Raw genomic sequence first — 230,686 nt, 5'->3', positions numbered from 1 at the left:
TGCGCTACGAAAGTCAGTTTTAAATCATCATTTTCTGTATAGCGTGGTGCTAAATGGATATGTGTATGGAAGACAGATTGACCGGCAATTTCTTCGTTGTTATTGATGATATTCATCCCCTTTGCACCAGTCGCCTTCATCACTTTACGAGCAATATCTGGAATGCGTGCAAAAAGTTGACTGGCAGCTTCACCGTCCATTTCAAGCATGTTGCGGAAATGTTTTTTAGGGACAACCAAGGTATGTCCGAGCGTTACTTGTGAGATGTCTAAAAATGCTAGAATTTCATCGTCTTCATATACTTTAGAAGCTGGAATTTCTCCTGCAATAATCTTACAAAAAATGCAATCTGCCATCAAATTTACCTCTACTTTGCTAGATTTTGTTATAATATAAGAACATTATACCAGAATTTGGAGAAAATATGTTAGAAATAAAAGGGCTTACAGGGGGCTATGTGAATATCCCTGTTTTAAAAGACATCAGTTTCACAGTAGGAAATGGGAAATTGGTGGGGTTGATTGGCTTGAATGGTGCGGGTAAATCCACTACAATCAATGAAATTATTGGACTTTTAACACCTTATAAGGGTGAAATTTTAATTGACGGTGCCAAACTGCAAGATAGTCCTACAGTTTATCGTAAGAAAATTGGTTTTATTCCGGAAACACCTAGTTTGTATGAGGAATTAACGCTGCGCGAGCATATTGAAACGGTTGCTATGGCTTATGATGTGGAGCAAAAGGTGGCTTTTGCGCGCGTGGAGAAATTATTGACGATGTTTCGCTTGAAAGAAAAATTGGATTGGTTTCCGGTGCATTTTTCTAAAGGAATGAAGCAAAAAGTCATGATTATCTGTGCATTTGTGGTTGACCCCAGCCTTTTTATCGTTGATGAACCATTTTTGGGACTTGATCCAGTTGCTATTGCTGACTTGATAGAGCTTTTGGAGGATGAAAAGGCAAAAGGCAAGTCAATTCTCATGAGTACGCATGTGCTGGATTCGGCAGAAAAGATGTGTGATTCATTCGTGATATTACATAAGGGAGAAATCCGAGCTAAAGGCAATTTAGCAGAATTACGAGCAGAATTTGCCATGCCAGAAGCTAGTCTCAATGACATTTATCTAGCTTTGACAGAAGAGGCGAGCCTATGAGAGATCTGTTTCAAAAGCGCAAACAAGTATTTCGCAATCAATGTTTGAAGTATTCGCGCTATGTTTTTAACGACCATTTTGTCCTCTTTTTATTAGTTTTTACTGGCTTTTTAGCTGTTCAATACAGTCAGTTGTTGCGAAATTTACCTTCAAATCACCTGCCAATCATTCTTGCTTTAGCAGTTCTTTTGATTTTATTGTTGCCTCTGGGACGAATCGCAACATATATGGAAAAACCAGATAGTCTATTTTTATTGGTCAAAGAAGAGGAACTAAACAGCTACTTACAAGAACAAATGCGTTCATCTTATCGATTATGGGCCTTGCTTCAAACCGTTGCGTTGTTACTATTAGCACCGCTTCTTCTTGCTTTAGGCATGCCGCTTTGGGGCTGGTTTATTCTTGTTTTTCTTATGTTGCTAGCAAAATGGTTTATCTTTTTGCAAAAAAGCCAGAAATTTTACCAAGGTGCAGGGGTGAATTGGGGCTATCTCATTGCTTACGAAGAAAGACGAAAACAGACGATTCTGCGTTTCTTTGCTCTCTTTACCAATGTTAAGGGAATTTCCAATAGCGTAAAACGCCGAGCATATCTTGATGGTTTGACGAATATTCTACCAAAAAGACAGTCAACTACTTGGCAAAATATGTATTTGCGTTCTTATTTGCGCAATGGTGATTTTCTTGCCTTGACTATACGGTTGCTGTTTCTGTCTCTTTTGGGAATTGGTTTTATCAGTCAATCGTGGATTGCTGCCATATTTGTGGCATTGTTAAATTATCTCCTGCTATTTCAGTTGACAGCCTTGTACCATGCCTTTGATTACCAATATTTGACGTTCTTATTCCCTTTAGAAATCAACTCAAAGTTAAAAGGAGTGAAACAAGTGATTGCTCTTATTGGCTACAGCGTGCTTTTTGTGGAAACAATGATGGCTTTGCTGTTTTTCCAAGATAGAGTAGCTTTGCTTTTTATGATAGGAATCACATTGCTACTCTATGTCATTTATTTACCATTCAAATTAAGAAGTTTGGTTGACTAAAGGAAGTAAAATTAGTAAAATAGATAGGAAACTTTTTACGGAGGGGAACAATGGACTTGGTTGATAATGAGCTAACTCTGACACCAATTGCAGGTAAAAGTGGGAAAGCCTACATGGGCACCTATCCAGATGGGGCGCGCGTTTTCGTCAAGATGAACACGACCCCAATCTTAGTAGGTTTGGCTAGAGAACAAATCGCACCGCAATTATTGTGGAGTCGTCGCATGGCAGACGGCAATGTCATGAGTGCACAGGAATGGCTATCAGGAAAAATTTTGACGCCGACTGAAATGGACAAAAAACAAATTGTAAATATTTTGACACGGCTACATCGTTCACGTCCTTTGATGACACAGTTGCGTCGGTTGGGGTATTCCTTGGAGACGCCAGCAGATTTATTGGAATCTTGGTTAGAACACGCACCATTGGCAATTGGAAATAATCATTACTTACGGTCGGTTTTAAATGATATGCGTAGTCATTTACCACAATTTCGCGAGGATCATGCAACGATTGTGCATGGCGATGTGCGTCATAGTAACTGGATTGAGACAGATAGTGGATTGGTGTATTTAGTAGATTGGGATTCTGTTCGATTGACAGATCGTATGTTTGATGTGGCTCATATATTAAGCCATTATATTCCAGAGGTGCGTTGGAAAGAATGGTTGACCTACTATGGCTATCGCTATAATGAAACGGTATTGAAGAAATTATACTGGTATGGTCAGTATGCTTACCTATGTCAGATTGCGAAGTATTATGAAAATGCAGACTTGGAAAATGTGAATCGGGAGATTTATGCCTTGCGCAACTTCCGCTCAAAATACGGAAGAAAGGTGTCATGAGAGTTAGAAATCGCAAAGGCGCAACGGAATTACTAGAAGCAAACCCGCAATATGTGATTTTAAATCCTGCTGAAGCAAAGGGCAAGTGGCATGAGATTTTTGGGAATAAGCACCCTATTCATATTGAAGTGGGAAGTGGAAAGGGTGCGTTTGTTTCAGAAATGGCAAAAGCTCATCCAGAAATTAACTATATCGGAATTGATATTCAAAAATCCGTTTTGAGTTACGCTTTGGATAAGGTTTTAGCAACTGATGTTCCCAATATCAAGCTCCTTTGGGTAGATGGTTCTGATTTGACCAACTACTTTGAAAATGGAGAGATTGATCGTTTGTATCTGAATTTTTCTGATCCTTGGCCCAAGAAACGCCATGAAAAACGGCGCTTGACCTACAAATCTTTTCTCGATACCTTTAAGCAAATTTTACCAGAACATGGTGAGATTCATTTCAAAACAGATAATCGTGGTCTTTTTGAATATAGCTTAGTGAGCTTTTCTCAATACGGGATGAAACTAAATGGTGTTTGGTTAGATTTACACGCGAGCGACTTTGAAGATAATGTGCTGACAGAGTACGAGAAAAAATTTGTCAACAAAGGTCAAGTCATCTATCGGGTCGAGGCGGAGTTTTAAGGTGAAATAGATAATTGAAAGAGGCTGGGCAAAAAGTATCCCAGCTTCTATCAGATTTAGTAATAAACGAATAACGCAGTAGGTGATTGGGCTCTTCATTCGCTGTTCAAGCTCGGAAGAACACTTTTGGCGAAAACTTCGTTTTCTTCATCTGCAACCTTAAACAGCTTGATAACTGTTTAAGCACCCTTGCGGGGGTGGGACTACGAACTAAAAATTTTCAATTTTTAGTTCTGTCCCACTCCCTTTTCTGATTTTCAGGAGAAAAGATTGCTAAAAAACAAGAGGAGCAAAAGAATGTCTCAAGCGACAAAATGAACTTTAGAAGCTTCATTTAAACATTTTGTTATAAAAACTATTAACAAAATTTACGATTCAGGACATTGTAGAAGATTGTGGTATCAATCGGATGACCTTTTATCATATATATGTGTGTGATTTGGTAGAATGGTCTTGTTTTGAGCTTGCTAAAAAGTAAAACGTTGCTGTCTAAGTAGATGTTCAAGAAATTTTATTAAATAGTAGAACTTTTCTCATTTTGTTCTTTTCTCTTGTGCTTGATTAAGTTTTTATTTATAATAATTCTAAATAAAGAGAAAAGAGAAGGTTGACGATGATGAGAGAACAAGAGATTGATAAGAATTTTAGCGGTCGGCTTAATATTTTGCGAGCTGGAGTATTGGGGGCCAATGATGGTATTATTTCTATCGCGGGTGTGGTAATAGGGGTAGCAAGTGCAACAGAAAGTATTTGGATTATCTTTCTTTCTGGGTTAGCAGCAGTCTTTGCGGGAGCTTTTTCCATGGCAGGTGGTGAATATGTATCTGTCTCCACTCAAAAGGATACGGAGGAGGCCGCAGTTGTCAGAGAGCGAGATCTTTTAATGAAAAATCCAGATATTGCTAGGCAGTCGCTCTATGCAGCTTATATCCAGAATGGCGAGTGTGAGACTTCTGCCCAGCTTTTAACGAATCGAGCTTTTTTAAAGGATCCTCTCAAAGCTTTGGTAGCGGAAAAGTATGGTATTGAAGTGGAAGAATTTACTAATCCTTGGCATGCAGCAATTTCCAGCTTTATCGCTTTTGTAGCAGGAGCTATCTTTCCCATGCTGAGCATTGTCTTCTTTTCTGCTAGTTATAGAATTCCGGCGACAGTAGTCATCGTTGCTTTATCGCTATTGGGAACGGGATACACCAGTGCCAAGTTAGGAAAAGCACCGATAAAAAATGCCATGATTCGAAACTTAGTCATTGGACTTTTGACTATGACAGTAACTTATCTTGTAGGTCAATTATTTGCTATTTAATTTCGAAATAAAAAACCTTTATGAGGAGTGATTTTGATTGTAGGTTATTCTATTTGACTTTATAGTCAATTCTTTTTAGAATTATCTGTCAACCACAATGCTGAAATCAATCAATTTTCTTACGATTGATAAGTATAATAGCATCAAATAAAATACAAGAATAAATTTTCTTGTATTTTCCTTTTTCTTATGCTATAATGTAGATAATAAATATGAAAGAGAGGCGAGGAAATATCTTCGCCTCTTATCTGTGAGGAGGTGTAGTCTTATCACAACGATTGTCAAATTAGTAAAAGAAGTTGTTGAACCAGTCGTTCAAGAACCGTATGAATTAGTGGATATTGAGTACGGTAAGATGGGGAGCGACCATGTTCTTAGTATTTTTGTAGATAAGCCGGGAGGAATTACTGTAAATGATACGGCAGAATTGACGGACATCATCAGTCCACTTTTAGATATGATTAAGCCGGATCCCTTTCCTGAACAGTATTTTCTTGAAGTAACTAGCCCAGGGTTGGAACGTCCGCTGAAAACGAAAGAACAATTAGCAGATGCAGTTGGGCAATATATCCATGTTAGTCTGTATCAAGCAGTTGATAAAAGTAAAACCTTTGAAGGAACATTGCTTTCTTTTGAGGAAGATCATTTAACAATGGAATATAGGGATAAGACGCGTAAGAAAGTTGTTCAAATTCCTTACAGACTAGTATCTAAAGCAAGATTAGCAGTCAAATTTTAGCAAGAATAAAAAGAAAGGATTGCTTTTGTTTCCGCAAAAGCTAAAAAGACATGAGTAAAGAAATGCTAGAGGCCTTCCGTATTTTGGAAGAAGACAAAGGGATCAAAAAAGAAGACATTATCGAAGCAGTGACTGAGTCACTTCGTTCAGCTTATCGTCGCCGTTATGGTCAGTCAGATAGTGCAGCTATTGAATTTAATGAAAAAACAGGAGATTTTCGTGTCTATACGGTTCGTGAAGTGGTGGACGAAGTTTTTGATAGCCGTTTGGAAATCAGCTTAAAAGATGCTCTTGCTATTAGCTCGGCTTATGAACTTGGTGATAAAATCAAATTTGAAGAAGCACCGGCTGAATTTGGTCGGGTAGCAGCTCAATCTGCTAAGCAAACAATTATGGAAAAAATGCGCAAACAAACGCGGGCAATTACTTACAATAAGTACAAAGAACATGAGAATGAAATCATGTCAGGAACAGTCGAACGTTTTGACAATCGTTTCATCTATGTCAATCTTGGCAGCATTGAAGCGCAGTTGTCTAAACAAGACCAAATTCCTGGAGAAGTCTTTGCTTCACACGACCGCATTGAAGTTTTTGTTTATAAGGTTGAGGACAATCCTCGCGGTGTGAATGTTTTTGTTAGCCGTAGTCATCCGGAAATGATTAAACGTTTAATGGAGCAGGAAATTCCAGAAGTTTATGACGGAACAGTTGAAATCATGAGTGTTTCTCGTGAAGCAGGTGATCGGACTAAGGTTGCTGTACGCAGTCACAATCCCAATGTAGATGCAATTGGTACAATCGTTGGACGTGGTGGCGCAAACATCAAGAAAATCACTAGCAAGTTTCATCCTGCTAAGTATGATGCAAAATCAGCCCGTATGATTCCTATTGAAGAAAACATCGATGTGATTGAGTGGGTAGCAGATCCTGCTGAATTCATCTACAATGCGATTGCTCCGGCAGAAGTGGATCAAGTTATCTTTGACAGTCAAGATAGCAAGCATGCTCTTGTCGTTGTGCCAGATAACAAATTGTCTCTTGCAATCGGTCGTCGCGGACAAAACGTACGCTTGGCAGCTCATTTGACAGGTTACAGAATTGACATCAAATCTGCAAGTGAATTTGAAGCTATGGAAGAAGCTGGTGAACTCGGCGGATTTGCTGAAGAAGTAGAAGAATTTGCAGCAGTTGAAAATCCTGTAGAAACAGAATTTGTAGAAAGTGAAGTTGAAGCAGCAGACTAAAGGAGGGAAAGAATGGCAAAAACAAGAAAAATCCCTTTACGAAAATCAGTAGTTTCTAACGAAATCATTGACAAGCGTGATTTACTCCGCATTGTCAAAAACAAAGAAGGTCAAATTTTCATTGATCCAACAGGCAAGGCGAACGGACGTGGAGCTTATATCAAACTTGATAATGAAGAAGCGCTTCAAGCTAAGCAAAAACGAGTCTTTAATCGCAGTTTCAATATGGAAGTGGAAGACGATTTTTACGATGAGCTGATTGCTTACGTGGATCATAAAGTTAAAAGAAGAGAGCTAGGTCTTGAATAAACAAAAATTAGCCAGTTTACTTGGACTGGCACAACGAGCAGGTCGCATCATATCAGGTGAAGAACTGGTTGTTAAGGCAATACAAGATAAGAAAGCAAAGTTAGTCTTTTTATCCAATGATGCTGCTCCAAATTTGACCAAGAAAATTACTGATAAAAGTCATTATTACAAAGTAGAAGTATCAACCGTGTTTTCAACACTGGAATTAAGCACCGCAGTAGGCAAGGCAAGAAAAGTGCTTGCCATCACTGATGCTGGATTTACAAAGAAAATGAGGTCTCTTATGGAATAGAAGAGGAGGACAAGATTTGTCTAAAGTAAGATTGTACGAAATCGCGAAAGAGCTGGGGAAAGAAAGCAAGGAAATTGTGGCGCGTGCAAAAGAGCTTGGTATTGAGGTAAAAAGTCATGCCAGCAGCGTGGAAAGTGAAATAGCAACACGTATCACAGCTAGCTTTTCTCAAGCAGCAGCTCCTAAAAAAGAAACGACTCAATCGTTGCCTAAAGAGCAACCGTCAGCTTCAACGGCAGTGAAAGAAACGACCGAGGCTGAGAAGAAAGCAGAGCCGAAGGCAGTAGCTCCGACGCAAAAGTCGGAAGTGGAAATGAAGTCGGCGCCTGCAAAACCAAAAAGTCGTAATTTTAAGGCTGAACGAGAGGCAAGAGCAAAAGAGCAAGCAGAACGACGGAATAAACAGCGAGACAATCGTCCGCAAAAACAACAAAATGGGGACAAACGAAATCGAGATGAGCGCAATCAGCGTAATGATCGAAGCAATCAAAATCGCAATGACCGAGGAAATCGCAACGAACAACGCGACAATCGCAATCATCGGAACCAAGATAATCGTCACCAAGGGCAAAATCGTTCACATGCTACAAATCAAAATCGCCCTCAAACGAATCAAGGACCACGCATTGATTTTAAAGCACGTGCAGTAGCTCTGAAAGCTGAACAAAATGCTGAATATGCTAGTGGTAGTGAAGAACGTTTCAAACAAGCTCAGGCTGCGAAAGCAGCTCAACGCGAGCAGAATAAACGGAAAGAACCTGTAGAAGAATTATTTCAAGCAGCGGCTCCTATTGTGGAAGCAACAAAGCCAGCTTCACAGCCCCAAGTTGCTCCTGAAGCGAGTCAAACTCCCGCAGTTGACACTCGTCGGAAAAAACAAGCTCGACCAGACAAGAAACGCGATGACTTTGATCGTGAAGAAGATGGTCCAAGAAAACAACAAAAGAATCGAAGCAGTCAAAATCAAGTGAGAAATCAAAAGAATAGTAATTGGAATCATAACAAGAAAAATAAAAAAGGCAAGAATAATCGGAACAATAACCAAACTCCAAAACCGGTTACAGAACGTAAATTCCATGAATTGCCAAAAGAGTTTGAATATACAGAAGGCATGACCGTTGCAGAGATTGCAAAGCGGATTAAGCGCGAACCAGCTGAAATTGTCAAGAAACTTTTTATGATGGGAGTCATGGCGACCCAAAACCAATCGTTAGATAGTGACACCATTGAACTCCTCATGGTGGATTATGGTATTGAAGCTCATGCTAAAGTTGAAGTGGACAATGCAGATATTGATCGCTTCTTTGTGGATGATGATTATCTTGATCCAGATGCCTTGGTAGAGCGTCCACCGGTTGTGACCATTATGGGACACGTTGACCACGGGAAAACAACGCTTTTGGATACCTTGCGTAATTCTCGTGTTGCTACAGGTGAAGCAGGTGGGATTACACAACATATTGGTGCTTACCAGATTGAAGAAAATGGTAAGAAAATTACCTTCCTTGATACACCAGGGCATGCGGCCTTTACTTCTATGCGGGCACGTGGTGCTTCTGTCACAGATATTACGATTCTTGTTGTGGCAGCAGATGACGGGGTAATGCCTCAAACGATTGAAGCCATTAACCACTCAAAAGCAGCAAATGTGCCAATTATTGTAGCGATTAACAAAATTGATAAGCCAGGTGCCAATCCTGAACGTGTCATCGGTGAATTAGCTGAATATGGCGTTATGTCAACTGCTTGGGGCGGTGATTCTGAATTTGTTGAAATCTCAGCGAAATTCAATCAAAATATTGAGGAGTTGCTCGAAACAGTTCTCCTTGTAGCCGAAATTCAAGAATTAAAAGCCGATCCGAATGTTCGCGCAATTGGTACGGTTATCGAAGCGCGCTTGGATAAAGGGAAAGGTGCGGTGGCAACTCTGCTCGTTCAACAAGGTACTTTGAATGTGCAGGATCCAATCGTTGTCGGAAATACCTTTGGACGTGTACGTGCCATGACCAATGACCGTGGACGCCGAGTGAAAGTTGCTGGACCGTCTACACCAGTATCTATCACGGGTCTAAATGAAACACCAATGGCTGGTGATCATTTTGCAGTGTATGAAGATGAAAAAGCAGCGCGTGCAGCTGGTGAAGAACGTGCAAAACGTGCTCTCATGAAGCAACGTCAAGCAACTCACCGTGTTAGTCTTGAAAATCTCTTTGATACCCTTAAAGCCGGTGAAGTCAAGTCTGTCAATGTTATTATCAAAGCAGATGTGCAAGGTTCTGCCGAAGCCTTGACAGCTTCCCTTCAAAAGATTGAAGTAGAAGGCGTTAAAGTCACGATTGTTCACTCAGCAGTTGGTGCTATTAACGAGTCTGACGTGACTCTTGCCGAAGCTTCAAATGCCTTTATCATTGGTTTCAACGTTCGTCCTACCCCACAAGCTCGTCAACAAGCTGAAGCAGATGACGTCGAAATGCGTCTTCACAGCATTATTTATAAAGTCATCGAAGAAGTAGAAGATGCCATGAAAGGGATGTTGGATCCAGAATACGAAGAAAAAATTATCGGTGAAGCTGTTATCCGTGAAACCTTCAAGGTTTCTAAAGTCGGTACCATTGGTGGCTTTATGGTGGTTAGCGGTAAAGTAACTCGTGATTCTAAGGTTCGTGTGATTCGTGATGGTGTTGTCATCTTTGATGGTGCGCTTGCTAGCCTCAAACATTATAAGGATGATGTGAAAGAAGTTGGCAATGGGCAAGAAGGTGGCCTCATGGTTGAGAACTACAATGACATCAAGGTTGACGACATGATTGAAGCCTACATCATGGAAGAAATCACAAAATAAAATATGAATGGAAAAGAGACAGGCTATGGTTCATTAAAGTCTGCCTCAACCTTTTTCTAAAGTAAGTGAAAGGAGATATCATGGCAAATCAATTTCGTGTGGATCGTGTGGGCATGGAAATCAAACGTGAAGTCAATGAAATTTTGCAAAAAAAAGTTCGTGATCCGCGTGTTCAAGGAATTACCATTACAGATGTGCAAATGTTGGGTGACTTGTCAATGGCAAAAGTGTACTACACGCTGATGAGCAAGCTTGCTTCTGAGCAAGAAAAAGCTCAAATTGGTTTAGAAAAAGCCAAAGGAACAATCAAACGTGAATTGGGTCACAACTTGAAGATGTATAAAATTCCTGATTTGACATTTATCAAAGATGAATCCATTGAATACGGGAATAAAATTGACCAAATGCTCCGCGATTTAGAACAAAAATAAAATGTGATTTTAGCTATATCAATATATTTAAAAAGAAAGGAAATTCTATTTTTCTTTCTTTTTTTGATAAAAATGCTAAAAAAGGCTTGTTACTTTTACACTTATCCATTAAAATAGAAAAGGAGATAATCCGCTACATATTTTTCGGAGGGAAAAAGATGTCCATCAATTGGCAGCAAATTATATTTAGCTTTTTAGGCGGTTTAGGACTTTTCCTATATAGTATTAGGATGATGGGGGATGGCTTGCAGCAGGCTGCAGGTGATCGGCTTCGTTATTTTATTGACAAATATACCAGCAATCCATTTTTTGGTGTTCTAGTTGGAATTGGTCTAACAGCCTTGATTCAGTCAAGTTCAGGTGTGACAGTTATTACGGTTGGACTGGTAAGCGCTGGACTATTGACTTTGAAGCAAGCGATTGGGATTGTTATGGGAGCCAATATCGGAACGACAGTGACCTCCTTTATTATTGGTTTTAAGCTAGGTGATTATGCCTTACCCATTCTCTTTTTAGGAGCAGTCTGTCTCTTCTTTACCAAAAAGCGCTCTATCAATAATATTGGTCGTGTCTTATTTGGGGTTGGTGGTATCTTCTTTGCTTTAAATCTGATGAGTGGCGCTATGGAGCCATTGAAAGATTTAGATGCTTTTCGTGAGTATATGATAAAGTTAAGTGGAAATCCAGTCCTTGGAGTGTTTGTAGGAACAGGGATTACATTACTGATTCAAGCCTCATCCGCAACTATAGGTATTTTGCAAAATCTATATGCGAGTGGTTTGATTGAGCTAAAAGGAGCCTTACCAGTTCTTTTTGGAGATAATATCGGGACAACGATTACGGCGATTATTGCATCATTAGGAGCCAATATTGCTGCTAAACGTGTGGCAGGTGCCCATGTCACTTTCAATGTGGTCGGTACCGTTTTATGCTTGATCGTTTTAGGTCCATTTACGAGCTTAATTCAGTGGTTTCAAGCAGCACTCCATTTAAGCCCAGAAATGACCATCGCCTTTGCTCACGGAACTTTTAATTTGACTAATACGATTATTCAATTTCCATTTATTGGCTTGTTAGCTACCTTGGTAACAAAACTGATTCCAGGTGAAGATGAAGTTGTGAAATATGAACCGCTTTATTTAGATCCGATTTTAATCAAACAAGCTCCGTCTTTGGCGCTTGGAAATGCCAAAAAAGAATTGCTACATTTAGGACGTTATGCGATGCGTTCATTTGAGTTGGCTTATGATTATATTGTGAACAATACTGAAAAGTCAGCAGACAAAGGACACAAGGTAGAAGAAGCAATCAATAAGATTGATGAAGATCTCACACGTTACCTTATTGATTTATCTAGTGAGCCTCTTAGCCAAAAAGAAAGTGAAGTGCTGACAAATATTTTGGATTCATCTCGAGATTTAGAAAGAATCGGAGACCATGGTGAAGCGTTGATTAACTTGACAGATTATATCCGTCGGAAAAAGGTGGAATTTTCTCCAGCAGCTTTGCAAGAGTTGGATTTGATTTACAATATGACACTCAGCTTCATAAAAGAATCATTGAAGTCTGTAGAAGATAATGATATTGAATTGGCCAATAGTTTGGTGGCTAAGCATGAAGCGATTGATAAAATGGAACGAAAGCTACGGAAAACGCACATTCATCGTCTGAATAGAGGAGAATGCTCAACACAAGCAGGCGTAAACTTTATTGATATCATCTCTCACTATACGAGAGTAGCGGATCACGCCATGAACTTAGCGGAAAAGGTCCAAGCGGAACAAATATAATCATGAGAAATAAACTGCTGGTGCGGTTTATTTTTTTGTACCCTACTTATCTTATATGATCAAGTAGAAAGTTTATTAATAATGACTCTGTGAGATCAAGTTGGGTACACAAGAAAAAGTGGAACATCTGTGCTGTAATACTGGCTTGACTCTGTTATCAATCCAATGTGATAGAGCAAATAGAGGTAGAGTAGAACTTGAAAGATGTCACAGTTTATCTTTATCAAAACTTACAAACTCTAAACCAGTTCATCAAGGAGAAAAATATAAATTTCGAAATATACTTTTTACTTTTGATTAAATCTTTCTTGTAAAGTTGCATTTGTTAAACTATTCGAACCTCTTATTGCTAGTTATCAGTGGATTGTGGATATTGGTTTAGAAAAGTTTTTGGTATGTTTTGTAAGATAAACTTATGTTTTTGATGAAAACATCACTGTGATGAGGGCTTGTCATAACTAGTGGTAACGAAATCTGCTCTGAAACTAGTCATATAAAAACCAGTCCTCATTAAGCGAGGACTGGCTAGTTGTTTAGTTTGTTATTAGAACAATATATCAAAAGTTAGTTTAACCACTGTGTGCTGAATGGTATACATAAATAATGTAAGAAAACATATAAATTAGCCCTACTGCATTATTCAAAAGTCACCTTAATTGGTATTTTGGCAACAGTTTCTGTAATATCATAAATGACTTCTAAATTGCATTCTAAAACTTTTGGTTTGGTAATACTAGCTGCTTCTAAAGCATTTATTGGTAATTTAATACTACCTTCAGAAGTAGCAGAAGCTTTTAAGGTATCAGAGCAAATGATAATTTTATGGTCATCATTATTGGAAATATTATTGACTTTACCATTACGAGTTTGCACTTCATATTCTTTATTGGAAGTATTTTTATATGCTAACTTAAGGGTATATTCATAATCATCTTTTTCTAGCCCTTTATAGGTAAGTGTGACACCTTTGCCTTCGTAAATAACTGTGTCAATAGCTGTGGTAGAAAATTCAATGGTTTTTGAGCTTTGTTCTGCTTTTTGACTAGAACTGGTCTTGGGTATTTCAGAAGATGATGTGTCTGTTGATTTCTTATTATTACCGCAAGCAACTAAAAGCAGAATGGTAAGTAAGGAGACAGCGACTGTAAAGACTTTCTTTTTCATGATACACCTCCAAAGATAAGTGTGCTAGGCGCAGACTAAAGTCGTTTAAAGCCGATTTGTCTCTTTTAAATTGGGAATCAGCTCCTTGCGACAAAAATCAACACAAAATACTTTTTCCATATTTATTATAACACAATACAAACAATTATTCAAATAAAAGATAGAACATAGAAGTGTAAATAATTAGAAAGTAATGTATTAACTTGATGGAGTTTAATAGCTAAATCAACCTATTTGGTAGGATCCATCTATTTCGCACTAGGTAAAATGACATCAATTATACAAATAGATAGGGCTTGCAGAATTAGACATCAATTATCATCTGCAAACAATGGGAAAAGAATTAAGACGATTATAGAAATGGTATGAATTAAATATTAAAAACTATCTAGCAAACAAAAATTTAAATTGGAGTGTCCGCATTATTATCTTTTTTAGCATAAACAGTATCAAAGCCAGATTTTTCCAATATGAGGCTGGTTAACTATTTAGCTTGTTAGTTAAAATGACGTGTATCACAAATTCATTATGCTGTAGCTGAATAGTATAAACAGTAGTGTAAGAGTTAAATTTAATCCCTACAGGGTCACCTAAAACTCAGTAAATAGGTCTATACCATTTACAAAAAAAGAAGAAAGCGGTATAATAAAAGGGACATAATGAATAAATGTGAGAGTGACTCAAAATATCAATTACAGTTGCTAAAAATAATAGTAGCTTAACATGAACTCTCATCGAATGAAGGAGGTTTTATTATGCCTAAATACATTCAAGCAGATCAATTTTTCTATCCTCATGGTATTCGTCAAGGTGGCTATCTGGAATTAGTCGATGGCAAATTTGGAAAATGGTTCAAAGAAATTCCAGCAGATGCGGAAGTGATAGATTACACAGGTTATTCTATTGCACCAGGCTTGGTAGATACTCATATTCATGGCTTTGGTGGTGTTGATGTGATGGACAATAATATCGAAGGGACGCTTCACACCATGAGTGAAGGACTGCTGTCAACAGGTGTCACCAGTTTTTTGCCAACAACCTTGACCTCAACTTTTGAATTGTTGCTAGCTGTGACCGAAAATATTGGTGCTCATTATCAAGAAGCGACAGGTGCTAAGATTCGTGGGCTTTATTTTGAAGGACCGTATTTCACAGAAAAATACAAGGGCGCTCAAAATCCAACTTATATGAAAGACCCTCGAATGGATGAATTTCGCGCTTGGCAAAAAGCTTCAAATGGTTTACTCAATAAAATCGCTCTAGCGCCAGAACGAGAAGGTGTTGAAGACTTTGTCCGTACCATTACGGATGAGGGCGTAACGGTTGCGTTGGGACACTCAAATGCAACGTTTGAAGAAGCAAAGGCTGCGGTAGATGCAGGTGCCAGTGTCTGGGTGCATGCTTATAATGGTATGCGCGGCTTAACCCACCGTGAGTTGGGGATGGTTGGCGCTATGTATGAATTGCCACACACTTATGCTGAATTAATCTGTGATGGACACCATGTGGATCCAAAGGCTTGTGACATCTTGATGAAGCAAAAAGGGCATGAAAATGTTGCGCTCATCACAGACTGTATGACTGCAGGAGGCTTGGAAGACGGTGACTATATGTTGGGAGAATTTCCAGTAGTAGTCGCAAATGGAACTGCTCGACTCAAATCAACAGGTAACCTAGCTGGTTCTATCTTGAAATTGAAAGACGGGTTAAAGAACGTTGTCAAATGGGGGATTGCTAACCCACACGAAGCAGTTATGATGGCAACTCTCAATCCGGCTAAATCCGTTCATATTGAGGATGTTTGTGGTCAAATCAAGGAAGGACATGATGCAGACTTCATTGTGTTGGACAAGGATTTGGAACTGGTTGCGACCTACTTGGATGGCGAAAAGAGATACGAAGCTAAATAGAATCTTTTTATCTTGAAAGAGTTGGGAAACCGACTCTTTTCATTTTACTTTTTAAAATACATGTAGTTAAGAAAAGGTTTTTAAGGATTTGAATTGCAATAAGGGGCGTGATATAATGAGGTTATCTGAGTCGTATGCTCATGATTGTAGTTGGCATAACTTTTATTACTTATAGTTTTCTCGGCAGGGGAATGGCACCAACCAAGGAGAATGTCTTTAAACCCAAATCCTTGAAAAAGAAAGCTAAGAAATAGATTTTTTGTTGGAAGGGGTAGTTGACTGGGCTGCCTGCTTGCTTAATAAAGGAGACGGAGATGGAACGTTATCAATTAAACAATGGTGTAGAGATTCCGGTTTTGGGCTTTGGAACTTGGAAGGCTCAAGATGGTGAAGAGGCCTATCAGGCGGTGCTAACAGCACTTGAAGCAGGCTACCGACACATTGATACTGCGGCTGTTTATAAGAATGAGGGAAGTGTGGGTAGTGCAATCAAAGACAGTTGTATACCGCGAGAAGAGCTCTTTATTACGACCAAGCTCTGGAATGGTAATCATACTTATGAGGAGACTCAAGGAGCTTTTGCCCGCTCCTTAGAGCGTTTGGGGCTGGACTATCTGGACCTCTATCTTATCCACTGGCCCAATCCAAAACCTCTGCGAGAGCAGGAAGCTTGGAAGGAGCGCAATCGGGAGGTTTGGCGGGCTATGGAAGACCTCTATCGGGAGGGGGAAATCCGAGCTATCGGTGTCAGCAATTTCCTGCCTCACCATCTAGAGCCTCTGCTTGAGACAGCGCGTATTTTGCCTGCGGTCAATCAAATTCGTCTGGCGCCTGGTGTCTATCAGGCTGAAACAGTGGACTATTGTCGTAAGCATGATATTCTCCTAGAGGCTTGGGGTCCCTTCGGTCAAGGGGAAATTTTCCGCAATGAAGAAGTCAAGGCTGTGGTCGATAAATACGGCAAATCTGTCGCCCAAATCGCTCTGGCTTGGAGCCTGCAAGAGGGCTTCCTGCCCCTGCCCAAGTCGGTTACGCCTGAGCGAATCAAGAGCAATCTGGACTGCTTTGATATTACCCTCAGTCCAGCAGATCTAGAAGTGCTGAAAAACATTCAAGGTCTTGAAGGCAGCGCTCCAGATCCAGATAAGATGGATTTTTAGATGATGATTGATTGAAACTGTAATCAAAACTCTCTCTTCTGTGCGATAAAGAAGTCAAAGGACTGATTGAGGAGGTTATTGAGTCACTGGGAGTGGGAAGATAAGGAAGAAAAGAAGCAGTCAAGGCTTCAGTCAATATCATTTATCAACGTCCTACTCCAATCTAGGAGTCGAATCGTCTTCCTTACTAAAATTTGGAGGGAATCTAGCTTTTAGATAGCCCTATTTATGAAAATTTCCAAATAATCTATCCTTCGAATGACAGGATTTACTAAAATTGATTGGCATTCTATGTCTAGGATGACACTAATCACTAAAGTTTCTAGGTATTCTAAGTCTTGAATGCTCGGATGATTCGTTTTTTATAGACAAATAGTCCCCGTCGGAAGGTTTACTAGCAATCAGATGGGGATTTTTGCTGTCTTTTTTCTTTGAAAAAGAGGAAAATGCTCTTTCGGGTTTTAAAAATAACATTTCAGGGCATCCTTGCCAAAGATTTATCACCACATGCTATACTTGTTTTATCATATTTTTGGAAAGGATTATTATGACAAAAACCTACACCATTCGCCCCTTGCCTTACAGCAACTTTACTAACCGTGAGTTTGAAAGCTTGATGACGGACTCTCATCAGGTTCTCACTAGCTTTGCCAAGTCCTACAAGGATGAGGCTATGTATGATGATCATCTTGAAGTCTTTGACAGTAAGCTGGAGCAATTCCAAGCCCAGTTGGCCAGCGTAGAAAATAAACAAACCTTGAGTCTAGCAGAAGTGGATAAGGAGCGGGACAGTGCCCTAGTCGGACTGTTTACCTTGCATAGGGGCTTTGCCAAAATCAAGGAGCCCAATCTCAAAGCTGCCCACGAAACCCTAACGCCAGTCCTTGCGAAGTATAAGGACATCACCAAGCATACCAACGATGTCGCAACTGCTGAAATCAAGAGTCTCCTCAAAACCCTCAAGGAGGAACCTTATGATGCAGCAGTGACTACCTTGGGTCTTCTGCCGATGCTTACCGCCGTGGCAACAGCTCAGGAAGACTATGACCGGGCAGAAGCTCTGGCACGTGCAGCCAAGTCCAGCAAAGAAGTCGGCAAAACCAAGCAGTTGCGTACCGAGCTCTCCCGTATCTATGACCTCTTTATGCGCTATACCGCAGCCTCCGCAGAAGCCTATCCCGAAAAACTCCACTTTGCTAAACTCCTCAAAGACCTCAACACCATCCGCGACAGCAAGCGCCGCCTATCCAGTCCAAGCAAGAAAACAAAAACGGAACCAGTAGTGGAAGTGGCTGGGTAAAGTTAATCCCTTAGAATGATTTCTAGGGGATTTTTGGTGGTTTCGTGGTATAATTTGAGTAAATATATAAGATGAATTAAAAAGGGGTTACAAAACTTATTACAAGTCTAAGAGTGTGATATTAAAATTGTTTATTGTGAATACAATATTATGAAATATAATAAAAGAATAAGCGTATTATTTATTATAAATACTATATATTGTATCTATTTCTCGTCTCTGTTCTATATGTTGTAAAATTTGCTTGTTTTCTTTTGTATTTTTTAGTACAATTTTAACATAGAAAAAAGACGATAGCTGTAACTAACGTCTTTGACAAGGGGAATTGAATTTTAGAGGTAATGACGGTAAGCACTATTCAAAAATTCTATTACAGTTTAACATTTATCGTGAAAAACGTAAATTAAAATTTTTTGCCCTTGCTTTTCTATAATAATTAATGAAAGAAGGTATGTATTATACATATATCAAAAATTTTAAATAGAAAGAAAATTCAAGTTGGGCTAGATTTTTTGGATATCGATACAGAGAAGGATGCGCACTTATTTATAGATCCATTATTACTATCGGCAGATTATGAAGCAATTGTAGTTGACTTTTTAGCTACAGCTTATGATTTATATTATCAAAAAAATCAAAAAGATTATGCATTGGGGCTATTTATTCATTCAAAAGAATGCGATGCAATCCACTTAGGCTACTCCTCAAGTAAATCTAAAGGTAAGGGTGTTTCCAAAGAAATGCTAGATCAATATTTTGGTTATGTTTCAAGAGCGATAGATTCTTTGAAGGAAAGATTATTGACCCCTATTGCCATGCCAGTTTTTGTTAAAAGATTTTCTAAGGATAGAATGTCTGATTTACTCGCAAGTCTTTTGAAGAAAAAATTGTTAGAGTATTCTTTGGAACAAGCGAAAATTCATGGTTTGAAAATTAGTGATGAGGTTGTAAGTTTTGATTATTGGGACATAGAAAATCATCAGTGGTCTACATTTGAAAGTCGCTATGTCGTTGTTCAAAATAATGATAAAAATGACGATGAACTTTTAATTCTAGTTCCTAAAACGATTGTAAGCCAGAGTTTTGTTGTGACTCCTGCTAGATATATTTCAGCTATTTTTGATCGGCTTCAGACGATGTCTAAATATAAGAGGCCTAATGGAAAAGTTTTGACTAAAAAAGAGTTAAGAAAAAGAGAGATTACTGATAAATATGTAACTGACAAGGATAAAGAATATATACTTAATAAAACAATGGAAAACCCTGATTGGTTTGAAAGATATTATGATCATTCAGTAAAATTTAATGATAATAAATCATTGTCAGATGATGTTTTGATTAAATATCTAAAGAAATAAGTTATAATTGAATAGTGCTTAAAGAGAGGGCGTGCAGCGCCTTTTCTTTTGTGCTGAGTCAAAGAAGACTAGAAGAGAATTTAAAAGTTAGGGAGAAAAGATGAATTTATTGACTATACTAGGAGTTATTAGTGCAGTTTTAACTCTTTTGTATATATTATTTTCTAAAAATGATTCGGATGAAAATAATTTTAAAAGAGATAGTTTATTAAAATTATTTCAATCAGTCTTACTGACAGGGATATTTTATGCGGCTGTAACTGTAATTGTCTTTTTAATTACCAATAAACAGTTTCCTGATTCAGAATATTTAGCGTGGTTATATTTTATAGCATTTTTGGTATCTGGGTATGGAACGATTCTTTATTTTTCAAGAGTAAGAAATAGATTAGGGGAAGTCGTTCGTATTGATTGAGAAGTATTATTCTATTGAGAGAAGTTTAAAGTATATGTTGATAGAAATGTTGGGAATAAAATCTGACTTTGAAGATACCAAAGATGAAGATTTTTCTTTTGAAAAAGATGGGCTTCATTATTTATTTGAATTTAAAGGATTGACTAAAGATGTGAAAAAATCAAATATTTTTCAGTTGGTAGCTCATGTGAATAAATATGCTGAAAAGAATGAAATTTCTGATGACATCATTAGGAGAACTATCATTGTAAATCGTTTTAAGGATACAGACCCCAAAGATAGAGCATTAATCAATCCTAATATCGTAGAAGCGGCAAAAAATCAAATGAACAAGGTATTGATTATAGATACTTTGCAATTCTTAAAGTTGTTTGAAAAGTATAAGACTGAAAAAATAGCGGCTGATGATATTCTTTCTATATTTGATCAAACTGGAGTCTTTGAACTAAGTTAAATACTAAAAAATGCTGTGTTTCAATTTTTTTGTAAAAGAAAAGGAGCAATATTCATGAAAAAAAGCATTGGCGTTAGAGGGGCATACTTATTATTTTCTGAACAGGAAGAGATAGAGTTGAGAGAAAGTTGTTCTAAAGAAGGAGTAGAAATTCTATTTTTTGGAGAAGACAGTATACAGGCTTCTTTTGATTCTTTTATTGAGATAATTTTAAACGATGAAATGTTGAGGGCGGTAGCCGTAGGTCTTGTGGTTGAACTGCTAAAAGAGTTAATCATTAAAATTTTAGCTGTTATTAAGAATAAAAAAATAGTAAAGGTGGAATCAGCTGGTAAAATATCACCAGCGACTATCACGATAAAAGCTTCAACTAAAAAGGGTATAATTTATCAAGAAGTATCGGATGAGATTTTTGATAAGAAATTCTATAAGTCAATAAAAAAGATAATAGAAGCGAAGAGGATCTTAGATACTAACGAAAAAGATGGTTTAAACGATTTATACATAGTCGAAAATAGTATCGGAGACCTTGAAATATTGACTTTGAGAGAATATATTGAGTATAGAAAACATAAAAAAGAGTGAGGAAAATGAGTAAGACAAATATTCCCCGCCATGTGGATACTTTTAGGAGGAGGAAGTGGCTCCGCTGACGGAGATTGTCGCCAATATTAACTGCACTAATAGCGAGATTGAGACCAAGACCTCCGACCTCCTGAACATGCTGGACCAGCTCAGAGGCACCATCCAGAAGCCTAGCAAAAACTAGACGAGTTTTTGAAAGGGCTTAGGGAATAATTCACTGCGAAGACAGGTAAAATAGTAGTTTTAGTTAGATAACGAATGGAACGAATCAGATAACCATCTGGTAGGTGTTTACTAGCTCAATTAGTGTAGTTTGTGTGGAAGTTCTAACAAATATACATGAAAGAAAATATTTTCCTTTTACAAATTTTCTATTTCTTGCTATAATGTTTTGTATGAAAGAAGTCTCATGCAATTACTTGCTAGCGAGTCTGGGATGGTGGAAGCCAGATAAGAGCTGAATGAAGATGGAGCTTTCGGTAAATTTTAGTCCTTGATGTTATCTTAAGGCTATATTAACAATGAAGTAATAAACTAGGGTGGAACCGCGTTTTGACGCCCCTATGCAAAGCTGTATAGGGTGTCGTATCGAGTGCAGTTCTGCTTTTTGTTTTGTTAGTCAAATTGATTCACTTGTTGAGACTAGTATATTCCTACTATAAGCTCAAGTTACAAGAATATTATAATAAAAAGAATGGAGTAAACATTATGCTGAAGAAGTTAACCTTCCAAGAAATTATTTTAACGTTGCAACAGTTTTGGAATGATCAGGGTTGTATGCTCATGCAGGCTTACGATAATGAAAAAGGTGCTGGTACGATGAGCCCCTACACTTTCTTACGGGCTATTGGACCTGAGCCATGGAATGCGGCTTATGTAGAGCCTTCACGTCGTCCAGCAGATGGACGATATGGTGAAAATCCGAATCGCCTTTACCAACATCATCAGTTTCAGGTTGTAATGAAACCAAGTCCTAGCAACATTCAAGAGTTGTATTTACAATCATTGGAATTGTTAGGAATTAACCCGCTAGAGCACGATATTCGCTTTGTCGAAGACAACTGGGAAAATCCTTCAACTGGTTCTGCAGGTTTGGGTTGGGAAGTATGGCTTGACGGGATGGAGATTACACAGTTTACGTATTTCCAACAGGTCGGTGGTTTATCTACCAGTCCAGTTACATCTGAAGTTACCTATGGTTTAGAACGTTTGGCATCTTATATTCAAGAAGTGGATTCTGTTTATGATATTGAATGGGCAGATGGAGTTAAGTACGGCGAAATTTTCCGTCAGCCAGAATTTGAACATTCAAAATACAGTTTTGAAGTGAGCGACCAAGCCTTGCTTTTAGAAAATTTTGATCATTTTGAAGCAGAAGCAAAACGCTGCTTGGAATATAATCTTGTGCACCCTGCTTATGATTATGTATTGAAATGCTCTCATACTTTTAATTTATTGGATGCTCGCGGAGCGGTTTCCGTAACAGAGCGTGCCGGTTATATTGCTCGGATTCGGAATTTAGCACGTATTGTTGCTAAAACCTTTGTGGCAGAACGCAAACGGCTAGGCTATCCATTGTTAGACAAAGTAACACGTGAGAAATTATTGGCTGAGGAGGAATAAAAATGACAAAGAATTTATTGGTTGAGTTAGGGTTAGAAGAAATGCCTGCCTATGTTGTAACACTAAGCATGAAACAATTGCGTGATAAAATGGCAGCCTTTTTAACAGACAATCGTTTAACTTTTGATAAGATTGAAATGTTTTCAACTCCTCGTCGCTTGGCTGTGCGCGTGTCCAATTTAAGTGAGAAGCAAACGGACTTAACAGAAGATTTTAAAGGTCCAAGCAAGAAGATTGCTTTGGATGCAGATGGAAATTTCACTAAAGCCGCGCAAGGTTTTGTTCGTGGAAAAGGCTTGACTGTTGAAGATATCACATTCCGTGAAGTCAAAGGCGAAGAATATGTCTATGTGACCAAGCAAGAAATCGGAAAACCTGTTGAAGAATTGATTGACGGAGTTGTTGATGTGCTGACTTCACTAAGCTTTCCGGTCAATATGCACTGGGGGAGCAATACATTTGAATATATCCGTCCCGTTCATACCCTAACTGTGTTGTTGGACGATGAGTCCTTTTTGATGAATTTGTTCGATATTGAAAGCGGACGGACAAGTCGGGGTCATCGTTTTCTCGGTCATGAAGTGAAGATTCAGTCAGCAGATTCTTATGAAGAGGACTTGCGCAAAGTTTTTGTCATTGCCAGCCCAATGGAACGCGAAAACATGATTTTGGATCAAATCAAAGAAATCGAGAAAATGCACAACGTTCATGTGGAGATTGACGAAGATTTGCTGGACGAAGTGCTGAATTTAATTGAATACCCAACCGCTTTTATCGGACGTTTTGACGAGCGTTATCTGGAGGTACCTGAGGAAGTCCTCGTGACTTCCATGAAAGTCAATCAACGCTACTTTGTTGTTCGTAATGAAAATGGCAAACTTCTTCCATATTTTGTATCGGTACGTAACGGAAATGCAGAACATCTCGAAAATGTGGTCAAAGGGAATCAGAAAGTGTTGGTAGCTCGTTTGGAAGATGCAGAATTTTTCTGGCGCGAAGACCAACGATTGGTTATTTCTGATTTGGTTGAAAAGTTGAAAAATGTGACCTTCCATGAAAAAATCGGCTCTCTAGCAGAGCACATGGAGCGAACAGCAAAAATTGCAGCCCTTTTAGCAGAAAAAGCTCAGTTATCTAAGCAAGAAATGAAAGACGTAGCGCGAGCTGCAGCTATTTACAAGTTTGATTTGTTGACTGGTATGGTTGGTGAGTTTGATGAGCTGCAAGGTATCATGGGGGAAAAATATGCCCTGCTTGCAGGAGAAAATAAAGCAGTAGCTAGAGCCATTCAAGAGCATTATTTGCCAACTGCAAGTGACGGTGAATTGCCAGACACAAAAGTTGGTGCTATTTTAGCCATTGCAGACAAGATGGACACGATTCTTTCTTTCTTCTCAGTCGGGCTTATTCCAAGCGGTTCAAACGACCCCTATGCCCTCCGTAGAGCAACGCAAGGTGTCGTGCGCATTTTGGATAAATTTGGTTGGCACATTGCTTTAGATGAATTGATAGAAGAGATTTATGCGCTGCAATTTGACAGTCTCACATATAGCAATAAAGAACAAGTGCTTGATTTCTTCCGTGCACGTATTGAAAAAATGATGGACAGCGATGTTCCAAAAGATATCGTGTCTTCTGTTTTAAATAGTTCAACCTTTGTTGTACGTGATCTGGTCGAAGTAGCTACACTTCTAGCAGAAAAAGCACAAGAAGATTCTTTCAAATCATCGGTCGAAAGTTTAGCACGTGTCTTTAACTTGGCAGAAAAAGCAGAAACGGCTGGTGTTGTGGACGAGAGCCTCTTTGAAAATGCCGAAGAAAAAGCCCTTCATGCAGCAGTAGAAAACTTAACGTTATCTGATGACTTAACAGATAATATTGAGGAACTCTTCGCTTTAAGTCCAGTGATTGATGCTTTCTTTGACAATACTATGGTTATGGCTGAAGATGAAGCAATCCGAGCAAATCGTTTGGCACTCTTAGCTGCCTTAATGACGAAAGCCAAAAAAGTGGCACAATTTAACCAAATCAATACAAAATAATCCAAGGAGGGAAAAATGGAACCAAAGAAAATCGAACGTATCAACGAACTTGCCAAAAAGAAAAAAACAGTTGGCCTAACGCCAGAAGAAAAAGTAGAGCAAGCTAAATTGCGTGAAGAATACATTGAAGGCTATCGTCGTAGCGTTCGCCACCACATTGAAGGGATTAAAATTGTGGATGAAGAGGGTAATGACATCACACCGGAAAAGCTCCGTCAAGTCCAACGTGAAAAAGGCTTGCACGGTCGAAGTTTGGATGATCCAAATTCGTAATAAAGGTAACAAAACATCGCTGAGAAAAATTCTCAGCGATGTTTTCATCTATTTTGTAATATCTTCAAAGTGGTCAAATGTTTGACTGTCAATAACTGCCATCAACAGTTCGTCTTTTTTAAAGGTATAGTCAGGTGATGTATCAATGTTGAGAACACCGTCGGGTGCTTCTCGAAAACCAATGATATTGAGGTTGTGGTTTTGACGAAGTTTTAATTGGGCTAAATTTTTACCAATCCAAGACTGAGGTGGATAAAATTCAATAATAGAGACATTTTTATCTAATTCAATGACATCCGTCGTGGCTTGGTGCAAAATATTTTTAGCAAGCGAAATCCCTGTTTCACGCTCAGGGGAGATGCAGCGATCAGCTCCGACCTTTAGCAAGACTTTTCTGGTTGTCTTACTTTTCACCTTGGCAATCACCTTTTCAACGCCTAACGATTTGCAGTGCATAACAGCAAGGACACTCGATTCTAGATTGTCTCCAGTAGCGACCACTACCGTATCACAGGTATCAATCCCTGCCGCCTGAAGCAAATCATGGTCTGTAATATCGCCGACCACACCTCGCGCTAAAATGGGTTCAAAATGATTGATGACATCTTCATGGTCATCGACAGCTATAATATCGCAGTTGTATTTGCGAAGTGTGTTAATGATACTGCGACCGAAAACTCCCAGACCCAGTATACCGATTGTTCGTTTATCCATGAAATTCCTTCCTATCCAATAATAATATTTGCATTGGCAAATTTAATTGTGTCTTTTTTCTTCGGTTTTCGATTGGAAAGACTGACAATTAAGGTCAATGGTCCGATACGTCCGATAAACATCAAAAACATAATCACGGTTAAGGCGGCATGATTTAAAGTAGGTGTTAGATTTGCCGTTACGCCCACCGTTCCAAGAGCAGACATGGCTTCAAACATTAAGTAAATAAAACGATGTCCATTATCAGCGACCATAGTCAAAAAAGTCAAGCCAATGATAAAGGTTGTTGTAAAGACAATCAAGACACTAAAGGCTTTTTGAATGGTAGAGGGAGAAAACGTATGGTGTCCAAAATTAGTATGAGGCAAGCCAAGGATTTCCGTTCGGGCAAAGGCTAATACGACCAAAAAAGTAGTGATTTTCAGTCCCCCTGCCGTTCCTCCGGGAGCACCCCCTAGAAACATTTGAATGATGTAAAGGAGAAGTGTCACTGGGCGAGCTTGTGTATAGTCAATTGTTGCAAAGCCAGCCGTCCGCATGGTGACGGTTTGAAAGAAGCTGACTAAAAGTTTCTTTTCAAAGGGAAGTCGACCAATAGTAGCTGTATTTTGATATTCTGTCAGAAATGTCAAGCAGGTTCCACTGATTAAGATGAAAGCTGTTAAAGCAAGGACCAATTTTGTGTGAAAACGTAATTTCCGCTTGTGTCCTTTTGTCTGGATATTTGTTTTTAAGTCAAACCAAACTGAAAAACCCAAGCCTCCCATGATAATCAAGGCAGCAATGGTCAAATTGACCAAGGCATCTGTTTTATAAGCTAGCAAGCTAGTGCTTCCTAAGTTGTCAAATCCAGCATTGCAAAATGCAGAGATAGCAAGGAAAATGGAGGTTAGAAGTCCTTTTCCCCATCCTAAAAGGGGGACAAAGCGAAAACTGAGGATAAATGCCCCAAGAGCTTCAATGCTGAAAGTAATGAGAAAAATAGAGCGAAGAAAGTCGCGAATAGAATTTGTCTCATCTCGACTAAGACTTTCTTGTAAAGTAGTACGATTGGAAAAACTGAGTTTCTGATTGGAGCGGACATAAATCAGCCCAATAAAGCTAATCAGCCCCAATCCGCCAATCTGAATGAGGAGCATACAGATAATCTGTCCCCAAACATTGTAAGTATCTGCAACAGACTGCGTAAAAAGCCCCGTCACACAAACCATTGAAACTGATGTAAAGAGGTGGTCAAAATAATTAGCTTTAGAAGTCGCTGTCTGCATAAAAGGCAGATTTAAAAGAAGAGAGCCCACCACAATTACAAGGGCAAAGCTCAATAAAATGCGCCTAGCAGGAGATAATCTTGATAAAAAATGTGACATTCGTATCTTCCCTCATAGAATAATGACTTTATTTTACCACAAAGCAGCTTAAAAGACGAGAAAGAAGGCACAAGAAGTCTAGTCCTTCTTTAAAAGTTTTCGACCGAAAAATATGCAACCAGCAATTACTGCCACATCTATCCAGAACAAGATCGGATCTGTCAAGGTGAAGAAAAAGTAGAAGGAAATGATAAGGAGAATTGCTAGAAGAGGTAAGATAATTTTTTTGTATTGTTGAAGTTTCATTTGAATGTAGCCTTTCTATTTTTTACTTATTCCAAAAAAGTGTGTTTAGGTCTGTCTTTAAAGCTAGTGCTAGGTTAATGCAAAGTTCTAGTGTGGGATTATATTTGTTGTTTTCAATCATGTTAATTGTCTGCCGCGAAACGCCAATTTGTTTGGCAAGGTCTAGTTGCGAGAGTCCTAGATTTTTTCGGAAATCTTTCACGTGATTCATGCATTTCTCCTTATCCTAGTGTCAAATATAAGTGACTTTTGTCCTTTTATTATAAATATACTTGTGAAATATGTCAAATATAATTGATAAAAAACTTTACATGATTCTAAAATTCTTTTTTTAAATCTTTGTGGTATAATAGTAAAGATATGACAAATGAATTTCATCATGTAACAGTTCTTCTGCACGAAACCATTGATCAACTTGATATAAAACCAAATGGAGTCTATGTTGATGCAACATTAGGTGGAGCAGGACATAGTGAATATTTATTGAGTAAATTAGGGGAAAACGGTCATCTATATGCTTTTGATCAAGATCAGACTGCTATTGAGCATGCTCAAAAACGCTTAGCGTCGTATGTTGAACAAGGAATGGTGACTTTTATCAATGACAATTTTCGTCATTTAAAAGCTTGCTTGAATGAACTAGGTGTTGAAGAAATTGATGGTATTTGTTATGATTTAGGAGTTTCGAGTCCGCAACTTGATGAGCGTGAGCGTGGCTTTTCCTATAAACAAGATGCTCCGCTTGATATGCGAATGAATCGTGAGGCAAAGCTAACAGCTTATGAAGTAGTTAATCAATATAGCTATCATGATTTGGTGCGGATTTTTTTTAAGTATGGGGAAGATAAGTTTTCAAAACAAATTGCTCGTAAAATTGAGCAAATGCGTGAAAAGAAACTGATTGAGACCACTACGGAGTTGGCAGAGATTATTAAATCTGCTAAGCCTGCCAAGGAATTAAAGAAAAAAGGTCACCCAGCTAAACAGATTTTTCAAGCCATTCGTATTGAGGTCAATGATGAGTTGGGAGCGGCAGACGAGTCCATTCAACAGGCGATGGATTTGTTAGCGGTTGATGGGCGGATTTCTGTGATTACTTTTCATTCGTTAGAAGACCGCTTGACCAAGCAACTTTTTAAAGAGGCATCAACAGTGGATGTGCCGAAAGGCTTACCATTTATTCCAGAGGATTTACAACCTAAAATGAAATTGGTTACTCGAAAACCTATTTTACCAAGTAAAGAAGAACTAGATAACAATAATCGCGCGCATTCAGCCAAGCTGCGTGTGGCGCAAAAAGTACATAAGTGAGGATTGAGATGGCAAATAATAGACCAAGAACGACTAGCCAGATACTTCAGGCGCGTATTCAAAGATTTTCTCGTGTTGAAAAGGCATTTTATGGCGCTATAGTCTTGACGGCAGTTATCTTAGCAACCAGTGTTGTCTTTATGCAAACAAAATTATTGCAGGTGCAACGTGATTTAACGACTGTCAATTCAAAAATTGAAGCAAAGCGCACAGAACTAGATGATGCTAAACAAGAAGTAAACGAATTGATTCGTAGTGAACGTTTGTCAAAATTAGCAAGTTCACAGGAAATGACTCAGAATAATGAAAATATCAGAACGGCGGAGTAGAGCATGAATGGACTCAGAAGACGAATTTTAAACCATGCTTTGAAAAATCGTAGGAATCCTGGTTACAACCGTAGACGAGTAGGGAAAAATCTAAGCGTTTTGACGGTTTTTGTCTTTTTTGTTTTCCTAATCAATTTTGCAATTATCATTGGAACGGGAAAGAAGTTTGGCGTGAATTTAGCTGAACAGGCAAGTCAAGTGCATCAAATCACAAAGATCGTCCCAGCTAAACGTGGAACTATTTATGACCGTAATGGTTTGCCAATAGCTGAAGACGCGACTTCCTATAATGTTTATGCTGTTATTGATAAAAGCTATAAGTCAGCAACAGGAGAAATTCTCTATGTAGAAGAATCTCAATACGATAAGGTAGCTGATGCATTTAACAAGTATCTTGGTATGGACAAGGACTACGTCAAAAAACAACTATCTCGAAAAAAATTACAACAAGTTTCGTTTGGTGCTCAAGGAAATGGTATCAGTTATAGCAATATGAATACCATTCGTGAGGAATTGAAAAAAGCGAAAGTAAAGGGAGTTGATTTCACAACTAGTCCAAATAGAAGCTATAAAAATGGGAATTTTGCTTCAGTATTTATAGGATTAGCGCAACTTCAGGAAAATAAAGACGGTAGCAAAATGCTTGTTGGGACGACAGGTTTAGAAGCCGCTTTAAACAAGACATTAGCCGGAACAAATGGTGTCATCACCTATGAAAAAGATAAAAACGGAAATATAGTACCGGGATCAGACAAGGTTTCAAGGCAAACACAAGATGGAAAAGATGTTTATACAACCTTATCTTCGGATTTACAGTCTTTCCTTGAAACGCGGATGAATGCTTTTGTGGAAAAAGCTAAGGGAACTTATGCCAGTGCCACATTAGTCAGTGCAAAAACTGGAGAAATTCTAGCAACGACGCAGCGTCCAAGCTTTGATGCCGATACGAAGCAAGATCTGACAAAAGACTTCGCTTGGTCTAGTGCTCTCTATCAAAATCAGTATGAACCTGGCTCAACGATGAAGGTTATGACACTAGCTGCAGCTATAGACAATAACACTTTCCCAGAAAATGAAACGTATAATAATAGTGGCTTACAAATTGCGGATGTAACGATTCGAGACTGGAATGTCAACATGGGACTTTCTGAAGGACAGACATTAACCTATGCTCAAGGCTTTGCTCTTTCTAGTAATGTGGGAATGGCTTCTCTTGAGAAAAAAATGGGTGACGAAAAATGGCTAGACTATCTTAGCAAGTTTAAATTTGGACTACCCACACGCTTTGGAATGAATTATGAAGATTACGGTGGTCTTCCGGCAGATAATATCGTAACCTATGCAATGAGTGCTTTTGGTCAAGGAATTTCGGTTACCCAAATACAAATGTTACGTGCTTTTTCTTCTATCGCCAATGATGGTGTAATGGTTGAACCAAAATTCATCAGTGCCATTTATGATTCCAAAAGCGGGAGTGCGCGTAAGGCTTCTACAGAAATTGTCGGGCACCCTGTTTCTAAAGATGCTGCTAAGTCAACGAGAGACCATATGGTGACTGTCGGTACAGATCCTATTTACGGAACCTTATATAGCAAGGCAGAAGGTCCGATTATCAAAGTGCCTAATCAAAATGTGGCAGTTAAATCCGGTACAGCACAAATTGCCGGAGAAAATGGCAGTGGTTATCTGACAGGGGCAAATGATTACATCTATTCTGTTGTGGCAATGACACCAGCAGAAAATCCTGATTTTATCATGTATGTAACTCTGAAACAGCCCTCAGAATCTTTCCAACCAATCTTCTGGAAAGAAGTTGTCAATCCGGTGCTAGAAGAAGCTGCAGCGATGAAGGATACGTTGAACTTGACGACGCAATCACCTGTTTTAAAGTCAGTTTCAAAAGAAATAACTTATAAAATGCCATCTACTAAAAATACCAGCCCTGGTGATTTAGCGGATGAGTTACGACGTAATCTTGTACAACCTATTATCCTAGGTACTGGTAAAAATATTAAAAAAGTTTCTGTAAAAACAGGTGAAGCACTGAAATCCAATCAGCAAATCCTTGTCTTAACAGATGACTTTACTGAAATGCCGGATATGTACGGTTGGACCAAGAAAAATGCTGAAACATTCGGTGAATGGTTGGGCATAAAAGTGCATGTTAAGGGTAAAGGCTCTAAGGTCGTTGCCCAAAGTGTCAAAACCAACGCATCACTCAAGAAAATAAAAGAAATAACAATTACATTAGGAGATTAGCATGTTACAAGCTATTGTTGCAGGTGTTGTGACCTTTATTCTAACTCTGGTTGGAATACCTGCTTTTATTCGTTTTTATCATAAAGCTCATATTTCTGGGCAACAAATGCACGAGGATGTGAAGCAGCACCAAGCAAAAGCGGGAACTCCAACCATGGGTGGGACTGTTTTCTTGGTAGCTTCCGTTTTGTCCAGTTTTGTGATTGCACTTATATCAAGAGAACTCTCAAGCGCTGCTTTGATGATATTGTTTATTCTTGTTTTGTACGGTATTGTTGGTTTCTTGGATGACTTTTTAAAGATTTTTCGCAAAATAAATGAAGGCTTAAATCCCAAACAAAAATTAGTTCTTCAAATTATTGGTGGTATTGTTTTTTACTTTTTCTTTGATACTCATGGTGGCGGTGACTTACTCAATGTTTTTGGTTTCCCAGTTCATTTAGGTTATCTTTATATCGCTTTTGCACTCTTTTGGCTGGTCGGTTTTTCCAACGCAGTCAATTTAACAGATGGTATTGATGGGTTAGCTAGCATTTCTGTTACAATCAGCTTAGCAGCTTATGCAGTTATTGCGACTGTTCAGCATCGTTTTGATATTTTAATTGTCATTTTGAGTATGATTGGCGGTCTGCTTGCCTTCTTCATTTTCAATCATAAACCAGCTAAAATTTTTATGGGGGATGTAGGAAGTTTAGCTCTCGGTGGTATGTTGGCAGCCATTTCGATGGCGCTTCACCAAGAATGGACGCTTCTTCTCATTGGAATTGTCTATGTTTTTGAGACAACTTCGGTCATGATGCAGGTTTCTTATTTCAAATTGACCGGTGGTAAAAGGATTTTCCGGATGACACCAGTTCATCACCATTTTGAATTAGGTGGTTTGTCAGGGCATGGTAAAGCTTGGAGTGAATGGAAGGTCGATTTCTTTTTCTGGGGAATTGGTCTTGCAGCTAGCTTACTAACACTTGCAATTTTATATTTATAAGAGAAACGAGGCGGGGACAATATTATTTCTGCCTCGCTTTTTTGTGACGAAAACTTTGTCCCTACCTCACTAGTCTTCTAGATTGCTGAATAGCCACCCCTCTGAGAGATGAGGTTAGAAACTAAAAAATGCAAATTTTATCTCTGGATGTCTCTTTTTTTGTTTTTAAATAGCAGAAAATCCGACAAATATATTAAAAAATCATGATTTTTCTTGTACTTATACGAAAAAAGTGTATAATAGGTTCAATATTTAGTTGAAGGAGGGGAGTAGCTGCTATCTTCATAAAGTAGAATGGCTTATTTTTTAACTTTAAAAGAATGTTTATTCAATTTGAGTCAAAAGATAAAATTTATTATTTTTGTTTCTTTATGTATTTTGCGGCTTATTTTAATCATATTATGCAGCAAATTACTAGTATTTTGAATAAATAATATTTCCTGTCAAAAACAGCTCTTTACTTTTTGAAACTATTTCGGTATAATATTCAATGTAACAAGATGTGACATTAGAGGAGGTTTATCTATGAAATCATCAAAATGGATTATTGCAACAGGAGTTGTGCTAAGCGCTGGAATCCTATTATCAGGTTGTGGCAAGTCAGCTTCTAGCACATCAACTTATTCATACGTGTATACACAAGATCCAGACACGCTAAATTATCTGATGGCGAACCGTGCGACAACTTCAGATGTTGTGACTAACTTAGTTGATGGATTATTGGAAAATGACCAGTACGGAAATTTAGTTCCGGCGCTTGCTAAGTCATGGACAGTCTCCAAAGATGGCTTGACATATACGTATAAATTACGTAAAGATGCTAAATGGTACACATCAGAAGGTGAAGAGTACGCAAGTGTAAAAGCGCAAGACTTTGTAACTGGCTTGAAATACGCCGCAGATAATAAATCAGAAGCCCTTTACCTCGTTCAAGATTCTGTCAAAGGTTTAGATGCTTACATCAAGGGTGAAACGAAGGATTTTTCAACGGTTGGAGTAAAAGCTCTAGATGACTATACAGTACAGTATACACTCAGCCGTGCAGAGACTTATTGGAATTCAAAAACGACCAATAATATCCTCTTCCCAGTTAATGCAGATTTCTTGAAATCACAAGGAAAAAATTTTGGTTCTGTAAAACCAACCAGCATTCTATACAATGGTCCTTATCTATTGAAGTCTCTGACAGCCAAGTCTTCTATGGAATTTGCTAAAAATCCTCATTACTATGATAAAAAGAATGTTCATTTGGATAACATTAAATTGACATATTATGACGGCTCTGACCAAGAAGCCCTTATCCGTAACTTCACAGATGGTGCCTATAGTGCAGCTCGTCTTTATCCAAATAGCTCTAGTTTTGCTTCTGTTAAGAAACAATATGCTAACAATATCATTTATAGTTTGCAAGATGCGACCAGCTACTATTATAACTTTAATTTAAATCGTCAGTCCTATAACCATACATCGAAGAAAACAGATGCTCAAAAGGCTGCGACCCAAGAAGCGGTGCTAAATAAAGCTTTCCGTCAAGCTATCAACTTTGCCTATAATCGTACTTCTTATGGTGCACAAAGTAATGGGAAAGACGGAGCGACAAAGGTATTGCGGAACACACTCGTGCCACCAACATTTGTTTCTATCGGTGATAAAACGTTTGGTGATGTTGTGTCTTCTAAGCTGGTAAACTATGGCTCAGAATGGTCAAACATGAATTTGGCCGATGCACAAGATGCTTATTACAATCCAGAAAAAGCTAAAGCAAAGTTTGCTCAAGCTAAAGCAGAACTGCAAGCAAAGGGTGTTCAGTTTCCTATCCACTTAGATGTACCAGCTGATCAGACAAGTAAAATTGGTGTTCAATGGGAAAGTTCCATGAAACAATCTGTTGAGTCTGTCTTAGGCACAGAAAATGTTGTCATTGATATTCAACAAATGAGTTCAGATGAATTAAACAATATCAGTTATTTTGCTAATACAGCTGCTCAAAAGGACTATGATTTGTATAATGGTGGTTGGTCTGGTGACTATCAAGACCCATCTACTTATCTAGATACTTTGAATATAAAAAATGGTGGTAGTTTGCAAAACTTTGGTCTGGAACCAGGTCAAGAAAATGATAAGATCAAGGCAGTTGGACTGGACACATATACAGAGATGCTAGCAGAAGCAAATGCTGAAACCAACGAAGCTACACGCTATGAAAAATATGCCGAGGCGCAAGCATGGTTAATTGATAGTGGCTTGACAATGCCAAACCTCTCTCTTGGAGGAACACCATCTGTGACGAAAACAGTTCCATTTAGCCGTTCTTATTCATTAGTTGGAATCAAAGGTGCTTCAAGCAGTTATTTCAAATATGTCAAACTGCAAGACAAAATTGTAACAACAAAAGAATATGAAAGTGCTAAAAAGAAATGGCTAAAAGAAAAAGAAACCTCTAATAAAAAAGCGCAAGATGACTACGAAAATCATGTGAAATAAAACAAATGTAAGAAACTTCTATGAACGATAAGCTTCGTAGGAGTTTCTTTTTGTTGTTCCTATCTAAAGAACCTATATCGAAGAAGTCTCAAATAAGAGTTGGCTTTAGGGAGTGATTTTAAGTGCTGACAGATACATTTTTTCAAAAAAATTTCTTGACAAGGAGTTTCTATCCTGTTATACTAATAAGGTACCCAATCGCGGGGATGGCGGAATTGGCAGACGCGCAGGACTAAGGATCCTGTGACCGCTTTAGGTCGTGAGGGTTCAAGTCCCTCTCTCCGCATCAGACAAGCTGGCTTCAGCCAGTTTTTTTGTTTCATTATTTTTGAAATGTGAGGAAAGAAAAACAGTTTTATAAGAGAAAGCGCTTAAAAGATTAGGAAATGCTGGTATTTTTTCCTAAAAAGTGATAAAATAAGCAATGTAAATGGGAAAACCCATAAAAATAAATAGGAGGCCTAATACTAATGGCAATCGTTTCAGCAGAAAAATTTGTCCAAGCAGCTCGTGACAATGGTTATGCAGTTGGTGGATTTAATACAAACAACCTTGAGTGGACTCAAGCTATCTTGCGTGCAGCAGAAGCTAAAAAAGCTCCAGTTCTTATCCAAACTTCTATGGGTGCTGCTAAATATATGGGTGGTTACAAAGTATGTAAACTTCTCATCGAAAACCTTGTAGAATCAATGGGAATTACTGTACCAGTTGCTATTCACCTTGACCATGGTCATTATGAAGATGCGCTTGAATGTATCAAAGTTGGTTACACTTCAGTTATGTTTGATGGTTCTCATCTTCCAGTTGAAGAAAACCTTGAAAAAGCTCGCAAAGTTGTTGAATTTGCGCATGCAAATGGCGTGTCAGTAGAAGCTGAAGTTGGTACAATCGGTGGTGAAGAAGATGGTATCATCGGTGACGGTGAATTGGCTCCAATCGAAGATGCAAAAGCAATGGTTGAAACTGGAATTGACTTCCTTGCAGCAGGTATTGGGAACATTCATGGACCATACCCAGCTAACTGGAAAGGTCTTCACCTTGACCACTTGCAAAAATTGACAGAAGCTGTTCCTGGATTCCCAATCGTACTTCACGGTGGATCAGGTATTCCTGACGACCAAATCCAAGCAGCTATCAAATTGGGTGTTGCTAAGGTAAATGTAAACACTGAATGTCAAATTGCCTTTGCAAAAGCTACTCGTAAATTCGTTGCTGAATACGAAGCAAACGAAGCAGAATACGATAAGAAGAAACTCTTTGACCCACGTAAATTCTTGAAGCCAGGTTTCGAAGCCATTACAGAAGCTGTTGAAGAACGTATTGACGTATTTGGTTCAGAAGGTAAAGCTTAATTACGTTTACCAAATAAACAAGAAAATCTCGCCTTGTGCGGGATTTTTGTTGAATAAATAAAAGATAAAAATTTGTTGGCAGGAATGGGAGAGAGGAATGGCTCAGATTAAAGAAATCAAGAAAGAGGATCAGAAGTTAGCGATTGCAGCTGAGATTTTGGCTGATTTACCAGAGTGGTTTGGTATTCCAGATAGTACTCAAGCCTATATTGAGGCGGCTGGGAAACTTCGTGTCTGGGGAGCTTATGAGGGGGATGATCCGCTTGGTTTTATTAGTTTGTCCTATTCCAGTGAAGACTGTGCAGAGATTGACTGCCTAGCTATCAAGAAAGACTATCATAGACAAGGGATTGGATCAAAGCTAGTGAATGTCTTGGAAATGGCAGCAGGACAACAAGTTGACTATTTACAAGTCAAAACAGTAGCACTGGGTCATTATCCAACCTACGATAGAACTAATGCTTTCTATCAGGCTCAAGGTTTTAAAAAATTAGAAATCTTCCCTCAGCTATGGGATTCACACAATCCCTGCATGGTTTTAATCAAGAAAATTTCCTAAAAACTTCTTGACAAAAAAATTTGACGTGTTAGAATAAGAATGTGTTGAATGCCGATTTAGCTCAGTTGGTAGAGCAACGCACTCGTAACGCGTAGGTCGTAGGTTCAAGCCCTATAATCGGCATCATTGAAGGTCTTCATTGAATTGAAGGTTTTTTTTTGTTATTTATAAAGTGTTGTTGTGTAAAAAGGTGCTAGAATCTGGTCAGCTTATGAAAAAGCAAGTAAGTTATTCAGGTTTTACAACCACTTACCTCTCCAAATGAACCACTTACTGAAAACCGCTTGAATTTCACGAACCAATTGTTATAATAAAATAAAGAAAAACGAGGGGAGCGTTTATGAAAATTCGAGTTGAGCTAGATTCTAATCTGGAAGAAGCAGAAATTGTCATTAAGGCACCTCGCTTTGATGAACAGATAGAGCGCATTCAGCGTTCTCTGGAAGAAGTTGCTAAGCCGTCTATTCTTTTTTACAAAGATACGAGCGAATACTATGTTGATTTAGCAGATATTCTCTTTTTTGAGACAGAGGGAAATAAGATTTTTGCACATGCTCGAAATAATGCTTATGAAGTAAAGCTGAAATTGTATGAGCTGGAAGAATGCTTGCCACGTTATTTCTGTCGTATTTCTAAGTCAACAATTACGAATATTAAAGCAATTTATTCGTTGGAAAAGTCTTTTTCAGGGACCAGCAGCATTCGCTTTTATGATACTCATAAACAAGTGCACGTGTCTCGGCATTATTTTCAATTTTTAAAAGAAAAATTAAGTGAAATGAGGTAAATATTATGAGAAAAACATTGTTTGGAGTGGGGCTTTTGGTATTGGCAGGCTGGGTGCTATTACAAGGAAATTTTGGTATTCCAGTTATGGATTTTAATTTTTGGCCGATGCTCGTTGTACTGGGCTTTGCTTACTTTGCGGTTGAAAATTTTTGGAGAGGAAATTTATCTGGTGGGGTTATTTTAGCCATTATTTCCTTAATCGTTGCAAATAGTAGCTATCACTTTTTGCCAATCTCATCTGGAACGATTTTCTTAGCAGGGATTCTGGCTTCTATTGGTATTGGCTTAATTTTCAAACCAAAACGGATTTGGGGTGTTTATCGTGGTTCAAATGCTCATCGCACTATAAATGGGGATATTAATTTTGGAAGTGGTACGCGCTACATCAATTCGGAAGATTTCACCTATGAAACGCTAGATTGTACCTTTGGTAATGCCACAGTTTATTTTGACAATGCCACGATAAAAGGCGATTCCGCTACCTTTGATGTTGATGTATCTTTTGGGAATGCAACGTTATATGTGCCTAGTAATTGGCGTGTGGAGTTGGATGTAGACAATGCTTTCGGCACAGTTACCAATCCCCGTAACATCAATGAGAAAGACAAGACCCTCTATGTAAAGGGAGATGTATCTTTCGGTCGTTTGGGAATTATCTATATTTAAGACTGATGGATTGGGCTACCTTGGCTAAATTTTGAAATATAGAGAAAATAGTCTTGCAAAATCATAGAAATTGTGATAAAATTTTACGGTATGTGGTATAAAACCCGTGAAACTAATCAGGAGGACAAGTATCAATGGCAAAAGTATGTTACTTTACAGGTCGTAAAACTGTATCAGGAAATAACCGCTCTCACGCAATGAACCAAACAAAACGTACTGTGAAACCAAATCTTCAAAAGGTGACAATCTTAGTTGATGGTAAACCTAAGAAAGTTTGGGCTTCAGCACGCGCCCTTAAATCAGGCAAAGTTGAACGCGTTTAATTTATGAAGAATCGGACCTCTTGGGTCCCTTTTCTTTTTGTACAAGAAAATAGATTTTTTAGGACAAGGAAAATCCCCAACATTGACTGAATCCTTTCTAATTATGTACTCTCTCTTTTACAGTCCGCGTAAAATATGGTAAAATAAACTATAAAATACTTTTGAGGTAGAAACTATGACTGTAAAAATCAATACAAAAGATGGTCAAATCGAACTGACAGATGATGTCATTGCGACAATTGTTGGTGGGGCAGCAACTGAAATTTTTGGTGTTGTTGGAATGGCCAGTAAAAATGCCATTAAAGATAATTTCCAAGCTTTATTAGGCAAAGAAAATTATGCGAAAGGCGTTGTAGTAAAGACAACGGACGAAGGTAGCATTGCTGTTGATGTGTATACAGTTTTGAGCTATGGTACCAAGATCAGTGAAGTGTCTAAAAATATTCAAGAACGTGTGAAATTCAGTCTTGAAAATCAGCTTGGAATTACTGCCGAAACAGTAAATGTCTATATCCAAAATATTAAAGTTGTAGGAGAATAATCGTGTCAAATATTACTACTAGTTTATTTCAAGAAATGGTGCAGTCTGCATCTACTCGTTTGAATAAACAGGCTGAATATGTCAATTCTTTAAATGTTTTTCCTGTGCCGGATGGTGACACAGGTACCAATATGGGAATGACCATTGAAAATGGAGCAAAGGAAGTTGCAGATAAATCTGCTTCTACTGTTGGTGAAGTGGCTGGAATTTTTGCTAAAGGTCTCTTGATGGGGGCGCGTGGGAATTCTGGTGTTATTACTTCACAGCTTTTCCGCGGCTTCTCTCAAAGTGTGAAAGAGAAGGAAGAATTAACAGGACAAGATTTAGCCCTTGCTTTTCAATCTGGAGTAGAAGTAGCCTACAAAGCTGTGATGAAGCCAGTTGAGGGAACGATTTTGACAGTTTCTCGTGGAGCTGCAATTGGTGCCAAGAAAAAAGCAGAAGAGACTAATGATGCTGTTGAAGTCATGAAAGCAGCTCTTGATAGTGCTAAGGTGGCTCTTGCTAAAACACCTGACATGCTTCCGGTCTTAAAAGAAGTTGGTGTTGTGGACTCTGGTGGTCAAGGTCTTGTTTTCATTTATGAAGGCTTTTTGTCAGCATTAACAGGCGAATATATTGCGTCTGAAGAATTTCAAGCAACGCCTGCAACTATGACAGAAATGATCAATGCAGAACACCATAAGTCAGTAGCTAGTCATGTGGCAACAGAAGACATCAAATATGGTTATTGTACGGAAATCATGGTAGCCTTGAAAAAAGGTCCAACGTATGTTAAAGAATTTGACTATGATGAATTCCGCAACTACTTGAATGAACTGGGCGACTCACTTCTTGTCGTAAACGATGATGAAATCGTAAAAGTTCACGTTCACACGGAAGATCCTGGTTTGGTTATGCAAGAAGGCTTGAAATACGGAAGCCTTGTCAAGGTTAAAGTAGACAACATGCGTAATCAACACGAAGCGCAGGTTGAAAAAGAAGAGCGTGAAAGCAGCCAGCCAACAGAAGAAAAAGAATATGCAATCATTGCTGTCGTTGCAGGAGAAGGATTGTCAGACATCTTTAAAGCGCAAGGTGTGGACTACATCATCTCTGGCGGGCAAACGATGAATCCTTCAACAGAAGATTTCATCAAGGCAGTTGAACATGTGAATGCTCGTCATATCATTATCCTGCCAAACAACAAGAATATCTTCATGGCGGCGCAATCAGCGGCTGAAGTGATTGAACAACCTGCTGCAGTGATTGAAACAAGAACAATTCCACAAGGTTTGACTAGCTTGTTAGCTTTTGACCCAAGCAAATCCATTGAGGAAAATCATGATCGGATGACTGCTACACTTGCAGATGTTGTAAGTGGTAGTGTGACGACAGCTGTTCGTGATACAACGATTGACGGTCTTGAAATTCATGAAAATGATAATTTAGGTATGGTAGATGGAAAAATTGTTGTTTCCAATCCAGACATGCTGACGACATTGAATGAAACGTTCAGTAAGATGTTAGATGCAGATAGTGAAATTGTGACGATTTACATCGGTGAAGATGGAAGTGAAGACTTGGCCAATGAATTAGCACAAGACATTACTGAAAAATTTGAAGATGTAGAAGTAGAAATTCACAATGGCGGACAGCCAGTTTATCCATATCTCTTTAGTGTTGAATAAATAGAATAACTGATGAAAAGGAGGCTGGGCAAAAAGTGTCTCAGCCTCTATCTCATTTGGTGATAAGCGAATGACGCAGCTTCAACAATTCAATGAATTGTTGAAGGCGGGAAATCAGCCTTGCACAGCAAGCCACTGTGATTGCTCAAAGCAATGTTTTGAGGTGGCGGATAAGACTTGCGATGCAAGTCTCAAGGTGATTCACTTTTCAAGATCGGAAGAGCACTTTTGACAAAAACTTTTTTTCTTTATCTGTCTCTTCAACAGTCTCCCAGACTGTTGAATGCCCTTGCAGGGTGGGACTACGAACTAAAATTTTTCGATTTTTAGTTCTGTCCCACTCCCTTTGTTTGTGACATTTGTCATGTTAAGCGATGACAAAATCATCTAGTAGCGATAAAAGAGTTGAGCTATAATGAAAGCAACAAGAGGAAATGAAGAGGTAGGAAATAAGTTGTAGACTTTGCTTCTAACTCTTGTTGACAGTAACTCTGTGGTAATCCAATCGTTAACCAGAAACTTTCCTGAGCCAATTGCTAGGACTTCTGTATTGGTTGTATTTCTACCAAAGAAATAATGAGGAGAAAAAGATGAAGCTGATTGAGGTGAATAATTTATCCAAGGAAGATTCATGGGAAAGATATTTTGAAGGATATTTCTTTTACGATTAACGATGGAGAGTGCGTGACGTTGATTGGTCCGAATGGAGCTGGGAAAACGACTCTCATGGATTGTTTGCTAGGGATAAATTTCTTACAGGTGGACAAGCTAGTGTTCGAGGATTAAAGCCAACAGACGAGCAGATGTAGATGCCTATGTTTTAAAGGAACGCAGTATTGCTGACCTCATGAAAACAATCCATACAGTATTAAAAGGGCAAAAAGAATATTCTCCTGAACTAATGGAAGCCATGATGACGAGTAAGAATCCCTTGTCCAATCAGGAAATTTTAGTTTTGCAAGCAGCAGCAAGACGTCTGTCTAGTAAAGAAATCGCTCAAAAACTTTACTTGTCGCACGGAACCATTCGCAATTATATGTCAAGCATTCTAACGAAATTAGCAGCAAAAAATTGATTAGAAGCAGTTTGGATTGTACAAGAAAATGGTTGGATTTGATAGTAATGTACGAAAAATAGAAATTTATCAGAATTATTATCATCTGATTGTTCGTTTTATTTTGTGAATAAAACATGACAAAGGGTGTGTTCAAATGCTATAAGAACGCGCTTTTTATTTTGTTTTAGATGGTTATATTTGTGAAATAGGAAAAAATTACTCAAAAAGTAGTTTGAAAATGTTTACGCGAAAGCGCTTTTTTTATATAATGTGAATGATAGAAATTGGATGACTGTCTTACTACGAAGTGTAAAGATTAGCTAGCCTTTGCTTTGCACTATGTTACAATCTGAGGTTAGGCCATTTCAAATCCAAAAGATTAGAATTGATATCATGACTCAGTCAATGTTTGATTCCCTAACTTCTATCACATGTTTGTAATATTACACATCATTTTATAAGGAGGACAAACTATGTTAAAATTTTCTTCAAACGTTTTAGCTACTAGCGTAGCAGATACAACTCAGGTTGCACCTGGTGGTTGTTGCTGTTGTTGCTGTACATGCTGCTTCTCTGTAGCAGTAGGCGGAAATGCAACTGGTGGTTCAACAACTGGATCCGTAGCACCTACAAAATAATTTTTCTTAACTGGTTTTATCTAAAGAATTGCTGGAGGAATAACTTCGTTCATGGATTGCTAGCTGTTCATGATGAGTTAAAAACTATTTCTTGACGATTCTTTGGATGAAGCTAGGTTAGAAAAACGATCACACATTCTATAGCAGAAAAAATAGAAGGATGAAAATTATGCTTAAATTAGATTCACATATTATGGCTACTAGCGTGGCAGAAACAACTCAAGTTGCACCCGGCGGCTGTTGCTGCTGTTGCTGTACATGCTGCTTCTCTGTAGCAGTAGGCGGAAATGCAACTGGTGGTTCAACAAACATTAAACCTTAAAATTTTGTTTATAGGAATTAGATGAGTTGGTAAAGCATCGATTCATCTAGTACAGCGGTCTAGTAGTAATTCGTCAGTGTTATGAGAATGCTAACGAATTACTACTATTTTATAAATATAGTAGTTAGAAAGTTCATTATGTCATTTTTTTCAAAAGACAAACGCCAATCAACTGTTTCCTCTCACCTGACAAGAGACGAAGCACGGCAATTATTTGAATTTAACACCAACCACTTCTCTTTCTCAGAGTATCATCATCAGACGGTTTTAAAAACATCCAAACAGCTTGTTGCTCAGCATCTCATGCCTTATGACAGTGATAATTTGAGTCAACAATTTTTACTGAATTATAAGACAAATAATGATTATTTAGGGTTTAAAACAAGCGTTTCTGAATTTTTCACAGATTCAGCTGTAGCGACTTTTACCAATAGTTCTTATTTTGAGGATTCTCAAGATGTCATAGCATTGCCGCAAGCAAAAAAAATAGCAGCTTCTCTGTCTACTTGCATTGTGAATAGGAGAAGTCATCGTCAGTTCAAAGCGCTGGAAATGTCTAAACAGGATTTAGCAAATTTATTGTATTACGCCTGTGGTGTTAGTGGGGAAGCAACTGTGAAGCCTGAGATTCGTAAAAAAGTTGCTTTAAGAAATTGTGCATCTGGTGGAGGACTTTATCCAATCACCCTGTATTTTTATGCCAGACAGGTTGAAGGACTAGAAGATGGCTACTATGAGTATTTACCCTACCAGCATGCTTTGAAATGCCATTCCATAGCTCCGGCAGAGGATATGAGAGCTTTTGCAGAGTTTGGCACTATCAATGCAGAAGATAGTAATCTTATTTTTATTTATGCCTATAATTACTTAAAAAACACTAGAAAATATGGCAATCAAGCAACTGCCTACGCATTTATTGAAGCAGGCGAAATTGCTCAAAATATTCAATTGGTGTCTACGGCTCTAGTCTATGGTAGTTTAGATATTGGCGGATATAATAAAGAATATATCGAAGAAAAATTAGGTCTAGATGGAATCAATCATCATGTGATACATATGACTGTTGTTGGAAATAAGGAGTTTTAATGAAATATCAATTAAATAGTAATGTTCGAATTGTCCAATTTAACGAAATATTTTGTTTTAGAAAAGGCATTTGGGACTTTAATGAGGCTACTTTGGATATTAGTCAAGAATCTCAAATCTTGAAAGCGGTCTATTGCGAGATGATTTCTGCGTTGTTTAAAGGACAAGCAATTGATATTACTGCTTTTGAAGAACGTTTAGATGCAGAGGACTTCGCCAAATTATTTCAGGTTGTTGAAGCTTTGTATTACAGTGACCTCTTGATGAAAGAAGATGAACAAGCCATTCAAGAAAACATCATGCAAATCTTAATGGGAAGTTCTCGTTTTATGGCAGAGGCTGGGCGAACAATGAATACAGTCCCAATTCTGTTTATTAGTGATACTGATTTTGTAAATGATTCGGCTCTGAAATTAGCAGAAGTAATGGGGATAAATATTAAAGTTGCGAGTGATGAACTAAAATTAAAGCTTCAAACGACAGATGTTTCTTCTCGCCTTGATGCCCTCACTCATCGCCAAAATATGCAGCTACTAACAAAAGAATTGCAATCTTATCAAGCCGTTGTTGTTTGTCAGGAGAGATTAAACGTGACAATGGTACGTCATCTCAATGAAGTCAGTGTTTCTTTGAAACAACAATTGATTCTAGGATTTGTAGATGGCCCATTTATACATGCTTGTACTTTGAATCCGCCACACACAGCAGATTTCGATAGTTTGGAACGGCGTGTTTTAGCACGTTTGCAAGACCACACCCTGTATCAACATTTTGCAAATCAACTCTTACCCGCTACTCAGCCTGTTAGTCAAGCATTTTTACCCTTATTGAATATTTTGATGAATTTAGTCATCAGCGAGGCCTTTTTAGTTGCTTGCACAGGAAATTCAAAATTTGAGGGGCGTTTATTAAGTATCTACTTGCCAACTTTGGAAATCCAAGTTCAGGATATTTTAAAGATGTCGAATTCCCAAACACAAGGTGCGCTGGCAAAATTAAGATATGAAGATCAACAAATTGCGACCCGTGAAATGGTAAAAGACTTACTGAGAGAAGATAGGGAATAAATGTATGCTAAATTATTATCCTTCATTTAATCAAATTTTTTCAGAATTTAAAGCTTTAAGTGGCAATCGGACAGGGATTTTGAACCAGACTCAAGTACCTATTTGCAATCATCCTCATGATGTATATTTAAAAAGTGTAACGGGTCAGATGCCAGATTACCATAAGCAATTTATCGGTGAGAACAGTCAGGTTAGTTACCATATCATTGGATACGGAAGCCATTATGAAGAAGCGCTGATTAAGTACTTAGGCGAAAGCATTGAGCGGTATGCAACAATTATTGCAGCAGATTTATTGGCTGATCGGATAGTTTATGCTTCCTATGCAGAACTGAGCCAGACAAATCGTGTTATGCCATTAGAGTATCTACGTGTCTTTACAAAAAAGCAGATTGAACAAAGTATCGCTTTTCATATGACAATGTGCCAAAAAGAGGTGACAGAAGAAGATGTCCTTGGCTGGGTGAAATGTCCCCTGTTGTTTGAAGATGAAGAGATGTATATCCCTGTTCAAATGCTCTGTGTGGGGTATAAACCAAATCATGAAGTTGGAGAACAGTATATTATTCCGGGATTTTCAACGGGAACAGCTTCGCACAAGACGTTAGAAGCAGCTATGTGCAATAGTGTCATTGAATATCTGCAAATTGATTCTATGATGTTGAGCTGGCATACTAAAAAGCCTTGTCGTCGGATTGAAATTGACGATCCAGATATCCTAGCTATTTTAGAGGAAGCACATTTGGGTGAAGATAGCCTTTATGAAATTATTCCAATTGATATGACCATCGGAGAGGACAATCCACTCTATACATTTGGCGTTATCTTGAAAAACAAATATCAAGAAGCTCCGTATTTGCTATTTGGTGTTCAAGCTGGTCTTGATCCAAAACATACACTTCTTCGTGGGATTATGGAAGCTTCAGCTATTAGTTATAGTTATTATTACAATTTACTGTATAATCAAGAGGCTTTAAGCAATATCGAAAGCACAGAACCACAATTTTTGGATCTGGATAGCAATGTATTTTACTATGCTCATGCCAAAAACCAAGAGAAAAAGTGGAAAGCCTTTGAGCCACTTATTTCTGGGAGTGTTACACTGAGTGAACTAGAAGATCATAGTGGTAAAAATAAAAAAGACGATTTGAGGATTTTGCTTGATTATACGAAAAAGGTCAGTCCTAACGCAGTATTTTTAGATATGACACCGCCCGAAGCAGCTGAAAAAGGTTGGTACGTTACGCGTGTCTTAATGCCAGACTTGCTTGAAATGTGCATTCCAGCTTTTCCATTTGCAAATCATCCGCGCATGAGACAGTTTGGAGGTGTAACACATGAATTTGTACACCCTATGCCTTAGCTTATGTTTTTTATTAGTTAGTTTAAATCCATCGATTCCCATGCAAGCTATTTTTGGACGAAATCCAAGCGGTTATGGTTTTGATTTATCACGATTTTTAAAAGCAGTCAATGCTTATTATGTCATAATGTTTTTAGGAATTGGTCTGCTATATCCTCGGTTCATTCAATTTTATGGACAAGTCAGCTTTGCTTATCTGCCTCTTGCTATTCTCTTGATGATTGGAATGTTCCTTTTGGAAGTTAGCTTTTCGCATGGGCTTCGCTGTTTAAAAGCTCAAAAATGGTTGCCTTTGAAATTGTCTGTCGTAGGGGCTGCTTCTCGTCCTATTGATGTTGTGCTGACGCTTTCTCTTGCCTTTTTTGAGGAAATGACCTATCGTTTGTTATGGTTTGACATTCTATTGCAGAAATGGGAACTTCCCTTTATCCTGGTCCTTCTCATCACTACCATTTTTTATGCACTCAATCATCTTCTAATGGGAAAAGAAATACTGTATGCAAAATTACTGACTGGTCTTTTATATGGTATAATTTATTATTGGAGCGGAAATATTTGGCTAGTTCTTTTTATCCACATTGGTGGAAATTTATGGATTGATTGCTTAAGTATTTATCAAGCAAAGAAAAGAGGTGCTTTATGACAACAATTGTGATAATTGCAGCTCTGCTTTTCCTTGCGTGTCTTACCTTTTGGCTAAACAAAGAAAATTTGCGAGTATTGAGGCGGTGGCATTTACATCATGTTAGTAACTTACCCTATCGCCAAGGTATTGAAATCATCTTATTAAGCTTTCAGCTATGTTTGATTTTCGGTTATTTCCTTTTTCTTTGGAGCAAGGGAGAAAGTACATCCTATTTTGTCTCCTTTTTAGGGCAAGGAAATTTCGATTGGCGATTTTTCTTCTTTTTAATCTTATATATATTGGCTTTAATAGAAGTGACAATGTTCGTTTTAATTGGGCTGATAGAAGTTGTTTTTAAGATAGATAGTCGAGCTACTTTTCAAAAAATGACATGGTTGGCATTTACAAAACAGCAGCCACTAGCTAGTATTCTTTTGCTTTTGTTGACAACGTTGACAGATGCTGCTTTCTATTTTGGAATTGTTCACCTTTCACTTAGAGAGGAACGTTGGGGATTTCTTTTGACTGTTCTTAGTTTTGCTATCGTGAAAGCTTGCTCTTTCAAAGGGAATCCAGAAAAAATAGTTGCGTTTTTACTATTTTTAAATATAGGTATTTGGTGTATGGTAGCCACCTTATTATATAGTTGGTTCGTTGGTATGTTGCTTCTTGGTTTAACTTACATGATAATTAGTTTTAAAGAGCAACACAGATAAATTAAAGAAAGGGAACATTTATGAGTCTTGTAGAATTAACAGACGTTACCAAAGTTTACTCAGGAGGAAAAACAGCGGTTGATCACGTGTCTTTTTCGCTTGAAAAAGGAAAAATTTATGGATTATTAGGACCGAATGGAGCCGGAAAATCTAGTTTAATCAATCTGATTTTAGGACTAACTCCAATGACATCTGGGAAAATCAGTTTGTTTGATCAGCCAATAAAGGTGATTAAAAAAGTGAGTTCAAAAATTGGATATGTTCCTCAAGATATTGCCATTTATCCAGATCTCACTGCTTACGAAAATGTAGAATTGTTTGGTTCTCTTTATGGTTTAAAAGGCGCAACTCTCAAAGAAAAGGTACTGAAAAGTTTGGAATTTGTAGGCTTGACTGACCAAGCGAAAAACTTTCCTCGTCAATTTTCAGGTGGCATGAAACGACGTTTAAATATTGCGTGTGCTTTGGTTCATTCTCCACAGTTGATTATCTTTGATGAACCAACGGTGGGGATTGATCCGCAGTCACGTAATCATATTTTGGAGTCCATTCGTCTTCTCAATGCACAAGGGGCGACAGTTATTTATACAACCCACTATATGGAAGAAGTTGAAGCACTATGTGACTATATCTATATCATGGATCATGGAAAAGTGATTGAAGAAGGAAGCAAAGGCGATTTAGAAAAACGTTATGAAAAAGACTTTGCTCAAAAGATAATGGTAACAGTAACAGACGGAGGGATTTCTGGCTTGGCAAATGAACCAAATTGGAAGATTACAGAGCTAGATCATGAAATTATCATAACAGTTGAGAATGAAAGTATTCAAAGGGTGATTGAAAAGTTAAACCAAGCTCACATTCATTTTAGTGAAATTCGTCATACACATTTGAATTTAGAAGAAATCTTTTTACACTTGACCGGTAAGAAGTTAAGAGATTAGGGGTTGCTATGATTCTATTTCATTTAATTAAAAAAGAAAGTCTGCAAATCTTTAGAAATCGAACGGCGATTTTGATGATGATTATTTTTCCTATCTTGATGATAGTGATTTTGAGTTTTGCTTTCAAATCCAGTTTTAATACAACAACTACCGTTCCCCATCTGAAAGTTCGCTATCAGCTTGAAGGAGCTGAAACAGATTACCAGAAGAATTTCACAAAATTTCTAAAAACGTTAAATAAAGAACTGGGATTTGAAGCAAAAGTGAGTAAGAACCTGTCCGCAGATAAACAAAAAGTCAGCGAAGGAGCTTTAACTGCTACTCTAGAAGTAAAAAGCGATAAAACAATTAAGGTGACGACCAACCGCATCAATCAACAGAATGCAGACTTGGTGAAGATGTTGGTTGATACTTATGTTGATAATGCTAAAACCTATGACTCGATTGGAGAGCTTTATCCAGCCACCCTTAATAATATCAAAAAAAGAACGGTTGATTATATTAAAACGACCTCTATCCAAACCAGCAAAGGTATGACTTCGGCAGACTATTATGCCATTTCCATGTTCACCATGATTACTTTTTATAGTATCATGTCAGCTATGAATTTAGTTCTCTCAGACCGTCAGTTAGGTGCGGTAAATCGTATCCGTTTGACAGGTGTTTCTAATGTTCATATTCTTTTGGGAAAATTAATGGGAGGCATGTTTGCAACTGGTGTTCAACTAACTGTCTTGTATATCTTCACACGTTTTGTTATGCAAGTAAATTGGGGTAGTCATCATTTGCAGATTCTTGGTGTGACAGCGTCTTTGATTTATCTTTCCATTGCAATTGGAATTGGACTGGCTAGCGGTATCCGAAATGAATCTTTCTTAATGGTGGCTTCAAATGCCGTCATTCCAATCTTTGCTTTCTTAGGGGGAAGTTATGTTCCTCTATCCACTCTTAATAGTGAATTTATCAATCAATTATCAAATATTTCCCCTATAAAATGGGTCAATGATAGTTTATTCTATCTTGTATTTGGAGGGCAAACCAATCCTATCCCAACGACTTTACTCGTTAATCTAGGCTTAGGAACTGCCTTTATCCTCTTTGCCCTATTTCGGATGAGAAAGCAGGTGACAGCATGATTTCCTTTATAAACATTCTTTTTAAGAAAATTTGTCGCAAAAAATCAAGCTACGTGACCTTTATCTTATTGCCGATTTTGACCACTTTACTAGCACTCTCTTTAAGTTTTACAGGTGAAAGTGCTGCGAAGATTGGGATTTTAGATAAGGATAAAAGTCAAGTTTCAAAACAGTTTGTTTCACAAATCAAGCAAAATGAAAAATATGATATTTACACGAAATTTGATGAGAAACAGATAGATAACTACCTAAAAAATAAAACGCTAGAGGCTGTTTTAGTGATTGACAAAGGCTTTGGAAACAAAGTGCTTCGTGGGCAAACACAAAAGTTGAATTTGCGCGCTATTTCTAGCAGTCAAGTGACAGAATGGTTTAAAGCCAATGCAAACTATCTTTTGGAAAATTATAATACGATAGGGGATGCTGCAGCTGGTGATCAGACGATTTTTAACAATATCTTAGCTCATAATAAAAAATTGTCCTATAAAGTGCGTCAAACGACCTTAGCAGACCTTTCACAAAGCAAATCTGTTTCCTCAACCACGACTGGTTTTCTTCTGATTCTAATGTTAGGAAGCGCCAGTGTGATTTATAGTGGAATCTTGACTGATAAGACTTCTCAAATCTACAATCGTTTAACCTTATCTAAATTGTCTCGATTGAAATATATGTTGAGCTATGTTTGTGTCGGCCTAGTAGCTTATGCGATTCAAATTGCCATTATTTTGGGAATGTTGAAAGTCGTTAACATCAGCTTTTACATTCCTATCTGGGCTTTGTTAACGACTTTCCTCTTGTTTAGTTTGCTCGTGATTGGCTTTGGGCTTTTTGTAGGGGCGATTTCTAAAAATAGCCAACAAAGCAGCCAGCTGGCGAACCTTATTATTATGCCAACTTCCATGTTAGCAGGCTGTTTATGGCCTTTAAAGATTACACCTAGCTATATGCAAGCAATCGGAAAATTACTACCACAAAATTGGGTGCTTTCGATTGTGGATGTCTTCCAATCAGGTGGAACGATTGCTGCTGCTTGGCCTTATATGACGGCATTATTTGCAGTAGCTGCTATACTGATTGTATTTTCTAGTTGGATGTTAAAACCCATTCATCATTGATGATAAAAAACTTTTAGAGCAAATTTTTCTCTAAAAGTTTTTTTGATGTCTGAAAATGAAACGATAGATGAGGAGAACTGCTAGCTTTAAAATAAGGGAGTTTATATGCTTCCACTATCTAAACTTCTTTTATAATTTGTTTTTGTTTGTAATCGCTTTTGTTTGATAAACTCTTATAAGTATGCTATAATCTTGAAAAAGAAGATAGGAGTTTCATATTATGCTATTTTTAATAGTGCCAATTATTATTGTCGTGCTGTTTCTCATTCTTTTTAGCTCGTTGTATGTCGTTCGTCAACAGTCTGTAGCGATTATAGAACGTTTTGGGAAATATCAAAAGTTAAGTAATAGTGGAATTCATTTGCGTTTGCCATTTGGTATTGATCATATCGCAGCGCGTGTGCAATTGCGCCTCTTGCAAAGTGAGATTGTGGTTGAAACGAAGACACAAGACAATGTATTTGTCATGATGAATGTCGCTACACAATACCGTGTCAATGAAAATAATGTAACAGATGCTTACTATAAATTGATTCGCCCAGAAGCTCAAATCAAGTCTTATATTGAAGATGCATTGCGTTCATCTGTTCCTAAATTGACCTTGGATGAATTGTTTGAAAAGAAAGATGAAATTGCGCTTGAAGTCCAAAAGCAAGTGGCAGAAGAAATGTCTACTTACGGTTATATCATCGTAAAAACCTTGATTACTAAAGTTGAGCCAGATGCAGAAGTCAAGCAATCAATGAATGAAATCAACGCTGCCCAACGGAAACGTGTTGCTGCGCAAGAATTAGCTGAAGCTGACAAGATTAAAATTGTGACAGCCGCAGAAGCAGAAGCTGAAAAAGATCGCCTTCATGGGGTTGGTATCGCCGAACAACGGAAAGCAATTGTAGATGGATTGGCAGACTCAATTAAGGAATTAAAAGGTGCGAATGTTGAATTGAAGGAAGAACAAATCATGTCCATTCTTTTAACCAACCAATACCTTGACACGTTGAATAATTTTGCAGACAATAAGGGAAATAATACAATTTTCCTACCAGCAAATCCTGACGGAGTGGAAAGTATTCGAACACAAATATTATCAGCACTCAAAGCTAAATAAAGAATATTCTGAATTGTTTTATTCATCAAATAGGCAGCCCTTTCCATTGACAAAACAAACAAAAACCTTTACAATATTTAGTTAGAAATAATAAAATAGGAGAAGGAAATGGCTAAATCTAACTTTGAAAAAGTAGAATCAGTTGTTAGCTGGGTTCGTGATAAGAAAATCACAGGTTATCGCATCAGTAAAGAAACGAACGCTCGTGAAATGTCTATCATTGCCCTTGCTCAAGGACGTGCTAAAGTGAAAAATATTTCATTTGAAACCGCTCTTGGATTGATTGATTTTTACGATAAAAACCACGAAAAGTTTGAAAACTAATCGTTGTATTTTTAGCAGGCTATCAGCCTGCTTTTTTTGTTTGCAATTGTAAAATAGTATAATTTTATATGGAAACAACAAATAATTATAAAGCAGAAAGTTTATTTATTCGCTTCCTATCTAATTCTTTAGAATGAATATTTTTACAGAAAAATGATAAACCGCTTTCTACAATACAATCTATTTTAAAAAATATTCTTAAAAATTAGAGTTTTATTTTTAACAAGAAAATGTTCTAATAAATGTGTATTCAAACATTCTGTTTTGTTTGAATAAAAATTAGTTTTTCAATTGACTTCTTAAAGATTTTGGAGAGAAAATAAAGACGAGACTGGAACAAAAGTCCTTAACCTCGTCAGATTTTTATGAGTTTCTTGCAAGTCGCAGTGGTGAGTGGGTTCTATGCGGTTGATAAATCAACCTTTACAGCCCTACTCAACTGTGCGGGGGTGGGACGACAAAATCAAATTTCTTCGAAATTACCGATTTTTGTCCCACTCCCGTCGGTTGTGGATTATCGTAAGTAACGTTGTAAAAATTCTTTTGTGCGTTCTTTCTTAGGGTGAGTGAAAATGTCTTCAGGTTTGCCTTCTTCGGCAATGATGCCTTTGTCCATGAAAATAACACGATTGGAGACATCACGCGCAAACTCCATTTCGTGCGTGACAACAATCATGGTTAAGCCCTCTTGAGCAAGGTCTTTCATTATTCTCAGCACTTCACCGACCATTTCGGGGTCAAGCGCTGAGGTTGGCTCGTCAAATAAAATGGCATCTGGGTTCATGGATAAGGCACGTGCAATAGCAACCCGTTGCTTTTGTCCGCCAGAGAGTTGTTTTGGTTTGGCTTGCCAGTAAGGTTGCCCCATGCCAACTTTTTCAAGATTTTCTTTGGCGATTTTTTCGGCCTCTGCTCGTTCTCGCTTGAGAACAGTTGTTTGTGCGACAATGGTATTTTCAAGAACGTTAAGGTTTTCAAAAAGGTTAAAGCTTTGGAACACCATACCGAGTTTTTCACGGTAATGAGTGAGGTTATAGTTTTCTTCTAGTACATTTTCACCACGATAAAGGATTTCTCCTCCACTTGGCTCTTCAAGGAGATTGATAGAGCGTAAGAAAGTAGATTTTCCACTACCAGAGCTTCCGATGATAGAAATGACTTCGCCGGAGTGGACAGTGAGAGAAATGTCTTTTAAGACTTCATTTTGTCCGTAGGATTTTTTAAGATGATTGATTTCTAAAATGGTATCGCTCATGCCTTTACTCCTTTCGTTTGCATTTGATTAGCGCCCGTTGTGTAATCATCTGTGTCAAAACGCCGTTCTACATAGCGGAGGATGCGTGTTACCGTAAATGTTAGGACAAAGTAGATCACGGCAATAATCGTAAAGGTTTGGAAATATTGGTAAGTTTGGGTGGCAATAGTATTTCCTGAGAAATAAAGTTCAACAACGGAGATAACATTTAGTACGGAAGTATCTTTAATGTTTATGACAAATTCATTCCCTGTAGCAGGTAGAATATTGCGTACGACTTGTGGAAGAACAACTTTGCGCATGGTTTGATTATGTGTCATTCCTAGAGCGGTTGCGGCTTCAAATTGTCCTTTGTCAACGGCGAAAATTCCTCCGCGGACAATTTCACTCATATAAGCGCCCGTGTTAATGGAAACGATAAAGATGGCTGCGATTGTACGATCAATGGAAACTCCAAATGCCTGTGCTGTTCCGTAGTAAATAACCATAGATTGAACAATCATAGGTGTTCCACGGAAAATTTCGATGTAGACATTCAGGAACCAACCGAATAAAGTTTGTAAAAGAGCGAGAGCTTTATTTTTGGCTGTAGGAGCGGTGCGGTAAACACCGATTAAGAGACCAATGATGAGCCCTGCAATTGTACCAGTAATGGAAATGAGAAGGGTTAAGCCAGCTCCGCGCAGAAATTGGGACCAGTTGTCTTTCAGAATCTTTGTCACTTGTCCAAAGAAAGTAGTTTTATCTTTGCTGGTGTCAGTTTCAACAGGTTGGTTTTGAATCATCTTGTCCATTAAAGCGACTTGGTCTTTGGCACTGATTTTAGCGATAGCAGCATTGACTTGTTCTAGACGATTGTCGTTTTTGCGCATTCCGATTGCAATCGTAGCATCCTCTTCATTAACTTCAAAACCTTTTTTGAACTGAATCATTTTAAATTTTGAATTAGCGGATTCTGCTGTGAGGGCTTCGGGACGTTCAGAAATGTAGCCGTCTATCACTCCTGACTCAAGTGCTTGGCGCATTTGAGCGAAGTCGCCCATTGCAGTTTCTTGCTTAGCGTCTGTCAGTTGGGAAATCAAATTGTAGAGGTAGACACCTTGTTGAGAGGTGATTTTTGCTCCTTTGAAGTCCGTCAACGTTTTTGCATTGGCATAGGCTCCGTCTTTATTGACTAGTACCACAGGCTCACTGGTGTAGTAGCTATTGGAAAATGCGATTTCTTTTTTTCGCTCAGCAGTTGGACTCATTCCAGCGATAATCATATCTAATTTACCTGATGTCAATGCAGGGATCAATCCATTCCAAGAAGTTTTGACCACTAACGGTTTTTTGCCCAATGCTTTTGCGACTTGTTTGGCGATTTGGACATCATAACCATTGGCATATTGGTTGGTGCCTTCGATTTTGACGGCACCATTTTTATCGTCATCTTGCGTCCAGTTGAACGGTGCATAAGCCGCTTCCATTCCGATTCGCAAGTATTCATCGGCTTGAGCTCTATTTGCAAATCCGAAACTAAGCAGCAGAAGTGCAAATAGAGATAAGAATAATTTCTTCATATTTTCTCCTCATCTAAAAATAGCTTCCTTTCATTGTACCGAAAAATGCCATGCTTTTCAATATTGGGGAAACCCTTACTTGAAAAAATGGTATAATAAAGGCAATTAGTATAAGGAGATTGCTAGATGAAAAAGTTTTTTTGGAGTATCATAATTATTTTCTCATGTTTGTTCTTCAGTCAGCGGGTCTTGGCTGTGAGTTATGATATTGAATCCTATAAAGGCAATTTACAGATTCATTCTGATAATACAGCGACATTTGTTGAAACAGTCAATTACCATTTCTCAAGCGGTTACAGAGGACAAATCATTACTTTGGGGACATCTGGTAAAGTTCCTCTGGGCTTTGATGTGGAAGGAAAGCCGACGATTCTAGCTTTAAGAAATGGACAACCAAAAACGGATATTACTGCTGTTCAGGAATACATTGCGGGTGGTTATAAATATAAAATTTATAATGCCGGTAATAAAGGAGACTGTGTAACCATTACGGTTACTTGGAAGTTGAAGAATATGTTGTTTGTCTACAATGATATTGTAGAATTACACTGGATTCCAATCAGTGATTGGGATAAAAAATTAAATAATGTAGAATTTCGGATTACTCCTCCAGCTACTTCACAACAGACTGAATTGTATGCTCACACGGGTTATTTTATGAAGCCAGCTCAAGTGACACGAGAGGGAGATAGCTATCTGATCCGTGTCGCTAGTATTGCTAAAAATAGAAATTTAGAATTTCATGCATATTGGGATCGATCGCTAGTAACTGTTCCTGAAAATAGTTTAGCTGTTACAAAACGCAATCGATTGCAAGAGTTTCATCAAGTTGAAAAGGAAGTTGCCACCAGTACAAAAAAATACCAGAGATTAGTAGACTGGGACTTACCACTTGCTTTGGTATTGGTTGGCCTAATTAGTTTGGCTTTTTACATTATTTTTCATCTTAGAACAAAATCCCGTGTAACGTTTCCTAAGCATGCTCGTTTGTATGAAATACCGCAAGATTTACCACCAATGGTCATTGCTTCAAATGTTTATTCAGTAGATTTGACAGAATTGGATCCGACTGAGCGACAAGCTACATCTCTGAAATTTGAAAATCTTGTCCAAGCTACTTTATTAGATTTGATTGATCGAGGCAATCTTGTTTTTACAGATGATACGAAACAGCCAAAATTACAAAGAGTGACAGATAAGGGTTTAGCTGATTTTGAAAAAGAATTTTTAAAAATGGCTATGGGAAACAACAAGCAGTTGCTTGTAAAAAATTTGTTTTCAGATTTTAAAATTGACGATAAGATATATAATAGTGGTGAGAAAGCTGTTCGTAGCGCAGGCAACAGAGTGAGAAAACTATTAAAATGCTATTTAAAACTTATTACAGAAAATATACATGAAATTATTGAGCGTGAGCAATTGCCAAATAATTATCGCCCTGTTGCTAAAAGGGAGCTCTTGTGTTTATATCTTTCAATGCTCCTTATGAATCTTATTGTGTTTGCTTCTCTTGGCATCTTAGCTTGGATTTTCTTAGAGTATGGACTCGTATTTTATCAATTTGTAGTTAGCTTCTTCATTGCTGGCGGAATGCTGTATTACCTTTTGAGAAAATGCAAAATGGTGAAGCGTGATGGCGTCTTAAATGAAGAAGGGGCAGAAAACTATTATTACTGGAAGAGTTTTGCTAATATGCTGCATGAGATTGCTCATTTAAAGGATACAGAAGTGGAAGGAGTGATTTTGTGGAACAGATTATTGGTTTATGCTGCTATGTTTAATTGTGCAGATAAGGTGACCAAGACGATGAAACTACGAAAAATCACAATTGACAATCCATCGATGAATGCTTTTGTTTATCAGGATATGGTGTATGATTTTCATGCGAGCTCACATGCTTTTGTTGGCTATGGGGCAGCAGCTAATTCGGCTAGCAGTTTCTCTGTTTCATCAGGTGGAAGTAGCGGTGGCGGCTTCTCTGGTGGTGGCGGAGGCGGAGGAGGAGGCGCTTTTTAAAAAAGTGCCCTATTCTCTTGCTTGAAATTATGCTATAATAAAACAAATCAATCTTAGGAGAAGAAAATGTTTATCGTTGAAATGTTGAAGTCCATTATCTTTGGGATTGTAGAAGGAATTACCGAGTGGTTGCCGATTTCGAGTACAGGTCACTTAATTTTAGTGCAAGAATTTCTCAAATATAAAGATCAGAATGCTGCTTTTATGGAGATGTTCAATGTTGTAATACAATTAGGAGCGATTTTAGCGGTTGTCGTGATTTATTTTGATAAATTAAATCCGTTTAAACCTGGAAAGACAGCGCGTGAAGTGCAGAAAACATGGCAATTATGGGCGAAAGTGGTGATTGCAGCTGCGCCGGCTGCCATTATTGGCTTACCTTTGGATGATTGGTTTGATGCACATTTTTATAACTTCATTTCTGTTGCTTGTATGTTGATTATCTACGGTGTAGCTTTCATTTTACTAGAAAAACGTAATAAAAACGTAGAACCGACAATTACCAGCTTAGATCGATTGCCTTATAAAACTGCTCTCTACATTGGGTTATTTCAAGTATTGTCACTCTTTCCTGGTACCAGTCGCTCTGGAGCAACGATTGTAGGAGGGCTTTTGAATGGGACCAGTCGTTCTGTGGTGACAGAGTTCACTTTCTTTTTGGGAATTCCTGTCATGTTTGGTGCAAGTGCTTGGAAGATTTTGAAGTTTATCATCAAAGGAAACACACTTGGATTTGGGCAATTCTTCTTGCTGCTTGTAGCAATGGGCGTTGCATTTGGGGTTAGTCTCTATGTCATTCGCTTCTTGACAGACTATGTGAAAAAGCACGACTTTACGATCTTTGGGAAATATCGTATCGGGCTCGGTGTTTTGCTTATCGTGTACGGAATCTTTAAAGCTATTTTTTAAGTATTCAAAACTCAACAGTTTTTGTTGAGTTTTTTATTGGTAAAAGAAAATGAGGCTATCTATTTTTTGTAAAAAACCCGAAATTTTAGTATAATGAAAAGACTAGAAGTATGAGGTAATGCTATGGAAATGAAGCAAATTAGTGATACAACGATTAAAATCACAATAAAATTAGAGGATTTAGAGGAACGTGGGATGGAAATGGCAGATTTTCTAGTCCCACAAGAAAAAACAGAAGAGTTTTTCTATGCGATTTTAGATGAGTTGGAAATGCCAGAGAGCTTTTTAGATAGTGGCATGCTCAGTTTTCGTGTGACACCAAAGCCCGACCGATTGGATGTCTTTGTCACCAAGTCTAAGATTGATAAGAATTTAAACTTCGATGATTTGGCAGATTTGCCAGATGTAGAAGAGTTGTCTCAAATGTCTCCTGATGAATTTTTAAAGACATTAGAAAAAAATATTTTTGAGAAAAGTAAAGACGATATGGAGGCTGTTCGTTCTTTGGAAACGGCGGAAGCAGACGATAACACAAGCACTTCTGATATGGAGTCAGAGGAAAATAGTGACGAACTAACGCAGAAATATATTTATTACATTTTGAAATTTTCCAGCCTGAAAGAAGCAATTGTTTTTTCTAAGACAGTAGATTATGCTGTCAATACTTCGGAGTTGTACAAAATGGACGACCACTATTATTTGACAATCTTGGTTGATATTGAAGGGCGTCCAAAGCGTTATCCAGCTTGGCTCCTGGCTTTGATGCGTGAACATGCAGAAGATACGGATGTGACAAGAGCTGTTTTGCAAGAGCACGGTTACTTATTGCTTGTCAACGAGGCGGTTGCCAGTCTTAAAAAGGTTAAATGCTTATGATTCCCTTCCCTTTAAAATTCATTTTGGTGTTGCTTGGAACCTTTTTCATCGGTGTGATTCTCACGCCTTTGGTGCGTCTATTGGCATTTAAGATAGGTGCGGTTGATTATCCAAATGCACGAAGAATCAACAAAAAGCCGATGCCAGGCAGCGGCGGTTTAGCTATTGTCATTGCTTTTTCGGTTGCTACACTTGTTTTTATGCCGATGATTGTGCAAGCGACCTTTCATGGAAAGGGTTATTTTGATTATATTTGGCCTGTTGTTTTAGGAGGCGGAATTATTGCTCTGACAGGATTGATTGACGATGTAAAAGAGTTGAAGCCTTTAGCAAAGATGTCAGGAATTGTGTTAGCTGCTAGTTTGATTTGGCTATTGACGGATTTCCGTTTGAATCATTTTAAAATTCCTTTTGGTGGGCCGCTGCTGCACTTTGCTCCTTGGCTATCTTTCATTTTGACGGTTATCTGGATTATTTCGATTACCAATGCCGTTAATTTGATTGACGGGTTGGACGGATTAGTGAGTGGTGTATCCATTATTTCGCTGGTGACAATGGGGATTGTTTCCTACTTTTTCTTGCCAGATCACAATGTCTTTCTAACCTTAACTATTTTTGTCTTGGTCATGTCTATCGCAGGATTTTTCCCTTACAATTACCACCCCGCTATTATTTATCTGGGAGATACAGGAGCGCTGTTTATCGGTTTTATGATTGCGGTTTTGTCATTGCAAGGCTTGAAAAATGCGACAGCTGTCGCTGTGATTACTCCGATGATTATTCTGGGAGTGCCGATTACAGACACATTTTTAGCGATTGTGCGTAGAACTTTATCTGGACAAAAATTTTATACACCAGACAAGCGACATCTTCATCATCGGCTGTTATCCTTGGGCTTAACACACCGTGGGACAGTCTTGGTTATTTATGGCATTTCTATGATTTTTGCCATGATTTCTCTTTTGCTAAATGTTTCGAGCCGTATTGGTGGGACACTGTTAATTATTGGACTACTTTTTGGAGTGGAACTTTTGGTAGAACTAATTGGTGTTCTGGGTCCAAATCGAACACCGCTACTCAATATCCTTCGTTTTATCGGAAATTCTGCTTATCGGGAAGAAATCAGAACAAAGTTCAGAAATAGAAAAAAGAAGTAGACTCGCACTTAAACAAAATCAAAGCCTTTTTGGCTTTTTTTTGCTATACTGGTAAGGTAGATTATGGATATGAAGAAAGGAAAGTTTGCCATGTCTGTGTTAGAAATCAAAGACCTCCATGTAGAAATTGAAGGAAAGAAAATCTTAAAAGGAGTCAATCTGACTCTTAAAACAGGAGAAATTGCAGCCATTATGGGACCAAACGGTACGGGGAAATCCACCTTATCAGCAGCGATTATGGGAAATCCGAATTACGAGGTAACCGAGGGAGAAGTTCTCTTTGACGGTGTCAATATTTTAGAATTGGATGTGGACGAACGAGCTCGCATGGGGCTTTTTCTGGCTATGCAGTACCCAAGTGAAATTCCAGGTATTACCAATGCAGAATTTTTGCGAGCAGCTATGAATGCAGGTAAAGAAGACGACGAAAAAATCTCTGTTCGTGATTTTATCATGAAATTGGACGAAAAGATGGAATTGCTGAATATGAAAGAGGAAATGGCCGAGCGTTATCTGAATGAAGGCTTTTCTGGCGGTGAAAAGAAACGCAATGAAATCTTGCAATTGTTGATGCTAGAGCCAACTTTTGCGCTACTGGATGAAATTGACTCTGGACTAGATATTGATGCACTGAAAGTGGTGTCTAAGGGCGTCAATGCTATGCGTGGTGAACATTTTGGTGCTATGATTATTACGCACTATCAACGTCTGTTGAATTATATTACGCCTGATGTGGTCCATATCATGATGGATGGGCGTGTAGTTGCTTCTGGTGGTCCGGAATTAGCTGTTCGTTTGGAGCAGGAAGGTTATGCCAAATTGGCTGAAGAACTTGGTTTTGATTACCAAGAAGAAGTCTAGTCAACCTTTCTTTTTACTTAGAAAAGATAGGAGAATGAAATGACAAAGGAAACCATTAAACATTTTTCACAAATGCATGCGGAGCCTGAGTGGTTGGCAAATCTCCGTCAAGCTGCCTTTGATAAAATAGATAAGTTGGAACTGCCTGTTATTGAGCGGGTGAAATTTCACCGCTGGAATTTGGGAGACGGCACGCTGTCAGAAAGTGAGGTTCTTGCAAATGTGCCTGATTTTACAGCACTGAATGATCATTTGACATTGGTTCAGGTTGGAACACAGACTGTTTTAGAGCAATTGCCGGCTGAACTAACGGAGCAAGGAGTTATCTTTACAGACTTTTACACTGCTCTTGAGGAAATTCCAGAAATCATGGAAAAGTATTTTATGTCTTCAGTTAAATATGATGAAGATAAGCTGGCAGCCTACCATACAGCTTATTTCAATAGTGGAGCGGTGCTCTATATTCCAGATAATGTTGAAATCAGTCAACCCATTGAAGGTATTTTTTACCAAGACAGTAAAAGTGATGTACCATTTAATAAGCACATTCTAATTATTGCAGGGAAACACTCCAAGTTTACCTATTTAGAGCGTCTGGAGACCTATGGTTCTGGCAGTCTTTCTGCGACAGCAAATATCACGGTGGAAGTCATTGCCCAAACAGGAGCGCAGATTAAGTTTTCAGCTATTGATCGACTAGGAGAAAATGTGACCGCTTATATTAGTCGTCGGGGCAAGTTGGACGATGATTCTATGATTGATTGGGCGATTGGAGTCATGAATGAAGGGAATGTGATTGCTGATTTTGACAGTGATTTGTTTGGGCGCGGAAGTCATGCAGATATGAAAGTGGTGGCTCTCTCTCGTGGTAAGCAGATTCAGGGGATTGACAGTCGCGTCACCAATTACGGCTGCAATTCGATCGGCAATATCCTCCAACATGGAGTGATTTTGGAAAAGGGAACGTTGACTTTTAACGGAATTGGTCACATTATCAAGGGAGCTAAGGGGGCAGATGCGCAACAGGAAAGTCGAGTGCTCATGTTGTCTGACAAAGCACGTTCCGATGCTAATCCTATTCTTTTGATTGATGAAAATGATGTCACAGCAGGGCATGCGGCTTCTATCGGTCAGGTAGATCCAGAAGATATGTACTATCTTATGAGTCGAGGGCTAGATCAGGCAACGGCAGAACGGTTAGTCGTGCGTGGTTTCTTAGGTTCTGTTATCGTTGAAATTCCAGTCAAAGAAGTCCGTGCTGAGATGATTGAAACTATTGATGAAATTTTGGCTAAGAAATAAAAGATAGGAAAAGAAATGTCTAAACTTGATGTAGAAATCCTTCAGAGGGATTTTCCAATTTTGGATCAAATCGTCAATGATGAGCCCTTGGTTTATTTGGACAATGCGGCTACAACCCAAAAGCCTACGCAGGTATTAGAGGCGATTGCAGCTTATTACGAGAAAGACAATGCCAATGTTCATCGTGGTGTTCACACACTAGCAGAACGGGCAACGGCAGCTTATGAAGCTGCGCGGGAACGAGTGTGCTCCTTTATCCATGCCGCTTCAACGAAAGAAGTTCTCTTTACGAGAGGAACGACGACTGGGCTTAATTGGGTGGCGCGTTATGCCGAAAGTGTCTTGCAGCCAGGCGACGAAGTGCTGATTTCCGTTATGGAGCACCATTCCAATATCATTCCTTGGCAGGAAGCCTGTAAGAAAACAGGTGCTAGATTGATTTATGCTTATCTGAAAGACGGTATGTTAGATCTCGCTGACTTTCGGTCGAAATTGACTGGAAAGACGCGATTTGTTGCTTTGGCGCATGTTTCTAATGTACTAGGTGTGGTGAATCCCATAAAAGAAATAGCAGAGTTAGTGCACCAGGCAAATGCTCTTTTAGTGGTGGACGGAGCTCAATCAGTTCCTCACATGAAGATTGATGTACAAGACTTGGACGTTGATTTCTTTGCATTTTCAGGTCACAAGATGCTAGGTCCGACTGGTATCGGTGTTCTCTATGGCAAAGAAGGGCTACTTGAGCGAATGTCGCCTGTCGAATTTGGTGGGGAAATGATTGATTTTGTCTATGAACAAGAAGCGACATGGAAAGAACTACCTTGGAAGTTTGAAGCAGGCACACCCAATATAGCTGGTGCTATAGGTCTAGCTGTCGCCATTGACTATCTGGACAAGATTGGAATGGAAACAGTTCATCAGTATGAGCAGGAATTGATAGCTTACGTATTTCCAAGATTACAAGCTGTTGAGGGGCTTACCATTTATGGTTCGGAGGACTTGACTCAGCGGTCGGGTGTTATTTCTTTTAATCTAGCTGGGCTTCACCCTCATGATGTAGCAACAGCTCTGGACTATGAAGGCGTGGCTGTACGGGCTGGACATCACTGTGCTCAACCTTTGTTGAGTTACCTAGGAGTGGCAGCAACTGTTCGGGCTAGCTTTTATCTGTATAATACCAAAGCCGATTGCGATAAGCTCGTTGAAGCTTTACAGAAAACAAAGGAGTTTTTCGATGGCACTTTCTAAATTAAATAGTCTTTATAAAGCAGTTGTGACGGACCATTCAGCTCACCCTCATCATCAAGGTCGTTTGGATGGAGTGGAGCAAGTGAATCTCAACAATCCTACGTGCGGTGATGTCATCAGCCTGTCGGTTCAATTTGATGAGCAGGGCATGATTGAAGATATTGCGTTTGTGAATTCTGGTTGCAGTATTTCTACAGCTTCAGCCAGTATGATGACGGATGTAGTCCTAGGGAAGACAAAGGAAGAAGCGCTAGCTTTGGCAGAAATCTTCTCCCAAATGGTGCAAGGTAAGGACGATGAGCAGCAAAAGGAACTAGGAGACGCAGCTTTTTTAGCTGGTGTTGCTAAGTTCCCTCAACGCATCAAATGCTCAACCTTAGGTTGGAACGCTCTTAAAAAGGCGATTGAGGAAGCTGGAAATTCTGAAAAGTTGAGTAAATGAAGCTAAAATAAATAAGCTGAGACAAAAGTGCTCAGCTTTCTTTGTTTATATCGTTAGCATTACAAACGCAGTAGCTAATTGCTCAAAGCACTGCGTTGAGGTTACGGATAGAGCTTGAAAAGCAAGTCTCAAGGCGATTTGCTTTTCAAGCTTGGAAGAGTACTTTTGACGAAAACTTTGTTTTCTTTATCTGCCACCTCAACAGTCTCTCAGGCTATTGAGCAACCTTGTGGGAATGAGACTACAAACTAAAAATTTTTGATTTTGAGTTTTGTCACATTCCCAATTACTATTGAATGAGCTATAATATGTTCTATATCAACTTTTACAGCCTATTTGTCATCAAGTTACATTTGCTTATTTCCAACCTCAAAAGGTTCCTCAAGTCTTTCGAGCTATGCGGAGATGAACGATGAAATCAAGCTTCTACGAAATACTGATTTCTATTTCGCTCGTTTATAATTTTTCATTGACATATTGTACGAATTCATTCCACCATGATTTGAGGAAGAAAGGACGACCAATTTTCTCCGCTGAAAGCATGGAAATAGTTGGTGGCTTCTTGTCAAGATAGCCTTTTCCAATCAAATCATTATCAGTATAGGTCAATTTCCCAACAACGACACCCTTTTTTAAAGGAGTGGGATAACCGTTTTTATCAGTTGTAAAATGAACAGTCGGTTTTTTATGATTGTATCTCCGCACAATGGTGAGTTTTTCACTAGCAACAGCAGTGACTTCATCTTTTTGCCCGTTAATGACGCGGGCAGAGCTTTTATTGTAGGCTTCACCTTTTTTCACAAGAGTTTGGACTGTGAATTGTTTATAAATATAGGTCATAAATCTAGAGGTAGCCGTAAAGCGGGCATTCTCATCCTCATCTGCATGATCAACATTGAGGAGAATCGTAATCAAACGCATCCCTCTTTGCTGGATTGTTCCGACAAAGGAAGAGCCCCCTTTATCAGAAGTTCCAGTCTTGAGGCCATCTACTCCGGCTCGAAAGGCGGGCATGTTTTCGAGCATGTGGTTGGACGATGTAAGCGTCATGCCTGCAAAGTTAGACGTAGCTTTTTGGGTGATTTCTAGAACTTCTGGGTAATCAAGGATTAAACGCCGAGCAATAATCGCAACATCATGGGCATTCATTTTATTTTCGTCTTCTTTTCCTGAACCAGGATAAATATGTTCCTCTCCTAAAACAGAATTATTCAGCCCAGAAGCATTGATGATAGTAGTACCTTTGATTCCCCATTGTTGCAATTTAGCTTTCATCAAATCCACAAATTTTTTCTCACTACCGGCAACTTTTTCAGCCAAGGCAATCGCTGGACTATTAGCACTTGCTATTAAAGAAGTTTCTAACAGTTCTTCGACAGTATATTTTCTAGCTTCCAAAGGAACGTTACTGGTGTCTGGATTAACGGTTAGTTGATAAGGGTAGTCAGAAATATCTACGGAAGTTTGTAAAGTGAATTTTCCCTGATGAATCGCTTCATAGACTAAATAGGCTGTTAGTAGTTTAGTAATAGAAGCAATTTCAACTGGCTGATTAGCATCTTTTTCATACAAAATTTTTCCGGTTGCAACGTCAACTGCAATAGCATGCTTAGCACCTACTTCAAAGTTGTCTGCTAAAACCGTAGGAGCTAGGAAGATCAAGAGAGTCGTTACAAGAGTAATAATAAATTTTTTCATGGCCATCCCTTTTTTGTAAACTTATTATTATTGTATCATAAAATAAGGAGAGCTTCATAGAAAAGAGAGGAAGTAAGAAGAGAAAAACATGATTCATTTTTATTTTTAAAGCAAGTTCTGGTATAATAGATAGGATAAGAGACGAATAGAGGGAAACATGAAATTTACAGAATTTAAGTTTAAAGATTACATTCAAGAGGCACTCAAGGATTTGAACTTTGTTGAGGCGACAGAAGTCCAGGAAAAACTCATTCCGGTTGTCCTTGCTGGTCGGGACTTGGTGGGAGAGTCCAAGACAGGTTCAGGAAAAACCCATACTTTCTTACTGCCGATTTTTCAAAAACTAGATGAAGGCGCAGATAGTGTTCAGGTCGTTATTACAGCTCCTAGTCGTGAGTTGGCTAGGCAGATTTATCAGGCTGCACGCCAAATTGCTGCTTTTTCTGATAAGGAAATTCGAGTTGCTAACTATGTCGGTGGGACGGATAAAAACCGTCAGATTGGGAAATTGAGTTCCAGTCAACCACACATTGTCATTGGCACACCAGGACGCATTTATGATTTGGTCGAATCAGGTGACTTAGCCATTCATAAGGCGCATACTTTTGTCGTTGATGAAGCAGATATGACGCTTGATATGGGATTTTTAGTGACGGTGGATAAGATTGCGTCCAGTTTGCCGAAGGATTTGCAATTTCTGGTCTTCTCTGCGACCATTCCGCAAAAATTGCAGCCATTTTTAAAAAAATATCTATCTAACCCGGTCATTGAGCAAATCAAAACCAAAACGGTTATTTCAGATACCATTGAAAATTGGCTGATTTCAACAAAAGGACGTGATAAGAATGCGCAGATTTATAAAATCACACAGCTCCTACAGCCTTATCTAGCTATGATTTTTGTCAATACTAAGACACGAGCGGATGAATTGCATAGCTATTTGACAGCGCAAGGTCTCAAGGTGGCAAAGATTCATGGGGATATTGCACCGCGGGAGCGAAAACGGATTATGAATCAGGTGAAGAACCTAGATTTTGAATACATTGTTGCGACAGATTTAGCTGCGCGGGGAATTGATATTGAAGGCGTTAGTCATGTCATCAATGATGCGATTCCGCAAGATTTGTCCTTCTTCGTTCACCGAGTGGGACGAACTGGCAGAAATGGTCTACCGGGAACAGCCATTACACTTTATCAACCGAGCGATGATTCAGATATTCGTGAGCTGGAAAAATTGGGCATTCACTTCATTCCTAAGATGATCAAAAACGGAGAATTTCAAGATACCTATGACCGCGATCGTCGTGTCAATCGTGAAAAAACGCAGGAAAAATTGGACACGGAAATGATTGGTCTGGTTAAAAAGAAAAAGAAGAAAATCAAACCGGGCTATAAGAAAAAAATCCAGTGGGCTGTCAATGAAAAACGCCGTAAGACAAAAAGAGCTGAAAATCGCGCACGCGGTCGTGCAGAAAGAAAAGCGAAACGTCAAAGTTTTTAGTCTTAAAATTTCTTTATCACTCTCATAAATAAAAACAATTATTCTTTAGAGAACGAATGTGATAGACTAGTCTTGCTAGTCTATTTTTATCGTAGTAAATAATTGGTGAAATAAAAAAATTGTGATAGAATTAGACATTATCGAGAAAGGGAAGTTACTATGATTGTTACAACAGCGATTTTAACCTCTAATTGGTATCAAGAATTGGTTCAAAAGATTCCAGACGGACAGCTTTTTAGCTGGCGCTCTGTGTTTGACGGACTACCAAGAATTATCGAAAAATTACCAACAACACTACTACTGACCTTAGGAGGAGCTTTTTTTGGCTTGATTTTGGCTCTCATTTTTGCTGTTGTCAAAATCAACCGTGTGAAAATTTTGTATCCTCTGCAGGCCTTTTTTGTTAGTTTTTTGCGAGGGACACCAGTGCTTGTTCAGCTCATGCTGACTTATTATGGGATTCCTTTGCTTCTGAAGGCCATCAACTTGCGATTCGGTACGGGTCTGAATATCAATGCTATTCCAGCCTATCTATTTGCCATTGTAGCTTTTGCTTTTAATGAAGCGGCTTACGCTAGTGAAACCATTCGAGCGGCGATTTTGTCTGTTGATGCTGGAGAAATTGAAGCGGCTCGTAGTTTGGGAATGACAAACAGACAGGTTTACCGCCGTGTTATTATTCCCAATGCCGCAGTGGTTGCCACACCGACCTTGATTAACTCTTTGATTGGCTTGACCAAGGGAACTTCTCTGGCTTTTAGTGCAGGAGTTGTTGAGATTTTTGCTCAAGCGCAGATTTTGGGTGGTGCAGATTACCGTTACTTCGAGCGCTTTATCTCGGTTGCTCTTGTCTATTGGGGCGTGAATATTGTGATTGAAGCATTTGGGCGGTTTATCGAAAAGAAAATGGCGATTGAAGCGCCTGATAATCTCAATCTACAAATACAGGCGAAAGGAGATGTTCGATAATGATTCGTATTTCAAATTTCAGCAAATCCTTTTCTGGACAAATGGTTTTAAACAATCTTAGTTTAGAGATTCAAAAAGGAGAAGTGGTTGCTTTAATTGGTTCATCTGGTGCGGGGAAATCCACTTTCTTACGCAGTTTGAATTATCTGGAACAGCCAGACAGCGGCACGATTGCCATTGATGATTTTACTGTTGATTTTTCTAAGATTAGCAAGGAAGAAATCCTAACCTTGCGGCGAAAGTTAGCTATGGTGTTTCAGCAGTTTAATTTATTTGAGCGTCGGACGGCTTTGGACAATGTCAAAGAAGGTTTATTGGTTGTAAAAAAATTCTCAGACCAAGAAGCGACGAATCTTGCCAAAGAAGAACTGGCAAAAGTTGGTCTGTCAGACCGTGAAAATCACTATCCACGTCATCTGTCAGGTGGACAAAAACAACGTGTCGCTTTGGCGCGTGCGCTTGCGATGAAGCCAGATGTTTTGCTTTTAGACGAGCCAACATCAGCGCTTGATCCTGAACTAGTAGGGGAAGTTGAAAAATCCATTGCAGATGCAGCCAAGGCTGGTCAGACCATGATTTTAGTCAGCCATGACATGTCTTTTGTGTCTCAAGTGGCAGACAAGGTACTCTTTTTAGATAAGGGACACATCATTGAAATGGGTACTCCAGATGAAATAATGAACCATCCTAAAGAAGAACGCACAAAAGAATTTTTTGCCAGTTACAAACAGACATATATTTGATATAATAGAAAAAGAAGCCCAGTTGGCCTTGCTAGCTGGGTTTATTTTCAAGTTTGCGGCATTTGTTTTGAATGCCTTTAACAAAAATTAGGGAATAGAGGAGTGACTATGCTGTCTCGAGTTTTTTTACTCTATTTAGAGAGTTTGTTGATTACGGCACTATTGGTAGGGAGTTTTCTAGGATTATGGATTGGGCTTCGTGCTGTTCGGCGTGTTGATAAAACAATCAAAGATCGACAAGCTCATCTGTATGATATGCTATTGATTGCAGTGATGACGATTCCGATTTTATCCTTTGCAATGATGGGGATTCTGCTTATCTTCAGAGCATAATGTTTGAAAAAAGAGCTTAATAACGTTAGAATAACAGTGATTACAATAAAGGAAGTAAATTTATGTACGACACAATTATTATTGGAGCTGGACCAGCAGGCATGACAGCTGCGCTTTATGCTGCTAGAAGTAATCTTAAAGTGGCTCTTTTGGAACGTGGCATTCCAGGCGGACAAATGAACAATACCTCAGATATTGAAAATTATCCTGGATATGCTAATATCAGTGGTCCAGAACTAGCCGAAAAAATGTTTGAACCGCTCGAAAATTTGGGAGTGGAGCATTTGTTTGGCTCTGTTGAAAAAATCGAACACCAAGGAGCAATAAAAAAAGTCTTTACAGAAGATGAGATTTTTGAAACCAAGACGCTTATTATTGCGACTGGAGCTGTTCATCGTCATCTAGGAGTTCCGGGTGAAGAAGAATTAAACAGCCGCGGGGTGTCTTACTGTGCAGTCTGTGACGGAGCCTTTTTCCGAGATGAAGATTTGCTTGTGGTCGGTGGAGGCGACTCTGCGGTGGAAGAGGCTGTATTTTTGACTCGTTTTGCAAAAACGGTGACGATTATTCATCGGCGCGATGAATTGCGAGCCCAAAAGTTACTGCAAGAACGTGCATTTGCCAATGAAAAAATTCATTTTATCTGGGATTCAGTTGTGAAGGAAATCAAAGGTGACAAGCGCGTTAGCAGCGTTATGGTAGAGAATGTCAAAACGGGTGAAATATCTGAACATGAATTTGGCGGTGTCTTTATCTATGTTGGCTTAGATCCAGTTAGTGAGTTTGCCAAAGATTTGGGCATTACCAATGAAGCAGGCTGGATTGTAACTGATAATCATATGAAAACGGCTATTTCTGGCATCTATGCTATTGGAGATGTTCGCGAAAAAGATCTTCGCCAAGTAACGACAGCTGTCGGTGACGGAGCGGTTGCAGGGCAAGAAGTCTACAAGTATATCACAGAGAATTTTTAGAGCGAAAGACCAAAATCATCTTGAAAATTTTTGGTTCGTAGTCTCAGCCACGCAAGGCTTCTCAGCAGTTTAGGTGGTGGATAAAAAACGAAGTGCTGGACAAAGGTACTCATTTGAACTGGCAAAGCGAATCGCCTTTAGACTTTCGTTCCAGCATTAAGTGTACTCTAAACGCACGATATAAACAAAGGAAGCTGAGCACTTATTCCAGCTTCTTTTTGATTAATAAAAAGACAGTGATGCATTGGAGAATTAGAAATGAAAGGGTTTCTTTTGATTTGTTCAATTCTCGTGCCCTCATAAATGACTAGTGAAATTGTCAGAATTGTGGTACAATAGAAAAGTTCATGTGAAAAGGAGGCTTCGTATGAGTGAAAAGAATTCTGAAAATAATAAGAATAAAATGGAACGTGGCTTAAAAAATCGTCATGTCCAAATCATTGCTATTGCTGGGACAATTGGAACGGGTCTCTTTTTGGGAGCAGGACGTTCGATTAGTCTGACAGGGCCGTCAATTATTCTCATTTACATGTTGACCGGCGTCTTTATGTATTTGATGATGCGGGCGATTGGAGAGATGTTGTATTATGATCCAGACCAGCACACATTTATCAACTTCATTACCAAGTATCTTGGGAATGGCTGGGGCTATTTTTCCGGTTGGTCCTATTGGATTTCTCTCATTTTTATCGGTATGGCAGAAATCACGGCAGTTGCACAATATGTCCAATTTTGGTTTCCGACTTGGCCGGCATGGCTGATTCAAATCGTCTTCCTTGCTGTTTTGAGTATGGTCAATCTGATTGCAGTCCGAGTTTTTGGTGAAGTTGAATTTTGGTTTGCCATGGTCAAGATTGTAGCGATTATTGCTTTGATTGTGACAGCGATTTTTATGGTGTTGACAGGCTTTAAAACGCCCAATGGTGTAGCCAGCATCAGCAATATCAGTCAAAATTTCCAATTATTTCCTAATGGTTTTATGAGTTTTGTCATGGGCTTTCAAATGGTCTTCTTTGCTTATCAAGCTATTGAATTTATTGGAATCACAACGTCTGAAACGGCAAATCCTCGGCAGGTATTGCCAAAGGCTATTAAAGAAATCCCCTTGCGGATCGTTCTTTTCTACGGTGGCTCTTTGCTTGCAATTATGGCGATTATCCCTTGGCGGGATTTAGCAACCACAGATTCTCCCTTTGTGATTGTTTTCAAGTTGGCAGGCCTTAAATGGGCTGCAGCTTTGATTAACTTTGTCGTATTGACTTCAGCTGCTTCAGCTTTGAACTCTACCTTGTATTCGACTGGGCGTCATTTGTATCAAATTGCACATGATTCACCTAATCGCTTTTTGAATGGAATCGGTGCTGGGAAATTATCCAGACAAAATGTTCCGCAAAACGCTATTTTGACCTCAGCGGTAGTGATTGCATTAGCTGCTTTTATTCAGGTGTTACCAGGAGTATCAGACTCCTTTGCTTTGATTACTGCTTCTTCATCAGGAGTTTATATTGCTATCTATGCACTCACTATGATTGCTCACCTGAAATACAGAAAATCAAAAGAATTTATGGCAGATGGCTATCTAATGCCAGCCTATAAGTTTCTCAATCCTCTTACTTTGCTCTTCTTTGCCTTTGTATTTATAACCCTCTTTTTACAAAAATCAACTGTTGTAGGAGCAATCGGTTCAGCTATTTGGATACTTATATTTGGTATCTATAGCCAATTGAAATTTAAAGATAAATAATAATATAATAAAACCAAGGATAAATTTGCGACTTTTTAAAGTTGTACCCAATGCACCTTGGTTTTTAAGATGTTTTAAAACTGAAAATTTAGACACTGCAATACAACAGAAAACTTGAGAATAGTTATTTAAACACCTAAAGTTGAACAAGATTTCCTCTTGCTCTTTTGATTTGTGGTATAATAAGTAAAAATACATCTTACAAGGAGTCGTTATGTATCCAGATGATAGTTTAACCTTGCATACGGATTTGTATCAAATCAACATGATGCAAGTTTATTTTAGAAGAAATATTCATAATAAACGAGCTGTTTTTGAAGTTTATTTTCGGAAAGAGCCCTTTCATAGTGGCTATGCGGTTTTTGCTGGCTTGGAGCGGATGGTTCATTATTTAAATCATTTGACATTTTCAGATAGTGATATTGCCTATCTTCGTTCTCTTGACTATGATGAAGAATTTTTAGACTATTTAGCAAATTTGAAATTGGAATTAACAGTGCGGTCTGCACAAGAGGGAGATTTGGTCTTTGCCAATGAACCCATTGTTCAAGTAGAAGGTCCCCTTGCTCAATGTCAATTAGTGGAAACCGCCTTATTAAACATTGTCAACTATCAAACCTTGGTAGCGACAAAGGCAGCTCGGATTCGCTCAGTCATCGAAAATGAGCCTTTAATGGAATTTGGTACACGCCGAGCACAGGAAATGGATGCGGCTATCTGGGGAACTCGTGCGGCAGTGATTGGTGGAGCAAATGGAACCAGTAATGTTCGTGCTGGAAAGCTCTTTGATATTCCAGTCTTAGGAACGCATGCTCATGCTCTCGTCCAAGTCTATAGAAATGACTATGAAGCTTTTAAGGCGTATGCTGAAACGCACCATGACTGTGTTTTCTTGGTGGATACCTATGATACATTCCGCCTCGGTGTTCCTGCAGCGATTCAAGTAGCGCGTGAAATGGGGGATAAAATCAATTTCCTTGGAGTCCGGATTGACTCAGGGGATTTGGCTTATATTTCTAAAAAAGTCCGCCAGCAGTTGGATGAAGCTGGTTTTCCAAATGCTAAAATCTACGCCTCTAACGACTTGGATGAAAATACAATCCTCAACTTAAAAATGCAAAAGGCAAAGATTGATGTGTGGGGCGTTGGAACTAAGCTCATCACGGCTTATGACCAACCAGCACTGGGAGCCGTTTATAAGATTGTGGCTATTGAAGATGAACATGGCAATTTGCGTAATACGATTAAGCTCTCTAATAATGTGGAAAAAGTATCAACACCAGGTAAAAAACAAGTTTGGCGGATTACTAGCCGTGCAAAAGGCAAGTCAGAAGGAGACTATATCACTTATGATGGCGTAGATGTGAATGCTATTGCCAAATTAGAAATGTTCCACCCAACTTACACCTACATCAATAAAACAGTGACAAATTTTGATGCAGTACCTCTGTTGGTAGATATTTTTAAACAAGGTCAACTTGTGTACCAATTGCCAAGCTTAACAGAAATCCAAACATATGCTCGCAAAGAGTTTGATAAGTTGTGGGACGAATACAAACGTGTCCTTAATCCGCAAGATTATCCTGTGGATTTGGCGCGTGATGTATGGCAAGACAAGGTTGATTTGATTGATCAAATGCGCAAAAAAGCGAATCAAATGGGAGAAACAAAATGACCTTACAAGAAACGATTATCCAGCAATTAGGCGTGAAACCTGTCATTGACCCACAGGAAGAAATTCGTAAATCCATTGATTTTTTAAAGGATTATCTTAAAAAACATTCTTTTTTGAAAACCTATGTTTTAGGAATTTCGGGCGGACAAGATTCTACTTTAGCAGGACGTTTGGCGCAATTGGCAATAGAGGAAATGCGTGCGGAGACTGGCGATGCTAGCTATCAATTTATCGCAGTGCGTTTGCCATATGGGGTGCAGGCTGACGAAGACGATGCACAGCGAGCTCTTGCTTTTATCCAGCCGGATGTCAGTCTTGTTGTCAACATCAAAGAAAGTGCAGATGCTATGACAAAAGCGGTTGAGGCTACAGGAGCGACTGTCTCAGACTTCAATAAAGGCAACATCAAAGCTCGCAGCCGCATGATTGCGCAATACGCTTTAGCAGGCTCTTATAAAGGAGCAGTTGTCGGAACAGATCATGCAGCAGAAAATGTAACAGCTTTCTTTACGAAATTTGGTGATGGTGGTGCAGACATTCTGCCACTTTATCGTCTCAATAAACGGCAAGGGAAACAGCTGTTGGCTGCCTTGGGCGCTGATTCTGCCCTCTATGAAAAAGTACCAACAGCAGACCTGGAAGAAGAAAAGCCAGGCATTGCAGATGAAGTCGCTCTCGGTGTCACTTACAACGAAATTGATGACTATTTGGAAGGTAAAACCATTTCTGACCAAGCGAAAGCAAGGATTGAATCTTGGTGGCACAAAGGGGAGCACAAACGTCATTTGCCGATTACAATCTTCGATGATTTTTGGAAATAAGCAGGAGAATTGTTCTGACTTATGTTTTTTAAAATACGTCGGTTACTAAAATCAGCTGTATAACAAAAAGTTAGGTGCGCCTAACTTTTTGTTTGAAGATTTTTGGAAATAAGCTATAATAGTGTTTAGAATTAGAAGGAGGTATCTATGAATTCTATAGATCAACAATTTACAGATAAATTATATGCAAATTATGAAGCAACTGCTAAGTATGCTGCAATTGAAAATGCAGTTAGCCACAATGGTTTATTAACATCGCTTGAAAAGCGCAGCAGTGCAATTGAAAACAATCCTGTGTTTTCCATTGATTTGACCAAAGATAAAGTCAGCAATCAAAAAGCGTCTGGACGTTGCTGGATGTTTGCAGCGCTCAATACATTCCGTCATAAAGTGATTGCAGGCTTTCAATTAGAAGAATTTGAATTGTCTCAAGCGCACACATTCTTTTGGGATAAATATGAAAAATCCAACTGGTTTTTAGAGCAAGTCTTAGCAACAGCTGACCAAGACTTAACCAGCCGCAAAGTGAAATTCCTCTTAGATACGCCTCAACAAGACGGCGGACAATGGGATATGGTTGTGGCACTTTTTGAAAAATATGGGGTTGTTCCAAAATCAGTTTACCCAGAATCCATTTCATCTAGCAATAGCCGTGAGCTCAACCAATATCTCAATAAATTACTCCGTCAAGATGCACAAATCTTGCGTGATTTGGTTACTAGTGGAGCAGATGCGATAGCTATTCAAGCTAAAAAAGAAGAGCTCTTGCAAGAAATCTTTAATTTCTTAGCAATGTCACTTGGACTCCCACCTCGTACTTTTGATTTTGCTTATCGTGATAAAGATAACAATTTCCACAGTGAAACTGGACTGACACCACAAGCATTTTACAAAAAATACGTGGATCTTCAATTAGATGACTACGTTTCAATCATCAATGCTCCTACAGCTGACAAACCATACGGCAAATCTTATACAGTTGAGATGTTAGGAAATGTCGTAGGAGCACGTGATGTTCGTTATTTGAATGTTAATATGGAGCGTTTGAAAGAGCTGGCTATTGCTCAAATGCAGGCTGGAGAAACTGTTTGGTTTGGTTCTGATGTCGGTCAATCTAGCAACCGCAAAGCGGGCGTTATGGTTAATGACATGTACGATTTCACATCAAGCATGGATATTGAATTGACACAAGATAAGGCAGGACGTTTGGATTACAGCGAAAGTCTCATGACCCATGCTATGGTCTTGACAGGTGTTGATTTGGATGAAAATGGAAAATCAACAAAATGGAAAGTAGAAAATTCTTGGGGTGACAAAGTCGGAGACAAAGGTTATTTTGTTGCCAGCGACGACTGGATGGACGAGTACACTTATCAAATCGTTGTCCGTAAGGAATTCTTAACAGCAGAAGAACTAGCTGCTTATGAAGCAGAACCAAAAGTACTTGCCCCATGGGATCCAATGGGAGCTTTGGCTAGTAAATAATAAGAATTAAAAAGAAGCGGTATAAAAAATTTTGATACTTAATGAAAATCAAATTGCAAACTAAGAGATGAGTCCGTAAGCAGATTAAAAGAGGAGCTTTTGAGATCGCAGACGAAACTGACAAAGTTTGAAGAGATTTTCATAAGGTATAAGACTGCTTCATGGTGATTTCATCAGGAATTGAAATATTAAAAACACGAACAATCTTATAGCCAGTTATTTACTGGTCTTGATTGTTCGTGTTTTTTAATTTTTACAAAACTCTGATTTGAAGGTGTTAACTTTTAAACGGCTTGGCTTTCAGGAACTTGTTCATTATCGGTTTCGTGAAGGAGGAGTTTCTGAATTTCCACCGCCATTAGGAGAACTTGCAGACGTAGAAGCACTCGGTTCTGTACTTGATGAAGCAGAGCTGCTTGATGACTCTTGGGTAGAACTTTCTTGGCTACTTGAAGAAGATGATGATTCTTCAAGACTCGAACTGGAAGTAGAATTATAATAATTTCCTTGGTATCTATTAGTGGAATTGGCTAAAAAGACATAATTTCCGCTACGATAAAGGCCGCTAGGCATTTCCCAGTCTTCTGTCCCGCTTTCAGACAAGTAAGACATCATCGCACGGTAAACATCTGTTGCGACTTTCACACCATCGTCCAGAACGGGAGTAAGACGATTAGTGTAACCTGTCCATACCGCCATTGAATATTTCTGCGTATAACCAACAAAGAGTTCATCAGGAGTCACAACACTAGAGCCACCATAAGGCTTCGTTAGTTTCGCTAGTTCATCATCGGAATAGTTGGAAGTTCCTGTTTTACCGGCTTGATAGACACCAGATATAGCTGCATTGGTCCCAGTACCAGATGTAAGAACTGTTTTCAGCATATTTGTCATCATGTAAGCTGTTGTTTCTTTCATTGCGGTTGTACCTTGATTAGAGAAATCTTTTGAGGTTCCATCGCTAAAGACAACACGGCTGACATATTGTGGTTTGTAATAAGTTCCACCATTTGCAAAAGCAGCATAGGCAGCAGCCATTTTTTCACTGCTGGCACCATATTTTCGATCGGATTTTGTCGTGTTACTTGAAATGGCATTTGCATATACCATATCTGGATAATTAATGCCCAGTCCGCTTAGGAATTTCTTAGACTTGCTGAGTCCGACGGCTTCTAACGTCTTGACAGCTGGAACGTTCCGAGACTCTTGAAGTGCATACTGAATGGTGATGTTTCCAAAATAGCGCATATCCCAGTTGTAGACTGGAGTAGTTGTTCCAGGATAATTATAAGGAGCATCACTAATGTAAGCAGCCGTAGAAGTGTAAATGCCATTTTCAATGGCTGGAGCGTAATCCGTGATCGGTTTCATGGTTGAGCCCCAGTCGCGATTGGTTTCAACCGCTTGGTTAGTACCAAAAGAAACATTTGAAGCTTGATTTCGGGCGCCTAGTTGAGCAATCACCTTACCAGTTGTAGCATCTATAATGGTAGAAGCTACTTGTAATTCATCATCTGGATAAGCAACATATTCATTGCTATTATAAATGTTCCAAAGGCGTTCTTGAGCCGCTCTGTTTACGTTTGTATACACTTCCATTCCCGTCGTCAGCAAGTTATAACCCGTTTCTTCTTGGACTTGCTCAATAACTTGCTTTAAGTAGTTATCCATGTAAGCAGGATAAGAAGCTGAATTTTTTAAGCTTTGCAGACCATCTGTGACGGGTGTATTGACTGCTTTTTCATATTGCTCAGCAGAGATGTATTTGAGTTTATACATTTCTGACAATACAAGATTGCGACGATTTTTGGCTGCTTCTGGTTTTGTATAAGGGTCGTATTGGTTTGGTGCCTGAGGCATCCCCGCCAATAAAGCAGTTTGAGCTAAGCTCAAGTCTTTCAAATCTTTGCCGTAATAACTTTGAGCAGCTGTTTGCATACCGTAGTTACCATTTGACATATAGACCTTATTTACATAGTATGTAATAATTTCTTGCTTAGTGGCTTTGCGCTCCAATTGAATAGCTAACCAGGCTTCTTGAATTTTCCGTGATAGTGTTTGGTCGGCACTTGAAGTGGAGAAGTAGGTCAGTTTAATCAACTGTTGCGTCAACGTTGACCCTCCTTGTCGATTTCCTCTGCGCAGATTATTCAAGAAAGCACCCAAAATACGAACAGAGTCCACGCCGCGATGATTGAAGAAACGGTGGTCTTCAATTGCAACGATAGCTCGTACTAAGTCAGTTGGAATATCACTTGTTGCCGCATTGACCCTTTTTTCAGAACCTAAGTCAGCAACAAGATTGTTTTCACTATCATAGATTTTACTGGAAGTTGTGGCGACTAGTTTCTTTTCTGACAAGGCAGGTGCCTTGTGAACTTGATAGAGAAAAATTCCTCCACCAGCTACAACTCCAAGCAGAAATAATGTAATGAGACCGATAGCTACATATTTTGCAGCTGTCAGTAAAGATTGCTTATTCATTTATTTTACCACCTAGTAAATTTTGTTGAATGATTTCAAGATAGGGAATGCTAGGAAGACCATTCTGTGAGATAGAATATCCATGCTTTTGAATGTAGTCAAGTGGCATGGACTTTTTCCCCTTGTCAATCTTGAAGAAGTTAATTAAATAAGGAGCAGGAAGTAGATATGTCAATTTTAAGGCTGAAAAGTGCAATAAAACGAAGCAAATTCCTCCTTGTTTGACGACTTGTTCCATGTGCTTGATTTGATGAGCATGAAAATTTTTCATCGGCATGGAAGCTTTTTGATGTGTTTCTTTTGCTTCAAAATCTATATAATGTCCCTGATAGACACCAGAATAGTCTGTTGTAGAGGCTTGTCGAAAGTAGGCTTCAACAATTTTTGCCTGACTACGTCTGGGATAATCCACTTTTACAATCTGAATAGGGGTCGGCTTCTTGTGAATGACCGCTAAATCGTGACTAAGATAATAATCATTCGTTTCATTGATCATTTTTTCAAACGACATTCCCCGATTCGCAAAGTCAACGGACTTCTTTTTGGGAAGTCTTAATGAATTTCGAGAGGGAACTTTATGTGGATAGTTGACCATATATCTCCTTATTGGTACAATAACATCACTCTATTATAACATAAAAAAGGAAATAAAGGGATAATTTAAGTGGTTAGCGTACTAATAGTGGGTTATCGGAATTTTGATTTGGGAATTTTTAATGACAAAGACCCTCGAATCAAGATTATTAAAAAAGCCATTCAGCGAGATTTAACGCGTTTATTGGAAGAAGGTGCGGAGTGGCTGATTTTCACTGGGAATTTAGGTTTTGAAGTTTGGACACTAGAGGTTGCAAAAGAATTGCAGCAAGATTACGATTTTCAAATTGCGACGATTTTTACTTTTGAGAATCAAGGTGAAAGCTGGAATGAAGCCAATCAAGAAAAATTAAGTCGTTTTAAACAGGTGGATTTTGTTAAATACGCCTATCCTCATTATGAAAATCCCAGCCAATTTCGTGATTACAATCACTTTCTACTCAGTAATACAGACGGGGCTTATATTTTTTACGATGAAGAAAATGAAACAAATTTAAAACATCTTTACCAAATGATGAAGAAACAAGAACAATATTTTATCAAACAATTAACATTTGATGACTTGAATGAGGTCGCAGAAAATTTTTCCGAAAATTAGATGTTTAACCTTGATTTTTGCGGTTCATTTTTTATATAATTAAAGTAATGAACGAGAATGGAGAGAGAAATGGCTAGTATTATTTACACACCGAAAGATATTTTTGATCAAGATTTTAAAGTTGGCGTCCGTGGATATAGCAAGGTTGAAGTGGACGAATTTTTAGATAATGTCATTAAAGATTACGAAACGTATGCTGCTTTGGTAAAGGAACTGCGTGAAGAAAATGCTCGTTTGAAAGCAGAACTCGCTAAAAAGTCAAATGAGGCGGCAACTTCACCTTTGACGCAATCTATCATGGAAACCCCTCAAGTGGCATCTGCTACGCTGACAAATTTTGATATTTTAAAACGCTTAAATCGTTTGGAAAAAGAAGTATTCGGCAAGCAAATCTTAAATAACGAAATTTAATAAGTAATGTGCAATTTTTGGATAATCGCGTGAAGAGTCGTCTTTTCATGAGGAAAGTCCATGCTAGCACGGGCTGTGATGCCCGTAGTGTTTGTGCTAGGTGAAACAATAAGCCTAGGGACGAGAAATCGTTACGGCGGACGAAACAGCTACGTCTCTGGATATGCTGGAATAGTCCTGAAAGTGCCACAGTGACGTAGTTTTTGTGGAAACACAAGAAGTGGAACGCGGTAAACCCCTCAAGCTAGCAACCCAAACTTTGGTCGGGGCACGGAATGCGTGGAAACGAACGCAGCATTCTGACTGGAAACAGTAGACAGATGATTATCGAAGGAAATGATACCTAGTTATTTCTGGAACAAAACATGGCTTATAGAAAGTTGCATATAGGTTTAGCTAGCGTATTATGCTAGCTTTTATTTTGAGAGGACGAATGAAAACAAAATTTAAGTTGATTGCGACTGCTGCGGCTGGTTTAGAGGCTGTGGTTGGTCGTGAAATCAGAAATCTTGGCTTAGAATGTCAAGTGGAAAATGGTCGCGTGCGTTTTGACGGAACTGTTGAAACCATTATTGAAACTAATCTCTGGTTGCGTGCAGCAGACCGCATTAAGATTGTTGTTGGCAGTTTTCCGGCTAAGACCTTTGAGGAATTATTCCAGAGTGTTTTTGCTTTGGATTGGGAAAACTATTTACCGCTTGGAGCAAAATTTCCAATTGCCAAGGCAAAATGTGTCAAATCAAAACTTCACAATGAACCAAGTGTGCAAGCTATTTCTAAAAAAGCAGTAGTCAAAAAGTTGCAAAAGCACTATGCTCGACCAGAGGGTGTTCCCCTAATGGAAAATGGAGCTGAGTTCAAGATTGAAGTTTCTATTTTGAAAGACGTGGCAACTGTTTTAATCGATACGACAGGCTCTAGTCTCTTTAAACGTGGCTATCGGGCTGAAAAAGGTGGCGCACCGATTAAAGAAAATATGGCGGCTGCGATTCTGCTCTTATCCAATTGGTATCCAGATAAGCCCTTGATTGATCCGACATGTGGTTCAGGAACTTTCTGTATTGAGGCAGCTATGATTGGCATGAATATGGCACCGGGGCTTCATCGCCATTTTGCGTTTGAAGAGTGGAATTGGGTTGATTCAGACTTGATTAGGCATGTTCGCGCTAGAGCTTTAGAGCAAATCAAGCAAGATATTCAGCTTGATATTTTAGGATCTGATATTGATGCACGAATGGTGGAGATTGCTAAACGAAATGCCGAAGAAGCAGGTGTTTCTGAGCAGATTCTTTTCAAGCAAATGCGCTTGCAGGATTTGCATACCGACAAGATAAATGGTGTCATTGTTTCCAATCCCCCTTATGGAGAGAGATTGCTGGATGATGATTCTGTAACCAAGCTTTATCAAGAAATGGGGCAGACTTTTGCACCACTAAAAACGTGGAGCAAGTTTATCTTGACGAGTGATGAAGCGTTTGAAGCAAAATTTGGCAGTCAAGCCGATAAAAAACGAAAACTCTATAACGGGACTTTAAAAGTTGATTTGTACCAATATTTTGGTCAGAGAATCAAACGTCAGATAGATTAGAAAGGATTTGCCGTGAGTAAAGACGAAAAACATTTGCCAGAACAAGAAGAAAAAGAATCAATTCTTGATTTTGAAACAGCTAAAGAAATGACAGTTGGTCAAGCTGCTCGAAAAAGCGAAGAACTTGAAGCAGGAGTGACGGAAGAGGATAATGTGCTGGATAAATACATTAAACAGCACCGTCAAGAAATTGAAGCTGGGAAATTTTCGGCTCAATCTGCAGAAGAAATGTCTGAAGCAGAAGATCAAGAACAACTGAGCCAGTTAGACTTAGCAGAATTTATCCAGGAGATGCACGATGAGGTTCAAGAGGAAGCCCCCCTAGAATCTGCAGAGGTAGCGTCTGAGGAGTCTGCCTTTGATGAAACAGTAGCTGCACTTGCAGCCAGCGAAGCAGAACCGCAAGAAACTTCGGAAGAAAACAGTACACAAACTCCAGAGGAGTTAGAGGCTGAGACAAAAATAATGGAACCAATTCAGCCTGAAATGGATGATATTCCTGTGAGTTCAACTGAGTCAACGGAAAGCTATCCGACTTTTACAGCGTTAGATGAAGAAATGGAAACGGAGAAAGTTCCATTTTATAAAAATAAGAAAGTCCTCTATTCTGCAGCGAGTGTTGCTTTACTGGCTCTAATCGGTGGGACTGTTTATCTGTCGTTGAATAGAAAGCAAGCAAAGCCAGCTACAAATTCAACGAGCCAAACCAGTAAATCTTCTACTACTTCTAGCTCTGAAAATAAGAATTTGAAAGCTTTCAACAGCCTTTATGATTCATTCTTTACAGATGCCAATAAATTGGCTTTGAAAAACAGCAGTTTCGGAAACTTAAACAAACTAAAAGCAGCACTAGAAAAATTAAAAAACACCAACGAGTACAATGTTGCCAAAGCAAAATACGATAGCTTGGTCAAACAAGTTGAGGCTGTTCAAAATGTGAATGCACAGTTCACCTCAGCAGCTATTACAGACGGTGTTTTAGATACAAAGGCGAAGATTAAAAGTGATGCCAAATTTACAGATGTCACAACTGGAAATACGGACTTGGATAAGGTGTTGAAATCTGCGATTAGCTTAGGAAAGAGTCAACAAACCTCTGCTCCTCAATCTGAGGCTGCCGCTGCACCGTCACAAAGCTCCGCTCAAGCACCTGTAGCAGAACAACCAGCTTCTGTACCAGCGCAAACAACTGCTCCAGCAGCACCAGCGTCAGGCACGAATTTACAGCGTCATTTAAGTCGAGTACCATACGACCAAACTAAAATTAACGACAGTAATAATCCAGCTTGGAATTTCAATCCTGGTGTGTTAGAAAAAATCTTAGCAACCTCACGGGAACGTGGCTATTTCACAGGAGATAATTATATTCTTGAACGTGTGAATATTATCAACGGAAATGGTTATTACAATTTATTTAGAACGGACGGAACCTACCTCTTTAGTATTAACTGTAAAACGGGTTATTTTGTAGGAAATGGCGCGGGTTACGCAGATGCTTTGGATTATTAGGAAACGTTTTCAAGCAAGATATTAGACACTAAAAATCTTATAGGCTATAATGGGCTTATAAGATTTTTATTTTATTATAAAACTAATTTTGGAGGTAATCTTATGTCACTTATTGGTAAGGAAATTGTCGAGTTTACAGCAGATGCTTATCACGCTGGAAACGGGAAATTTATCACAGTTTCTAGTGAAGATTTAAAAGGTCATTGGAGCGTCGTTTGCTTCTATCCTGCTGATTTTTCATTTGTTTGTCCGACTGAGTTGGAGGATTTGCAAGAGCAGTATGCAGCTCTTAAAGAACTAGGTGTGGAAGTTTATTCTGTTTCAACAGATACGCATTTTACACATAAAGCTTGGCATGATTATTCAGATGCCATTGGAAAACTTGAGTACATTATGATTGGAGATCCATCTCACACTATTTCACTTGGTTTTGACGTGTTAGATGAAAGCGGGCTGTCTCAACGTGGTACCTTTATCATCGATCCAGATGGTGTTGTTCAAGCGCTTGAAATCAATGCAGATGGTATTGGTCGTGATGCGTCTGTCTTGATTGACAAAATCCATGCTGCACAATATGTACGTAGCCATCCAGGTGAAGTGTGTCCAGCTAAGTGGAAAGAAGGAATTGAAACGCTGACTCCAAGTCTTGATTTAGTTGGTAAAATTTAAGGAGGCTTATATGGCTTTAGATGAAACAATTAAAGCGCAACTGAAGCAGTATTTGGAGCTTCTAGAATCTGATGTTGTATTTCAAGCTTCTTTAGGTCAAGATGAGCGTTCTGATCAGGTTCGGGCTTTTCTAGATGAAATTGTAGCGATGTCTCCTCGCTTATCACTAGAAAATACAGAAACTAACCGTAAACCAAGTTTTACTGTGACACAAGTTGGTCAAGCAGGTCGTGTGCAGTTTGCAGGACTTCCCTTAGGGCATGAATTTACATCTTTTGTGCTGGCTTTGCTGCAAGTCTCTGGTCGCGCACCAAAAGTAGAAGATGCTGTTATAAAACGAATTCAAGCTATTAAGCAGCCGCTTCATTTTGAAACTTATGTCAGCTTAACCTGTCATAATTGTCCAGACGTTGTTCAAGCACTGAATACAATGGCTGTGCTGAATCCAACTATCAGCCACACAATGGTTGAAGGGGGCATGTTTAGACAAGAAGTTGAAGACAAAAAGATCATGGCTGTCCCAACGGTTTTTCTAAATGGTGAAGAATTTGCAAATGGTCGTATGACCATTGAGCAACTGCTCGACAAGATTTCTGGACCTGCTTCAAGTGAAGAATTTGACAAAAAAGAACCATTTGATGTGTTGGTTGTTGGGGGCGGACCTGCAGGAAGCAGCGCAGCTATTTATGCTGCTCGTAAGGGAATTCGTACAGGTATGGTCGTTGAAACTTTCGGTGGACAAGTTATGGAGACTGTCGGTATCGAAAATATGATTGGTACGCCTTATACAGAAGGACCTAAGCTGATGGCGCAGGTAGAAGAACATGCCAAGAAATATCCAATTGATATCATGAAGAATCAACGTGTGAAGAACATTGAGAAAAAGGATTTGATTGAAGTGGAGCTTGAAAATGGAGCTGTTCTGAAAGCGAAAACAGCAGTTCTTTCTGTTGGTGCTCGCTGGCGAAATGTTAATGTTCCTGGTGAAGAAGAATTCCGAACCAAAGGTGTAACTAATTGTCCACATTGCGATGGTCCTATTTTTACAGGTAAAAAAGTGGCTGTTATCGGTGGAGGAAATTCTGGAATTGAAGCAGCAATTGACTTAGCTGGTCTGGCAGAGCATGTTTATGTGTTAGAATTTCTACCAACTTTGAAAGCCGATCAAGTATTGCAAGACAGGGTACAGCAACTTAAAAACGTGACAGTTCTAACCAATGTAGCTACAAAAGAAATTCATGGTTCCGATCAAGTTGAAGCCATTACTTATCTCGATCGTGCGAATAATGAAGAACATAAAATTGAACTCAGCGGTGTCTTTGTTCAAATTGGTCTTTTACCAAATACAGACTGGCTCAAAGATAGTTCAGTTGCTCTTAATGAACGTGGTGAAATTATTGTTGACAAACATGGTGCAACAAATGTGCCAGGAATTTTTGCAGCAGGTGATTGTACAGATAGCGCTTATAAACAAATCATTATTTCAATGGGTTCAGGAGCGACGGCAGCTTTGGGAGCATTTGATTATTTGATTCGTCAATAAAAAAAACGAGAGTGGGACAGAAATCAATCATTCGAAGAATGTGATTTCGTCGTCCCACTTTCCGCACAGTTGGTTAGGATAGCCGCTATCACCGGTATGATTAGGAATAAGGATATCCAACCAACCACTGCGTCTTGCAAGCTAAACTATAAAATGCATGAGGCTGGGAACTTTTGTCCCGACCTCATTTTTTAATTTACACAAGATGACGCTCGAAGGCATCATCAGAAATGCCTTTTTCTAGGATTAGTTTGCACCATTCTTTAGCGGAAAAGAGGCTGTGATCTTTGTAATTGCCACAAGATTCAATAGTCGTACCAGGGACATCTTCCCAAGTAGTGATTTCAGCAATTTCCTCTAAAGCTGCCTTGATGACTTTGGCAATTTCAGTTGAGCTATGCTGACCCCACATAATCATGTGAAATCCTGTCCGACAACCAAAAGGTGAGCAATCAATCATACCATCAATGTGAGTACGAATGAGCTTAGCTAGCAGATGTTCAATCGTATGAAGTCCAGCGGTCGGAATGGCATCTTCATTAGGCTGTACCAGACGAACATCAAAGTTGGAAATGATGTCCCCTTTAGGTCCCACCTCTTCGCCAATCAAGCGTACGTAGGGGGCTTTGACAATCGTGTGATCCAACTCAAAACTTTCAACAATGACTTCTTTGACCATAAATAGAACTCCTTTTACTTTTAATAAATTATACCATATTTTGCTCTAGCAAAGAAAAAATTTTCTGCTTAACAAAGCCTGTCAGGAAAAAGGATTCGCAAAAAAGAATGTGAAAACCGTCACGTATTTATAAGAATTTAGTTTGTGAAAAATTGATTTTTATGATAAAATAATTAAGAATTTTACAATTCAATATCAATAATTTGAGGTAAAAACATGGAAATGATTTTTGCAGGTGTTTTTGCCGTCATCATTGGTTTAGTCATTGGATATGTAAGTATTACAGCTCGCATGAAATCAGCGAAAGAAGCTGCGGAACTTACTCTTTTAAATGCTGAACAAGAAGCAACTAATTTACGTGGACAAGCTGAGCGCGAAGCGGATTTGTTATTAAAAGAAGTGAAGCGCGAAAGTAAATCCCTTAAAAAAGAAGCACTGTTAGAGGCAAAAGAAGAAGCCAGAAAATATCGAGAAGAAGTTGAGGCAGAATTTAAATCTGATCGTCAAGAATTGAAGCAATTGGAAAGTCGTTTGACAGAACGTGCGACAAGTCTTGATCGTAAAGATGACAATTTGACCAACAAAGAAAAAACACTCGAGCAGAAAGAACAAAGTATTTCTGATAGAAACAAAAACCTTGAGGCGCGTGAAAACAAACTGACAGAGTTGGAGCAGCACAAAGAAGCAGAATTAGAGCGTGTTGCTTCACTTTCACAAACTGAAGCCAGAGATATCATTCTCACTCAGACTGAGGATAAGTTATCAAAGGAAATTGCGACGCGTATTCGTGAAGCAGAGCAAGAAGTCAAAGAACGTTCTGATAAAATGGCAAAGGATATTTTAGTCCAAGCCATGCAACGGATTGCAGGTGACTATGTTGCGGAGCAAACCAATTCAACAGTTCATCTGCCGGATGATACGATGAAAGGTCGCATTATTGGACGTGAAGGTCGGAATATTCGAACCTTTGAAAGTTTAACGGGTATTGATGTCATTATTGATGACACACCAGAAGTGGTGACTTTATCTGGTTTTGATCCTATTCGACGTGAAATTGCACGCATGACAATGGAAGCCCTGCTGAAAGACGGTCGTATCCACCCAGCTCGCATTGAAGAATTAGTAGAGAAGAATCGTCTGGAAATTGACCATAAGATTCGTGAATATGGTGAAGCAGCGGCTTATGAAATCGGTGCACCAAACTTACATCCGGATTTGATGAAGATTATGGGACGCTTGCAATTCCGTACGTCATATGGGCAAAATGTATTGCGTCATTCTGTTGAAGTTGCTAAGTTGTCTGGTGTCATTGCAAGTGAACTCGGTGAAAATGCTAACTTAGCTCGCCGTGCAGGCTTCCTTCACGATATTGGAAAGGCTATTGACCGTGAAGTGGAAGGTAGCCATGTGGAAATTGGAACAGAATTGGCTCGTAAGTATAAGGAACATCCAATTGTGGTCAATACAATTGCCAGTCATCATGGTGATGTAGAACCTGAAAGTGTGATTGCAGTTATTGTTGCAGCAGCCGATGCGCTTAGTGCGGCTCGTCCAGGTGCTCGTAGCGAATCCCTTGAAAGCTATATCAAGCGCCTGCAAGATTTGGAAGAAATTGCCAATAGCTTTGAGGGCGTGAAAAATAGTTTTGCTTTACAAGCAGGTCGTGAGATTCGGATTATGGTCAATCCTGGTCAAATCAAAGACGATAAGATTACTATCTTGGCTCATGATGTGCGTGAAAAGATTGAAAACAACCTCGAATATCCAGGAAATATCAAAGTAACGGTCATTCGGGAAATGCGTGCTGTGGATTATGCCAAATAGACATTACTAAGAATGAATGTTTATCTAACTAATGTATAATTTTAGGCAAGTAAGAGTGACTTGCATTGTTTTCTCAGAAAACAAGCATCTACCTATGCTAAAAAGCAGTTGAAAAAATACTGCTTTTTTGTTACACTAGATAGAAAGACAATGAAGGAGATATGATGGCGGATCGTGGCTTGTTAATCGTTTTTTCTGGTCCCTCAGGTGTGGGGAAGGGAACGGTTCGAAGTGAGATTTTTGAAAGCTCAGACAATCAGTTTCAATACTCTGTGTCCATGACAACTCGTGCTCAACGTCCCGGTGAAGTGGACGGGATTGACTATTTTTTCCGTACGCGAGAAGAGTTTGAGGAGTTGATTCGACAAGGTCAGATGTTGGAATATGCAGAGTATGTTGGCAACTACTATGGAACTCCTTTGACCTATGTGAATGAAACCTTAGATAAAGGAATTGATGTTTTCCTTGAGATTGAAGTTCAAGGGGCGCTTCAGGTGAAGAAAAAAGTTCCAGATGCTGTCTTTATCTTTTTGACACCACCTGATTTGGCGGAATTGCAAGATCGCTTAGTGGGACGTGGAACAGATAGTGCCGAAGTAATCGCCAAACGCATTGCCAAAGCAAGAGAAGAAATTGCTCTCATGCGCGAATATGACTATGCGATTGTCAATGATGAAGTTCCGTTAGCGGCTGAGCGCGTCAAACGCGTCATTGAAGCTGAACATTTCCGAGTGGAACGTGTTATAGGTCACTATCAAGATATGTTGTCAGAACAACTTTCAGTAAGATAAGAATTTAGAAATTAGGTACAAGATTATGATGTTAAAACCTTCAATTGACACCTTGCTTGATAAGGTGCCTTCAAAATACTCCTTGGTGATTCTTGAAGCAAAACGTGCTCATGAATTGGAAGAAGGAGCAGCTCCGACTCAAGAGTTTAAGTCCGTCAAATCGACACTTCGTGCTTTAGAAGAAATCGAATCTGGCAATGTCGGGATTCACCCAGATCCTGAAGGCAAGCGAGAAGCAGTTCGTCGACGTGCTGAGGAAGAACGCTTGCGCAGAGAAGAAGAAGAACGTAAAATCAAAGAACAAATTGCGAAGGAAAAAGAAGAGGGTGAAAAGATTTAAGGTTGGGTCAGCTCAATCTTATTTTTTCTTTTAATGAGAAGTGAGAGGTGGTGAGAATGTGCAACTTGCAAAAGTCATTGTGGATGTCCCTTTAATGCAGACTGATAAACCTTACAGTTATACGGTTCCGAAAGAATTTTCAACTATGCTAGAAGTTGGTATGCGTGTGCATGTGCCTTTTGGGAAAGCCAATCGCTTGATTCAGGGGATTGTCGTAGAGCTGACAGAAGAAACGACACCAGAATTGAAAGAGATTGCAGAGGTTTTGGACTTTACGCCAGTTTTAAATGAGGAGCAGCTGTGGTTGGCAGAAGAATTGAGAAAATCTGTCTTTTCTTACAAAATTTCAATTTTAAAAGCTATGTTGCCGGGATTTTTGAATTCTAGCTATGATAAGATTCTTCATGCGCAACCTTCTTTGAATAAAGAAGATCGACTGCTCATTTTTGGCAATGCAGATCAGCAGCATTTCTCATCGCTTGATAAAGAGCTGCAAGCTAAGGTAATGCGTTTGACACGGCAAGGGGCGATTCAGGTAGAATACCAAGCGATAGATCAAAAGCATATTAAAACAGAAAAATGGTATCAAGTTAATCAAGAAATTTTGGAGCAGCTAGTCATTCCCCAACGGGCGAAAAAAAAGCAAGCCTTGCGAGACGTTTTGCAAGGTCAGACTGACATGTACCGTTTGGCGGATTTGAAAGAGCATTTTTCAAGAGAGGTCATTCATTATTTTGTGGAGCAAGAGGCTGTACAAATCATCGAAAAAGAAGTTAGTCGTTCTGAGGCTTATTTTGAAAATGTTGCAACAGATTCTGCATTGGTGCTAAATGAAGAGCAGGAAGCTGCGGTTCAAGCTATCACGCAGCAGATTGGGCAGGGTGGTAAGCCATTTCTGCTAGAAGGAGTGACAGGTAGTGGTAAGACAGAGGTTTATTTGCAGGTCATTCAAGAGGCGCTCAGCCGTGGCAAGACAGCCATTATGTTAGTGCCTGAGATTTCCTTGACACCACAAGTTACAAACCGCTTCATTTCGCGTTTTGGAAAGAAAGTAGCCATTCTTCACTCAGGCCTTTCAAATGGGGAAAGGTACGATGAATGGCGCAAAGTTGAGCGGGGAGAAGCACAAGTGGTTGTTGGTGCTCGTTCTGCTATTTTTGCTCCGTTAAAAAATATTGGTGCAATTATCATTGATGAAGAGCATGAAGCGAGTTACAAGCAAGACTCCAATCCACGCTATCATGCACGAGATGTGGCTTTGTTGCGTGCGAAGTACAATCAAGCTGTCCTAGTGCTAGGATCGGCGACGCCGAGTTTAGAGAGCAGAGCGCGGGCTGGTAAAGGTGTGTATCACTTTTTGCAATTGACCAAGCGAGCCAATCCGCAAGCTCAGATTCCTGAAGTGGAAATTGTGGATTTTCGTGATTACATTGGACAGAATGAAGCTAGTAATTTCACGCCTGTTTTGTTAGAAGCCATTCAAGATAAGATAGATAGAAAAGAGCAGGTTGTCTTGATGTTAAACCGACGTGGCTATTCTAGTTTTGTCATGTGTCGTGAATGCGGGACAGTTGATACCTGTCCAAATTGTGATATTTCCTTGACCTTGCATATGGATACGAAAAGTATGAATTGTCACTATTGTGGTTTTTCAAAAGGGATTCCTCATACTTGTCCGAATTGTTCCAGTCGGAGCATTCGTTACTATGGGACTGGGACACAAAAAGCCTCCGATGAATTAGCAGAAGCTTTTCCACAAGCTCGTATTTTGAGAATGGATGTTGATACTACTCGGAAAAAGGGCAGTCACGAACAAATCTTAAAAGAATTTGGTGAAGGGCGTGCAGATATTTTGCTGGGAACCCAGATGATTGCAAAGGGGCTGGATTTTCCAAATGTTACTCTCGTGGGAGTGCTCAATGCGGATACGGCTTTGAATTTGCCAGATTTTCGTTCATCTGAGCGCACCTTTCAACTCTTAACTCAGGTTGCTGGGCGTGCAGGACGAGCTGAAAAGGAAGGTCATGTGATTATTCAAAGTTACAATCCGAAGCATTATGCGATTACTTTTGCGAAAAATCAGGATTATGAGGGCTTTTATGCTTATGAAATGAGTATTAGAAAGCAGTTGGCCTATCCACCTTATTATTTTACGGTGGGACTTACCTTGTCTCATAAAATAGAAGCAGAGGTCGTCAAAAAGTCATACGAAGTTTTAAATATGATACGTTCTGGCTTGTCAGACAAAGTTCAGATATTAGGACCAACTCCCAAACCGATTGCCCGCACTCACAATCTCTATCATTATCAATTGATTATTAAATACCGTTTTGAAGAGCATTTACAAGAGGTTTTAAATCAGATTTTGGATTGGACACAAGAAAAGGACAATAAGGACTTACGTTTAAGTATAGACCACGAGCCACAAAGTTTTATGTAGCCTTATTTTAGCTTTTTTAAAGAAAAGCAGGCTTTCTTCTGATATAATAGTAAAAAAGAATATGAGGAAACCATGACAAACATTATTTTTATGGGAACGCCGAATTTTTCTGCAACGGTGCTTAAAGGATTGCTGGAAAGCAAACAGTACGAGATTTTGGCAGTAGTTACACAGCCAGATCGCGCAGTAGGACGTAAAAAAGAAATCCGCATGACGCCTGTTAAAGAACTGGCTTTAGACTATGGCTTACCAATCTATCAGCCAGAGAAATTGTCTAAAAGTGCTGAATTAGATAGTTTGATGAATTTAAACGCTGATGGTATCGTCACAGCAGCTTTCGGTCAATTTTTACCAAGCAAATTGCTAGATTCGGTCAATTTTGCCGTCAATGTGCATGCGTCGTTGTTACCAAAATATCGCGGAGGAGCTCCCATTCACTACGCCATTATCAACGGTGACAAAGAAGCCGGTGTGACTATTATGGAAATGGTCAAAGAGATGGATGCGGGTGATATGATTGCGCGTCGAGCGATTCCTATTGAGGAAACAGACAATGTTGGGACGATGTTTGAAAAGTTAGCGTTGGTCGGACGCGATTTGCTACTTGAGAGCTTGCCTAGTTATCTAGCTGGAGATTTAAAACCAGTTCCGCAAGACAAAAATCAAGTTACCTTTTCACCAAATATTTTACCAGAAGAGGAGAGAATTGATTGGACCAAGACCAATCGACAACTTTTTAATCAGATTCGAGGCATGTATCCGTGGCCAGTAGCGCATACGCTTTTAAATGGAGAACGTTTTAAAATTTACAAAGCTACTCCAGTAGAAGGGGCTGGTCAACCGGGAGAAATTCTTGCTATCAGGAAAAAGGAATTGATTGTAGCAGCTGGTGAGGGCGCACTTTCTCTGAAAACAGTACAGCCAGCTGGAAAGCCCAAAATGACTATCATTGATTTTCTGAATGGTCTGGGACGGCAATTATTAGTAGGTGATTTCTTTGGTCAATAAAATAAAAACAGCGCGGCAAACGGCTCTTGCAGTTTTAGAAGCAGTTTTTTCAGAAGGAGCTTATTCTAATATTGCTCTCAACCAGACTTTGCTAGGAGTGCCTTTAAGTTCTGCAGACAAAGGACTTGTAACAGAAATCGTATATGGTACCGTTGCACGTAAAATCACTTTAGAATGGTATTTGTCTCATGTTATTGAAAATCGAGATAAGTTGGATTCCTGGCTTTATATTCTTTTGTTGATGAGTTTGTATCAAATACAGTATCTTGATAAAATTCCAGCGCATGCGGTCGTCAATGAAGCGGTAGAGTTGGCAAAGGCACGAAAAAAGGGAAGCGAAAAGTTCGTCAATGCAGTACTGCGAGGATTATTGCGGGACGGTGTAGCAGATATAGGCAGTATTAAACGTAAAAACAAACGCTATTCTATTCAATATTCTTTGCCAGTTTGGCTGGTTAAAGTGCTGATTGAAGAGTACGGTGAAAAACGAGCTCTAGCTATTTTCGAGAGTTTATTTCTTCGGAATAAAGCCAGTGTTCGAGTGGTGGATTTAAGCCGTAAAGAAAAATTAAAACAAGTGTTGCAGGTAGAAGATTCGCTATTAGCTCCGAGTGCGTTGGTGAAAAGCCACGGTCATTTTGCAGGGCATGCCTTGTTTGAGGAAGGTGCTATTACTATTCAAGACGAGTCTAGCCAATTGGTCACGCCAACTCTTGAATTGCGCGGCGATGAAAAAGTGTTAGACGCATGCAGTGCACCCGGTGGTAAAACCATGCACATTGCTTCTTACTTAACGACAGGACAGGTCACGGCATTAGATCTCTATGAGCATAAGTTGGCTCTGATAAAAGAAAATGCACAGCGCTTAGGTGTGGCAGATAAAGTGATTACGAAAAAGCTAGATGCGAGAAAGGTTTTTGAAACTTTTGGAGCAGACGCCTTTGATAAAATTTTAGTAGATGCGCCGTGTTCAGGAATTGGTCTAATCCGACGGAAACCAGATATTAAATATAATAAAGAAAATGCAGATTTTGCCTCGTTGCAAAAAATTCAGCTTGAGATACTGGATAGTGTTTGTCAAAGCTTGCGAAAAGGTGGTATAATAACTTACAGTACCTGTACGATTGTTTCGCAAGAAAATTTTCAAGTTGTTGAGCAGTTTTTGGCAGCTCATCCAAATTTTGAACAGGTAAAACTAGAACATAATAGACAGGATATTCTAAAAGACGGCTGTATCTTAATTACACCGGAATTATATGGAAGTGACGGTTTTTTCATCAGTCAATTCAAACGAATATCCTAACAGGAGGAAACTGACAGTATGGAAATTTCATTATTAACAGATGTTGGTCAGAAGCGTACAAATAATCAAGATTATGCCAATCAATTTGTTAATCGTGCCGGTATGACAATGGTTCTTTTAGCAGATGGTATGGGAGGTCACCGTGCCGGTAATATTGCTAGTGAAATGGCAGTAACAGACCTCGGTGCCGCTTGGGTGGATACTCAAATTGATTCCATTAACGGCGTTCGTGAGTGGTTCGCAGAACATCTCGAAACAGAAAATCAAAAAGTTCATAAATTTGGTCAAGATGAAGAATATAAAGGCATGGGAACGACGCTTGAAGCCTTAGCGATTATTGGTAATCAAGCAATTTATGCCCATGTAGGGGATTCTCGTATTGGTTTAGTGCGCGGTGAAAGTTATCGTCAGTTGACGAGCGACCATTCTCTGGTAAATGAATTGCTTAAGGCGGGACAAATTACGCCTGAGGAGGCAGAGCGTCATCCACAACGCAACATCATCACGCAATCAATCGGTCAAAGAGGCGAAGTGCAGCCTGATGTTGGCATGATTAGCTTAGAAGATGATGATTACATTATTTTAAATAGCGATGGTTTGTCCAATATGATTTCAGAAAGTGAAATTTATGATATTATGACAAGCGATATTGCTCTTTCAGAAAAAGCGGAAACCTTGATTCGCTTTGCAAATAATGCAGGTGGTCTGGACAATATTACAGTTGCCCTGGTTCATTATCATAAGGAGGACGCAGAATGATTCAAGTCGGCAAGATATTTGCCGGACGATATAAAATCATCAAACAAATTGGTCGAGGTGGCATGGCAGATGTTTACTTGGCCAAAGATTTGATTTTAGACGGGGAAGAAGTCGCGGTTAAAGTTCTAAGAACGAATTATCAGACGGATCCGATTGCTGTGGCGCGTTTTCAAAGAGAGGCGCGAGCTATGGCAGACTTGGATCATCCTCATATTGTTCGGATTACCGACATTGGAGAAGAAGAAGGTCAGCAATATCTAGCAATGGAATATGTGGCTGGACTCGACTTAAAGCGCTATATCAAAGAGCATGCTCCTTTGTCCAATGAAGAAGCGGTTCGAATCATGGGACAAATCCTTTTGGCGATGCGTTTGGCACACACGCACGGGATTGTTCACCGTGATTTGAAACCTCAAAATGTCCTTTTAACTCCAGATGGCGATGCAAAAGTCACTGACTTTGGAATTGCGGTAGCTTTTGCAGAAACGAGCTTAACGCAAACCAACTCTATGCTGGGGTCTGTACATTATTTGTCACCAGAACAGGCGCGTGGTTCAAAAGCGACCGTTCAGAGCGATATTTATGCCATGGGGATTATTTTCTATGAAATGCTGACAGGACATATCCCTTATGATGGAGATAGTGCTGTTACGATTGCCCTACAGCATTTCCAAAAGCCTCTTCCTTCTGTGATTGCTGAAAATCCAAACGTTCCACAAGCATTGGAAAATGTAGTCATCAAGGCAACGGCAAAAAAATTGACGGATCGTTATCAGTCAGTTGCAGAAATGTATGTGGATTTATCAAGCTGCTTATCTGCTGACCGTCGAAATGAGAAAAAACTAGTTTTTGATGACACTGCTAAAGCAGACACAAAGACACTGCCGAAAGTATCACAAAATACCTTGACTTCTGCGACGAAGTCAACACCTACTCCTACAAAAGAAGCAGTCAGTAGTAAGCCTACGCCTAAGCCAAAAGCAAAAAAGAAGCGCCGTTTAAGAACGCGATATAAAGTTTTGTTATCAGCAGTGGTTTTAGTCATCGCAGCTCTGGTGGCTTTAGTCTATTTGAGCCCGTCAAATGTAAAAATCCCAGATGTTACTGGAAAAACTATTGCCCAAGCACGTTCTGCAATCGAAACTGCAGGTTTGAAAGTTGGCAAGGAAAAAGACGAATACAGTGATTCTGTTAAAAAAGATTCAGTTATTCGCACCAATCCAGAAGCGGGAACGCAACGTCGTGAGGGCAGTACGGTGGATCTGATTGTCTCAAAAGGGACTAAAACTTTTATTATGGAAGATTATAAAGGTCAGAAAAGAGCAGATGCTATCAACAATCTGGTACAAAAATACAAGGTTTCAAAAGGCTTAATTAAAACAGAAGAAGTTGAAAGTAGTGAGTATGCGGCAGGAACAGTTGTTGATCAAACACCAGCAGCAGGCAGCACTTATGATTTGACTTCAAAGACACGTATTACGTTAAAAGTAGCGAAGTCCGTTTCAAGTGTCACGATGCCAAGCTATATCGGCTCAACCTATGAATTTGCTTATAATAATTTGACGGAAGTGATTGGTATTCAAGGTGCGAATATTGAAAAACGTACGGTTACAACAGCTCCAGCGGGTACACAGGCAAATACGATTATCAGACAAACCCCAGAAGCTGGTCAGTCTTTGAATTTGAAGAGTGATCGCATTGTCTTATATGTATATGAGCCAAAAACCGAAGATTCTTCAACATCTGAAAGTAGTTCACAATCTGATAGCAGCTCAGATAAAACTAGCCCATCCTCTAGCAGTTCGTCAGCTAGTGGTAATGATGGAAGCAGCTCAAAAACACCAGACACAAGTGCTAGTGCAAGTAATTAAAAAAGAGAGAGGATAAAATCGTAGTTTTGTTAAACCGATTTTCCCTCACTCTTTTTTTGCACTCGTTTTACATCATTGATAAGCATTGTTTTTGCTCAATCAAGTTTATCCAGTATATTGTAAATAAAAATGTTAGCTTCTAGGACTACAAACTAGAACTTGAAAATATTTTCTTCCAGTTCACTCCCTTCTTTTCATACCTTAGCCGGAGGAATTTTTGTAAGTTTTTGATACAATAGAGTAAGAAAGGTATCGAGGCTATGAGAAAGATCCAATTTTTTATCTTTGTTGAATCTATTCTATTAACATTTGCATTAGTGACCATTTTGTCTGGTCATTTTTCACGTGTTATTCTTTTTTTGGTGCTCTTCTTGTTATTGCTCTATTATTATTTTGGAAAACAAAGAGGAAATTTTCTGCTAGTAACCTCTACCATACTGCTCTTTTTCATTATTATGCTCAATCCTTATGTTATTGCTGCCTTGCTCTTTGCGGTCATTTATGGCATGATTGTGGCTTATCCTTACATTTATAAGGAAAATGGAGTGACGAATCTCATCTTTGATGATGCAGTAGAACAAAAACGTGAAAAAAATCAATGGTTGGGAAATCTTCATCATTTTGGCTCATCAGATACCTGTCGATTTGATGACATCAATCTTTTCCGTCTTATGGGTAAAGATACGATTCATTTGGAACAAGTCATTATCACAAACCATGACAATGTGATTATTTTGCGAAAATTTTTCGGAAATACAAAAATCATCGTGCCAGTTGATGTGGCAGTCAGCCTGAAAGTGAATAATTTATATGGTGAATTGCAGTTTTTAGATCAACCTGTTTATGAATTGCGAAATGAAAGTATCAGCCTAACGACACCAGACTTCAAGCGAGCACATAAAAGCGTCAAAATTGTCCTGTCAACGTTTTTAGGAAATGTTGAGGTGGTTCGCAAATGAAAAAAGTCTACTATCTCTTGATTAGCTTTTATTCCCTACTCATTTTAGGAATCATTATTCATTATATTTTTAGCCTATTTAATTTTGATTGGCAACTGATTTTTAGTAATGTAGAGCGGTTGGAAAAGTTCAGTTTCTTTGTGATTGTACTGACTTTATCTCTGACGATGCTGATGATTTTAGGTGTTAAAGTGATTCAAATGGTCACTTTATCTGCCATTCAGATAAACCTAAAAAATGTTTTAGAAGGTCGAGAATTGCAAGAAATTCATCATCCTGAAATTGATATCTCTTTTCGGCTGGTTTCAGAGAAATTAACTCATTTGACAGAAAATCTGCAAAAGTCAGAGAACCGCGCCCTGCAAAATGAGGAGACGATTATTGAGAAAGAACGCAAGAGAATTGCGCGTGACTTACATGATACGGTCAGTCAAGAACTTTTTGCTGCCAATATGATTTTGTCAGGTGTGACAGGTCAAGTGGAGAATTTAGATACAGATGCATTATCAAAACAATTGATTGGCGTATCAGGAATTTTAAATACAGCTCAGCGTGATTTGCGTATCTTGCTTCTACATTTGAGACCGACAGAGTTGGAAGGAAAAAGCTTGGTTGAAGGGCTGAATCTCATCTTGAAAGAGCTATCAGATAAAAGCGATATTGAGGTGAGCTTTCATCATGATGTGCAAAAATTACCGAAACAGATTGAGGAGCATATTTTTAGAATTGCTCAGGAAATTATCAGTAATACGCTTCGCCATGCCAATGCAAATCATTTAGATGTTTATCTATATCAAACACCGTACGAATTGCAGTTAAAGATGATAGATGATGGGATTGGCTTTGAGCACACTTCGTCTGATGAATTGAGTTATGGTTTGAAAAATATAGAAGAAAGAGTAAACGATATGGCAGGAACGATTCAGATTTTAACGGCTCCTAAACAAGGAGTAGCGATTGACATTCGTGTACCTTTATTGAAAGGAGTTTAGGATGCATATTTTATTAGTAGATGACCATGAAATGGTACGACTTGGCTTGAAAGGTTATTTGGATTTACAAGACGATGTGGATGTAGTGGCAGAAGCTTCAAATGGTCGCGAAGGAGTTGAAAAAGCTTTGGAGTTGCGCTCGGATGTGATTATGATGGACATTGTTATGCCTGAAATGAGTGGGATTGAAGCGACACTTGCTATTTTGAAAGAATGGCCTGAAGCTAAAATTCTCATTTTGACTTCTTATTTGGATAATGAAAAAATTTATCCGGTTTTAGACGCAGGTGCTAAAGGATATATGCTGAAAACATCTAGTGCTGATGATATTTTACGAGCTGTCCGAAAAGTAGCTAAGGGTGAACTTGCCATTGAAACAGAGGTCAGCCAAAAAGTGGAATATCATCGAAATCATATTGAATTGCACGAAGATTTGACTGCGCGTGAGCGAGATATTTTAGGACTACTGGCAAAAGGTTATGAAAATCAACGCATAGCAGATGAATTATTTATTTCTTTAAAGACAGTGAAAACACATGTGTCCAATATCTTATCAAAGCTAGAAGTGAGCGATCGTACACAAGCTGTTGTTTATGCTTTCCAACATCACCTTGTCCCACAAGATGACATTTAGTGGTATAATAGAAAGCAGAATAATTCCTAGAGGGAGATTATGGACGCAAAATTAAAATATAAATCCAAAAAAATCAAAATCGTCTTTTTCGATATTGATGAGACGTTGCGAGTGAAAGAGACTGGCTATATTCCGGACTCTATCAAAACGGTGTTTAAACAGCTAAAAGAAAAAGGAATTTTGACAGGAATTGCTTCAGGGAGAGGGATTTTTGGTGTAGTTCCAGAGCTGAAAGCATTGCAGCCGGATTTCTTTGTCACTTTAAATGGTTCCTATGTAGAGGATAAAAAAGGAAATGTAGTTGTCCAGCATGTCATTCCCAAGGAAATGGTGGAGGCATACATTGCGTGGACGAAGGAAGTTGGGATTGACTTTGGTCTCGTTGGTAGTCATGAGGCAGCGCTTTCGACGCGAACACCGCTTATTGATGAAGCCATTGATATTGTTTATCCTAATTTACCTATTCAGCCGGATTTTTATCAAGATCACAACGTTTATCAAATGTGGACATTTGAAGATATTGGAGATAGTTTGCAATTGCCAAAAGACTTGGGAGAACAGTTGCGCTTGGTTCGCTGGCATCCGCATTCATCAGACGTGGTTCTGACAAATGGTTCAAAAGCATCTGGAGTTGCGACAGTTGTGGAGCATCTAGGGTTGAAGCCTGAGAATGTGATGGTTTTTGGAGATGAACTCAATGACTTAGAGTTGTTTGATTATGCAGGTATCAGCGTTGCTATGGGGATTTCCCATGAAAAGATCAAAGCAAAGGCTGACTTTGTGACAAAAACAGTAGAAGAAGACGGCATTTTTTATGCCTTAGAGGAGTTAGGAATGGTAGAAAAAGAATTGCATTTTCCGCAAGTGACGATTGAAAAAACAGAAGGTCCGAAAGCGACTATTAAAACCAACCACGGAGATTTGAAAATTCAACTATTTCCAGAGCAAGCGCCGAAGACAGTAGCGAATTTTATCGCTTTGTCAAAGGATGGCTACTATGATGGCGTGATTTTCCACCGCATTATCAAGGATTTCATGATTCAAGGTGGTGACCCAACTGGTACGGGCATGGGTGGCGAATCCATTTATGGTGAAAAGTTTGAGGATGAATTTTCACCAGAATTGTACAATATCCGTGGAGCACTTTCAATGGCTAATGCTGGTCCAAATACAAATGGCAGTCAATTTTTCATCGTGCAAAATAGCAAGATCCCTTATGCACAAAAGGAATTGGAACGAGGTGGTTGGCCAGCCCCGATTGCTGAGATCTATGCAAGCAATGGTGGAACGCCGCATTTGGATCGCCGGCATACTGTATTTGGGCAATTGCTAGACGAGGCTTCTTATCAAGTGTTAGATAAGATTGCGGCAGTTGAAACTGGTGCAATGGATAAACCGCTTGAGGATGTTGTCATTGAAACCATTGAGATTGAGGATTGAGATGAAAATTGGTGAAAAACTAAAAGGCCGAATTACTGGTATTCAGCCTTATGGTGCTTTTGTGGAACTAGAAACGGGTGCCATGGGATTGATTCATATCTCAGAAATTCGGACAGGCTATATCGAAAATATCCATGAAATTCTGCATGTTGACGATCAGGTCTTGGTGCAAGTGATGGACTATGATGAATTTTCAGGTAAGGCTAGTTTGTCAATGAGAACTCTGGAAGAAGAGAAGCATCATTTGCCTAAACGCCATCGCTTTTCAAATGACCGTTACAAGATTGGTTTTGCACCGCTCGCCAAAAGTTTGCCGACTTGGACCAAGGAAGCAATGGATTTTCTGAATCAATCAAAAGAAGAAACTGATGAATAAGCATCAAAGCAGACTTTAAATACTCAATATAAAGCCCTCAATAGAATGGTTCTATGAGGGCTTTTATGTGTTTTCGTACATTAAGGAGTGGTTGTATCATCACATATGCTCTACTTAATATACCATTACATCAAGGTATACTCATCTGGCAGCATAATAGTTTCTTTACCATTATTGTCAGTCACAAAGATTTCTCGTGGAAAAAATGGATCGAAAGCGTCATTAAAATCAAAAGAGACAGTAGTTGATAGACTTGCTTCGGAAAATCGAAATGTTAATTTTCCTTGATGGTTGATGAGTTCAAATCGAAGAAGTTCATCTAATTCAAACACACCTTTTAAAAAATTATCAATGATGTACCAGAAAGAATCAATAATGTCATCTGGCAAACTTGTTACAACGCCAAAGCTGGCATAACGTCCACGTGTATTTGTAAAAGCCATTGTTTCTTCCTTTCTGTGCTCATTCATCAAAGTATTTTCTATATGATACATAAAATAAGTTTGAATTGCAAGAAATTGTTCTTTGAAAATCAAAAAGGACCGGAGGTCCCTTGGCAACTTTAGCGATTCTTTAGCTCTACATAACGTTTGTACCAAATATTGACATAGGCTTGTGAAAAAGGTCCACGCTCATTATTAATCCAGTCTACTAAGATTTTCACATTCTCCTTGAGAATGTAATCTAAATCATTGGAATAGTTCATTTGCCGCTTGTGGCGCTCGTATTCATCTACATCCAGCAATCGCTTTTCACCATTGGTGAAGACTTTGACATCTAAATCATAATCTATGTATTTTAATGCTTCTGCATCAAGATAATAGGGGCTGGCTAGATTGCAATAGTAGGAAATCCCATTTTCGCGGATCATAGCGATAATGTTAAACCAATATTTTTTATGAAAATAGACAATAGCTGGCTCACGTGTCACCCAACGCCGCCCGTCACTTTCTGTGACCAAGGTATGGTCGTTGACACCAATAATGGCGTTTTCTGTTGTTTTTAGTACCATGGTGTCGCGCCAAGTGCGGTGCAGACTTCCATTATGCTTATAACTTTGAATTGTAATAAAGTCGCCTTCTTTTGGAAGCTTCATCTTCTACCAACTTTCTACAATTAATCAGGTTATCGCTCTTATTGTAACATATTTTCATGAAAAAACATAAATAAACCTTACATTTTTTATAGATATTCTCTGAGAGCGCTAGCAATATCAGAAAAATCGTAGCCTTTGCGAGCGAGTGCTTGGGTGAGGCGTTGTTTTAAATCATAGCCGTCGTATTTTTGGGAATACTTGCGGTATTGTTTGTCTAATTCTTTGTAAAGCAATTCTTGTTGTTTTTCGTCATCGTTTTCTATGGTAAGGCTTTGATAAGCTATTTTTGCTTCTTCATAGGAAAAGCCTTTATTGATGAGCTGTTGTAAGATTTTATCGTGAAGCGCTTTTTCTGGAAGCTTCCCTTGATATTTTTTGAGTAATTTTTGAGCAACTGTTTCTGCTAGATTTGTAAAATCATGTTGATGTAATTCATCATCAATGATAGAAGCAGCAATTCCTTTTTGTATTAACTTTTGCTTGAGTGCATATGCACCTTTGTCTCCAGACAAGAGGTTAGCATTGATAACAGCATGAGCATATTTGGCATCATCTAGCCAGTTGTCTTTTTTTAAGTTGTCAATAACGTGAACAATCGTTTCCTCTTCCATGTCGTGCTTGCGCAAATAATCATTGACTTCCTTTACAGTACGCTGCTTGAAAGAAAGATGATACAATGCCAGATTTTTTCCATAAGAAAATTGAGCATATTCTTGGATTTCTTTCAGCTCTTGCTCAGTAATGTTCATGCCTTTTGATAACATAAAATGAACAATGGTATCTTCGGTGATATACAGTTTTTCCGTCTCATCCAGCTCTAAGAGATAAAGCCGCTTTTTCTTTTCAATTTTTGTAATTTTCATGATTCTATTATACCTCAAAATATGGTAAGATAGGCTTATGAATCTGAAAGTAAAACAAAAAATCCCCTTGAAAATCAAAAAAATGGGAATCAACGGGGAAGGGATTGGATTTTATAAAAAGACATTGGTCTTTGTACCAGGTGCTTTAAAAGGTGAGGATATTTTTTGTCAAATCACGACGGTTAAGCGTAATTTTGTCGAAGCAAAACTGTTGACGATTAACAAACGCTCTAAGTATCGAGTAGAGCCTCCTTGTGAGATTTATGAAAAATGCGGGGGCTGCCAGATTATGCACTTGCATTATGATAAGCAACTGGAGTTTAAGACGGATCTGTTGCGGCAGGCTTTGAAAAAATTTGCACCTCAAGGTTATGAAAACTACGAGATTCGTCCAACGATTGGTATGCAAGAACCTCAATATTATCGAGCGAAGTTGCAGTTTCAAACACGGAAATTTAAGGGAGATGTAAAAGCGGGTCTTTATGCGCAGAATTCTCATTATCTGATTTCTTTGAAAAACTGTCTGGTTCAAGATAAGGTAACGCAGAGAATTATCAATAAAGTGGCCCTCCTTTTGGGGAAGTACAATTTTCCTATTTATGATGAGAGAAAAAATGCCGGCGTTCGGACGGTTATGATTCGCAGGGCTCGAAAAACGGGACAGGTGCAGATGATTTTTGTTACGGGAAAGAAGTTGGACTTTTCTCCAGTCATTCGTGATTTGTCAGCAGAATTTCCAGAGTTGGAAACAGTGGCGGTCAATTACCATACGACAAAATCAAGTGAAATCTATGGAGATAGGACGGAGATTATCTGGGGGAAAGAAACCATTCAGGAAGGTGTTTTGGATTACGAGTTTTCCTTATCGCCTAGGGCTTTTTACCAGCTCAATCCAGAGCAAACAGAGGTGCTTTACAGTGAAGCAGTTAAGGCTCTGGATGTCGATTCAAAGGATTGCCTGATTGATGCTTATTGTGGTGTGGGAACGATTGGCTTTGCTTTTGCTAAAAAAGTAAAGTCTCTTCGTGGCATGGATATTATACCAGAAGCTATTGAGGATGCTAAGCGAAATGCCAAGAAGATGGGCTTTGACAATGCTTATTATGAGGCTGGGACTGCTGAAAGCATTATTCCTCGTTGGTACAAGGAAGGTTACCGAGCAGATGCCTTGATTGTGGATCCGCCACGGACTGGCTTAGATGATAAGCTGCTTGAAACGATTGTTCGTTATGCACCAAAGAAAATGGTTTATGTCTCCTGTAATGTCTCTACTCTAGCTAGAGATTTGGTGCAATTGAGCAAGGTCTACGATGTTCATTATATTCAATCTGTGGATATGTTTCCCCACACAGCCCGGACCGAGGCTGTAGTGAAGTTGGTAAGGAAAGAGGATTAGAATGGATATTTGGGGAAAAATGTATGAAGAAGCCAAGAAGCTCTATGATCCGCATGAGGTATCGCCCTTTGTGTACGCTAATCATGTTGTAGCAGCTATTGAAGCAGAGGATGGAAAGATTTATACCGGCTTTTGCTTTGAAGGAACCTGTGGTGTTTTTCATCTCTGCGCTGAAAGGGCAGCAGCTTTTAATATGTATCAGTATTCTGGACAGACAAAAATGAAACGAGTATTGGCTTTTCGTGATAAACCGCCTTATGGCGGAGGTTCTGGTATGCCTTGTGGGGCGTGTAGAGAATTTCTAATGGAGTTGAATCCTGAAAATCGTCATCTGGAGTTTATGTTGGATTTTGAAAAACGAGAAACGATTACTTTGGGAGAACTCATGCCTTACTGGTGGGGGCAAGAACGTGCTGAAAATGACGGAAAATAATATAAAGTACTTTTACTGTATGTTAGAATAATATACAAGGCACCTCCTAACAACGAAAGTTCAAAGAATTAGGATGTAAAAATTGCAAAGAAGGTATCCTGTAGCAATGCTATTGATATTTTAGAGCATTTGGTAAATGGACTTGTTCATGAGTGAGTCTAGTTTGAGGCAGATGACAAATAGACGACAGAAGTTGAGCAACTAAAATGAAACGCAAATATTTTTAACTCCTTCAGCAATAGAAAAACTTGTAGAGATCGTTTTCTACAAGTTTTTCTATTTTACAAGGAAATCTCTGTGTTTTCCAATACTTTTTGTGCATCTGAGACGATTGTTTCAATGATTTCTTTGCATGGTCGGATTTCTTTTATCATACCAGCAATTTGACCGCACATCATGGAGCCGTTTTTGGTATCTCCGCCATATACAGCTTTTGAGAGAGCACCGATAGTAATCTCTTCCAATTCCTCACGGCTGGTACCTTTATTTTCAAGTTCTATATAATGGTCTGTCATTTCGTTTCGGATACAACGAACGGGGGCACCCGCCCTCCTGCCTGTGACAGCTGTATCTGTATCATTTGCCTTGAGAACGGCTTCTTTATAACTTTCAGCGATTGGGCATTCTTCTGACGCGAGAAATACCGTACCGAGTTGAGCTCCTTGTGCACCTAAAACGAAAGCAGCGGCAAGTCCACGACCGTCTGCAATACCTCCTGCACCAATTACGGGAATATCAACTGCATCAGCAATTTGTGGCAGCAAAGCCATAGTATTTGTACTACCGATATGACCACCTGCTTCGGATCCTTCAGCGATAACAGCATCAACCCCTAATTCTTGCATTTTTTTAGCATGTTTCACGCTGGCAATGACCGGAATAACCTTGATACCTGCTTCTTTGAGAGCGGGCAGAATGAATTTAGGAGTGCCAGCACCAGTTGTCACAACAGGAACTTTTTCTTCGATGATAACATTCACAAGCTCTTCGACATTTTTCAGCATCAGCATCACGTTAACAGCGAATGGTTTGTCTGTGAGTTTACGCAATTCACGAATTTCTTCGCGCAATTGGTCGCCAGTCATACCACCTGAAGCAATAATCCCCAAGCCACCCGCTTCTGAAACAGCAGCAGCCAACTGATAGTGAGAAATTTGCGCCATAGCACCTTGAAAAATTGGATATTTGATGTTTAGTAAAGTTGTAATAGACATACTATCTCCTTCATCCTGTTTTTGAAATTATTATATCACGATTATAAAAACGTTTTCAAATCCGTGATTTAATAAATTTTCTTTTGTTTGTGAAATATTTTGCTTTAAAAAGAGGGGCTATCAATTATTTTATTTGTGAAAAATACAAAATCATTTTATTATAACAATTACTTATACTATATTAAAAATAGTTATAGATGATGATTGATTCCAAAAAATGGAATGAGGCAAAGATAAGGAATGTGTTGATTTTGCTTAGAAAGCAACCGCTTTTTGTGTTATAATAATAGAAAAATGTTCATGAGGTGAAAAATGGATAACATCATTGATGTATCAATTCCTGTGGCAGAAGTAATTGACAAGCACCCAGAAGTGTTAGAAATTTTAGTGGAGCTCGGCTTTAAGCCGCTTGCCAATCCAATCATGCGCAATACGGTTGGTCGCAAGGTGTCGTTAAAGCAAGGTTCTAAGTTAGAGGGAACCCCTATGGATAAAATTGTCATGACATTAGAAGCAAATGGCTATGAAGTGGTGGGGCTAGACTAATGGCAGATGAACGAATTGAGATTTTAAAATCCATTTTGCTGGATTTGCACCATGGTGCAACAGCAGAAGAGGTTCAAGAGCAGTTTAACAAGCATTTTACAGGTGTTTCGGCTATTGAGATCAGTCTTATGGAGCACGAACTGATGAACTCGGATACGGGTGTAACCTTTGAGGATGTTATGTCGCTTTGCAATGTTCATGCGAATCTTTTTAAGGGAGCAGTGAAAAATGTAGAAGTGGCTGACACAGATCATCCAGGACATCCAGTTCAAATTTTTAAGCAGGAAAATCTGGCTCTGAGAGCGGCTCTGTTGCGGATCCGGCGCCTCCTTGATACCTATGCTCAAACAGATGATGCAGAAATGAAGACAGAGTTGGAAAAGGGGTTGATGCGCCAGCTGGGCTTGGTCGGTCAATTTGACATTCATTATCAGCGCAAGGAAGAGCTGATGTTTCCGATTATGGAGAAATACGGTCATGACTCACCACCCAAGGTTATGTGGGGTGTGGACGACCAGATTCGAGAGCTTTTTCAGGAAGCAAAGACTGCTGCTGAAGATTTGTCTAACCTAGGTATCGAGCCAGCTCGAGCAACATTTGAAAATTTTGCGGCTGAATTTGAGGCGATGATTTTCAAGGAAGAATCCATCTTGCTTATGATTTTGCTGGAATCTTTCACACAGGACGATTGGTTGAAAATTGCAGAAGAAAGTGATGCCTATGGCTATGCGATTATCAAGCCGGCTGAAAAGTGGGTACCAGCTCGTCAATCATTCACGGAGGCAGAAAAAGAGACTGCTGAGAAGACTGGAAGCGAAGCGGCAGCCCGTGACGAGTTGGTGTCAGACGGTACTATTCAGCAAGTCATTGAGACGCCTGATGGGCAGGTCACCATTTCCTTTAAACCAAAAAAGAAAAAGGCAGAAAACAATTTTGATCGACAGACCCAACAGCCGTTTGGACATGGCTATTTGTCAGTGGAAGAGGCAAATCTAATCTTGAATCATCTGCCGATGGAGATTACCTTTGTCAATAAGGAGGATATTTTCCAGTACTACAATGACAGTGTGCCAGCCGATGAGATGATTTTCAAGCGGACGCCGAGTCAAGTGGGGCGCAATGTCGAGCTGTGCCACCCGCCTAAGTCTTTGGAAAAGGTGCGCTTTATTTTTAAGGAATTGCGTGAAGGCAAGCGAGACAAGTTTGTTATGTGGTTCAAGTCTGAGTCGCGGGGAAAATTTGTTCATGTGACGTATGCGGCAGTGCGAGATGAAGCAGGAGAGTTTCAAGGGGTGCTAGAATATGTTCAAGATATTCAGCCTTTCCGTGATATTGAAGAAGATTTCTACCGAGGAGTAGATTAGAAGGTATATGATGACGTACGAACAAGAATTTTTAAAGGATTTTGAAGCTTGGGTCAAAACTCAGGTGGCAATCAACGAAATGGCTCTTCAAGAGAGTCAGAAAGTTTATGAGGAAGATAAAGATGAACGCGCTAAAGAAGCTGCGATTCGTTATGAGAGCCGTTTGGATGCTTATCAGTTTCTATTAGGGAAATTTGCCAACTATCAAGAGGGCAAGGGATTTCATGACCTACCAGACGGACTTTTTGGGCAGAGAAATTATTGATTTTCTCTAGAAAACATGTTAAACTAAATACATTAGAGGTGTTTTGAATCCCATTTGTCACAGAAAGCGGCACTGCTGAGAAATCCGCACAAATGTCAAAACTGGTTGCTAAGGCTAAAATTGAAATAATGGTGTCTTTTTGTTTACTTTTAGGACTAGGCAGCGAGTTGCGGATTGTACTGGCGTATGCCTAAGCGGGCTAACGACGTAATAAAAGATAAACAAGAAGATCAGAGTTGCGGGCGTCTGCCCGAAATTGGGTGGTACCGCGGAGTGATTCGTCCCTGTCATGTATGGCAGGGACGAATTTTTATAAGCGGAATGGGGAGAGAAATTATGATAAATATTTTAGGTCAAATTGAAGATAATAAACTTCCTAATATTGAGACAGAGCGGCTGTATTTGCGCCAACGTCTAGTCTCAGATGCTAAAGAGATTTTTGCTTATGCGAGTTTGCCAGAGGTGACTTGGCCAGCTGGTTTTCCACCTGCAGAAAGCGTGGAAGAAGAGGAAAATTATCTCGAAAACATTATGCCAAAGCGCTGGATTGAGCAAAAAATACCGTCTGGTTATGGTATCTGCTTAAAAGGAACAGATGAAGTCATTGGCTCAATTGATTTTAATCATCGCCATGCTGATGATGTTCTTGAAATGGGCTATCTGCTTCATCCAGATTATTGGGGGCAAGGACTCGTGCCAGAAGCTGCGCGTGCGCTGTTGGAAGTTGGATTTACCCTACTCAATCTCCACAAAATTGAAATTGAATGTTATGGTTACAACAAAGCAAGCCAGCGTATTGCTGAAAAACTTGGCTTCACCCTCGAATTTCGCATTCGTGACCGCAAAGACGCACAAGGCAAACGCTGTGATTTATTGCGTTATGGATTGCTGAGAAGTGAGTGGGAGACACAGAAAAAATAAATGAAACTGTGTAAACTTGCATAAGTTAAAATTTAATAATTTGTAAAAAATGTTATTACAAATTGAACTGCTCGAAAAAATCGACCAGTTCAGTAAGAAGGGGGAAAATAGAATGGAAAGAATAGTTTTATACGTATTAGCATTACTGCCTCTTCTTTCAATAGTTTCTTTGTTGCTATTAGCTATTTTGCTTTTTCCGATAACTTTACTTCCAAATAGTATTTTACCAGTTGCTCCAATATATATTGTTGAACTTATTTTAGGAATACTACTGGCTTTATATGGATTTAGATTAAGAAGATTGCAAATAGATAATAAACTTCAAATTATCTATTGGATTCTTTTAGGAGTATCAGCTGGAGTGCTATTACTTTTGAAATATAGATTAATTATTTTATTTCAGCCGATTTTACCTATAGTTTACCTTGCTTTATTTGAGCAAAGATTTCAAGCCATTAAGAAATTTTTTCAAAAAAGTATAGGCGTGTTTGCTTTTTTTAATCTGTTTGACACACTTTTTATTGGTTTATGTTTTTTGATAAAAAATAATGTAAATTATATAGAAAACGTTTTAAGTAGTTTTTTTGAAATTTTTAACGAACTTCATCTATCTCAAAAAGTTTTTGAGACTACTGTCATAATTTTAATAAGCCTATTGTTGTTCATATTTTTACCATTATTAAAAGGAAGTATATCTGTTTGGATTTATAAAAGACAAAATGAAATTTCTGTACAATCAGGGAAGGTACTTTGGAATTCCTATCTAGAGGCATATTTTGGTTCGACGATATCTGTTTTAATGTATCTTAGCTTATTACTACAAGTAAATGATTTATCTTTTAGTACAGTATTCACTCTTTTTTTACCTATGTCAATAAATATTTGCTTTTGGATGCAAGTGTATGAAAATATAAACAGAGGTGGAGAAGACAAAGAATCGGAGATATCAAAATGGACATTAATTGGCACAGCGCTATTCATATTGTTTCTTTTAGATCAAATTGAAAGTGATTTGATTGGAATTTTTATGTGGTTCTTGCCTATTTTCATACCAAGTTTCATTGGTGGCATAAATTTACAACAATCACGAGAAAAATACTCCAAATTTACCAAGACCCTAAAGCTGAAAAAGCATTTACACTGGCTACAGATAGTGAGTTTTAATACATTATTTATATTAAATGTATTATCATCATTATTTACAAAAAAAATAATAAAGAACAATGAAATTGTAGAAATCAATACACTAAAAGATGCAATTGCAAATGCTATTAATTATATGTTGAGTATGATAAATAAATCCACTTCGCCTAATTTTGTTTCTAATATCTTAGCTACTACTATAATAATAGTTTTTTCGTATTCATTTGCACAATGGATGAGTAAAAAAATAATTAAACGATTGAAAAGGTATTATTTAGATTCGTCAAAAGGATATTTCAATTAATGAAGTTTATAAAAGGAGAACACACATGTCAAAAGAACTTTCACCAAAATATAACCCAGCTGAGGTTGAGGCTGGGCGTTATCAAAAATGGTTAGATGAGGATGTTTTCAAGCCTTCTGGCGATAAGAAAGCTCATCCGTATTCTATCGTTATTCCACCACCAAACGTCACTGGTAAACTTCACCTTGGTCACGCTTGGGATACTACTTTGCAAGATATTATTATCCGTCAAAAACGTATGCAAGGTTTTGATACTTTATGGCTTCCTGGTATGGACCATGCGGGGATTGCAACACAAGCAAAAGTTGAGGCACGTCTGGCTGAAGATGGTATCTCACGCTATGACCTTGGTCGTGAAAAATTCCTTGATAAAGTCTGGGAATGGAAAGATGAATATGCATCAACAATCAAACAACAATGGGGTAAAATGGGTATCTCTGTTGACTACTCACGTGAACGTTTCACCCTTGATGAAGGATTGTCAAAAGCAGTTCGTAAAGTCTTTGTTGAACTTTATAAAAAAGGTTGGATTTATCGTGGTGAATTTATCATCAACTGGGATCCAAAAGCTCGTACAGCCCTTTCTGATATCGAAGTTATCCACAAAGATGTCGAAGGTGCTTTCTACCACATGAACTACATGTTGGAAGATGGTTCACGTAGCCTTGAAGTTGCCACAACTCGTCCTGAAACAATGTTCGGTGACGTAGCCGTTGCGGTTAACCCAAATGATGACCGTTACAAAGATTTGATTGGTCAAAATGTTATCCTTCCAATCGTTAACAAAGCTATTCCAATCGTCGGTGATGAACACGCTGACCCAGAATTTGGTACTGGTGTAGTTAAAATCACTCCAGCACACGACCCTAATGACTTCTTAGTTGGTCAGCGTCATAACTTGCCACAAATCAACGTCATGAATGATGATGGTACAATGAACGAACTTGCTGGTGAATTTGCTGGTATGGACCGCTTTGAAGCTCGCAAAGCTGTCGTTAAAAAATTGGAAGAAATCGGTGCGCTTGTTGAAATCGAAAAAATGGTTCATAGCGTTGGTCACTCAGAACGTACTGGTGTGCCAGTTGAACCACGTTTGTCAACACAATGGTTCGTTAAAATGGACCAATTGGCTAAAAATGCGATTGCTAACCAAGACACTGATGACGAAGTGAAGTTCTACCCACCACGTTTCAACGATACTTTCCTACAATGGATGGAAAACGTTCACGACTGGGTTATCTCTCGTCAATTATGGTGGGGTCACCAAATTCCTGCATGGTACAATGCTGAAGGTGAAATGTACGTCGGTGAAGAAGCTCCAGAAGGTGACGGATGGACTCAAGACGAAGATGTGCTTGATACTTGGTTTAGTTCAGCCCTATGGCCATTCTCAACAATGGGTTGGCCTGACACAGACTCAGAAGATTTCAAACGTTACTTCCCAACATCTACATTGGTAACTGGTTATGATATCATCTTCTTCTGGGTATCACGTATGATTTTCCAATCATTGGAATTCACAGAACGCCGTCCATTTGAAAACGTGCTTATCCACGGTCTTATCCGTGACGAACAAGGACGTAAAATGTCTAAATCACTTGGTAACGGTATTGATCCAATGGATGTTATCGAAAAATATGGTGCTGATGCGCTTCGATGGTTCTTGTCAAATGGTTCTGCACCAGGTCAAGACGTTCGTTTCTCTTACGAAAAAATGGATGCAGCTTGGAACTTTATTAACAAAATCTGGAACATCTCTCGTTACATTTTGATGAACAATGAAGACCTTACACTTGACCAAGCTAGCGCAAATGTTGAAAAAGTTGCTGCTGGTACAGCTGGTAACGTTACAGACCGTTGGATTCTCCACAACTTGAACGAAACAATCGCTAAAGTCACTGAAAACTTTGATAAATTTGAATTCGGTGTGGCTGGTCACATTCTTTACAACTTCATCTGGGATGAATTTGCTGACTGGTATGTTGAGTTGACTAAAGAAGTGCTTTACAGCGACAATGAAGACGAAAAAGTTATTACTCGCTCAGTTCTGCTTTACACACTTGATAAGATCCTTCGTTTGCTTCACCCAATCATGCCGTTTGTGACGGAAGAAATCTTTGAACAAATTTCTGAAGGTTCAATCGTAACAGCTGAATACCCAACAGTTAACCCCGCATTTGAAAATGAAGCAGCGCACAAAGGTGTTGAAAGTCTTAAAGACCTGATCCGTGCTGTACGTAACGCACGTAGCGAAGTGAACGTTGCTCCAAGCAAACCAATTACACTTCTTGTGAAAACAAGCGACAGCGAATTAGAAGCATTCTTCAACGCTAATGTCAACTACATCAAGCGTTTTACAAATCCAGAGCATTTGGAAATCGCGGAGGACCTTGCTGTGCCAGAATTAGCTATGTCTAGCATCATCACAGGAGCAGAAATCTATCTGCCTCTCGCTGACTTGCTCAACGTTGAAGAAGAACTAGCTCGCCTCAACAAAGAACTGGCAAAATGGCAAAAAGAGCTAGACATAGTTGCCAAAAAACTCGGTAACGAAAAATTCGTCGCTAACGCGAAACCAGAAGTTGTCCAAAAAGAACGCGACAAACAAGTCGATTACCAATCTAAGTATGATGCGATAGTAGCGCGGATTGAAGAGATGAAGAAGTTGGTAAAATGAAGCTAATTTCTTGTAGTTTGTAGTAGATTTTTGGGAAAGAGGGGAAAAATTTAAATGAATTTTGAAAATATAGTGAAAATATTGACTGGTTTTATTACATATGGAATACCTGTTTTATCTTTTTTATGGCAAATAAAAAGTGACTTTTCTGATAAAAAACAGATAGAGTCTATAGTATCTAATTTTAATTACCAAAACAATTCAAATTTTGACTTTAAGGATATAAATATTCAAAATGGTTACATTCAAGTTAATAATCCACAGAACATAAATATAGAACTAAGGAAAGAACTTGATAAATTTGAGAAGGACAGATTAGAAGACAAAAAATTTTTATCGAACAATCTATACCGAGTATCTTTTTTGATTATTTTCTTTGTTTATATTTTAAATTTAATTAATAATGATTGGAATGATTTCAAAAATATATCTTCGGTTTGGGAAACAAGTATTATTAAAAATAATCTAGTTTTATCGTTTGATGCAACTTTGAAGCAAGTGTTATTAATGGCCGTAATCTATATTATTTTAGTAGTTATTAAGTACCTACTAGATAAGCAAAGTCGCATCAAAACTTTAGGGTTTATATTAGCTTTCGTTTTATACTTATTTACTTATTTAGAGATTAAGGATGGTTTTATACGGCTTTTTAAATATCCTATTATTTTATCTGATTTCTCAATGATTATTATTTCATTCCTTGTAGCATCAATTGTTCTGCTCTTATTATTCTTTAGTCTGAAAACTCTAATTGAAAGATTATTCAATTTGATTTTAGTATACAAATCCAAAATAAAAACAACACTTATTAACACCATTTCTTCTATAAGTGTAGTTATTGCTCCAATATTTATTCTTGTTATCAAATTTATATTTAAATAATAATTACCAATTATTTTGGTGTAAGCATAATTGAGTAATGTATATTAGTTAATATGATAGTAATAAATAAAAAAATCGAAAAATGTAAAATCAACCTTATTGATTAACAGACTAGATTTTCTATTTTTTACCATTCCACGTATTATATTAAATAAACCAACATTCTAGAAGGTAAACCATGACAAATTCTGTAAGTTCGCACCAGCCTGAGAAGTACAACATTGCAGCCTTCTTCTCAGGAGTTGGTGGGATTGAGTTGGGATTTGAACAGACCAACGAGTTCAGAGTGGTGTATGCCAACGAGTTTGACAAGTACGCACGGCGTACTTATGAGTTAAACTATCCAGATACTTTTTTGGATAGTCGTGACATCCATGCGGTGAAGCCGGAGGAGATTCCAGCTGAGCGTGTGGATGTGGTGATGGGAGGTTTCCCATGCCAAGCCTTTAGTATTGCGAGTTATCGTAAGGGACTTGATGATGATCGTGGGGATTTGTTTTTTGAACTGTTTCGTATGATTGAAGGGTAGAAACATTGGGTAATTTTCATTGAAAATGTTAAAAATATGGTTGGTCATGACAACGGTAATATCTTCAAGGCCATTTGCGAAGCCTTGACTGAAAACAAAGATATGCAAAACTATGTTGTTCTGATTATCAATTCTAAGTTTCAAGAGACTGTTTTTTAACGAGCTTTTCACGCTGTAGGGGAGGATATTTCTAATACATCTTATACTAAAGAATTTTAATAATTGTTGATTGTTAGCTAGTGAAAGCAACAAATCGAATGGATGCAGTATTTTTATAGATTTGAACATACAGAAAAGAGAGAACGAATTTCGTTCTCTCTAGCTGTTAATTAGCTGACATTGATATATTACAGTTATCATTGGTAAACTGTTAGTAAATCCAAATTTAAAGTTTGTATGTGTACATGCCTTGATTTCTAAATCTAAAAATTATAGAGAGCGGTTGAGAGGTAGCGCTCGCCGTTATCTGGAGCAAGAGCTAGGACTTTCTTGCCTGCGCCTAATTTTTTGGCGACTTCAAGTGCGGCATAGATAGCTGCGGCAGAAGAAATTCCTACAAGAAAGCCTTCTTGTCCACCGACACGGCGTCCAAGGTCGAGCGCTTGATCAGAAGTAACGCGGACAATACCGTCATAAGCTTGAATGTCTAGTGTTTCTGGGATAAAACCAGCTGAAATTCCTTGAATCTTGTGTGGTCCAGGCTTTTCACCTGACAGGATAGCGGACTCATCGGCTTCAACTGCGTAAACTTGTATATTTGGATTGACTTTTTTGAGAGCGTGAGAAACGCCAGAAATTGTACCACCTGTGCCAACTCCACCGACAAAGGCATCCAATCCTTTTTCACCGAAAGCAGCAATAATTTCTGCTCCTGTTGTTCTTTCGTGTACTTCAGGATTAGCTGGATTGTTGAACTGTAGCGGCAGCCATCCGTTGCGTTCTTTGGCGATTTCTTCAGCTTTGGCAATCGCACCTTTCATTCCCTCACTTCCGGGAGTGAGCACCAATTCGGCGCCATAAGCTTGGATAATTTTGCGGCGTTCCACACTCATGGTTTCTGGCATAACAATAACGACCTTATAACCTTTAGCTGCACCGACCCAAGACAAACCGATTCCGGTATTTCCGCTGGTTGCTTCGACAATGGTTGCACCCGGCTGAATCAAGCCCTCTTGCTCAGCGGTCTCAATCATGCTAAGAGCAATGCGATCTTTGACGGATGACCCCGGATTGAAAGCTTCTAGCTTGACATAGACATCAGCAGCGCCTTCTGGAACCAGCTTGTTCAATTTCACAATAGGAGTATTTCCAATGAGTTCTGTAATGTTATGATAAATTTGTGCCATAAATGATACCTCAATAATAGTGATAGAAACAGTATAAAACGAAAAAAAGTCTTTGTAAAATATAAAAAAACTATCAAGGTGATAGCTTTTTTTAATATTTAGGATAAAGAAATGGGAACTTCAACTTTCCGTAATCCTTGATCAGTAATGTCGATTTTTCCATTAAACAACTCAATTAACTCCTCTATAACGCTGTCCTTATCATCTTTATCAACAAAAATGGTCGTTTGGACTTGTTCTGTAAAGGATGTATCTTGTTCTTGTAAATGGTTAGCTTTAAGAAAATTGGGTAATTCTTGATATTGACTGTAAGAGAGAGCGATTCTCAGCCCAAGCTGTTCTTTTATATGGACGATCCCGATTTCTTTGATAGCTAAAGCAACGTTGCTGCTATACGCCCGAATAAGACCTCCTGCCCCTAGCTTGATACCACCAAAATAGCGTGTCACGACAGCACAGACATTAGTTAGTTGCTGATTTTCTAAAACGCCTAACATAGGTACACCAGCAGTTCCGCTGGGTTCGCCATCATCGCTACTTCGCTTCATTTCGCTCTTCTCTCCTAATATAAAGGCAGAGCAGTTATGAGTAGCTTTGTAGTGTTCTTTTTTGACAGCCTGAATAAAATTTCGTGCTTCGTTCTCTGTTGTTACACGCTTGATGTGACAAATAAAGCGCGATTTTTTGATTTCTTCTTGGACTTGTCCGTCCTCTTTGATTGTTCTAAACTCCATATCTTCATTTTACAAAAAAACTTGTATTTTGCCAAAGTTTTTTCGAATAAATAGATATGATAGAATTACAAGATTGCTTAGGCCGTATGTTTACAAAAGCACAACTACCAGCAGAATTGCAATTATATGCGCAAACTTTACCAGCAATGAAAGAAGAAAAAGGAAAATTATGTTGCAATCGTTGTGGGCAAGCAGTTGATAAAGAAAGACACCAACTGCCAATAGGTGCTTACTACTGTAGATCCTGCTTGATCTTAGGAAGGGTTAGAAGTGATGAAGATCTCTACTATTTTCCACAGGAAGAGTTTCCTAAAGCGAATGTCTTGAAATGGCAAGGAAAGTTGACAGAATTTCAAGCTAAGGTTTCTCAAGGACTTGTAGAGGCGGTTACCAAACGCAAAGATAGCTTGGTTCACGCAGTCACAGGAGCCGGAAAGACGGAAATGATCTATCAGGTGGTGGCACAAGTCATCAATCAAGGCGGAGCCGTCTGCTTAGCTAGCCCCAGAATTGATGTCTGCTTAGAACTTTATCGCAGACTGAAAGTAGATTTTACCTGTGATATTTCACTCCTGCGCGGCGAATCAGAAGCATATTCCCGCAGTCCTCTCGTGATTGCCACCACACATCAGCTTCTCAAATTTTATCAAGCATTTGATCTTCTTATCGTTGATGAAGTAGATGCCTTTCCTTATGTGGACAATCCGATGCTTTATCATGCAGTTCATCAGGCAGTCAAAGTAGAGGGGACGAAGATTTTCTTAACAGCAACTTCCACAGATGAGCTGGATAAAAAAGTGGCTAAAGGAGAATTAACTCGTTTGAGTCTACCCAGACGTTTTCATGGCAATCCTTTGATTGTTCCGCAAAAAATTTGGTTGGCGGATTTTCAAAAATATCTTGGTCAAAAGAAGCTAGTTACCAAGCTAAGGCAGTTTATTCAAAAGCAGAGAAAAACAGGATTTCCACTTCTTATTTTTGCTTCCGAGATCAGAAGAGGGCAGGAGCTGGCAGAGATTCTCCAAAGCAATTTTCCAAATGAAAAAGTTGGTTTTGTAGCTTCGACGACTGAAAATCGACTAGAAATTGTAGAGAAGTTTCGTCAAAAAGAAATCACGATTTTGGTAACGACGACGATTTTGGAGCGTGGGGTGACCTTTCCTTGTGTAGATGTTTTCGTGGTGGAAGCCAACCACCGTCTGTTTAGTCGCAGCGCTCTGGTACAAATCGCTGGACGCGTCGGTCGCAGTATGGATCGACCGACAGGCGAGTTAATCTTTTTTCATGATGGTACAACTATGGCGATAGAAAAAGCGATTAAAGAAATTCAGGAGATGAATCAGGAGGCCGGTTTATGAATTCATGTGTTTTATGTGAAAATACACTTGATGAAAAACTAACATTCTGTGATTTATTGACCTTGAAGAAGCCAAAAGCAAGGGCTTGTGATGACTGTTTTGAAAAATTTCAGCGCATTTCAGCGCAGCATTGCCCGAAGTGCTATCGTGAAGGGACGTGCGAAGTCTGCATGGATTGCCAAGTATGGATAAAAAAAGGAAAAGAAGTTTTCCATAAAAGCTGCTTTATGTATAACGAAGCTATGAAAGACTTCTTTAGTCAATACAAATTTCAAGGAGATTATGCCCTTTATTCTGTATTTACAGAAGTTTTGCAAAAGGAATTAAAAAGATACAGCGATTATACGCTTGTTCCCATTCCTATAAGTGCCAAAAAGTATCAGACAAGAGGGTTTAATCAAGTGACAGCTCTTCTTGAGGGCGCAAAGTTGCCATTTAAGGAAGTTTTAGAAAAGCATGATACAATTGCTCAATCCAGTAAAACAAGAGAGGAGCGATTGCAAAGCCGGCAGTGTTTTAAATTGAAAGACAACGTTCAACTTCCACTCAAAATCCTTTTGATAGATGACATTTATACAACAGGCTCAACCCTACAATTAGCCAAGGAAATTTTAGTGGAAGCGGGAGTGAAAGAAATTGTGACATTTTCATTAGCCAGATGATAAAAAATTTGCAAAAAAAAAATGAAAGCGTTATAATAAAATAAAGAAAAACAAATGCTTAGAAAGAAGGTACTTATATGATTAAATATAGTATCCGTGGTGAAAACCTAGAAGTAACAGAAGCTCTTCGTGATTACGTAGTTTCTAAACTTGAAAAAATCGAAAAATATTTCCAAGCTGATCAAGAATTGGATGCGCGTGTAAACTTGAAAGTCTATCGTGAAAAAACAGCCAAAGTTGAAGTAACTATTCCACTTGGTTCTATCACTCTTCGTGCAGAAGATGTTTCTCAAGATATGTATGGTTCTATTGACTTGGTGACAGATAAAATTGAACGTCAAATTCGTAAAAATAAAACAAAGATTGAGCGTAAAAACCGTAATAAAAAATCAACCAGTCAGTTATTTACAGATGCTGTTATTGAAGAAGTAGAGGCTGCACCTGCAAAAGTCGTTCGCTCCAAACAAATTGACTTAAAACCAATGGATTTAGAAGAAGCTCTTCTTCAAATGGATTTATTGGGACATGACTTCTTCATCTATACTGATGTAGAAGACAACACAACCAATGTTTTGTATCGTCGTGAAGACGGTGACGTTGGCTTGCTTGAAGTGAGATAATCAATCAATCCTCTGATTCATATCAGGGGATTTTTTATGTGGTCTGCAATCAGCTCGAGATAATTGCAAAAAACTGTATTAAAAATCATCATGTTTGAACTGCATTTCAAAAGTTAGATAGAAAAAACAATTGACTTACAGCTATCATAGAAGAAAAACTGATACATTCTTTAGAGATTTTGTTATAATATTCTTTATGAGAGTTGTTGCAGGGAAATATGGGGGGCGTCCTCTTAAAACATTGGAAGGCAAAACAACCAGACCGACGACAGACAAGGTTAAGGGAGCTATCTTTAATATGATTGGTCCTTATTTTGATGGAGGACAGGTTCTGGACTTGTATGCTGGAAGCGGCAGTTTAGCGATTGAAGCTATTTCGCGAGGCATGGTTTCGGCTGTTTTGGTTGAAAAAGACCGCAGGGCGCAAGCGATTATCAGCCAAAATATCAGTATGACTAAGGAAAAAGAACGATTTGAACTTCTGAAAATGGAGTCCAATCGAGCACTTGAATTGGTCACAGGACAGTTTGACTTGGTTTTGTTAGATCCACCCTATGCAAAAGAACAGATTGTTTCAGATATTATAAAAATGATTGAACGAGAGCTTCTGAGCGATGATGTACTGGTTGTTTGTGAGACAGACAAGTCGGTGGATTTACCAGAAGAAATCGCAGGACTAGGTATCTGGAAGCAAAAAATATATGGAATTTCAAAGGTGACGGTTTATGTCAGATAAAATTGGATTATTTGCGGGCTCTTTTGACCCGATTACAAAGGGGCATATTGACTTGATTAAGCGAGCTAGTAAGCTCTTTGATTGCCTTTATGTTGGTATCTTTTATAATCTTGAGAAAAAGAGTTTTTTTAGTATTGAAGCAAAAGAAAAAATGATAGCAGCTGCTCTAGCTCATTTGGAGAATGTAAAAATTGTTACTTCTCATGATGAATTGGCAGTAGAAGTGGCAAGAAAGCTAGGAGTGACAACTTTTGTACGGGGACTACGTAATAGTCAAGATTTGGATTATGAGGGGAATCTCAACTTTTTCAATCATGAATTAGCACCTGAGATAGAAACCATTTTTTTGATAAGCAAACCAGCTTATCAGCATCTCAGCTCATCAAGAATTCGTGAATTGATTTCCTTTGAGCAGGATATTTCAAAGTATGTGCCCGAAAGTGTCATAAAGGAGTTAAAGAAACAATATGGAAAAACCAAGAAATAAATTTAAAAAATGGCCGATAATTGCAGTAGTAGGGTTGATTTTGCTTTTCTTATCTTTTGTAGTTCCCTTGCCTTATTATATTGAGGTGCCAGGTGGTGCAGCGGATGTCCGTCAGGTATTGCGCGTGGACAACAAAGAAGATAAGGAAAAAGGTTCTTATAATTTTGTAACGGTTGGAATTCAGCATGCGACCTTTGCTCATTTGGTTTATGCTTGGCTGACTCCTTTTACGGATATTTATTCGGCGAAAGATTTGACTGGTGGAACTTCTGATAAAGAATACATGCGGATCAATCAGTTTTATATGGAAACGTCGCAAAACCTAGCTAAATACCAAGGGTTGAAAAAAGCTGGCAAAGACATTACTCTGAAATATCTAGGGGTTTACGTCTTGCAAGTCACAAAGAATTCTACTTTTAAAGGTATTTTAAATATTGCAGGTACCGTGACAGGCGTGAATGATAAGACTTTCAACAGTTCAAAAGATTTGATTGATTATGTAGGCTCACAGAAAATTGGCAGCAAGGTCAAGGTGAACTATGTAGAAGACGGTCAGAAAAAATCTGCTATAGGTAAAATTATCAAACTTGAAAATGGAAAAAATGGGATTGGTATTAGCTTAATTGACCGAACAGAAGTCACAAGTAATATACCAATTGAATTTTCAACAGCAGGGATTGGTGGACCAAGTGCGGGCTTGATGTTTAGCTTGGCTATTTATACACAGATTGCAGACCCGACATTGAGAGATGGCAGAAATATTGCTGGGACAGGATCGATTGACCGTGAAGGAAAAGTTGGTGATATTGGTGGGATTGATAAAAAAGTTGTTTCAGCAGCTAAAAATGGCGCAGAAATTTTCTTTGCGCCAAATAATCCAGTCACCAAGGAAGTGAAAAAATCCAATCCTAAAGCGAAAACAAATTATGAGACAGCTTTGGCAGCTGCTAAAAAAATTAAAACTAAAATGAAAATTGTACCTGTCAAGACCTTGCAAGACGCAATTGATTACCTCAAAAGCACGAAAAAGTCGTAAGAATAATGAAAATGAAAGAGCAAGTCAGTACTAGAAATCTGACTTGCTCTTTTCTTCTTTCTCTATTTCAACTATCAAAAACACTTCTTTTTATGGTAAAATAAGTTTAATACAAGAAATAAGGTGATAAAGGATGACTATGCGAAAAGAAATTGCACCTGAATTATACAATTACAATAAATTTCCTGGACCGGAGTTTCGGCAAATAGGAACCAAAATCTTGACTGAGACAATTGAATTTGACTTGGTAGAGAATTTCAAGGAAGGTTTTGATATAACGGCTTTTAATCAGCGCTTTTCAGAAATTTTAACAAAATTTGATTATATTGTTGGCGACTGGGGAAATGAGCAGTTGCGTTTGCGTGGATTTTATAAAGATGACAGGGCAAATGAAAGTGAAGAAAAAATCAGCCGTTTAGAAGAATATTTACTAGAATACTGCAATTATGGCTGTGCTTATTTTGTCTTGGAAAATTTACAGCCGCGTCGCGCATCGTTTGATAAAAAATCACATCACAAGAAAGAAAGTGAGAACAAGCCACGTCGTTCTAAACAAGCTCGCTCCTATAAAGAAGAGCAACCCAAGCGAGAAAATCGCCAGCGCAGTAAGCGACAAAATCAAAAGCAAAGAGCAAGAAAGCAAAATTCAACGAAGCAACAACAAACAAGCAGCCAGCGTCATTTTGTTATTCGTCAAAAATAGCGGAAACCGAGAATGGGAACAGAGAGGAAGAAAATGAAACCATCAATTTATAGTTTGACCCGTCAGGATTTGATAGATTGGACAGAAAGTAAAGGAGAAAAGAAATTTCGAGCTACTCAGATTTGGGAGTGGCTTTATCGCAAACGGGTTCAGTCTTTTGCAGAAATGACAAACATTTCAAAGGATTTGTTGGCAAAATTAGAAGATGAATTTGTCGTGAATCCACTGAAGCAACGAATTGTGCAGGAATCGGCTGATGGAACAGTCAAATATCTCTTTGAATTGCCAGACGGTATGTTGATTGAAACAGTTCTCATGCGTCAGCACTATGGTCTGTCGGTCTGTGTAACCACTCAGGTTGGCTGCAATATTGGCTGTACTTTTTGTGCCAGCGGGCTGATTAAAAAGCAGCGTGACTTGAATAATGGGGAAATTATGTCTCAGATTATGCTGGTGCAAAAATATTTTGATGAGCGTGGACAAGGTGAGCGCGTCAGCCATATTGTTGTTATGGGGATTGGCGAGCCTTTTGATAACTATGACAATGTGCTCAAGTTTGTGCGAACTGTCAATGATGACAAAGGGCTGGCTATCGGGGCTCGTCACATTACGGTTTCCACTTCCGGTTTAGCGCATAAAATTCGTGAGTTTGCAAATGAAGGAGTGCAGGTTAATTTAGCTGTTTCTCTTCATGCACCCAATAATGAATTGCGCTCCAGCATTATGAAAATCAATCGTGCCTTTCCAATTGAGAAGTTATTCGCGGCAATTGAATATTATATTGAAACGACCAACCGCCGAGTGACCTTTGAATATATTATGTTAAATGAAGTCAATGACGGAGTAGAGCAGGCATTGGAATTAACTGAATTGCTAAAAAACATCAAAAAGCTATCGTATGTCAATTTGATTCCTTACAATCCAGTTAGCGAACATGATCAATATAGTCGCAGTCCCAAAGAACGTGTAATGGCTTTCTACGATACTCTGAAAAAGAATGGCATTAACTGTGTTGTTCGTCAAGAGCATGGAACGGATATTGATGCAGCTTGCGGTCAATTGCGCTCAAACACCATGAAGCAGGACAAGGAGAAAGCTCTTACCAAGCATGCTTAAATTGAACAATCTATTGAAAACAGATGGTGAATTAACCGTTAAGGGACGTACTTTTCTTACTTGGGGAAGCATTTTCCACATTTTATTATTATGTCTAATGTGTTTTCTCCCTCAAGTGCCAGAAAAGGGAATGGAGACGCCGGGGATTCAGCAGTTTGGTCGTATTGTAGTGCTTCTCATTCCTTTTAATTCTTTTATCAATCTTGGGCAAATTACTTCTTTCTTTCAATTAATTAAGGTTTTTGTACAAAATATAATGAATATTTTTCTGCTTAGCCCACTGATTTTTCAACTTCTCTGGCTTTTTCCTAAGATGAGGAGTGCTAAGCGTGTGCTATTTGCCAGTTTTTCAATGAGCTTGTTTATCGAATGCACCCAGATTTTACTAGATATTTTAATTGATGCCAATCGTGTTTTTGAAATAGATGACTTATGGACAAATACATTAGGCGGATATCTAGCTTTTCTATTTTATAAATTTTTGGTAAAGCAACTCTCAAATAAATCATAAGGCATTTTGGTGAAGAACGATAAATTGTATCATTATCAGGATGCTGCTACCACAGAAAAGACAGGGAACAAAGGCTAACCTGTCTTTTTTTGATTTTAAACCAAAAAGGAGCAGACCAATGATACTAGCAATTTGAATAATGAGAAGAACTTCAGTCAGATGAAAAATAGTTGAGCAAGATGCCAGAAAAAGAAAGTCTCCTGCACCGATACGTAAATCAACGAAGTGAGCCAAAATCCCAAGTGCTAAAAAAGCAACCATTAAAAGATTGAAGCTTGTCAAAAAAAGGAGAAAAATATGAAAGATTAACCAGATGAGGAGAGGATATTCTTGTTCTCTTTGATCATAAAGGGATAAGGTCATTCCCATTGCAAGCAAAACGAGCCGGTTGATGTTTAGATAACCTAAAGATGTTGCAAGAAAGAGACAGCCACCAGTTAGTTCTAGAAGGATGTAACGGATGGGAATTTTTGAGTTGCAAAACCGACAACGCAGTCGATTGATAAGCTGAGAAAGGACAGGGACTAAATCACGAGGTGCTAATTTCTGTCCACAAGCATTACAATGACTGGAAGGAACGAGAATAGACTGTTCAGGGAAACGATCAACGACCAGCCCTAAAAAGGAAGCTACAATGCTTCCAACCAAGAAAAAATAAAAATGAATCATACTTTTTTATTCGCAAATAATTCTAAAAAATTGCAACTTTTCTAATAAAAGAAATTTCAGAGTTCAATCATTTGACTTTCTTATTTAGAAACATTATAATTAAATCATAATCAAAAAGATTAGAATCATTCTAAATAAAAGCGAGGTAGGATAATGGTTAATCTAAAAAATGAAGCAGCAAAAGATGTTGCAACTTTCTCAAGTGTTGAGTCTTTCAGTAAGTCTCTTCCCAAAACAAAAGCAGTTTTAAACCAAGTGGTAGCGGATTTATACACTGCTCACATTGCTCTTCACCAAGTACATTGGTACATGCGTGGAGCTGGTTTTATGGTTTGGCATCCTAAGATGGACGAGTACATGGAAACCTTGGATACGACTTTGGATGAAGTAAGTGAACGTTTGATTACTTTAGGTGGAACGCCGTATTCAACTTTGAGTGAATTTATCCAACACAGCAATATTGAAGAAAAAGAAGGAAAATTCAGTAAGAATGTTGCAGAAAGTTTGGAACGTGTCATCGAAATCTTCCGTTACTTGGTAGGCCTCTACCAAGAAGCTCTGGATGTAACAGATGAAGAAGGGGATGATGTGACCAACGATATTTTTGTCGGTGCAAAAGCAGAACTTGAAAAGAATATCTGGATGTTAACAGCAGAAATCGGTCAAACTCCGGGTTTGTAAGTAAATTTTTGAGAGTAGAAAATAAATTTTTAAAATCTTTTAGAATTTAAGATAAGTTTAAGGAGGTGGCGTTATACTAACATCATCAGATGAAGACCTCCTAACTTTATTTGATAAAAATCCTAAACTTTTCTTTTTCATAATAATCTCCCTATAAGAGTCGCCCAATCGGCGGCTTTTTTGTTGTTTTTGAGCACTTGAAGAATGTTTTACTTACAAAATGAGTTCTTTTCAACCTTGAAATACTCCTAAAATTCTGGTAAAATAAGCCTCATGAAAACACTTTATGATGTGCAGCAATACCTCAAAAGTTTTGGCATTATTATCTATATGGGTAAGCGCTTGTATGATATTGAAATGATGAAAATTGAGTTAGAGAGGATTTATGATGCGGGCTTGATAGAAAGAATGGACTATCTAGAAGCTGAGCGGGTCTTGCGAAAGGAACATCAGTTGGAGTTACAATATTTGAAGAAGAATGAGGAGAAAACATGTTAAACTGGATTTTATTGGCAATTATTGTTGGAACGTTAGGCTGGATGGGCTTTAACTATATTCGTGTTCGTCGTGCGGCTAAGGTAGTAGACAATGCAGAATTTAGTGATATGATTCGTCAAGGTCAGTTAATTGATTTACGAGATCCAGCCGATTTTCGTCGTAAACATATTTTAGGGGCACGAAATATTCCGTCACAGCAATTAAAAACAAGCTTAGGAGCGATTCGTAAGGACAAGACTGTTTTACTATATGAAAATAGTCGTGGACAACGTGTGATGAATGCAGCTATTCTATTAAAAAAACAAGGTTATCAAAATATTTACATCCTCTCTACAGGACTAGATGGATGGAAAGGAAAAATCAAAAGTGAGTAATCCAAGCGGGTTGCTCACTTTTAATAGCTTTTTTCTAGATAGTGCCTCACTATTTCGAGTTCTGCTTGGTTCAATACTCGGTATTCTCCTGTGGCTAAGTTTGGGTTTAATTCAAAATCTCCGAAATGCGTTCGTTTAAGAGAAGTAACTTTGACACCAACAGTTAAAAACATCTTTTTGATTTGGTGAAATTTTCCTTCAGAAATAGTGACAGTAGCACTGCTTTTGTTTGAGCTAGAAGAATGAATTGTAAGAGTAGCTGGTTTACAACTTGTTCCGTCAAGAAAAACGATGCCCTTTTGAAAGGATTGCACTGCTTGGTCGTCTAGGGGACCATTAACTTCAACCTTGTATGTTTTTGTGACATGATATTGAGGATGAAGCAATTGAAAACCGAGCGGACCATTGTCAGTGATTAACAGCAATCCGCAGGTATCTCGATCGAGTCGCCCGACAGAATATAACTTATCATTGAAATCTTCAGGTCTAATGAGATCTAGAACCGTTTGGGATTTGGCATCGGAGTTAGCTGTCACGACACCAAGGGGTTTATTCATCATAAAATACTGATGAGGCTTGCCCAGAACAGGTTGTTCCTCTATCATAATCGTCTGTAAGCCTGTATCAACATTTTGACTAAGTTTTCGAGCAGGACAGTCATCTACCAAGATTTTCTTTTTTAGGAGAGCTTGCTTCATCTTTTTACGACTAATGTGAGCTTGAGCTAGTAGAACATCTAAACGCATACAGTTTCCTTTGTTTTTTTCTTATCATATCATAATTTTGCAATAAAGAATGTAAATAAATTTGTCGGGCATTGATTTTCTAATGAAAACATTTACACCCGGTTTAACCGTGTTTTTTACTGTAATCTGTGGTATAATTGTTCAGTTAGAAATAAAACTTAAGATTTAGAGGATAAAATGACAAAATTAAGAGAAGATATTCGCAATATCGCTATTATCGCTCACGTTGACCACGGGAAAACAACGCTGGTGGACGAATTATTGAAGCAATCACATACATTGGACGAACGCAAAGAGTTGCAAGAACGCGCAATGGACTCTAACGATCTTGAAAAAGAACGCGGAATTACCATTCTTGCTAAGAATACAGCTGTTGCTTACAACGGTGTTCGTATCAATATCATGGACACTCCAGGACACGCGGACTTCGGTGGAGAAGTTGAGCGGATTATGAAAATGGTGGACGGGGTTGTTTTGGTTGTTGATGCTTATGAAGGAACCATGCCACAAACTCGTTTTGTATTAAAAAAAGCTCTTGAGCAAGATTTAGTGCCGATTGTTGTGGTCAATAAAATTGACAAACCATCTGCACGCCCTGCAGAAGTGGTGGATGAAGTCTTGGAACTTTTCATTGAGCTGGGTGCAGATGATGACCAATTGGATTTTCCAGTTGTGTATGCTTCTGCTATCAACGGAACGTCTTCTATGTCAGACGATCCTGCTGACCAAGAGCACACTATGGCACCGCTTTTTGATACTATTATTGATCATATTCCAGCACCAGTGGATAATTCAGACGAGCCACTTCAATTCCAAGTTTCTCTTTTGGACTACAATGACTTTGTAGGTCGTATTGGGATTGGCCGTGTTTTCCGCGGGACTGTAAAAGTTGGAGACCAAGTGACACTTTCTAAACTAGACGGCACAACGAAAAACTTCCGTGTCACCAAGCTATTTGGTTTCTTTGGACTAGAACGTCGTGAAATCGACGAAGCCAAAGCAGGTGATTTGATTGCCGTGTCTGGTATGGAAGATATCTTTGTTGGCGAAACGATTACTCCGACAGATGCAGTAGAACCATTGCCAATTCTTCACATTGACGAACCAACGCTGCAAATGACTTTCTTGGTGAACAATTCACCATTTGCTGGTCGTGAAGGGAAATGGGTAACATCTCGTAAGGTTGAGGAACGCCTGCAAGCGGAATTGCAAACGGACGTCTCACTTCGTGTGGATCCGACTGATTCACCAGATAAATGGATTGTGTCAGGTCGTGGAGAATTGCACTTATCAATCTTAATTGAAACCATGCGCCGTGAAGGCTATGAGTTACAAGTATCGCGCCCAGAAGTTATCGTCAAAGAAGTGGACGGTGTGCAATGTGAGCCATTTGAGCGTGTGCAAATTGACACCCCAGAAGAATACCAAGGTTCGGTTATTCAAAGTCTTTCTGAGCGCAAGGGTGAAATGTTAGACATGGTGGCTACCGGAAACGGACAAACACGTTTGATTTTCCTTGTGCCTGCGCGTGGCTTGATTGGATACTCAACTGAATTCCTTTCTATGACGCGTGGTTACGGGATTATGAACCATACCTTTGACCAATATCTACCATTGATTCCAGGTGAGATTGGTGGACGCCGTCGTGGAGCTCTCGTGTCAATTGATACAGGAAAAGCAACGACTTATTCAATCATGTCTATTGAGGAACGTGGAACCATTTTTGTCAATCCAGGTACAGAAGTCTATGAAGGAATGATTATTGGTGAAAATTCACGCGAAAATGACTTGACGGTCAATATTACAAAAGCAAAACAAATGACCAATGTTCGGTCTGCCACGAAAGACCAAACAGCAGTTATTAAAACACCTCGTATCTTGACATTGGAAGAATCTCTTGAATTCTTGAATGATGATGAGTATATGGAAGTCACACCAGAATCAATCCGTTTGCGGAAACAAATTCTTGATAAAAATCAACGTGCCAAAGCTGCTAAAAAGAAAAAATCAGCTGAATAATGAAAGAATGATTTGCTTTGCTGCCATTATATGAAAGAAGCGGATGGGCTAGAAAGGAGCAGAAATGTTTTATTTAATCTTTGGGATTCTCATTCTATTATTTTACATTTTTGCTGCTCCACAGAGCATTAAAGGGACTTTAAATGTAGTAGTTTTAGTGATTGCTCTAGTCGCTTTTATCATTTTATTAGGATTGGCAGTATTTCAGATTTTTCAATTACCGTCTGAATTTTTCGTAGGAATTGCAATGATTGGCGTAGCATATTTTTCTCTACGTGATATTTCAAAATTGTCACAAAAAAATAGAAAAGTATCGTTTCGCTCAAAACTTCGTAACAGACAAGAATAAAAAGCCGTAAAGGCTTTTTTATTTTCTGAAAAAAAGGTAAAATAGATACAGAAGAATTAAAAAGAGGCATGTTATGAAGCACATTACAAATTTTGCAAATAAGAAAGTTTTAGTTTTAGGCTTGGCCAAGTCTGGTGAATCCGCTGCTCGTTTACTAGATAAGTTGGGAGCGATTGTCACAGTGAATGACGGAAAGCCATTTGAGGAAAATCCTGCTGCTCAGTCTCTTCTTGAAGAAGGCATCAAAGTAGTAACAGGTGGTCATCCTTTGGAACTCTTGGATGAAGACTTTGAACTAATGGTCAAAAATCCTGGTATTCGTTACGACAACCCTATGGTCAAGAAAGCATTGGAAAAGGAAATCCCAGTCATCACTGAAGTTGAGTTGGCTTATTTGATTTCAGATGCTCCAATTATTGGGATTACGGGTTCTAATGGAAAAACAACAACAACGACGATGATTGCGGAAGTCTTGACTGCAGGTGGTCAAAGTGGTCTACTTTCTGGAAATATTGGTTTTCCAGCCAGTCAAGTTGCAACAACTGCAACCCAAAATGATACTCTAGTTATGGAGTTGTCTTCTTTCCAACTCATGGGTATTGAAACCTTTCACCCAGAGATTGCAGTGATTACCAACTTGATGCCAACTCACATTGATTATCATGGCTCTTTTGAAAATTATGTGGCGGCTAAATGGAACATTCAAAAAAATATGAGCAAATCTGACTTCCTCGTATTGAATTTCAACCAAACATTAGCGAAAGAGCTGGCTGCAAAGACGCAAGCGACCGTTGTACCATTTTCAACGACAGAAAAGGTAGACGGCGCTTACTTAGAGGGAAACATGTTGACCTTCCGTGGAGAGCCTGTTATGGCAGCAGATGAGCTTGGCGTTCCGGGAAGTCATAATGTTGAAAATGCCCTCGCAACTATTGCAGTTGCGAAACTGCGTGGCATTGAAAATCAAGTCATCAAAGAAACTTTGGCAGGTTTTGGCGGTGTTAAACATCGTCTCCAATATGTCGGTGAAATCAACCATGTTAAATTTTATAACGATAGCAAATCCACAAATATTCTTGCAACGCAAAAGGCTTTATCTGGTTTTGACAATAGTAAGGTCATCTTGATTGCTGGTGGACTGGACCGTGGCAATGAATTTGACGAATTGGTGCCAGATATTCAAGGATTGAAGAAAATGGTTATTCTTGGAGAATCTGCAGTACGTGTCAAGAGAGCAGCAGATAAAGCAGGTGTTAGCTATATGGATGCTGCTGATGTGAAAGATGCAACGCAAAAAGCTTTTGCTGAAGCACAAGCAGGTGACATTGTTCTTCTCAGTCCTGCAAATGCTAGCTGGGATATGTATCCGAATTTTGAAGTCCGTGGCGATGAATTTATTGCAACATTTGAAGAATTAAAGGGTTAAGATGAAAAAGATTGTATTTACAGGTGGAGGAACGGTTGGTCATGTGACTCTAAACCTTCTACTCATTCCAAAATTCCTAGAAGCAGGCTGGCAAGTTCACTATATTGGTGATAAGCATGGGATTGAATACCAAGAAATCCAGAAGTCAGGTTTGGATATCACTTTTCATTCTATAGCGACGGGGAAATTACGTCGTTACTTTTCTTGGCAAAATATGTTAGATGTATTCAAAGTGGCTTGGGGCATTTTGCAATCTTTAGGAATTATGTTAAAGGTTCGTCCGCAGGCTCTCTTTTCTAAAGGTGGCTTTGTATCGGTTCCTCCTGTCATTGCAGCTCGCTTAGCTGGGATTCCAGTTTATGTACATGAATCAGACCTCTCTATTGGTCTAGCAAATAAAATTGCTTACAAATGTGCGACAAAAATGTATTCTACTTTTGAACAAGCCCATGCGTTGACAAAAATTGAGCATGTGGGAGCTGTGACAAAAGTAGGAGAAAAAATTACTGCACCAAATGAGCAGATTCAAAGGATTCAGCAACATTTTGATAAAAATCTTCCGACCCTTCTGTTTGTTGGTGGATCAGCGGGAGCAAAGGTCTTTAATGATTTGGTAACGGAAAATAAAATAGAATTAACTCAGCACTACAATGTTATCAATTTATCAGGAGATGCTCATTTAGATGAATTATCCAATCATCTCTATCGGATTGCCTATGTAACAGATCTCTATCAACCGTTGATGAACTTAGCAGATGTCGTTATAACACGTGGCGGATCTAATACTATTTTTGAGTTATTGGCTATGGCAAAACTCCATGTGATTGTTCCTTTGGGACGAGAAGCAAGTCGTGGTGATCAGATTGAAAATGCAGATTATTTTGTAAAAAAAGGCTATGCTAAGAAGTTGGACGAGGGTCAACTAAACTTTGAAAATCTACAAAAAGTGATTGCCGAAATGCTTGAGCGGAAAGAAATGTATGAACGAACCATGAAACAGTCTCAAGAAATAAAATCGTTAGATGAATTTTATAACCTTTTAACAAATGACATAGATAAAGGAAGAAAATGACAAAAAAGAAGCAAGAGGATCAGAAAGGACAAGAGACAGAAAAACTTTCTGAGTGGCAAAAAAGAAACAAGGAATATCTTGAAAAAAAAGCTCAAGAAGAAGCTGAAAAAGAGAAAGAACTGGCAGAGCAAAAAAAGCAGCATTTGCCAAATCCTGAGAAATTAGATGCAGGCGAGGAAGATGAAAAGCCAGAAGTAACATCTGATACTCAAAAAGCAGAATCAGAAGACTTGGAAAAATCCACTAGTACAGAGTTCTCTGAGGAAGAACAAGATAAGCCTCTTGATAAAACAGACTTGAGAAAAAAGAAGAAAGCAGAGCGCAAACAAGCCAAACAAAATGAAAAAGAGACTAGAGAAAAAATTGCTCCTCGTCATGTTTACCGTGCTCTTCCAGTCTTGATTCTCAGTTCTGTTTTGTTGATTTTAGCTGTTTATTTTATTAGTCCTTATTCAAAATTAAAGAATATAGAGGTGACGGGGAATAAACAACTGTCCAAAACAGAGGTTCTGGAGGCTTCTAGTATTCAAAAAGAGGACTACACCTTGACAACCTATTTGAGCCAAAAAGCCCATGCTAAGAATATCAAACAGTCAAATTTATGGGTTGAAAAGGCAGAAATAATGTACCGGTTCCCCATTACATTCAAAATTAAAGTGGCAGAATATAAAGTTGTCGCTTATGATTATTCTGGAGAGCAATATTTTCCAGTATTATCTAGCGGAGAAGAAATTGCTAACCCAGTTACTAAATCACAATTACCTAAAAGTTATATTAGACTTGATTTTTCAGATAAAGCTATGCTTAAGAAATTTGTGCGACAATTAGCAGGTATTTCCGATACGATCAAATCGGAAATTCAAACAGTTCAGCATACACCAAGTAAAGCGACCGAGGATTTGTTGACTCTCATGATGACAGATGGAAATAAAATTATAGTTCCTCTGTCAGAAGTGGCCAAAAAGCTACCTTATTATGAAAAAATTAAACCACAATTAACCGAAGCAAGTATTGTGGATATGGAAGCAGGGATATTTAGCTATCGAATTAGCTAAAATAATGCAGAAAATCTAACCACTTTTTAAATTTTTATGTTATAATATGCTTTGAATAACTATACTTTTTTGATAGTTAAATTGATAAGTGAGAAACTTGGTAAACAGAGAGGAATGGTCTAATGGCTAGAGATGGCTTTTTTACAGGATTAGATATCGGAACAAGCTCCATTAAGGTCTTGGTAGCAGAACACGTAAACAATGAATTAAATGTAATTGGGGTTAGTAACGCCAAAAGTGCTGGTGTCAAAGATGGTATCATTGTAGATATCGAAGCAGCAGCAAGTGCTATAAAGTCTGCAATTTCACAAGCAGAGGAAAAAGCAGGGATTTCAATTAAGTTGGTGAATGTTGGTTTGCCTGCTAACTTGTTACAGATTGAAGCAACACAGGGTATGATTCCTGTGACAAGTGAAACGAAAGAAATTACAGATGCAGATGTTGAAAATGTTGTACGATCTGCTTTGACAAAAAGTATGACTCCAGACCGGGAAGTTATTACCTTTATTCCAGAGGAATTCATCGTAGATGGTTTCCAAGGAATTCGTGATCCTCGCGGAATGATGGGAATTCGTTTAGAAATGCGTGGCCTTCTATATACAGGTCCACGTACTATTCTTCATAATTTGAGAAAAACGGTTGAGCGTGCAGGAGTTCAAGTTGAAAACATTATCATTTCTCCGCTCGCTATGACAAAATCCGTTCTGAATGAAGGAGAGCGTGAGTTTGGTGCAACTGTCATTGATATGGGGGGCGGCCAAACAACTGCAGCTTCTGTTCGCAATCAAGAATTACAATTTACCAATATCTATCAAGAAGGTGGCGAATATGTTACAAAAGACATCTCTAAGGTTTTAAAAACATCTAAGAAGTTGGCAGAAAGCTTGAAGTTTAACTATGGAGAAGCATACGTACCTGCCGCTAGCAATGAGTCTTTCCAAGTGGAAGTAATTGGTGAAGTGGAACCAGTTGAAGTGACAGAGCGTTATTTAGCAGAAATTATTTCAGCGCGTGTTAAACATATCTTTGAACAAATCAAGCAAGATTTAGAGAGAAGGCATTTATTAGAGCTTCCAGGTGGTATTGTTATTATTGGAGGCGGTGCGATTTTGCCGGGCGTGGTTGAATTGGCACAAGAAGTTTTCGGTGTTCCCGTTAAATTATATGTTCCAAATCAAATCGGTATTCGTAATCCAGCGTTTGCCCATGTTATTAGTTTATCAGAGTATGCAGGAAATTTATCTGAAGTGGATGTTCTAGCACAGGCTGCTGTTCATGGTGATGAACTTTTACGGCATCAGCCAGTTGAATTCTCTCGTTCAACACAGCAAAGTCAGTCGTTCAATCCGTTGCAACGCTTTACTCAACCACAACAGCCAACTGCGGCTTTGGTTGATGAGGCAGTAGAAGAAGTTGAACGTCCAGAACCACTTCCAACACAATCTCAACAGCCAAAAGAAAAATTGACAGATCGTGTTCGAAATCTGCTTGGTAATATGTTTGATTAAAGGAGAAGGTAATACATTATGACATTTTCATTTGATACAGCTGCGACACAAGGAGCAGTAATTAAAGTTATTGGTATCGGTGGTGGTGGTGGCAATGCCATTAACCGCATGATTGATGAAGGAGTATCAGGCGTTGAATTTATCGCTGCCAATACAGATGTTCAAGCTCTTAGTGGTTCAAAAGCAGAAACAGTCATTCAGCTTGGTCCAAAGTTGACGCGTGGTCTTGGTGCTGGAGGACAGCCTGAAATCGGTCGTAAAGCGGCTGAAGAAAGCGAAGAAACATTGACAGAAGCTCTTACAGGAGCTGATATGGTCTTTATTACAGCTGGTATGGGCGGTGGCTCTGGTACAGGTGCTGCACCGGTTATTGCTCGTATTGCAAAAGGACTGGGAGCTTTAACAGTTGCAGTTGTCACTCGTCCATTTGGCTTTGAAGGAAGTAAGCGGGGGAACTTTGCAATTGAAGGCATCAATGAACTTCGTGAGCATGTAGATACGCTTCTCATCATTTCAAACAATAATTTGCTTGAAATCGTTGATAAGAAAACCCCTCTGCTTGAGGCTTTGAGCGAGGCAGACAATGTCCTTCGACAAGGTGTGCAAGGAATTACAGACTTGATTACAAGCCCAGGACTTATCAACCTTGACTTTGCTGATGTGAAAACAGTTATGGCAAATAAAGGCGATGCTCTTATGGGAATTGGTATTGGTAGTGGTGAAGAACGTGTTATTGAAGCTGCGCGTAAGGCTATCTATTCACCACTTCTTGAAACAACGATTGATGGAGCTGAAGATGTTATCATAAATGTTACAGGTGGGCTTGATATGACTTTGATTGAAGCAGAAGAAGCATCAGAAATTGTCAATCAGGCAGCTGGTCATGGTGTGAATATCTGGCTAGGAACATCTATTGATGATAGTATGAAAGATGAAATTCGTGTGACAGTTGTTGCAACAGGTGTTCGTCAAGAAAAAATTGATCGAGTAAGTGGTGTTCGCCCAGTTGCTCAACAAAATTCTTATTCAACTGCAGTTCGTGGAAATCGTAATTCTCGAGGAACTCAAGGCTACGATCGTAACTTTGACTTGACTGAAAATCTTGAATTACCAAAGCCAAGCCATCAACGAGCAGAAAGCCCAAAAGTTTCAGCATTTGGTGACTGGGATTTGCGTCGTGAAAATATTGTTCGTTCAACAGAAACGAATACTACACCAGCTGTAGAACGTTATGAAGATACTAGTTCTGATGACGATGAATTAGAAACACCACCATTCTTTAAAAACCGCTAAAATGGATTTAGAAAAGAATATATCTCAAGTTTTGGAGAATGTAGCACAGGCTACACAACAAGTTAATCGCTCAGAAAAATCAGTAGAAGTAATAGCTGTCACCAAATATGTTGACAGCTCTACTGCTAAAAAACTGATTAAAGCAGGGATTCATCATATCGGTGAAAATCGAGTAGATAAGTTTCTAGATAAATATCAGGCTCTACAAGATGAACATGTGATTTGGCACTTAATTGGTACGCTTCAAAGGCGAAAAGTGAAAGATGTCATTAATTATGTTGACTATTTCCATGCCTTAGATTCAGTAAAATTAGCTCAAGAAATCAACAAAAGAGCAGAGCATATCATTAAATGCTTTTTACAAGTCAATATTTCCAAAGAAGCCAGTAAACATGGTTTTACTGTAGAGGAAATTGATACTATTTTACCTGAGCTAGAAAAACTTGAAAAAATTCAGATTGTTGGTTTGATGACAATGGCACCATTTGAAGCGAATGAGGCTGAATTAAATGCTATTTTCCAACAAGCCAATCAATTACAAAAAAGATTACAACGTAAACAGTTACCTAACATGCCTTTTACTGATTTAAGTATGGGAATGAGCCGTGATTATGCAATAGCCATTGCAAATGGTTCGACTTTTGTCAGAATTGGTACCGCATTTTTTAAATAGGAAAATATTATGTCTCTTAAAGATAGATTTGATAAATTCATTGATTACTTTACAGAAGATGGTGAAGACGCAAGCGTTCAAACGCCAGAGTTGCCACCGCGTGTGAGTAATCAATCTACACCTACCAAAGAAAGACTAGTACATACAGCGAGTAGCTCTTCACAATCTTCTACAAAGTCGGGAGCAAATGAGAACATTACTCGTCTGCATGCACGTCAGCAAGAATTGGCACAACATCGGACAATTTCAGATGACAAAGTGACAATCAATGTTCGTTATCCAAGAAAATATGAAGAAACAACTGAAATTGTTGATTTGTTAATTGTTAATGAAAGCATTTTGATTGATTTTCAATATATGACAGAAGTGCAAGCTCGTCGTTGTTTGGATTATTTGGATGGTGCTCGTTATGTGCTTGCAGGAAATATAAAAAAAGTTGCAAGTACAATGTACCTTTTAACACCAATCAATGTTGTTGTAAATGTTGAGGATTTGAAATTACCTGAGGATTTACAAAGTGGCGAATTTGATTTTGATATGAAACGTAGATAAAAACATGGTTTGGATTGTAAATATACTTTATAATTTGGTAAGAGTGTATTCATTTATTTTAGTGGTGTATGCTCTCTTATCTTGGTTTCCGGGTGCCTATCAAACATCACTTGGTCAGTTGATTTTACGGATAGTAGAGCCTGTTTTGAAACCATTTCAACGTTTCAATTTACAATTTGCTGGTCTTGATTGGACGATTCTTATCGTTATCTTTCTTTTGAATTTGGTTTCTGGCATCATTTTGAATGCTCTTTTGCTTTTAGCTTAAATTCATGAAGAATATTAAACATTTATACCAACATTTTACAGAAGAAGATCGTGAATTTGTTGATAAAAGCTTAGAAAAGATGCAGCGAGTTGAGGATTCTTATTCTTTTGAAGTAACTTCGTATGTGAATCCACACCAAGTTGAAATTTTACAGAATCTTGGAAATCATTTGCAATTGCAAATATTTTCAAGTTCGGATTATTATACGAGTGAATTGGCTAAAGTCATTATTGCTCCTCTCTACTATGAGTTGCAAGTAAGTGATTTTGAAATAGATCTGTTAGAAATCAGCTATGCGAATAAATTTCACCATTTAACCCATTCGCAAATAATGGGAACGTTATTGAATCAATTAGGGATTGAACGTAAAGTTTTTGGTGATATTCTTGTAGCTTCAGGTAGAGCACAAATTATGGTAGATAAGAAATTTACTCAATTTTTCATCGATCATATCTCAAGGATAGCAAAGACACCTGTAAAATTAAAGCAAGTAGATTTTTCACAACAAATTATCGCTCAAACTGATTCAAAACTAAGAGATGTGCTTGTCTCTAGTATGCGTTTGGATAAAGTGGTAGCTGCCTCATTTCATTTGTCACGAAGCATTGCCGCTCGGCTGATAGCAACAAAGCAAGTTAAGGTAAACTATTCCATGCTGGATAATCCCAGTCATCATTTGTTATTAAATGACTTAATTAGTGTACGAGGATATGGGAGAGTAAAAGTTTTAAGAGAAAATGGCTTTTCAAAAAATGGGAAGTATAAGTTAACTGTTGAATTATTGTCTAGTAAGTAAGGAGAAAATATGGCTATTACATCGTTAGAAATTAAAGATAAAGCTTTTGCTCACAAATTTAGAGGATATGATGTTGATGAAGTAGATGAATTTCTTGATATCATTGTCCAAGATTACGAAGATTTAGTTCGTGTCAATCATGAGCAAGAGTCAAAAATTAAAAATCTGGAAGAACGTTTGACCTATTTTGACGAGATGAAGGATTCCCTTAGCCAGTCTGTATTGATTGCACAAGATACGGCAGAACGTGTAAAACAAGCGGCAAATGACCGTTCTGAAAACATTGTTCATAAGGCTGAGCAAGAAGCCCAACATTTGTTGGATGAGGCAAAATACAAGGCTAATGAAATTCTTCGTCAAGCGACTGATAATGCTAAGAAAGTGGCTGTTGAAACAGAAGAGTTGAAAAATAAAACGCGTGTTTTCCACCAACGTTTAAAATCAACCATTGAAAGTCAATTAAGCATTGTGAATTCTTCAGAATGGGAAGATATTCTTCGCCCAACAGCTACTTACTTGCAGACTAGTGATGAAGCCTTTAAAGAAGTTGTTCAGTCTGCTTTGGGTGAAGTCGTAACGACTCCAGAAGAAGATGAAGTGGATGTGACGCGTCAGTTCTCTCCAGAGGAAATGGAAGAATTACAAAGACGCATTGAAGAAGCAAATCGTGAATTAGCCGAAACACAAGCGTTTGAAACATTAGATGAGTCTGTCTTAGGATTAAATCTGACAAATGCTGAGACTTCAACAGATAACTCAGAAGCTACTTCAACAGAATCTGTAGATATTTTATAAGAGAATGTAAAAACAAGATGCTAACAAAATATTCGCAGCGAGCAGGTGACGGTGAGAGACCTGTAATTCCTTTTGTTAGGATTATCATTTTGCAAACTTAAATCTGAAAACAGTAAGATTTAACGCTTAACTCACGTTACGAGTAAGAGGGATAGGAATCTTATTCTTGTCTAAATGAAGGTGGTACCACGAATTTTCGTCCTTTGGATGAATTTGTGGTTTTTTTATTTTAATTTGTTACTAATATGAAAAAGGAGAACTTATGAAATTAAAAGAAACTCTTAATCTTGGAAAAACAGCTTTTCCAATGCGTGCTGGTTTGCCGAATAAAGAACCTCTTTGGCAAAAAGAATGGGAAGATGCAAAATTGTATCAACGCCGTCAAGAATTGAATGAAGGAAAACCGCACTTCACACTTCACGACGGGCCTCCGTATGCTAATGGAAATATTCATGTTGGGCATGCCATGAATAAGATTTCAAAAGATATTATTGTGCGTTCAAAATCGATGTCTGGCTACTATGCACCTTACATTCCAGGTTGGGATACTCATGGTCTTCCAATTGAGCAAGTCCTAGCGAAGCAAGGTGTGAAACGCAAAGAAATGGATTTGGCAGAGTATTTAAAACTTTGTCGAGATTACGCACTCAGCCAAGTAGACAAGCAACGGAAAGATTTCAAACGCTTAGGTGTTTCTGGTGATTGGGAGCATCCGTATGTGACGTTGACTCCGGATTATGAAGCTGCTCAAATTCGCGTATTTGGAGAAATGGCGAAAAAGGGGTATATCTACCGCGGTGCGAAGCCTGTTTATTGGTCATGGTCATCTGAATCAGCTCTTGCAGAGGCAGAAATTGAGTATCATGATTTGGTTTCAACCTCTCTTTACTATGCAAATAAGGTAAAAGACGGCAAAAATGTGCTAGATACAGATACTTATATTGTAGTTTGGACGACAACACCATTTACTATTACGGCTTCTCGCGGTTTGACAGTAGGTGCGGACTTTGATTATGTTGTGGTAAAACCAGCTGGGGAAAGCCGTAAATTTGTCGTTGCTGCTGACTTGCTCAATAGCTTGTCTGAAAAATTTGGCTGGGAAGATGTGGAGGTCTTGGCAACTCATCGCGGTGCTGAACTGAACCATATCGTGACAGAGCACCCGTGGGATGAGGAAGTGGATGAATTGGTGATTCTTGGTGACCACGTTACACTAGATTCAGGTACAGGGATTGTCCATACAGCTCCTGGTTTTGGTGAGGACGACTACAATGTTGGGATTGCAAATGGCTTAGAAGTAGCCGTTACAGTTAATGAACGTGGTATCATGATGGAAAATGCTGGTTCAGATTTTGCAGGGCAATTTTATGACAAGGTAGTTCCTACAGTAATTGAAAAGTTAGGTCAACTTCTCCTTGCGCAAGAAGAAATTTCTCACTCCTACCCATTTGACTGGCGGACGAAAAAGCCAATAATTTGGCGTGCAGTACCGCAATGGTTTGCTTCAGTTTCAAAATTCCGTCAAGAAATTTTGAACGAAATTGAAAAAGTGAAGTTCCATTCGGAATGGGGCAAGGTTCGTCTTTACAATATGATTCGTGACCGTGGAGATTGGGTCATTTCACGTCAGCGGGCTTGGGGAGTGCCACTCCCAATCTTCTATGCGGAGGACGGCACAGCGATTATGACTGAGAAAACAATTGAGCATGTGGCTGAGCTCTTTGCGGAACATGGCTCTATCATTTGGTGGCAACGAGAAGCGAAAGATTTGCTTCCAGAAGGATTTACTCATCCAGGGTCACCAAATGGTACATTCACTAAAGAAACGGACATCATGGACGTGTGGTTTGATTCAGGTTCTTCTTGGAATGGTGTGGTGGTCAATCGTCCTGAATTGACTTATCCTGCTGACCTTTATCTTGAAGGGTCAGACCAGTATCGTGGTTGGTTCAACTCATCGCTTATCACATCGGTTGCCAACCATGGTGTAGCTCCTTATAAACAAATTCTTTCACAAGGGTTTGCTTTGGACGGTAAAGGCGAGAAAATGTCGAAGTCTCTTGGCAACACGATTGCTCCAAGTGATGTTGAAAAACAATTTGGTGCGGAAATCTTGCGGCTTTGGGTAACGAGTGTGGATTCTAGCAACGATGTGCGTATCTCTATGGATATTCTTGGTCAAGTATCTGAAACCTACCGAAAAATCCGTAACACCCTGCGTTTCTTGATTGCTAATACTTCTGATTTTAATCCGAAAGAAGACGCTGTTGCTTATGATGACCTTCGCTCTGTTGATAAGTACATGACTGTTCGCTTTAACCAACTTGTTAAGACGATTCGTGAGGCTTATGCCAACTTTGAATTTTTAGATATTTATAAAGCGATTGTAAACTTTGTGACAGTTGATTTATCAGCTTTCTATCTTGATTTTGCAAAAGATGTTGTCTATATTGAAGCAGCTAAATCATTGGAACGCCGTCAAATGCAGACCGTCTTTTACGATATTTTAGTAAAAATTACAAAATTGTTGACCCCAATTCTTCCACATACAGCAGAAGAAATCTGGTCTTACTTAGAACATGAGCCAGAAGAATTTGTTCAATTAGCAGAATTGCCAGATGCGCTAACTTTCCCTAATGAGGAAGAATTATTGGATACTTGGACAAGCTTTATGCACTTCCGCAGTCAAGCTCAGAAAGCTTTGGAAGAAGCACGTAATGAAAAGGTTATTGGAAAATCTTTGGAAGCTCATTTAACGATTTATCCAAATGAAGTAGTGAGAACATTGCTTGAAGCGGTTAATAGCGACGTTGCGCAACTTCTCATTGTTTCTAAATTAACAATCGCAGACGGGGAAGCTCCTGAAAATGCTATTGCTTTCGAGGATGTAGCTTTTACAGTTGAGCATGCAGAGGGACAAGTTTGTGAACGTTGCCGTCGGGTAGATGAAACAGTCAAAGAACGTAGCTATCATGCAATTGTTTGTGACCACTGTGCAGAAATCGTTGAAGAACATTTTGCGCAAGGAGTTGCAGAAGGATTTGAAACAAAATAATCAAAAGGGAGTGGGACAAAAATCGGTAATTTCGAAGAAATTTGATTTTGTTGTCCCACCCCCACACAGTTGAGTAGGGCTGTAAAGGGTGATTTATCAACCGCATAGAACCCACTCAACCACTGCGACTTGCAAGAAACTCATAAAAATTTGACGAGGTTAAGGACTTTTGGTCCAGCCTCGTCATTTTTTAATTTTAAAGTTGCAAATGCAACTAATGTATGTTATACTGATTTCATTGAGAATTTTCTATTTTATTGAGGATGGCTTCTAATTGAAAGAGTTCAGAGGAAGTCAAATCTTTCATGACAGTCTGAATATAGGTCGTTTCAAATCCAATCAATCGGTCGTAGATTTGCAAAGCCTTCGTTGTAGGGAAAAGCTCTTTAAATTTCTTATTTTGAGAGTTGACTTTCTTTGTGATAAATCCTTTTTCCTCTAGTTTTCTAAGGGAGCGACTAAGTGTTGTTTTATCAATTTTTACCATATGAGAAAGTTGAGATTGATTCAGTCCTTCATGCTCAACAATGCGAATAAGGATAAGAAAAAGATTATTATCTAGGTTGTATTGGCTGGCTTCATGATTCATATTCATCATGGCTTGGCGAGAAATTATGCCCATTTGACGAAAGAGATGACGATAATCCATAAAAGGCTCCTTTTATAGTTGCATTTACAATTATTATATAATAAAGAAGAAGGGAAAACAAGTATGTGGTATAAAAAGACATTTGAGGAATTAACCACCTTAGAATTTTATAAATGCTTGAAATTACGTTTGGAAACATTTGTCGTAGAGCAAAATAGTGTTTATAATGATTTGGACGAGCACGATTTAGAAGCAATCCATATTTTTCATGAAAATGAAGCCGGCGAGGTAGACGCTTATGCGAGAGTATTTGAAACGGGTACTACTATTCATTTTGGACGTGTCGTAACAGCGGCTTCTACTCGCGATCAAGGGCTTGGTCGTAAGTTGGTCCAAGCTATTATGGAGACTTGTGCTGAAAAATGGCCTGAAAAAGAGATTCACATAGAGGCGCAAGAGCAGGTGGTGGGCTTGTATGAGAAATTTGGATTTGAAGCTGTTAGTGAACCCTTCATCTTAGAATCACGAGTACATGTGAAAATGGTTTACAAACGAAAATAAATGGAAAAATAAGTTTTGATAGTGGGAAACGAAAGAGTCTGTTCCTAAAATAATTTAAGACATTTTAAGAAAAGCACTCTATTTTAGTGGAAAATATGATAGAATAGCTGTTAGGAGGAACTGTATGTTTCATAAAAGTAAGTTATTTTTTTGGACCACCGAAGTCTTACTACTGACAATTATCTTTTTTATCTGGCGACAAATGGAAGGTCTGATTTCCCCCTTTGTGAGTGTTTTAAATACGGTTTTAATTCCTTTTCTTATCGCAGGCTTTTTATATTATGTAACCAATCCATTGGTGAAATTTTTGGAGAAAGAACTGAAAGTTAAGCGGATTTTTGGTGTTTTAATTACCTTGGTGCTTTTGTTTGGGCTTATTACCTTGGGTATCATTTATCTCTTGCCTATTTTAATTACGCAGTTGACCAGTTTGATTTCTTCTAGTCAAAATGTTTATGGAGAATTGCAAAATTGGATTAACCAGCTATCGCAGCACTCTCTCTTTAAAAATCTGAATATCCAGTCTATTATTAAGCAGTTAAATTTGTCTTATGTGGATATTTTGCAAAATATTTTAAATAGTGTCACCAATAGTCTGGGGAGTGTCGTTTCAGCAGTAGTGAATACATTTTTGATTCTCATCATGACGCCGATCTTTTTGGTCTATTTCTTAATTGACGGGGATAAATTACTGCCAATGTTGGAACGAACTGTTTTGAAACGGGATAAGCTCAACATCACGAAATTATTGACCAATCTTAATGCAACGATTGCTCGGTATATTAGTGGGATTTCGATTGATGCGTTTATTATTGGAACGTTGGCTTTCATTGGCTATAGTGTTATTGGTCTGAAATATGCTTTGATATTTGCTATTTTTTCTATGATTGCTAATCTTATTCCTTATGTGGGTCCAAGCATTGGGTTGATTCCGATGATTATCACTTATCTGATTGCTGATCCGAAAAAAATGGTGATTGCAGTTATATATATGTTAATTGTGCAGCAAATTGACGGAAATATTCTCTATCCACGGATTGTAGGCGGCGTGATGAAGGTGCATCCAATTACCATTATGGTTCTCTTGCTTTTGTCAAGTAATATTTATGGGATTGTTGGGATGATTGTAGCGATTCCGATTTATTCTATTTTGAAAGAAATTACAAAATTCCTAGCGAATTTATATGATAATCATCGAGCTGCACAGGAGCAAAAGAAAAATGAGGAGTACGGAATTATTAATAAATAAGAATGGGATGATGAATAAATTCAAAATCTGAAAGATGAATAGACATTCAGAAGGACTGTGTCTTAATGTTTTAGAATGATGAATATAGGGAAGTGGAAGCAAACTAAATGCAACAAAAATTTAGTTTGGAATTCCACTCCTTTTTTTCTAATACGTTTTATTAAAACCATAAGTGTATTTTTATGCTAAAATAGAACTAATAAGATAGAGGAGGTACACTTATGGTAACACGTCGTAAATATTCTCCGCAGGAAATAAGAAAAAATTCTTCTTATTTCTCTCCTTTGAAGGCAATAATTGAAACAGCTTTTTATGAAAATCAAGTTGTTGCAATAAAAACAGTGGAAGAAGCTTATCAATTGGCTTCCGCAGCTGCTGGGACAGTTGTCTTAGATATGCCTGTCATTCATACAAAGGAATTGGGCTTGCCTTCTTATGCCCGCGTTTTATTAACGAATTCTGGAGCAGTCGTTGGTCGAACGGCTAAAGCTCGACGGATTTTTGGTAGGGACAGTGAGGAAGATGAGAAGTTGCTTTCGATAGTACGCAGTGCAATTTATCAGGCTCATCATCGAAAATTTTATAAGGCAGATGCAGTTGTAGGACTTGATGAAGCCTTCATGGCTTGTGCTCATCTTATGGTTCCTGAGGATGAAATTAACAACCTGTATTCGTGGCTTTTAAATTTCCAAATTTTGGATGAAGAGTTTAAAAATCGTTTGAGAGTTTCTAAAAAGTACGATGAAAATGATATATTTGTCTTTTTTGACCCCAAATGGAAGCATCCAGATTATCCTGAAGGGTTGGTTTATTTTGATACTCAGCACAATTGTGTCATTATTTTGGGCTTAAATTACTTTGGTGAGTTAAAAAAAGCAACCTTAACCTTAGCTTGGGCAACAGCTGCCAGAAATGGTTATGTGGCGTGTCATGGCGGCTTGAAAATTTTTAAACAAGAAGCGGATAAACAAGATTATGTAGCTTCTTTCTTTGGTTTATCTGGCTCAGGAAAATCCACGCTGACACATGCAAAACATAATGGAAAATATGATATTAAGGTTTTGCATGATGATGCCTTTATTATTTCTGTCAAAGATGGGTCTTCCATTGCTTTGGAACCGTCCTATTTTGATAAAACAAATGACTATCCCATTGGGCATAGGGAGCAGGACTTTTTTGTAACAGTTCAGAATTGTGGTGTGACACTGGATGACAATGGATTAAAAAAATTAGTGACAGAGGACATTCGAAATGGAAATGGTCGGACAGTCAAGTCTCGCTTTGCAACACCAAATCGGGTCGATCGAATTGATGAACCTATCCAAGCCATTTTCTGGATTATGAAAGATGATTCTCTTCCACCCTTGGTTAAAATTAACGATTCGCTGATGGCTTCTACGATGGGCTGTACTTTGATGACCAAGCGTTCCAATGCTGAAAATGTGATTGGCAAGCATGATGATTTGGTGATTGAACCTTATGCCAATCCATTTAGAGTGTATCCCTTGGTGGAAGATTATCGGAAATTCCGTAGTCTCTTTGAATCTGGTGTCGACTGCTATATCATCAATACTGGATTTTATATGGGCAAGGGAATTTCAAAAGAAGTTAGCTTGAATATTATTGAAAAAATTGTTGATGAAGAAGCAGAATTTAAACCATTTGGGCCATTGGAGGGTTTTGAATACATGGAATGCGAAGGGTATCCGATTCCGAATTTTGATGCTCGCTACAAACAATTACTTAGAGAAAGAATGCAGGTACGGTTAAATTTCTTGCTTGCTTTCAACCAAAAATACCCGAAAACGGCGCTTCCTGTTGATGCAATCTCACGCCTGGAAACCGTTTTGCAAAATTTAGAATCTTAATAAATAATTTTCTTTGTAATTTCCTTCCAAATTTTTCTTTTTAATACTCCCTGTGCAAGAAGTCAAAAAGTATGCTATAATTAAGATTACTTATATATGAGGAGAGAACATTCATGGAAGACCCTAGCAGTCAGACCTTGTTACTGCAAGCTTTACTATTATTGGTTTTAACACTATTAAACGCCTTTTTTTCAGCAGCTGAGATGGCGATGGTATCCTTAAACCGTGCTCGTGTGGAACAAAAGGCTGAAGAAGGCGATGCAAAATATATTCGCTTATTGAAAGTCTTGGAAAAACCTAATCATTTTTTATCCACCATTCAAGTTGGAATTACTTTGATTACAATTTTATCAGGAGCTAGTTTGGCTAATACACTCGGTCGGGAAATTGCTTCTTGGATGGGAAATTCTGAGACAGCAAGAGCGATTGCAAGCTTCTTATCTGTTGCTATTTTGACTTATGTTTCTATTGTTTTTGGGGAATTATATCCAAAGAGAATTGCTTTGAATCTCAAAGATGCTCTAGCAGTTCGTACAGCACCAGTTATCATTTTCTTAGGGAAAATTGTTGGTCCCTTTGTTTGGCTTTTATCAGCCTCCACTAATCTGCTTAGTCGGATAACGCCGATGACCTTTGATGATGCTGATGAGAAAATGACTCGTGATGAGATTGAATATATGCTAACGAATAGTGAAGAAACCCTGGATGCTGATGAGATTGAAATGTTACAAGGAATTTTTTCACTAGATGAGATGATGGCGCGTGAAGTGATGGTTCCTCGTACCGATGCTTTTATGGTGGACATCAATGATGATACCAAGGAAATTATCGAAAGTATTTTGAGGCAGAATTTCTCACGAATCCCAGTCTATGATGATGACAAGGATAATGTTATTGGACTTATTCACACCAAACGTCTGTTAAATGAGGCGTTTACTAATGGTTTTGATAATATTGTACTACGAAAAATTTTGCAGGAACCGCTCTTTGTGCCAGAAACGATTTTCGTGGATGATTTGCTGACAGAGTTGCGGAATACGCAAAATCAAATGGCGATATTGTTAGATGAATATGGTGGTATGTCTGGTCTGGTAACGTTGGAAGACCTACTGGAAGAAATTGTCGGTGAGATAGATGATGAAACAGATAAGGCTGAAGTAGAGGTGTATCAGGTTTCTGACCATATTTATTTCGTCCTTGGAACCATGAGTTTGAATGACTTTAACGAGTATTTTGAAGTTGAACTGGAAAGTGATGACGTTGATACCATTGCGGGTTATTATTTGACGGGCGTAGGTTCGATACCCGACGTGAAAGAGCGTTTGAGTTATGAAGTGGAAAGTCAGGGCAAAAAGCTCATTTTAACCAATGATAAGGTAAAAAATGGACGTGTGACAAAGCTCAAAGTAGAAGTTTCTGAAATAGTAGAAGAAGAGGAAGAAGTTGAGAAATAGTCTCAGCTTCTTTCGTTTTTCAAAAATTGATAAGTTTACTTTACTTTTTATAAATATGTGAATGACATTAAAAATAAAGGAAGCAGATTGATGACAACGACATTCTTCCTTTATTTTTAATATTGAAGAGTGAATTTTGTGAAGGGTCATGATCATTTTTGCCGTTTGGAGAAGTCAACGAAACGGAATTTTTCGAGTTTATGACGACTATCTGTAAACTGAAATTGCTGTCCGTCTGCAAGATAGACTTTTGATTTGACAGAGACGACATGGTGGTCATTTCCAATGTTCATCAATATTTTATCGCGATTAGTGGCTGGATCAATTGTGATTTCTTTTTGGGCGTAAGAAATGTGTAGTCCCAGTTCATCTTCTAAATAAGCATAAATTGAATGCTCTGCAATTTCACGGCTAATAGAAGGGACAAAACTCTTATCAAGGTAATCAATATCCAAGACGGAGGCAATCCCGTCAACGACCCTTTGGCGAATAATCCGCCACACCAGACGGTATTCAGGAAAACCAGTAAGACTGGATAATTTTTTATCAACTGTAATTTTTTCTAACTGTATGACATTGGTTTTAGAATTCATTCCATGTTGCCGGACAAGTTCTTGGTAACTAGTTAGGTTGGAAACGGGAAAGTCAATCTGTTCTTGTTGGATGACTTTAGAGCCTTGACCTCTCATTTTTTGAATGAGACCAGCTTTTTGAAGCAAATCAAGCGATTTACGAATCGTGTCACGGCTGACCTTGTAGGTCTGGACAAGTTCGTGTTCGCTAGGAAGATAATTATTTATCTGATATTTCTCGTTTAGAATATCTTGTTCTAAGAGTTTAAAAATTTGTTCATATTTTTTCATGATATCCTCACTTGTTTTCTTTTTAGCATACAACTAAATAAATTTTACCAAAAAAGAGCCTTTTTTACTACAAACATCTTGCAGGCATCTTTGGTATCGTTTACAATAAATGTATCAATCAATTGTACAATGATGAAAAAAGAAGGAGAGTGTTAGGTTAAGCCTAGCCAAACAGAAAATGGGAAAATTTGAAAAAGACGCCAAGACCCTATTAGAGGCTATCGGCGGCAAGGAAAATGTCTCAGCTGTCAGCCATTGTGCAACTCGGATGCGCTTTGTATTGGCAGATGAAAAGAAGGCAGACGTAAAAGCAATTGAAGCCATTCCAGCTGTAAAGGGAACTTTTACAAATGCAGGGCAGTTTCAAGTCATTATCGGAAATGATGTGCCGATTTTCTACAATGATTTTACAGCTGTTTCAGGGATTGAAGGAGTATCAAAAGAAGCAGCTAAAGCCGCTGCCAAAAGCAATCAGAATCCAGTACAACGTGTCATGACAATGCTGGCGGAAATTTTCACTCCAATTATTCCAGCCATTATCGTTGGGGGGCTGATTCTCGGTTTCCGCAATATTCTGGAAGGTGTACAGATTCAGGCACTCGGTCAAAAAATGGTTGACGGTGTTGCTCAGTTTGCTAAAGACGGTACTCCGATTTACAATACGATTGTGGATGTATCACAGTTCTGGAGCGGAGTAAACTCATTCTTGTGGCTGCCGGGTGAAGCGATTTTCCACTTCTTGCCAGTTGGTATTGTCTGGTCTGTTTCTCGTAAAATGGGAACCAGCCAAATCCTCGGTATCGTTTTGGGAATCTGTCTGGTGTCTCCTCAGTTACTTAACGCTTATGCAGTAGCTGGTACGCCAGCTTCAGAAATTGCTAAAAACTGGGTATGGGATTTTGGTTTCTTCACAGTTAGAAAAATTGGATACCAAGCACAAGTTATTCCAGCTCTGCTTGCAGGATTGTCGCTATCTTATCTTGAAATCTTCTGGCGCAAACGCATTCCAGAAGTTGTGTCCATGATTTTTGTGCCATTCTTATCCTTGATTCCAGCTTTGATTCTAGCGCATACAGTCCTTGGTCCAATTGGTTGGACACTTGGACAATGGCTGTCAACAGCGGTGCTTGCTGGTCTGACTGGTCCTGTTAAATGGCTCTTTGGTGCGATATTTGGTGCCCTCTATGCTCCGTTTGTTATCACTGGTCTGCACCACATGACCAATGCCATTGATACACAGCTGGTTGCAGATACAGGCGGTACGGCGCTATGGCCAATGATTGCCTTGTCCAATATCGCTCAAGGTTCAGCTGTATTTGCTTACTATCTGATGAACCGTCATAATGAACGTGAAGCACAGATTTCTCTGCCAGCAACGATTTCTGCTTATCTAGGTGTTACAGAACCAGCCCTTTTCGGGGTCAACGTGAAGTACGTCTACCCATTTGTGGCAGGGATGATTGGTTCTTCTATCGCAGGTCTCTTATCCGTAACCTTTAACGTAACAGCCAATGCTATCGGAATCGGTGGAATTCCAGGTATCTTATCTATCCAAGCTAAATACATGCTTCCATTCTTCCTTATTATGTTAGTAGCTATTGCAGTACCGATGATTTTGACTTTCTTCTTCCGCAAGACAGGCATGTTTACAAAGACAGAAGATGAAAGTGTCAAATCACCGCAAATTGAAGCCATTGACGAAGCAAAAGAAGCCGCTCCAAAAGTAGATTTTGCAGAAATTGCTAGCCCACTGGCTGGGGAAGTCAAAGAATTAAGCCAAGCAACCGACCCTGTCTTTGCTCAAGGCGTGATGGGACAAGGAGTTGTCATCCTTCCAAGTGAGGGAGAACTGGTGGCCCCTGTGAACGGGACGGTATCAGTGCTTTTCCCAACCAATCATGCTGTTGGAATCGTGTCAGATGAAGGTGTCGAATTACTCATGCATATCGGTATGGACACAGTTAATCTCGACGGCAAAGGTTTTGAAGCTCATGTGGCTCAAGGAGACAGAGTGAGCGTAGGTCAGAAACTGGTTAGTTTTGATATAGCAGCTATTCAGGAAGCTGGCTTAGTGACTGAAACACCTGTGATTATCACAAATCAAGAGCAATTTCAGGCTGATGAACAGAGAACATTACCGCGGACTGTCGAACGTGGAGATAAGCTGATGACAGCTACTCGAATCGGGTAAAATGTTTGATACGATCTATGGTGAGCAGGATTTTATCTAACGAATGGACAAATTTATCTCAGTAATACATTTGTCTCACTGCTGGAAATCCAAGCAGCAATCTCTTAACGAGAGGTACAAAGGCTCGTAGCAAAGAATAAAAGTAACAACGATAAAGGGGAGGAGCGCAAGCCCCACCTCTTTCTTTTAGAAATAGAAAAGGAAGACAAATGGCATTAGATAAGACAAAAGTCGTCTATCAAATTTATCCAAAATCATTTAAAGATACGACCGGCAATGGGATAGGAGATTTTCAAGGTATTATTGAGAAAATTCTTTACCTCAAAGAATTAGGAGTGGATATGGTCTGGCTCAATCCTTTCTATTCCAGCCCGCAGCGTGATAATGGTTATGATATTTCAGACTACACGGCTGTCAACCCTCTTTTTGGGACGATGTCTGACTTTGAAGAGATGGTCCAAGTTGGGAAAGAATACGGCATTGACTTCATGCTGGATATGGTCTTAAATCATTGCTCGACCGAGCATGAATGGTTTCAAAAAGCTTTAGCTGGTGATCCGTACTATCAAGATTTTTTCTTTCTGCGCGATGAGCCAACAGACTGGCTGTCTAAGTTTGGCGGCAGCGCCTGGGCGTCTTTTGGAACAACGGGCAAGTATTACCTGCACCTCTTTGATGTGACGCAGGCTGATCTCAACTGGCGCAATCCTCATGTCCGCAAAGAACTTTTCAAAGTTGTCAATTTTTGGCGGAACAAGGGTGTCAAAGGTTTTCGCTTTGATGTCATCAATCTGATTGGAAAAGATGAGGTGTTGGAAAACTGTCCGGAAAATGATGGTAAGCCTGCCTATACGGACAAGCCCATTGTACATGACTACCTGCACATGCTGAATGAAGCGACTTTCGGACAGGCTGACTCATTTATAACTGTCGGAGAAATGAGTGCGACTACTATTGAAAACTGCATTCTCTATACAGATCCGGCACGTCACGAATTGTCCATGGCTTTCAATTTCCATCATTTAAAGGTGGATTATGAAAATGGTCAAAAATGGAGCTTGAAAAAATTTGATTTCGAGAAGCTCAAGCGTCTTTTCCATACGTGGGGCAAGGAAATGAGTGACCATGATGGCTGGAGTGCTCTATTTTGGAACAACCACGACCAGCCACGTGCCTTAAATCGTTTTGTTGATATTCAGCATTTCCGTAATGAAGGAGCAACTATGCTTGCGGCCAGTATTCATCTGTCTCGCGGAACGCCGTATATCTATATGGGAGAAGAAATCGGCATGGTGGATCCAGACTATGACTCTATGGCAGATTATGTGGATGTGGAATCCATCAATGCTTATCAGATGCTGCTGGAGCAAGGCAAAACACCAGAAGAAGCTTTTGCAATTATTCAGGCCAAATCTCGCGATAATTCTCGCACTCCCATGCAGTGGGATGATTCAGCAAATGCTGGCTTTACGACAGGCACTCCTTGGCTCAAAGCAGGGAAATCTTATCCTGAAATCAATGTTGAAAATGAGATGCAAGGACCGATTTTTACTTTCTATCAAAAACTGATTGCCCTTCGCAAGGAACTTCCTATCATTGCCGAAGGCAGCTATCAACCAGCTTATGAAGACAGCTCACAGATTTATGCTTTTGAGCGTCAATTAGGTGACGAAAAACTTTTGGTACTCAATAACTTTTATCCAGATCCGATTACGATAGATATTTTACCAGAGTATCAAAATGGCGAAGTGCTCCTTTCCAATTATGAAGAAACTCAAACAGCAGAAGTTGTGACCTTAAGACCTTATGAAAGTTTGGCAATTATTGTAGATAAACGCTAAATATAGCAATACATTGTAAAATCGACTGAATTGTTCAGCCGATTTTTTAAAACCCAAGAGAAAGCGCTTGCATTATCCTTCTGTTTTATTTATAATAATTACGGTAGAAATACATCTCAAGGAAATTTGATTTCCAAATTATGATGTAAAGGAGAATATATGAAAGAAACTTCAAAACAATTGCCTGTATTGTTTGCGACAGCTATTTTGTTAGCTAGTAGCGTTCTAAGTCCTGTTGTTCAGGCAAATGAGGCGAGCTCTTCAAGTTCAGAAACTTCTGTAACAACGACTTCAGAGTCTAGTTCTGTTGCTTCGACAACACAGTCGCAATCATCAGAAACGACTTATGAAAGTTCAGCAAGCAGTACGAGTAGTACGAATGAGCCAAGTAGCACAAGCGAAGAAACACCTAAGACAGAAGCTTCAAGCAGTGAAGCAAGAGCTACTACTTCTGAATTTACCGAGGTAGCCAATATTGGTCAAATTCAAGGCGAAGCACATGAATCGCCTTATAATGGGAAAAAGGTGCGCGTGTCAAATGTAGTCGTCACTAAAACGGATCGATATGGCTTTTATACACAAGACATAAAAGCTGACGGGAACGTAAAGACCTCAGATGCTATTTATGTCGTCTCAAAAGAAAAGGTTGCAGTTGGCGATCAGTTGACGATTGAAGGTCAAATCAAAGAAGGTTATATGGAAGAACTCAGTGTTCGTCCTGGACAAACTTTCCGTAAACCAACTGACAGCTTAACTGTAACACAATTGTTTGCTTCTAAGGTAACGAAAAACGGTACAGCCGCACTACCAGAACCAGTTAATATTTCAGATCGTATGCCAAAAGATATCGTGGATAATACTCCGACTACTTATGATCCAGAACATGATGCATTGGATTATTGGGAAAGTCTGGAGGGTATGTTGACAACAGTGAAAAAACCTCGTGTGCTTGGCCCACAATATCGAGGAGATATTTATCTCTTGCCGAATGGTTATCAAGCGCTGCCGCTCAATAATATCGGTGGTGTCAACCTTCGCCCTAATGTCCAAAATACAGCAACTATCCCCGTTTATGTTGGGAATAAATATATTGCAAAAGCTAAAGATTACTTTAATGAAGATGTTTCTGGTGTTGTAACTTATCGCAGCAAGGTTTATAAGTTGGAGCCAACGAAGTTGCCAGATCTGCAAGATGGCGGTCTACAAAGAGAGGTTTCTAAGATTTATCCAAGTGAAGATAAATTGACGATTGCTTCTTACAATATCGAAAACTTCTCGGCAAACAATGCAACGGGCGAAACACCTGACGCAAAAGTGGAGAAAATTGCCAAATCCTTTATCAATGAAATCCATAGTCCAGATATTATCACACTCATAGAAGTTCAAGATAATAATGGAAGTGTCAATGACGGCACAGTAAGTGGTGTTCAAAGTGGGGAAAAATTAGCTGCTAAGATTAAACAATTAGGTGGCAAAGAGTATAAGTATGTCGAAGTAGCTCCTGTTGATGGTGCAGACGGAGGAAAGCCCGGATCTAATATTCGTGTGGCTTTCTTGTACAATCCTCAACGAGTGAAGATAGTAGAACGTGAAGCAGGAAGTAGCACAGAAGCGGCTGCTTTCAAAGACGGTCATTTGGTGAAAAATCCTGCCAGAATAGACCCAACTAATCCAGTATTTGAAAAAGTTAGAAAATCTTTAGCAGCAGAGTTTGAATTTAAAGGTGAACGGATTGTCGTGATTGCCAATCATTTGAAATCTAAACTCGGTGATGATGCAGTATATGGTTCTAAACAACCAGCAGTACAAAATACATTGGCACAACGGATTGAGCAAGGGAAGTTGTTGAATGCTTTTGTAAAAGAAGGTTTGAAGCAAAATCCAAATTTGAAGTTTGTCTTAACTGGTGACTTTAATGACTTTGAATTTTCAGAAACTGCCAAAGCAGTGGCTGGTAATGAATTAGTCAATATGATGCTGAATCACGACGCAGCAGACCGCTATTCTTATTTTTACCGTGGCAGCAATCAAAGTTTAGACAATATCTTTGTTTCAAAAAATATTGCTGATAAAACAGTGTTCTCACCAGTTCACATTAATGCTTCTTTCATGGAAGAACACGGTCGGGCATCAGACCATGATCCCGTCATTGCACAGCTTGACTTTAGTCAGAAAAAAGATGACACGCCGCCGACTCAACCAACTGAGCCAAAACCTTCTGGTGACAGCACAACTCCACCAAATAGAGATGATAAACCAACTAAAAAGAGAATTTTACCATCTACAGGAACAACAGGTGCTGAAGTAGCTGTTGTAGGGCTTGTCATCCTAAGTGCAACCCTCCTTTGGCGAAAGAAAGTGACGGATTAAAAGGAATAGATGAACGAGAGAGTTTTAAGATTCTCTCGTTTTTTTGAAAAATATTGAAAATGAAACTGAAAAACAGATTATTTTCTAAAAAATAGACAAATTGTCCCTCTATCTAGAAAAGAAGTGTTATAATAGTATTATAAAACGTTTTCAAGAGGATAAGACGATGGAAAAAGAAGTCATTGATTATGGAAAAGTAACAGGTATGGTCCATTCGACTGAAAGTTTTGGAGCTGTTGATGGGCCTGGTATCCGTTTCATTGTCTTTTTGCAGGGTTGTAAAATGCGTTGCCAATATTGCCACAATCCAGATACATGGGCAATGGAAACCAATAATTCAAGAGAGCGAACGGTTGAAGACGTTTTGCAAGAAGCGCTTCGTTATCGTGGCTTTTGGGGTAAAAAAGGTGGGATTACAGTAAGTGGTGGTGAAGCTCTTTTGCAGATTAATTTTGTGATTGCACTTTTTACCAAAGCTAAAGAATTGGGAATTCATTGTACGTTAGATACTTGTGCGATGCCGTTCCGTAATACACCAGAGTATCTCAAAGTTTTTGATCGCCTGCTTGAAGTGACAGATTTAGTGTTGCTGGATATTAAAGAAATCAATGATGCCCAGCATAAATTTGTGACAGGGCACACCAATAAAAATATTTTGGAATGTGCAAAATATCTGTCTGATAAAGGTGTTCCAATGTGGATTCGCCATGTTTTGGTTCCAACGTTAACAGACCGTGATGACGACTTAAAAGAATTAGGTGAGTTTGTTAAAACGTTAAAAACAGTTGATAAATTTGAAGTGCTACCTTATCATACAATGGGAGAATTTAAATGGCGTGAATTGGGCATTCCTTATCCATTAGAAGGTATAAAGCCGCCAACTGCTGATCGAGTAGCAAATGCCAAAGAACTTATGAAAACAGAATCTTATACCGAGTATATGAACCGCATACATAATAGTTAATAAAAGCAGGAAGTGAGATTTTGATCAGCACTCAAAAAGTTAGACAGGAAAACTAACGATTGGGTGCTTTTCTATTCCTCTCTTTGTGAAAATCTTAAAATTGTGCTAAAATAGGGTGTATAAAAAGTTTATGAGGTACTATCATGTCTAAAATTTTAGTTTTCGGTCATCAAAATCCAGATTCAGATGCGATTGGTTCAGCTGTAGCCTTTGCTTACCTTGCACGTGAGGCTTATGGATTGGATACAGAAGCGGTTGCTTTGGGAGAACCAAATGAAGAAACAGCGTTTGTCTTGGATACTTTTGGTGTAAAAGCACCGCGTGTGGTGACATCTGCAAAGGCAGAGGGAGTTGAGCAAGTTATTTTAACAGACCACAATGAATTTCAACAATCTATTTCTGACATTGCAGAAGTAGAAGTGTACGGCGTTGTGGATCATCACCGTGTAGCGAATTTTGAAACAGCCAGCCCACTTTATATGCGTTTGGAGCCTGTTGGTTCAGCTTCTTCTATTGTTTATCGCATGTTTAAAGAAGCTGGCGTAGCTGTACCAAAAGAACTCGCAGGTCTAATGCTCTCAGGTTTGATTTCAGATACTCTTCTTTTGAAATCACCTACTACACATCCAAGTGATAAAGTCATTGCTCCAGAATTAGCTGAATTGGCTGGTGTGAATTTGGAAGAATACGGTTTGGCTATGCTTAAAGCTGGAACCAACTTAGCTAGCAAAACAGCCGAGGAATTGATTGATATTGATGCTAAAACATTTGAATTAAACGGAAATCAAGTTCGTGTGGCACAAGTCAACACAGTTGATATTGCAGAAGTCTTAGAACGTCAAGCTGAACTGGAAGCAGCTATTGAAAAAACAAATGCGGCTAATGGTTATTCTGACTTCGTTTTGATGATTACCGATATTATCAATTCTAACTCAGAAATCCTTGCAATCGGTCGTAATATGGATAAGGTAGAAGCAGCTTTCAATTTTGTTCTTGAAAACAACCACGCTTTCCTTGCTGGCGCTGTTTCTCGTAAGAAACAAGTCGTTCCGCAATTAACAGAAAGTTTTAATGCTTAAGAATAGAATAAAAAGGGAGTTTCGGCTCCTTTTTTGATACAATAGTTCTATGAAAATTCAAGATTTAAAAAATGGGGATTTGCTTTTTGTGTCCAGCCAATCTGATATAGCAGAAGCTATTCAGCGATCAACTGGGCGGTATAACCATGCGGCAATCTTTTTTGACGGCTGGATGTACCATGCGACAAGTGAACAGGGTGTCATGAAGCAGCCGATAGAGGTATTTTTACAGGACGATGAATGCTATGATGTCTATGTTTTCCCTGATATAGATGTGAAAGCTGTCTGGAAAAGAGCAGAACAACACCTTTACAAGCCTTATAATAATAGCTTTTATCCAAATACGACAGGTTTTTACTGTTCTGAATATATTGCGGAAATCCTCCCTATTTTTGAAACCATTCCTATGCAGTTCGGTGATGAAGATGAGGAAGTTGCTCCTTTTTGGCAGCAGTATTACAAGGAATTGGGGCTAGCTGTTCCTCTTCATCAGCCGGGAACCAATCCTAGCCAATTGGCTCAATCCGAAAAATTAGTTTACAAAGGAAGATTAGATGATTAAAGTAATCAATCCCAGTCGTTTGACACGTCAGCCCTTTTTTCATGAATTGATAAATTACTTAGATCAACATGACGATGTTACTTTGCGAGAGATAAAGCGTGAGTTTGCAAATTTTCCCAATATTGATCGCTCTATAGAGGATTATATCAAGGCAGGCTATGTGCTTCGGGAAAATAAACGCTATTGTCAAAGCGTTCCTCTGTTGGAAAATGTGACGGATTTGTCTTTGGATCAGGAAGTATTTGTACGAGATGACAGTTCTCTTTATAAAGAATTGCGGAATGTGCGCTTTAAGACACGCTTGACCAATCAGACCAACCAGGCTATTTTAGTGGAAACAACAGATTTTCTCAGAGAGCAGCTGACACTTTCCAATTATTTTTATAAGCTAAAGCAACAATATCCATTGAATAATCAGCAACAAAAGCTTTATAAGTTGATAGGAGATGTTAATCCGGAGTATGCTCTAAAATATATGGCAACATTTCTGCTAAAGTATGGTCGTAAAACTGAGCTGATGCAAAAACGACGCGATATTTTTGTAGATGCTCTAGTGATTTTAGGTTATATTGCGCCTAACGAAGCAGGGAAATATGAATTAAAATTGGATTTTGATAAGGAAACATTGACCTTTCGTGTAAAGAAAGCATTAGATAAACCTTAGAATAATAAAATTTTAAGGTTTATTTGATAGATTTATAAGTATAAGGTTTAAGTTTAGCAAGATTTGGTAGTCACTAAATCATTTCGTTTCATGAAAGGAATGTATCGTGAATCCTTTAGCAAAAATTCGTCCGTCTCAGCCGTTGAAGTATTTGAAATGGTTTGATATTGTCATTGTGACAGCTCTGTTGTTTGGACAATTTATCTATCGCTCAACAGAACTTTATCTTGCGAGCTTGTCACCGTCCACTACGGCAGCAGTAACAGATACAGCTAGTAAAACAGCAAGTGACGGAGCAGCTTATTCCAGTAATTTAGAATTGCAGCTTCTCATGTTAGCTCTGACGATAGCCTATTTAATACTTCGCCATTTTGACTTTAAGCAGTTGCCAATTCGTCTATCGTGGTCTGTACTCTTTTGGTTTCCATTTATTTTTGCGGTTATGGGGATTCTCGCGGATACAGTGACCACCCTTAGCGGAGAATACAATTATTTTGATCCGCAATTGTGGAAATATATTGATCTGACGGAAATTTTCCGCAAATTTATTGATTTGACACCTATGGCTATTCTCTATGCTTTGCTCAATGGCTTCTATGAAGAATTTTTCTTTTTAGGTTTATTGACCTCAGTTAGAGATAAATATAAGTGGTGGGTTCTTCTTTATTCGACAATCACTCGCGTTTCTTTCCATACTTATCAAGGAATGCTCTGGGCACTGACAATCGGTGTTGGTTTTGGACTTCTCTATTATTTTCTTTATAAATATAAGGTTAAAAACCTCTTACCATTCTTCCTCGTGCATGCACTTGCAGATATGTTTGGGTCAAGTCTAATGTATGTCTTGATTAGTTGGAGAAAGTAAAGTCATAAAGCAAGATTTTGATTTCTGAGGAATTGTGCTCATCTCTCCTTGCTAGTATAAATTTTCTTAAATAATTAAAGGTCGAAAACGTTTGTCTCGACCTTTATTATTTTCTATAAATATTTTTCAGCGATGGCATAATCACCTAGATAGTCAGTTTTTTTACCATTTATAATTTGGTAGCAATCAGCGCCTTTACCAGCTAGAATGACGGCATCGCCTTCTTTGCTAGTTAAGCCAAGGGCTGTTTTAATAGCTTCTTCGCGGTCAGCAATCATATCAACATCAAAGGATATGTAAGAAGCAATTTCTTTGGCAATAGCAATTGGATCTTCGTAATTTGGATCATCTGCTGTCAGGATAACGGTCAATTCTGGATGTTGATTGATTAGTAGACCAAAATCTTTGCGACGGCTTTCTCCTTTATTTCCAGTTGCACCGAGCACCAAAACAATCCTACCTTTTTGATGTTCTTGAACGACCGATAGGAGATTAGCGAGACTGACACCATTGTGTGCGTAATCCACAAACACTTTGGCACCATTTTTTTGAGTCAGCACTTCCATACGTCCAGGTACGCGTGTGTTTGCAATTCCCTTCTTGATGTCCGCAATGGAAGCACCCAAGCGGAGACAGGCAAGGCTAGCAGCAAGCGCATTTTCTTGGTTGAAACGACCAATCAGCTGAATGTCAAATGTCTCTGCTAACTTTCCGCTTGTTTCAAAAGAGAAGGCTTGCGAGTGATGAATTTGATTGTCTGAATGCTGTCCGTAGAAATCATGTTCCATGGAAGCAACTTGCTCAGCCAAAACTTCAAAATGATCCATTTCGCTATTGACCACCACAGCTTGGCTATTTTCCATGAGAAGCCGTTTATGATAAAAATAGTCTTCAAATGTCGGGTGTTCAATTGGTCCGATGTGATCAGGACTGATATTGAGGAAAACGCCAACATCAAAGGTTAAACCGTAAACCCGCTTTTTCAGGTAAGCCTGACTGGAAACTTCCATGATGAGATGAGTTCGACCATTTTCAACAGCTGTCGCCATCATTTTGAACAAATCCAAGCTTTCCGGTGTTGTCAAAGTAGATTTGAAGAAATGTTCTCCATCAAGCGTCGTGTTCATGGTAGAGAAGAGAGCTGGCTTATGACTTTGTTGGAGGATGTGATAAGCAAAATAAGCAGATGTTGTCTTGCCCTTAGTTCCTGTAAATGCGAGCAGTTTGAGTTTATCTTGTGGATTTCCATAAAATTCCATGGCAAGAAGGCTCATGGCTTGCTTTACGTCGTTGACTAGAATCACCGGAATAGTTACTTCAAAATCCGTCTCACTGACATAGAACTGTAAGCCTGATTCAACAGCTTTTTCCAAAAATTCTTTTTTAAAATTGTCACCTTTGACAAAGAAAAGAGTGGAAGCATCCACTTCACGGCTGTCGTAGCTGATTTTTTCAAAAACAAGACCACGATAATGATAAAAATATTGTCCCTTGTCGATAATCTCACGGAAATTGTGATCGTTTTTTAAAATGTTTAATGCGTTTTCAATTGTTATCATATTTCTATTGTAAACTTAATGGCGAGGTTTTACAAGCGGAAAGGAAAAGTTTATAATAAGATGAGACTATTTTTAGAGGTTATGTATGGACCAACAAACAACAAATCAACAAAGGCAAATGCTTCTAGGGACAGCTTGGCTAACAGCTAGTAACTTTATCAGCCGTTTTTTAGGGGCAATTTATATCATTCCTTGGTATATCTGGATGGGGAAACATGGTGCAGAAGCTAATGGTTTGTTTACCATGGGATACAATATTTATGCTTGGTTTCTTCTGATTTCCACGGCAGGTGTACCTGTCGCAGTCGCCAAGCAAGTTGCTAAATACAATACAATTGAGCAAAAAGATCATAGTTTTACTCTCATTCGTGAATTTTTGAAATTCATGTTCTTGTTGGGAGTCATTTTTGCAGTGATCATGTATCTCTTATCACCGTTCTTTGCGCGTGTGTCAGGTATCGGAAAAGAACTGATTCCAGTTATGCAGAGTTTGTCATGGGCTGTGCTAGTATTTCCAGCCATGAGTGTTATTCGTGGATTTTTCCAAGGTTTTAATAATTTAAAACCGTATGCCATGAGCCAGATTGCTGAGCAGGTCATTCGTGTGATTTGGATGCTGCTTGCAACATTTTTCATTATGAAATTGGGCTCTAAAGATTATGTTGCTGCAGTGACCCAATCTACTTTTGCAGCCTTTGTCGGTATGTTTGCCAGTATGGCGGTTTTGGTTTATTTTCTTTGGAAAACCAATCTCTTGACATCTATCTTACACAAACCGGCTAATAGTGCTGAAATCAACAGCCGTGCTTTGCTGGTGGATACGATTCGTGAAGCCATTCCTTTTATCATCACGGGTTCTGCTATTCAGCTTTTCCAAATCATTGACCAGATGACATTTATCAATACGATGAAATGGTTCACCAATTATAGCAATTCTCAACTGGTGGTTATGTTCAGTTATTTCTCTGCCAATCCAAATAAGATTACCATGATTTTGATTGCAGTAGCAACTTCGATCGGTGGTGTAGGAATTCCTTTGCTAACAGAAAACTATGTCAAAGGTGATTTAAAGGCGGCTGCGCGCTTGGTTCAAGATAATTTGAGTATGTTACTGCTGTTTCTTTTACCAGCAACGATTGGCTCTGTCTTAGTAGCCCGTCCTTTGTACACGATTTTCTACGGACGACCAGATAGTTTAGCTCTGGGGCTCTTCATTTTTGCTATGTTACAGACGATTATTCTTGGCGTCTATACTGTCTTATCGCCAATGATTCAGGCGCTGTTCCAAAATCGTAAAGCAATTATCTATTTTGGTTATGGAGTTCTTGTTAAGCTCATTTTGCAAATTCCATTTATTTATCTGTTTAGAGCCTATGGACCGCTTCTGGCAACGACAATTGGACTCATCGTTCCAATCATTCTGATGTACCAACACATTCGTCAAGTAACTGGACTCAATCAAACCATTCTCTTCAAACGGAGTTTGTTGATTGGGATTTTAACAGCAGTTATGGCTCTTTTGATTGCCATTGTGGAAGTCGTACTTGGCTTTGTTTTTCATCCAAGTGGACGCATTTCGAGTATGCTTTATTTGGTTATCATCGGTGGCTTGGGCATGGCTATTTATGGAGCAATGGCTTTGCGAGTCCGTTTGTTAGATCGCTTTATCGGTGAGAAAGCTCAAACCTTACGTCAAAAATTTCATATTCATTAAAAGGCTGCAAGGCTTTTTAATGTTGTAGAAAAATTATAAAAATTAAGCTATAATGAAAATAGCTATTCTTGCAATCAAGTTCTATAATTTTTTGAATAGTCAGTATAGTTTAAAACTATATCTAGCTCTTGAAAAGAACAAAACACAGTATTTTCGTAAGATGTTACAATAGAATCACTTAGAAAATATAAGAATTGCTTGATTCCGCTCTTATCTTATGGAGCTTATTATGGATAAAAAATTACAATTAGATACTCTTTTAGCTCATGCTGGTATTAAAACAGATGAAGCAACGGGTGCATTGACAACTCCTTTGCATTTTTCAACGACCTATCAGCATCCAGAATTTGGAAAATCCACTGGATATGACTATACGCGCACGAAAAACCCAACGCGAAGCAGCTTGGAAAAGACGTTAGCAGCCATTGAGCATGCGGATTATGCATTAGCTACGAGCTCAGGAATGAGCGCCATTGTTTTGGCTTTTAGTGTTTTTCCAGTTGGAAGCAAGGTTCTAGCAGTTCGTGACCTTTATGGCGGTTCTTTTCGCTGGTTTCATCAAGTGGAGCAAGAAGGGCGCTTTCACTTTACATATGCAAATACGGAAGAAGAATTACTTGCGGCTTTAACAGAGGATATAGATGTGGTGTATCTGGAAACCCCGACGAATCCGTTAATGCTTGAGTTTGATATTGCGGCTATTGCAGAAAAAGCTCATGCAAAAGGTGCAAAGGTTATTGTAGATAACACATTTTATACTCCAATCTATCAACGTCCTTTGGAAAATGGAGCGGATCTTGTGCTACATTCAGCAACTAAGTACTTAGGAGGACATAATGATGTTCTGGCTGGTGCTCTTATGACGAGTGACAAAGAGCTTTATAAGAATCTATTCTACAATCTCAATACGACAGGAGCTGTCTTATCTCCATTTGATAGTTATCTCTTGCTTCGAGGTTTGAAAACTTTGTCTCTACGTATGGAACGTTCAACAAAAAACGCACAAGCTGTAGCAGCTTTCTTGAAAGATTCGCCAGCAGTAAAAGAGGTTCTCTATCCGGGAAAAGGCAGCATGATTTCCTTTAAAATCAAAAATGAAGCAGTTATTCCACATTTGCTAAATACGTTAAAAGTCTTTACCTTTGCAGAAAGCTTGGGGGGAGTAGAAAGTTTGATTACCTATCCTGCGACTCAGACACACGCAGATATTCCAGCTGACGTGCGGAAATCCTACGGTTTAACAGATGACTTATTGCGATTGTCCATTGGAATCGAAGACAGCCAAGACTTAATCACAGATTTAAAATTTGCTTTGGAGGTATAATATGAGCAAATACAATTTTCAAACAGCACCGAATCGCTTATCTCATCACACTTATAAGTGGAAAGAGACAGAGACTGATCCTCAATTACTGCCGGCATGGATTGCAGATATGGATTTTGAGGTCATGCCGGAAGTAAAACAAGCGATTCATGACTATGCAGAGCAGTTGGTTTATGGCTATACTTATGCGAGTGATGAGTTGCTCCAAGCGGTGCTGGATTGGGAAAAGAGCGAACATCAATATTCGTTTGATAAAGAAGATATCGTTTTTGTAGAAGGTGTTGTGCCAGCTATTTCCATTGCGATTCAAGCCTTTACCAAAGAAGGAGAAGCGGTCCTAATCAATTCTCCTGTTTATCCACCTTTTGCTCGTAGCGTTCGCTTAAACAATCGAAAATTGGTATCTAATTCTCTCAAAGAAGAAAATGGTTTGTTTCAAATTGATTTTGAACAATTGGAAAAGGATATTGTCGAAAATAATGTGAAATTGTACCTTCTTTGCAGTCCGCACAATCCCGGAGGACGTATCTGGGAAAGAGAGGTTTTGGAAAGAATCGGTCATCTTTGTCAAAAACACCAGGTTATCTTGGTATCAGATGAGATTCATCAAGATTTGACCTTGTTTAGTCATGAGCATGTTTCCTTTAATACCATTTCACCTGATTTTAAAGAATTTGCCATTATACTGTCTAGTGCTACCAAGACCTTTAATATTGCAGGGACTAAAAATTCCTATGCTGTTATTGAAAATCCTTCATTACGTGCGCAATTTCAACGTCAGCAGCTTGCCAATAACCACCATGAAGTGTCAAGTTTAGGTTATATTGCGACAGAAACGGCCTATCGCTATGGCAAACCTTGGTTGGTGGCATTAAAAGCTGTTTTAGAAGAAAATATTAAATTTGCGGTGGACTATTTTGCCAAAGAAGCTCCGCGGTTAAAAGTTATGAAACCACAAGGAACGTATCTAATTTGGCTTGATTTTAGCGATTATGGTTTGACAGATGATGAACTTTTTACTTTGTTGCATGACCAAGCTAAAGTCATTCTCAATCGAGGAAGTGACTATGGAAAAGAGGGGGAGTTGCATGCAAGATTAAATATTGCAACACCAAAACCCTTAGTAGAAGAGATTTGCAAGAGAATCGTGCATTGTTTGCCACAATAAGAATGAAAAGAAATTTTCAGAAACAGCCATTTGGGGTTGACAATCATTCTTAAGTGGAGTATAGTTAGTATGAAAAATCGGTAGGTGAGGCTACCATAGGGATACGGATGACTACCGCAAAGTAGTGGAGACACTACGCGTTGGTTAGCAGTTGAGATCGCTAAGGTTTCGACTAATGTCATTTCACCGCCCTATGGAGTTAAAGCTTGAACGGTAACACAAGACATACAGTCCTGCCATGTTTTTTCATGGTAGGATTTTATTGTTTTGAACTGATTTTTTAAAAGGAAAACCGCAAGGGAAAGGAGTGAGGAATATGCCAAATGATGATCACCCGAGTCAACAGAAAACCAGTCGATTGCCATATCTGAGCATTCCTCATGCTCCCTTTGGAATCGACTCTAGCAAATGAACGACATCTGAGCAAAAAGCTGTGTGCAGCTATTTTATTGCTTGGATGCGTCTTAGATAGAGGAGAAATCAGTGAAAACAGCAAAAGAAAGATTAACAGATGCTCTTCGTATGTCTGTAGGGGACACGATGACCTTTTTCAACACTTCCAGAGCAGGACTGACAGAAGAGCAAGTAGAAGAAAATCGTGATCTATACGGTGAAAATGAATTGACCAAAGGGCAAGAAGATTCAATTGTTAAAAAAATTTATGAGTCTATTATCAACCCGTTTACCGTTATTCTTTTACTCATTGCATTGGTATCCTTGGTGACCAATGTTTGGCTGGCAAAGCCTGGGCAAGAAGATCCGACGACATTTATCATCATTGTTGTCCTTGTTTTGTTGTCTGGTAGTATTCGCTTTGTGCAAGAATTGCGGAGCGACAAAGCAGCCAGCAATCTTTCACGTATGATTGTCAATACAGTGACAGTCGTTCGTGAGGGAAAAGAGCAAGAAATTCCAATTACAGAATTAGTGGTAGGAGACATTATTCGCTTGAGTGCAGGAGATATGTTGCCAGCAGATGTGCTAATCTTGGATTCGCGCGACTTCTTCGTGCAACAGTCAGGCTTGACAGGCGAAAGTGATGCTGTTGAAAAAATGGCGCTGGATAAATGTGAGGCAAAAGAGGCAGATAGCTTGCTTGAATCTGAAGCCCTTGCTTTTATGGGAACCAATGTGATTTCTGGTCGTGCCATTGCCCTTGTTCTGGTTGTTGGAGATGATACCAAGATGGGTGCTATTGAGCAAACGCTCAATACTTATGATGAACCAACTTCATTTGAGCGGGAAATGAACAGCATTTCATGGTTGCTCATTCGTCTCATGTTGGTACTTGTACCCATTGTCTTTCTTATCAATGGTCTGACAGACGGAGATTGGCTGGAGGCTGGTGTATTTGCATTAAGTGTTGGTGTCGGTTTAACACCAGAAATGTTGCCTATGGTCATCACTGCGAGCTTGGCTAAGGGTTCCATTCTTATGGCAAAAGAAAAAGTTGTTATCAAGAAACTTAATGCTATTCAAGATTTGGGAGCGATTGATATTCTTTGTACGGATAAAACAGGAACGCTGACACAAGATGAGATCGTTTTGGAATATCCGCTTGATATTCATGGAGAGCTTGATTTAGCTGTTCTTCGCAGAGCATATCTTAATTCGTATTATCAAACAGGGCTAAAAAATCTGATGGATCGTGCTATTATCAATCGGACGGAAAAAGAAGCAGAAAAGCACGAAATTGTTCGCAACTTGGACCAAACTTTTAAGAAGATTGATGAATTACCTTTTGACTTTGAGCGTCGTCGTATGAGTGTTCTTGTTAAAGACGATGAAAATATGGTTAGTATGGTGACAAAAGGCGCTTTGGAGGAAATGCTATCTATTTCAAATTATGTCGAAGACAAAGGGGAAATCCTTCCTTTGACAGAAGAGATTCGCCAAGAAATTTTAGCAGAAGTTGCACAGTTAAATGAACAAGGATTGCGTGTGCTGGGCGTCAGCTATCGCTCAGACTTAGATGCTGACTATGAATACACAGTAGAAGATGAGTCAGACATGATTTTGACAGGGTATCTTGCCTTTCTTGACCCGCCAAAACCTTCTGCAGCGCCTGCTATCAAGGCTTTAGCAGAATATGGTGTTGCCACCAAAATTTTGACAGGTGACAATGAAAAAGTCACAGAAGCGGTCTGTGAGAAAGTTGGGTTAGATGCAGAACATATCCTACTTGGTTCTGTGATTGAAACGATGTCGGATGACGAATTGAGCAAAGTTGTTGAAACCACAACTGTTTTTGCGAAATTATCTCCCGACCAAAAAGCGCGTATCATTTTGCAGCTGAAAGCAAATGGGCACAAGGTTGGTTATATGGGAGACGGCATCAATGATGCACCTTCTATGAAAGTAGCTGATGTAGGGATTTCAGTTGATACAGCTGTTGATATTGCGAAAGAAACAGCTGATGTTATTCTGTTAGATAAAGACTTATTGGTGCTTGAAAAAGGCTTAGTGGAAGGTCGAAAAGTCTATGCCAACATGACCAAGTACATCAAGATGACAGTGAGTTCCAACTTCGGAAATATCTTTTCCTTGCTAATCTCAAGTATTTTCTTACCATTTTTGCCCATGGCACCGATTCATTTGATTGTGTTGAATTTGGTTTATGACATTTCTTGTATCGCTTTACCATTTGACAATGTCGACCGTGAATTTTTGCAAAAACCGCGCATTTGGAGTGCCAAATCCATCACGCGCTTCATGGCTTGGATTGGTCCAATCAGTTCTATTTTTGACTGTATGACCTTCTTGATTTTGTTCTTTATCATTGCACCGATGATGACAGGTTCTGTTTATCATCATGGGATGTCTAGCGAGTTCATCACCATTTTCCAAACAGGTTGGTTTATTGAGTCCATGTGGACGCAAACCATGGTTATCTACATGCTGCGCTCACCTAAACTGCCGTTTATTCAAAGCAGGCCGGCTTTGTCCGTAGTCATGACAACCCTAGCAGCCGTGTTCTTTGTAACCTTATTACCCTACGGTCCTTTTGCTACGCTTTTAAAAGTGGCTCCATTAAACGGTACTTATTTCTTATTCTTAATCCTTGTCATGATTTTGTATATGGTAAGTGTTACGTTTGTGAAGCATCTTTATATTAAGAAATACCATGAATGGTTGTAAGCAATTGACAATCTTTGAAAAGGCTTGTTTGTCACGAGCCTTTTTTATGTTTTTTTGATATAATAAGAAGAATAAATTGAAAGAAGGAAAACCAATCATGGAAAAATTTCAAGTGATCGCACATCCGCTCATTCAGCATAAATTGTCTATCTTACGTCGTACGGATACCTCTACTAAGGCTTTTCGTGAGTTAGTAAATGAAATTGCTATGCTGATGGGCTATGAAGTTTTACGTGACTTACCATTAGAAGATGTGGAAATTGAAACGCCCATTACAAAGACGGTTCAAAAACAATTGGCTGGTAAAAAATTAGCTATTGTCCCAATTTTACGTGCAGGTATCGGTATGGTGGACGGTCTTTTGAGCCTTGTGCCAGCTGCTAAAGTCGGACATATTGGCATGTATCGCGACGAAGAAACCCTAAAACCAGTTGAGTACCTTGTGAAGTTACCAGAAGACATTAGCCAACGTCAAATCTTTGTGGTAGATCCCATGCTGGCGACAGGTGGTTCAGCTATTTTAGCCATTGATTCATTGAAAAAACGCGGAGCACACAATATTAAATTTGTCTGCCTTGTTTCAGCGCCAGAAGGTGTGAAAGCTTTACAAGAAGCTCACCCAGACGTGGAAATCTTTACAGCAGCCCTTGATGATCATTTGAATGAAAACGGCTATATCGTTCCAGGATTGGGAGATGCAGGAGATCGTCTTTTCGGTACAAAATAATGAGTTTTATGTTTGACCTTTTTTGACCAAAAGGCTATAATAGTCTCATATTTGAAAAATCTCACTAAAAATTGTTAGTCAGATTAAAATATCAGATGAAAAGGAGAATACAATGATTCCTGTAGTTATTGAACAAACAAGCCGTGGAGAACGTTCCTACGATATTTACTCACGCTTATTAAAAGATCGCATTATTATGCTGACGGGTCCTGTTGAGGACAATATGGCTAATTCCATTATTGCGCAATTACTTTTTCTTGATGCGCAGGATAATACCAAAGATATTTATCTTTACATCAATACGCCAGGCGGTTCCGTATCAGCTGGTCTAGCGATTGTTGATACCATGAACTTCATCAAATCAGATGTCCAAACAATTGTCATGGGGATGGCTGCTTCCATGGGAACCATTATTGCTTCAAGTGGTGCTAAAGGCAAGCGCTTCATGTTGCCGAATGCAGAATACCTGATTCACCAACCAATGGGCGGAACTGGTAGCGGTACGCAACAAACCGATATGGCGATTGCGGCTGAGCATTTGCTGAAAACCCGGAATAACTTGGAGAAAATCCTTGCGGATAATTCAGGGAAAACCATTAAGCAAGTTCATAAAGATGCTGAACGTGACTACTGGATGAGTGCTCAAGAAACGCTAGATTATGGTTTCATTGATGAAATCATGGCAAATAACAACTTGAACTAATGCTCTATTTGCTATTATCTGAAAAAAATGTCCTCTGATGGGCATTTTTTTGATATACTTATAAATGAAAAAATGTTAGAAAGAAAACTCATGTTTAAAAAAGAAGAACGAACAGGTTTGATTGTGTATTTGTATTACAATCGAGATGTGAAAAAAATAGAAACTATTGGCGATATTGTCTACCATTCTAAAAAGCATCGTTACCTCCAGTTGTATATTCCGACAGAGCAAGTAGAAGAGATGATGCAAAAGTTATCTAAAGAAAAATATGTCAAACAAGTACGGGTTTGTCACATTCAAGAATTGGACACAGACTTTGTTGGAAGCTTGTTTAGAGATAAAGAAAACGTAAACATATAAAAAAATCTCATTTACCACTTGACAATTGTCAGATAATTCGATATATTCTAAACATATCATTTCGGAACGAGGAGATAAGAATATGAAGAAAAAATTTGCTCTATCATTTGTTGCCCTTGCAAGTGTTGCCCTTCTTGCCGCTTGTGGGGAAGTAAAGTCAGGTGGTTCCAATGCAACTGGTACAAAAGTTGCTGATAAGACCATTAAAATTGGATTTAACTTTGAAGAAACTGGTGCAACAGCAGCTTATGGAACAGCCGAACAAAAAGGTGCCCAACTGGCTGTTGATGAAATCAACAAAGCCGGTGGTATTGATGGCAAGAAACTTGAAGTTGTTGACAAGGATAATAAATCTGAAACAGCAGAAGCTGCTTCTGTTACGACTAACTTGGTAACCCAATCAAAAGTAAATGCAGTCGTAGGACCTGCAACTTCTGGTGCAACAGCAGCGGCAGTTCCCAATGCGACAAAAGCAGGTGTGCCTTTGATTTCACCTAGTGCGACACAAGACGGTTTGACGAAAAATCAAGAATACTTATTCATCGGAACTTTCCAAGACAGTTTCCAAGGGAAAATCATTTCTAAATATGTTACAGAAACGTTAAAAGCGAAAAAAGTTGTACTTTATACAGATAACTCAAGTGACTATGCGAAAGGTGTTGCAAAAGCTTTCCGTAATGCCTACAAAGGTGAGATTGTTGCAGATGAAAAGTTTGTCGCTGGTGATACCGACTTCCAAGCAGCTCTTACCAAAATGGAAGGCAAAGATTTTGATGCCATTATCGTACCTGGATATTATACAGAAGCTGGTAAAATTGTAAACCAAGCGCGTGGTATGGGCATTGATAAGCCAATCGTTGGTGGTGACGGCTTTAATGGCGAAGAATTTGTCCAACAAGCAACACCAGCTAAAGCTTCAAATATCTACTATATCTCAGGCTTCTCTTCAACAGTTGATGTCTCAGATAAAGCAAAGAAATTCCTTGAAGCTTACAAAGCTAAATACAAGAATGAAGAACCTTCAACATTTGCAGCGCTAGCATACGACTCTGTTTATCTTGTTGCCAATGCTGCTAAGGGTGCTAAAACATCTGTTGACATCAAAGACAATCTTGCTAAGACAAAGAATTTTGAAGGTGTAACAGGTGATACCAGCTTTGATAAGAATCATAACACTGTTAAAACAGCCTTTATGATGACCATGAACAATGGGAAGGTCACAGCAGCTGAAACGGTTAAGCCGTAATCATTTGCAGGATTGCTTAAAATATATTTTATAGTGTATAAAAGAGTAACTATTTATGGTGAACATCGTAGATAGTTACTTCTCTTTATACGGGTTAAAAGAAAAGAGGCGGGACAAAAGTCTTAGTCTTAAAAATATGTTTCATTAAGGTTTGTAAGACCTAGTGATTGATTGTTAGATATGTTTTAAGCCGTTGAAAAGTAATCAACTGTGAAGTGAGACTTAAAAGGTTTAACGGTCTCATTTGTTCAAACTTAGAATAGATGAGTGAGAAAAATCATTTTTTTGAAATGATGGCTTGACTCGCTCTTTTTTCACGATAGATAAGAAAATGTGAACAATCACATAGTTCTTTCTTCTATATTATAATTAGAAAGTGTGGTGGCCATGCTCCAACAACTTGTTAATGGTCTGATTCTGGGGAGTGTCTATGCTTTGCTCGCTCTCGGCTATACCATGGTTTATGGGATTATCAAGCTCATCAACTTCGCTCATGGAGACATTTATATGATGGGTGCTTTTATGGGCTATTTCCTGATTAACTCCCTTCATCTTAACTTTTTCCTTGCCTTGATTTTGGCAATGATTGGGACGGCAGCTTTAGGTGTGCTGGTCGAGTTTCTGGCGTATCGTCCACTGAGAAATTCGACTCGGATTGCAGCTTTGATTACTGCGATTGGTGTTTCGTTTTTCTTGGAATATGTGATGGTCTATTTTGTGGGAGCCAATACTCGTTCGTTCCCGCAAGTGATTGAAACGGTTCGTTATAATTTTGGACCGATTAGTCTCACCAATATCCAACTGATGATTTTGGTCATTTCCTTAATCTTGATGGTGTTATTGCAAGTCATTGTTCAAAAGACCAAAATGGGGAAAGCGATGAGGGCAGTTTCGGTCGATAGTGATGCAGCGCAGCTAATGGGAATCAATGTCAATCGTACAATTAGTTTCACTTTTGCTTTAGGTTCTGCTTTGGCAGGCGCAGCAGGTGTACTCATCGCGCTTTATTACAATTCTTTAGAGCCTTTGATGGGAATGACACCAGGGTTGAAATCATTTGTCGCTGCGGTACTTGGTGGGATTGGTATTATCCCCGGAGCAGCACTGGGGGGCTTTGTCATTGGTCTATTAGAAACCTTTGCGACAGCTTTTGGTATGTCAGATTTCCGTGATGCGATTGTGTATGGCATTTTAATCTTAATCTTGCTTGTTCGTCCTGCAGGTATTCTTGGTAAGAATGTGAAAGAGAAGGTGTAAGCGATGAAAAAGAATGTAAAAGTAAATATTTTATGGTTTGTACTCCTTCTTGCTGGTTACGGTTTGCTGACTCTCCTTGTCAGCGCTGGAGTTTTGAATGATTTTTACTTGCAAATCTTACAGCAAATTGGCATTAACGTTATTTTAGCAGTAGGGTTGAATTTGATTGTCGGCTTCTCAGGTCAATTTTCTCTGGGACATGCTGGTTTTATGGCAATTGGTGCTTATGCAGCTGCGATTATTGGCTCAAGATCTGCCACTTATCCTGCTTTTTTTGCGGCTATGGTGTTAGGGGCGTTGATTGCAGGGGCAGTGGCTTTGGTTGTAGGGATTCCTACTCTTCGTCTGAAAGGTGATTACCTCGCAATTGCAACGCTTGGGGTTTCTGAAATCATTCGAATTTTAATCATCAACGGAGGTGATTTGACTAATGGAGCTGCGGGTATTCTTGGTATTCCTGCTTTTACCAATTGGCAAATGGTGTATTTCTTTGTAGTTATCACAACTATTTTAACCATCAATTTCTTGCGCAGCCCGATTGGACGAGCAACCTTGTCAGTTCGTGAAGATGAAATTGCAGCAGAGTCTGTAGGGGTCAATACCACTAAAATCAAAGTAATTGCCTTTGTTTTTGGAGCGATGACAGCTAGTATCGCAGGCTCACTCCAAGCAGGATTTATTGGCTCTGTTGTGCCGAAAGATTATACTTTTATCAATAGCATCAATGTCTTGATTATCGTGGTATTTGGTGGCTTGGGTTCCATGACAGGAACCATTGTTGCAGCGATTGTCTTGGGAATTTTAAACATGGTACTTCAAAATGTAGCAAGTATTCGGATGATTATCTACTCTCTTGCTTTGATTTTGGTGATGATTTTCCGTCCAGGAGGACTTCTTGGTACATGGGAATTAAGCCTCTCACGCTTCTTTAAAAAAGATAAGGAGGTCAACTAATGGCGCTTCTTGATGTAAAAAATCTAACAAAAAATTTCGGTGGGTTGACTGCTGTTGGTGATGTAACCTTGGAGCTGAATGATGGGGAATTAGTCGGTCTCATTGGTCCAAATGGTGCAGGAAAAACAACTTTATTTAATTTACTGACCGGTGTTTATGAGCCAAGTGAAGGAAGCGTGACCTTGGATGGGCATTTGCTCAATGGCAAGGCTCCTTATAAGATTGCTTCTTTAGGGCTCAGTCGGACATTCCAAAATATTCGCTTGTTTAAAGATTTGACAGTCTTAGAGAATGTCTTGATTGCTTTGGGAAATCACCACAAAGCACATGTTTTTGCTAGCTTCTTTCGTTTGCCAGCTTTCTATAAAAATGAAGCAGAATTGCGTGAGAAGGCTCTGGAATTACTAAAAATCTTTGACCTAGACGGTGAAGCAGAAACACTTGCTAAGAATTTAGCTTACGGTCAACAACGTCGTTTGGAAATTGTGCGTGCTCTAGCAACAGAACCAAAAATTCTCTTTCTTGATGAGCCTGCTGCGGGAATGAATCCGCAGGAAACAGCAGAATTGACAGAGTTAATTCGTCGCATAAAAAATGAATTCCAAATCACAATCATGCTGATTGAGCATGACATGAGCTTAGTCATGGAAGTGACGGAACGAATTTATGTATTGGAGTATGGTCGTTTGATCGCACACGGAACTCCTGACGAGATCAAAAATGATAAGCGTGTTATCGAAGCCTATTTGGGAGGTGAAGCCTAATGTCTATGCTTAAAGTTGAAAATCTTTCCGTCCATTATGGCATGATTCAGGCTGTCCGAGATGTCAGCTTTGAAGTCAACGAGGGCGAAGTTGTTTCTCTCATCGGTGCCAATGGTGCTGGAAAAACGACGATTCTTCGGACCATTTCAGGACTGGTTCGTCCAAGTGCAGGAAAAATTGAGTTTCTAGGAAATGAAATTCAAAAAGTTCCTGCTCAGAAAATTGTAGCAGCAGGACTTTCTCAGGTACCCGAAGGACGCCATGTTTTCCCAGGCCTGACTGTTTTGGAAAACCTAGAAATGGGTGCTTTTCTAAAGACAAATCGTGATGAAAATCAAGCGAATCTAAAGAAAGTTTTTTCACGTTTTCCGCGTTTAGAGGAACGTAAAAATCAAGATGCTGCAACTCTTTCTGGAGGTGAGCAGCAGATGCTTGCTATGGGACGAGCTCTTATGTCTACTCCAAAACTTCTGCTTTTAGATGAGCCTTCAATGGGACTGGCTCCTCTCTTCATTCAAGAAATTTTTGATATTATTCAAGATATTCAAAAGCAAGGTACAACTGTTTTATTGATTGAGCAAAATGCTAATAAAGCCCTCTCGATTGCTGACCGTGGCTACGTTTTAGAAACAGGAAACATTGTCTTGTCTGGCACAGGAAAAGAATTGCTCGCTTCCGATGAAGTCCGCAAGGCTTATCTCGGTGGGTGAAAAAAGGAGAAAGAAGTGGTTTTCTACTTCTTTTTTATTCACTAATAGTATTCTTGAAAACATAAGCAAGCACCTTGAAAGCGTTTGAAATAAACTAGAAAATACAGTATAATAGAACTGAAAAATCAGAGATAAAGGAGATTTCCATGGCAGTTAAAGATTTTATGACACGAAAAGTGGTGTATATTAGCCCAGACACGACAGTAGCGCATGCGGCGGATATTATGCGTGAGCAGGGATTGCACCGGCTTCCTGTTATTGAAAATGACCAATTGGTTGGTTTGGTGACTGAAGGAACGATCGCCGAAGCAAGTCCTTCAAAAGCAACGAGTTTGTCCATTTACGAGATGAATTATTTGCTAAACAAGACAAAGATTAAAGACGTCATGATTCGTGATGTGGTGACGGTGTCACAATTTGCTAGTTTGGAAGATGCTACTTACTTGATGTTGAAAAATAAAATTGGCATTTTGCCAGTGGTGGACAATCAGCAAGTGTACGGTGTCATTACAGATCGTGATGTTTTCAGAGCCTTTCTTGAAATTGCTGGCTATGGTGAAGAAGGCATTCGCGTGCGTTTCATTACAGAAGATGAAGTCGGCGTGTTGGAGAAGATTGTGCATTTGATTGTCGAAGAAAATCTCAATATCTCTAACGCTGTTAATATTCCACGCAAAGATGGCAAAGTTATCATTGAAGTTCAAATTGATGGTAATGTGGATTTGCCGGCTTTAAAAGCGAAATTTGAAGACAAAGGCATTCAGGTAGAAGACATTACCCGTACTTCAGCAAAAGCATTATAAGACAACAAAAAACGCATGAGAGCAGTTCATTTAACTGTGTTCATGCGTTTTTTATAATGGGAGCAAGATTATTTCTGAATCGGTTGCTTATTGACATCTAAGGTAAAGCCTTCACCAAGGATTTCATGGGCATCTGTAATGGTAATAAAGGCATGTGGATCGACGCTATGAATAACTTTTTTCATGGATTGCATTTCGTTTCGTCCAACGACGCAGTAAATGAGTTTCAAATCATTCTCACTGTAGTAGCCTTGTCCATTGATGAAAGTAATTCCACGACCGAGATCTTCATCAATTTTCTTTGCCAATTCTTCTGGGCGGCTAGTAATAACCATGAAGCCCTTGCCGGCATAACCGCCTTCACCAATCAAGTCAATCACTCGTGAAGCGATAAAGACAAAAATCAAGGTATAAATCACTAGGCGAACATCTTTAAAAACAAGTATAACGAAAATAAGGACGCAGAAGTCTACGGTAAACATCAATTTTCCCATGGAGATATTCGTATACTTGTTAGCGATTCGAGCAATAATATCGGTACCGCCAGTCGTACCACCGGCATTGAAAACAATTCCTAGTCCAACACCAGCAATAATCCCTGTCAGAAGCGTCACAATCACGAGGTCGCCTTCAAGGTTAATCACGAAAGGGATTTTTTCAAATATCGCCAGCCAAGCAGAAACGGCAAAGGTTCCTAAGATGCTAGAGTACAAAAGTCGCGATCCAAAAATTCTCCAAGCAATAATGAAAAGAGGAATGTTGATGATGAGATTCATCAGTGAAACAGGAATCTTAAAAAGATAGTATGTAATGAGGGTCACACCAGTTGCGCCTCCCTCATACAAATGATTCGGAATAATCAGATAATTGATTGCAAAAGCAAAAATTCCAGCTCCTAGAACAATCGTTAGATAGTTTTTAAACTTAGACATGATAACCTCCTAATAATTTCTGTACATTCTATTGTATCAAATCTTGAAAACTTATGTATCATTTTGAAAAAATTTTTTTAAACTTTTTCTGACAATGATTTTTCTGGAGTTTTTTGTTAAAATAGAAAGGAGAAAAAGGAAGAAATGAGTTAGTATGTCAAAAGGAATATTCATCTCTTTAGAGGGACCAGATGGTGCAGGAAAATCAAGTGTTTTAGAAGCCTTGATTCCCATTTTAGAAGCAAAAGGGCAAGCGTTTGTCACTACGCGTGAGCCTGGTGGAGTGGCAGTTGCGGAGAAGATTCGCGATGTTGTTTTAGATCCGAAGCATACGGAAATCGATGAAAAAACGGAACTGCTCCTCTATATTGCCAGTCGCAGGCAACATTTGGTGGAACGTATTTTGCCTGCTTTAGATCGTGGCGAAATGGTGCTGGTGGATCGCTTTATTGATAGTTCGGTGGCGTATCAAGGTTTTGGTCGAGGTCTGAAGGTGGCTGATATTGATTGGCTGAATGATTTTGCGACCGATGGTTTGAAGCCAGATTTGACCCTTTATTTTGATATTGAAGCAGAGGAAGGCTTGGCTCGTATTGCTAAGAGCAAAGAGCGTGGTGCGGACCGTTTGGATCGTGAAAGTGTGGAATGGCATCAACGAGTCCGTGAAGGATATTTATCTATTCTTGAAAAAGAGCCAAATCGTATGAAAAGGATTGACGCCAGTCAGCCACTTGAAAAAGTAATTTCCGATACGATAGCAGTGCTAGCAGAGCATGTTGAGAGTTTAAGATGAAAATAGAAGAATTAGCTCGGTTACAGCCAGTCTTGTTTGAGCGTTTTGAACAAATTTTACAGCAGAATCGTCTGAATCATGCTTATCTGTTTACAGGAGCTTTCGGTAGTTTTGAGATGGCTCAATGTTTAGCACAGAGTTTATTTTGTACCAATAAAAATGGTGTCTTACCCTGTGGTGAATGTCGAAATTGCTGCTTGATTGAGGAAGAGGATTTTTCAGATGTGACGGTTGTTCGACCAATCAATAATATTATAAAGACAGAGCGAGTCAGAGAATTGGTACGCAATTTTTCGCAGTCTGGATTTGAGAGCAACAAGCAAGTGTTTATCATTTGTGATGCGGACAAGATGCATGTCAATGCAGCTAATTCGCTGTTAAAGGTCATTGAAGAGCCGCAAAGTGAAGTGTATATTTTCTTGTTGACAGCGGATGAAAATCTTATTTTGCCCACGATTAAAAGCCGAGCGCAGCTATTTCATTTTCCAAAAAATCAAGCCTATTTGCTTAAAAAATTGGAGCAGACTGGGCTGATAAAGACACAAGCAGAATTGTTAACTGCTTATGGTCAAACAGAAGAAGAAGCCATGCGTTTGGCAGCTAGTCCAGCTTTTTTTGACTTGGCAGCAGAATGTGATCGTTTTGCATCGCTTTGCTTAAATCGAAAAGAGACTGCTTATTTGCAGGTTGCGAAGTTGGCTAGTCTGGCAGATGATAAGGAAAAGCAAGAACAGGCTTTGAAACTCTTGGAGCTTCTCTTTGCAAAAGAAATGCAAACAACATGTGGACGCTTCTATTTAGAAGGTATATTTACAGCAATAAAAATGTGGCAAGCAAATGTTAGTTTTCAAAATGCACTAGAATATATGGTGTTACAAGAAAGAGAATGATGTGCTACGTTGGCACAGGAAAATGGTAGTGAGGATGAATAAAAAAGAATTATTTGATGCTCTTGATGAATTTTCTCAAAATCTGCTTGTGACTTTGGCAGAAGTAGAGGCAATTAAGAAAAATCTGAAAGGCGTAGTAGAAGAAAACGTAGCGCTTCGTTTGGAAAATGATAAATTACGAGAGCGATTGGGCCAAGTGGAGCATACAACAACACCAAAAACAAAAAGAAATCGCGATAATCTGCGCAAACTCTATGAAGATGGTTTTCATGTGTGCACAGATTTTTATGGTCAGCGTCGTGAAAATGATGCAGAATGTATGTTTTGTGATGAATTACTTTTTAGGGAGTAAGTATGCAGGTTCAAAAAAGTTTTAAAGGTCAGTCTCCTTATGGGAAGCTCTATCTGGTGGCTACTCCGATTGGGAATATGGACGATATGAGCATCCGTATGGTGAATACTCTGAAAGAAGTCGATTTCATTGCAGCAGAAGATACCAGAAATACTGGTTTGTTGCTCAAGCATTTTGGTATTACTACGAAGCAGATCAGCTTTCACGAGCATAATGCCAAAGAAAAAATCCCTGATTTGATTCGTTTGCTGAAAAGCGGGCAGAATATTGCTCAGGTTTCGGATGCCGGCTTGCCTAGTATTTCGGATCCGGGGCATGATTTAGTTAAAGCTGCTATTGCTGAGGAAATCGCAGTAGTGACTGTGCCTGGTCCCAGCGCAGGCATTTCAGCTTTGATAGCTAGTGGCTTAGCTCCACAACCTCATATTTTTTATGGATTTTTGCCACGCAAGGCTGGTCAGCAAAAAGAGTTTTTTTCTAATAAAAAAGCCTATCCAGAGACACAGATTTTTTACGAATCTCCTCATCGGGTCAAAGCCACTTTAGAAAATATGCTCAGTATCTATGGGGATCGTTCTGTAGTACTAGTACGGGAATTAACTAAGATTTATGAAGAATACCAGCGCGGCTTGATTTCGGAAGTGATTGGCTTTATTACGGAAAATCCACTAAAAGGTGAATGTTTGTTAATCGTAGAAGGTTTTAAGGAAGAAGAGATTGAACAGTCAGAAGCGGATTTGTTGGCAGAGGTTGATCTTCTAGTAGCAGCAGGAGCAAAGAAAAATCAAGCTATCAAAGAAGTAGCGAAAAAATACGGCTGGAATAAGAGTGAATTATATGCTCGTTATCATGAGCAAGTCAGTGAGTAAAAATGACTTTTTATAAACAAATTTATCTCTCTCCTTTGGGAGAAATGTCACTTGTTGCTAATGAAATAGGGCTGGTTGGAGCTTGGTTTTTCAAGCAGAAATATTTTGAGCGCGGTTTAGAGAAAGCCACGATGCCAGTAGAAAATGATATTCTGAAAAGAACTCGTCTTTTGCTAGATGATTATTTTAGCGGAAAGTATCCAGACTTTTCGAGTCTTGTTTTGGCTCCTGTTGGGACGGATTTTCAACAACGGGTCTGGACTTATCTGCAAACTATTCCTTATGGGAGAACGGTCACGTATGGTCAGATAGCAAAGGAGTTAGATATTCACTCGGCGCAGGCTGTTGGTGGCGCTGTGGGTAGAAATCCCTTTTCTATCATCGTTCCCTGTCATCGGGTGCTGGGAAGCCAAGGACAATTAACCGGCTATGTTGGGGGATTAGACAAGAAAATATGGCTTTTGGAGCATGAAGGCGTAGAACTTAGCGAGAAAGCTTTGGATAAATGATACAAATGGAGAAAATGATATGTTACGATTTATTGAATATCCAAAATGTTCGACCTGTCGCAAAGCCAAGGCTGAATTAAACCAGTTGGGTTTGGACTTTGAAGCGGTGGATATTGTCAAGGAAACACCGAGTAAAGAGGAAATTTTAACTTGGATGGAAAATTCTGATTTAAACATCAAATCTTTCTTCAACACTAGCGGGCTCAAATATCGTGAGCTAGGTTTGAAAGATAAACTATCAGGATTGTCCGCCGAAGAAGCCGCAGAGCTTTTAGCAACCGATGGCATGCTCATCAAACGACCAATCTTAGAAAAAGACGGAAAAATCCTGCAAATAGGCTACCGCATAGAATATGCAATATTAGATTTGTAAATAAAAAAGAGGTGAGGCAACAATTGCGATTTTAAAGAAATCCATTTTGTCGTCTCACTTCTTTTTAAGCTCTCTATTTTGGTATCATTGCTGTTCGTGTTATAATGTTTTTATACACTGAGAAAATTTCTTCAAACCTTGTTAGCTTGGGAGTGAGATAGAACTAAAATTTGAAAATGTTAATCGTCGCTCTTTTGATTTAATCATCCGATACAACATATTCCGTCAGATATTTTGTATAGTCTCACCTTGCAAGGTTGCTAAACAGTCTGTGAGACTGTTTGATTTTCATTGAATATTAGTAAAGAACGAAAAGAGAAAAAATGGTTTTATCAAAAAAACGTGCGCGAAAGGTGATTGAGGAAATCATCGCCCTATTTCCAGATGCAAAACCTAGCTTGAATTTTACCAATCATTTTGAATTGTTAGTCGCAGTCATGCTGTCAGCTCAAACGACCGATGCAGCAGTCAACATAGTCACACCAGCCCTTTTTAAAGCCTATCCAACTCCACGGGAAATGGCTGCGGCATCAGAAAATGAAATTGCCAGCTATATTGCTCGTCTGGGGCTTTATCGCAATAAGGCTAAGTTTTTGAAAAAATGTGCTCAGCAATTGCTGGATAACTTTGACGGTCAGGTACCTCATACACGACAGGAATTGGAAAGTCTTGCAGGTGTAGGACGTAAAACAGCCAATGTAGTCATGAGTGTTGGTTTTGGTATTCCGGCTTTTGCGGTGGATACTCATGTGGAGCGGATTTGCAAACATCATGACATTGTCAAAAAGTCGGCTACCCCTCTAGAAGTTGAACAACGCGTGATGGAAGTTCTGCCCAAAAATGAATGGCTTCCAGCTCATCAAGCTATGATTTGCTTTGGTCGTGAAATCTGCCACCCAAGAAATCCTGAATGTGACCAGTATCCACAACTGTATCATTTTGATTGAAAAAAAAGAGGAGAAACCTCTTTTTTTATAACTCAATTTCCAATACAATTGGTGTGTGGTCTTGCCTTGTACCTGAGTCAATCATTTCTGACTTGGTTACTTTATCTGCAATTCGATTGCTGGTCAGCCAGTAATCAATTCTCCAGCCACTGTTATTGATTTTGCTGGTCTTGCTGCGTTGTGCCCACCAGCTATAAACATTTGGATTATCGCCGTGAATGTAACGGAAAGTATCAGTAAAACCACGATTTAACAGATTGGTAAATCCGGATCGTTCTTCATCTGTAAATCCAGGTGAGCGACGGTTGCTAGAAGGATGAGCGAGGTCAATCTCATTGTGGGCTACATTGTAGTCCCCTGTCGCAAGGACAGGTTTTTCTATGTCTAAAGCTGTTAGATAGTCAGCATATTTTTTGTCCCAGATTTGTCGTTCTTCTAAACGTTTTAAACCATCACCTGCATTGGGAGTGTAGACTTGTGTGACAAAGAATTTTTCAAACTCAAGGGTAATAATACGCCCTTCGGCATCCATAGTAGAAGGTGCACCGATTTCTGGGAAGGTTATTTTTGGAGATAGATTCTCTTTGTATAAAAACATAGTTCCGGCATAACCTTTACGTGCAGGTTCTATAGAAGAGCGCCATGTAGTTTCATAATGTGGGAATAATTCATCTAAAACTTTTAGATGTTTTTTAGTTGGTCCGTTAGCAGATAATTTAGTTTCCTGAATGGCGATAATATCAGCGTCTAATCTTACTAAAGTCTGTAAAACAGCTTGTGACAATTGCGCGCGTGCAGAGTCGCTGGTCAAAGCTGCGTTGAGAGAGTCAATATTCCAAGAAATGAGTTTCATATAGATACCTTTTCTAGATTCATTTTTTTCTATTGTATCAAAAAATAACTGACTCGGCGAATTTGAGGTTGTAAAAAGGAGAGTAAAGTGTATAATACTAGTGAAAGGAGATATAATGGGAGGACAATTGTTATATATTGTTTTATTCATATTCTTTATTTGGTACCTGATTAGGTTACTTCGTTTGAAGGGAAAGCAATCTTCTACTGAACCATTTTGGATACCTAAAGAAATCGGTGTGGGAATTGGGATCAATCCAAGGAACACAGCTGGTTTTTGGGTAAGTCTGGCTGTGACACTTTCTATTCTTACTGTTCTTCTTGTTTTGATAGTATCTTTGATTTTGTAAAAGAGATTTGTGAAAATGTTTTTATAATAATATTGTTTGTAAAACGCAGTTTAGTGTGGTTTGCTCAAAAAAATATGGCGGGTGATAAATAAATCTTTCGTAGAAAGCAATAACAAAGTTTTAATCAAGTTTATTGACGCTGATCTCGTTAGCTGTATTTGTAACCTTCAACAGCTCCTCAGACTACTGGAGCTAATCATTGCTGCTGCGGAGCGGAATGACAAAATCCAACTCGTTAAGTTATTGATTTTGTTCTGCCCTCTTTCTTTTTTAAAACTATTTAGAAAAAAATCTAAATAGGTCTTGTGTTTTTTAAAAGAAAGAGTATAATTCTATTTAGAAGATTATCTAAATAGAAAGTGTAACTTAAATGTCGAAGAAAACGGATATGCTTACTTTTATTTTTTTATCTTATAGCTTAGCTTGGTTGATTTGGATTGGGCTATGGTTAGCTGATGTAAAGCTTGGCGAGCCTATCGCTCAGGCTGGAACTATTCTTGCCATGTGGATGCCAGCTTTTGCTTTTTTTATCTTAAAGAAGAGGAGATCAGCAAACATGAAATTACAGGCTCAATTTTCAACAAATCTCAAAGGATGTTGGCGCTATTATTTATTAGCGCTTTGGTTGCCTGCGGTATTGAGTTTTTTAGGAGCAGGACTGTATTACATAGTCTTTAGCAAACAGTTTAGTCTTGGTTTTGAGACGTTGCGAGAAATGCTGGGAAGAACAGGTAGTCCTCAAATAAATCTTCCCATACAGATCGTTATTTTTGCACAACTATTTTCAGCTTTGACGTATGCGCCTTTTCTTAATAGTCTGTTTGCTATTGGTGAGGAAATTGGGTGGCGTGGTTATCTTTATCCAGCACTACGCAAGCGTTTTTCAATAGTTCAAGCGCACTTATTAGTTGGACTTATCTGGAGTATTTGGCATCTGCCGATTAATTTGCAGGGATATAATTATGGACTAACTTATTTTGCATATCCTTGGCTGGGAGTGCTTGCAATGTTTGTTTTTTGTTTTAGTTTAGGCGTTTTATTAAGTTGGGTGATGGAAAAGACGAATTCTATCTGGGCTCCAGCACTCTTGCACGGTGCTGTTAATGCCATTGTTGGCGTGGGTCTTTTATTTCAATTGCCAACAGAAAAAGCATTAGCCTTGCGTATTCTAGGTCCGACACCCACAGGACTTCTGGCAGTTTTACCTTTCTTGTGTTTAGCGCTAGTCATTTTACAAAAAGAAAAGAGGGAAACTCATGAGTTTCGCTAATACCTTTAAGGCCTTATCTCATCCTGTGAGAAGAGCGATTTTAGATTTGTTAAAAATGGGCAGTCTGTCTGCTGGGGAAATAGCGGAACATTTTGAGCTGACGGGAGCTACCATTTCGCACCATCTTAATATTTTAAAAAAAGCAGATTTGATTTTGGAGACGCGCCAGAAAAATTATATCTATTATGAACTCAATACTTCAGTCTTGGAAGACATTGTAGTTTGGTTAGCTGAATTGAAAGGAGATAAGGCTAATGAAGATTGATAAAAAACTATTGATACTAACGAGTGCTAGTATTTTGGTGCCTATGTTGATAGGCTGCTTTTTCTGGCAACAGTTGCCCCAAACAGTCGCAACGCATTTTGATTTTTCGAATCAAGTAAATGGATTCAGTAGTCGAGGGTTTACAGTTTTTGGTATTCCTAGTTTTCTGCTGCTTATACATTGGTTTGGTTTATTTGTGACTAGCAAGGATCCTAAATCTAAGAATATTAGCTTGAAAATGTGGCATCTGGTTTATTGGATTATTCCTTTGACATCTTGTTTAGTCATGACAGCTATTTACGCGCAAGCCTTGGGTTATGCAGTTAATCATGCTCTGATGAATGGTATGTTTTTAGGAGTTCTATTTATTGCTATTGGGAATTACATGCCAAAAGCTCGTCGCAATTATACGGTTGGTATACGTCTCCCATGGACTTTGGATAATGATGATAATTGGATAAAGACACATCGTCTGGCTGGTAAAATTTGGGTAATTGGTGGTATTATCATTTTCTTTAATGGCTTCGTTCAGATTGCAGTTACGTTCGTGCTTGTTTTTACTCTAATCATTATGATTGTAGTGCCAATGATTTATTCTTACTGGTTATCTAAAAGGATACATTGATTCATTTGCTGTTTAGCTTGAAACTTTTTTAGTCTAATTATCGTTGTGGGAGCGGGACGACAAAATTGAACTCTTTGAGTTGCTGATTTTTGTCTCGCTCCTATTATCTTGTTAAAATACGATTTCTAGAAATATTGAAAAATATTGAAAAATTTTCTATAATAGGCCGAGAAAATAGAGGGAGAAAAAATGAAATTTTATTCTTATGATTATGTTTTGAGTCAAATCAGCCAGCAAAACTGGGTGACGATTGGACTTTCTATTTTGTTGTTACTTGTGACAGGTTTTTTTGCTTTTAAGGCCTATCGAAATAAGCGCGATTCGAAATTTCGTGAATTGGCGATTATCTCCATTTTGTCTTTGATTGCTATCGTTCTGATTGGGATTAGTACTTTTCAGACCAATCAAGCCTCTAATAACCAGTTCCAAACCTCTCTTCATTTTATTGAAGTTATTTCAAAAGATTTGGGAGTAGATAAGTCAGAGGTTTATGTCAACACTTCAGCTGCGACGGATGGAGCGATTTTAAAAGTTGGAAAAGATTTTTATCGAGCTATGAGTGGAAGTGAGCCAGATAAGTATTTACTGGAAAAAATTAAATTACATAAGACAACAGATATCAAATTAGTGGAGGTTAAAAAATGACATTGAATTTTCTTGAAATCCTGATTAAACTAGCGTTGGGACTGTTTTCACTCGTGTTTGTTATCAATGTGACAGGAAAAGGAAATCTGGCACCTAATTCCGCGATCGACCAGATTCAAAATTATGTTCTAGGTGGTATTATTGGTGGGGTGATTTACAATAGTTCTATTAACATTATCCAGTATGCGATCATCCTCATTATGTGGACGATTTTGGTCTTGACTCTAAAATGGCTCAATAACAATATTCGGACAGTCAAGCATTTGATGGATGGTAAACCGACTACCCTGATTCAGCACGGGAAGTTGAGTCCTGAAGCTTGCCGCTCCGTTGGCCTTTCAGCGGCTGATGTGGCTCTGAAGTTACGTAGCCAAGGAATTTTTCAACTAAAGCAAGTTAAACGAGCAGTCATGGAGCAAAACGGTCAGCTTATTGTCGTACAGGCAGGTGAGGAAAATCCGAAATACCCCATTATCACAGACGGTGTTGTCCAGATTGATATTTTAGATTCTATTGACAAAACAGAAGAATGGTTAATCGAGAGGCTTGCTAAGGAAGGCTATACTGATATTTCTAATATCTTCATCGCAGAATATGAAAGTGGTAACTTGAGCGTTGTGACGTATTAAGACTATTTTCCTTTTTGAATAGATAAAAGCAAAAGAGAGAAGAAGAGTTTGCTAGGAGTTCCGCAGAAAAATGAAATCAGGATAAAGATGCTGCGAAGCTTATTTGAGATAAAAAGATGAAAAATGAAGCTGCTGTTGAAATTATAGTTTAAAAACAGATAGTATTAAAAATAGTAAAGGAATATTAAAAAATCTTTTTCTAAAACGGCACAAATATAAAAAATAAAGCCCTATCTGACTAGTCTATCCAGATAGAGCTTTTGTTTTTGAGGAAATCAGAGTTTTTGTTTGTAATTCTATTCTTGTAAGAACTGTCAACAAAAATCCTTACTGTCAGATAGGACAGTAAGAGAATTCAATCAGGGTTAGAACATTGCTGTTAGCACAGTAATAAGCCCAAAGACAATACCTGGAGCGTTTGCGGCAGCGAGTGGCAAATCACGCTCTTTTTTAAATAAACCATAATAAACCCAAAGGCTACAGTTAATTGCAGCTACCAGAGGTTGGATAAAGTTTCCCTTATGTCCAGCTAAATTGTCCATAATTTGTGGGATATAAGATACATACATCATAACAGACATGAATGTCGCCACCCAACCTATCATTTTCATTCGTTTTTCGTTCATTTCCATAACTCCTCATAAAACGTAGTGTAGAGAACGAAAACTCATTTATAACATACTAAGTTCATATAAAACAAGCCTCATTCAATATTATTATTTTATACTAAGCATAAGATTTAAGCAATAATAATATACTAATGATTATGAGTACAACGTAAGTCAACTCTATTTTCATTTAAAAAGCTGTGTAATATGTTATAATAAAAGTGTTACTAAAAAAGGTTTCATTTGCCTTGAAAGGAAAAACTATGACTGAAAAGAATTTTTATATTACAACACCAATCTACTATCCAAGCGGCAAGTTGCATATCGGATCAGCCTATACGACTATTGCTTGTGACGTCCTTGCTCGTTACAAACGTCTCATGGGTTATGATGTTTTTTATTTGACAGGGCTTGATGAGCACGGTCAAAAGATTCAGCAGAAAGCGGAAGAAGCGGGTGTTACTCCTCAGAAATATGTGGACGGGATGGCGAAAGAAGTAAAAGAACTTTGGCAACTGCTGGATATTTCTTATGATAAGTTTATCCGCACAACCGATAATTATCATGAAAAAGTAGTAGCAGATGTTTTTGAACGTCTTCTGGCGCAAGATGACATTTATCTAGGTGAGTATTCTGGTTGGTACTCAGTCTCAGATGAAGAATTTTTTACCGAAAGTCAGTTAGAAGAAGTTTTCCGTGATGAAAACGGCACAGTAACAGGGGGAATTGCTCCGTCAGGTCACGAGGTGGAGTGGGTTTCTGAGGAGTCTTATTTCCTCCGTCTCAACAAATATGCCGATCGCTTGGTAGCCTTCTTCAAAGCCCATCCTGACTTTATCCAACCGGATGGTCGGATGAATGAAATCATCAAAAACTTTATCGAGCCAGGCTTGGAAGATTTGGCAGTATCACGGACTTCTTTCACTTGGGGAGTGCCTGTACCGTCCAATCCAAAACATGTGGTTTATGTATGGATTGATGCTCTTCTCAACTATGCGACGGCCCTTGGCTATGGTCAAGATGACCATGCCAACTTTGAAAAATTCTGGAATAATGGAACAGTCTTCCACATGGTTGGAAAGGATATCTTGCGTTTCCACTCTATCTACTGGCCAATCATGCTCATGATGCTGGATATGAAATTGCCAGATCGCTTGATTGCCCACGGTTGGTTTGTCATGAAGGACGGTAAGATGTCTAAATCTAAGGGCAATGTCGTCTATCCAGAAATGCTGGTGGAACGCTTTGGGCTGGATCCGCTTCGTTATTACCTCATGCGTAGCCTTCCAGTTGGTTCTGACGGCACTTTCACGCCAGAAGACTACGTGGGTCGTATCAATTATGAGCTGGCAAATGACCTTGGAAATCTCCTCAACCGTACGGTTGCTATGATTAACAAGTATTTTGACGGTCAAGTGCCGATTTATAAAGAGAATGTGACAGAATTTGATGCGGACTTGGCAGCAGTGGTAGCAGAAAATATCGCAATCTACCACAAACAGATGGATGCCGTGGACTATCCACGAGCCTTGGAAGCAGTGTGGAATATCATTTCTCGTACTAACAAGTATATTGACGAAACAGCACCTTGGGTGTTGGCTAAAGATGAAGCCAAACGTGATGAATTAGCGGCAGTTATGGCACATTTGGTAGCTAGTCTACGTGTGGTAGCTCATCTTATTCAACCGTTCATGATGACGACATCAAATGCTATCATGGAGCAACTTGGTTTAGGTACAGATTTTGACCTTGAAAATCTAGATTTGGCAGAACTGCCAACAGGCTTGACTGTTGTTGCTAAAGGTACACCTATCTTCCCACGTCTAGATATGGAAGAAGAAATTGCTTATATCAAGGAGCAAATGGAAGCCAATAAGCCAGCCATTGAAAAGGAATGGGAGCCAGAAGAAGTAGAACTCAAACTCAACCGCAAGGAAATCAAGTTTGACGATTTTGACAAAGTAGAAATCCGTGTCGCAGAGGTTAAAGAAGTTTCTAAAGTTGAAGGTTCTGATAAATTGCTTCAATTCCGCTTGGATGCGGGAGACGGCGAAGATCGTCAAATTCTGTCTGGGATTGCTAAATACTATCCAAACGAGCAAGAATTGGTTGGCAAGAAAGTCCAAATCGTAGCGAACCTCAAACCACGCAAGATGATGGGACGTATCAGCCAAGGCATGATCCTCTCAGCAGAATATGGTAATCAACTAACTCTGCTCACAGTAGATCAAAATGTACCAAATGGTAGCTTGATTGGGTGAGCCCACAGGAAGATTAGAATTAAAAATGAGGCTGAGACAATAATGTCTCAGCCTCGCTTTGTTTATCGTTCCGGTCAATGGAATAAAAGAAATTGGTAGTCTATTACTTACATCAACGGCTTATCTAAGAATTGTTTCCCCACGTCTGAGGGTCGGATAATTTTCCTAAAAAGTAGTTCACTTCGTTCGAGGATCGGATAGTCTTCCTAAAAAGTAATTCGCTCCGTCCGAGGGTCAGATAGCCTGCCTAAAAAGTAGTTCACGTCGTCCGAGAGTCGGATAGTCTGCCTGAAAAGTGGTTTACTTCGTCTGAGGCTCGGATAGCCTGCCTGAAAAGAAGTTTGCTCCGTCTGAGGCTCGGACGACCTTCACGAAAATAGATTTACTTCATCCGAGGGTCGGACGACCTACCTGAAAAATGGTTCACTCTGTCCGAGGCTCGGACGACCTATTTGAGTAGTAGTTAAAAAAAGGGAGTGAGACAGGACTCCCTTTTGTAGTATAAAACATGATGATGCACTATTCATCTTTATTTAAAAACGAAAACCTCTCCGCCAGACTAGTCCAGCTTTCTCGTACATCGGTCATAAAGGCCATTGGACTAGGTGTTTTAAAATCATCAATCCAGGCTTGGTAACGGATAGAGATGAGCAGGCGTGTTAGGCGGCTGAGCATTTCTTTTTCTTGCTCGGTAAGGGCTTGGGCATTTTGGACGATAGTCAGCAATTTCTTGATACTGTTAGGTTGGAAAAATTCATCAATGGACGTAATTTGAGCGTCTAAAATGAGGCTGAAAAAGACATCAAAGAAATCTTTAAGTTCGTCATCGGGAACCGTCTCCACCCATTCTTTGAGAGTTTTGTCTGTCTGAATGCTGTCTGGGTTGAGCGTGTCAAGTAAGACAAAGTGCTCATTTTCGATTTGCCAAGAGAAGGTATCGTGTTGGGCAATACCACCAATAGCCACACTCTTTACAATGTGCGCTTGCTTAGGTGTTTCCAGCATCATCCCGACAATAGAGCCTTGCGGAATGTAACGTTTGATTTTTGGAGCCATTTCCTGATAGCCGTCTGTTTCAATCACTGTATGATTCAAGCCTGGAGCGTCAAAACTATAGATTTGAGAAATTCTTGCTTGTAAAGCAGGTTCTACTTGGCTGCCAGCGTAAGTCGCTAGATTGCCACCTTTGGAATGTCCTGTCAAGATAAAAGTGGCTTTTGGAAATGCCTGCATGGCATTTTGGACATAATGGACAGCTGTTCGTTGTGCAGGGACATGCTCCATATAAGTCATGTGAAAATCTTCTTTCCAACCGATAATGGAATCATCTGTTCCGCGAAAAGTGATAACATAGGTGTTTAAGCTGATTTTATAAGTCATAGCAGCAAATTGTTTTTGCACATCAAGATCAATATCATTTACATAACCCAAGAGTTTGATGTTCTTATAGCGCTTCACCTTAGCGGCTTGTTCCAAAAGTGCCAAGCGGTGTTTGGTATTCATCATGGAAATTTCTTGGGTCATGTATTGTGGTATATCAACTAAGCGATGGGCTTGTTGTAAGGTCAAACTATCTGTAACAATGTCATCAAAGTTCAGATAGGTCATTTCAGTCAAGAGTAGCATATCCAGCGCTGTAAAGGGCTGGTCGTAGATACTATCGTATTGTACATCTTCTAAGTAGTTAAAAATATTTCCCATAGTCATTCTCTTTCGTAAATCTACTGTTAGTATAGCATATTTTCCCAAGTCTTTGTTATAATAGAAAAAGAAAATAGAAAAGAGGGATAGCATGCACAAGATATTATTAGTAGAAGACGATGCTGTCATTCGCCAACAAGTCAAAAAAATGCTGGAGCAATGGGGATTTGAAGTGGTTGCAGTAGAGGATTTCATGCAGGTTTTGACGATTTTTGTCAAGGAAGAACCACATCTAGTGCTGATGGATATTGGTCTCCCACTTTTTAATGGTTATCATTGGTGCCAAGAAATTCGTAAGATTTCTAAAGTGCCCATTATGTTTTTGTCGTCAAGAGACCAAGCGATGGATATTGTCATGGCAATCAATATGGGTGGTGATGACTTTGTCACAAAACCGTTTGATAACAATGTTCTCCTCGCTAAAGTGCAAGGACTGTTGCGGCGGTCTTATGAGTTTGGAACGGATCAAAGCTTACTGGAATATCATGGAGTTATTCTCAATCTCAAGTCCATGGATATGGTTTATGAAGGTGAAGTCATTACCTTGACCAAAAATGAATTTCAGATTTTGCGCGTGCTGTTTGAGCATTCTGGCAGTATTGTCGCGCGTGATGACCTGATGAAAGAGCTCTGGAATAGTGATTTTTTCATTGATGACAATACCTTGTCGGTCAATGTGGCACGGTTGCGGAAAAAATTAGAAGAAGTCGGTCTCAAGAATTTCATTGAAACAAAGAAAGGTATAGGCTACGGATTAACCAATGGATCATCAGAATAAGCGTCTATTTTTCAAATATTATTTCCGTTCGCGTCAGTTTTTATGTTTGTTGCTACTTATTTTTTATAGTCTACTGTTTGCTTTTTCTTACCTTTTTGAAAGTGAACGTGCTGTTTTACGGTATGTCATGTTGCTCTTGCTCTTGGTTAGCTTGATAGGATTCGTCTTTGACTTTGTTAAACAATATCAAACTTTTCGTCGCGCTGTTTTATATGGAGAAAGTCAAGTAAAAACTCCCTTGGAAGCATTACTTTTCTCCAAAATCGAAACTTTAGAAAAGGACAAAAAAGAGCTGCAATTACAGCATCAAGCAAAGCAGAGTGATCTATTAGATTATTATACACTTTGGGTGCACCAGATCAAGACGCCGATTGCTGCGAGCAAGCTCTTAGTGGAGGATTTACAAGAGCAGACATTGAAAAATCAGTTAGAGCAAGAACTGTTTAAGATTGATTCTTATACAAACTTAGTCTTGCAATACCTGCGTCTGGAAAGTTTTCATGATGATTTAGTCGTGAAAAGAGAAAATATAGAAGACTTGGTCAAAGATATTGTCAAAAAGTATGCCATTTTCTTTATTCAGCAAGGTCTTCGTCTAAATTTGCATGATTTGAATCACGCCATTATTACAGATAAAAAATGGTTTGTCGTCATTTTAGAGCAGGTGCTCTCAAACAGTCTCAAATACACCAGCCAAGGTGGTATTGAAATTTTCTTTAAGGAAGATACCTTGTATATGAAAGATACTGGCTTAGGGATTCAGGATGCGGATCTTCTGCGTGTATTCGAGCGTGGCTTTTCCGGCTACAATGGGCGTCTAACGCACCAGTCATCCGGTTTGGGACTCTATTTATCTAAGAAAATTGCGGATGAACTGGGGCATGAATTGCATTTGCAGTCGGTGGTCGGAGAAGGCACAACCGTTATGATTACTTTTAAAGAAAAGAAATTATTGTTTGAATAAATGTAATCTTACAAAATTGTAAGGTTCGCCTCTAAAAATGAAAGGTTATGTTATGGTAGCAGCCTTTCTTTTTTTGTATCATAAGATTAGAAAATGAATGATGTTTCATAGAGGAGGCAGTTATGAAAACAAAAGGATTGAACGCTTTTCAGCTCAAGCTCTTAATGGCTGTTTTAATGGTCTTTGATCACCTTGAAAAAATACCAGGCTTACTGTCAGGTGAATGGGCGAGCATTTTTCATGCTTTAACACGCTGTGTAGCAGTTTGGTTTGCTTTTGCAGCAGTGGAAGGTTTTCGATATACACGGAGCCGCTTGCTTTATAATGTACGTCTCTTTTTCTGGTCAGCTATCATGTTTGCTGGAAATACGATTCTCAATTTGCTGTTTCAGTCTAAAGGAGTTCAGATATATAATAATATTTTCTTAACTTTGGCTTGCGGTGTACTTGTCCTCAATATCTTTTTTGGCATAAGCCAAACAAGCAATCCAGTTGATATTAAACGCCAGCCCATTCGCTTTATCTTAGGAATTGTTGTTTGCTTGCTTGCTGGTTTTGTGACAGAAGGTGGCATGGTCATTATTCCATTTATGTTGATCACCTATACTTGTAGAGAAAAGAGAAATCTCCGCAATCTTCTGTATGGTATTTTAGCGGTTGTCCTATTTTGTATGAGTATTCAGATTTACCCGACATGGAGCGATACGCTGTTAATGATGTTTTATAATTCCGATTGGCTTTTTATCACAGTACTGCCTTTCATTTCACTCTATAATGGCGAACGCGGTCCTGTGACCAAGTGGAGCAAGTATTTCTTTTATATCTTTTATCCAGCTCACTTATGGTTGATTACTTGCATTGCTTACCTCGTTCAAAAATGAGTAAATCATAGTCTTGCAGCGAGCAATTCGCTGCAAAGTAGTATCAAAAAAGGAGAACAAGATGAAATATGGTAAAATTTTATTGAAACAAGACAGGCAATTGCTTCAGCCAAACGTAAAAGATATTGAAAAAGCGCAATTTGGCTATGAAGTGAGTCAATCAGCGCAACAGTTATATTTTAGATTTTAAAAAAGGAGAAAATGATGACACTATTAGATGTACAACATGTGAAGAAAATTTACAAAACCCGCTTTCAAGGCAACCAAGTAGAAGCACTGAAAGACATTCATTTTACGGTGGACAAAGGTGATTATGTCGCTATCATGGGTGAGTCGGGGTCTGGGAAATCCACTCTGCTGAACATTCTTGCGATGCTGGATAAACCAACAGAAGGACGTGTCTTTCTCAATGGTACGGACACCGCGATGATTAAAAACAGTCAGGCTTCGAGTTTCCGTCGGGAAAAATTAGGTTTCGTTTTTCAAGATTTCAACCTGTTAGACACACTCTCGGTCAAGGACAATATCCTCTTGCCGCTCGTTTTGTCGCGCCGTCCGATTACAGAAATGATGCAAAAGTTGGTTACTACTTGTAATGAACTGGGGATTAACCAATTGCAGGAAAAATTCCCCTATGAAATTTCCGGTGGTCAAAAGCAGCGGGTGGCAGTAGCGCGTGCTATTATCACCAATCCAGAAATTCTGCTGGCAGACGAGCCAACAGGGGCGCTCGATTCTAAGTCTTCTGCGGCGCTTTTAGATGTATTTGATGACATCAATGACCGCGGACAGACGATTCTCATGGTGACACATTCGACTTCGGCGGCAAGCCGTGCTAAGCGCGTACTGTTCATCAAGGACGGAATTTTGTACAATCAAATCTTCCGAGGAGATAAAACAGAGCGGCAGATGTTCCAAGAAATTTCAGATACCTTAACGGTCATGGCAAGCGAGGTGAGTGGCTATGTTCAAACTAACGAATAAATTAGCAGTCTCAAACCTGATAAAAAATCGCAGTCTGTATTATCCATTTGCTCTAGCAACGATTGTGGCAACAGCGATTTTATATAGTTTCGTATCGCTCGCTTACAGTCCAAATCTAGAAGCTAGTTACGGCGGTTCGGCGGCTCGTATGACCCTGCAATTTGGAATTTGGGTCGTTCAGATTGCAGTTCTTATCCTTATCACCTATGCCAATAGTTTTGTCATGAAGAATCGCTCACGGGAGCTTGGTTTATACAGTATCTTAGGAATGGAGAAGCGGCACATGCTGCTGATGACTTTCTTTGAAATGCTTTACTTTTTCTTAGTGACTGTCGGACTTGGAATTGGTTTAGGTCTTCTTTTAGACAAATTGCTTTTTGCAGTTTTGCTGAAATTCATGGGAATGAAAGTAGTAATTGCCTCAACTTTCCAATGGTCGAATATTTTCACCGTTTTAGCTAGTCTGGGTGTGGCTTTTGCGCTGATTCTCTTTTTAAATTCTACGCGCCTGCTTCGTTACAGCTCACTTCATTTGATGAGAGAAAAGAAGGCTGGAGAGAAAAAAGGACGATTTCTTGGCTTGCAGACACTTGTGGGGTTGGGGCTTCTGGCTGCGGCTTATTATATCGCACTCACAGTTGACAAGCCGGTGTCTGCCATTGCGACTTTCTTTATTGCAGTTCTTATGGTTATTTTTGCGACCTATCTTCTTTTTAATGCAGGGACAATCACATTATTGCAATTTTTAAAGAGAAGAAAAAAATATTACTACAAAACGCAGAATTTCATTTCTGTATCCAATTTGATTTTCCGTATGCGTAAGAATGCTGCAGGTTTAGCAACGATTTCAATCCTTTCAACCATGCTGCTGGTAACTCTGGTCGGCTCTATCAATATTTATGTAGGTGGGAAAGATTATCTGACAACTTTGTATCCAAAGGATTATAATATCATGATTACAAGCGCAAAGACGGATAAAAATGCAGCTATTTTACAAGCAGTCAAAGAAGTAGCACGGGGAAAAGGCTTGACAGATGCCAAGTATGAAGATTATAGTTATCAATTTTCTATGATTTCGAAAATCAATGGCAATCAGCTAACTATTGCTGAAACGACGGATGGACTAAGTGTAAAAGAAACTCAAAAGATGATTGCTCCTTTCCTTGTCATCAGCCGTCAAGAGTACGAAAAAATGACAGGAAAAACCGTTGATTTGGCTGATAATGAAGCACTTGTATATGCAAAAAATCTTCAAATCAATCAAAAGCAAGCTCTTACCATCAATGGAAAATTGTGGAACATCAAAGAGCATCTGACGACAGATTTTGCACATGGAAAGATTGTCAATCCTTCTGGTATGGTGTCACAAAAAAACATGTATATGGTTGTCAATAATCCCAGTCAAGTCGGTCTGAAATCTTTCTATACTTACTACATCGGTATCCAATCTTCCAATAAACAGGTTGATCTCCAAGAAAGTATTTTCAATGCTCTTCAGCAACAAGGTCAGGAAAGTGGTAATATCAGTCTTTCTGAGCGTTACCGCATTGAAAAAGATTATCAAGGAGTTATTGGAACTCTTCTCTTTATCGGCATTTTTCTTTCTACGATTTTCCTGCTTGGGACAGTTCTTGTGATTTATTACAAACAAATTTCAGAAGGTTATGAAGATCGTGAAGGCTTTATCGTTCTGCAAAAAGTTGGACTGGATGAAAAGCAAACGAAGGCAACGATTCGAAAGCAAATCATAACAGTTTTCTTCTTACCACTTATCTTTGCCTTTCTTCATATCGCTGTTGCTTTTCATATGTTGCAGCTGATTGTAGCTCTCTTAGGTGCAACAAATATACCATTACTCATTCAAACAACGATAGCCACTTGCGGTGTCTTCCTCTTAGTTTACATCTTAGTGTTTGTAATGACTTCCAGAAGCTACCAAAAGATTGTAGCACAATAAGTATTTTGAACCATTCGTTTTTTGGCGAGTGGTTTTTATCTTGTAAATCTGACTTCTTATCTAACTAGTAGAACCTCTTATCCAAAAGTGCGAGATTTTTTTTAAAGTGAGGAGTATGATAAGTTCGTAAAATAAATTATTGGAGGAACGTTATGCTACTAGAAACACGCCATCTTAGCAAAGTCTATGATAATAAGCAAGCTGTGAATGATTTGAATCTTCAGATTGAAACAGGAAGTTTTACCGCTATTTTAGGACCAAACGGTGCTGGAAAGTCTACAACGATTCAAATGTTGACAGGACTTTTGCAGCCTACGGCAGGAGAGATACTGTATGATAACCTCATTAAATTAGGTGTTGTTTTCCAAAACAGTGTTTTAGATGATATGCTAACGGTGCAAGAAAATTTAGAAATTAGAGCAGGTCAATATAAGGATATTGATAAAGGAAAAGTTGATGGCTTAGTGAATCAATTGGGATTGCAAAATTTCTCAACGCAATTATATGGGACTTTATCAGGTGGACAAAAATGACGAGTGGATATTGCCCGTGCTCTGCTGAATAGCCCAGATATTCTCTTTCTTGATGAACCAACTACTGGTTTAGATATTCAAACTAGGAAAGCCATTTGGGAGCTGATTCACCAGTTGCAAATAAAAGAGAAGATGACGGTTATCTTAACCACTCATTATTTAGATGAAGCAGATGATGCAGATATGATTTATATTGTGGATCACGGTCAAGTGACTGCCAAAGGTTCTGCTAATCAGATTAAAGAGCACTATGCTCAGAATTTTCTCAAGGTATTCGTGACCGATACTGCTGATTTTAAAGAAATTTTGAAGGAAGAGATTCCTTTTGAGGAAGTAAGAGTGAATGAACTGTTGATTCACCCAGAAACGACAGAAAAGGCTTTAGAGATTCTAACGTGTGGTCGCTCTTTTATTCGACAATTTGAATTTCGACCAGGAACAATGGACGATGCTTTTATGGCGTTGACAGGAAGAGAGGTACGTTAAAATGATAATGATCATTAAAAGAAATTTTTTACTATATTTTCGTAATCGTAGTGGAGTGGTTTTATCCCTTCTTGGAGCCATGATTTCCTTTATATTGTACTTAGTTTTTTTGAAAGCAAATATCAAGACCTCTTGGAGTCAAGGCCCTCATACCAATCAGTTATTGGATTCGTGGTTGATTGGTGGAACGCTTGCCATTACAGGGTTAACCACAACCTTTTCGAGTTTTTCCCAACTAGCGAAAGATAGAGAAAGTAACGTAACACAAGACCTAGTTCTGACAGATTTGGGACGCTGGGGCTTGTCTATCAGTTACCTTCTGAGTACTGCCATCATTGGATTTTTGATGCAGATCATCATGTTTACTGTCATGGAAGGCTACTTTATCTGGGACGATCAGATTGTCGTTGATTTGACTTTGCTTCCTCAAATCCTCCTTATTATGGTGCTCAATGCACTCTTATGTTCGATTTTCAATGGTATCCTTGTGAATCACTTCAAATCAGTAGATACGCTTGGAAAGCTAGCAACGATTATCGGAGCTGCCTCTGGTTTCTTAGTTGGAACCTATATTCCAATAGGGGTTCTTCCGTCATTTGCTCAAATGATAATGAAATGTACTCCCTCCACATATATTGCTTCTCTCTTTAGACAAGTAATGATGAAAGATAGCTTAGCTACTGCTTTTCATCATAATACAGCAGCGCAAGATTATTTTGAAAAGATGATGGGCATTCAATTAAAGTGGGAATCTCTATTGACAATGAAAGAAACATACTATATAGTTGTAGTAGTTTTAGTTGCCTTGCTTGTCATTTGGACAATCCAACAGCTTGCTACCAATCGGTGGACTAAAATTGCTTAAATTGATAGAAAGTTAGAGAAATTTTTTGCAGACTAAATTCAAAATGAATCCAACCATTCCTTCAAATGATCCCCTTGTTGTGATTCAAGCGGACGAGTTAGAAGCTGAAGCCAAAGAAATTTTTGAATATTTACATCAGTACAAGTCGTCTTATGTGAATGCTATTCCCATTAAAACAGATGATAAAATTGTCATGGTAAAGACGGATCAGATTATTTTGGCAGACATCAATCAGACAACATTGATGGTGTATTGTGTGGATGGTATCTATGCGACGACCGAAACACTCACACATTTTCAAAGTCGGGTTAATCGTAAAAACTTTATTCAAATTTCAAAACACGCTGTCATCAATATTGACCATTTGTTATCATTATCGGATAGCTTTTCAGGAAATATGACGGCTAGATTGACAAACAAAATTAAGTCAAGTGTCAGTCGAAAATACGTCAGATTGTTAATGGATTATCTCGGTTTGTAGAAAGGAACAAACATGAAAAAAATTGTAGTGTCTATGCTAGAAGGTCTGCGCACTGGTTCCTTAGCTTATTTACTTGTCTTAGCTTTTCGGATCCAAGAATCCCAAGCGACAACTGCTAATATCATAAGTATCTTGATAATGAGTGCTTTGATTGGCTTATTTACTTTACTATTTGAGGTTGAAAATTTTTCTTATTTGCTACAGTTAACGATTCATTTTTTCCTAACTTTAATTGTAGTTTGTGTGATGATGATTTATAATGGCTGGGATTTCAATCTTGTGCGAGCTGAATTTTGGCTAGATTTCATTGTTATTTATATTTTAATTTGGCTATTTGTTCGCTTAGATATTTATCTAAAAACAAAGAAAATCAATGAATCACTTGTAAAATTAAGAAGAAACCGTACAAAAGAATAGCTTAGGTCTTGTAGTTATATCCAGAGGGCTGGGGACACATTTGTCCAAGCCTTTTTTCTTACAAAAATGTAAGTTTTTAAGGCTCAAATGAAAGGTTATGTTATGGCAGCTGTTTAGCGATTTTTGTATCATATAAGTGTAAAGAAAATAAAGGAGAAAGAATATGAAAACAATTTTATTAAAGCAAAAATCAATGCCAAAAACTGAAAAAATTTCCAAAAAAGAAATCGAAAAGACAAAAATCGGCTGTGCTTCTAGTCAATATTATTTCTGGCTACAATATAGTCATTGAGATACATTTTTAATATCAGTACAGCTTCAGGCAATCTTACAAAAATGTAAGATAAAAGTCAAAAATGAAAGGTTAAAGTATGGAAAGTTACTTTTCTTTTCAGTATGATAGATATATAAAAATTGTTAGGAGAAAATGATGACACTATTAGACGTACAACACGTGAAGAAAATTTACAAAACCCGCTTTCAAGGCAACCAAGTAGAAGCACTGAAAGACATTCATTTTACAGTAGATGAGGGCGATTATGTCGCTATTATGGGGGAATCTGGCTCTGGGAAGTCCACTCTGCTCAACATTCTTGCCATGCTAGACAAGCCAACCGAAGGACGCGTCTTTCTCAATGGCACGGATACAGCGACGATTAAAAACAGTCAAGCTTCGAGCTTCCGTCGGGAAAAATTAGGTTTCGTTTTTCAAGATTTCAACCTGTTAGACACACTCTCGGTCAAGGACAATATCCTCTTGCCGCTCGTTTTATCACGCCGTCCGATTACAGAAATGATGCAAAAGTTGGTTACTACTTGTAATGAACTGGGGATTAACCAATTGCAGGAAAAATTCCCCTATGAAATTTCCGGTGGTCAAAAGCAGCGGGTGGCAGTAGCGCGTGCTATTATCACCAATCCAGAAATTCTGCTGGCAGACGAGCCAACAGGGGCGCTCGATTCTAAGTCTTCTGCGGCGCTTTTAGATGTATTTGATGACATCAATGACCGCGGACAGACGATTCTCATGGTGACACATTCGACTTCGGCGGCAAGCCGTGCTAAGCGAGTACTGTTCATCAAGGACGGAATTTTGTACAATCAAATTTTCCGAGGCGATAAAACAGAGCGGCAGATGTTCCAAGAAATTTCAGATACCTTAACGGTTATGGCAAGTGAGGTGAGTCAAGGTGTTTAGATTAGCGGGAAAATTAGCGGTTTCTAACCTAGTGAAAAATCGTAGATTATACTATCCATTTGCGTTGGCAACTTGTTTAGTCGTCGCTATTTCATATATTTTTAATTCTTTAACGTTTAATCCCCATTTACAAAAAATGCAGGGGGCAAGTTCTATTTCATTTGTCTTGGCTCTTGGAGTGATTATTGTGACGATTGCTGCAGCGATTATCGTTTTTTATGCTAATAGCTTCGTCATGAAAAACCGTTCGAAAGAGCTAGGTCTTTATGGAATGCTAGGGCTTAATAAACGTCATCTCTTTACCATGGTGTTCATTGAGTTATTGATTTTAGGAGCGACGACTGTCACGATTGGTCTTGGATTTGGTATTGTATTTGATAAACTGATTTATGCCTTTTTACTGAAATTGATGGGGTTAAAAGTTGTTCTAGTATCCACGTTTCAATGGTTAGTTCTTATTTCAGTTGTTGTCATCTATGGCGTTATTTTTGCGGGCTTGGTGCTTGTCAACGGTTTGAGGATTCTACGTTTTAATGCTTTGCAATTGGCCAAGGAAAAGAATAGCGGTGAAAGAAAAGGACGATTTCTTCTGATTCAAACGATTATTGGATCGATTTCTTTAGGCTATGCTTATTACCTAGCTCTGAGTGTCAAAAATCCATTGACAGCAATTGGTATATTTTTTATAGCTGTTCTCTTTGTTATTTTAGGGACTTATCTGCTGTTCAATGCAGGAGTTACGGTATTTTTGCAGTTGCTCCAGAAAAATAAACGATATTACTATCAACCAAACAATATGATTTCTGTGTCCAATTTGATTTTTCGGATGAAGAAAAATGCGGTTGGCTTAGCAACGATTTCGATTTTGTCAACCATGGTCTTAGTCACCTTAGCTGGTGGTATTAACATCTACGCAGGTGCTGATTATCTGAAAACAGTGATGTACCCTCAAGACTATACTATAAAGGGAAGTGAAGTATCAGCTGCCCAATTGGAACAAGCACTGACAGAGTTTGCAAATGAAAATCATCTAAAAGTTACTAAGAAAAGCGCCCATCAATATTATTCGATGGGAATTAAAAAACAAGACGGTAATCAGCTTGATATTTATCCAAAAGGTGAAGCACGAGTTTCTCCACAAGCTTACATTCTTCTATTTTCAGTTGCTGATTATCAAAAGATGACTGGCAAAACGTTGGACTTGAAAGACAATGAGACAGCAATCTTTGCAAAAGGAATGTCTATTAAACAAGATCAACCTCTTAAACTGATTGGACAAGAATTGACAGTGAAAGAACTTTTAACAGAGGACTTTGTTCTTGGAAATGTCGTAGATCAGTATAATATCATTGTGCCGCAGTCTCTTTTTATGGTTGTCAATGATCCACAAAAGATAGTAGATGCACAAAAGGAGCACTACACAATTAATACAGAGTTATATGGCGGCTTGAATATCAGGGCTTCTAATAAGAAAAAGGGCGATTTGGATACAGCTTACCAGAAGAAGCTGAAACAGTTCAATACGACGCTCCCCGATAATGCCGGTGTGTATGGTTATACAAGAATCCAAGGTGTGCAGGAAATCATGAGCATGCTCGGCGGAGTTTTCTTTATTGGTATTTTCCTTTCAATTGTCTTTATGCTGGGAACGGTTTTGGTAATCTACTACAAACAGATTTCAGAAGGGTATGAAGACCGAGACCGCTTTGTAATTTTACAAAAGGTAGGATTAGATGAAAAGCAAACCAAGCGCACCATTCGCAAACAAATTTTGACTGTGTTCTTCTTACCGCTTGCTTTCGCTTTTGTGCATCTGGCATTTGCTTATCATATGCTGAGCCTTATGTTGAAAGTGCTGGGTGTCTTAAATGCTACATTGATGTTGGAAGTTACGCTTGGCGTTTGTGCTGTTTTCTTTATCGTCTATGTACTTGTCTTTCTCATCACATCACGCAGTTATCGTAGAATTGTGTCGATTTGAGTTAGCGATAGGTACGGATAATAGTGAAAAGGAGTAGGGCTATTCTTGCTCCTTTTTCAATTTATTTAACAAAAAAGAGGGACGTTTGATTCCTTTTTGATTGCTTTTATGGTAGAATAATTCAATCTAATAAATTGGAGTTTAGGATGAATATTTTTCGTAAAAAAGATGTCAGTCGAGATCGGACTGGCATGCGTCGTCATTTACGATTGCTTGATTTGATTTTGTTAGGAATTGGCGCTATGGTGGGAACGGGTATTTTCACGATTACCGGAACGGCGGCTGCAACTCTAGCTGGTCCAGCTTTGGTGATTTCGATTATTATTTCTGCTCTTTGCGTGAGTATTTCTGCTTTCTTTTATGCAGAATTTGCGTCAAGAATTCCTGCAAATGGAGGTGCTTATAGCTATCTCTATGCTGTTTTTGGAGAATTTCCAGCTTGGATAGCAGGTTGGCTGACCATTATGGAATTTATGACGGCGGTATCTAGTGTTGCCTCTGGTTGGGCTTCCTATTTGAAAGGCTTGCTGAATGGATTTGGTTTGAGTATGCCAAGAGCGCTCAATGGAACCTTTAATCCGCAAGCGGGAACCTATGTAGACTTACTGCCGATTCTTGTTTTAGTATTTGTGACGGGTGTAGTTTTATTAAATTCTAAAGCAGCTCTGCGATTTAATTCCGCTTTGGTTGTCTTGAAGTTTTCGGCGCTTGCCCTTTTTATCTTTGTAGGGATTTTCTTTATTAAACCTGAAAATTGGTCTCATTTTGCCCCATTTGGCTTTGGAAAATTATATGGTGGTAATGTTGGAATTATGGCTGGTGCTTCTCTGATGTTCTTTGCCTTTTTGGGCTTTGAGTCTATTTCTATGGCAGTGGACGAGATTAAGGAGCCACAAAAAAATGTTCCACGAGGGATTGTGCTATCTTTGTCCATTGTAACGGTACTTTATATATTGGTGACACTGGTTCTGACAGGGATTGTTCACTACAGCAAGCTAGATGTGGCAGATGCTGTCGCGTTTGCGCTTCGCAGTGCTGGACTTAGCTGGGTGGCTAATTATGTGTCAGTGGTGGCGATTTTGACTTTGATTACCGTTTGCATTTCCATGACTTATGCTCTGTCGCGCATGATTTACAGCATTGCACGTGACGGTTTGTTACCAAAGTCTTTCAGAAAATTAACTGCCACTAGTCGGGTACCGAAAAATGCTACGATTTTGGTAGGAATTGTAGCGGCTATTTGTGCTGGTATTTTTCCGCTAGCCAGTATCGCATCCTTTCTAAATATCTGCACCTTGGCTTATCTGATTTTGTTAGCAGTGGCTATTTTGAAGTTGCGCAAGGATAAAGGACTTCCTCAAGCAGGGGAATTTAAAACTCCTCAGGTGCCTCTGACGCCAATCTTATCCATTATTATCTGTCTGTCTTTCATGACCCAATATGGCTTTGACACATGGCTGGCATTCGGGCTTGCCTTACTAGTCGGAACAATTATCTATTTTATCTATGGCTATCAACATTCGGAAATCAATTGATAAGCTTTAATCCAGACAGCCACTTAGGCTGTTTTTTGCTATAATAGAAAGAAAAAGAGGTGCGAACATGATACGACCTGCAGAACTTTCAGACGCAGCGGCTATTCAGGAAATCAATGCAACTGCTCTCGGCTATGATTTTGGCTTGATAGAAACTCGTCAGAAACTATCAGAGCTATTGGATAGGTCTGATCATTTTATCTTGGTAGCAGAAAATGTGGCAGGAAAGATTGTCGGCTATGCCCATGCAGCTAGCTATGATTGCCTCTATTTTCCGCCTTTACTCAACCTGTTGGCATTAGCAGTTGACAAAGATTTTCAAGGTCAGGGATATGGCAGAGCGCTTATGCAGGCTGTGCGTGAAGAGGGTTCAGCTGCAGGCTATGCAGGTATTCGCATAAACTCTGGCATTTCTCGAACTGAAGCCCATGAATTTTATCGAAAACTGGGCTGTGAGGAGAAAGCTGACCAGAAACGTTTTTATTGGAAATTTTAAGAAAGGAAATCCATGAAAATTGAACCATTAAGTCAAAGCAATGCAGAAGAAATTGCGAATCATTGGCATTACGAAGGAATCTATGCTTTTTATGATATACAAGCGGATCCTGAGGATTATGAAGAAATTTTATCTCCTGAAGCGCGTGGCAATCACTATTATCAAATTCTCAAAAATGATGAATTGTATGGTTTTTTCTGTCTTTTCCCAGTTGGCAAAGACAAGCAAGAGCTAGGTTTAGGGATGAAGCCAGAGTATTGTGGTAAAGGTCAAGGGGAAGAGTTTTTACAAACCATTCTGCAGTTTATTGAAGAAAATATCTCAGTAAAAAGCCTAACTCTCTCAGTTGCAGATTTTAATCAAAGAGCTCAAAAGCTCTATCTTCATTGTGGTTTCAACGTGATTGGGCGGCAGCCTCAGGAAAGCAATGGCGATAGTTACCTTTTTGTCAAAATGGAAAAGGAGTTGAAATGAGAGTTGCGGTTATCCAAGGAACCACTCGAAGAAATATGAATTCGCTGCTATTTGAATCTGTAAAAAAGCAGTCCAATCGTCTGACGAAGTGCTGAATTTTGGTATTTTTGAGGAGGAGAACGAGCAGTATTCTTATGTTGAGATAGCGATGATGATTAGTTTCTTAATAGAAAGTGGAGCAGTAGATTTTGTTGTAACAGGTTGTTCTTCAGGTCAAGGTATGATGCTTGCCTGTAATAGTTTACCAGGTCTTTTGTGTGGCTATATAGAGACCCCACAAGATGCTTTCCTCTTTGGACGAATCAATGGAGGAAATGTTGCTTCCCTGCCATTAGGGTTGAATTTTGGTTGGCAAGGAGAATTGAACCTACAATATACATTGGATAAATTATTTGATGGTGAGTTTGGTATGGGTTATCCTGAAAATGAAGCGGAAAGAAAAAGGTTGGAAGCAAGTAGCTTAAAGGACCTGAATCAGTTGACGAAACGAAGTTGGGAAGAATCAGTAGAACAACTTCCAACTGATACTTTCACTAAATTGTTGCAAAGAAAGATAGTGATGAATGCCATTATAAATAAGGGAAGTAATAAAGAGTTCATCCGTTTGCTGAAAGTGAAAGTAGATAAAATGGACGCAGATAGAAAGTGGAATAAAGTTTGACAATCAAATAGGGAAAGTATGAGATTGACTTCTGTTGCAGTTATCGTTATTTGAGAAAAAAAGGGAGTGGGACAGAACTAAAAATAGAAAATTTTTAGTTCGTAGTCCCACCCCCGCAAGGGTGCTTAAACAGTTATCAAGCTGTTTAAGGTTGCAGATGAAGAAAACGAAGTTTTCGTCAAAGGTGCTCTTCCGAGCTTGAAAAGCGAATGAAAAGTCCAATCACGATGGCTTGCTGTGCAAGGCTGATTTCCCGCCTTCAACAATTCACTGAATGTTGAAGCTACGTTATTCGTTTATTAATAAATATGATAGAAGCTGGAACACTTTTTGTCCAGCTTTTTCTTGTCTTATGCTAATTTTGTAATATTGACTGCTTGAAGACCACGTTGACCTTCTTCAATGTCAAAAGTTACTTTTTCGCCTTCATTCAGTGATTTGAATCCGTCGGATTGAATCGCTGAAAAGTGAGCAAAAACGTCTGGTCCGTTTTCTTGTGAAATAAAGCCGAAGCCTTTTTCAGCATTGAACCATTTTACTGTACCTTGTGCCATACATCTTACTTCCTTTCTCTAAAATGTTGCGTAAAAAATAGAAAAAGTAAAGATGAAAAACAAAAATACTCACTCAAAATTCATTTACTCTTGCAAGTCTAACAGAAGTAGCAGCAAAAGGCAAGGAAAAACCAGCGATTGGCAATATATTTTGCTATACTAGTAATATGAAAAGCAGAAAGAGGTATATCATGACATTTGAAGAAATGTTACCGGGTTTGAAAGCCAAAAAGAAATATGTTCGCATAGGCTGGGGCGGTGCTGAGAATTATATCCAGCTTTTTGACAGCATTGAGCAGAACGGAGTGGCGCTTGAAGTGACGCCTTATTTTCTCATTAATGTATCAGGCGAGGGAGAAGGCTTTTCCATGTGGAGTCCGACGCCTTGTGACATATTAGCAGATGACTGGGTGGAAGTCCATGACTAGGACGGTTTTGGTGACAGGTGTTAGCTCAGGGATTGGTCTGGCTCAGGTGCAGCTTTTTTTGGAAAATGGCTGGCGCGTATATGGTGTAGACCGCTCTGAAAAACCAAGTTTGATAGGGGATTTTCATTTCCTTCAACAAGATTTGACGTTAGGATTTCAACCAGTTTTTGACTGGTGTCCACAGGTAGATGTCCTCTGCAATACAGCTGGAGTGCTGGATGATTACAAGCCACTTCTTGAGCAATCCGCTCAGGAAATCCAAGAAATTTTCGAGATTAACTATGTAACACCAGTAGAGCTAACTCGTTATTATCTGACGCAGATGCTGAAGAAACAATCAGGCATTATCATCAATATGTGCTCGATTGCATCTAGCTTAGCTGGCGGTGGCGGTCATGCTTACACTTCTTCCAAGCATGCTCTAGCAGGATTTACCAAGCAGTTGGCACTGGATTATGCGGAGCAGGGAGTGCAGGTTTTTGGGATTGCACCGGGTGCAGTTAAAACAAGTATGACAGCAGCAGACTTTGAGCCGGGAGGCTTAGCCCAATGGGTAGCAGACGAAACTCCCATCAAGCGTTGGATAGAACCAGAAGAAGTTGCCGAGCTGACCCTCTTTCTCGCCTCAGGAAAAGCCCAGCCCATGCAGGGCGAGATTGTCAAGATTGACGGTGGCTGGAGTTTGAAGTGAGGAAGCAAGCAGAATGAAAGCAGTGAGCATTGAGCCAAGACTGCAGGAATGTTTCCAACATTGGCAAAAGAACATGGTGAGATATGGTTTGAAAGCTGGGCTGGGGCAGTTTTATACAAATGAAGACGAGACTGCCGTTTTGTATGAACAAGGAGATTTTCTCTTTTTGGCTGGGCAGGCAGATATGGCATTACTGGCGGATTATAGGGACTTTTGTAAGCCAGACTACCGCATTCTCATATCTGAAGAGGCTTCTTGGCAAGGCTGCTTGTCCTCTTGTCCAGCCTTATCTCCTTTTACCCGTTATGCTTTTAAAGATGAGGCAGATTTTGATGACAAGGTTTTGAAAAACATCGTGGAGCAGTTATCGGAGCAACTCGTTATTGAGGTAATCGACCCAAAAACCTATCAAAAACTGGCTCAGGAAGAATGGTCTCAGGATTTGCAGGGGAATTTTGCAACTTTTAAAGATTTTCAAGAAGGCGGAGCTTTTGGCTTTGTGATCCGAAAGGGTGAGGAAATCGTCGCTGGGGTCTCGACAGCACTTGTCTACCAAAAAGCCATTGAATTGAGATTGCAACAAAACCGACTTGTCAACAGCAAGGTTTAGCTACTGTTCTTGGGGCGAAGATGATTTTGGCATCCCTGCAATGCGGCGTTTTTCCGCTCTGGGATGCCCACAATGAAGCCTCAAAGAAAATAGCTGAGAAGCTAGGCTATCAATGTTTAGGAGCTTATCCAGCTTATGAGTTGAAATCAGTAACAGATAGGAGAAACCATGACACCAGAACAATTATGGAATGAATACAAAACAATCAACCCCGCAATCGGTGATGACATTGACGCCTGGGCATTTGGTGTAGAGCCAGACCAGCTGGCGGATTTAGTTTTGAAAGGAGAGAAGACTGCGACGGCTTCTGCCTACGATTTGTATCAGATAGATGGTGAGCCGATTCCTCAAGCAGGAACCTTTGATGTAATTTTAGACGGTCAGGGTCAAACTGTCTGTATCATTAAAGTGACCAAGGTAACGGTTGTCCCTTTCAATCAAGTGTCTGCAGAGCACGCTTTTAAAGAAGGAGAGGGAGATAAATCTTTGGCTTATTGGCGGAAGGTGCATGAGGAATTCTTCACGGAATGGATGGCTGAAGCCAGCTTAGCTTTCTCAGAGGAGACAAGTGTGGTCTTGGAGGAGTTTTGCAAGGTTTATCCGATAGATTAGAAGACTGTGCCTTATAATTCACTCAGAAAAAATCCGACACGAACAAGGAATTTTTCCTAGCCTCCTATGACAGCTGGCAAGAATAACCATGGATTCTGACTTCTCCCAGATAAAAGGGGACAAATTTCTCATGGAGGAAGTACCCATTTGTAGTAAAATCCGAATTTTCATATAGAGGATTTATGTTTTTTTGATAAGTCACGAACTTTTTTATGTGGTCTGGACTTTTTATGAGCAAAAAATCAAATTTCCTGTGGGAAATGGTTTTTTTGAGAAGAAAAAAGTATTTTTCCATGAAAAGGGTCTTCTCTAGAAAGGTTTGGGGAACTTTTCAGACAGATTTATTCGGAATAGACAGCTGAACGTCCTATTTCTTTTTTAATTCCTCATTTAAAAAAATTTTGTTTAATGATATAATAGTAGTGACATCTTAGAGAAAAGAGACGATTTATGACAAACTATGCAATTATTTTAGCAGCTGGAAAAGGCACTCGCATGAAATCAGATTTACCAAAAGTGCTTCACAAAGTTGCTGGAATTTCGATGTTAGAACATGTATTTAGAAGTGTTGCTGCCATTGCACCAGAAAAGACTGTGACAGTGGTCGGACACAAGGCAGAGCTGGTGGAGCAAGTATTGGCGGGGCAGACAGAGTTTGTTCGTCAAACGGAGCAATTAGGAACTGGTCATGCTGTGATGATGGCAGAGCCTGTGCTGGAAGGTTTGGCAGGGCAAACATTAGTCATTGCAGGAGACACTCCTTTAATCACAGGAGAAAGCCTGAAAAATTTGATTAACTTTCATGTCAACCACAAAAATGTTGCAACGATTTTGACAGCAGAAGCGGAAAATCCATTTGGTTATGGGCGGATTGTCCGTAATCAGCATGAAGAAGTGATCAAAATTGTGGAGCAAAAGGATGCTTCGGATTTTGAAAAGCAAATCAAAGAAATTAATACAGGAACGTATGTTTTTGATAACGCCCGTCTTTTTGAAGCCCTGAAAAATATCAATACCAACAATGCGCAAGGAGAATACTACATCACAGATGTAATCGGCATTTTCCGTGAGAATGGCGAAAAAGTCGGCGCTTATACTCTGAAAGATTTTGATGAAAGTCTTGGTGTCAATGACCGTGTAGCTCTTGCGACTGCCGAAGGAATTATGCGTCGTCGAATCAATCAAGCTCACATGGTGAATGGCGTTAGTTTTGTAAATCCAGAAACGACTTATATTGATGTAGACGTACATATTGAACCAGAAGTACAAATTGAAGCCAATGTTACCTTGAAAGGAACAACGAAAATTGGTGCAGGCAGCATTTTGACAAACGGTACGTATATTGTTGACTCTGTTATTGGTGAACAAACGGTTATTACCAATTCGATGATTGAAGAGTCTACAGTTGCAGACGGTGTAACGGTGGGACCTTACGCTCATGTTCGCCCAGATTCAAGCCTTGCTAAAAATGTACATGTTGGTAATTTCGTTGAAGTGAAAGGTTCTTCTATCGGTGAAAATACCAAAGCTGGGCATCTGACCTACATTGGTAATTCTGAAGTGGGTGCGAATGTCAATTTTGGCGCTGGAACAATTACAGTTAATTATGACGGACAGCACAAGTTTAAGACTGTCATTGGGAACAATGTCTTTGTAGGTTCTAATTCAACCATTATTGCGCCGGTAGAACTTGGGGACAATTCTCTTGTAGGTGCAGGTTCAACCATTACCAAGGATGTGCCAGCTGATGCAATTGCTCTTGGTCGTGGTCGTCAGATCAATAAAGAAGAATACGCTAAACGCTTGCCACATCATCCAGATAATAAGTAGGAACGGCTATGGATTTTGAAGAAAAAACGCTAAAACGAACAGAAATTTATCAAGGTCCTATTTTTAACCTTGTCAAGGATAAAGTTCAGCTACCGGCTGGGAAAGGGACAGCTTACCGTGATTTGATTTTCCATAATGGTGCTGTAGCAGTTATTGCGTTAACCCCAGAAGACAAAATGATTTTGGTCAAGCAGTACCGCAAAGCTATTGAAGCAACCTCTTATGAAATTCCGGCAGGCAAGTTAGAAGTCGGTGAAAATGCGGATCCTAAAGCTGCTGCTTTGCGTGAATTGGAAGAAGAGACCGGCTATACAGGTGAATTGGAACTGCTCTATGATTTCTATTCGGCGATTGGCTTTTGCAATGAGCGAACCAGACTTTATAGTGCTAGCCATTTGACAAAAGTTGAAAATCCTCGTCCACAAGATGAGGACGAGACCTTAGAACTCCATGAAGTGACCTTGGAAGAAGCGAAAGCTCTCCTTGCTAGTGGTGATATTTGTGATGCAAAAACCATTATTGCACTTCAATATTGGGAAATGAAAATGAATCGAAGATAGGGGGACGCTCATGGGAAGACCTTTATTAACAGATGAAATGATTGAACGGGCAAATCGTGGTGAAGATATTTCAGGTCCACCTTTGCATGATGAGGAAGAAACCAAAATTTTAAAAACGACTAGAAGTCAGTTTGGTTATTCTTCTCCAACTAGCGGTTTCAATCAAGATACACTTCAAATTGATGTAGAACCAACAGTAACCAAAAGTCGACGCATTGAAAATGCAAAACGCGGAGTATTCCAAGCGAAATTAAACAAAATTCTATTTTGGATTGTCCTGCTTTTGATTGCTTTGATTGCTGCTATTATTTGGCTATAAAAAAGCGAGAAGCTTAGACTTTCGCTTTTTTTATGATAGAATGAGAGGAAATAATGAAAATCGGAATTATTGCAGCTATGCCTGAGGAATTAAAAATCTTAGTGGAAAACTTAGAAAATGCTGAAAAACACTTACGTTTGGGGCATGTTTACCATACAGGAAGTATCGGTCGACATGAAGTCGTGCTGGTAGAAAGCGGCATCGGCAAGGTCATGTCTGCTATGAGTGTAGCTGTTTTGGTCAATGACTTCAAGGTTACAGCTGTCATCAATACAGGTTCTGCTGGAGCGGTAGCCGAAGGGTTGGAAATCGGCGATATTGTAGTTGCTGACCGTCTAGTATACCACGATGTAGATGTAACAGCTTTTGGTTATGAATACGGACAAATGGCGCGCCAGCCACTTTATTTTGAAGCTAGCCGTTATTTGGTTTCTGAAATGAAAAAGATTTTAGAAAAGACACATCAGACGAGTCGTGTTGGTTTAATTGCGACAGGTGACAGCTTTGTTGCCGGTCAAGATAAGATTAATCGCATCAAGCAGCATTTTCCAGATGTTTTAGCTGTCGAGATGGAAGGCACTGCTATTGCCCAAGCTACTCACTCGATTGGCCTACCTTTTATGGTTCTCCGAGCTATGAGCGACACAGCTAGCCATGATGCTAATGTCACTTTTGATGAATTCATTCTTGAAGCCGGGAAACGCTCAGCAGAAACCCTGATTCAATTTCTGAAAGAATTGGTTTAGATAGAGGAGAAGATATTATGTATAAAGAGTCTTATTTTGATGGTAGTCTATTTTTTTACATTGGTCATGCTATTTTAGCTATCTTGATTACAGTTTTGACGCTGGGTATCTGTGCACCTTGAGGCATGTGTATCCTATATAATTGGAAGGTAAAGCATACGGTCATTGACGGGCACCGTCTCTATTTTGACGGTACTGCAATACAGCTTTTTGGAAATTGGATTAAGTGGTGGCTCTTGACGCTTGTTACCTTTGGTATTTACGGTTTTTGGCTTAATATCAAACTGATCCAGTGGATTACTAAACATACTCATCATGCGAATTGAGAACAAGCAAGCGAGACTTAAGTTGCTCGCTTTTCCTTTTCTTCTGTCTTGCCAAAAAATCCCTTTTGATGGTATAATCAAGGAACTGCAATCAATGATATAGGAGAAAAGATGAGTATTTTAGAAGTAAAAAATCTCAGCCACGGTTTTGGTGACCGGGCTATTTTTGAGGATGTATCCTTCCGTCTGCTCAAGGGTGAGCATATTGGCTTGGTTGGTGCTAATGGTGAAGGTAAGTCAACCTTTATGAGCATTGTGACAGGGAAAATGCTACCAGACGAGGGTAAGGTTGAGTGGTCCAAATATGTAACTGCTGGCTATCTGGATCAGCATGCTGTGTTGGAGCAAGGCCAGTCTGTCCGCGATGTCTTGCGCACAGCTTTTGACGAGCTTTTCAAAACTGAGGCCCGCATCAATGAAATCTATATGAGCATGGCTGAGGAAGGAGCCGATGTTGATGCTCTTATGGAGGAAGTGGGCGAGCTACAGGATCGCTTGGAGAGTCGAGATTTCTATACTCTAGATGCTAAGATTGACGAGGTCGCACGAGCTCTGGGTGTCATGGACTACGGTATGGAGCGTGATGTGACAGAGCTATCTGGTGGGCAGCGGACCAAGGTTCTCTTGGCTAAGCTACTTCTTGAAAAACCGGATATCCTACTCTTGGATGAGCCAACCAACTATCTGGATGTTGAGCACATTGACTGGCTTAAGCGCTACCTACAGAACTATGAAAATGCCTTTGTTCTGATCTCGCATGATATTCCTTTCTTAAACGATGTGATCAATATCGTCTACCATGTGGAAAATCAACATCTGACTCGTTATTCTGGAGATTATTATCAGTTTCAGGAAGTCTATGAAATGAAAAAATCTCAACTGGAAGCAGCCTATGAACGGCAGCAGAAGGAAATTGCTGATTTAAAAGACTTCGTAGCGCGCAACAAAGCCCGTGTAGCTACTCGGAATATGGCAATGTCCCGTCAGAAAAAGCTGGATAAGATGGACATCATTGAGCTGCAGAGTGAAAAGCCCAAGCCTTCCTTTGACTTCAAATCTGCTCGCACGCCTGGTCGCTTTATCTTTCAAACTCAGGATTTGAAAATTGGTTACGATCGTCCATTAACTTCACCGCTTAATTTAACTTTTGAGCGTAATCAGAAAGTTGCCATTATAGGAGCTAACGGAATCGGAAAAACCACCCTGCTAAAGAGTTTGCTAGGTATCATTCCTCCAATAGCTGGTCAAGTAGAACGTGGAGACTATCTGGAATTGGGTTATTTCGAGCAGGAAGTTGAAAGCGGCAATCGTCAGACGCCGCTCGAAGCAGTCTGGAACGCCTTCCCAGCTCTTAATCAGGCAGAAGTTCGAGCAGCTCTGGCTAGATGTGGTCTAACTTCTAAGCATATCGAAAGTCAGATTCAAGTCCTATCCGGAGGGGAGCAGGCCAAGGTTCGCCTTTGCCTCCTCATGAACCGAGAAAATAATGTTCTGGTGCTGGACGAGCCGACCAACCACCTGGATGTAGATGCCAAGGAAGAGCTGAAGCGAGCTCTGAAAGAATACAAGGGCAGCATTCTCATGGTCTGCCACGAGCCTGATTTCTATGAAGGCTGGATGGATCAGATTTGGGATTTTAATCAATTAACGTAAGAATAAAGAAAACGGGGAGTGGGACAAAAATCGGTATTTCGTAAGAAATCGATTTTACCATCTCACCTCTGCAAGGTCTAGTAGGTCTGTAAAAGCTGAAACATTAGCGCATTAGAGCCCACTCAACTACTGTGTATAGAAAACAAACGAGTCTGGAACAAAAAAGTTCCAGACTCTGTTTTGTCTTTATTTCTTAAATGTATAATCTTTGATGATTTCAATTTTCTCAATTTTAATCTCTTTTTTGGGTTTATCGTTTTCACCGATTTCTGTTGTAGCAATTTTATCTACAACTTCCATACCAGAAGTAACTTGTCCAAAAACTGTATAATCGCCGTCTAAGCTAGGATTCCCCCCTTTTTTATAGGCTTCAATGATTTTTTCAGGATAAGCATCGCTTGATAGTCTGCTAGAATTATCTTTATTGTTTTGATTGATAAAGAATTGGCTACCGTTAGAATTTGGATCTGAAGAACGAGCCATTGATAACGCACCACGGATATTGTAGAGATAAGGAGAAATCTCTGTTTTAAATCCGCTTCCAGAATCAATCTTTTCATTCTTTCCTTTCCAAATTGATTCCCCGCCAGTACCATTTCCTAGGGGATCTCCTGTTTGAATCATAAAATCTTTGATGACACGATGGAAAATCAAGCCATTGTAATAACCTTCTTTAGCATGAGTTAAGAAATTTTCTACAGCCAGCGGAGCATATTTAGGAAAAAGTTTTAGAGTGATAGCACCTTCCGTCGTTGTTATTTTCACTTGTGCTTCATTATCTGCGACTTTATCAGACAATTGTGGGAAAGAGATATTCTTATCTGTCAATACTTTTTTTCGTTCTTCAGCTAATTTATCTGTGGTATCTGAGCTGGATGTTGTTGTACTTGATCCCGAAGTCTCATTTCTCCGAATAGCTTTTTTTATGCTGCCACAGCCTGTTAAAAATAAGGCTCCAGCCAATGCTAAAATGAGTAATTTTTTCATACATGTCCTTTCTGAATTTAAAACTATTCACATTTTACTATAAACAAGCTAATTTTTCAAATCTTTTGAGGGTTATCTATACTAACTAAAAGGCACTATCGGGCTCTTTTTTTGTACTAAAACAGCGTTTAGCAATAAAGAAATGAGGCATTTGCTGCCTAAGAATTTTAGGAAATCATTATTTTTTACAGTCCTCATGTGTAGCATGAGGGTTTTGGAAATGAGCATTTTGTAGTTGTCTGTTGTAGGGCATTTTTGGGGGATTCATTTAGCAATGGGATATGTGCCAGGATTGTTTATCGCTTTTTTCTTGGACCTACTTGTAGCAGAATCAGTTGTAAAAGAACTTGCTTTTAAATTTTTAACGGAATGCCATAAAACTTGGTAGAAAATTATTCTTGTTTCAGGTGGTATGGTTCTGATCATGGTTTCACCGATGCCTTTTTATGGTATATTTTTTAATAGCGTACCGCTTTCACTAGCCAATTATCTAGGAACTTGGCTAACCAATTTTATTGTAGCTTTTCTTTTGAATTTTCTGATTGTTGGACCAATTTCTCACTTTATTCTAGGTCGATTGCAAAAGTAATGTTTTTAATCCTGCTGACGATGAATTTTTGACAATTAGTATACGGAAATTCTTTATTAGATTAATTTAATGATAAACATTTTATGTTATAATAAATCTATAAAGGAGGGATAGAGAATGGCTAAAAGATTGACAAGAGACGTGCGAAATAAAAAAATTGCGGGTGTTTGTGCAGGTGTTGCAAATTATTTTGACATTGATCCTACCATTGTACGACTAATCTGGGGAGTAGCATTTTTTGTATATGGAATCGGTCTGATCCCTTACTTGATTTTGTGGTTTGTCTTGCCAGAAGATGATGGGAATGATGATGTGATTTGGAAGTAAGCAATGTTGTTTAAAAAGTGGAAACATGGAACTTCTACTTTTTTTCTTGCATTGGATTAGTGTGTGATTTGTGATATAATAAAGTTTATGGCAAATAAGAAAAATAGTAAGAAAGGTCGGACAACAAGACGGCCGACAAAAGCAGAATTAGAACGTCAAAAAGCTATTCGAAGGATGTTAGTAACTTTCGGAGTTGCTTTTTTGCTTCTTTTTGCAGCCTTAAAATGGGGTGCCGTTGGAATCACTCTTTACAACCTTATTCGATTGTTAGTAGGAAGTTTAGCCTATATGGCTATTATAGCCAGTCTCATTTACCTTTTCTTTTTTAAGTGGGTTAATAAGCATGAAGGCTATAAATCAGGCTTTTTCAGTATTTTTATTGGCTTGCTACTCATATTTCAAGCTTATTTTGTAAATGTTTTAAATTTAAAAGGACAGGTTCTGAGTACAACCTTGTCACGGATTTTAACAGATTTGACAGCTGTCAAAGTCAGTTCTTTTGCTGGTGGTGGTTTATTAGGAGCTGCTCTTTATACTCCTGTAGCCTTTTTATTTTCAAATATTGGCTCCTACTTTATCGGTGTTCTCCTGATATTGTTAGGAGCGCTACTCATTAGTCCGTATTCGATTTATGATATTTTTGAAAAAATAAGCGAAGCTTATCATGCATGGAATGAAAAGCGGGAAGCAAAGCGCCAGCAACGATTTGTGGAAAAAGAAGAAAAAGCTGCACAAGAAGCGATGAGTGCTATTCAAGTAGAGCAAGACGAGCTACAAATTGATCCTGAAACGGGAGAAATTTTAGATGATGATGTCTTGGCGCACACTCCGATTCAATTTGAAGAGGGAGAACCGGAAATCTACGATTATGATGAGGGTATAACTGAGAAATCACACGAAGAAGATCAGCAAGATGATATAGATGAAGATGTGGAAGTGAATTTCACTCCTAAAGAAAGTTTCGATTACAAACTGCCAACAATCAATCTGTTTGCGCCAGACAAGCCTAAAAATCAATCCAAAGAAAAGAAAATTGTCCGCGAAAATATCAAGATTTTAGAAGAAACATTCACTAGCTTTGGCATTCGTGCTGCCGTTGAACGTGCTGAAATCGGACCGTCTGTGACCAAATACGAAGTCAAACCAGCCGTCGGAGTGCGGGTCAACCGCATTTCCAATCTGGCTGACGATTTAGCTTTGGCTTTGGCCGCTAAAGATGTGCGGATTGAGGCACCCATTCCGGGCAAATCTCTAGTCGGAATTGAAGTACCAAACTCCGAGATTGCGACGGTCACTTTCCGTGAACTCTGGGAACAGTCTAAGACAGATGATAAGAAATTACTCGAAATTCCTTTAGGAAAAGCCGTCAATGGCTCTGTTCGGACGTTTGATTTGGCAAAAATGCCTCACTTGCTAGTAGCAGGATCGACTGGTTCAGGGAAATCTGTTGCAGTCAATGGCATTATTGCTAGTATTCTCATGAAAGCACGACCAGATGAAGTCAAGTTCATGATGGTCGATCCTAAAATGGTTGAATTGTCTGTTTATAATGATATTCCTCACTTGCTTATCCCTGTTGTGACCAACCCTCGCAAGGCGAGTCGGGCTTTGCAAAAAGTGGTCGATGAAATGGAAAATCGCTATGAGCTCTTTTCTAAGGTTGGTGCTCGCAATATTGCTGGTTACAATGCCAAAGTAGCCGAGTACAATGCTAGTCAACCAGAATATAAACAAGTTCCTCTTCCTTTGATTGTGGTCATTGTGGATGAGTTGGCAGACCTTATGATGGTAGCCAGCAAAGAAGTGGAAGACGCTATTATTCGCTTGGGACAAAAAGCTCGAGCGGCTGGTATTCACATGATTTTGGCCACTCAGCGACCGTCTGTTGATGTTATTTCTGGGCTCATTAAGGCAAATGTTCCTTCGCGGATTGCTTTTGCTGTCTCTAGCGGAACTGATAGCCGAACGATTCTAGATGAAAATGGTGCCGAGAAACTCTTGGGACGTGGGGATATGCTCTTTAAGCCGATTGATGAAAATCATCCTGTCCGTCTGCAAGGATCATTTATTTCCGATGAAGATGTAGAGCGCATTGTCACTTTTGTTAAAAATCAAGCCGAAGCAGATTATGATGATAATTTTGACCCAGGCGAAGTATCTGAGAATGACATGGATTCAGGTAGTGAGAGTGAACAAGGTGATCCACTCTTTGAAGAAGCCAAGGCTTTGGTCATAGAAACTCAAAAAGCGAGTGCTTCAATGCTCCAACGTCGATTGTCTGTCGGATTTAATCGTGCGACTCGGCTCATGGAAGAGCTAGAAGCTGCGGGTGTCATCGGTCCAGCAGAAGGCACCAAGCCAAGAAAAGTTTTATTGAATAACTAAAATAAGTGCTGTTTAAAAAATGTAACATCCTTTCCCAACAAATTTCTGTTGGGATTTTTTGTAGCTGTTCTATTTTAAAGTTTTGTAGAAAAGGTATGAAAAATCTCATGTTTTCCAGTTTTATGACTTTTCTATAACCTAAGGATAACTTTTTTGATAGAATACTAATATGATTTGTGAATGGAGGCTATATGTCAGAACAGATATACACAGGGCTTAGCCAACAAGAGGTTGAAGAACGAATTCAAAAAGGCTTAGTCAATAAAGTAACGGTTAGTACGGAGAAGACAACTTGGCAAATCATTCAATCCAATGTCTTTACTTATTTTAATTTCATCTTTTTTGTTCTTGCTCTATTGCTGATAATTGTACAATCATGGAATAATTTACTTTTTTTACCTATTGTTATTATCAATTCTTTGATTGGAATTGTTCAAGAGCTTAGAGCGCGCAAAATATTGAGCAACATGCAGTTACTTCATCACTACACAGCGATTGCAGTACGAGACAGTAAAGAAATCCAACTAGAGACAAAAGATTTAGTACAAGATGATATCGTTCTTTTCTCGACAGGAGACCAAATCTATGCAGATGCTAAGATTGTATCAGGTGAATTGAAAGTCAATGAATCACAGTTGACAGGAGAAGCGGATGAAATCGCAAAGCAAATAGGGGATACTGTCATGTCAGGCAGTTTTGTCGTATCTGGCAAAGCCTATGCTCGTTTGGAAAAAGTAGGCGATGAATCCTACATCAATCAACTGACATTGAAAGCAAAAGAAGTCTCTGGAAAAGAAGAATCTGAAATGGTACGTTCGGTCAATAATCTGGTTAAAGTGATTGGATTTTTGATTATTCCTTTAGGGCTTCTTCTATTTTTCCAAAGTTATGTGACCAATCACGAAAGTTTTCAAGTTAGTATTGTCTCCACGGTAGGAGCTATTATTGGGATGATTCCAGAAGGGCTTTATCTTTTGATGACTCTAGCGCTGGCTTTGGGAGCAGCTAGTCTAGCAAGACAGCAGGTTTTATTAAACAGCATGAAGGGGATTGAGTCTCTTTCTCGTGTAGATGTTTTGTGTGTAGATAAGACAGGAACCATTACGGAAAATACGATGAAAGTTGTACAAGTGCTCTCTGCTCAGCAAGACAAGAATGCCTCGCAGGAAGCTCTTAAACAATATCTGGCAGCAAGTCCAGATGAAAATGAAACGATTGCAGCGATTCGAGACTTTTTTGCTTCAGAAGTAGTAGAAAAGGATTGGACCGTGGTGAAAACCTTTCCGTTTAGTTCAAAGACCAAGTTTGGTGCTATTTCTTTCAAAAACAGCAATTTTATTTTAGGTGCTCCGGAGTTTGTATTAAAAGAAAAGCTGGAAGAATATCGCAACTATTTTCAACAATATGCAGAAAATGGCTCACGGGTTCTTGTTTTTGCTGAATCAAAAGATCAGCCATTTACAGGTGATTTGACTCAAACAGTAGAACCCCTACTCTTCATCTTATTAGAAAATCCAATTCGAGAAAATGCAGCCGAGACCTTTTCATATTTTGATGTTCAAGGTGTGGAAGTCAAAGTTATTTCAGGAGATAATCCTGTCACAGTTGCTGCAGTGGCTACCAAAGCAGAGATTCCTCATGCTGAAAATTATGTAGATGCGCAAAACTTGGATACTGATGAAAAAATCACTCAAGCAGTTGAAAAATATACGGTCTTTGGTCGAGTGACCCCTCAACAGAAACAAAAATTAGTTCAAGCACTTCAAGCTAATCAACATAAAGTTGCAATGACAGGTGACGGTGTAAATGATATTTTAGCAATGAAGACTGCAGATTGCAGCATTGCTATGGAGTCAGGCAACGGTGCTACCAAACAGATTGCACAAGTTGTTTTGCTGGATTCTGACTTTTCGCATATGCCGCATATTGTGACAGAAGGACGTAGGGTTGTCAATAACATTCAGCGTTCCGCTAGTTTATTTCTTGTGAAAAATATCTTTTCCATTTCACTAGCTATTTTGTCCAGTTTGTTTGCTTTTACCTATCCTTTGCAAGCATCACAAGTTTCCTTGATTAGTGCGTTCACTATTGGTATACCAGGATTTATGTTAGCTTTGGAGCCCAACAAGCAGCGCATTCGAGGGCGTTTCATCAGAACGGTTTTACAGAATGCGATACCAGCAGCTTTTGTTGATTTATTGGCCGTTTTGATTGTCATGGCTTGTGGTCGGATTTTTCGATTATCCACGCAAGAAGTTGCGACATCATCTGTTATCTTATTAGCAGTGGTTGGTTTCATTATCATCATCAAGCTTATTCAGCCGCTCAATCGAATGAAAACCATTGTCGTACTCTTTAACATCATCGGCTTGGTGATTTCGGGCTTGTTATTTCACTCTATCTTTTTGTTATCCAAAATCTCACCGATTACCATTATCCTCACAGTCATTCTTTCCTTAATGTTAGAATCACTCATGAGATTGTTTCAATTCATAACAAATAAGTTATTTGCTCTATTTGATAAGTTCTCAACAAAATATTAAATATAAAAATATCGGAAGCAGATGAGTCTGTCCGATATTTTTTATTATTTTGTTAAAAATAAGCCAATCGCCATGGCGAGGTAGAGAAAGAAGGTCAAAATAAAACCAGCTCGCCAGAAAAATTTAAAGAACTTAGGATAGTAAAAACTGCGTTTAACTCGAAGAAAGTAGACAGTAATGGCAATTGCTAAGGCAGAAAGGGCTAATGCTAATTCTGGCAAGAAACTGTGGTAGAAAGCTCTATCAGAGATGACATAGAATTCTAACACAAAAAGTGGAAAAGCCAAATCTGCAAAATTCAAGCCAAATCGTTTCAAGCGAAATAATTTAGTAATAATAATGGTTAAAATAATAGTTAAAAAGATAAATAAAATAGATGCGATTTTTAATAATGTCATACACATATTTTACCACAAAAATAGAGAAAAATAGAGAATTTTTTTAGTATTTTTTCTTGCAATTTAGTCGTTTTAGTGTATAATAGAAAGGTATGCAAGAAGCATACTTGTGGGAGGTAAAAATCTTATATTACCGCCAAAACCACAAAGGAGGATTTAAAGATGGCTAAAAAAGTCGAAAAACTTGTAAAATTGCAAATCCCTGCTGGTAAAGCTACTCCAGCTCCACCAGTTGGTCCTGCGCTTGGTCAAGCCGGTATCAACATCATGGGATTCACGAAAGAGTTCAACGCTCGTACAGCTGATCAAGCTGGTATGATTATCCCAGTTGTTATCTCAGTATATGAAGACAAATCATTTACTTTCGTAACAAAGACACCACCAGCTGCTGTTCTTTTGAAAAAAGCTGCAGGTGTTGAAAAAGGATCAGGTACACCAAACAAAACAAAAGTTGCAACAGTTACTCGTGCACAAGTACAAGAAATTGCTGAAACTAAGATGCCAGATTTGAACGCTGCAAACCTTGAGTCTGCAATGCGTATGATCGAAGGTACTGCTCGTTCTATGGGATTCACTGTTGTTGACTAATCAATAACACCCAAACCCGCAAGACTTCATCATTTCGAGAAGGACGTGGGAGATGAAAATCGATTGAACCACTTACAAGGAGAATAGAAAATGGCTAAAAAAAGCAAACAACTTCGTGCTGCTCTTGAAAAAATCGACAGCACAAAAGCATACAGTGTAGAAGAAGCTGTAGCACTTGCAAAAGAAACAAACTTTGCAAAATTTGACGCAACTGTAGAAGTTGCTTATAACTTGAACATTGATGTAAAAAAAGCGGATCAACAAATCCGTGGTGCAATGGTTCTTCCAAACGGAACTGGTAAAACTCAACGTGTGCTTGTTTTTGCACGTGGTGCAAAAGCAGAAGAAGCAAAAGCTGCTGGTGCAGACTTCGTTGGTGAAGATGACCTCGTTGCAAAAATCAACGGTGGCTGGCTTGACTTTGATGTCGTAATTGCTACACCTGATATGATGGCACTTGTTGGACGTCTTGGACGTATCCTTGGACCACGTAACTTGATGCCAAACCCTAAAACTGGTACTGTAACAATGGATGTTGCAAAAGCAGTTGAAGAGTCTAAAGGTGGTAAAATTACTTACCGTGCAGACCGTGCAGGTAACGTACAAGCTATCATTGGTAAAGTTTCATTTGATGCTGATAAGTTGGTTGAAAACTTCAAAGCATTCCACGATGTGATTGCAAAAGCTAAACCAGCTACAGTAAAAGGAACTTACATGACAAATCTTACTATCACCACTACCCAAGGTGTGGGTATTAAGGTTGATGTTAACACACTTTAATTTAGAATCTAAAACTCTATCTTCGGATGGAGTTTTTCTTTTGCTAAAATCAAAAGCGTTGGATTGATGAATTCATCGCTTTTTATATTTGGAATAAAATTTGCAGGGAGATACATATTTAAAACAAAAATCTTTTATGTTATATTTTATAACATATTTTTTAAAAAACTATTGCATGAATTTTTGTAAAATTGTATAATATAAAATAATTATTCCTAGTGGGAGGTTTCTCATGCTAACATATAAATCTATATTATATCAAGATAAGCGAGAATATAGCTATATTGATCTCGAAAAAGCGGCATTAGATATGGGTGGAAACTTAGACAATCTTCCTTATTCTATTCGCATATTATTAGAAAGTCTTTTGCGAAAAGAAGATGGTAATGTTGTAAGAAAACATCACATAGAGAATCTGATGCACTATCAAGCTGTTAAACCAAAAGGTGAAGTGCCCTTTAAACCAAGTCGTGTTATTTTACAGGATTTTACGGGAGTACCAGTTGTTGTTGACTTGGCAAGTATGCGCGATGCAGTTGTAACAAATGGGGGAGATCCAGAACTTATCAATCCTGAAATTCCTGTGGATTTAGTCATTGACCATAGTGTGCAAGTTGATTGTTATGGCTGTGAGACTGCTTTGGAAGAAAATATAACAAAAGAATTTTCACGTAATAATGAGCGGTATGAATTTTTGAAATGGGCTGAGCAATCTTTTGATAATTATCGTGCAGTTCCACCTGCAACTGGGATTATTCACCAAGTTAATATTGAATTCCTTAGTGATGTTGTTATTGAAAAAGACGGCATGCTTTATCCAGATTCAATGTTTGGAACAGACAGTCATACAACAATGATCAATGGAATAGGGGTTCTTGGCTGGGGAGTTGGAGGAATTGAAGCAGAGGCTGCTATGTTGGGAGAAGCTTCTTATTTTCCAGTTCCAGAAGTGATTGGTGTACGCTTAGTTGGGGAATTGCCCAAGATTACAACGGCAACTGACTTAGCTTTAAAAGTAACGCAACGATTACGACAAGAAAATGTAGTTGGAAAATTTGTAGAATACTTTGGGGAAGGACTAGCAACACTTAGTTTGGCAGACCGCGCAACAGTTTCAAATATGGCGCCAGAATATGGAGCAACTTGCGGTTACTTTCCTATTGATGAAGAGACCCTTCGTTATATGCGATTAACAAATCGGAAAGAAGAACATATTGCGTTAACGAGGCTCTATGCTCAAAAGAATCATCTATTTTATGATGAAAAAGTGGAGCCAATTTATTCAAAAATTGTTGAGATTGATTTGTCCACCATTGTTCCAAGTATTTCTGGTCCCAAACGGCCACAGGATTTAATTGAATTGACAAATGCTAAGCAAGAATTTCAAGCGAGTCTTATCCGAGAAGCGGGTGTTCGAGGTTTTGGTTTGCCAAGAGAGGAATTGAGGAAAACAGCGACGGTATTGTTTGATGATTATGAAGAAGAGATTAAAACGGGTCATGTCGCTATTGCAGCAATTACTAGTTGTACTAATACCTCCAACCCATATGTCTTAATGGCGGCAGGCTTAGTAGCTAAACGTGCTGTGGAAAAAGGATTGCGTGTTTCAAAAACAGTCAAAACGTCACTTGCACCAGGCAGTAAGGTTGTTACGGCTTATTTGAAGGAGAGTGGTCTCCAAGTCTATCTGGACAAATTAGGTTTTAATGTTGTTGGATATGGCTGTACCACTTGCATTGGCAATTCTGGAAATTTGTTACCAGAAGTGGCAAAAGCAATTACGGATACGGATTTACTTGCTAGCGCTGTCCTATCAGGTAATCGGAATTTTGAAGGACGAATCAATCCTTTGGTTAAAGCAAATTTTTTAGCTAGTCCGCCACTGGTGGTCGCTTATGCTTTAGCTGGGAATACAAATATTGATTTAACAAGTGAACCGCTTGGATATGATAGGAATGGACTACCTGTTTACTTCATGGATCTTATGCCAAATCATGATTTGGTAGCAGACTATGTACAAAAATACGTTACCAGTAGTTTGTTTAAAAAAGAGTATGAGCATGTTTTTACTGATAGTGAAAAATGGAATCAAATTCCAACAACAAAGTCGAAAATCTATCACTGGAATCAAGCCTCTACTTATATACAAAATCCTCCTTATTTTGATGGCTTGGAAGATGATACAAGCATTCAACCGTTGAAAAATCTAGCTGTTTTAGCAAAATTTGGAGATACGATTACGACAGACCATATTTCTCCAGCAGGAAATATTGCTAGAAATAGTCCAGCAGCATCATATTTAGAGGAACATGGTGTAAGCTATCAAGACTTTAATTCTTATGGTAGTCGTCGTGGGAATCATGAAGTAATGATGAGAGGCACCTTTGCCAATATTCGGATAAAAAATGAACTAGCAGCTGGAAAACTTGGTGGTTATACAAAATATAAGGGTGAATTGATACCGATTTATGAAGCTGCTATGTGTTATAAGAAAGAAAAAGTGGATACGATTATTTTGGCAGGTCGCGATTATGGTATGGGTTCTAGTCGTGATTGGGCAGCTAAAGGAGCAAATCTTTTGGGTGTTAAAGTGGTTTTAGCTGAAAGTTTTGAAAGAATTCATCGCTCCAATTTAGTCATGATGGGCATTCTTCCTCTTCAATATTTGGACGGCGAAAATGCTCAAAATCTTGGATTAACTGGAAAAGAAACGTTTGATATTCAATTGCCGAAAGAGCCACAGGTAGGACAAGTCATAACGGTTATTGCAAAAGAAGGCGATCGAATTGCACGATTTAAAGCACGTCTTCGTTTTGATGCAGACGCGGATATTCGTTATTATGAAAATGGGGGAATTTTACCAATGGTGGTTAGAAAGAAATTGCAAGAGGTAAAACAATGACACAAAGCAATGGTTTAAAAGATACGATTGCCTGTGAGACTCGTATCAGTCAGATTATAGATGATACTCTTTCTTATGCAGGCTATAATATTTCCGAATTGATGGAGAATAATGCAAGTTTTGAAGAAGTTATTTACCTACTTTGGAATTTGCATTTACCAACTCAGATTGAATTGAAACATTTTGTGAACGATTTACGTGCCAACTATGCCATTAGTGATGCGGTGGAACAATGTATTCTCATCCAGTCGCGCAAGCATCTGCATCCAATGAGTGTATTACGTTCTACAGTTAGTCTTTTAGGAGTCTATAATATCCATGCTGAAGAGACGTCTCTAGAAGCAACTTATGAACAAAGTATTCAATTGATGGCTAAGATTCCAACGATTATTGCAACATTTACAAGGTTGAGATCGGGGCAAACTCCGATTGAACCGAGAAAAGATTTAGGATTTGCAGCGAACTTTTTATATATGTTAAATGGGCAGGAACCATCAGAATTAGAAATTCGAGCTTTCAATCGTGCTTTGGTTCTTCATGCAGATCACGAGCTAAATGCTTCCACTTTTGCAGCGCGGGTCTGTGCTTCCACTTTAACCGATATTTATTCTTGTGTGACGGCGGCAATCGGCGCTTTAAAAGGGTCACTTCATGGAGGAGCCAATGAATGCGTCTTTGACATGTTAAAGGAAATTAAAGCAGAGGGTGATACGAATGCATATTTGGATCGAAAATTAGCTTCACATGAAAAAATCATGGGCTTTGGTCATCGTGTTTATAAAACACAGGATCCTCGTGAAAAATATTTGCGAGAAATGGCAGAGGAATTGACAAAAGGAACAGAAAAAGAAATTTGGTACCAGATTTCAGAAGAAATCGAACGTTATATGAAGCACACCAAGCATTTAATACCGAATGTAGATTTTTACTCAGCAACGGTTTACCATGTTTTAGGTATTGACAGTAGTATCTATACATTGATTTTTGCAATGAGTCGAGTGTCTGGCTGGATTGCCCATATTCAAGAGCAACGCAAGAATAATAAGTTGATTAGACCTCGATCTCATTATGTTGGCGCTCAAAATTTACATTATATTCCTATTGGGAGGAGATAAAATGGCAGAAAGAATTCGTCTTGTGAATAAAAAGTTGCTCGTTCCTGATAATCCCATTATCCCTTATATCGAAGGTGATGGAATTGGGCATGACATTTGGAAAAATGCACAGCTTGTCTTGGATAAAGCGGTGGAGATAGCTTATGGAAGCAGTAGAAAGATTTTTTGGAAAGAGATATTGACGGGAGAAAAAGCCTTTCGTTTGACAGGAGAATGGTTGCCAGAAGAGACTTTAACGACAATTCAGCATCATTTAGTTGCGATTAAAGGTCCTCTTACAACTCCTGTTGGTGGTGGTATTCGTTCTTTAAATGTTGCCTTGCGTCAAGAACTAGATCTCTACGCTTGTGTACGTCCCGTACGGTATTTTGCGGGCGTTCCTAGCCCACTACGACATCCTGAAAAGACGGATATGACAATTTTCCGTGAAAATACCGAAGATATTTACGCAGGAATTGAATGGGAAAGTGAGTCTGATGAGGCTCAACAAGTGATACAATTTTTGCAAGAGAAAATGGGAATTGATAAAATTCGTTTTCCGAAGACGAGTGCTATTGGCATTAAACCAATTTCACGCCAAGGAAGTGAACGGTTGATTCGTGCAGCGATTCATTATGCTCTATCTGCCAATGAAAAAAACGTAACTCTGGTTCATAAAGGGAATATCCAAAAATTTACAGAAGGTGGTTTCAGAAAATGGGGCTATGAGCTTGCCGAGAAGGAGTTTGCAAAGGAATTAGCAGCTGGGCAATTGATTGTGACAGATGTGATTGCAGATAATTTTTTACAACAAATTCTATTAAATCCTGAAAAATTTCAAGTAGTAGCTTTGACAAATTTGAATGGGGATTATGTTAGTGATGCTCTGGCTGCTCAAGTCGGCGGCATTGGTATTGCTCCTGGAGCTAATATCAATTATGAAACAGGTCATGCTATTTTTGAAGCAACGCATGGAACGGCTCCTGATATCGCAGATCAAAATAAAGCAAATCCTTGTTCACTCTTGTTGTCTGCCTGCATGATGTTTGATTACATTGGGTGGTCCGAAGCTGCGCAAGTTATTATAAAAGCGATTGAAAAAGCGTTAGCACTTCAAAAGATGACAGATGATTTTGCTAGTCAGATAGAAGGTGTTCCTGCGCTTTCAACGAGTGATTTCACTCAGGTTTTATTAGATTTTTTAGCTTAGGTTCTGATTTTTACACATGAAACAAATCGTGGGACTCTATCTTCGGATGGAGTTTTTTAAATCCTGTGAGTGTTACTTTTTTCTCGAAATTTTTATTTTTTACAGAATTTGACTATATAAAAATCTCAAAATATGGTAAAATAGTACAGATAAAATAAGGAGAATAAAAATGGTAGCCCCGAAATATAAACGTATTTTAATCAAATTATCAGGTGAAGCTCTTGCTGGTGAGAAAGGGATCGGAATTAACATTTCAACCGTTCAAAAAATGGCAGAGGAAATCAAGGAAGTACATGATTTAGGTATTGAAATCGCCCTTGTTATCGGCGGTGGAAATCTCTGGCGTGGAGAGCCTGCGGCAGAAGCAGGAATGGATCGTGTGCAGGCTGACTACACAGGAATGTTAGGAACAGTCATGAATGCCTTGGTTATGGCGGATTCACTTCAACAAGTGGGGGTGGATACGCGCGTACAGACAGCGATTGCGATGCAGCAAGTAGCAGAACCTTATATTCGTGGACGCGCTCTGCGACACTTGGAAAAAGGACGTATCGTTATTTTCGGTGCTGGAGTTGGTTCTCCCTACTTCTCAACAGATACAACAGCTGCCCTTCGTGCAGCTGAGATTGAAGCTGATGCGATTCTTATGGCGAAAAACGGTGTTGATGGGGTCTATAATGCAGATCCAAAGAAAGATAAGACAGCTGTGAAGTTTGATGAATTAACCCATCGTGACGTGATTAACAAAGGTCTTCGTATCATGGATTCAACGGCTTCTACTCTTTCAATGGATAATGACATTGACCTTGTTGTCTTTAATATGAATGAGCCTGGTAATATCAAACGTGTTGTCTTTGGTGAGCAAATCGGAACAACCGTTTCAAATAATGTAGAAAAAGAAGAGGAATAAGTTATGGCAAATGCAATTGTAGAAAAAGCGAAAGAAAGAATGACACAATCACACCAAAGTTTAGCGCGTGAATTTGGTAGCATTCGTGCTGGTCGTGCGAATGCCAGCCTTTTAGATCGGATTTCAGTTGAGTATTATGGAGTGGAAACTCCACTCAATCAAATCGCGTCTATCACGATTCCTGAAGCGCGTGTCCTTTTGGTGACGCCGTTTGACAAATCTTCTATCAAAGATATTGAGCGCGCACTCAACGCTTCTGATCTTGGTATTACCCCTGCAAGCGACGGTACGGTTATTCGTTTGGTCATTCCCGCTTTGACAGAAGAAACTCGCCGTGATCTTGCTAAGGAAGTGAAGAAAGTCGGTGAAAATGCTAAAATTGCTATTCGTAATATCCGCCGTGACGCTATGGATGAAGCTAAAAAGCAAGAAAAAGCAAAAGAAATTACTGAAGATGAATTGAAAACACTTGAAAAAGATATTCAAAAGGTGACAGATGAAGCAGTTAAGCATATTGATGAAATGACTGCCAGCAAGGAAAAAGAATTGATTGAAGTGTAAGCTTTTCTCTATATGTAGTAAAAAATAGAAAGCAAAGAGAATAGGACAGAAATCAGTCGTTTCCTAGAAACTTGATTTTGTCGTCCCATCTCCGTAAAGTCGAGTAGGGCTGTAAAAGTTGATTGATCAATGAGTTAGAGCTCACTCAGCAGTGATTGATTAGGCACTAAAGTGCCATTAATTGTGTATGGGAAACTCTAATTGACTAAAGTCAACATAGTTTCTCCAAACTACTGCGTCTTAGAATGATAACTATATAAACAAAGGAAGCTGAACACTTTTGTTCCAGCTTCTTCTTTTGAAGTGGGAAGACATGTTTCATATCTACTTCAAACGATAGAAAGATAAAAAATGAATACAAATCTTGCAACATTTATAATAGGTCTTGTAACCGATGAAAATGATCGTTTTTACTTTGTCCAAAAAGACGGGCAAACGTATGCTTTAGCTAAAGAAGAGGGTAAGCATCAGTTGGGCGAATCGGTCAAGGGCTTTGCCTACAGCGACATGAAGCAGAAACTTCGCTTGACGACTCTTGATGTAACAGCGACCCAGACGACTTTTGGCTGGGGAACAGTGACTGATGTTCGCAAGGACTTAGGTGTTTTTGTTGACACAGGACTTCCAGATAAGCAAATTGTAGTGTCTCTTGACATTTTGCCAGAAATAAAAGAACTTTGGCCTAAAAAAGGCGACTACCTCTATATTCGTCTGGATGTAGACAAAAAAGATCGCATTTGGGGGCTTTTAGCCTACCAAGAAGATTTCCAGAAATTAGCTCGTCCAGCTTATAATAATATGCAAAATCAAAATTGGCCGGCTATTGTTTATCGTTTGAAGTTATCTGGAACCTTTGTCTATCTGCCTGAAAATAATATGCTGGGCTTTATCCACCCCAGCGAGCGTTACACAGAGCCGCGTTTAGGTCAGGTCTTGGATGCGCGTGTCATTGGTTTTAGAGAGGTGGATCGGACTTTAAACCTTTCGCTCAAACCTCGCTCTTTTGAGATGCTGGGAAATGACGCCCAGATGATTCTGACATACCTAGAAAGTCAAGGAGGCTTTATGACTTTGAATGATAAGTCGTCTCCAGAGGATATAAAGACTACCTTTGGCATTTCCAAAGGACAGTTTAAAAAAGCTTTAGGCGGTCTGATGAAAGCTGGTAAGATTAAGCAGGATGTGACTGGGACGGAGTTGGTTTGAGATACTAATCTATCTTATTTTTAAGATTTTTGATAGAATAAAAGGTATGTTAGAAAAGAAACCTCATAAAAGGAGGTCATTGTGTTAGCGATTGAAGAGATCAAAACAGTAAATCTGACAAATTTACCTAATCTGACAATTTTGACTGGTGATGATACAGGGCAATTTGAATTGATGAAATCACAATTTTTACGTCAAATTCAATACGATGCTGCAGATTTAAATATGACTTACTTTGATATGAAAGAAGCCGTTTATCCAGATGTGGAGATTGATCTAGTGAGTTTGCCCTTCTTTTCTGAAGAGAAGATCGTCATTTTGGATCATTTTTTGGATGTGACAACAGCTAAAAAATGCTATTTGACGGATGATGAGCTAAAATCTTTTGAGCAATATTTGGAAAATCCTGCAGATACGACAAAATTAGTCATTTTTGCAGAAGGAAAGTTGGACAGTAAACGGCGAATTGTAAAATTGCTCAAGCGAGATGGTAAAATTTTTGAAGCAAGTGAGCCCAAAGAACAAGACTTACGCACCTACTTTAGTAAGCAAGTTCAAGAACAGGGGTTAGAACTTCGTTCGCAAGTTTTAGAAGAATTGCTTATTAAGTCTGGTTTCGATTTTAGTGAAATTAGCAAAAACCTAGCTTTTTTAAAGGACTATAAAAAAGATGGCATCATTACAAGTGATGACATTGCTGAAGCGATTCCAAAGACTTTGCAGGACAATATTTTTGACTTGACCCAGATGATTTTGCAGCAAAAGGTAGATGCGGCAAGAAGCCTGGTGCGAGACTTGACATTGCAAGGTGAAAATGAAATCAAGTTGATTGCGATTATGCTGGGACAGTTCCGCATATTCACGCAAGTGAAAATCCTCTTTGAAAATGGACGTAACGAAAGTCAGATTGTAGCAGACTTGTCCAGTTATTTAGGACGAAAGGTGAATCCTTTTCAAATCAAATATGCTTTGCGTGATGTGCGTTCTTTACAGCTTGATTTTCTAAAAAAAGTACTTGCTTGCTTGATTGAAACAGATTACCAAATCAAGTCTGGAGTTTATGAGAAAAGTTACTTATTTGACTTGGCTTTGTTAAAGATTGCTACCCACAACTTATAAGCAAATAAGTTGAAAATTTTGTAGGTCTACGTTATCATTTTCATATAAAATGAAAAAGGGGAACAAACCAATGGCAATTATTTTACCTGATTTACCTTATTCTTACGATGCTTTGGAACCGTATATTGATGAAGAAACGATGCACTTGCATCATGACAAACACCACAATACTTATGTCAATAATGTAAATGCGGCTCTGGCAAAACACCCTGAAATCGGTGAGGATTTGGAGCAACTTTTGTCAGATGTAGAAACCATTCCAGCGGATATTCGGCAAGCTGTTATCAATAACGGTGGTGGTCATCTCAATCATGCTCTTTTCTGGGAATTGATGACACCAGAAAAGACAGAGCCGTCAGCAGCATTAGCAGCAGACCTTGAAGCAACATTTGGTTCATTTGAGGATTTCAAAGCAGCATTTACAACAGCTGCGACAAGTCGCTTTGGTTCAGGTTGGGCTTGGCTGGTGGTCAATAATGATGG

Annotated in this window: 220 protein-coding genes, 2 tRNA genes, 1 other RNA gene, 9 pseudogenes and 1 riboswitch (2 of these 233 only partly in view); of the genes and pseudogenes, 203 read left to right on the top strand and 29 right to left on the bottom strand. The window is 38.9% G+C overall.

Annotation, left to right across the window (positions count from 1 at the left end; all coding sequences use genetic code 11):
- Nucleotides 1-356: the 5' portion of an HIT family protein gene (locus EL079_RS05900; protein ID WP_004344535.1), read on the bottom strand. 55 nt of this gene lie to the left of the window's left edge; 356 of the gene's 411 nt are visible here — the first part of the coding sequence; it begins with the start codon at nucleotides 354-356; its stop codon lies off the left edge, out of view.
- Nucleotides 357-424: 68 nt separating this feature from the next.
- On the opposite strand from EL079_RS05900, the gene EL079_RS05895 reads away from it, so the two are divergent.
- From EL079_RS05895 to EL079_RS05840, 12 genes are all read left to right on the top strand, one after another.
- Nucleotides 425-1,156 carry an ABC transporter ATP-binding protein gene (locus EL079_RS05895; RefSeq protein ID WP_004344524.1) on the top strand — a complete coding sequence of 244 codons (732 nt, stop codon included), beginning with the start codon at nucleotides 425-427 and terminating at the stop codon, nucleotides 1,154-1,156.
- Nucleotides 1,153-2,199 carry an ABC transporter permease gene (locus EL079_RS05890; protein WP_004225005.1) on the top strand — a complete coding sequence of 349 codons (1,047 nt, stop codon included), beginning with the start codon at nucleotides 1,153-1,155 and terminating at the stop codon, nucleotides 2,197-2,199. Before EL079_RS05895 ends, EL079_RS05890 begins: the two co-directional genes overlap by 4 nt.
- A 50-nt stretch (nucleotides 2,200-2,249) precedes the next feature.
- Nucleotides 2,250-3,047 (top strand): cell cycle regulator CcrZ, encoded by a 798-nt coding sequence (gene ccrZ, locus EL079_RS05885; protein ID WP_003043230.1) that lies wholly within the window; start codon nucleotides 2,250-2,252, stop codon nucleotides 3,045-3,047.
- On the top strand, nucleotides 3,044-3,679 hold the full coding sequence (trmB, locus tag EL079_RS05880) for a tRNA (guanosine(46)-N7)-methyltransferase TrmB (RefSeq protein ID WP_003033795.1): 636 nt from the start codon (nucleotides 3,044-3,046) through the stop codon (nucleotides 3,677-3,679). The genes ccrZ and trmB overlap by 4 nt, the downstream gene beginning before the upstream one ends.
- Before the next feature lie 616 nt (nucleotides 3,680-4,295).
- Entirely contained in the window at nucleotides 4,296-4,985 is a 690-nt protein-coding gene (locus EL079_RS05875; protein ID WP_026248194.1) for a VIT1/CCC1 transporter family protein, read from the top strand.
- Nucleotides 4,986-5,235: 250 nt separating this feature from the next.
- Complete coding sequence (gene rimP / locus EL079_RS05870) at nucleotides 5,236-5,724, top strand: ribosome maturation factor RimP (RefSeq protein ID WP_004224979.1); 489 nt, start codon at nucleotides 5,236-5,238, stop codon at nucleotides 5,722-5,724.
- Nucleotides 5,725-5,774: 50 nt separating this feature from the next.
- A complete protein-coding gene (nusA, locus tag EL079_RS05865; RefSeq protein ID WP_004344529.1) occupies nucleotides 5,775-6,968 on the top strand; it encodes a transcription termination factor NusA in 1,194 nt (397 codons plus the stop codon).
- Nucleotides 6,969-6,980: 12 nt separating this feature from the next.
- Nucleotides 6,981-7,277 (top strand): RNase P modulator RnpM, encoded by a 297-nt coding sequence (gene rnpM / locus EL079_RS05860; protein ID WP_003025961.1) that lies wholly within the window; start codon nucleotides 6,981-6,983, stop codon nucleotides 7,275-7,277.
- A complete protein-coding gene (locus EL079_RS05855; RefSeq protein ID WP_004224973.1) occupies nucleotides 7,270-7,569 on the top strand; it encodes a YlxQ-related RNA-binding protein in 300 nt (99 codons plus the stop codon). The genes rnpM and EL079_RS05855 overlap by 8 nt, the downstream gene beginning before the upstream one ends.
- A 16-nt stretch (nucleotides 7,570-7,585) precedes the next feature.
- Nucleotides 7,586-10,411 (top strand): translation initiation factor IF-2, encoded by a 2,826-nt coding sequence (gene infB, locus EL079_RS05850; protein WP_004224991.1) that lies wholly within the window; start codon nucleotides 7,586-7,588, stop codon nucleotides 10,409-10,411.
- 80 nt (nucleotides 10,412-10,491) lie between these two features.
- Nucleotides 10,492-10,842 carry a 30S ribosome-binding factor RbfA gene (rbfA, locus tag EL079_RS05845; protein ID WP_003043380.1) on the top strand — a complete coding sequence of 117 codons (351 nt, stop codon included), beginning with the start codon at nucleotides 10,492-10,494 and terminating at the stop codon, nucleotides 10,840-10,842.
- 158 nt (nucleotides 10,843-11,000) lie between these two features.
- Nucleotides 11,001-12,632, top strand: coding sequence for a Na/Pi cotransporter family protein (locus EL079_RS05840; protein ID WP_003033075.1), 1,632 nt, complete (start codon nucleotides 11,001-11,003; stop codon nucleotides 12,630-12,632).
- A gap of 636 nt (nucleotides 12,633-13,268) precedes the next feature.
- Here the strand turns inward: EL079_RS05840 and EL079_RS05835 are convergent.
- On the bottom strand, nucleotides 13,269-13,796 hold the full coding sequence (locus tag EL079_RS05835) for a hypothetical protein (RefSeq protein ID WP_004224278.1): 528 nt from the start codon (nucleotides 13,794-13,796) through the stop codon (nucleotides 13,269-13,271).
- Between the two features lie 755 nt (nucleotides 13,797-14,551).
- Here EL079_RS05835 and nagA point away from each other — a divergent pair.
- From nagA to EL079_RS05780, 10 genes are all read left to right on the top strand, one after another.
- The gene (gene nagA, locus EL079_RS05830; protein WP_004344540.1) at nucleotides 14,552-15,706 is read left to right on the top strand and encodes an N-acetylglucosamine-6-phosphate deacetylase; all 1,155 of its coding nucleotides are present in this window, start codon (nucleotides 14,552-14,554) and stop codon (nucleotides 15,704-15,706) included.
- 314 nt (nucleotides 15,707-16,020) lie between these two features.
- Nucleotides 16,021-16,866, top strand: a complete 846-nt coding sequence (locus EL079_RS05825) for an aldo/keto reductase (protein WP_004344527.1) — start codon at nucleotides 16,021-16,023, stop codon at nucleotides 16,864-16,866.
- A gap of 547 nt (nucleotides 16,867-17,413) precedes the next feature.
- Entirely contained in the window at nucleotides 17,414-18,166 is a 753-nt protein-coding gene (locus tag EL079_RS05820; RefSeq protein ID WP_004224975.1) for a DUF6261 family protein, read from the top strand.
- Nucleotides 18,167-18,678: 512 nt separating this feature from the next.
- Entirely contained in the window at nucleotides 18,679-19,524 is an 846-nt protein-coding gene (locus EL079_RS05815) for a cytochrome c family protein (RefSeq protein ID WP_003033084.1), read from the top strand.
- Nucleotides 19,525-19,624: 100 nt separating this feature from the next.
- Nucleotides 19,625-19,939 (top strand): hypothetical protein, encoded by a 315-nt coding sequence (locus EL079_RS05810; protein WP_004224998.1) that lies wholly within the window; start codon nucleotides 19,625-19,627, stop codon nucleotides 19,937-19,939.
- Complete coding sequence (locus EL079_RS05805) at nucleotides 19,932-20,393, top strand: hypothetical protein (protein WP_022524428.1); 462 nt, start codon at nucleotides 19,932-19,934, stop codon at nucleotides 20,391-20,393. The genes EL079_RS05810 and EL079_RS05805 overlap by 8 nt, the downstream gene beginning before the upstream one ends.
- A gap of 54 nt (nucleotides 20,394-20,447) precedes the next feature.
- The gene (locus EL079_RS09815) at nucleotides 20,448-20,978 is read left to right on the top strand and encodes a hypothetical protein (RefSeq protein ID WP_018543629.1); all 531 of its coding nucleotides are present in this window, start codon (nucleotides 20,448-20,450) and stop codon (nucleotides 20,976-20,978) included.
- A gap of 708 nt (nucleotides 20,979-21,686) precedes the next feature.
- Nucleotides 21,687-22,601 (top strand): glycine--tRNA ligase subunit alpha, encoded by a 915-nt coding sequence (gene glyQ / locus EL079_RS05790; protein WP_003033049.1) that lies wholly within the window; start codon nucleotides 21,687-21,689, stop codon nucleotides 22,599-22,601.
- A 2-nt stretch (nucleotides 22,602-22,603) separates the two neighbouring features.
- Nucleotides 22,604-24,643 (top strand): glycine--tRNA ligase subunit beta, encoded by a 2,040-nt coding sequence (glyS, locus tag EL079_RS05785; protein WP_003033051.1) that lies wholly within the window; start codon nucleotides 22,604-22,606, stop codon nucleotides 24,641-24,643.
- Nucleotides 24,644-24,658: 15 nt separating this feature from the next.
- Nucleotides 24,659-24,916, top strand: coding sequence for a DUF896 family protein (locus EL079_RS05780; protein ID WP_003025937.1), 258 nt, complete (start codon nucleotides 24,659-24,661; stop codon nucleotides 24,914-24,916).
- Nucleotides 24,917-24,964: 48 nt separating this feature from the next.
- Here EL079_RS05780 and EL079_RS05775 read toward each other — a convergent pair whose 3' ends face one another.
- The 3 genes from EL079_RS05775 to EL079_RS05765 all read right to left on the bottom strand — a co-directional run bounded on the left by EL079_RS05775 (nucleotide 24,965) and on the right by EL079_RS05765 (nucleotide 27,454).
- Nucleotides 24,965-25,630 carry a potassium channel family protein gene (locus EL079_RS05775; RefSeq protein ID WP_003031027.1) on the bottom strand — a complete coding sequence of 222 codons (666 nt, stop codon included), beginning with the start codon at nucleotides 25,628-25,630 and terminating at the stop codon, nucleotides 24,965-24,967.
- An 11-nt stretch (nucleotides 25,631-25,641) separates the two neighbouring features.
- Nucleotides 25,642-26,997 (bottom strand): TrkH family potassium uptake protein, encoded by a 1,356-nt coding sequence (locus EL079_RS05770; RefSeq protein WP_003031032.1) that lies wholly within the window; start codon nucleotides 26,995-26,997, stop codon nucleotides 25,642-25,644.
- Nucleotides 26,998-27,265: 268 nt separating this feature from the next.
- The gene (locus tag EL079_RS05765) at nucleotides 27,266-27,454 is read right to left on the bottom strand and encodes a helix-turn-helix transcriptional regulator (RefSeq protein ID WP_003031034.1); all 189 of its coding nucleotides are present in this window, start codon (nucleotides 27,452-27,454) and stop codon (nucleotides 27,266-27,268) included.
- A 149-nt stretch (nucleotides 27,455-27,603) separates the two neighbouring features.
- On the opposite strand from EL079_RS05765, the gene rsmH reads away from it, so the two are divergent.
- From rsmH to EL079_RS09690, 29 genes and pseudogenes are all read left to right on the top strand, one after another.
- Complete coding sequence (gene rsmH / locus EL079_RS05760) at nucleotides 27,604-28,554, top strand: 16S rRNA (cytosine(1402)-N(4))-methyltransferase RsmH (protein ID WP_003031025.1); 951 nt, start codon at nucleotides 27,604-27,606, stop codon at nucleotides 28,552-28,554.
- 8 nt (nucleotides 28,555-28,562) lie between these two features.
- Nucleotides 28,563-28,883, top strand: a complete 321-nt coding sequence (gene ftsL, locus EL079_RS05755; protein WP_003031041.1) for a cell division protein FtsL — start codon at nucleotides 28,563-28,565, stop codon at nucleotides 28,881-28,883.
- A 3-nt stretch (nucleotides 28,884-28,886) separates the two neighbouring features.
- On the top strand, nucleotides 28,887-31,142 hold the full coding sequence (gene pbp2x / locus EL079_RS05750) for a penicillin-binding protein PBP2X (protein ID WP_018543631.1): 2,256 nt from the start codon (nucleotides 28,887-28,889) through the stop codon (nucleotides 31,140-31,142).
- Between the two features lies 1 nt (nucleotide 31,143).
- Nucleotides 31,144-32,127 carry a phospho-N-acetylmuramoyl-pentapeptide-transferase gene (gene mraY, locus EL079_RS05745; protein WP_003031030.1) on the top strand — a complete coding sequence of 328 codons (984 nt, stop codon included), beginning with the start codon at nucleotides 31,144-31,146 and terminating at the stop codon, nucleotides 32,125-32,127.
- Nucleotides 32,128-32,652: 525 nt separating this feature from the next.
- Nucleotides 32,653-34,611, top strand: coding sequence for a peptide ABC transporter substrate-binding protein (locus EL079_RS05740; protein WP_003031106.1), 1,959 nt, complete (start codon nucleotides 32,653-32,655; stop codon nucleotides 34,609-34,611).
- Between the two features lie 200 nt (nucleotides 34,612-34,811).
- A tRNA-Leu gene (locus tag EL079_RS05735) sits at nucleotides 34,812-34,897 on the top strand.
- Nucleotides 34,898-35,081: 184 nt separating this feature from the next.
- Entirely contained in the window at nucleotides 35,082-35,963 is an 882-nt protein-coding gene (locus EL079_RS05730; protein WP_003025917.1) for a class II fructose-bisphosphate aldolase, read from the top strand.
- A gap of 97 nt (nucleotides 35,964-36,060) precedes the next feature.
- Nucleotides 36,061-36,522, top strand: a complete 462-nt coding sequence (locus tag EL079_RS05725) for a GNAT family N-acetyltransferase (RefSeq protein ID WP_003031097.1) — start codon at nucleotides 36,061-36,063, stop codon at nucleotides 36,520-36,522.
- 50 nt (nucleotides 36,523-36,572) lie between these two features.
- Nucleotides 36,573-36,645 (top strand) — tRNA-Thr (locus EL079_RS05720).
- Nucleotides 36,646-36,862: 217 nt separating this feature from the next.
- Nucleotides 36,863-37,309 carry a LytTR family DNA-binding domain-containing protein gene (locus EL079_RS05715; protein WP_003031093.1) on the top strand — a complete coding sequence of 149 codons (447 nt, stop codon included), beginning with the start codon at nucleotides 36,863-36,865 and terminating at the stop codon, nucleotides 37,307-37,309.
- Nucleotides 37,310-37,314: 5 nt separating this feature from the next.
- Entirely contained in the window at nucleotides 37,315-37,977 is a 663-nt protein-coding gene (locus EL079_RS05710; protein WP_003031059.1) for a LiaF transmembrane domain-containing protein, read from the top strand.
- Nucleotides 37,978-38,111: 134 nt separating this feature from the next.
- Nucleotides 38,112-38,300 carry a 50S ribosomal protein L28 gene (gene rpmB, locus EL079_RS05705; RefSeq protein ID WP_003025909.1) on the top strand — a complete coding sequence of 63 codons (189 nt, stop codon included), beginning with the start codon at nucleotides 38,112-38,114 and terminating at the stop codon, nucleotides 38,298-38,300.
- 175 nt (nucleotides 38,301-38,475) lie between these two features.
- The gene (locus EL079_RS05700; RefSeq protein WP_003031118.1) at nucleotides 38,476-38,841 is read left to right on the top strand and encodes an Asp23/Gls24 family envelope stress response protein; all 366 of its coding nucleotides are present in this window, start codon (nucleotides 38,476-38,478) and stop codon (nucleotides 38,839-38,841) included.
- A gap of 2 nt (nucleotides 38,842-38,843) precedes the next feature.
- Nucleotides 38,844-40,511 carry a DAK2 domain-containing protein gene (locus EL079_RS05695; RefSeq protein ID WP_003031104.1) on the top strand — a complete coding sequence of 556 codons (1,668 nt, stop codon included), beginning with the start codon at nucleotides 38,844-38,846 and terminating at the stop codon, nucleotides 40,509-40,511.
- 590 nt (nucleotides 40,512-41,101) lie between these two features.
- A pseudogene (locus EL079_RS05690) lies at nucleotides 41,102-41,317 on the top strand (ATP-binding cassette domain-containing protein); the annotation flags it as partial.
- Nucleotides 41,308-41,586: pseudogene (locus EL079_RS05685) on the top strand (response regulator transcription factor); the annotation flags it as partial. The pseudogenes EL079_RS05690 and EL079_RS05685, both read left to right, overlap by 10 nt.
- A gap of 455 nt (nucleotides 41,587-42,041) precedes the next feature.
- Entirely contained in the window at nucleotides 42,042-42,206 is a 165-nt protein-coding gene (locus EL079_RS05680; protein WP_022524424.1) for a streptolysin S family TOMM toxin, read from the top strand.
- Nucleotides 42,207-42,375: 169 nt separating this feature from the next.
- Nucleotides 42,376-42,528: a streptolysin S family TOMM toxin gene (locus EL079_RS05675; protein ID WP_080559877.1), complete on the top strand. Its 153-nt coding sequence runs from the start codon at nucleotides 42,376-42,378 to the stop codon at nucleotides 42,526-42,528.
- A gap of 138 nt (nucleotides 42,529-42,666) precedes the next feature.
- A complete protein-coding gene (locus EL079_RS05670; RefSeq protein WP_018543632.1) occupies nucleotides 42,667-43,614 on the top strand; it encodes a SagB/ThcOx family dehydrogenase in 948 nt (315 codons plus the stop codon).
- Complete coding sequence (locus tag EL079_RS05665; RefSeq protein WP_003031087.1) at nucleotides 43,614-44,681, top strand: streptolysin associated protein SagC; 1,068 nt, start codon at nucleotides 43,614-43,616, stop codon at nucleotides 44,679-44,681. Before EL079_RS05670 ends, EL079_RS05665 begins: the two co-directional genes overlap by 1 nt.
- A 4-nt stretch (nucleotides 44,682-44,685) precedes the next feature.
- Nucleotides 44,686-46,044 carry a YcaO-like family protein gene (locus tag EL079_RS05660; protein ID WP_003031070.1) on the top strand — a complete coding sequence of 453 codons (1,359 nt, stop codon included), beginning with the start codon at nucleotides 44,686-44,688 and terminating at the stop codon, nucleotides 46,042-46,044.
- Nucleotides 46,019-46,687 carry a CPBP family intramembrane glutamic endopeptidase gene (locus EL079_RS05655; protein ID WP_018543633.1) on the top strand — a complete coding sequence of 223 codons (669 nt, stop codon included), beginning with the start codon at nucleotides 46,019-46,021 and terminating at the stop codon, nucleotides 46,685-46,687. Before EL079_RS05660 ends, EL079_RS05655 begins: the two co-directional genes overlap by 26 nt.
- On the top strand, nucleotides 46,684-47,385 hold the full coding sequence (locus EL079_RS05650; protein ID WP_003031100.1) for a SagF family protein: 702 nt from the start codon (nucleotides 46,684-46,686) through the stop codon (nucleotides 47,383-47,385). The genes EL079_RS05655 and EL079_RS05650 overlap by 4 nt, the downstream gene beginning before the upstream one ends.
- Nucleotides 47,386-47,405: 20 nt before the next feature.
- Complete coding sequence (locus EL079_RS05645) at nucleotides 47,406-48,329, top strand: ABC transporter ATP-binding protein (protein ID WP_003031072.1); 924 nt, start codon at nucleotides 47,406-47,408, stop codon at nucleotides 48,327-48,329.
- An 8-nt stretch (nucleotides 48,330-48,337) separates the two neighbouring features.
- Complete coding sequence (locus EL079_RS05640; protein ID WP_003031062.1) at nucleotides 48,338-49,465, top strand: SagG family ABC transporter permease subunit; 1,128 nt, start codon at nucleotides 48,338-48,340, stop codon at nucleotides 49,463-49,465.
- Nucleotides 49,462-50,580, top strand: coding sequence for an ABC transporter permease (locus EL079_RS05635; RefSeq protein WP_003031101.1), 1,119 nt, complete (start codon nucleotides 49,462-49,464; stop codon nucleotides 50,578-50,580). The genes EL079_RS05640 and EL079_RS05635 overlap by 4 nt, the downstream gene beginning before the upstream one ends.
- 220 nt (nucleotides 50,581-50,800) lie before the next feature.
- Nucleotides 50,801-51,688, top strand: a complete 888-nt coding sequence (locus tag EL079_RS05630) for an SPFH domain-containing protein (RefSeq protein ID WP_003028449.1) — start codon at nucleotides 50,801-50,803, stop codon at nucleotides 51,686-51,688.
- Between the two features lie 108 nt (nucleotides 51,689-51,796).
- Entirely contained in the window at nucleotides 51,797-52,012 is a 216-nt protein-coding gene (locus EL079_RS05625; RefSeq protein WP_003025899.1) for a capsule biosynthesis transcriptional regulator, read from the top strand.
- A 365-nt stretch (nucleotides 52,013-52,377) separates the two neighbouring features.
- Nucleotides 52,378-52,539 carry a hypothetical protein gene (locus EL079_RS09690; RefSeq protein WP_164712078.1) on the top strand — a complete coding sequence of 54 codons (162 nt, stop codon included), beginning with the start codon at nucleotides 52,378-52,380 and terminating at the stop codon, nucleotides 52,537-52,539.
- Here EL079_RS09690 and EL079_RS05620 read toward each other — a convergent pair.
- Together EL079_RS05620 and EL079_RS05615 are read right to left on the bottom strand one after the other, a co-directional pair.
- Nucleotides 52,527-53,267 carry an amino acid ABC transporter ATP-binding protein gene (locus tag EL079_RS05620; protein WP_003031085.1) on the bottom strand — a complete coding sequence of 247 codons (741 nt, stop codon included), beginning with the start codon at nucleotides 53,265-53,267 and terminating at the stop codon, nucleotides 52,527-52,529. The two genes, EL079_RS09690 and EL079_RS05620, sit on opposite strands and share 13 nt — an antisense overlap.
- Nucleotides 53,264-54,829, bottom strand: a complete 1,566-nt coding sequence (locus EL079_RS05615; protein WP_003031063.1) for an ABC transporter substrate-binding protein/permease — start codon at nucleotides 54,827-54,829, stop codon at nucleotides 53,264-53,266. Before EL079_RS05615 ends, EL079_RS05620 begins: the two co-directional genes overlap by 4 nt.
- A gap of 126 nt (nucleotides 54,830-54,955) precedes the next feature.
- Here EL079_RS05615 and EL079_RS05610 point away from each other — a divergent pair, with 126 nt between their 5' ends.
- From EL079_RS05610 to sufU, 8 genes are all read left to right on the top strand, one after another.
- Entirely contained in the window at nucleotides 54,956-56,845 is a 1,890-nt protein-coding gene (locus EL079_RS05610; RefSeq protein ID WP_003031084.1) for a DUF2207 domain-containing protein, read from the top strand.
- Between the two features lie 66 nt (nucleotides 56,846-56,911).
- On the top strand, nucleotides 56,912-57,754 hold the full coding sequence (locus EL079_RS05605; protein WP_003031068.1) for an undecaprenyl-diphosphate phosphatase: 843 nt from the start codon (nucleotides 56,912-56,914) through the stop codon (nucleotides 57,752-57,754).
- Nucleotides 57,755-57,877: 123 nt separating this feature from the next.
- A complete protein-coding gene (gene mecA / locus EL079_RS05600) occupies nucleotides 57,878-58,630 on the top strand; it encodes an adaptor protein MecA (RefSeq protein ID WP_003031098.1) in 753 nt (250 codons plus the stop codon).
- Entirely contained in the window at nucleotides 58,621-59,787 is a 1,167-nt protein-coding gene (locus EL079_RS05595; RefSeq protein ID WP_018543634.1) for a glycosyltransferase family 4 protein, read from the top strand. The genes mecA and EL079_RS05595 overlap by 10 nt, the downstream gene beginning before the upstream one ends.
- A gap of 90 nt (nucleotides 59,788-59,877) precedes the next feature.
- Nucleotides 59,878-60,648, top strand: coding sequence for a Fe-S cluster assembly ATPase SufC (gene sufC, locus EL079_RS05590; protein WP_003025885.1), 771 nt, complete (start codon nucleotides 59,878-59,880; stop codon nucleotides 60,646-60,648).
- A 39-nt stretch (nucleotides 60,649-60,687) separates the two neighbouring features.
- Entirely contained in the window at nucleotides 60,688-61,950 is a 1,263-nt protein-coding gene (sufD, locus tag EL079_RS05585) for a Fe-S cluster assembly protein SufD (protein WP_003031089.1), read from the top strand.
- Between the two features lie 15 nt (nucleotides 61,951-61,965).
- Nucleotides 61,966-63,198 carry a cysteine desulfurase gene (locus tag EL079_RS05580; RefSeq protein ID WP_003031066.1) on the top strand — a complete coding sequence of 411 codons (1,233 nt, stop codon included), beginning with the start codon at nucleotides 61,966-61,968 and terminating at the stop codon, nucleotides 63,196-63,198.
- Entirely contained in the window at nucleotides 63,185-63,640 is a 456-nt protein-coding gene (gene sufU / locus EL079_RS05575) for a Fe-S cluster assembly sulfur transfer protein SufU (RefSeq protein WP_003031067.1), read from the top strand. The genes EL079_RS05580 and sufU overlap by 14 nt, the downstream gene beginning before the upstream one ends.
- A 456-nt stretch (nucleotides 63,641-64,096) precedes the next feature.
- On the opposite strand, the gene pbp3 is transcribed toward sufU, so the two are convergent.
- Nucleotides 64,097-65,338: a D-alanyl-D-alanine carboxypeptidase PBP3 gene (gene pbp3, locus EL079_RS05570; protein WP_018543635.1), complete on the bottom strand. Its 1,242-nt coding sequence runs from the start codon at nucleotides 65,336-65,338 to the stop codon at nucleotides 64,097-64,099.
- A gap of 157 nt (nucleotides 65,339-65,495) precedes the next feature.
- On the opposite strand from pbp3, the gene EL079_RS05565 reads away from it, so the two are divergent.
- The 9 genes from EL079_RS05565 to pepC all read left to right on the top strand — a co-directional run bounded on the left by EL079_RS05565 (nucleotide 65,496) and on the right by pepC (nucleotide 75,583).
- A complete protein-coding gene (locus EL079_RS05565; protein WP_018543636.1) occupies nucleotides 65,496-66,839 on the top strand; it encodes a DEAD/DEAH box helicase in 1,344 nt (447 codons plus the stop codon).
- Between the two features lie 159 nt (nucleotides 66,840-66,998).
- Nucleotides 66,999-67,808, top strand: a complete 810-nt coding sequence (locus EL079_RS05560; protein ID WP_003031080.1) for an amino acid ABC transporter permease — start codon at nucleotides 66,999-67,001, stop codon at nucleotides 67,806-67,808.
- Entirely contained in the window at nucleotides 67,808-68,551 is a 744-nt protein-coding gene (locus EL079_RS05555) for an amino acid ABC transporter ATP-binding protein (RefSeq protein ID WP_003031065.1), read from the top strand. Before EL079_RS05560 ends, EL079_RS05555 begins: the two co-directional genes overlap by 1 nt.
- 108 nt (nucleotides 68,552-68,659) lie before the next feature.
- On the top strand, nucleotides 68,660-68,884 hold the full coding sequence (locus EL079_RS05550) for a DUF4059 family protein (protein ID WP_003031103.1): 225 nt from the start codon (nucleotides 68,660-68,662) through the stop codon (nucleotides 68,882-68,884).
- Between the two features lie 62 nt (nucleotides 68,885-68,946).
- Nucleotides 68,947-69,858: a thioredoxin-disulfide reductase gene (trxB, locus tag EL079_RS05545; RefSeq protein WP_003025866.1), complete on the top strand. Its 912-nt coding sequence runs from the start codon at nucleotides 68,947-68,949 to the stop codon at nucleotides 69,856-69,858.
- A 367-nt stretch (nucleotides 69,859-70,225) separates the two neighbouring features.
- Nucleotides 70,226-71,602: an amino acid permease gene (locus EL079_RS05540; protein ID WP_003031075.1), complete on the top strand. Its 1,377-nt coding sequence runs from the start codon at nucleotides 70,226-70,228 to the stop codon at nucleotides 71,600-71,602.
- Nucleotides 71,603-71,816: 214 nt separating this feature from the next.
- Complete coding sequence (locus EL079_RS05535) at nucleotides 71,817-73,277, top strand: nicotinate phosphoribosyltransferase (protein ID WP_003031088.1); 1,461 nt, start codon at nucleotides 71,817-71,819, stop codon at nucleotides 73,275-73,277.
- Nucleotides 73,274-74,098, top strand: a complete 825-nt coding sequence (gene nadE / locus EL079_RS05530; protein WP_003031116.1) for an ammonia-dependent NAD(+) synthetase — start codon at nucleotides 73,274-73,276, stop codon at nucleotides 74,096-74,098. Before EL079_RS05535 ends, nadE begins: the two co-directional genes overlap by 4 nt.
- Before the next feature lie 147 nt (nucleotides 74,099-74,245).
- Nucleotides 74,246-75,583: an aminopeptidase C gene (gene pepC, locus EL079_RS05525; RefSeq protein WP_003031078.1), complete on the top strand. Its 1,338-nt coding sequence runs from the start codon at nucleotides 74,246-74,248 to the stop codon at nucleotides 75,581-75,583.
- 315 nt (nucleotides 75,584-75,898) lie between these two features.
- On the opposite strand, the gene pbp1a is transcribed toward pepC, so the two are convergent.
- The gene (gene pbp1a / locus EL079_RS05520; RefSeq protein ID WP_003031096.1) at nucleotides 75,899-78,067 is read right to left on the bottom strand and encodes a penicillin-binding protein PBP1A; all 2,169 of its coding nucleotides are present in this window, start codon (nucleotides 78,065-78,067) and stop codon (nucleotides 75,899-75,901) included.
- On the bottom strand, nucleotides 78,060-78,662 hold the full coding sequence (recU, locus tag EL079_RS05515; protein ID WP_003031108.1) for a Holliday junction resolvase RecU: 603 nt from the start codon (nucleotides 78,660-78,662) through the stop codon (nucleotides 78,060-78,062). Before recU ends, pbp1a begins: the two co-directional genes overlap by 8 nt.
- A 69-nt stretch (nucleotides 78,663-78,731) precedes the next feature.
- On the opposite strand from recU, the gene EL079_RS05510 reads away from it, so the two are divergent.
- From EL079_RS05510 to ahpF, 7 genes are all read left to right on the top strand, one after another.
- Nucleotides 78,732-79,259 (top strand): DUF1273 domain-containing protein, encoded by a 528-nt coding sequence (locus EL079_RS05510; protein WP_003025846.1) that lies wholly within the window; start codon nucleotides 78,732-78,734, stop codon nucleotides 79,257-79,259.
- Nucleotides 79,260-79,328: 69 nt separating this feature from the next.
- On the top strand, nucleotides 79,329-79,670 hold the full coding sequence (gene gpsB, locus EL079_RS05505; protein WP_003025843.1) for a cell division regulator GpsB: 342 nt from the start codon (nucleotides 79,329-79,331) through the stop codon (nucleotides 79,668-79,670).
- Nucleotides 79,671-79,683: 13 nt separating this feature from the next.
- Nucleotides 79,684-80,048, top strand: an RNA gene (gene rnpB / locus EL079_RS05500) — RNase P RNA component class B.
- A 55-nt stretch (nucleotides 80,049-80,103) separates the two neighbouring features.
- On the top strand, nucleotides 80,104-81,258 hold the full coding sequence (locus tag EL079_RS05495; RefSeq protein ID WP_018543638.1) for a THUMP domain-containing class I SAM-dependent RNA methyltransferase: 1,155 nt from the start codon (nucleotides 80,104-80,106) through the stop codon (nucleotides 81,256-81,258).
- A 12-nt stretch (nucleotides 81,259-81,270) separates the two neighbouring features.
- Nucleotides 81,271-82,767 (top strand): cell division site-positioning protein MapZ family protein, encoded by a 1,497-nt coding sequence (locus EL079_RS05490; RefSeq protein WP_003031110.1) that lies wholly within the window; start codon nucleotides 81,271-81,273, stop codon nucleotides 82,765-82,767.
- Between the two features lie 102 nt (nucleotides 82,768-82,869).
- Complete coding sequence (ahpC, locus tag EL079_RS05485; RefSeq protein ID WP_003031092.1) at nucleotides 82,870-83,436, top strand: alkyl hydroperoxide reductase subunit C; 567 nt, start codon at nucleotides 82,870-82,872, stop codon at nucleotides 83,434-83,436.
- Between the two features lie 10 nt (nucleotides 83,437-83,446).
- The gene (gene ahpF, locus EL079_RS05480) at nucleotides 83,447-84,979 is read left to right on the top strand and encodes an alkyl hydroperoxide reductase subunit F (protein ID WP_003031114.1); all 1,533 of its coding nucleotides are present in this window, start codon (nucleotides 83,447-83,449) and stop codon (nucleotides 84,977-84,979) included.
- Nucleotides 84,980-85,175: 196 nt separating this feature from the next.
- On the opposite strand, the gene EL079_RS05470 is transcribed toward ahpF, so the two are convergent.
- On the bottom strand, nucleotides 85,176-85,658 hold the full coding sequence (locus tag EL079_RS05470) for an S-ribosylhomocysteine lyase (RefSeq protein WP_003031074.1): 483 nt from the start codon (nucleotides 85,656-85,658) through the stop codon (nucleotides 85,176-85,178).
- A 216-nt stretch (nucleotides 85,659-85,874) separates the two neighbouring features.
- Between EL079_RS05470 and EL079_RS05465 the strand changes: the two genes are divergently transcribed.
- The 13 genes from EL079_RS05465 (at nucleotide 85,875) to EL079_RS05405 (ending at nucleotide 100,395) form a co-directional block, all read left to right on the top strand.
- Nucleotides 85,875-87,482, top strand: a complete 1,608-nt coding sequence (locus EL079_RS05465) for a ribonuclease Y (RefSeq protein WP_003031459.1) — start codon at nucleotides 85,875-85,877, stop codon at nucleotides 87,480-87,482.
- A gap of 164 nt (nucleotides 87,483-87,646) precedes the next feature.
- Nucleotides 87,647-88,273 (top strand): guanylate kinase, encoded by a 627-nt coding sequence (gene gmk, locus EL079_RS05460; protein WP_003031469.1) that lies wholly within the window; start codon nucleotides 87,647-87,649, stop codon nucleotides 88,271-88,273.
- A 25-nt stretch (nucleotides 88,274-88,298) separates the two neighbouring features.
- On the top strand, nucleotides 88,299-88,613 hold the full coding sequence (rpoZ, locus tag EL079_RS05455) for a DNA-directed RNA polymerase subunit omega (protein WP_003031464.1): 315 nt from the start codon (nucleotides 88,299-88,301) through the stop codon (nucleotides 88,611-88,613).
- A 58-nt stretch (nucleotides 88,614-88,671) separates the two neighbouring features.
- The gene (locus tag EL079_RS05450) at nucleotides 88,672-91,053 is read left to right on the top strand and encodes a primosomal protein N' (protein WP_003031465.1); all 2,382 of its coding nucleotides are present in this window, start codon (nucleotides 88,672-88,674) and stop codon (nucleotides 91,051-91,053) included.
- Between the two features lie 72 nt (nucleotides 91,054-91,125).
- The gene (fmt, locus tag EL079_RS05445) at nucleotides 91,126-92,061 is read left to right on the top strand and encodes a methionyl-tRNA formyltransferase (protein WP_003031468.1); all 936 of its coding nucleotides are present in this window, start codon (nucleotides 91,126-91,128) and stop codon (nucleotides 92,059-92,061) included.
- Nucleotides 92,051-93,364 carry a 16S rRNA (cytosine(967)-C(5))-methyltransferase RsmB gene (rsmB, locus tag EL079_RS05440; protein WP_003031466.1) on the top strand — a complete coding sequence of 438 codons (1,314 nt, stop codon included), beginning with the start codon at nucleotides 92,051-92,053 and terminating at the stop codon, nucleotides 93,362-93,364. The genes fmt and rsmB overlap by 11 nt, the downstream gene beginning before the upstream one ends.
- 18 nt (nucleotides 93,365-93,382) lie before the next feature.
- Nucleotides 93,383-94,123: a Stp1/IreP family PP2C-type Ser/Thr phosphatase gene (locus EL079_RS05435; RefSeq protein WP_003031460.1), complete on the top strand. Its 741-nt coding sequence runs from the start codon at nucleotides 93,383-93,385 to the stop codon at nucleotides 94,121-94,123.
- Nucleotides 94,120-95,994, top strand: coding sequence for a Stk1 family PASTA domain-containing Ser/Thr kinase (pknB, locus tag EL079_RS05430; protein ID WP_018543640.1), 1,875 nt, complete (start codon nucleotides 94,120-94,122; stop codon nucleotides 95,992-95,994). Before EL079_RS05435 ends, pknB begins: the two co-directional genes overlap by 4 nt.
- A 260-nt stretch (nucleotides 95,995-96,254) precedes the next feature.
- Entirely contained in the window at nucleotides 96,255-96,953 is a 699-nt protein-coding gene (liaF, locus tag EL079_RS05425) for a cell wall-active antibiotics response protein LiaF (RefSeq protein WP_003025810.1), read from the top strand.
- Nucleotides 96,950-97,945: an envelope stress sensor histidine kinase LiaS gene (locus tag EL079_RS05420; RefSeq protein ID WP_003031470.1), complete on the top strand. Its 996-nt coding sequence runs from the start codon at nucleotides 96,950-96,952 to the stop codon at nucleotides 97,943-97,945. Before liaF ends, EL079_RS05420 begins: the two co-directional genes overlap by 4 nt.
- Before the next feature lies 1 nt (nucleotide 97,946).
- Nucleotides 97,947-98,579, top strand: coding sequence for a response regulator transcription factor (locus EL079_RS05415; protein ID WP_003031463.1), 633 nt, complete (start codon nucleotides 97,947-97,949; stop codon nucleotides 98,577-98,579).
- A 39-nt stretch (nucleotides 98,580-98,618) separates the two neighbouring features.
- On the top strand, nucleotides 98,619-100,019 hold the full coding sequence (locus tag EL079_RS05410; protein ID WP_003031456.1) for a bifunctional Cof-type HAD-IIB family hydrolase/peptidylprolyl isomerase: 1,401 nt from the start codon (nucleotides 98,619-98,621) through the stop codon (nucleotides 100,017-100,019).
- A gap of 1 nt (nucleotide 100,020) precedes the next feature.
- Entirely contained in the window at nucleotides 100,021-100,395 is a 375-nt protein-coding gene (locus EL079_RS05405) for a S1 RNA-binding domain-containing protein (protein WP_018543641.1), read from the top strand.
- Between the two features lie 125 nt (nucleotides 100,396-100,520).
- Here EL079_RS05405 and EL079_RS05400 read toward each other — a convergent pair whose 3' ends face one another.
- The 3 genes from EL079_RS05400 to recX form a co-directional block, all read right to left on the bottom strand.
- Complete coding sequence (locus EL079_RS05400) at nucleotides 100,521-100,838, bottom strand: DUF960 domain-containing protein (protein WP_003031462.1); 318 nt, start codon at nucleotides 100,836-100,838, stop codon at nucleotides 100,521-100,523.
- A gap of 119 nt (nucleotides 100,839-100,957) precedes the next feature.
- Nucleotides 100,958-101,491 carry a nucleoside tri-diphosphate phosphatase gene (gene ntdP / locus EL079_RS05395; RefSeq protein WP_003031472.1) on the bottom strand — a complete coding sequence of 178 codons (534 nt, stop codon included), beginning with the start codon at nucleotides 101,489-101,491 and terminating at the stop codon, nucleotides 100,958-100,960.
- An 86-nt stretch (nucleotides 101,492-101,577) separates the two neighbouring features.
- Nucleotides 101,578-102,354 carry a recombination regulator RecX gene (gene recX, locus EL079_RS05390; protein ID WP_003031458.1) on the bottom strand — a complete coding sequence of 259 codons (777 nt, stop codon included), beginning with the start codon at nucleotides 102,352-102,354 and terminating at the stop codon, nucleotides 101,578-101,580.
- Nucleotides 102,355-102,391: 37 nt separating this feature from the next.
- On the opposite strand from recX, the gene rlmD reads away from it, so the two are divergent.
- On the top strand, nucleotides 102,392-103,750 hold the full coding sequence (gene rlmD, locus EL079_RS05385; protein WP_003031473.1) for a 23S rRNA (uracil(1939)-C(5))-methyltransferase RlmD: 1,359 nt from the start codon (nucleotides 102,392-102,394) through the stop codon (nucleotides 103,748-103,750).
- A 1-nt stretch (nucleotide 103,751) separates the two neighbouring features.
- On the top strand, nucleotides 103,752-104,183 hold the full coding sequence (locus EL079_RS05380; RefSeq protein ID WP_003031475.1) for a cytidine deaminase family protein: 432 nt from the start codon (nucleotides 103,752-103,754) through the stop codon (nucleotides 104,181-104,183).
- A 281-nt stretch (nucleotides 104,184-104,464) separates the two neighbouring features.
- On the opposite strand, the gene EL079_RS05375 is transcribed toward EL079_RS05380, so the two are convergent.
- Nucleotides 104,465-105,397, bottom strand: coding sequence for a nitronate monooxygenase (locus tag EL079_RS05375; protein ID WP_003031455.1), 933 nt, complete (start codon nucleotides 105,395-105,397; stop codon nucleotides 104,465-104,467).
- A 312-nt stretch (nucleotides 105,398-105,709) separates the two neighbouring features.
- Here EL079_RS05375 and EL079_RS05370 point away from each other — a divergent pair, with 312 nt between their 5' ends.
- The 8 genes and pseudogenes from EL079_RS05370 to EL079_RS05335 form a co-directional block, all read left to right on the top strand.
- Nucleotides 105,710-105,943, top strand: coding sequence for a DUF1858 domain-containing protein (locus EL079_RS05370; protein ID WP_018543642.1), 234 nt, complete (start codon nucleotides 105,710-105,712; stop codon nucleotides 105,941-105,943).
- Complete coding sequence (locus EL079_RS05365; protein ID WP_003031227.1) at nucleotides 105,943-107,307, top strand: DUF438 domain-containing protein; 1,365 nt, start codon at nucleotides 105,943-105,945, stop codon at nucleotides 107,305-107,307. Before EL079_RS05370 ends, EL079_RS05365 begins: the two co-directional genes overlap by 1 nt.
- Before the next feature lie 10 nt (nucleotides 107,308-107,317).
- Nucleotides 107,318-107,572 (top strand): DUF1912 family protein, encoded by a 255-nt coding sequence (locus EL079_RS05360; protein WP_003031233.1) that lies wholly within the window; start codon nucleotides 107,318-107,320, stop codon nucleotides 107,570-107,572.
- 336 nt (nucleotides 107,573-107,908) lie between these two features.
- Nucleotides 107,909-108,493, top strand: a complete 585-nt coding sequence (locus EL079_RS05355) for a GNAT family N-acetyltransferase (RefSeq protein WP_003031235.1) — start codon at nucleotides 107,909-107,911, stop codon at nucleotides 108,491-108,493.
- Nucleotides 108,494-108,605: 112 nt separating this feature from the next.
- Nucleotides 108,606-109,940 (top strand): hypothetical protein, encoded by a 1,335-nt coding sequence (locus tag EL079_RS05350; RefSeq protein WP_018543643.1) that lies wholly within the window; start codon nucleotides 108,606-108,608, stop codon nucleotides 109,938-109,940.
- Between the two features lie 25 nt (nucleotides 109,941-109,965).
- On the top strand, nucleotides 109,966-112,617 hold the full coding sequence (locus EL079_RS05345; protein ID WP_003030993.1) for a valine--tRNA ligase: 2,652 nt from the start codon (nucleotides 109,966-109,968) through the stop codon (nucleotides 112,615-112,617).
- Nucleotides 112,618-112,671: 54 nt separating this feature from the next.
- Nucleotides 112,672-113,499 carry a hypothetical protein gene (locus EL079_RS05340; protein ID WP_003030992.1) on the top strand — a complete coding sequence of 276 codons (828 nt, stop codon included), beginning with the start codon at nucleotides 112,672-112,674 and terminating at the stop codon, nucleotides 113,497-113,499.
- Between the two features lie 178 nt (nucleotides 113,500-113,677).
- Nucleotides 113,678-114,151 (top strand): annotated as a pseudogene (locus EL079_RS05335) (DNA cytosine methyltransferase); the annotation flags it as partial.
- Nucleotides 114,152-114,450: 299 nt separating this feature from the next.
- On the opposite strand, the gene cysK reads toward EL079_RS05335, so the two are convergent.
- Nucleotides 114,451-115,374 carry a cysteine synthase A gene (cysK, locus tag EL079_RS05330; RefSeq protein WP_003032904.1) on the bottom strand — a complete coding sequence of 308 codons (924 nt, stop codon included), beginning with the start codon at nucleotides 115,372-115,374 and terminating at the stop codon, nucleotides 114,451-114,453.
- A 98-nt stretch (nucleotides 115,375-115,472) separates the two neighbouring features.
- Nucleotides 115,473-116,108: a YigZ family protein gene (locus EL079_RS05325; RefSeq protein WP_003032900.1), complete on the bottom strand. Its 636-nt coding sequence runs from the start codon at nucleotides 116,106-116,108 to the stop codon at nucleotides 115,473-115,475.
- Between the two features lie 56 nt (nucleotides 116,109-116,164).
- On the opposite strand from EL079_RS05325, the gene EL079_RS05320 reads away from it, so the two are divergent.
- The 9 genes from EL079_RS05320 (at nucleotide 116,165) to EL079_RS05280 (ending at nucleotide 123,337) form a co-directional block, all read left to right on the top strand.
- Complete coding sequence (locus EL079_RS05320; protein WP_022524394.1) at nucleotides 116,165-117,466, top strand: DEAD/DEAH box helicase; 1,302 nt, start codon at nucleotides 116,165-116,167, stop codon at nucleotides 117,464-117,466.
- On the top strand, nucleotides 117,463-118,128 hold the full coding sequence (locus tag EL079_RS05315; protein ID WP_003032902.1) for a ComF family protein: 666 nt from the start codon (nucleotides 117,463-117,465) through the stop codon (nucleotides 118,126-118,128). Before EL079_RS05320 ends, EL079_RS05315 begins: the two co-directional genes overlap by 4 nt.
- A gap of 77 nt (nucleotides 118,129-118,205) precedes the next feature.
- A complete protein-coding gene (hpf, locus tag EL079_RS05310) occupies nucleotides 118,206-118,748 on the top strand; it encodes a ribosome hibernation-promoting factor, HPF/YfiA family (protein WP_003032381.1) in 543 nt (180 codons plus the stop codon).
- Between the two features lie 187 nt (nucleotides 118,749-118,935).
- Nucleotides 118,936-119,484: a 16S rRNA (guanine(966)-N(2))-methyltransferase RsmD gene (rsmD, locus tag EL079_RS05305; protein WP_025271932.1), complete on the top strand. Its 549-nt coding sequence runs from the start codon at nucleotides 118,936-118,938 to the stop codon at nucleotides 119,482-119,484.
- On the top strand, nucleotides 119,474-119,971 hold the full coding sequence (coaD, locus tag EL079_RS05300) for a pantetheine-phosphate adenylyltransferase (RefSeq protein ID WP_003032432.1): 498 nt from the start codon (nucleotides 119,474-119,476) through the stop codon (nucleotides 119,969-119,971). The genes rsmD and coaD overlap by 11 nt, the downstream gene beginning before the upstream one ends.
- Complete coding sequence (locus EL079_RS05295; protein WP_003032358.1) at nucleotides 119,952-121,007, top strand: SepM family pheromone-processing serine protease; 1,056 nt, start codon at nucleotides 119,952-119,954, stop codon at nucleotides 121,005-121,007. Before coaD ends, EL079_RS05295 begins: the two co-directional genes overlap by 20 nt.
- Nucleotides 121,008-121,146: 139 nt before the next feature.
- Nucleotides 121,147-121,710, top strand: a complete 564-nt coding sequence (locus tag EL079_RS05290) for a YutD family protein (protein ID WP_026248195.1) — start codon at nucleotides 121,147-121,149, stop codon at nucleotides 121,708-121,710.
- 33 nt (nucleotides 121,711-121,743) lie between these two features.
- On the top strand, nucleotides 121,744-122,826 hold the full coding sequence (rlmN, locus tag EL079_RS05285) for a 23S rRNA (adenine(2503)-C(2))-methyltransferase RlmN (RefSeq protein WP_018543645.1): 1,083 nt from the start codon (nucleotides 121,744-121,746) through the stop codon (nucleotides 122,824-122,826).
- Complete coding sequence (locus EL079_RS05280) at nucleotides 122,819-123,337, top strand: VanZ family protein (protein ID WP_003032357.1); 519 nt, start codon at nucleotides 122,819-122,821, stop codon at nucleotides 123,335-123,337. The genes rlmN and EL079_RS05280 overlap by 8 nt, the downstream gene beginning before the upstream one ends.
- Here the strand turns inward: EL079_RS05280 and EL079_RS05275 are convergent.
- Entirely contained in the window at nucleotides 123,332-124,006 is a 675-nt protein-coding gene (locus tag EL079_RS05275) for a prepilin peptidase (RefSeq protein ID WP_018543646.1), read from the bottom strand. The genes EL079_RS05280 and EL079_RS05275 overlap by 6 nt on opposite strands.
- A 153-nt stretch (nucleotides 124,007-124,159) precedes the next feature.
- Here EL079_RS05275 and EL079_RS05270 point away from each other — a divergent pair, with 153 nt between their 5' ends.
- The 3 genes from EL079_RS05270 to EL079_RS05260 all read left to right on the top strand — a co-directional run bounded on the left by EL079_RS05270 (nucleotide 124,160) and on the right by EL079_RS05260 (nucleotide 125,559).
- Entirely contained in the window at nucleotides 124,160-124,687 is a 528-nt protein-coding gene (locus EL079_RS05270) for a Dps family protein (RefSeq protein ID WP_003032411.1), read from the top strand.
- Nucleotides 124,688-124,960: 273 nt separating this feature from the next.
- Nucleotides 124,961-125,185 carry a YqgQ family protein gene (locus tag EL079_RS05265; RefSeq protein WP_003025724.1) on the top strand — a complete coding sequence of 75 codons (225 nt, stop codon included), beginning with the start codon at nucleotides 124,961-124,963 and terminating at the stop codon, nucleotides 125,183-125,185.
- Nucleotides 125,179-125,559, top strand: coding sequence for a rhodanese-like domain-containing protein (locus tag EL079_RS05260; RefSeq protein WP_018543647.1), 381 nt, complete (start codon nucleotides 125,179-125,181; stop codon nucleotides 125,557-125,559). Before EL079_RS05265 ends, EL079_RS05260 begins: the two co-directional genes overlap by 7 nt.
- A 20-nt stretch (nucleotides 125,560-125,579) precedes the next feature.
- Here the strand turns inward: EL079_RS05260 and EL079_RS05255 are convergent, their stop codons facing one another.
- Nucleotides 125,580-126,305, bottom strand: a complete 726-nt coding sequence (locus tag EL079_RS05255) for a 16S rRNA pseudouridine(516) synthase (protein ID WP_003032391.1) — start codon at nucleotides 126,303-126,305, stop codon at nucleotides 125,580-125,582.
- A gap of 177 nt (nucleotides 126,306-126,482) precedes the next feature.
- On the opposite strand from EL079_RS05255, the gene typA reads away from it, so the two are divergent.
- The 14 genes and pseudogenes from typA to ileS all read left to right on the top strand — a co-directional run bounded on the left by typA (nucleotide 126,483) and on the right by ileS (nucleotide 141,166).
- On the top strand, nucleotides 126,483-128,324 hold the full coding sequence (gene typA, locus EL079_RS05250; RefSeq protein ID WP_003032385.1) for a translational GTPase TypA: 1,842 nt from the start codon (nucleotides 126,483-126,485) through the stop codon (nucleotides 128,322-128,324).
- Nucleotides 128,325-128,388: 64 nt separating this feature from the next.
- Nucleotides 128,389-128,673, top strand: a complete 285-nt coding sequence (locus EL079_RS05245) for a DUF3165 family protein (RefSeq protein WP_003025714.1) — start codon at nucleotides 128,389-128,391, stop codon at nucleotides 128,671-128,673.
- Between the two features lie 73 nt (nucleotides 128,674-128,746).
- Nucleotides 128,747-130,099, top strand: a complete 1,353-nt coding sequence (gene murD / locus EL079_RS05240) for a UDP-N-acetylmuramoyl-L-alanine--D-glutamate ligase (protein ID WP_003032417.1) — start codon at nucleotides 128,747-128,749, stop codon at nucleotides 130,097-130,099.
- A gap of 1 nt (nucleotide 130,100) precedes the next feature.
- On the top strand, nucleotides 130,101-131,171 hold the full coding sequence (locus EL079_RS05235) for a UDP-N-acetylglucosamine--N-acetylmuramyl-(pentapeptide) pyrophosphoryl-undecaprenol N-acetylglucosamine transferase (protein ID WP_003032413.1): 1,071 nt from the start codon (nucleotides 130,101-130,103) through the stop codon (nucleotides 131,169-131,171).
- Nucleotides 131,168-132,226: a cell division protein FtsQ/DivIB gene (locus EL079_RS05230; protein ID WP_018543648.1), complete on the top strand. Its 1,059-nt coding sequence runs from the start codon at nucleotides 131,168-131,170 to the stop codon at nucleotides 132,224-132,226. The genes EL079_RS05235 and EL079_RS05230 overlap by 4 nt, the downstream gene beginning before the upstream one ends.
- 122 nt (nucleotides 132,227-132,348) lie before the next feature.
- Nucleotides 132,349-133,734: a cell division protein FtsA gene (gene ftsA, locus EL079_RS05225; protein ID WP_003032354.1), complete on the top strand. Its 1,386-nt coding sequence runs from the start codon at nucleotides 132,349-132,351 to the stop codon at nucleotides 133,732-133,734.
- 18 nt (nucleotides 133,735-133,752) lie between these two features.
- A complete protein-coding gene (ftsZ, locus tag EL079_RS05220) occupies nucleotides 133,753-135,027 on the top strand; it encodes a cell division protein FtsZ (RefSeq protein WP_003032394.1) in 1,275 nt (424 codons plus the stop codon).
- Between the two features lies 1 nt (nucleotide 135,028).
- The gene (locus EL079_RS05215) at nucleotides 135,029-135,700 is read left to right on the top strand and encodes a YggS family pyridoxal phosphate-dependent enzyme (RefSeq protein WP_003032376.1); all 672 of its coding nucleotides are present in this window, start codon (nucleotides 135,029-135,031) and stop codon (nucleotides 135,698-135,700) included.
- Nucleotides 135,701-135,709: 9 nt separating this feature from the next.
- Nucleotides 135,710-135,800 (top strand): annotated as a pseudogene (locus EL079_RS09995) (cell division protein SepF); the annotation flags it as partial.
- A gap of 86 nt (nucleotides 135,801-135,886) precedes the next feature.
- Nucleotides 135,887-136,252, top strand: a pseudogene (locus tag EL079_RS05210) (cell division protein SepF); the annotation flags it as partial.
- A gap of 4 nt (nucleotides 136,253-136,256) precedes the next feature.
- Nucleotides 136,257-136,520, top strand: coding sequence for a YggT family protein (locus EL079_RS05205; RefSeq protein WP_003028359.1), 264 nt, complete (start codon nucleotides 136,257-136,259; stop codon nucleotides 136,518-136,520).
- 4 nt (nucleotides 136,521-136,524) lie between these two features.
- Nucleotides 136,525-137,316, top strand: a complete 792-nt coding sequence (locus EL079_RS05200) for a YlmH family RNA-binding protein (RefSeq protein WP_003032405.1) — start codon at nucleotides 136,525-136,527, stop codon at nucleotides 137,314-137,316.
- 9 nt (nucleotides 137,317-137,325) lie between these two features.
- Nucleotides 137,326-138,111 (top strand): DivIVA domain-containing protein, encoded by a 786-nt coding sequence (locus tag EL079_RS05195; RefSeq protein WP_003025689.1) that lies wholly within the window; start codon nucleotides 137,326-137,328, stop codon nucleotides 138,109-138,111.
- A 262-nt stretch (nucleotides 138,112-138,373) separates the two neighbouring features.
- Nucleotides 138,374-141,166 carry an isoleucine--tRNA ligase gene (gene ileS / locus EL079_RS05190; RefSeq protein ID WP_003032359.1) on the top strand — a complete coding sequence of 931 codons (2,793 nt, stop codon included), beginning with the start codon at nucleotides 138,374-138,376 and terminating at the stop codon, nucleotides 141,164-141,166.
- Nucleotides 141,167-141,401: 235 nt separating this feature from the next.
- On the opposite strand, the gene EL079_RS05180 is transcribed toward ileS, so the two are convergent.
- Nucleotides 141,402-141,815 carry a MarR family winged helix-turn-helix transcriptional regulator gene (locus tag EL079_RS05180; protein WP_003028354.1) on the bottom strand — a complete coding sequence of 138 codons (414 nt, stop codon included), beginning with the start codon at nucleotides 141,813-141,815 and terminating at the stop codon, nucleotides 141,402-141,404.
- A 63-nt stretch (nucleotides 141,816-141,878) separates the two neighbouring features.
- Between EL079_RS05180 and EL079_RS05175 the strand changes: the two genes are divergently transcribed.
- The 4 genes from EL079_RS05175 to EL079_RS05160 all read left to right on the top strand — a co-directional run bounded on the left by EL079_RS05175 (nucleotide 141,879) and on the right by EL079_RS05160 (nucleotide 146,887).
- Nucleotides 141,879-142,316, top strand: coding sequence for a GNAT family N-acetyltransferase (locus EL079_RS05175; RefSeq protein ID WP_003032395.1), 438 nt, complete (start codon nucleotides 141,879-141,881; stop codon nucleotides 142,314-142,316).
- Between the two features lie 124 nt (nucleotides 142,317-142,440).
- Nucleotides 142,441-143,565, top strand: coding sequence for an AI-2E family transporter (locus tag EL079_RS05170; protein ID WP_003032350.1), 1,125 nt, complete (start codon nucleotides 142,441-142,443; stop codon nucleotides 143,563-143,565).
- A gap of 221 nt (nucleotides 143,566-143,786) precedes the next feature.
- A complete protein-coding gene (locus EL079_RS05165; protein WP_003032348.1) occupies nucleotides 143,787-145,433 on the top strand; it encodes a phosphoenolpyruvate carboxykinase (ATP) in 1,647 nt (548 codons plus the stop codon).
- A gap of 113 nt (nucleotides 145,434-145,546) precedes the next feature.
- The gene (locus EL079_RS05160; RefSeq protein WP_003032360.1) at nucleotides 145,547-146,887 is read left to right on the top strand and encodes a hemolysin family protein; all 1,341 of its coding nucleotides are present in this window, start codon (nucleotides 145,547-145,549) and stop codon (nucleotides 146,885-146,887) included.
- 152 nt (nucleotides 146,888-147,039) lie between these two features.
- On the opposite strand, the gene treR is transcribed toward EL079_RS05160, so the two are convergent.
- Nucleotides 147,040-147,750, bottom strand: a complete 711-nt coding sequence (gene treR, locus EL079_RS05155; protein WP_018543649.1) for a trehalose operon repressor — start codon at nucleotides 147,748-147,750, stop codon at nucleotides 147,040-147,042.
- A gap of 178 nt (nucleotides 147,751-147,928) precedes the next feature.
- On the opposite strand from treR, the gene treP reads away from it, so the two are divergent.
- From treP to EL079_RS05115, 8 genes are all read left to right on the top strand, one after another.
- A complete protein-coding gene (gene treP, locus EL079_RS05150) occupies nucleotides 147,929-149,941 on the top strand; it encodes a PTS system trehalose-specific EIIBC component (RefSeq protein ID WP_003025673.1) in 2,013 nt (670 codons plus the stop codon).
- A 209-nt stretch (nucleotides 149,942-150,150) separates the two neighbouring features.
- The gene (gene treC, locus EL079_RS05145; RefSeq protein ID WP_003032374.1) at nucleotides 150,151-151,782 is read left to right on the top strand and encodes an alpha,alpha-phosphotrehalase; all 1,632 of its coding nucleotides are present in this window, start codon (nucleotides 150,151-150,153) and stop codon (nucleotides 151,780-151,782) included.
- Nucleotides 151,783-151,941: 159 nt separating this feature from the next.
- Nucleotides 151,942-154,152, top strand: a complete 2,211-nt coding sequence (locus tag EL079_RS05140) for an endonuclease/exonuclease/phosphatase family protein (RefSeq protein WP_003032347.1) — start codon at nucleotides 151,942-151,944, stop codon at nucleotides 154,150-154,152.
- A 166-nt stretch (nucleotides 154,153-154,318) separates the two neighbouring features.
- The gene (gene pflA / locus EL079_RS05135) at nucleotides 154,319-155,116 is read left to right on the top strand and encodes a pyruvate formate-lyase-activating protein (protein WP_003032403.1); all 798 of its coding nucleotides are present in this window, start codon (nucleotides 154,319-154,321) and stop codon (nucleotides 155,114-155,116) included.
- Nucleotides 155,117-155,259: 143 nt separating this feature from the next.
- Nucleotides 155,260-156,195, top strand: coding sequence for a manganese-dependent inorganic pyrophosphatase (locus tag EL079_RS05130; protein ID WP_003032383.1), 936 nt, complete (start codon nucleotides 155,260-155,262; stop codon nucleotides 156,193-156,195).
- Nucleotides 156,196-156,244: 49 nt separating this feature from the next.
- Complete coding sequence (locus tag EL079_RS05125; RefSeq protein ID WP_003032409.1) at nucleotides 156,245-156,757, top strand: YiiX/YebB-like N1pC/P60 family cysteine hydrolase; 513 nt, start codon at nucleotides 156,245-156,247, stop codon at nucleotides 156,755-156,757.
- Nucleotides 156,750-157,421, top strand: coding sequence for a DUF1803 domain-containing protein (locus EL079_RS05120; RefSeq protein WP_003032415.1), 672 nt, complete (start codon nucleotides 156,750-156,752; stop codon nucleotides 157,419-157,421). The genes EL079_RS05125 and EL079_RS05120 overlap by 8 nt, the downstream gene beginning before the upstream one ends.
- A gap of 106 nt (nucleotides 157,422-157,527) precedes the next feature.
- The gene (locus EL079_RS05115; protein ID WP_003032378.1) at nucleotides 157,528-158,286 is read left to right on the top strand and encodes a CPBP family intramembrane glutamic endopeptidase; all 759 of its coding nucleotides are present in this window, start codon (nucleotides 157,528-157,530) and stop codon (nucleotides 158,284-158,286) included.
- 113 nt (nucleotides 158,287-158,399) lie between these two features.
- On the opposite strand, the gene EL079_RS05110 is transcribed toward EL079_RS05115, so the two are convergent.
- Nucleotides 158,400-159,845: a UDP-N-acetylmuramoyl-L-alanyl-D-glutamate--L-lysine ligase gene (locus EL079_RS05110; protein WP_003032361.1), complete on the bottom strand. Its 1,446-nt coding sequence runs from the start codon at nucleotides 159,843-159,845 to the stop codon at nucleotides 158,400-158,402.
- 85 nt (nucleotides 159,846-159,930) lie between these two features.
- Between EL079_RS05110 and EL079_RS05105 the strand changes: the two genes are divergently transcribed.
- From EL079_RS05105 to EL079_RS05040, 13 genes are all read left to right on the top strand, one after another.
- Nucleotides 159,931-161,559, top strand: a complete 1,629-nt coding sequence (locus EL079_RS05105; RefSeq protein ID WP_003032363.1) for a putative polysaccharide biosynthesis protein — start codon at nucleotides 159,931-159,933, stop codon at nucleotides 161,557-161,559.
- Between the two features lie 229 nt (nucleotides 161,560-161,788).
- A complete protein-coding gene (locus tag EL079_RS05100) occupies nucleotides 161,789-162,883 on the top strand; it encodes a cystathionine gamma-synthase (protein WP_003032397.1) in 1,095 nt (364 codons plus the stop codon).
- A gap of 1 nt (nucleotide 162,884) precedes the next feature.
- Complete coding sequence (locus EL079_RS05095; protein WP_003032387.1) at nucleotides 162,885-164,051, top strand: MalY/PatB family protein; 1,167 nt, start codon at nucleotides 162,885-162,887, stop codon at nucleotides 164,049-164,051.
- A gap of 69 nt (nucleotides 164,052-164,120) precedes the next feature.
- Nucleotides 164,121-164,273, top strand: a riboswitch (M-box (ykoK) riboswitch).
- Between the two features lie 261 nt (nucleotides 164,274-164,534).
- Complete coding sequence (gene mgtA, locus EL079_RS05090; protein ID WP_003032364.1) at nucleotides 164,535-167,189, top strand: magnesium-translocating P-type ATPase; 2,655 nt, start codon at nucleotides 164,535-164,537, stop codon at nucleotides 167,187-167,189.
- A 97-nt stretch (nucleotides 167,190-167,286) separates the two neighbouring features.
- Nucleotides 167,287-167,916: a uracil phosphoribosyltransferase gene (upp, locus tag EL079_RS05080; RefSeq protein ID WP_003025639.1), complete on the top strand. Its 630-nt coding sequence runs from the start codon at nucleotides 167,287-167,289 to the stop codon at nucleotides 167,914-167,916.
- An 88-nt stretch (nucleotides 167,917-168,004) separates the two neighbouring features.
- Nucleotides 168,005-168,619 (top strand): ATP-dependent Clp protease proteolytic subunit, encoded by a 615-nt coding sequence (locus tag EL079_RS05075; RefSeq protein WP_223349572.1) that lies wholly within the window; start codon nucleotides 168,005-168,007, stop codon nucleotides 168,617-168,619.
- 90 nt (nucleotides 168,620-168,709) lie between these two features.
- On the top strand, nucleotides 168,710-168,979 hold the full coding sequence (locus tag EL079_RS05070; RefSeq protein ID WP_003032401.1) for a YlbG family protein: 270 nt from the start codon (nucleotides 168,710-168,712) through the stop codon (nucleotides 168,977-168,979).
- Between the two features lie 82 nt (nucleotides 168,980-169,061).
- The gene (locus EL079_RS05065) at nucleotides 169,062-170,225 is read left to right on the top strand and encodes an ABC transporter substrate-binding protein (RefSeq protein ID WP_003032423.1); all 1,164 of its coding nucleotides are present in this window, start codon (nucleotides 169,062-169,064) and stop codon (nucleotides 170,223-170,225) included.
- 387 nt (nucleotides 170,226-170,612) lie between these two features.
- A complete protein-coding gene (locus EL079_RS05060) occupies nucleotides 170,613-171,482 on the top strand; it encodes a branched-chain amino acid ABC transporter permease (protein WP_018543650.1) in 870 nt (289 codons plus the stop codon).
- Nucleotides 171,483-171,485: 3 nt separating this feature from the next.
- The gene (locus EL079_RS05055; RefSeq protein WP_003032380.1) at nucleotides 171,486-172,436 is read left to right on the top strand and encodes a branched-chain amino acid ABC transporter permease; all 951 of its coding nucleotides are present in this window, start codon (nucleotides 171,486-171,488) and stop codon (nucleotides 172,434-172,436) included.
- The gene (locus EL079_RS05050; RefSeq protein ID WP_003032371.1) at nucleotides 172,436-173,200 is read left to right on the top strand and encodes an ABC transporter ATP-binding protein; all 765 of its coding nucleotides are present in this window, start codon (nucleotides 172,436-172,438) and stop codon (nucleotides 173,198-173,200) included. Before EL079_RS05055 ends, EL079_RS05050 begins: the two co-directional genes overlap by 1 nt.
- On the top strand, nucleotides 173,200-173,910 hold the full coding sequence (locus tag EL079_RS05045; protein WP_003032369.1) for an ABC transporter ATP-binding protein: 711 nt from the start codon (nucleotides 173,200-173,202) through the stop codon (nucleotides 173,908-173,910). The genes EL079_RS05050 and EL079_RS05045 overlap by 1 nt, the downstream gene beginning before the upstream one ends.
- Before the next feature lie 146 nt (nucleotides 173,911-174,056).
- The gene (locus EL079_RS05040; RefSeq protein WP_003025613.1) at nucleotides 174,057-174,713 is read left to right on the top strand and encodes a CBS domain-containing protein; all 657 of its coding nucleotides are present in this window, start codon (nucleotides 174,057-174,059) and stop codon (nucleotides 174,711-174,713) included.
- Between the two features lie 68 nt (nucleotides 174,714-174,781).
- Here EL079_RS05040 and EL079_RS05035 read toward each other — a convergent pair whose 3' ends face one another.
- Entirely contained in the window at nucleotides 174,782-175,645 is an 864-nt protein-coding gene (locus EL079_RS05035; protein WP_003032427.1) for a YitT family protein, read from the bottom strand.
- 154 nt (nucleotides 175,646-175,799) lie between these two features.
- Between EL079_RS05035 and tmk the strand changes: the two genes are divergently transcribed.
- The 7 genes from tmk (at nucleotide 175,800) to nth (ending at nucleotide 180,378) form a co-directional block, all read left to right on the top strand.
- Nucleotides 175,800-176,438, top strand: a complete 639-nt coding sequence (tmk, locus tag EL079_RS05030; RefSeq protein ID WP_003032352.1) for a dTMP kinase — start codon at nucleotides 175,800-175,802, stop codon at nucleotides 176,436-176,438.
- A complete protein-coding gene (locus EL079_RS05025) occupies nucleotides 176,435-177,328 on the top strand; it encodes a DNA polymerase III subunit delta' (protein ID WP_003032421.1) in 894 nt (297 codons plus the stop codon). The genes tmk and EL079_RS05025 overlap by 4 nt, the downstream gene beginning before the upstream one ends.
- Nucleotides 177,329-177,362: 34 nt before the next feature.
- On the top strand, nucleotides 177,363-177,680 hold the full coding sequence (gene yabA / locus EL079_RS05020; RefSeq protein WP_003025601.1) for a DNA replication initiation control protein YabA: 318 nt from the start codon (nucleotides 177,363-177,365) through the stop codon (nucleotides 177,678-177,680).
- 2 nt (nucleotides 177,681-177,682) lie between these two features.
- A complete protein-coding gene (rsmI, locus tag EL079_RS05015; RefSeq protein ID WP_003032362.1) occupies nucleotides 177,683-178,549 on the top strand; it encodes a 16S rRNA (cytidine(1402)-2'-O)-methyltransferase in 867 nt (288 codons plus the stop codon).
- Nucleotides 178,550-178,551: 2 nt separating this feature from the next.
- Nucleotides 178,552-179,058, top strand: a complete 507-nt coding sequence (locus EL079_RS05010) for a methylated-DNA--[protein]-cysteine S-methyltransferase (protein ID WP_003032425.1) — start codon at nucleotides 178,552-178,554, stop codon at nucleotides 179,056-179,058.
- A gap of 19 nt (nucleotides 179,059-179,077) precedes the next feature.
- Entirely contained in the window at nucleotides 179,078-179,431 is a 354-nt protein-coding gene (locus tag EL079_RS05005; protein ID WP_003032389.1) for an arsenate reductase family protein, read from the top strand.
- 323 nt (nucleotides 179,432-179,754) lie between these two features.
- Nucleotides 179,755-180,378 (top strand): endonuclease III, encoded by a 624-nt coding sequence (gene nth / locus EL079_RS05000; protein ID WP_003031488.1) that lies wholly within the window; start codon nucleotides 179,755-179,757, stop codon nucleotides 180,376-180,378.
- Between the two features lie 25 nt (nucleotides 180,379-180,403).
- On the opposite strand, the gene EL079_RS04995 is transcribed toward nth, so the two are convergent.
- Nucleotides 180,404-181,231, bottom strand: coding sequence for an exodeoxyribonuclease III (locus EL079_RS04995; protein ID WP_003031483.1), 828 nt, complete (start codon nucleotides 181,229-181,231; stop codon nucleotides 180,404-180,406).
- Between the two features lie 115 nt (nucleotides 181,232-181,346).
- Between EL079_RS04995 and EL079_RS04990 the strand changes: the two genes are divergently transcribed.
- The 6 genes from EL079_RS04990 (at nucleotide 181,347) to EL079_RS04965 (ending at nucleotide 185,014) form a co-directional block, all read left to right on the top strand.
- Nucleotides 181,347-181,580 (top strand): hypothetical protein, encoded by a 234-nt coding sequence (locus tag EL079_RS04990; protein WP_003031487.1) that lies wholly within the window; start codon nucleotides 181,347-181,349, stop codon nucleotides 181,578-181,580.
- 370 nt (nucleotides 181,581-181,950) lie between these two features.
- Entirely contained in the window at nucleotides 181,951-182,850 is a 900-nt protein-coding gene (locus EL079_RS04985) for a CPBP family intramembrane glutamic endopeptidase (protein ID WP_003031484.1), read from the top strand.
- On the top strand, nucleotides 182,837-183,115 hold the full coding sequence (locus EL079_RS04980; RefSeq protein WP_003031490.1) for an autorepressor SdpR family transcription factor: 279 nt from the start codon (nucleotides 182,837-182,839) through the stop codon (nucleotides 183,113-183,115). The genes EL079_RS04985 and EL079_RS04980 overlap by 14 nt, the downstream gene beginning before the upstream one ends.
- Nucleotides 183,105-183,740: an SdpI family protein gene (locus EL079_RS04975; RefSeq protein WP_003031476.1), complete on the top strand. Its 636-nt coding sequence runs from the start codon at nucleotides 183,105-183,107 to the stop codon at nucleotides 183,738-183,740. Before EL079_RS04980 ends, EL079_RS04975 begins: the two co-directional genes overlap by 11 nt.
- Nucleotides 183,741-183,929: 189 nt before the next feature.
- Nucleotides 183,930-184,385 carry a DUF3290 family protein gene (locus EL079_RS04970; RefSeq protein WP_003031485.1) on the top strand — a complete coding sequence of 152 codons (456 nt, stop codon included), beginning with the start codon at nucleotides 183,930-183,932 and terminating at the stop codon, nucleotides 184,383-184,385.
- Nucleotides 184,382-185,014, top strand: a complete 633-nt coding sequence (locus EL079_RS04965) for a DUF421 domain-containing protein (protein ID WP_003031480.1) — start codon at nucleotides 184,382-184,384, stop codon at nucleotides 185,012-185,014. Before EL079_RS04970 ends, EL079_RS04965 begins: the two co-directional genes overlap by 4 nt.
- Nucleotides 185,015-185,379: 365 nt before the next feature.
- Here the strand turns inward: EL079_RS04965 and EL079_RS04960 are convergent, their stop codons facing one another.
- Nucleotides 185,380-185,640: a SemiSWEET family transporter gene (locus EL079_RS04960; RefSeq protein WP_003031489.1), complete on the bottom strand. Its 261-nt coding sequence runs from the start codon at nucleotides 185,638-185,640 to the stop codon at nucleotides 185,380-185,382.
- Nucleotides 185,641-185,885: 245 nt separating this feature from the next.
- Here EL079_RS04960 and metG point away from each other — a divergent pair, with 245 nt between their 5' ends.
- The gene (gene metG, locus EL079_RS04955) at nucleotides 185,886-187,883 is read left to right on the top strand and encodes a methionine--tRNA ligase (protein ID WP_003031477.1); all 1,998 of its coding nucleotides are present in this window, start codon (nucleotides 185,886-185,888) and stop codon (nucleotides 187,881-187,883) included.
- A gap of 519 nt (nucleotides 187,884-188,402) precedes the next feature.
- On the opposite strand, the gene EL079_RS04950 is transcribed toward metG, so the two are convergent.
- Nucleotides 188,403-189,584 carry a DUF2974 domain-containing protein gene (locus tag EL079_RS04950; RefSeq protein ID WP_003031486.1) on the bottom strand — a complete coding sequence of 394 codons (1,182 nt, stop codon included), beginning with the start codon at nucleotides 189,582-189,584 and terminating at the stop codon, nucleotides 188,403-188,405.
- A gap of 91 nt (nucleotides 189,585-189,675) precedes the next feature.
- Between EL079_RS04950 and EL079_RS04945 the strand changes: the two genes are divergently transcribed.
- From EL079_RS04945 to EL079_RS04875, 17 genes and pseudogenes are all read left to right on the top strand, one after another.
- Nucleotides 189,676-190,362: a response regulator transcription factor gene (locus EL079_RS04945; protein ID WP_003031491.1), complete on the top strand. Its 687-nt coding sequence runs from the start codon at nucleotides 189,676-189,678 to the stop codon at nucleotides 190,360-190,362.
- A complete protein-coding gene (locus EL079_RS04940; protein ID WP_003031481.1) occupies nucleotides 190,346-191,326 on the top strand; it encodes a sensor histidine kinase in 981 nt (326 codons plus the stop codon). Before EL079_RS04945 ends, EL079_RS04940 begins: the two co-directional genes overlap by 17 nt.
- Before the next feature lie 122 nt (nucleotides 191,327-191,448).
- Nucleotides 191,449-192,207, top strand: coding sequence for a TraX family protein (locus EL079_RS04935; RefSeq protein ID WP_003031479.1), 759 nt, complete (start codon nucleotides 191,449-191,451; stop codon nucleotides 192,205-192,207).
- 61 nt (nucleotides 192,208-192,268) lie between these two features.
- Nucleotides 192,269-192,397 carry a hypothetical protein gene (locus EL079_RS09935; RefSeq protein WP_003031478.1) on the top strand — a complete coding sequence of 43 codons (129 nt, stop codon included), beginning with the start codon at nucleotides 192,269-192,271 and terminating at the stop codon, nucleotides 192,395-192,397.
- A 14-nt stretch (nucleotides 192,398-192,411) separates the two neighbouring features.
- The gene (locus EL079_RS04930; RefSeq protein ID WP_022524390.1) at nucleotides 192,412-193,191 is read left to right on the top strand and encodes an ABC transporter ATP-binding protein; all 780 of its coding nucleotides are present in this window, start codon (nucleotides 192,412-192,414) and stop codon (nucleotides 193,189-193,191) included.
- A complete protein-coding gene (locus tag EL079_RS04925; protein WP_003030754.1) occupies nucleotides 193,172-195,148 on the top strand; it encodes an FtsX-like permease family protein in 1,977 nt (658 codons plus the stop codon). Before EL079_RS04930 ends, EL079_RS04925 begins: the two co-directional genes overlap by 20 nt.
- Nucleotides 195,149-195,300: 152 nt before the next feature.
- A pseudogene (locus EL079_RS04920) lies at nucleotides 195,301-196,167 on the top strand (ABC transporter ATP-binding protein).
- A 1-nt stretch (nucleotide 196,168) separates the two neighbouring features.
- On the top strand, nucleotides 196,169-197,032 hold the full coding sequence (locus tag EL079_RS04915; RefSeq protein WP_003030744.1) for an ABC transporter permease: 864 nt from the start codon (nucleotides 196,169-196,171) through the stop codon (nucleotides 197,030-197,032).
- 25 nt (nucleotides 197,033-197,057) lie between these two features.
- Complete coding sequence (locus EL079_RS04910) at nucleotides 197,058-197,513, top strand: LytTR family DNA-binding domain-containing protein (RefSeq protein ID WP_018543621.1); 456 nt, start codon at nucleotides 197,058-197,060, stop codon at nucleotides 197,511-197,513.
- A gap of 12 nt (nucleotides 197,514-197,525) precedes the next feature.
- Nucleotides 197,526-197,930 carry a DUF3021 domain-containing protein gene (locus EL079_RS04905; protein WP_003030740.1) on the top strand — a complete coding sequence of 135 codons (405 nt, stop codon included), beginning with the start codon at nucleotides 197,526-197,528 and terminating at the stop codon, nucleotides 197,928-197,930.
- Nucleotides 197,931-198,093: 163 nt separating this feature from the next.
- Nucleotides 198,094-198,222 (top strand): hypothetical protein, encoded by a 129-nt coding sequence (locus tag EL079_RS09930; RefSeq protein WP_003030748.1) that lies wholly within the window; start codon nucleotides 198,094-198,096, stop codon nucleotides 198,220-198,222.
- 138 nt (nucleotides 198,223-198,360) lie between these two features.
- Nucleotides 198,361-199,128 (top strand): ABC transporter ATP-binding protein, encoded by a 768-nt coding sequence (locus EL079_RS04900; protein ID WP_022524388.1) that lies wholly within the window; start codon nucleotides 198,361-198,363, stop codon nucleotides 199,126-199,128.
- A complete protein-coding gene (locus EL079_RS04895; RefSeq protein WP_003032118.1) occupies nucleotides 199,121-201,109 on the top strand; it encodes an ABC transporter permease in 1,989 nt (662 codons plus the stop codon). The genes EL079_RS04900 and EL079_RS04895 overlap by 8 nt, the downstream gene beginning before the upstream one ends.
- A gap of 146 nt (nucleotides 201,110-201,255) precedes the next feature.
- Nucleotides 201,256-202,644 (top strand): APC family permease, encoded by a 1,389-nt coding sequence (locus EL079_RS04890; protein WP_003032122.1) that lies wholly within the window; start codon nucleotides 201,256-201,258, stop codon nucleotides 202,642-202,644.
- Nucleotides 202,645-202,711: 67 nt separating this feature from the next.
- Complete coding sequence (locus tag EL079_RS04885) at nucleotides 202,712-203,140, top strand: GNAT family N-acetyltransferase (RefSeq protein ID WP_003032127.1); 429 nt, start codon at nucleotides 202,712-202,714, stop codon at nucleotides 203,138-203,140.
- A gap of 12 nt (nucleotides 203,141-203,152) precedes the next feature.
- Nucleotides 203,153-203,614, top strand: coding sequence for a GNAT family N-acetyltransferase (locus tag EL079_RS04880; RefSeq protein ID WP_003032138.1), 462 nt, complete (start codon nucleotides 203,153-203,155; stop codon nucleotides 203,612-203,614).
- Nucleotides 203,611-204,275: pseudogene (locus tag EL079_RS04875) on the top strand (RpiB/LacA/LacB family sugar-phosphate isomerase). The gene EL079_RS04880 and the pseudogene EL079_RS04875 overlap by 4 nt, the downstream one beginning before the upstream one ends.
- A 350-nt stretch (nucleotides 204,276-204,625) precedes the next feature.
- Here EL079_RS04875 and EL079_RS04870 read toward each other — a convergent pair.
- Nucleotides 204,626-204,829: a cold-shock protein gene (locus tag EL079_RS04870; RefSeq protein WP_003032129.1), complete on the bottom strand. Its 204-nt coding sequence runs from the start codon at nucleotides 204,827-204,829 to the stop codon at nucleotides 204,626-204,628.
- Nucleotides 204,830-205,020: 191 nt separating this feature from the next.
- Here EL079_RS04870 and EL079_RS04865 point away from each other — a divergent pair, with 191 nt between their 5' ends.
- From EL079_RS04865 to EL079_RS04820, 10 genes and pseudogenes are all read left to right on the top strand, one after another.
- Nucleotides 205,021-205,257: a DUF2829 domain-containing protein gene (locus tag EL079_RS04865; protein WP_003032123.1), complete on the top strand. Its 237-nt coding sequence runs from the start codon at nucleotides 205,021-205,023 to the stop codon at nucleotides 205,255-205,257.
- Complete coding sequence (locus EL079_RS04860) at nucleotides 205,250-205,948, top strand: 3-oxoacyl-ACP reductase (RefSeq protein ID WP_003032115.1); 699 nt, start codon at nucleotides 205,250-205,252, stop codon at nucleotides 205,946-205,948. The genes EL079_RS04865 and EL079_RS04860 overlap by 8 nt, the downstream gene beginning before the upstream one ends.
- Nucleotides 205,949-205,961: 13 nt before the next feature.
- Nucleotides 205,962-206,752, top strand: a pseudogene (locus EL079_RS04855) (GNAT family N-acetyltransferase).
- Nucleotides 206,727-207,170 carry an ASCH domain-containing protein gene (locus tag EL079_RS04850; RefSeq protein ID WP_003032126.1) on the top strand — a complete coding sequence of 148 codons (444 nt, stop codon included), beginning with the start codon at nucleotides 206,727-206,729 and terminating at the stop codon, nucleotides 207,168-207,170. Before EL079_RS04855 ends, EL079_RS04850 begins: the two are co-directional and overlap by 26 nt.
- A gap of 450 nt (nucleotides 207,171-207,620) precedes the next feature.
- Nucleotides 207,621-209,000: a bifunctional UDP-N-acetylglucosamine diphosphorylase/glucosamine-1-phosphate N-acetyltransferase GlmU gene (gene glmU / locus EL079_RS04845; protein WP_003032114.1), complete on the top strand. Its 1,380-nt coding sequence runs from the start codon at nucleotides 207,621-207,623 to the stop codon at nucleotides 208,998-209,000.
- Nucleotides 209,001-209,008: 8 nt separating this feature from the next.
- The gene (locus EL079_RS04840; RefSeq protein ID WP_003032124.1) at nucleotides 209,009-209,560 is read left to right on the top strand and encodes an NUDIX hydrolase; all 552 of its coding nucleotides are present in this window, start codon (nucleotides 209,009-209,011) and stop codon (nucleotides 209,558-209,560) included.
- A 10-nt stretch (nucleotides 209,561-209,570) separates the two neighbouring features.
- Nucleotides 209,571-209,879, top strand: coding sequence for a cell wall synthase accessory phosphoprotein MacP (macP, locus tag EL079_RS04835; RefSeq protein ID WP_003025491.1), 309 nt, complete (start codon nucleotides 209,571-209,573; stop codon nucleotides 209,877-209,879).
- A gap of 53 nt (nucleotides 209,880-209,932) precedes the next feature.
- Nucleotides 209,933-210,625 (top strand): 5'-methylthioadenosine/adenosylhomocysteine nucleosidase, encoded by a 693-nt coding sequence (locus EL079_RS04830; RefSeq protein WP_003032133.1) that lies wholly within the window; start codon nucleotides 209,933-209,935, stop codon nucleotides 210,623-210,625.
- A 17-nt stretch (nucleotides 210,626-210,642) separates the two neighbouring features.
- A pseudogene (locus EL079_RS04825) lies at nucleotides 210,643-210,951 on the top strand (DUF898 family protein).
- 111 nt (nucleotides 210,952-211,062) lie between these two features.
- Entirely contained in the window at nucleotides 211,063-212,604 is a 1,542-nt protein-coding gene (locus EL079_RS04820; RefSeq protein ID WP_003032120.1) for an ABC-F family ATP-binding cassette domain-containing protein, read from the top strand.
- A 186-nt stretch (nucleotides 212,605-212,790) separates the two neighbouring features.
- On the opposite strand, the gene EL079_RS04815 is transcribed toward EL079_RS04820, so the two are convergent.
- Nucleotides 212,791-213,591, bottom strand: a complete 801-nt coding sequence (locus EL079_RS04815) for a peptidylprolyl isomerase (protein WP_003032117.1) — start codon at nucleotides 213,589-213,591, stop codon at nucleotides 212,791-212,793.
- Between the two features lie 706 nt (nucleotides 213,592-214,297).
- Here EL079_RS04815 and EL079_RS04810 point away from each other — a divergent pair.
- The 3 genes from EL079_RS04810 to EL079_RS04800 all read left to right on the top strand — a co-directional run bounded on the left by EL079_RS04810 (nucleotide 214,298) and on the right by EL079_RS04800 (nucleotide 219,435).
- Complete coding sequence (locus EL079_RS04810) at nucleotides 214,298-214,507, top strand: PspC domain-containing protein (RefSeq protein WP_003032121.1); 210 nt, start codon at nucleotides 214,298-214,300, stop codon at nucleotides 214,505-214,507.
- Between the two features lie 87 nt (nucleotides 214,508-214,594).
- Nucleotides 214,595-216,892, top strand: a complete 2,298-nt coding sequence (locus EL079_RS04805) for a DNA translocase FtsK (RefSeq protein WP_003032137.1) — start codon at nucleotides 214,595-214,597, stop codon at nucleotides 216,890-216,892.
- 191 nt (nucleotides 216,893-217,083) lie between these two features.
- Entirely contained in the window at nucleotides 217,084-219,435 is a 2,352-nt protein-coding gene (locus EL079_RS04800; protein ID WP_018543433.1) for an HAD-IC family P-type ATPase, read from the top strand.
- A gap of 44 nt (nucleotides 219,436-219,479) precedes the next feature.
- Here EL079_RS04800 and EL079_RS04795 read toward each other — a convergent pair whose 3' ends face one another.
- Nucleotides 219,480-219,833 carry a DUF3397 family protein gene (locus tag EL079_RS04795; protein ID WP_018543434.1) on the bottom strand — a complete coding sequence of 118 codons (354 nt, stop codon included), beginning with the start codon at nucleotides 219,831-219,833 and terminating at the stop codon, nucleotides 219,480-219,482.
- Nucleotides 219,834-219,995: 162 nt separating this feature from the next.
- On the opposite strand from EL079_RS04795, the gene rplK reads away from it, so the two are divergent.
- From rplK to EL079_RS04745, 10 genes are all read left to right on the top strand, one after another.
- Nucleotides 219,996-220,421 (top strand): 50S ribosomal protein L11, encoded by a 426-nt coding sequence (gene rplK / locus EL079_RS04790; RefSeq protein ID WP_003025466.1) that lies wholly within the window; start codon nucleotides 219,996-219,998, stop codon nucleotides 220,419-220,421.
- Between the two features lie 90 nt (nucleotides 220,422-220,511).
- Nucleotides 220,512-221,201, top strand: coding sequence for a 50S ribosomal protein L1 (gene rplA, locus EL079_RS04785; RefSeq protein ID WP_003032116.1), 690 nt, complete (start codon nucleotides 220,512-220,514; stop codon nucleotides 221,199-221,201).
- Nucleotides 221,202-221,433: 232 nt separating this feature from the next.
- Nucleotides 221,434-224,103, top strand: coding sequence for an aconitate hydratase AcnA (gene acnA / locus EL079_RS04780; protein ID WP_003030701.1), 2,670 nt, complete (start codon nucleotides 221,434-221,436; stop codon nucleotides 224,101-224,103).
- A complete protein-coding gene (locus EL079_RS04775) occupies nucleotides 224,100-225,218 on the top strand; it encodes a citrate synthase (protein ID WP_003025458.1) in 1,119 nt (372 codons plus the stop codon). Before acnA ends, EL079_RS04775 begins: the two co-directional genes overlap by 4 nt.
- Nucleotides 225,205-226,407 (top strand): NADP-dependent isocitrate dehydrogenase, encoded by a 1,203-nt coding sequence (gene icd, locus EL079_RS04770; protein WP_026248153.1) that lies wholly within the window; start codon nucleotides 225,205-225,207, stop codon nucleotides 226,405-226,407. The genes EL079_RS04775 and icd overlap by 14 nt, the downstream gene beginning before the upstream one ends.
- 169 nt (nucleotides 226,408-226,576) lie before the next feature.
- The gene (pyrH, locus tag EL079_RS04765; protein WP_003025453.1) at nucleotides 226,577-227,317 is read left to right on the top strand and encodes a UMP kinase; all 741 of its coding nucleotides are present in this window, start codon (nucleotides 226,577-226,579) and stop codon (nucleotides 227,315-227,317) included.
- Between the two features lie 3 nt (nucleotides 227,318-227,320).
- A complete protein-coding gene (frr, locus tag EL079_RS04760) occupies nucleotides 227,321-227,878 on the top strand; it encodes a ribosome recycling factor (protein WP_003030687.1) in 558 nt (185 codons plus the stop codon).
- 351 nt (nucleotides 227,879-228,229) lie between these two features.
- Entirely contained in the window at nucleotides 228,230-229,084 is an 855-nt protein-coding gene (cvfB, locus tag EL079_RS04755; RefSeq protein WP_003030696.1) for an RNA-binding virulence regulatory protein CvfB, read from the top strand.
- 81 nt (nucleotides 229,085-229,165) lie between these two features.
- Entirely contained in the window at nucleotides 229,166-230,203 is a 1,038-nt protein-coding gene (holA, locus tag EL079_RS04750) for a DNA polymerase III subunit delta (RefSeq protein WP_003030703.1), read from the top strand.
- 70 nt (nucleotides 230,204-230,273) lie between these two features.
- Nucleotides 230,274-230,686 carry the 5' portion of a superoxide dismutase gene (locus tag EL079_RS04745; RefSeq protein ID WP_003025442.1) on the top strand. 193 nt of this gene lie beyond the right edge of the window, so only the first 413 of its 606 coding nucleotides appear in the window; the start codon lies at nucleotides 230,274-230,276; its stop codon lies off the right edge, out of view.

It is taken from the genome of Streptococcus anginosus (assembly GCF_900636475.1).
GTDB classification, from domain to species: Bacteria; Bacillota; Bacilli; order Lactobacillales; family Streptococcaceae; genus Streptococcus; species Streptococcus anginosus.
This window is presented reverse-complemented; position numbering and strand designations above follow the sequence as displayed.

What these genes read in the sequence shown, in the direction of transcription:
- EL079_RS05650 (WP_003031100.1), top strand. Translation starts at nt 46,684, where the DNA reads ATGACAACAATTGTGATAATTGCAGCTCTGCTTTTCCTTGCGTGTCTT.
- EL079_RS05820 (WP_004224975.1), top strand. Translation starts at nt 17,414, where the DNA reads ATGACAAAAACCTACACCATTCGCCCCTTGCCTTACAGCAACTTTACT.
- EL079_RS05130 (WP_003032383.1), top strand. Translation starts at nt 155,260, where the DNA reads ATGTCTAAAATTTTAGTTTTCGGTCATCAAAATCCAGATTCAGATGCG.
- pbp2x (WP_018543631.1), top strand. Translation starts at nt 28,887, where the DNA reads ATGAATGGACTCAGAAGACGAATTTTAAACCATGCTTTGAAAAATCGT.
- EL079_RS05675 (WP_080559877.1), top strand. Translation starts at nt 42,376, where the DNA reads ATGCTTAAATTAGATTCACATATTATGGCTACTAGCGTGGCAGAAACA.
- yabA (WP_003025601.1), top strand. Translation starts at nt 177,363, where the DNA reads ATGAATAAAAAAGAATTATTTGATGCTCTTGATGAATTTTCTCAAAAT.
- EL079_RS04940 (WP_003031481.1), top strand. Translation starts at nt 190,346, where the DNA reads ATGGATCATCAGAATAAGCGTCTATTTTTCAAATATTATTTCCGTTCG.
- hpf (WP_003032381.1), top strand. Translation starts at nt 118,206, where the DNA reads ATGATTAAATATAGTATCCGTGGTGAAAACCTAGAAGTAACAGAAGCT.
- EL079_RS04890 (WP_003032122.1), top strand. Translation starts at nt 201,256, where the DNA reads ATGAATATTTTTCGTAAAAAAGATGTCAGTCGAGATCGGACTGGCATG.
- treC (WP_003032374.1), top strand. Translation starts at nt 150,151, where the DNA reads ATGGCATTAGATAAGACAAAAGTCGTCTATCAAATTTATCCAAAATCA.
- EL079_RS04995 (WP_003031483.1), bottom strand. Translation starts at nt 181,231, where the DNA reads ATGAAACTCATTTCTTGGAATATTGACTCTCTCAACGCAGCTTTGACC.
- EL079_RS05825 (WP_004344527.1), top strand. Translation starts at nt 16,021, where the DNA reads ATGGAACGTTATCAATTAAACAATGGTGTAGAGATTCCGGTTTTGGGC.
- ftsL (WP_003031041.1), top strand. Translation starts at nt 28,563, where the DNA reads ATGGCAAATAATAGACCAAGAACGACTAGCCAGATACTTCAGGCGCGT.
- EL079_RS05355 (WP_003031235.1), top strand. Translation starts at nt 107,909, where the DNA reads ATGATAAATATTTTAGGTCAAATTGAAGATAATAAACTTCCTAATATT.
- EL079_RS05645 (WP_003031072.1), top strand. Translation starts at nt 47,406, where the DNA reads ATGAGTCTTGTAGAATTAACAGACGTTACCAAAGTTTACTCAGGAGGA.
- EL079_RS05165 (WP_003032348.1), top strand. Translation starts at nt 143,787, where the DNA reads ATGGTAACACGTCGTAAATATTCTCCGCAGGAAATAAGAAAAAATTCT.
- gmk (WP_003031469.1), top strand. Translation starts at nt 87,647, where the DNA reads ATGGCGGATCGTGGCTTGTTAATCGTTTTTTCTGGTCCCTCAGGTGTG.
- EL079_RS05710 (WP_003031059.1), top strand. Translation starts at nt 37,315, where the DNA reads ATGAGAAAAACATTGTTTGGAGTGGGGCTTTTGGTATTGGCAGGCTGG.
- rpoZ (WP_003031464.1), top strand. Translation starts at nt 88,299, where the DNA reads ATGATGTTAAAACCTTCAATTGACACCTTGCTTGATAAGGTGCCTTCA.
- rbfA (WP_003043380.1), top strand. Translation starts at nt 10,492, where the DNA reads ATGGCAAATCAATTTCGTGTGGATCGTGTGGGCATGGAAATCAAACGT.
- EL079_RS05840 (WP_003033075.1), top strand. Translation starts at nt 11,001, where the DNA reads ATGTCCATCAATTGGCAGCAAATTATATTTAGCTTTTTAGGCGGTTTA.
- rplK (WP_003025466.1), top strand. Translation starts at nt 219,996, where the DNA reads ATGGCTAAAAAAGTCGAAAAACTTGTAAAATTGCAAATCCCTGCTGGT.
- EL079_RS05605 (WP_003031068.1), top strand. Translation starts at nt 56,912, where the DNA reads ATGTTTATCGTTGAAATGTTGAAGTCCATTATCTTTGGGATTGTAGAA.
- EL079_RS05320 (WP_022524394.1), top strand. Translation starts at nt 116,165, where the DNA reads ATGATAGAATTACAAGATTGCTTAGGCCGTATGTTTACAAAAGCACAA.
- ahpF (WP_003031114.1), top strand. Translation starts at nt 83,447, where the DNA reads ATGGCTTTAGATGAAACAATTAAAGCGCAACTGAAGCAGTATTTGGAG.
- EL079_RS05655 (WP_018543633.1), top strand. Translation starts at nt 46,019, where the DNA reads ATGAATTTGTACACCCTATGCCTTAGCTTATGTTTTTTATTAGTTAGT.
- EL079_RS05040 (WP_003025613.1), top strand. Translation starts at nt 174,057, where the DNA reads ATGGCAGTTAAAGATTTTATGACACGAAAAGTGGTGTATATTAGCCCA.
- gpsB (WP_003025843.1), top strand. Translation starts at nt 79,329, where the DNA reads ATGGCTAGTATTATTTACACACCGAAAGATATTTTTGATCAAGATTTT.
- pbp1a (WP_003031096.1), bottom strand. Translation starts at nt 78,067, where the DNA reads ATGAATAAGCAATCTTTACTGACAGCTGCAAAATATGTAGCTATCGGT.
- EL079_RS04820 (WP_003032120.1), top strand. Translation starts at nt 211,063, where the DNA reads ATGAGTATTTTAGAAGTAAAAAATCTCAGCCACGGTTTTGGTGACCGG.
- EL079_RS04865 (WP_003032123.1), top strand. Translation starts at nt 205,021, where the DNA reads ATGACATTTGAAGAAATGTTACCGGGTTTGAAAGCCAAAAAGAAATAT.
- EL079_RS05380 (WP_003031475.1), top strand. Translation starts at nt 103,752, where the DNA reads ATGGATATTTGGGGAAAAATGTATGAAGAAGCCAAGAAGCTCTATGAT.
- EL079_RS05170 (WP_003032350.1), top strand. Translation starts at nt 142,441, where the DNA reads ATGTTTCATAAAAGTAAGTTATTTTTTTGGACCACCGAAGTCTTACTA.
- pbp3 (WP_018543635.1), bottom strand. Translation starts at nt 65,338, where the DNA reads ATGAAAAAATTTATTATTACTCTTGTAACGACTCTCTTGATCTTCCTA.
- EL079_RS04775 (WP_003025458.1), top strand. Translation starts at nt 224,100, where the DNA reads ATGACACAAAGCAATGGTTTAAAAGATACGATTGCCTGTGAGACTCGT.
- EL079_RS05050 (WP_003032371.1), top strand. Translation starts at nt 172,436, where the DNA reads ATGGCGCTTCTTGATGTAAAAAATCTAACAAAAAATTTCGGTGGGTTG.
- EL079_RS05120 (WP_003032415.1), top strand. Translation starts at nt 156,750, where the DNA reads ATGATTAAAGTAATCAATCCCAGTCGTTTGACACGTCAGCCCTTTTTT.
- EL079_RS05275 (WP_018543646.1), bottom strand. Translation starts at nt 124,006, where the DNA reads ATGATTCATTTTTATTTTTTCTTGGTTGGAAGCATTGTAGCTTCCTTT.
- metG (WP_003031477.1), top strand. Translation starts at nt 185,886, where the DNA reads ATGACTGAAAAGAATTTTTATATTACAACACCAATCTACTATCCAAGC.
- liaF (WP_003025810.1), top strand. Translation starts at nt 96,255, where the DNA reads ATGAGAAAGATCCAATTTTTTATCTTTGTTGAATCTATTCTATTAACA.
- EL079_RS05620 (WP_003031085.1), bottom strand. Translation starts at nt 53,267, where the DNA reads ATGAGCGATACCATTTTAGAAATCAATCATCTTAAAAAATCCTACGGA.
- EL079_RS04795 (WP_018543434.1), bottom strand. Translation starts at nt 219,833, where the DNA reads ATGACATTATTAAAAATCGCATCTATTTTATTTATCTTTTTAACTATT.
- EL079_RS05205 (WP_003028359.1), top strand. Translation starts at nt 136,257, where the DNA reads ATGGTTTGGATTGTAAATATACTTTATAATTTGGTAAGAGTGTATTCA.
- EL079_RS04885 (WP_003032127.1), top strand. Translation starts at nt 202,712, where the DNA reads ATGATACGACCTGCAGAACTTTCAGACGCAGCGGCTATTCAGGAAATC.
- EL079_RS05415 (WP_003031463.1), top strand. Translation starts at nt 97,947, where the DNA reads ATGCATATTTTATTAGTAGATGACCATGAAATGGTACGACTTGGCTTG.
- EL079_RS05560 (WP_003031080.1), top strand. Translation starts at nt 66,999, where the DNA reads ATGATTGTTACAACAGCGATTTTAACCTCTAATTGGTATCAAGAATTG.
- EL079_RS04850 (WP_003032126.1), top strand. Translation starts at nt 206,727, where the DNA reads ATGACACCAGAACAATTATGGAATGAATACAAAACAATCAACCCCGCA.
- EL079_RS05060 (WP_018543650.1), top strand. Translation starts at nt 170,613, where the DNA reads ATGCTCCAACAACTTGTTAATGGTCTGATTCTGGGGAGTGTCTATGCT.
- EL079_RS05105 (WP_003032363.1), top strand. Translation starts at nt 159,931, where the DNA reads ATGGACCAACAAACAACAAATCAACAAAGGCAAATGCTTCTAGGGACA.
- EL079_RS05125 (WP_003032409.1), top strand. Translation starts at nt 156,245, where the DNA reads ATGAAAATTCAAGATTTAAAAAATGGGGATTTGCTTTTTGTGTCCAGC.
- coaD (WP_003032432.1), top strand. Translation starts at nt 119,474, where the DNA reads ATGTCAGATAAAATTGGATTATTTGCGGGCTCTTTTGACCCGATTACA.
- EL079_RS04960 (WP_003031489.1), bottom strand. Translation starts at nt 185,640, where the DNA reads ATGAACGAAAAACGAATGAAAATGATAGGTTGGGTGGCGACATTCATG.
- EL079_RS05550 (WP_003031103.1), top strand. Translation starts at nt 68,660, where the DNA reads ATGCTGTCTCGAGTTTTTTTACTCTATTTAGAGAGTTTGTTGATTACG.
- EL079_RS04990 (WP_003031487.1), top strand. Translation starts at nt 181,347, where the DNA reads ATGGGAGGACAATTGTTATATATTGTTTTATTCATATTCTTTATTTGG.
- EL079_RS05580 (WP_003031066.1), top strand. Translation starts at nt 61,966, where the DNA reads ATGTCTAAACTTGATGTAGAAATCCTTCAGAGGGATTTTCCAATTTTG.
- EL079_RS04930 (WP_022524390.1), top strand. Translation starts at nt 192,412, where the DNA reads ATGACACTATTAGATGTACAACATGTGAAGAAAATTTACAAAACCCGC.
- EL079_RS05295 (WP_003032358.1), top strand. Translation starts at nt 119,952, where the DNA reads ATGGAAAAACCAAGAAATAAATTTAAAAAATGGCCGATAATTGCAGTA.
- glyS (WP_003033051.1), top strand. Translation starts at nt 22,604, where the DNA reads ATGACAAAGAATTTATTGGTTGAGTTAGGGTTAGAAGAAATGCCTGCC.
- EL079_RS05775 (WP_003031027.1), bottom strand. Translation starts at nt 25,630, where the DNA reads ATGGATAAACGAACAATCGGTATACTGGGTCTGGGAGTTTTCGGTCGC.
- ileS (WP_003032359.1), top strand. Translation starts at nt 138,374, where the DNA reads ATGAAATTAAAAGAAACTCTTAATCTTGGAAAAACAGCTTTTCCAATG.
- EL079_RS05035 (WP_003032427.1), bottom strand. Translation starts at nt 175,645, where the DNA reads ATGTCTAAGTTTAAAAACTATCTAACGATTGTTCTAGGAGCTGGAATT.
- EL079_RS05350 (WP_018543643.1), top strand. Translation starts at nt 108,606, where the DNA reads ATGGAAAGAATAGTTTTATACGTATTAGCATTACTGCCTCTTCTTTCA.
- frr (WP_003030687.1), top strand. Translation starts at nt 227,321, where the DNA reads ATGGCAAATGCAATTGTAGAAAAAGCGAAAGAAAGAATGACACAATCA.
- EL079_RS05245 (WP_003025714.1), top strand. Translation starts at nt 128,389, where the DNA reads ATGTTTTATTTAATCTTTGGGATTCTCATTCTATTATTTTACATTTTT.
- sufU (WP_003031067.1), top strand. Translation starts at nt 63,185, where the DNA reads ATGGCACTTTCTAAATTAAATAGTCTTTATAAAGCAGTTGTGACGGAC.
- pepC (WP_003031078.1), top strand. Translation starts at nt 74,246, where the DNA reads ATGAATTCTATAGATCAACAATTTACAGATAAATTATATGCAAATTAT.
- ntdP (WP_003031472.1), bottom strand. Translation starts at nt 101,491, where the DNA reads ATGAAGCTTCCAAAAGAAGGCGACTTTATTACAATTCAAAGTTATAAG.
- EL079_RS05325 (WP_003032900.1), bottom strand. Translation starts at nt 116,108, where the DNA reads ATGGAGTTTAGAACAATCAAAGAGGACGGACAAGTCCAAGAAGAAATC.
- EL079_RS05435 (WP_003031460.1), top strand. Translation starts at nt 93,383, where the DNA reads ATGGAAATTTCATTATTAACAGATGTTGGTCAGAAGCGTACAAATAAT.
- EL079_RS05290 (WP_026248195.1), top strand. Translation starts at nt 121,147, where the DNA reads ATGCGAAAAGAAATTGCACCTGAATTATACAATTACAATAAATTTCCT.
- EL079_RS04970 (WP_003031485.1), top strand. Translation starts at nt 183,930, where the DNA reads ATGAAATTTTATTCTTATGATTATGTTTTGAGTCAAATCAGCCAGCAA.
- EL079_RS05175 (WP_003032395.1), top strand. Translation starts at nt 141,879, where the DNA reads ATGTGGTATAAAAAGACATTTGAGGAATTAACCACCTTAGAATTTTAT.
- treP (WP_003025673.1), top strand. Translation starts at nt 147,929, where the DNA reads ATGGGAAAATTTGAAAAAGACGCCAAGACCCTATTAGAGGCTATCGGC.
- EL079_RS05740 (WP_003031106.1), top strand. Translation starts at nt 32,653, where the DNA reads ATGAAATCATCAAAATGGATTATTGCAACAGGAGTTGTGCTAAGCGCT.
- EL079_RS05495 (WP_018543638.1), top strand. Translation starts at nt 80,104, where the DNA reads ATGAAAACAAAATTTAAGTTGATTGCGACTGCTGCGGCTGGTTTAGAG.
- EL079_RS05835 (WP_004224278.1), bottom strand. Translation starts at nt 13,796, where the DNA reads ATGAAAAAGAAAGTCTTTACAGTCGCTGTCTCCTTACTTACCATTCTG.
- EL079_RS05890 (WP_004225005.1), top strand. Translation starts at nt 1,153, where the DNA reads ATGAGAGATCTGTTTCAAAAGCGCAAACAAGTATTTCGCAATCAATGT.
- EL079_RS05400 (WP_003031462.1), bottom strand. Translation starts at nt 100,838, where the DNA reads ATGGCTTTTACAAATACACGTGGACGTTATGCCAGCTTTGGCGTTGTA.
- rplA (WP_003032116.1), top strand. Translation starts at nt 220,512, where the DNA reads ATGGCTAAAAAAAGCAAACAACTTCGTGCTGCTCTTGAAAAAATCGAC.
- rsmI (WP_003032362.1), top strand. Translation starts at nt 177,683, where the DNA reads ATGCAGGTTCAAAAAAGTTTTAAAGGTCAGTCTCCTTATGGGAAGCTC.
- cysK (WP_003032904.1), bottom strand. Translation starts at nt 115,374, where the DNA reads ATGGCACAAATTTATCATAACATTACAGAACTCATTGGAAATACTCCT.
- EL079_RS05095 (WP_003032387.1), top strand. Translation starts at nt 162,885, where the DNA reads ATGAGCAAATACAATTTTCAAACAGCACCGAATCGCTTATCTCATCAC.
- EL079_RS05055 (WP_003032380.1), top strand. Translation starts at nt 171,486, where the DNA reads ATGAAAAAGAATGTAAAAGTAAATATTTTATGGTTTGTACTCCTTCTT.
- EL079_RS05140 (WP_003032347.1), top strand. Translation starts at nt 151,942, where the DNA reads ATGAAAGAAACTTCAAAACAATTGCCTGTATTGTTTGCGACAGCTATT.
- sufC (WP_003025885.1), top strand. Translation starts at nt 59,878, where the DNA reads ATGTCTGTGTTAGAAATCAAAGACCTCCATGTAGAAATTGAAGGAAAG.
- EL079_RS05280 (WP_003032357.1), top strand. Translation starts at nt 122,819, where the DNA reads ATGCTTAAATTGAACAATCTATTGAAAACAGATGGTGAATTAACCGTT.
- EL079_RS05160 (WP_003032360.1), top strand. Translation starts at nt 145,547, where the DNA reads ATGGAAGACCCTAGCAGTCAGACCTTGTTACTGCAAGCTTTACTATTA.
- EL079_RS05700 (WP_003031118.1), top strand. Translation starts at nt 38,476, where the DNA reads ATGACTGTAAAAATCAATACAAAAGATGGTCAAATCGAACTGACAGAT.
- nadE (WP_003031116.1), top strand. Translation starts at nt 73,274, where the DNA reads ATGACCTTACAAGAAACGATTATCCAGCAATTAGGCGTGAAACCTGTC.
- EL079_RS04980 (WP_003031490.1), top strand. Translation starts at nt 182,837, where the DNA reads ATGAGTTTCGCTAATACCTTTAAGGCCTTATCTCATCCTGTGAGAAGA.
- EL079_RS04800 (WP_018543433.1), top strand. Translation starts at nt 217,084, where the DNA reads ATGTCAGAACAGATATACACAGGGCTTAGCCAACAAGAGGTTGAAGAA.
- EL079_RS09690 (WP_164712078.1), top strand. Translation starts at nt 52,378, where the DNA reads ATGAGTTTCTTGCAAGTCGCAGTGGTGAGTGGGTTCTATGCGGTTGAT.
- ftsZ (WP_003032394.1), top strand. Translation starts at nt 133,753, where the DNA reads ATGACATTTTCATTTGATACAGCTGCGACACAAGGAGCAGTAATTAAA.
- EL079_RS05640 (WP_003031062.1), top strand. Translation starts at nt 48,338, where the DNA reads ATGATTCTATTTCATTTAATTAAAAAAGAAAGTCTGCAAATCTTTAGA.
- EL079_RS04935 (WP_003031479.1), top strand. Translation starts at nt 191,449, where the DNA reads ATGAAAACAAAAGGATTGAACGCTTTTCAGCTCAAGCTCTTAATGGCT.
- ccrZ (WP_003043230.1), top strand. Translation starts at nt 2,250, where the DNA reads ATGGACTTGGTTGATAATGAGCTAACTCTGACACCAATTGCAGGTAAA.
- ftsA (WP_003032354.1), top strand. Translation starts at nt 132,349, where the DNA reads ATGGCTAGAGATGGCTTTTTTACAGGATTAGATATCGGAACAAGCTCC.
- nusA (WP_004344529.1), top strand. Translation starts at nt 5,775, where the DNA reads ATGAGTAAAGAAATGCTAGAGGCCTTCCGTATTTTGGAAGAAGACAAA.
- EL079_RS05595 (WP_018543634.1), top strand. Translation starts at nt 58,621, where the DNA reads ATGCTTATGATTCCCTTCCCTTTAAAATTCATTTTGGTGTTGCTTGGA.
- recX (WP_003031458.1), bottom strand. Translation starts at nt 102,354, where the DNA reads ATGAAAATTACAAAAATTGAAAAGAAAAAGCGGCTTTATCTCTTAGAG.
- EL079_RS05005 (WP_003032389.1), top strand. Translation starts at nt 179,078, where the DNA reads ATGTTACGATTTATTGAATATCCAAAATGTTCGACCTGTCGCAAAGCC.
- EL079_RS04880 (WP_003032138.1), top strand. Translation starts at nt 203,153, where the DNA reads ATGAAAATTGAACCATTAAGTCAAAGCAATGCAGAAGAAATTGCGAAT.
- sufD (WP_003031089.1), top strand. Translation starts at nt 60,688, where the DNA reads ATGACAAAGGAAACCATTAAACATTTTTCACAAATGCATGCGGAGCCT.
- EL079_RS05340 (WP_003030992.1), top strand. Translation starts at nt 112,672, where the DNA reads ATGAATTTTGAAAATATAGTGAAAATATTGACTGGTTTTATTACATAT.
- EL079_RS05025 (WP_003032421.1), top strand. Translation starts at nt 176,435, where the DNA reads ATGAAAATAGAAGAATTAGCTCGGTTACAGCCAGTCTTGTTTGAGCGT.
- EL079_RS04810 (WP_003032121.1), top strand. Translation starts at nt 214,298, where the DNA reads ATGGCTAAAAGATTGACAAGAGACGTGCGAAATAAAAAAATTGCGGGT.
- EL079_RS05235 (WP_003032413.1), top strand. Translation starts at nt 130,101, where the DNA reads ATGAAAAAGATTGTATTTACAGGTGGAGGAACGGTTGGTCATGTGACT.
- macP (WP_003025491.1), top strand. Translation starts at nt 209,571, where the DNA reads ATGGGAAGACCTTTATTAACAGATGAAATGATTGAACGGGCAAATCGT.
- EL079_RS05315 (WP_003032902.1), top strand. Translation starts at nt 117,463, where the DNA reads ATGAATTCATGTGTTTTATGTGAAAATACACTTGATGAAAAACTAACA.
- EL079_RS05895 (WP_004344524.1), top strand. Translation starts at nt 425, where the DNA reads ATGTTAGAAATAAAAGGGCTTACAGGGGGCTATGTGAATATCCCTGTT.
- EL079_RS04805 (WP_003032137.1), top strand. Translation starts at nt 214,595, where the DNA reads ATGGCAAATAAGAAAAATAGTAAGAAAGGTCGGACAACAAGACGGCCG.
- EL079_RS05535 (WP_003031088.1), top strand. Translation starts at nt 71,817, where the DNA reads ATGTATCCAGATGATAGTTTAACCTTGCATACGGATTTGTATCAAATC.
- EL079_RS05410 (WP_003031456.1), top strand. Translation starts at nt 98,619, where the DNA reads ATGGACGCAAAATTAAAATATAAATCCAAAAAAATCAAAATCGTCTTT.
- EL079_RS05375 (WP_003031455.1), bottom strand. Translation starts at nt 105,397, where the DNA reads ATGTCTATTACAACTTTACTAAACATCAAATATCCAATTTTTCAAGGT.
- EL079_RS05565 (WP_018543636.1), top strand. Translation starts at nt 65,496, where the DNA reads ATGAAATTTACAGAATTTAAGTTTAAAGATTACATTCAAGAGGCACTC.
- EL079_RS05370 (WP_018543642.1), top strand. Translation starts at nt 105,710, where the DNA reads ATGGATAACATCATTGATGTATCAATTCCTGTGGCAGAAGTAATTGAC.
- ahpC (WP_003031092.1), top strand. Translation starts at nt 82,870, where the DNA reads ATGTCACTTATTGGTAAGGAAATTGTCGAGTTTACAGCAGATGCTTAT.
- glyQ (WP_003033049.1), top strand. Translation starts at nt 21,687, where the DNA reads ATGCTGAAGAAGTTAACCTTCCAAGAAATTATTTTAACGTTGCAACAG.
- EL079_RS05200 (WP_003032405.1), top strand. Translation starts at nt 136,525, where the DNA reads ATGAAGAATATTAAACATTTATACCAACATTTTACAGAAGAAGATCGT.
- EL079_RS05625 (WP_003025899.1), top strand. Translation starts at nt 51,797, where the DNA reads ATGGCTAAATCTAACTTTGAAAAAGTAGAATCAGTTGTTAGCTGGGTT.
- EL079_RS05100 (WP_003032397.1), top strand. Translation starts at nt 161,789, where the DNA reads ATGGATAAAAAATTACAATTAGATACTCTTTTAGCTCATGCTGGTATT.
- EL079_RS04870 (WP_003032129.1), bottom strand. Translation starts at nt 204,829, where the DNA reads ATGGCACAAGGTACAGTAAAATGGTTCAATGCTGAAAAAGGCTTCGGC.
- rlmN (WP_018543645.1), top strand. Translation starts at nt 121,744, where the DNA reads ATGAAACCATCAATTTATAGTTTGACCCGTCAGGATTTGATAGATTGG.
- EL079_RS04945 (WP_003031491.1), top strand. Translation starts at nt 189,676, where the DNA reads ATGCACAAGATATTATTAGTAGAAGACGATGCTGTCATTCGCCAACAA.
- EL079_RS05730 (WP_003025917.1), top strand. Translation starts at nt 35,082, where the DNA reads ATGGCAATCGTTTCAGCAGAAAAATTTGTCCAAGCAGCTCGTGACAAT.
- recU (WP_003031108.1), bottom strand. Translation starts at nt 78,662, where the DNA reads ATGGTCAACTATCCACATAAAGTTCCCTCTCGAAATTCATTAAGACTT.
- nagA (WP_004344540.1), top strand. Translation starts at nt 14,552, where the DNA reads ATGCCTAAATACATTCAAGCAGATCAATTTTTCTATCCTCATGGTATT.
- pknB (WP_018543640.1), top strand. Translation starts at nt 94,120, where the DNA reads ATGATTCAAGTCGGCAAGATATTTGCCGGACGATATAAAATCATCAAA.
- EL079_RS05635 (WP_003031101.1), top strand. Translation starts at nt 49,462, where the DNA reads ATGATTTCCTTTATAAACATTCTTTTTAAGAAAATTTGTCGCAAAAAA.
- EL079_RS05875 (WP_026248194.1), top strand. Translation starts at nt 4,296, where the DNA reads ATGAGAGAACAAGAGATTGATAAGAATTTTAGCGGTCGGCTTAATATT.
- EL079_RS04840 (WP_003032124.1), top strand. Translation starts at nt 209,009, where the DNA reads ATGGATTTTGAAGAAAAAACGCTAAAACGAACAGAAATTTATCAAGGT.
- EL079_RS09930 (WP_003030748.1), top strand. Translation starts at nt 198,094, where the DNA reads ATGAAAACAATTTTATTAAAGCAAAAATCAATGCCAAAAACTGAAAAA.
- EL079_RS05405 (WP_018543641.1), top strand. Translation starts at nt 100,021, where the DNA reads ATGAAAATTGGTGAAAAACTAAAAGGCCGAATTACTGGTATTCAGCCT.
- EL079_RS05195 (WP_003025689.1), top strand. Translation starts at nt 137,326, where the DNA reads ATGGCTATTACATCGTTAGAAATTAAAGATAAAGCTTTTGCTCACAAA.
- EL079_RS05770 (WP_003031032.1), bottom strand. Translation starts at nt 26,997, where the DNA reads ATGTCACATTTTTTATCAAGATTATCTCCTGCTAGGCGCATTTTATTG.
- EL079_RS05230 (WP_018543648.1), top strand. Translation starts at nt 131,168, where the DNA reads ATGACAAAAAAGAAGCAAGAGGATCAGAAAGGACAAGAGACAGAAAAA.
- trmB (WP_003033795.1), top strand. Translation starts at nt 3,044, where the DNA reads ATGAGAGTTAGAAATCGCAAAGGCGCAACGGAATTACTAGAAGCAAAC.
- mecA (WP_003031098.1), top strand. Translation starts at nt 57,878, where the DNA reads ATGGAAATGAAGCAAATTAGTGATACAACGATTAAAATCACAATAAAA.
- EL079_RS04905 (WP_003030740.1), top strand. Translation starts at nt 197,526, where the DNA reads ATGAAAAAAATTGTAGTGTCTATGCTAGAAGGTCTGCGCACTGGTTCC.
- EL079_RS05265 (WP_003025724.1), top strand. Translation starts at nt 124,961, where the DNA reads ATGAAAACACTTTATGATGTGCAGCAATACCTCAAAAGTTTTGGCATT.
- EL079_RS05260 (WP_018543647.1), top strand. Translation starts at nt 125,179, where the DNA reads ATGTTAAACTGGATTTTATTGGCAATTATTGTTGGAACGTTAGGCTGG.
- EL079_RS04915 (WP_003030744.1), top strand. Translation starts at nt 196,169, where the DNA reads ATGATAATGATCATTAAAAGAAATTTTTTACTATATTTTCGTAATCGT.
- EL079_RS04830 (WP_003032133.1), top strand. Translation starts at nt 209,933, where the DNA reads ATGAAAATCGGAATTATTGCAGCTATGCCTGAGGAATTAAAAATCTTA.
- EL079_RS04860 (WP_003032115.1), top strand. Translation starts at nt 205,250, where the DNA reads ATGACTAGGACGGTTTTGGTGACAGGTGTTAGCTCAGGGATTGGTCTG.
- rsmH (WP_003031025.1), top strand. Translation starts at nt 27,604, where the DNA reads ATGACAAATGAATTTCATCATGTAACAGTTCTTCTGCACGAAACCATT.
- pflA (WP_003032403.1), top strand. Translation starts at nt 154,319, where the DNA reads ATGGAAAAAGAAGTCATTGATTATGGAAAAGTAACAGGTATGGTCCAT.
- EL079_RS04965 (WP_003031480.1), top strand. Translation starts at nt 184,382, where the DNA reads ATGACATTGAATTTTCTTGAAATCCTGATTAAACTAGCGTTGGGACTG.
- glmU (WP_003032114.1), top strand. Translation starts at nt 207,621, where the DNA reads ATGACAAACTATGCAATTATTTTAGCAGCTGGAAAAGGCACTCGCATG.
- EL079_RS05270 (WP_003032411.1), top strand. Translation starts at nt 124,160, where the DNA reads ATGGTTAATCTAAAAAATGAAGCAGCAAAAGATGTTGCAACTTTCTCA.
- EL079_RS05420 (WP_003031470.1), top strand. Translation starts at nt 96,950, where the DNA reads ATGAAAAAAGTCTACTATCTCTTGATTAGCTTTTATTCCCTACTCATT.
- EL079_RS05765 (WP_003031034.1), bottom strand. Translation starts at nt 27,454, where the DNA reads ATGAATCACGTGAAAGATTTCCGAAAAAATCTAGGACTCTCGCAACTA.
- EL079_RS05045 (WP_003032369.1), top strand. Translation starts at nt 173,200, where the DNA reads ATGTCTATGCTTAAAGTTGAAAATCTTTCCGTCCATTATGGCATGATT.
- EL079_RS05615 (WP_003031063.1), bottom strand. Translation starts at nt 54,829, where the DNA reads ATGAAGAAATTATTCTTATCTCTATTTGCACTTCTGCTGCTTAGTTTC.
- acnA (WP_003030701.1), top strand. Translation starts at nt 221,434, where the DNA reads ATGCTAACATATAAATCTATATTATATCAAGATAAGCGAGAATATAGC.
- EL079_RS05780 (WP_003025937.1), top strand. Translation starts at nt 24,659, where the DNA reads ATGGAACCAAAGAAAATCGAACGTATCAACGAACTTGCCAAAAAGAAA.
- EL079_RS05680 (WP_022524424.1), top strand. Translation starts at nt 42,042, where the DNA reads ATGTTAAAATTTTCTTCAAACGTTTTAGCTACTAGCGTAGCAGATACA.
- EL079_RS05110 (WP_003032361.1), bottom strand. Translation starts at nt 159,845, where the DNA reads ATGATAACAATTGAAAACGCATTAAACATTTTAAAAAACGATCACAAT.
- EL079_RS04925 (WP_003030754.1), top strand. Translation starts at nt 193,172, where the DNA reads ATGTTCAAACTAACGAATAAATTAGCAGTCTCAAACCTGATAAAAAAT.
- pyrH (WP_003025453.1), top strand. Translation starts at nt 226,577, where the DNA reads ATGGTAGCCCCGAAATATAAACGTATTTTAATCAAATTATCAGGTGAA.
- EL079_RS05540 (WP_003031075.1), top strand. Translation starts at nt 70,226, where the DNA reads ATGAGTGAAAAGAATTCTGAAAATAATAAGAATAAAATGGAACGTGGC.
- EL079_RS05465 (WP_003031459.1), top strand. Translation starts at nt 85,875, where the DNA reads ATGGAAATGATTTTTGCAGGTGTTTTTGCCGTCATCATTGGTTTAGTC.
- EL079_RS05470 (WP_003031074.1), bottom strand. Translation starts at nt 85,658, where the DNA reads ATGGTCAAAGAAGTCATTGTTGAAAGTTTTGAGTTGGATCACACGATT.
- fmt (WP_003031468.1), top strand. Translation starts at nt 91,126, where the DNA reads ATGACAAACATTATTTTTATGGGAACGCCGAATTTTTCTGCAACGGTG.
- nth (WP_003031488.1), top strand. Translation starts at nt 179,755, where the DNA reads ATGGTTTTATCAAAAAAACGTGCGCGAAAGGTGATTGAGGAAATCATC.
- tmk (WP_003032352.1), top strand. Translation starts at nt 175,800, where the DNA reads ATGTCAAAAGGAATATTCATCTCTTTAGAGGGACCAGATGGTGCAGGA.
- EL079_RS05665 (WP_003031087.1), top strand. Translation starts at nt 43,614, where the DNA reads ATGAAATATCAATTAAATAGTAATGTTCGAATTGTCCAATTTAACGAA.
- EL079_RS09815 (WP_018543629.1), top strand. Translation starts at nt 20,448, where the DNA reads ATGAAAAAAAGCATTGGCGTTAGAGGGGCATACTTATTATTTTCTGAA.
- EL079_RS05670 (WP_018543632.1), top strand. Translation starts at nt 42,667, where the DNA reads ATGTCATTTTTTTCAAAAGACAAACGCCAATCAACTGTTTCCTCTCAC.
- EL079_RS05810 (WP_004224998.1), top strand. Translation starts at nt 19,625, where the DNA reads ATGAATTTATTGACTATACTAGGAGTTATTAGTGCAGTTTTAACTCTT.
- murD (WP_003032417.1), top strand. Translation starts at nt 128,747, where the DNA reads ATGAAGCACATTACAAATTTTGCAAATAAGAAAGTTTTAGTTTTAGGC.
- EL079_RS04815 (WP_003032117.1), bottom strand. Translation starts at nt 213,591, where the DNA reads ATGAAAAAATTACTCATTTTAGCATTGGCTGGAGCCTTATTTTTAACA.
- EL079_RS05255 (WP_003032391.1), bottom strand. Translation starts at nt 126,305, where the DNA reads ATGCGTTTAGATGTTCTACTAGCTCAAGCTCACATTAGTCGTAAAAAG.
- EL079_RS05555 (WP_003031065.1), top strand. Translation starts at nt 67,808, where the DNA reads ATGATTCGTATTTCAAATTTCAGCAAATCCTTTTCTGGACAAATGGTT.
- EL079_RS05070 (WP_003032401.1), top strand. Translation starts at nt 168,710, where the DNA reads ATGTTTAAAAAAGAAGAACGAACAGGTTTGATTGTGTATTTGTATTAC.
- EL079_RS05715 (WP_003031093.1), top strand. Translation starts at nt 36,863, where the DNA reads ATGAAAATTCGAGTTGAGCTAGATTCTAATCTGGAAGAAGCAGAAATT.
- typA (WP_003032385.1), top strand. Translation starts at nt 126,483, where the DNA reads ATGACAAAATTAAGAGAAGATATTCGCAATATCGCTATTATCGCTCAC.
- EL079_RS04985 (WP_003031484.1), top strand. Translation starts at nt 181,951, where the DNA reads ATGTCGAAGAAAACGGATATGCTTACTTTTATTTTTTTATCTTATAGC.
- upp (WP_003025639.1), top strand. Translation starts at nt 167,287, where the DNA reads ATGGAAAAATTTCAAGTGATCGCACATCCGCTCATTCAGCATAAATTG.
- treR (WP_018543649.1), bottom strand. Translation starts at nt 147,750, where the DNA reads ATGAAAAAATATGAACAAATTTTTAAACTCTTAGAACAAGATATTCTA.
- EL079_RS04950 (WP_003031486.1), bottom strand. Translation starts at nt 189,584, where the DNA reads ATGGGAAATATTTTTAACTACTTAGAAGATGTACAATACGATAGTATC.
- EL079_RS05215 (WP_003032376.1), top strand. Translation starts at nt 135,029, where the DNA reads ATGGATTTAGAAAAGAATATATCTCAAGTTTTGGAGAATGTAGCACAG.
- EL079_RS09935 (WP_003031478.1), top strand. Translation starts at nt 192,269, where the DNA reads ATGAAATATGGTAAAATTTTATTGAAACAAGACAGGCAATTGCTTCAG.
- EL079_RS05180 (WP_003028354.1), bottom strand. Translation starts at nt 141,815, where the DNA reads ATGGATTATCGTCATCTCTTTCGTCAAATGGGCATAATTTCTCGCCAA.
- EL079_RS05365 (WP_003031227.1), top strand. Translation starts at nt 105,943, where the DNA reads ATGGCAGATGAACGAATTGAGATTTTAAAATCCATTTTGCTGGATTTG.
- EL079_RS05630 (WP_003028449.1), top strand. Translation starts at nt 50,801, where the DNA reads ATGCTATTTTTAATAGTGCCAATTATTATTGTCGTGCTGTTTCTCATT.
- EL079_RS05360 (WP_003031233.1), top strand. Translation starts at nt 107,318, where the DNA reads ATGACGTACGAACAAGAATTTTTAAAGGATTTTGAAGCTTGGGTCAAA.
- EL079_RS05725 (WP_003031097.1), top strand. Translation starts at nt 36,061, where the DNA reads ATGGCTCAGATTAAAGAAATCAAGAAAGAGGATCAGAAGTTAGCGATT.
- rpmB (WP_003025909.1), top strand. Translation starts at nt 38,112, where the DNA reads ATGGCAAAAGTATGTTACTTTACAGGTCGTAAAACTGTATCAGGAAAT.
- rnpM (WP_003025961.1), top strand. Translation starts at nt 6,981, where the DNA reads ATGGCAAAAACAAGAAAAATCCCTTTACGAAAATCAGTAGTTTCTAAC.
- mraY (WP_003031030.1), top strand. Translation starts at nt 31,144, where the DNA reads ATGTTACAAGCTATTGTTGCAGGTGTTGTGACCTTTATTCTAACTCTG.
- EL079_RS05345 (WP_003030993.1), top strand. Translation starts at nt 109,966, where the DNA reads ATGTCAAAAGAACTTTCACCAAAATATAACCCAGCTGAGGTTGAGGCT.
- rlmD (WP_003031473.1), top strand. Translation starts at nt 102,392, where the DNA reads ATGAATCTGAAAGTAAAACAAAAAATCCCCTTGAAAATCAAAAAAATG.
- EL079_RS05065 (WP_003032423.1), top strand. Translation starts at nt 169,062, where the DNA reads ATGAAGAAAAAATTTGCTCTATCATTTGTTGCCCTTGCAAGTGTTGCC.
- EL079_RS05010 (WP_003032425.1), top strand. Translation starts at nt 178,552, where the DNA reads ATGACTTTTTATAAACAAATTTATCTCTCTCCTTTGGGAGAAATGTCA.
- trxB (WP_003025866.1), top strand. Translation starts at nt 68,947, where the DNA reads ATGTACGACACAATTATTATTGGAGCTGGACCAGCAGGCATGACAGCT.
- EL079_RS05610 (WP_003031084.1), top strand. Translation starts at nt 54,956, where the DNA reads ATGAAAAAGTTTTTTTGGAGTATCATAATTATTTTCTCATGTTTGTTC.
- EL079_RS04975 (WP_003031476.1), top strand. Translation starts at nt 183,105, where the DNA reads ATGAAGATTGATAAAAAACTATTGATACTAACGAGTGCTAGTATTTTG.
- EL079_RS04900 (WP_022524388.1), top strand. Translation starts at nt 198,361, where the DNA reads ATGACACTATTAGACGTACAACACGTGAAGAAAATTTACAAAACCCGC.
- cvfB (WP_003030696.1), top strand. Translation starts at nt 228,230, where the DNA reads ATGAATACAAATCTTGCAACATTTATAATAGGTCTTGTAACCGATGAA.
- EL079_RS05660 (WP_003031070.1), top strand. Translation starts at nt 44,686, where the DNA reads ATGCTAAATTATTATCCTTCATTTAATCAAATTTTTTCAGAATTTAAA.